The organism is Legionella sp. W05-934-2, assembly GCF_964199965.1.
GTDB lineage: Bacteria > Pseudomonadota > Gammaproteobacteria > Legionellales > Legionellaceae > JAFIFT01.
Genome location: NZ_CAXMZT010000004.1, coordinates 115,343 through 320,618 on the forward strand (window position 1 = coordinate 115,343; position 205,276 = coordinate 320,618).

Below are 205,276 nucleotides of genomic sequence, written 5' to 3' on the forward strand. Positions count from 1 at the left end.
TCCCGATAGCTTTGTTCGTCAACACGGCCAGCATGCCTTTCAAACGTATATCACCAAATCAATGAACATTGAGCACTTCTTTTTACAAACCCTGACTGAATCGATTGAGCTCAATACTGCTGCTGGAAAAAGCCAACTCATTCAAGTAGCCAAACCCTACTTGACCAAATTATCCGCTGGCCCCTTCCAAAGTTTACTATTGGAAGAGCTTGCAAGAATGACGCACATCACCAGCGACAGGATATGGGAAATGTGCCAAGTATCCCATCAAGCAGCCAAAGCAATCCAAACGAAAAAATCAGTGACGCGCACCCCCCTGCGCCTTGCCGTTTCCCTACTGTTGCAAAATCCCCAGCTTCTTAATCAACAAAGGCATCCCATTGATAAGACACTGTTTGATGAAGAAGAGCATACTGTTTTAATCAAATTAATCGATTTGATTGAACAGTCTCCTAACTGTACCACTGCCTCATTGCTAGAACACTGGCGGCAAGATGAATTATTTGCCACCATTAATCACTTGGCAGCTTGGGATCATCTCATAACAGAAGAAAGCATGCTTCACGAATTTAATGACACACTGCGTTATTTACAAAAGCAAGGATTGGAACGCAAAATCCACCAGTTTTTGGCAAAATCACGTCGTGGAGAGCTCTCCCCAACCGATCGACATGAATTATCAAAAATGCTACAATTAAAGACAAGATATAACACGGTTAAGTCAAGCTCGTCAGCCTAGTTTTACTAGTAAGTCAATACATGAGGGGAAGCCCCTAAAAAATATCATTTTCTTTGAATGGTTACTGGCAAGTTTTGCTCAAGCGGTTTATAATCACTAAATTTAGGAAGACAAAAGAAACAGGACATAGGCAGCCCCCCCAAGATCAAGGCAAAAGGAAATTTTGATGCGGGTGTTTAGACTAACTAAATGACCGAATCAAAATTTCTTTTTAACGCAGAAATTGAGGTTTTGCATATATCCTGAGGAATTAACCTGTGTTTGGCGTATGGTGTAAATTCTTAATCGAAATTGCATCAATTTCATAATTTTTTCAAGGCGAAGTGTCAATTGCTATGAACGATCAAGAACAACAGAGCTCACAAATTACCAAAGTAATCAGTTTAGGTCGCGATCAAAAATATTTAACGTATGCCCAAATCAACGACTTGATGCCTGATGTTGTCGGAACCGAAACCTACGAAGTGTTCATTAACATGTTAGAAGAAATGAACATCAAGGTTTTTGAACATCCTCCCAGTGAAGATGAACTCACGCTCCTTAATGATGATGATACATTGGGCGATGAAGACGATATCCGAGAAGCCGCTGCCACAGTTGCCTCCCTCGATAAAGAATCCGGTCGAACGACGGATCCTGTCCGCATGTACATGCGTGAAATGGGTACTGTCGAGTTACTGACACGAGAAGGCGAAATCCGAATTGCCAAGCGAATAGAAGAAGGGATATACCAAGTTCTGAAATCGCTCGCCCATTATCCAGAAACCATCCAGATGGTATTAGAAGATTATGATCGCTATCTCGCAGAAGAAATGCGTTTGAGCGACATTATCAGCGGATTTGTTGATAGTGATAGCGAAGAAGAAATTGCACCACCTTCGAATATTGGCTCGATGCTGGATGATGGTGATAGTGATAGTGATAGTGATGGTAATAGCAATATTGGTAGTGATGATGATGGTGATGGTGATTCTGAGCCGGACGACGACAGCACTACCGCGACTAGCCTTGAACTAGATGATGAATCAGACGCTGAATCAGAAGAAGATGATGATGAAGGTGGCGGTCTTGGTGATGAAGGCCCGAACCCCGAGCAAGCAGCCTTATATTTCCAAGAATTGCGTGATAATTATAATGCCGCAATGGTTGCACTAAAAGACAAAGGCCGTGGGGATAAAAGAACCATTGAATTGCTGGAATTAATGTCCGACTCATTCCTCAAGTTGAAATTAACGTCACGACAAGTTGACCTTTTAACTCGCCACTTCCGTAAAATGCGCGCTTATATTCGTGATGCAGAGCGCCGCGTCATGCGTATATGTATTGAACGTTGCAAAATGCCTCGAAAAATTTTCATCGAAACCTTCCCCGGCCATGAGACGGATAAAGGCTGGCTTGATATGGCTATCAAAAAAGCCAACAAGCGTATTGAAATGGATAAAATTGAAGAGCACCGAGAAGAAATATTATCGATTCAAACGAAGTTGTCTGAATTTGAAGACGAGTTTGGTTTAAAAGTGATTGAAATTAAGGACATCAACCGTAAAATGTCCATCGGCGAAGCCAAAGCTCGCCGTGCCAAAAAGGAAATGGTCGAAGCTAACTTACGATTAGTCATTTCCATCGCCAAAAAATATACCAATCGTGGTTTGCAATTCTTAGATCTTATCCAAGAAGGGAATATCGGCTTAATGAAAGCTGTCGATAAATTTGAATATCGTCGAGGCTATAAGTTTTCCACCTACGCAACATGGTGGATTCGCCAAGCGATCACCCGCTCAATTGCCGATCAAGCGAGAACAATCCGTATACCGGTTCATATGATTGAAACGATCAACAAATTAAACCGAATCTCTCGACAAATTGTGCAGGAGACTGGTCGTGAGGCAACACCGGAAGAACTCGCTGAAAAAATGGATTTAAGCGAGGATAAGATTCGCAAAGTGTTGAAAATTGCCAAAGAACCCATTTCCATGGAAACGCCAGTTGGTGATGACGATGATTCCCATCTGGGCGATTTTATTGAAGATGGTACAATGGATTCCCCTGTTGACACAGCGATTGCCAAAGGGCTTCGCGAAGCCACCATGGAAATTTTGGAAACATTAACGCCTCGAGAAGCGAAAGTTCTGCGCATGCGCTTTGGTATTGAAATGAATACTGACCACACCCTCGAAGAAGTTGGAAAGCAATTTGACGTCACCCGTGAGCGGATTCGTCAAATTGAAGCCAAGGCATTAAGAAAACTCCGCCACCCCTCACGCTCTGAGAAACTCAATAGTTTCCTAGAAGGGGATAACGACTAAGCCAGTCACTCGATAAAGGTGGGCATCGCAGCGCGTGCCCACCTTGACTGATTAGAACACCCAGAATATTTGCATCATCGGGCAGATAGGATCACACCCAGCCACCACCAACCGCTTTATAAACACTGACTAATTGAATCAAACTAGCAGCTTGCGCATCAATGGCATTGAGTTCCGAGCGCAACAACCCTTGCTGGGATTGAATTACCGACAAAATATCATCTTCACCTTCACGATATCGTTGCCTCGCTAATTTAACAGCATGCTGGTTTGCAGCAACCGCATTCAAATATTGATAAGTCGTTTGTTGGGATTGCTTCAATTGTTGAATGGAGGACTCCGCTTCTTGCAAGGCTGATAATACGGTTTTCTTATACTGAAGAACAGCCTCTTCTTGTTGAGCTTGCGATAAGTTGATGTTGGCATGAACTTGCCCACTTTGAAAAAGAGACCACTGCATAAATGGCCCCAATGTCCAAACAGAACTATTTCTATTCCAAAGGGTTTTTAACGCGATACTTTCTAAGCTGTAGTTTGCGACTAAGTTAAACTTAGGATATAAATCAGCTACTGCCACGCCGATGGCGGCGGTGGTTGCTGCAATGTTTCGTTCAGCGGCAATGATATCTGGTCGTCTTCTCAGTAAATCAGAAGGAACACCAACGGCCACTTTCTTAGGGATTTTGGGCATGGAGTAGGTATTTAACAATTGTTTGGCCATTTGGCCTGGCGCTTTCCCCATCAAAATGGCAATCAAACTTGCTTGATGAAAGGCTTCGCCTTGAAACCGCGGCAAGAGCGCTTCAGTTTCTTTAAGCTGACTATCGGTCAAAGCAACATCCAATTCATTAGTGCTCCCCGCTTCGAGTCGCTGCCGAGTAATTGTAAGTGTTTGTTTTTGTAAGGCAATATTCTTCTGAGTAATATCAATTTTTTTCTGAGTGGCCCGAAGTTGAATGTAAGACCTTGCTATTTCAGCTCGAATTAAACGAATGGTATCATCAACCGTAAATGAGGCTGCTGCTGTTTGCGCTGAGCGTTGTTGATTGCGTCGAAAATTCTGACCGAAGACATCAATTTCCCAACTGGCGTCAAACCCAGGTTGATAGACCTTTCGATTCAGGGCGATATTGTTGAACAATGGGTTATTGGCATTGGCAAACAGACCTAAAATCCGACCAGTTCGGCTGATTTCTTCATTGGTCACAGAGGCCTTACCAATTACTTTCGGTCCACCCCTCGCATAATCCATCATTTGCAATGAGCGCGCTTGAAGCAGTCGTTTACAAGCAATTGCCACGTCTAAATTTTCAAAAGCTATTGCCTCAACATATTTGCTTAATTGAGGATCGGCTAACTGTTGCCACCATTGGCGCTCTACAAATGCCGTTACCATTTGATTCGAATGGGTTGACCAATGATATTTTTCCAATGACGTGACCGGTGCACGATAATTAGGGCCAACGGCACAAGCCGTTAGCAATAGGCACATCAATAGCCAAAGTCCTTGTTTCATCGTGCTATCCTATTCCACGCGTTTTCTAAAATACCATCCTGCCACAGGCAGCGTCACACTAGCAATAATCAACATCGGCCATGTGTTTTGCCATACGAGCGCAAAAGGCATGTCTTTTAAAAATATCCCTTTTACTGCCACCAAAGCAAATTTTAACGGGTTGACATTAGTGACCATTTGCAACCATTCTGGCATATTTTCAATGGGAGAAGCATACCCGGATAACGTCACCGCCGGAACCATAAAGACAAATGTGCCAAGCACTGCTTGTTGTTGGGTTGCTGACATCGACGAGATAAATAAACCAACTCCCACAGTGGACAAATTAAAGATAGTCAACACGAGGGCCATCAATGTGACACTGCCAGTAAAGGGTATATGAAAAATAAACATGGCAGCAAGCCAAATGATACCCGCTTCCATGGAACCGATGATAATCGCAGGAATCGTTTTTCCAATGAGAATTTCCCTCGGGCTTAATGGCGATACTAACAGCTGATCAAACGTTCCTAGCTCCCTTTCTCGAGCGACGGATAAGGAGGTTATCATTAACACAATCAACATCGATAATATGCATACTAGTGAGGGCACTGTGAACCATTGATAGGATAAGTTTGGATTGAACCAACTTCTGTCTATTATCGCCACACCAGCAGATTGCGATGGCGGGGAATTTCCAACCATTCGGTTGAAACGCAGGATAATTTCAGTGATATACCCATTAATAATTTGACTTGCATTGGAACGCCGCCCATCTAAAATAAGTTGCAGCGCAACGGGTTCTCCTGCGTCCAATTTAGCTGAAAAATTAGACGGGATTTGCATCACGGCAGTGACCGTTTGTTCATCCACCAATGTCTGAATGTCATTTTGGCTCCGTAAGAATAGTATTTTTCTAAAAAATGGGGAGCCTTGCATTTGGGTGATCAAGTCTGACGACTGTTTTCCTTTGTCTTGATTATAAATAGCCAATTCAATGTTTTTTACTTCTAACGTTGCCGCATAAGCAAAGATAAATAATTGTAAAATAGGGGGTGCTATCAATACAAATCGTGATTTCGGGTCCCGAAAGAGGGTTAACAGCTCTTTAATAACCAAAGCAATGATGCGAGAAGAAATCATTAACGCTTTTTCCCTAATCTAGTCGTTTCGTCGTTTTATGAGATATGATGATATAAAAAAACGTGGCAATCAAACTCATTGCAACAATACATTTAAATAATAACCACCACACATCCCCTACCATGAAGATTGTTTGCAAACTAGTCACAAAATACCGAGCGGCCACAATGTGGGTTAGCCACTGAATGGGTTGTGGCATGGCGGATATTTCAAAGATAAAACCCGATAGCATGAACGCAGGCAAGAAGGCCGAGATCAACGCCCCCTGAGATGCCACAAATTGATCGCGCGCGACCGTTGATATTAACATGCCCTGCCCTAGTCCAGCCATTAAAAAAACACCCGTTACCAATGATAGAACTAACAATCCACCTCTAAAAGGCACGCCATACCAAAAATAACTAATCGACAAACACAAAAACATCGAACCTAATCCTAATATAAAGTAAGGAATCAGTTTTCCAAGTAAAATTTCCTTGTTGGTTACTGGCGTCGCCAACATCGCTTCCATCGTCCCCCGTTCCCATTCTCTGGCTATCACCAATGCGGTTAATAACGTACCAATTAAAGTCATCACAATGGCAATTGAACCAGGTATCAAAAAGTTTCGACTTTTTAGCTCAGGGTTATACCAAAACCGACTTTCTAAGTGCGCGCCGACTGCTTCATTCGAGCCGGATTGTGCTTGCAAACTAGTTAGCCAATTACCTACGATACCAGCTGAGTAATTGGTGACAAACTGCGCTGTGTTAGGTTCCGTTCCATCGGCAATTGTTTGAATTTCAGGTTGACGATACGGGTTTTTAAAATCAGCTGAAAATTGTGCAGGAACAACCACCATGCCACGCAGCTTACCCGATATAATACCCGGTATGACTTCGCGCCTATCTTGCGCAAGCTCGATACTTAAAAAGCGCGTCCCTTTAAATGCGGTGATCAACGATGAAGTCGTCACATCTGACTTCTCCACCACCAAACCAATCGGAACTCGGTTACTATCTAAATTCACGCCATAACCGAAGATAAAAAGCAAAATCAGGGGCAACACAAACGCAATAAGAATGGCACTGGGGTCACGAATAATTTGGTATGTTTCTTTTCTTATTAATGCTCGCAAAATTCGCCAGTTTATCATTCATGCTCCTGGTTTTGCCCTTCTATAAGGGCAATGAATGCATCTTCCATGGTGGGGTGAGGTAGCGATGCATTGGTGACACGTTTCTTTAGATTATCAGGTGTGTCTGTTGCAATGTTTTGTCCCCGATAAATAAGTGCGATTCGGTCGCAGTACTCCGCCTCATCCATAAAATGGGTAGTGACCATCACGGTTACCCCTTTATTGACCAAGCTATTGATATGAAGCCAAAATTCACGCCGGGTGACGGGGTCAACGCCTGAGGTCGGTTCATCTAAAAACAAAATATCCGGCTCATGCATCAATGCGCAAGCAAGCGCTAATCGTTGCTTAAAGCCTAAAGGCAAATCCCCCGCGTTTTGATTCAAATGCTTATGTAGATCAAAAATTTGAATCATTTCATCCACCGATTGCTTTTGCTTTTTGCCCGATAATCCATAGAGCCCCGAAAAAAACTGCAAATTTTGAAATGCATTTAACTGGCCATATAACGAAAATTTTTGTGCCATGTAGCCAAGTCGAGAACGTGCTTGTGAAGTGGAGTGACGTAAATCAAACCCCATGACAGATGCATCCCCACTGGTAGGTTGCAACAAGCCACATAACATCTTAAACGTGGTTGATTTACCCGCCCCATTCGGACCTAATAAACCAAATATTTCACCCCGTTGGATAGTAAAACTATTATCAGACACAGCAATAAAATCACCAAACCGTTTAGTCAAATTGCGCGCTTCAATCACGGCTTCTTTCGATGCTGGCTTTTCAGGAATGGCTTCTGCCAACGCAGATTCACCTCCGGGCCCTCCTCCTAACTTATCCATAAACGCATCTTCAAAGACAGGCGCAACTTTTAACCAATGTGCACCTAGCCCATCTGGCAATTTTGGTAACTCATTCGCATTACGGGTAACAATTCGTAGATTTTCACCTTGAATAACGCCGTCTAAACATTGTTTTTCGTTGAGTAATTTGAGCAAAACCTGTCGACGAATATTGGAAGCAACACCCGCGACATGCCAACACCGATCCTTTAAGGTGCTGAGTAATGTATCGGGTTTTCCCTGGTATAATGCATTCCCTTCATTTAATAATAATACGCGATCACATCGTTCTGCTTCATCGAGGTATGCTGTTGACCAAATAACACCCATGCCACCTTCAATCAATTCTTGAACCATTTGCCAAAGTTCACGACGAGAGATTGGGTCTACGCCAACACTTGGTTCATCTAACACTAATAATTCGGGTTCACCAACGAGCGCACAAGCCAAGCCCAGTTTCTGCTTCATACCGCCTGATAATTGACCGGCTAAGCGACTTTGAAACGGATCAAGACTGGTAAATCGCAGTAATTGGGCAAATTTCTTCTGACGCTTTTCGCCAACCACACCACGTAAATCTGCATACAAAGTTAAATTTTCGATCACCGATAAATCTTCATACAATCCAAATTTTTGCGGCATATAGCCAATATGAAGGTGAATTGACTGCGCCTGTTTTTGACTATCAAAGCCAAGAACCGTAATGGTCCCAGAAGAAGGTAATAATAAGCCGATAATTAAGCGAATTAAGGTTGTTTTCCCAGCACCATCCGGACCAACCAAGCCTAACATCTCCCCGCGTTTGATAGAGAGATTAATCGCATTTAATGCTGGCAACGAACTGGGAGGAAATGTTTTGCATATCTGATTGATTTCCACCAAGATTTGGTTTTCAGCCATTTCCTTTTACCTGATGCAAGGGAATTTTAACCGTCACCGGCATCCCCTGGCGGAGATGTTTATCTGGATTATCCACAACAATTCGGAATCGATATACCAAATCGGTTCTTAGCTGAGTCGTTTCAACATTTTTTGGGGTAAATTCTGCTTTAGAGGCAATGTAACCAATGTGGCCATGATAGGGCTTTTTCGGTTCTGTATCAGTATAGACTTCCACCTTTTGCCCGGGATAAATCAATCCCAATTTTGGCTCATCAATAAACGCTCTTACCCATACAGGATCTGACACAGTTAAAGTATAAACCGTTTGGCCTGTTCCAATGATTGAACCAGGCTCACGCACACGCGTTAAGATATAACCGGAAGTTGGTGCTTTGATATAGGTATCACTTAAGGCCGTTTTTGCTTTTTCTATCTGCACTTGCGCCGCTTTTACTTGGGCTTGCGTTTGGGTATTCATGGCAACGGCTTGATCAAACAAAGCCTGTGAAACAGCACCTGTTTTGATTAAACGAGTTCGTCGTTCATAGACTTGTTTGGCATTGTCATAAGCGGCTTCTGCTTCGACAAGCTGTGCGTTGGCTAGCGCAAGATCTTCATCAAACGTATCCTGTTCCAATTGCGCCATCACCTGCCCCGGCGAAACAAAGTCCCCTTCCTCAAACAGCATTTTTTCCAGACGCCCTGGCACACGAAAGCCTAAAGTAACCTCGCGAATATCCACATTCCCATAAAACGTCAGTGGTTCATGCCGATGCTCCACCCGATAGACGATATACACCAAAAGCAGAATCCCAACGACCGCTCCCACACCAATCAAACGTACTTTAGCCAATCTAGTCACTCCTGTTACCAAACAGGATGGCAGAGATTCCCCTTACCAACCCATGTAATCCTTCATTGTGGCTGAAAAATAGAGCAAACTCAATGTGTTGGCCGCTTTGATAGAAATGGATAAAAATTCCTAGCATTTTAAAAACGAGAATCGTATAATGGCAAGTCCATTCGGGCCCATAGCTCAGTTGGTTAGAGCAGCGGACTCATAATCCGTTGGTCCTAGGTTCAAGTCCTAGTGGGCCCACCAATTAAAGCCAGTAAAATCAATAAGTTACACTTGATACCTTAGTCACCTCAAAAGTCCTTGCGTGACTTTTGCGTGACCTACATTTAAAACCCTATAAAGCAACTACCTTTGAAGCCTGTTTATTTGCAGGCATTCTCAAATTTGGATTACGCAACAAAGTCAGTACTACCCCGCTTTTTTGTTTTTCACACACTTTATTCGCAGCATCATACAGATTTTGTAATTCTGCTGATGAATAATGCGTCGTAATCCGCCCTGAGCGATGACCAAGCAAATCCTGTCTGTCTTCAAAACTTACACCAGCGGCACGTAATCTCCGACCAAAAGTATGCTTGAGATCGTGAACACGCACCTGTTGAAGATTGGCTTTAATTCTTGCTTGACGCCATCCAGTTGATAAAATCCGAGCTAAGGGCTTCCCTCTAAAACTAAACACGTGAGTAGGATGCTTGCCTCTCTCTTCTTCAACAACTGAACGAGCTGTGTCATTACAAACAACTAATCGCTCTTCACCATTTTTTACCAACTCAGCAGGAATGATGAACACCATAATATGGGATAACTCTGGAATCTTTATTTCCCAATCCCAGCGCAACTCACATATTTCCTGATCTCTACACCCAGTATTCACAGCAAATAACGCCATTTTTTCCAGATGAGAAGGTAGCTCATTAAAAAGCCGGTGTTGCTCATCCCAATTCAATGGATAAGGTTTGCGCAGATCATGCTCCGGTAACAATTTAATTTTTGGAGCATTAATGATCCACGTTAAGCCATATTCATCCATCCATTCACTGGCAGCAAGATTGAGTATTCGCCTTACCACTTGTAAACCATGGTTTATAGTTCTAGTACTCACACCATCTTTCCTCCTGCCTTCTACAAAAGGCTGAAGAGCCCCCATATGAATCGATTCGAGCGGCATATCTCCAATGTATTTCACTAACTCACGTAATCTTCCTGCATCATCATGAAGACTACGTTTATGCTGATTCTCCATCAGAAATTTTGTTGCTGCTTCCATAAAACTTCTTTTAGGCCTGACTCCATAAACAGTTGCCTGCCTTATTTCTTCAAGACGCCTTGCAAGATATTTTTCGGCCTCTTCGAGGTCGCTAGTACCAGTGCTTTCGCAAAGTCGGCGTCCGAAGACCTTCTTGTCAATGACCCAGAACTCCCCACGCTTTTGAAGCCCTGGCGTTCGTTTTCGTCCCATCTATCCATACTCCTGTTGATTGCTGCGGGACGACCACTACATTGCTTATAATCGTCTACCCAGGCGTCTAAATCAAGTCGATCGAATGCTACCCCTTGAGTACCAATAGGGATTTCAATTAAATTAGGTCTCACTGCCTCATTAAAACGATGACGATCCATACCTAGATAGGATGGAGCATCTCGCAGTCGAATGAGTCTAGGCAATACGTTTGAAATACTCATTTCACTCACCAAAAACACAAAAAGAAATTATCAATAAATCATATAACACGATTTGTTTTATTGATTACATCAAATTGTGTTTAAAAGATCAATAGCTATAGTAGAATTGAATAATCCCAATGAAGATTATAAAAAGTTGACGGGATGATAATAGGTTCATTTGTTAGATTTTTTGAGACAAACCCTTCTTCTAGGAAAGGAGGGTTTGATATCTGATAATAGATTACATTAAGATTATTAAATAATATGGTTATAATTGATTTATATTGTCATGCTCAATACATCTGTGGGATGAGAGTACAATTTACCCTCACAAACCACTTTTGCACCATGCTTTTCATATAATCGATTTAAACTAGGTTTTAGTGTATCTAGCAAAATCAAATCCGAGCCTGCCATAGCTGTTAACCGTTTTGCTTCTTCAATAATTTGCTTACCAAATCCTAAGCCACGGTATTCTTTATCGACATAAACGTACATAAGCTCACGTGAACTAGGAAGCTCATGCTCTAGTAAAGCAAACATCGCAACAGGCTGCCCTGCGTAAGTTCCAATATACACATCGTGGCTCAATGCATGCATTACGCCTTTCCGATATTCAACGCCTTTATTACGTATATATCCCCATTCATCTTCAGCCCATTTAGCTGCAAGGGGAAGATATTCCATGCAATCACTTAATCGTGTAAAAGTAAGCTTGTGTTTTGCTAAAGCAGAACTAAATAACAACATCTTAAATACCTCATTTTTAATAGGCTAAAGTAGATTCCAAACGTATCAATCTTCTTCGACCTCGTTCACAAACCATTATGGAGGCTAACCCTATGATTGCTCCAAACATGTAATACCAAGCAGGTGAAATAAAATTACTTGTTGAATTCACTAGCCACATCATCACTATAGGAGTTGTACCACCAAACAATGAAATGCCTATATTGAAAGCGACTCCAAACCCACTATAACGATATTGATGAGGAAATAGAGTAACCATGTATGCGTTGAGTGGCGCATAAGTAATGGCAATCAAAATAGACATGAAAACCAATCCCATTGCAATCAAAACAACATTCCCAGTGGCAAGTAGGAAAAAAATGGGAATACTTAAAAGTAACATAGCAACCATACCCAATCGAATTACTTTTAACAACCCTACTCTGTCTGCTAACAAAGCAATAAATGGTTCAAGTGTGGCATCAACTGCTAAAGCTATGGTGATAATTAATGTAGCTAAACCAAGTGAAATATGAAAATAGCTATGCAGGTATGTGGCTGTAAATACATAGGTTCCAAAAGTCATGATACTGACCAACCATGCTATCCCCATAATACCAACTACTGCCAAAGGCGCTTCTTTTAGCGCAGCTAGAAATGGCAGGCGTCGTTTATCATGTTGAACAATATTTTCATATTCAGGTGTTTCAGCAACATGGGTTCGTAAATAAAAAATCAAAATGCCAGCAATCATGGCCAATCCAAAACCGACTCTCCATCCCCAGTCTGGCATAAATGAGGCCGTAAAGAATGAAGCAGCCAGGCCTGCTAGTATCAAACCAGTGCTGTAAGCGGAACTGGTTAAACAACCATAAAATGCTTTTTTCTCAGACTTAGCATGTTCAACAAGAAAAATAGCAGATCCAGTAAATTCGCTACTTGCGACAAAACCTTGAATTATCCTCAACAAAGTAATAAGAAGAGGGGCTGTAATTCCAATATATTGGTAAGAAGGAACAATACTGATCATGGCTGTGGGGATTGCCATTCCTAAAATACTAAGAGTTAAAGCACGTTTCCTGCCGAACTGATCACCAATATAGCCAAAAAAAAGTGAACCTATTGGTGCTAATAAATAACCTACAGCAAATACTCCAAAAGCACTTAAAAGCGAAGCAAATTGATTGTCATTAGGAAAATAAGTTGCAGCAATAATTGGAGCGAAATATCCAAAAAGTGCAAAGTCATACCATTGTAATGCCGTGCCAGAAACTCCAGCGAATAATGCTTTACTCGAAGAGGATATGTTCATTAGCAACTCCTATGCTCATCAAGTTGTTAATACCAATTTGGTCGCATTTAAAAATTTGCCAGTCTAATAAAGCGACCCCACCAATTTTTTTATAAAAATGCCTGGCTTCTCGATTATTTCGAGATACCCACCACTCTATTCTTGAACAGTTATGGGCTGCTGCTTTACACGCAACATACTTGAATAAAGCACACCCAATCCCTTGACGCCGATATGGAGGAGAAACATATAAATTCTCAATATAAATCCCCTGCGTTACATTGACACAAATGTTATTTTGAGTGTAATTGAACATCACTAAACCACAAATTTTTTCTTCCACCAAAGCAACACCAATGAAATGGTTAGGCTGATTACAAAAAAGAAGTTCACCAAGCTGTGATTCGGTTATTTTAATTTTATCCAGAATGTTCTCATATTTTGCCAGCTCCAGAATTATTGTATAAATTTGACTCAAGTACTCAGATTTTGCTTGAATTATTGCCACCATAGGATATCTTAATAACGGTTGTAAATCATGTGATCATAACTATGAAGGATATAGTACTCATTCCCGGAGCATTGGCAACCCCTAAGCTTTGGTATCAGCAAGAGATATTTTTTCAGAGAAGCAGGCGACTTCATTATGTTGATGTGCTCAATAGCGATTCTATTGTGGAAATGGCTCATCGCTTTACCTCAATCGCCCCTAAAAAATTTACTTTAATTGGTTTTTCTATGGGGGGCTATGTTGCCCTCGAGTTATATCGCCATATCCCCAATAAAATTGAAAAACTCATCCTAATTAATTCCGCTGCAAAATTAGTGTCAGAAAAGGGACAATTAGAACGCGAGCGTTCCCTCGATTTAATGAACAAAGGGAAGTTTGATTTCTTAATCAAGCTTATCTTTAAAAACTCAATTTATGATAAAGAAAAGCACAACGCTCTATTACCCGTGGCACAAGAAATGGCTCAGGAAGTAGGGGTTGAGAATTATAAAAATCAATTGAATGCTATTCTCAATAAACCAGATCATTCATCATTATTATCATCAATTGAATGCCCAACACTATTAATTGCGAGCGAACAAGATCACGTTATGCCTATTGAACGATCGGAGCATATGGCGAAAAACATCAAGCGTTCGGACTTAATTTATATTGAGGAATGTGGTCATATGGCCATGTTAGAACAACCAGACAAAATTAACCGAATATTGGCTGATTGGTTGTAAATAGTATCGATGTTAGGGATGTATCAATGCATAGCGTCAATGAAGATGGAACTATTTGTGTTAACTTAAATGACTACAATGAACTGTCAGATTCTATTCGATTCCGTGCAAAAATTGATTACCTAATTGAAAAGCTTAACTGCCCCAAAGAAATTCCTAATTTTTCTATTTCAATGTTTTTTCATGGTGGTCAACGATATTATATTTCTAATCTTTACCTATGGGCGATCCCTTATCGAACTGAAGGTTTGTATCGTGGAGACGTTGATCATGATCGCACTCTTTATAGTGGTAAAGAATTTTTTATCCAGCGAGATATAAAATATGATGCGATGCAAATTCCTATTATTCAAATACTGGAATCACGTTATAGTCTAAGCACCACTTTTGCTATGGTGAGGCAATGTGAAGAATGTGATTTTATTATCGAGGCTTACCATTCTGAAAAAGTAGACGATCCCAAAAAACTCTACTATCAAGTACGCGATAATTTTGAACAGTTTATATGCCTTTTTTTTGATGCGATGCTACCAGAAATAGTAACAGCCATACCCAACCAAAAATGGTTAGCTATATTCAACGATAGTGAGTTTAGAAAAAATGTAATCATGCGCAAAGCAGTCAAAAAAACACTGGTACAGCTCACTCCAAGAGAATTACAATGTTTGAGCTTAATTTCTAAAGGAATGACGATTAAAAAAATATCCGAATATCTTCATCTATCAAGCGAAACAGTGAATACCCATGCCAAATCTATCCGAACTAAAATGAGCTGCGTTAATATTACCGAAGCGGTATCAAAAGCATTTCGTTTAGGGCTATTATCTTAAAATACCCAAATTTGGGGATAGGATATTTTGCAGAACATTTTATACTCCACCATGTTGTCATAATATTTACACGGAGTTGTAACATGGGATGTATTATAGAATTTAACAACGGCCTTCGATTTGATTTTATTCAAAATAAATGTAAACAAAAACTATGGATTGACGTTTTATTGCGATCTAGTAAAGCTAATATTGAGCATTTAGCACATATCCTTGATTTACCAATTGAAACGGTAATCAAGGTACATCAAGGAAACCTTTATCTTGAGGAAGAATCTGCCGAACGTTTGGGACAATTATTCCTGGTAACATTTGGGACTTAAGAAGCATATTGGGGCTATTATAACAGCTCTTTAAGAACACGCAGGTGCTCAGCTAACAATAGCTTGGTCTGCCAATAGAATACCAATAAATGCCCGAATATTTCGATGTGCATAATACAAGTGAACAGACAGAAGCTAAAAATGCTCTGATAGAGTCATTTTAAAAGAACAAAAAATTATAGCTGCTTTGAATATGACCTGCGGTACAGGCTCACAAGTATTTTATCTTGCAGAGCGAGGCTATGACGTTGTTAGTAGTGATTTTAGTCCTGCTTTACTTGCTATAGCGTGAAATAAAGCAAAAGAACTTAATCGTAATATTATTTTCATTGATGGTGATATGCGAGAGAGTCGTTAATAAAAACTAAAATGAGTCTCCAACCTCATAATAAGTTATTCTGTTGATTGAACTCTATTACGACAAATAAGGAATTATTCTATTAAAGATTGGGCATGTAAAAATTTTATGACAAACTAGTAAAAGTACATGGACAAAGATAAGGATAGGAATCACATGAACGATATCAAGTCATTTAAAATAAAAAAAATAATTCTTCTTAAAATTACTTTTGCGGCAATTTTTTCCTGCACGACACTCAATGCCTATGCTGGCTTGCAATCCTATCACATCAAATACCACAAAGACTCCAAAATAAACAATGTTTCCTTATCCAATACTGAAGTATTAATAGAGTTCCACCGTGGTGGCAATTCACTGGGAAGACTCCTGACAAAAACGAATGAGACTCAAGGCATCACCATCGACAACACTTATGGGAAAAATTTGGTTATTCACGTGCTATTCATCGAGAAAGAGGGAAAAAGAATACGATGTTGGGGAGTATCTGCTGCTAAAACAAATACCATTGAGATTCAATGTGATAAAGTGGTTTCATTGAAAAAAACAAAGGGAAACACTGGAGAGTCTACTGATTCAATCCATTAAATCACTAAGAGCTCTCTGGTTAACAAGTATTGACAAAAAGAACAACGTGGCATGACACTATGTAACCTGCTTGATTATAAGGAAATAAACAAAAATGGCCAATAAAATTCGTGGTAAAGTCAAATGGTTTAATAAAGACAAGGGTTTTGGTTTTATTGAAAGCAGTGGCAAAGACTACTTTGTCCACTTTAGTTCAATTCAAAGTGACGGCTTTAAAACACTTCCTGATGGGGCAACTGTTCTTTTTAAAATGGGAAAAGGACAGAAAGGACCTCAGGCCGAGGAAGTAGAAGTTATCTAATAAATGACCACTATTAGATCTAGGCAAAACCGTTCTGATGACAATAACACTTATTTTTTTACTGTATGAAACCATCAAGGAGGAAAGAAGTGAATCAACGAGTTGCTTTAGTCACAGGGGGCACTGGTGGTATTGGTACTGCCATATGCCAGGAAATGCAAAAGTTAGATTATCAAGTCATTGCCTGTTATTTTAAACAAGGCAATCATGATTTGGCGAAAGAATGGCAGAAAAAACAGGCCATGCAAGGCTTTGATATCGACATTGTCTACGCCGATATTTCTTCCTTCAATGATTGTGAGAAAGTGACCGAATTGGTCATCGAAAAATACGGCAAGATCGATATTCTAGTGAATAATGCCGGTGTTACAAACGATGCCACTTTGAAAAAGATGACTCAAGAACAATGGCAGAATGTCATCCATGCCAATTTAAATAGTGTCTTTAATATGACGAAAACCGTGATATCCACCATGTTGGATAATAGTTATGGACGTATCATCACCATTTCTTCCGTTAATGGACGCAAAGGTCAATTTGGCCAGTGTAATTACGCGGCCACTAAATCCGCATTATACGGTTTTACCAAAAGTCTGGCACAAGAAGTCGCAAAGAAAGGCATCACAGTGAATACCATCTCCCCTGGCTATATTAATACCGAGATGCTTGCTTCTCTGAGGGATGACATTTTAGAAGCGATTGTTGCTCAAATTCCTGTGGGACGATTAGGCAAACCCCAGGAAATTGCTCGTGTTGTTGCTTTCCTTGCAGAAGAGCAAAGTGGTTTTATTACCGGCGCCAATTTTGATGTCAATGGTGGGCAATACATGTAACTCACTCGAAAGTCCATTGAGCGTTTATATTTTAAAGCCGCCATCCACATAAAGGATTTGCCCAGCAATGGGTGCGGCTTTATCAGATGCTTAATAATATCCAGCGGCATGAAAATGGGGGGCTAAAAATTTGTACCTATTCCCTGGTTTTTCAATTTTGATAAGTAATGACCAATTCATTGCCCTATTGAGCAGCACCAATAGAATGCGGATTAGCAAAATCGACAATCAAGCTTTTTTTGCTCTTCATCCGTTCTTGACTCCTGTTTTATTGTTCAAGAAGAACGCTCTACTTCTGAAGCACATAAGTTCCCGGTGCCGCTGGCAGTGAGGGATTCATGACAGGAGATGCAATGCGTTTTTTAGTATTTTGCTGGACTAACCACTCATGCCATTCCTGCCACCAGGAGCCCTCCCGCTTCTCTGCCATCGCAAGCCAGCTCTCAGGATTTAAGTAAGCCTCGCCTTGTTTCTGCTCATGGACACGATAAGAACGTCCTAGGTGACCCGGCTCACTGATGATGCCTGCATTATGCCCACCACCAGTGAGAACAAAGGTCACATCCCCTTCTGTCATAAGATGGATTTTATAGACCGATTGCCAGGGCGCTACATGGTCTTTTTCAGTGCTCACAGCAAAAACAGGCAATTCGATGTTCTCAGCGGCCACCGGCTTTCCTTCCACGGTATAACGCCCTTCGGCAAAATCATTCCTTAAGAAGAGTTTTTCAAGGTATTCACTGTGCATTTTGTAAGGCATCCGGGTGGCATCTGCGTTCCAAGCGGTCAAATCAATCATCCCTCGCCGCATTCCATGCATGTAATCTTGAACCATTTTGGACCAAATTAAGTCATAAGCACGCAGCATCTGAAAAGAACCAGCCATTTGCTTGGTATCGAGATACCCTTGTTCCCTCATCATACTTTTAAGAAAATCCACTTGACTTTCAGTCACAAAAAGCATTAATTCCCCAGCCTCAGTAAAATCCCCTTGGGCTGCCAAGAGTGTCAAGCTGTTTAAACGTTCGTCCTTGTCTCTTACCATCGCAGCTGCGGTAATCATGGCCATGGTGCCCCCTAAACAATACCCCATCAGATTGATTTTAGTTTCTGGCAAAAGGGTCGACACCGCATCAAATGCAGCCATAGCTCCTTGCCGATAATAATCATCCATCCCCAAATCCTGGTCCTCTTTGTCAGGATTGCGCCAAGAAATAATAAATACGGTGTGTCCCTGACTTACGAGCCACTTCACTAAGGAGTTATGTGGTGATAAATCGAGAATATAATATTTCATAATCCAGGCTGGTAAGATAAGTATCGGCTCTTTATAGACTGTTTTCGTTTGGGCCTCATACTGAATGAGCTCAATTAAATGATTTTGAAAGACCACCCGCCCTGGGGTAATAGCCACTTGTTTCCCAGGGATAAAATGTTCAGAACCTGTAGGTGGTGCACCGGTTAGCTTTTCTAGCCAATCTTCGAATGCTATTTGGCTGCCTTGGATGAGATTAAGTCCCCCAGTGCGCATGGCTTCATGGAATAAATCAGGATTAGACCAAACAAAATTGGAAGGGGATAGGGCATCAAGGGATTGGCGTGCCCAGAACGAAACGGTACGTTCCACCTGGTTGGGCAATCCTGGTACGTTCGTTGTGGCGCGTCGCCACCAATCCTCCATCTGCAAAAATCCTTCGGCGAATAAACGCCAAGGCATGGGCTGCCAACTGTCTTTTTTAAAACGTACGTCTTTACCATCCGCAGCACGTTCAACACAAACGATATTATTAATGCAATCCTTAGCATGAAAAACCGGATAAAAAGCAAGTTCCCACAAAACCCCAGGGGATTGGGCCAATTGCCAAAGCCAGGTGGAATAAGAAGAACCCATGGCAGCAGGACTTATTCCTGCCGTCCATTTAGCCAGGTTGGCTTGCACTAATCGAGTGAAAAATGGAAAGAAGTTATCGGAAGTACCTCTATCAGCCGGTGCACAACACGAGAAATCTACCCCTTCTTGCAATTCTTGACTCTGAGTGAGTATCCTTTCCTTAGGACAACATTGTTTTTCTGATCTCTTCATGGCCACGACATCCCTGGCATTATGCCCTATAATCAACAAGATATAATACAGCATAGCACAAGAATGAACCCATCAGTTCCGGTTAAAGAGTCTCTCTTCAGAAATAGACAGGCTAAATAGTCACCCTTACTATCTTTTGGCCGAACAGCACTTCTGTTTTTTTCAAGAAATGTTATCTCATCGATTTTGGCCAATAAGGTGGGCTTGTTAACTTACTTTATCCATTTTGGCTAAATTGCCTTTTTTTAGCCCAATTGGATTATTACTTGATAGTAATTAAACAACACAAAACTACAGTGTGGTAATAGTTAACACTCAGTATTTCTAAACGATGCTATATTATATAAATGATTTATAAAATGAGGTGGGTTGTTTTTATATTGATTCTCTCACACTTTATTTCATTGCAAGGAGCATGGATATGCCAAAGCAGAGGCTTATTAAAGCAGTTATTGGGATAATGAGCGCGATACTTTTGTTGATCTCTTGCGCCCCATCAACAACGACCAATAATTCACACCGTGTTTCTCATACTTATGAAGGACACAACACGGGAGGTATAGGTTGGCACTAACCTGAGCAGATATGTTTTTTGCTTTTCATCCCCTGTTCATGTAGTGCTATAGTAGGATGTTCAGTCCAAACAATTCATTGAAAAAATAATAAGGAGATTTCATTATGTTAAAACGGAATGTATTCATTTTATTGACTGCTTGCAGTTTGGTTGCCACACCACTCTTTGCAGAAGACATGTCTTCTGGTTCTCAAATGAATAATACGAATAGCATGGGAATGCAAAGCTCTAATCAGCAGTCAACCCAACTGCAAGACGAAATGAAACAAATGCAAGAAGCACTAAAACAAATGCAGGAGATGCATGATAAGCTTATGAATGCAAAAACAACGGAAGAAAAGAAATCGTTGATGCAAACACAAATGCCCATGATGGAAGAAGGCATGCACACCATGCAAAAAGGCATGAAGATGATGCAAAGTATGCACGATGATACAGCAAAACAACCCGAGATGATGGATCAACGTATGAAAATGATGCAAATGATGACGCAAATGATGCAGATGATGATGGATAGGCAAATGATGGGATGTCCCATGATGAAAAACCAATAACTCCTCTATAAGAGAGGCCTATCCTAGGGTAATTGACTCAAATCACCTGGGCTCTTATGAGATGTCTAAGAGCCCTATTATGCCAGTAGCCCATTAAGATTGACCTATTCAGAGCCTACCTATTTCATTGAACTCTATAAAGGGATGGTTTGGTGTATCATCATATAACCCATGACATGGGTGTGCAGATTGATGAGACCTCCTACATAGCTTTTGTTTTTTAGATTTGAGGCGGGCTGTTATTAATTAGCATTTTGCTCTCTGTTTTCAAACTCTGTTATATTAAAATTCCATAAAGTGATGTAAAAATAGAGAGAATAGGACGACACCTAATTCATGGGTCATGAATACAATTGGAAAATGATGGATAAAAACACGGCTGTTGCTCAAACTCATGGAACTCCCATCGGCAGGATAATCGAAATCAATGGCCCTGTTGTCAGGATACATTGTGATGTACTGCCTCCTTTGCATCAATCGCTTAAAACTTACACGGACAGTGATGAATACATTTTGGAAGTGTGTCAGCACCTTGATGAGCATCATGTGAGAGCCATCACGCTCCACCGTGCCTCAGGATTGCAAAGAGGTTTAATAGTTTATGACCAAGGCACTTCGTTACAAATTCCCGTTTCAAAAGAATGCTTGGGCCGCCTTTTAAATATTTTTGGTGAGCCGTTAGACGGCGGCCCACCATTAGAAACCAATGAATATCGTGATGTTCTAGCCAAATCAGAACCACTTCAAATGACGAGCACTCAAGAAACCATTCTTGAGACAGGAATTAAGGTCATTGATTTACTTTGTCCCTTCGTCAGGGGCTCTAAAACGGGATTGTTTGGTGGTGCAGGAGTTGGAAAAACCGTACTCCTGATGGAATTGATGCATGCCATTATTCAATTGCATCAAGGAACCTCCGTCTTTGCTGGTGTTGGCGAGCGTATTCGAGAGGGACATGAATTGTGGCATGAGATGAAATCCGCAGGCGTAATGGATAAAACCCTCATGGTGTTTGGTCAAATGGACGAATCACCGGGAGTGCGTTTTCGCACAGGGTTATCGGCATTAACTTATGCGGAATATTTGCGTGATACGTTGGGCCATGAGGTTCTTTTTCTTGTGGATAATATTTATCGTTTTGTGCAAGCCGGCAGTGAAATTTCAGGCCTACTCGGCCGAATGCCGGCCAGTGTCGGTTATCAACCCACCTTAATGACTGAGATAGCGGAACTTGAAGAGCGCATGACGTCGACTGCCAAAGGAGCAGTGACTTCGGTACAAGCGGTTTATGTACCGGCTGATGATATGAGCGATCCGGCGGTGACCGGGATTATTACTCATTTGGATTCCATCATCGTACTCTCGCGCGCACAAGCAGGCAAAGGCATTTATCCCGCCGTAGATCCCTTAGCTTCCAAGAGTCAATTTATGGATAAAATCCTATTGGGCGAGCGACACTATTCCATTGCACAAGCCGTACGAGAACACCTTGAACATTATCAAGAATTAGAAGACATGATTTCTATGATGGGGATTGAAGAGCTTTCTCCTAAAGACCGTGCTATTGTGTTAAGAGCACGTAAACTGCAGCGCTATCTTAGCCAACCCTTTCATGTCACCAAGCTTCAAACAGGAATGGAAGGGAAATCGGTTTCATTAGAACACACATTAACTGATTGCGAATCCTTTCTAAGAGGCGATTACGATGAATTTTCAGAAGAAGAGTGTTACATGAGAGGTGCCATGGATAAAGGGAGATAACGACGGACATGGAGCTTTTTACTATCCATCTTAAGAGTGCTACACAATATGAAAAAATCGATAAGGTCATCAGTTTTGTGGGTGAGGATGCTTCTGGGCAATTTGGGATTTTAGCTCATCATAGCCGCATGATGACGTGCTTAAAATTCGGCTTGGCCTGGTTTCGTGATGAGAATCAAGAGACGGAGTACTTAGCCTTACCAGGTGCCGTGGTTTATTTCATTGACAATCAATTGCATATTGCGACAAGACATTATGTGCGCCATAAAGAATACCAAGCCATACAAAAGGTCCTGGAGGAAGAATTACATTGGGAAGAAAACAACCTATTGCGCACTAAAGAAAGCGTGCATCGTTTGGATGAAGAAATGTTAAAGCGTTTATGGGAATTAAACCGGCAGAACAGCTATGGAATTTAAAAATTCAAACAAGGAACTGGAACAACAAGTGAAACGAAACGTCCGCAAAATCAATAAAGCCAAAAAGGGAAAATCAACGTTATTAGCCCAAACGGTTTACCTGGGTACTTTAGGCTTTGTTTTTGTGTTACCCATCATTGCAGGAGCCTATCTCGGGGTTTGGCTCGATGAGAAAATAAAAGGGTATTCCATGAGTTGGACCATCAATTTAATCCTCCTCGGTGTGATTATTGGCGCCATTAACGTGTATCTTTTAATTAAGGACTAACCGTGGGAGAAGAAGGATTCTTAGCGCATTTTGCCTTTTCAATCGGTGGATTACCCATCACACAAAGCGTCTTAACCACGTGGTTCATTATGATCTCCTTATTCATCATGGCATGGAGTACCACTTACAAATGCTCTCTCCTACAGCCAAGCACGTACCAACTCATTTGGGAGGGTGTTTTGAGCACCATGTACGATGCAATAAAAGAAGTATTGCCCGAGCACGTTGAACTGATATTTCCTTTTGTAGCCACCTTGTGGATTTTTATCCTTGTTTCCAATTTAATTGGTGTTATTCCGGGATTTTATTCACCAACGGCGGATTTATCGGTGACGGCATCCCTTGCGATAATGACTTTTTTATCGGTACACTGGTTTGGAATTCGTGCCGAGGGGTGGCGAGACTATTTGAAACATTATATTAAGCCAACTCCTTTTTTGTTGCCTTTTCATTTAATCAGCGAGATCTCTCGAACCTTAGCATTGGCCGTCCGCTTGTTTGGTAATATCATGAGCTTGCAATTAACCGCCCTGATTGTCCTCATGATTGCCGGATTTTTAGTTCCTATTCCAATACTCATTTTACATATTATTGAAGCCATCATCCAAGCGTATATTTTTGGCATGCTGGCCTTAATTTACATTGCTGGGGGCATTCAAGCCCATGAGCTTAAAAGCCAAGGAGAATCGTTATGAATGACATAAGTTGGTTTAGTTTAGCGTCAACCGTTATTGCAGCTATAGCCATTGCCATAGGAACTATAGGGCCGGCTCTGGCCATGGGGCGCGCGATTAGTCACGCCTTAGATGCTTTGGCAAGGCAACCTGAAGCCGAAAAATCCATCACCAGAACCTTATTTATTGGTTTGGCCATGATCGAATCGTTAGCCATTTATTGTTTGGTGATTGTTTTGATTATCCTCTTTAGAAATCCATTATTGTCTTATTTTGTAACGCAACAGGGATAAAACCAATGGAACTCTCTTGGACCACTTTTTCATTAGAACTCATTAATTTTCTTATTCTCATTTGGATTTTGAAACGCTTTCTTTATGCGCCCATACAAAAAACCATATTAGAACGAAAAAAAAGAGTGCAAGAACAATTAGAGACTGCACAAACACTGCACAGGCAAGCAACGCAATTGCAAACAATCTATGAACATCGTCTTGCCGATTGGCAACAAGAGAAAGCGACCCTACAAAACGAGTGGCATGAGGCGATGGAACGATGGAAATCAGAAGAAAGACTCCAGTTTGAACAACAATTGCATCAAGAAAAAGAGCAGATTTTTTCCCATGAAATGCAAAAAGCCGCAGCCATCATTGAAAACAATGCCAAGGAAGCATTTCTTTTGGCTGGGAAATTTGCTGAAAAATTGTTAATGCCTTTTGCGGATGCACATCTTGAAGAGAACATCATTAAAAAAACCATTGAGGATCTGAATCATTTTCCGGTAGAACAATGGCAATGGCTCAATACTGTGCCCGAAGAAGAAACCATTTCGATACAAACGGCCTACCCCATCCAAGAACATCAGAAACAGGATCTCTTGCAAGTCATTGAACAATTGTCGCCTAAAAAACTTACCGTCTGTTTCACGGAAAATCCAAAGCTTCTCGCGGGATTAACCCTGCAAATGGGCCCCATGTGCTTGCAAGCCAATCTTCGTGATGAATTAAAATTTTTTACAGAGACAAAAAATGAATTGGTCTAACACCCCTTCTTTTCTTGAGAAGCAACGACAACACCTTGAGCGCTATCAATTTCAAATCAAGGTATCCGAACAAGGGCGGGTGGTTTCTGTTGGAGATGGGATTATCTGGATTAAGGGCTTACCAGGGGCTGCCATTGATGAAATTCTTATTTCAGAGGATGAGTGCTGTATCGCCATGGTGTTCCATCTCACTCAAGATCTAGTTGGCGCTGTGATGCTAGTACAAACCAAAAAATTAAAGGCAGGCACCCCTATTTTCCCTCTGAAACGCGTATTGAGTATTCCAGTAGGCGATAAACTGCTTGGGCGAGTGATTGATCCTCTAGGCCATCCATTAGACGGCGGTGAGACTCCTCCCTGTGAGGAGCAAGGATTACTGGATAGGTTGTCCCCACCTATTCTTCACCGCGACTTTGTGAATCGGCCATTGTACACAGGAAATAAGATGCTTGATAATCTAATTCCCATTGGAAAAGGGCAAAGGGAGTTACTGATTGGGGATAATGGGCTTGGTAAAAGTGCTTTGGCCCTTGACATTGTGATGAATCAAAAAGATAAAAAAGTGTATTGTGTCTATGTATTGATTGGCCAAAAACGTTCCACAGTGAGCGCTACCATACAATTATTAAAAAAAGCCAACGCCTTGGACTATACGACTGTTGTGGTGGCCCAAGCGACGGCCTTACCAGGATTACTTTATCTGGCTCCTTTTGCAGGGTGCGCCATTGCCGAGCACTGGATGAACAAGGGCTTAGATACCCTGGTGGTCTATGATGATTTGAGTGCTCATGCCAATAGTTATCGTGAACTGTCCCTTTTACTGCGTAGACCTCCTGGACGTGAGGCATTTCCTGCAGACATTTTTTATCTGCATTCCCGTTTATTAGAACGTTCCACCTGTCTTTCCCCGGCTCTGGGCGGCGGCAGTATGACGGCGTTGCCTATTATTGAAACCAAAGAAGGTGAAATGGCCACTTATATTCCAACGAATCTCATCTCCATCACTGATGGGCAAATCTTTTTTGATGAATCCTTATTCTCTTCTGGATTTCTTCCCGCCATTGATATCACCAAATCGGTCTCACGAGTCGGTGGTAAAGCGCAGCATCCACAAATTAAAAAAGAATCCGGTCGAATGAAACTTGATTACCTGCAATTTCTTGATTTGGAACTGTTCACCCGCTTTGGGGCGAAACTGGATGCAAAAATGCAAAAGCAGATTCAAAAAGGGAGAATTTTAAGAGAAATTCTAAAACAAGAACGTTTTTCACCACTACCCATTGAATTTCAACTGGCATGGCTAATTGCTTACAATGAGGGTTTCTTTGACGAATTGAATTTAGAAGACATCCCCAAAATGCTCAAAAAAATAGAGGAAGAAATAAAACAGAGCACTTTATCCTTGGGAAACCCACGAGAACAATGGGAAAAAGCGATAAAAGAATGGCTAATGGCATAGAACGGACTCATTATCCATTCCAAAGCAATGAGTATCACTTAATACCCGGATGGTATCATGACGAAACGAACCAAACTCAAAGAACATGTTCATACTTTAGAAGAAATTGGCCACATTATGACGGCCATGAAAAATCTTTCTTTCATTGAACTGCGCAAAATCACTCAATGTCTTTCCATGCAGAACAACGTCATTAAAACCATTAGTGAGGTGAGTCATGATTTTTTAAGTTTCTATCCCATGCCCCCCATGAATCAACAAGAAAATCCTCCCTTAGTTTCTATTCTTATTGGCTCAGAACGCGGCTTTTGTGGTTCTTTTAATGATAATGTGCTTCATCAGTTAGACGCGCACAAAGAGCAACATGCTGAATTGGGACCAGCACTCATTCTTGTAGGGCATAAACTGGCATTAAAAATGCCTAATGACCCTCGTGTCATAGCAACACTCGAGGGACCCAATGCCATTGAAGAAATCCCGGACGTGATTTCAAACGTGTTACAAACATTAGAAAAAGCCTTATTGCAAAGAAATAAGACATGGCATTCTTGGCAATGGACTATTCTCTTCAATGAGGAAGAGCACAATCACATTCAAGTAAAAACCTGGCAGCCCTTTAAAGAATTGGATACAAATCCTGTGCCTCCTTTTTCTGTGCCACCCGTTTTGAATGCATCCAAAGACCAGTTTTTTTCTGACTTGGTGGAGCATTATTTACTGGCCATGTGTTATTCGATTTTTTATCAATCGTTTTTTGCGGAAAATCATCAACGACTGTTTCATTTAAACCAGGCATTAGATCGCTTGGAAAATAAAAAAAATGCATTAAACCATCATTTCAATTTACTGCGCCAAGAAGAAATTACCGAAGAAATTCAGAATATTGTACAAAGCGCCGAAGCGATTATTGGTCATGAGCTCACATAGAAAGACAAGGTAAACTATAATATACTGATTGGACTGGGTTTCTAATCAATGAAATGAATTTTCTATAAATTCGTAGTCATCCCTTTCGAGTGATTGGAAATCGGTTACAGAATAGTGAATAAACTCATATGAGGCGGGAAAACACTCGTGCAGACTGCTCCACTTTAACCATTTTTTGAATCGTCATGTTAAGTGAGCTTTTGGAGAGAAAGGATGCTGTTTCAATACACTAAAAAGTTTACCTTACTTCGATGGGTTCGAACATTATCCATTTCTTTCCTGTTGGCGATGGCCTCTGTTTCCTTTGCACAACCCACAGCGGATGAGCATGCCGCACATCATCCAGGAAAAAAGGAGAAAGAAGGCGAGGGAATGAGTGGCATGATGAAAAATATAGGGACTCCCTCTAAGGAGCTTTACCCCTCTTTAATGAGTTTACCCACATTATCCCCTGAAAAACGCCTTGAAATTCAACAAAAGGCACACCAGCGCATCACCTCCGGCATGGCGCTCATGAAAAGTGGGCTTAACGAGCTTTTGTTGGCATCCAGCACTAACAATTACGCTAAAATGCAGGAAGCTTTAGAGAAATTACGAGAAGGGATTGCGCAATATGAGAGTGCACTGGCCGCACTTCGCGCCCTTTCTGAAGGAAAAAATCCAAGCGACATCGCCTTGCAGTGGTTTAAACGAGAAATGAATCTTCTTCCAAGTAGTCCGCAAGCCGAGAGTGTCTTAGGTGGTCCTTTTTTTCATTTAACGATTATCGCTCTATTTGCTCTGTTTTTTTTGGTCATGATTTGGATGTATTTTTTCAAAATGAGAAGAGCTGCTGCTCTGCTCGATCGCTTAACCAAACAAAATGCGGCTGTATCTTCAGAGACATCACCCCAATTCTCAAAAGCACCTGAACCAACCCCTTCTTTAACATCAGTAGAGCCCATTAAATCCTCCCAAGTTTCTAAAGTACCATCAGAAACTGCCCCAACTACGCCTCCTACCTGCCCCGCGCATAAATGCCCAGTCCCAAAATTTCCAGTCATGCGATCGCTCACCGAACCGGAAGAGAAATGGGAAGGACAACTTCGTGTTTGCCGTATCTTTCAAGAAGCACCGGGAATCAAAACGTATCATTTGGCATCAACCCATGAGGTGGCTTTGCCATTTACCTATTATCCTGGCCAGTTCATTACGCTCACCGCCTTAATTAATGGTAAAACCGTAAGACGCAGTTACACCATGGCGTCCACCCCAACCCAATTGCATTATTGTGCCATCACGGTCAAGCGGGAAGAACAAGGCTTGTTTTCCCGTTATTTGCATGACGAAATTAAGGAAGGGGATTTACTGGAGGTGATGGGACCTAATGGTAAATTCACTTTTACTGGGGAAGAGGCAAAGAGCATTGTACTGATTTGTGGCGGGGTCGGCATTACCCCCATGATGAGTATCATCCGCTATCTCACCGATATTGGATGGCACAATGACATTTATTTGCTGTACTGTTGTCGCACGACGAGTGAGTTTCTTTTTCGCGAAGAATTAGAGCAACTTCAAGAAAGATACCTGAATCTCCATGTGTATGCCTCGATGCTGCGTTCAGAGGGAGCCGTTTGGATGGGGTTACAAGGCCTATTTACCAAGAACATCATCAGCCATCTTGTCCCTGATATTGCCTCTCATCGTATCCACGTTTGTGGTCCTCCTGCGATGATGGAAGCTATCCTTGGTATCTTAAAAGAGCTTAACGTGCCCGCTGATTTGATTCTAACAGAAGCATTTGGACCGGAAAAGAAACCAGAAATAGTCCAAGAAGACTTCATCAAAGCCGATACCCGTGCGATGGTTTCGTTTCGGAAATCCGAAAAAATGGTTCCAATTCTGCCGGACCGTACCCTTCTTGAAATCGCTGAAGCCAATGGGATAGCGATTGATAATGCGTGCCGAACCGGGCAATGTGGGTTATGTAAAGTGAAATTGCTGTCGGGGGAAGTGACCATGGCTTGTGAAGATGCGCTTTCCAAGGAAGACAAACAACAGGGACTTATCTTAGCCTGTCAGGCCAAAGCGACTCAAAACATTGAGGTGGATGCTTAATGAATTCGCAAGGACGTATGATGGTTTTGGGGTTAGTACTTCTAATGCTTATCACATGGCTAGGCTTTGCCGTCCATACGTCTTCTCGTTTTGCCGGGAGTTTTTGGGGTGGTGTGTTTGGCGTGAGTGGCTCGATATTGATGCTGATTCCGCTCCTCTACCTCTTTGTTAAACGCATTTCATTTTTGAAAAATTGGGTCACACACTATGTGTCCATGAATACCCTGTTGTCATGGCATATTTACGCAGGCATTATCGGCTCTATTTTAGTCTTGATTCATACCGGGCATAAATTTAATAGCGCTTTAGGTATTGCTTTGACTGCTATGACGCTCATTGTCACGCTCAGTGGTTTTATTGGCCGTTATCTCATGGGCTTTATGACTCAGGAAATCGATGAAAAAAAGACAATCCTCTTGGGATTACAACAGCAATACCAAATCGTGGCTCAAGAATTACAAGCAAGCGCACACTCCAAGCAAAACATCGGGAAATTACATCTTATGACAGCTCGCTTTCTTTCCTGGCTGCTTGAAGACACCGCACTGGATGGTCAGTTAATCAAGTCGGCAGAAGTACGCGCTTTGTGTTTAGCAGATGCCATCTCCGAACTGGAATACGCCATTCGTTTTCACGAGCACTTCAAACGCCTGTTTCAAAAATGGTTAACCTGTCACATTATTACAGCACTGGTATTGTACATTCTGCTGGGTCTGCACGTGTGGTCTGGAATTTATTTTGGATTAAGGTGGTTTCAATGAAACTGAGATGGGCTACACTCACTGCCCTTACCGTAATCGCGACACTGTCGTTTATGGTCTATTATCTGTCTTCTCATGGAGATGAGGTGAGCAGTTTGACTCACTTGGCCGAGTGGCAAAGAATGGCAAGCCCCGGAGAACTTTCCAAAGCCCACTCGTTTTTAAGTCACAACTGCACTGCGTGTCATACGCCCGTGAAAGGAGTTGAGGCCGTGAACTGTATTGCCTGCCATGCCAACAACGAATCTCTGTTAAAACGCCAACCGACCTCCTTTCATGCCAACATAGGCAGTTGTGTTGAATGTCATAGAGAGCACCAGGGCAGAACAGCACGTATCACCCAGATGGATCACAATGCTTTGGTTTCGTTAGGACTTCAGCAACTTCGTGTCTTTTCAAATGCAAATGATGAAGAAGAACAGTTGATTATTAATCAGGTGACGCTCTTTTTAGCGCAGAATGAGTCCAATAGGCCAACCGTATTGGTCAACCCCCATTTATCACCTCAAGAACTGACTTTACGCTGTGCCTCTTGCCATCAAAACAAAGACAAGCACTTTAAGTTATTTGGTGATGATTGTTCTGCTTGTCATGAAACGGCTCATTGGAGCATCCCTGAATTCAGACACCCATCCCCACGTTCAATGGATTGTGCTCAATGCCATCAAGCGCCACCCAGTCATTATATGGAACATTTTAATATGATTTCAAAAAAAGTGGCTCATGAGCATGAAGCCCGTGTCGATCAATGTTTCCTTTGCCACCAAACCACGTTGTGGACTGATATTAAAGGAGTTGGGTTTTATAAGCATCATTGAGAGACTTTTTCTCTACATCGGAAAATTTATAAGTGCCGTAACAATTTATTATGGCATTTACCAGGACTATTGATTAGATGCCGGTTTCTGCATCGGTATTTGATGTTGCATCAACAGAGGCATACCAGCAGGCGTTTGAATATATCCTTTATGCCAATACACAGTGGCATAATAAGCACTACAAATCATTCCTAAAATCGCAAAGAGAACGATGAGCCAACCAAAAACTTTTGCCAACGAAATACCGAAACCTTCGTGACGTGAAGTCCAGACAACCAAAATAATACCCAATGCTATTGCAATAAGAGACAACATCTGAGCCACATGAAATAAGAATGCTTCACCTGACATCATTGGCATCTGGAAATAGCCTGCATACCAGTATTTAATCGCATAATAAGTACTGCATAGCTCCCCTAGAATCCCGATAATGACAATCAACCATCCAAATATTTTGGCTAATCCAATACTTTTTCCTTCATTACGTAATGCCCAGACGACCAACATGATTCCAAGCGCTATTGCGATAAGGCCGAGCATCTCGGCACTGTGAAACATAAACATCATGATGCACCTCCTTTGCTGTCTTGTTGTTTATTAATACGAGGTATAAACCCAGGAGTAACCGCAGCATAGTGTTTATATTCCTCACCAAATTCAGCCAAGACCTCTTTTTCTTCTCTACGCGCGAGACGAACATACATATAAACCAATATGGGAAACATGATTAAGGTCAGAATGGTTGGCCATTGCAATAAAAAACCAATCATCACCAAAATAAACCCATCGTATTGCGGATGACGAATTTTGGCATACAACCCGCTGGTTGCAAGTTGATGCGCCTTTTGAGCACGATAAAGAGTACCCCAGGCTGATGCAATCATCCAAAGACCGCCGATAATGAAGACAAAACTTAAGATATGAAAGACATCAAAATGGGGATCACCTTTCAAGCCAAGCAGGGTATGGAGTAAATGGCCACTGTCATGACCATATAAATCCATTCCAGGATAATATTTAGAAAGCCATCCTGACAGTAAATAAATGGTTAAAGGAAAACCATACATTTCGGTAAAATAAGCGATGACAAACGCAGAAAAAGCACCAAAGGCGCGCCAATCTCGCCTTGTCTTAAACGTGGTGGTAAAACTGTACGCAAACAAAATGAAAATAGCCGAATTGACAATGACCAATAACCACAAACCATAGGCATACGAAGTATGTTCCATTTCGATTAGTCCTTATTCTCAGACGAGTCGTCCTCATTATCAGACTTATGATGATGCTCCTCTTCATGACCTCCATGTCCTCTATGCATAAACAGATGCATTAGTGGACAGAGTAAGACTAACAGCAAAAAAGGCGAAGCCCCAAGAAAACTCGCAATGTGAGCACCATGCTCTACAATCAAGAAATAGCCAATAATCCCAATAATGATGATGGCCACCATACCAGAAGGAGAACTCCAAAAGTGCATCTCTTTTTGTGGTTTTGATGACTGTGGGTGATGCCTAGGTTCAGGCGACATGATGTGCCCTCCTTTGCTCATTAATTCTTATTAGTATAGTCCATCCTGATAAAAGATTGCGCCAGTAAAGTATCACCCATATATTGTTCAAATTTCGAACTAAAGTGCTATCTTGTCTATACTTAGATTGATAAGTATTGGATTTAGACTAGCTTAGAAATAACGCTATCACATCCTTTACAAGGAGCGGCAATATGTGGACTTTAAAGACGTTGAAGCGGTTTGTTGCTGTAGCCGCTTTGATAGGCTCAACTGCTGTAGCTGCTGCTTTTGATACCTCAGTCAAAAATGATTCCCAATTAGGTTCTATGATATTGGCTGCCAGTGTCCATCATCCACCTCATTGGACACCTCATGGTGGACATGGTAAGTGGCATTGGGATGGACATAGATGGCATTGGATTCAATACCACTACAAGTGGCATCATAACTGGCATCACGGTGGACAAGGTGGACACGGCTGGCAAGGCGGGCATGGCTGGCAAGGCGGGCATGGCAGCGGACATTAAGAAGAAGGGAGCTCATTCTCTTGATGCGTGGTACTGTATTAACATGTTGTTAAGAGGTTTTTTGTGCCAAATATATTCAGTCAGGTAAATCAGTCACCGTCATAAAGACGTGGGGAAGGACCTTCTAATCTTTGGGGAGAGTAAGCCTAATACCCCAATCAACACCAATAATAGGACAATGAGCCCCAGTAAGAAGAGGCATGAAATTCAAGCAGGATAACTCTCCTTATAGGCTTAGGCTTAAATTTGAAAAATATCCGCGAGTTCCTTGGGCTGTAACTGCTTTATCGTATCGACTCAAGGCATGAATGTATGCCGCTTGCCGCATATCTGTTTGATACTGTTCCATCAGTTGCCAAATATTCTTGAATTCACGGGATATGATAGTCTGTAATTCTTCTTGAACTTTTTCCATACTCCAATAATAACCTGATTTATTTTGAACCCACTCAAAATAGCTTACGATGACCCCACCCGTATTGGCTAATATGTCGGGTACAATTAATAGTCCATTTTTCTGCAATAGTGCATCGGCCTCTAAGGTTATTGGACCATTTGCAATTTCAACGATTATAGGGGCCTTAATTCTGGCTGCATTTTCATGGGTAATTTGATTTTGTGCAGCAGCTGGGATAAGTAAGTCGACCTCGAGTTCCAATAATTCTTCGTTCGTAATGGTAGCTTCCTTCGCAAGTTTACAAACAGACTCTTTGCAATATATGGACTGCACCTCTTTAGAGCTGTTTTTTATTTCAATCATGCGAGGTATATCGATGCCTTTGGTATTATAAATTCCTCCTTTCGAATCACTTATTGCAACAATTTTATAGCCATTGTCGTAAAGCAGCTTAGCGATACTTTGGCCAGCATTACCAAATCCTTGAACAGCAACTCGTAGCTCAGAAGACTTCCATTTTTTCTTTTTTTCAAGAATTTTAATGCAATAGTAAGCACCTAGACCAGTCGCACCCTCACGCCCCAAGCACCCTCCCAAAGAAATAGGCTTGCCTGTGATGACCGCTGGACTATTTTTCCGAACAATGGTGGCATACTCATCCATCATCCAGCCCATGATCATCTCATTGGTATACATATCAGGAGCAGGGATGTCTTTGTCTGGCCCAATAAAATCCGCTATTAACTCAATGTAGCTTCGACTTAATCGCTCCAACTCCATGCGGGATAATTGTTTTGGATCAACAATTACCCCACCTTTTGCACCACCAAAGGGGATGTCGACGACAGCGCATTTTATTGTCATCCATAATGCAAGAGTTTTTATCTCATCTAAATCCAATTTTGGATGAAACCGTATGCCTCCTTTCATCGGACCACGGCTGTCATTATGATGGACTCGATAAGCTGTAAAAATTTTTAATTCACCATTATCCATCCGAACTGGGAGAGATACTTCCAGACAGGATTTAGGGTGTTTCAGTTTCTCTAAAGCTTCGGAATCAATACGACAAAATGAAGCGGCCTTATCAAGCCGTGAAAGAGCATCTAAATACATACATTCCTCCAATTAGTGCATTCACGAGGTTTCTTCTGGACAAACCATGGGTACTAACTATTTGTTATTTGGCCTACTCTGAACTCAAAATAATTTCAAACCCATGAGCAAGAGCGTGGGCTTAAACCGGTACTTTTATAGTGCACCAGGACTCCAATATCCGGGTATAAGCAACTCACGTGACCGTTTAAAAAAGAACAGCAACTCCTAACGTGATTGTATCTTGAGTGGTAGGCTCTCCTTGACTTCGAAGAATTCTCTTAAGAGCACCATATTCTTCATCATGTTCGTACTCTGTAAAAATATTAAGCCCTGGCTTAAGACGATAATAAGGTCTCAGGATGTAACGCATTTGGTTTAAGCCATTGCCAATCTCGTTTTTGACGACGGTATGAGTGGCCAGAATGCTGCGAAGCCCAGTGAGGAAGAAGAAGTTATTGGTCAGCTGGTTAGCCCGTGCTAACTGAATGTCAAACTTCACACTGCCATCACGGTAATACGTTCTAATGTTGGTATCAATATACCAAGGCATTAATCCTTCAATACCAATACCCGGTTGCCAATAAGGTCCTCCGGGGCGATAAAAATAATTGACTCCTCCTTTAACTGCCCAAAATTGGCTAATCAAATGCCAATAGAACACATCGATATCTGCGTTTTCAACGGTTCCTTTATAAATTTCAGCGTCCTCAGTATACAACTGGAGCTTATTGTAATCTGGGCCATAGAGGCCTCTAAAAGACATTTCCTGAGCATTATGAAAAGGGTCTTCACCGAGTTCAATATAGCTTGAACGATAGAAGCCTTGATGATGCCCTGCAGGGTGTTTGATGAGAGAAGCATCCAATGGCATGACTTCGTCTTCTCTTACAATGGGTCGATTGATGTAGGCTTGCTGATAGGCGTAATTGTCTGGCTTTCGGGTGCCGTTGGCAATCTCAATGATGGTGGTGTATTGAAATACGCGCGCCATGCCTGCGGTCATGTGCAGAAGATGATGGCAATGGAAGAACCATTGACCGCTGGCTTCAGTATCAAAATCCGCAACGGCAGTAGCCCCTGGAGGGACTTCAATGGTATGTAATAAGGGATCGTAAGACCCATGACCATTGCGTAAAATAAACCAATGGCCGTGAATATGCATGGGGTGACGCATCATCGAATTATTGGTAAAAATAATCCGATAACGCTTTCCTGGCTCAATCAGAATTGGCTTGGCCTTGTATTCTGGTAGACCATTAATAAACCAGATATAACGATCCATATAACCAAACAATTCCATTTTAATAATCCCATCGACTGGTTTATCAGGATTATTGGTTTTCACTGCAGCTTTTAACTCTTGGTATTTGGTTCCTAAGGTACTGGCCTTTGCCGAATCAGGCGGCTCTATTTTATCGCCTATGATGGTCGGCTCAATGGGCATTTTCATGTTCATGGAGCCATTCATCGACATACCCTGCTCCATAGGCCTATCTGACTTCATGTTCCTATTCATAGACATGTCATTAGCAGAGTTAGACGTCTTATTCTGGCCCATTGCGCTATGATTCATGTCCGGCATAGCCATGCTGTTGTTCATTGCGGTCGACGAGGAGTCAGACTTCATTTGAGCAGAGTGAGACTTCTTACTCTGACCCATTGCGCTATGATTCATGCCCGGCATGGCCATGCTCTTGTTCATTAAGGTCGACGAGGGGTCAGATTTCATTTGAGCAGAGTGAGACGTCTTACTCTGACTCATTGCCCCATGATTCATACCTGGCATGTCCATACTCTTGTTCATCGAGGTCGATGAGGATTTGGACTTCATTGATGAGGTGTGAGCGGAATGATTGGATGCATTGTCCATTTTCTTTTGGATAGTCTTAGAGGACATCGAATGATTAGCACTTTGCGAACTCATTGCTTGAGAGTGCGAAGGCATGGTCATGGAGGATTTCATCGCCGTTGATGATGTTTTTTTGTTCATCAAACCATGCTGTTGGTTTCCATCCATTGCCCCGCCATTCATAGACATCATCATGTTGGCCATCATTTCTCTTGTGACAGGAAGTGGTTCAGGGAAAGGAGTCACGTGCTGATAGTTGACGACTTGATTAGGATGGGTCACTAAGGCCCCATAAGCTTTGCCCAGCGTGTCAATCGACTCAGCATAAATAATGTAAGGCTTGTTTTTTTGAATGGTCACCAGGATATCATAGGTTTCACCCGGTGCAATCCAAAAATCCTCAATGGGATAAGGGGTCACATCATTTCCTTGAATGTGCACCATCTCCACTTTGGCATCAGGAATTTTGACGCGATAGATGGTGCTTGCTCCTGCGCCAATGAAGCGCAGCCGCACCCTATCCCCTACTTTCACAGGGGCGGTCCAAGGATGAGATTTAGGATGACCATTTAATAAATACGCATCATACGCCACGTCACTTAAATCATAGATACTCATGCGCATTTGTTGCATCATTTTATAATCAGCAATTAATTTTTTACGCTCTTCGGGTGACGCTTTACGATAATCATGAAGAAACTTCATAAGCGAGGGTTGTAGGGGAAATCGAGGACCGTAATAATCGCCGTCTTTTTTTAAATTCGCAAGAACTTGTTCGGCGGGCGTGTTGCTCCAATCGGATAACACCACCACATAATCTTTGGTATACTGATAGCTTGGCGGCTTAGGTGGGTCAATAATAAAAGTCCCATATAAGCCTTCTTGTTCTTGAACCTTGGCATGGGCGTGGTACCAATAGGTTCCCCTTTGGTACAGCTTAAAGCGATAATGGAACACGCCTCCCGGAGGAATTGGTTTTTGACTCACCCCATCCACCCCATCCATTTGCCAAGGGACTAAAAGACCATGCCAATGAATGGACGTTCCCTCATCCAAATGGTTGTACACATTGATGGTGACATCGTCCCCTTCTTTAAAATGCAACGTCGGTGCTGGAATTTGCCCATTAACAGCAATGGCGCGTCTTGGTTTGCCTGCAAAATTCACCGTTTTATAAGCAACCACCAAATTAACCGTACGCTTTGCTCCACCTGTAATAGTTAGAGGCGTCACCGCTTTAGGAGATTGTTTTTTAGTGGTAGGTTGTTCCATTTTGTATTGTGCAGGTTTCGATTGAGATGGTGTACTCTTCGAGGAAGTTAACGGTTGTGTTGAGGCACCATGTTGCTCATGCTGGGCAAACACAGCAGAAGAACCGAGCAGTAAAAAGGAAAAAATAAAGCAATAATTCCTAATTGAACAACGCAAATCCTTTTGTAACATGTTTCCATCCTTCCATAAAAATCGTATTAATGCGGTGATACCGTCTTTTCTGCTGTGACAGGCAAAACACCATACCCATGCCGGTAGACTAATTCCGCACCATACCAAGCTGTTGTGAGCAACAACACCTGGACAAGGAATAAAGCCATTAAGAAGAGCAGCGTCGGTTTTTGGTGTTTAATATAACGCCAAACCATCCAGAAAGCCACAAGTACAATAGCACTCGCGCTAGTGAGTGCCCAGTTGCGGTGAATCACTTTTACGGCGTGCACCATAGCACCATGTTTCACCGTATAAAAGGCATAAAATCCAGCGGACACCGTGGTTATCGTACTCAATGCGGCCAGCCATAAACACCACCGAGCCACAATTTCCAATTCGACAATCAATGGCTTGGTGTTCCAATGAGTGTAAGAGGATACATAGGTTAGGGCATAAAGAATCACCGAAACAGTAAATAAGGCCACGGTAAAATGGACAAAAATGGGGTGCCAATTGGGGATAATTTCTATCATGGTCGATGCGTTCCTTATTCCAGTTTGGGGAACCAACATCCCATTCCCTCGTTTCTTCTTATAAAAAAATAGCCAAATGGCTATTCAGTTGACCCCTTTTTATTTCTTATTTTTGTTCATTGAATCGTTATCCGTTATGCTAAATGTCTGAGATGAAAATAGCAACAATAAACCGGGTTGTTTTTAGTCGTCGTACAAGGACAAGGAAAATCATTTTGAAGGAATTGTTATGAACGCTAAGGATTGGTTTGCAGAGAAAGAGTACGAAGAACAAGCAAGAGAAACTACCCCTCTTTTTGATGAGAAAGAGTTTCCTGAAACCAAAGACTTAGGGAATGAGATGGACCTTGATGAAGAGTTTGATGCCATACGCTCCATGAATTAACACCCTAAATATTAATCGGGATCCTTATAGAGCGCATCAAACCAATTCGTCATGACCTCATTACGCATGATTCGAACGGATTCTAACGAGTCCCTCATCATCTGTGCCCAAGCATGCTCTGTTTTTTTAAAGAAATTACTCTCCGTTACCCTTTGGCGATTGGCTTGAATGGGTGGACTTACTTGTTCGATTGCTTTCATGAGTGGATTTACTTTTTCAGAAAACACATAGCGACTTAGGCGCATGGGATGAGTTTTCTCGAGCCACCAGGATAAGAAAGGATTACTTAAGCTTTGCACAAAAGGTTGGACGACTTTTTGATAAATCGAGTCATTGGCTTCGGATGTTTGGCGAACTTTTTCAAACGGTTGTGTGGAGCTCGTTGTGCAAAGTTCGGTGAGTTCGCGCGCTTCAAAACGCACATGATATTGCTCTTTGCTGCAATCGGGATCGCCTGTTGGGTTAACGATTATCATTTCATAAAGCCCTGGCTGCAATTGCTCAATGGCATCACTATGCTCTAAAATAGCACGATGTTGCAAACGAACGACCTTAGCCGACACAAAGATTCCTAAATGTCCAACGGAAGGATGAAGAAGATAAACCACTCGCTGTTTCGCTTCCTTCAATGCTTGTGTCGTAGGATAAATCGTTCTTATCCAATGTAAAGCCTGCCTCGGTGGGGTAATTTGATCACCTTGGGAAGCAAAGAGAACAATAGGGCTTTGAATGCGTTTCAAATCATAAACACATCCTTTATGAATTCGCATTTCACCACGCTCTAGTTGATTGCCAATAAAAAGATTATTCACTGTGGCCATTATCTCTTCCTGGCTAAATTGGTAAAACCCATTCCACCAACGTTCAAATTCCAAGAATCGCTCACGTTCTGCATCAATTTCATCAAATAAGCCATAATACTTATCCCAAATGGCCGTGGTGGGATTGAGTAACTCAAAATTAGAGACCAACCACGCCCCATCCAATATCCCTTCTTTTAAATCCGAAAGAAAATGGGCACTCCAGGCACCACCCAAGAGTCCCCCTAATAACTGCATGGGATTGGCTTCTTCTTCGCTGTTGGACCAATAAGAAACGGGTGAACCATTCATGACCGTCAAGCCAACCGAACCCACACAATCAGAAGCCAATAAAGCAAGCATCCAACCGGCTTGACAATTACCATAAAGAATAGGGGCTTTGCCTTCATGCCAGGCTTGGACTTTTTCAACAAAATGGCGCAAAGTCATCAGGACATCGGCGAGCGTTTGATGAGGCACAGGATTAGGATAAAAAATAACAAAATACACAGGATGACCACTATGTAACGCAATGCCCACTTCAGAGTCCCGTTTGAAACCACCAATCCCTGGCCCATGGCCTGATCTGGGATCCACAATAATCACCGGATGAGCATGAGGATCAAAACATTCTTCAAAGCACACATCGCCGACCTCAAGAATTTTAACCAATGCATAATTGGTTTTGGGTTCCAATGATTTCCCATCCAGGACTAATTCGTATTTAAAATTAAGCAGTGGTGGCAACCCTTGTTGTTCGTGCTCCATCATATTATTAGCCCGTTCACGCAAGGTATCCCAAAATAAAATAGAACGCTGCCAACAATCCAGTTGATAAGAAATAAAATCATGCCCCATTTGATAAGGCGAATCGGTGTTTTCCTTGTCCATGCGTCACCACCATCCTGAATAATCCACATCTTTATCTATTGTGGACAGATTTTTACAAAAATGTTCAATCCATTGAATTCCTGCACCCCTCATGACTCATTCCTTGATTAATTAGGGGCATTAGGAGTATACAGCGCACGCAGCTGTGCTAACACTTTTTGCAATTTTTGCCAGTTGGCTTGCGTCCCTTCTTTATCATTGGCATCTCCTGTTTTATCAAGACGAGTCGCCAATTGACCAACATAGCTTAGATTTTGTTGCAGTGTCTTTTTCTGCTCCTCTGATAAATCCTTGCTTAAAGCAGGTAATGCGTTGACTAAATCACGAATGGCAAATGCATGCTGGTGTATTGTCGTTAAATCATCACTACTGAGCACTTGATTAATGGATGCCGCATGCTTATCTACAGCCTCCCAAATGGCTGGAATCGTTTTGGGAATAGATTGTGTTGGCTCTTCAGTGGAATCAGCCATTGCTTGAGAATACCCACAAACCAACAAAACACTGGTGATAAGCCCTAACCAAAAATGGCTTTTTTGTTTCAAAGTAACGTGCTTCATGTTTTTTCTCCTTGTTCTGTTTTATTGAATTGCATCCGCTGTTCTCGCCAAACTTCAATAGCATTATACACCGTAGGCACCACAAACATATTGAGTACAGTAGAAGTAAATAATCCTCCCAAAAGCACCTGAGCTAAAGGACGCTCAAGTTCCTTTCCTGCAGGCGAACCCCACAACAAAGGAATCAAGCCCAGTGCCGCTGTGGCAGCTGTCATTAATACGGGCACCAAACGGTCCATGGTGCCATCAATGACCACCTGCTCCCGAGTTTTCCCCTGCAATCGTAATTGATTGTAGTGGCTCACCAAAATAATGCCATTTCTCGCCGCAATTCCAAACAGCGTAATAAACCCAATCATGGCGGCCACACTCATCTCGCCACTCACCACAAACAATGAAATGACCCCACCAATAAGTGCCAAGGGCAAATTAAACATCACTAATAAAGCCTCCCGAAATGTCCCAAAGGCTTTATGGAGCAACATCAGCATCACAAAAATCACCAGGCCACCAAAAACCAAAATCACTCTGGAGGCTTGTTGCTGGCTTTCAAATTGGCCGCCGTATTGAATAAAATAACCAGTGGGCAGTTTGATTTTTTCCTGCACTTCCTGTTGCACTTCAGCAATCACGCTGCCTAAATCCCGCCCCTGCACATTAAAAGAAACCACCAACAACCGTTGCACGTTCTCGCGATTAATTGCAAAAGGCTGCGGTTCCAATGCAATCTCAGCCACAGCCCGCAATGGGATTTGCGCATTGCTGCCTTCCCCCACCCCATGAGCATCAATCAACATGTTTTGAATGTTCTTGACGCTGTCACGTCCTGGTTTATCCATTCGAAGATACAAATCAAACGTGCGTTGCCCCTCTAAAACGCTGGAGACACTCACGCCATTCAGAAGCACCTGCACGTCTTCTGAAATCTGCCCCACATTGACTCCATAGCGCGCTGCTTTTTCGCGATCGAGTTGAATCACCAATTGAGGGACTTTAATCTGTTGTTCCTTATTCACATCCACCACCCCTGGTACTGATTTTAACAGGGTCTCCATCGATTGTCCTAGTTCATTGAGTGTGGATAAATTATCCCCAAAAATCTTAACGGCCACTTGAGCGCGTACCCCAGAAAGCACTTCATCCATACGATGAGCAATGAATTGCCCCACGTTAAATACGGCTCCAGGAATATTCGCCAAATCCGCACGAATGCGACGCAGCAATTCATCAGGTCTCATGGACTTGTCTTTATCAAAGTTAAGAAGCACATCAAATTCACTGATGTTGGGTGGTAGCGCATCTTCATCAAGCTCACTGCGCCCTGCCCGCTGCGCAATGGAAATCACTTGCGGGTAGCGAAGCAATGCTTTTTGCACTTGTTGGCCTAAACGCATGGATTCATTCAGGGAGGTTCCCGGCAAGGTACTCATCACGACAATAAAGTTGCCTTCATGAAACTCTGGTAAAAAAGACGTGCCAAAAAAAGGAAGTAACGCCAGTGCAAAGACAAAAGCCGATAATGCAAACGCAAGAACCATTTTGCAGTGGGCAATAGACCATTGGAGTGCTGTTAAAAAATGCTTTTTAAGCCACAAGACAAAGCGAGTTTCGGACTCCGCCTGATGGTTACCTTCCCTTTCTACGGCATAATGCCGTTCCTTATTCGATAAAGCGTGCAGACCCACTTCAACATCTTGCTGTTTTTCTTGACCACGCACCAGTAACCAGTAACACAAAGCAGGAACCATAGTGATGGAGACCACGAGAGAGCCTAATACCGAGGCAATGTAGGCAATGGCTAAGGGACTAAAAATATGTTCAGCAATCCCCGATAAAAAGAAGATGGGTAAAAAAACCAAACTAATGATAATCGTGGCATAAACCACTGAACTTCGAATTTCAAGCACCGCATCAAAAACCACTTGTATGGTGGGTAAAGGATGGGCTTCCTGACGATTAATCCGTAAGCGGTGCACCACATTTTCCACCGTAATGATGCCGTCATCGACTACTTCTCCAATGGCAATGGCCATACCACCTAAGGTCATGGAATTGATGCCAATACCAAAATAATGAAGCACTAAAATACCCACTACGAACGAAACGGGCATCGAAAGGAACGTAATAAACGAAGCACGCCAATTCATCAAAAAAACAAAAAGAACCGCAATAACAATCACAGCCCCTTCAAGCAAAGCCCGAGTTAAATTGTGAATGGCGGATTCAATAAAGCTGGCTTGGCGAAACACATTAGTCATTAAGGTCACATCGTGAGGCAAGGATTTTTTAATTTCCGCAAGTGCTTTTTCGACTTTCGCTGTGGTCATGACCGTATCAGCCCCATAGGCTTTAGAAATTGTCCCAATCACCGCATTTTGGGTATTATAAGCTCCATCACCTCGCTTAATTTCTCCACCAAAAGCAACATTTGCCACATTATTCATGGTAATAGGTACCCCATTACGAACCACAATCAATGTTTTTTTGATGTCTTTAAGCGTCTTAATCCGCCCAAGGGTACTCACTACGAATTCGGTTCCTGCCTGGTGAACAAAGGCACCGGGTACGTTTTGATTCGCCGATGTCAGCGCTTGTCGCACGTCTTCCACCGAGATTCGATAAGCGAGCATACGTTCAGGAATGAGGCGCACCTGGTATTGCTTGACCTCACCACCCAGGGAGACGACAGAAGCCACACCACCTAATGCTAGAATCCTGGGACGAATCGTCCAATCCGAAATGGTGCGCAAGGTTTCAGGACTTTCGGTGCGGCTTACCAACGCGTATTTGACCAACCACCCCACGGCAGACGTAACCGGTAACATGATGGGTGACTCAACGCCAGGAGGGAGGCGATTGACTACTTGTTGAATGCGTTCATTAACTAACTGGCGATTACGATAAATGTCGGTTTGGTCGTCAAACACCACCGTGATGGTAGACAGACCCACAGACGTTTTAGAGCGCACACTAACCACCCCTGGCGTGCCATTAATCGCACTTTCCAAGGGATAGGTAATTAAAGTTTCCACATCTTGTGTGGCCATACCAGGCGCTTGCGTTTGCACCACCACTTGCGGTGGGGCAAATTCGGGAAACACATCCACTGGCATTTGTTTTAAGGTATAACCACCCAGCAAACAAAGAATAATCGTTAAGGCCAAAATCAAGGGGCGATTATGTAACGACCAGGCAATTAAGTGCGTAAACATTTAGTGAGGCTCCTCTTGGTCTGAATGAGGCTTACTACTCCCACTCAACCACAAAGTATAAAGCTCACGTTGTCCTTGCGTCACAACAAGGTCGCCAGGAACTAGCCCATCTTTAATTTCTGAATACTCATCATCCACGGCACCCATTTGAACAACGACGCGATCATAAATATCCTTATTTTGCACAAAAACAAACGACTCGTTATCTGCCTGCAACACGGCCGCATTGGGTACGGCAAGTGCTGCTTCATTACGCGCTAAAATGACGTTGGCGCGTACAAACATCCCAGGCTTTAGGAGTTTCTCTTCATTATCCAGGGTGATGCGCACATTCACGGTACGGGTTAAGGAGTCAAGATTGGGTTCAATTAAAGTCACTTGGCCTGGAAAAGTTCGCTTGGGGTAACTTAGGGCATGAATGTTCACTTCTTGCCCCACCTTAATCTTATCTAAATCTTCTTCATACACTTGAGCGATGACTAACAGTTTGTCGCGATTGCTGATGTGAAAAAGAACGGTGTTCGGTTCAACGGCTTGACCTAAGTTAATGTTCCTTGCATCAATGATGCCTGCAATGGGTGCCGTGACCGCAACACTTGGTGGAGGATTACCCACTAATCTTGATTGCACTGTGGCTAAGCGTTGTCCTGTCTTGACATTATCCCCTAAATTCACATCAATGGCCGTCACACTTCCGCTAATCCGAATGCTAACATCCGCTTGCGCATCAGGTAACAATTGAACTTGGCCATTCAAACCCAGTATTTGTGCCATAGGACGATTGGTTGCTTCCACCACCTTGATGTCAAGCATCTTGGTTTGCTGGGGTGTTAAATGAACTGGGCCTTTAGCTCCTCCCTCACTCACTTCAATTTCTTCTCCATGGGCAAAGCACCCTTGAATAGGAACGAATAGACTAAGAAACAGACTAATTAATGCCATCCTTCTCATGCGCTGTTGCCATCTCATTTGCTATCCCCATTCCTTTGATACGCCAAATACGGACAAAACCCCAGGGTCTTACCAGGACCAATGGCCGTGCATAAGGCCACATACACTTGCAAATACTTTTCTAACGTGTTGAGATAAGTCGTTTGTAAATCATTTTGTTGTTTTTGTACTTGCAGCACATTCAAAAAAGAAATTTGTCCATTCTCATAAGAATCACGCGCCACTGTGACATTCTCAACCGCTAATTTAAGAGAAACAGTTTGCGTTTCCCTAAGACTCATTTGCAGCGCTTTTAATTGCCCATAGTTACTGGTTACTTCCGTCTCAATACTTAAATTCAAAGCACGCAAAGCCATTATTGCCTGAGTCCCTGTGTGACTTGCTTCTAAAATTCGCCCCTGATTACGATTAAACAGAGGAAGAGGCACGGAAAGAGTCACACCCAAAGTCCTATCGGCAGGTTGAGGTGGGCCCTCTTCGACCACAATTTTATCTTGTTGTACCCCAAGCCCTACCGTCCAATCAGCAAAACGCTCGGCTTTGGCCAAACGGTGATCGGCATTGGCGCGTTCAATCGATAATGCGATGGATTGACGGTCTGGACGATTTTTAAGCGCCAAGGCTTTTAAGCGGGGTAATTTAAGGAGCGTTCTCTCAGCGATAAAATCCATCTTAAGGGATAAGGGTGAATGGGCTTCTCGCCCCATCAATTGATTCAGTAGCGCATATTGGCTAATACGAAGACTATGCAAAAGGTGCTTTTCTTGCCCGATACGCAGATACTCAATGCGTGCCGCATTCTCATCCAGCTTTGAAATTTCAGCCGCGTGATAACGGTTATGAATCACATCAACGAGCTCTCGGTTTATCCGTAATAAGTAATTCACCTGTTGCGTGCGACGCTCGGTAATCATCGCGGCATAAAATGCATTCGCTACTTTGGCGCTTAATTGGCGCTCTGCTTCCCTGATTTCTGCCATGGCTTTCAACACATCTAAGCGCGCCACTGTCTTTTGCTTTGCAATACGCCCAGAAATCGGAAATGCTTGATTAAACCCAGCACTTCGTGAATATTCCCCTTCATCATTAAATAAGCGATCGTCGTTGTTGGAGAGGTTGAGGCTTGGATTGGGCCAAAGGCCAGCTTGTAGCAAACGGGCCTTGGTAATAGCCACATTATAACGAGCGGCTTTTAAATCCTTGTTGTTTGCAAAAGCCATTTGGGTTATTTCCTGAAGAGTCCATGCCTTCCCCGCTGTTGCCAAAGAGGCGTACAGCAACAGAAGAATGACCCGATAAGAAAACCGCCAAGCACGATGATATTCCATAAACAATGGCTCAAAGAGGTCCATCTATTGTTTTATCTTACATCGGTAGGCTCGACCTACCATCCAATGGTCTGCCACGAAATCATTTTTGGGATTGCCTTCATAAGTTTGTTGATGTTGACTCACCAAAACCGTATTAGCACCTAATAACGCCGCTTCATTTCTTAGGATATTTCGTTCGTCCTTGATCAAATGCTCGTGTGATTGATAGGATTGGCTCATGCCATTGCGATCGTAGGCTCTGACTTCCCCTAAAAAAGTACAGCCTTTTGAGAGCTGATCTGACTGGAGAATGGTTACTTTTTCTCCTTCAGGGGTTAACTTGGCATTATAGGAACAACCCACCAGAAGTGTGGGAATTATCACCAGGAGAGTGCGTTTCATCAGATAATGAGTCATAAATTAATCCCTTCTTTTTATTATTTTTATTTTCTAGTATCTCCTACCCAATGCCATTAAACAATGGGTTGTAAAATAATAGATGATGTCGTACCTGCTTCTGCAGTAAGATGACTGTTTTATGCATTCTCTTTTTCTAGTCAGCGATTGGATGGATACTCGTGTCGATGAGATGGTTTGTTGTTGCAAGCATTGGACTATAGACACAAACCGAGCCATTGATTTTTCTTTGTTTTGCCGCGTAGCACGCCAAATCCGCTTCTTTGATGACGGTATTCACTGAGGTCGAGTGAGGATTCATCTGAGTGATGCCAATAGAGCAACCTAGATTAAGCTCCGATAAAATACCTTCTTTGAACAATTGTCTCGTCACAGTGATAAGATTTTCAGCAATCTTTTTCGCCTCATCGATAGAGATGTTTTCCATCACGGCAATAAACTCATCCCCACCATAACGAGCCACGATATCATCCTTTCGCAATCGCTGCGTTAGGAGTTGCCCAAATGTTTGTAACGTGTTATCTCCCGCATCATGACCATAACGGTCATTGACCGTCTTAAATTTATCCATATCAATAAAAAGAACGATAACCCATCCTCCATGCATCTTAATTTGTTGGAGCCTTGTGTTCAAAACCTCAAAAAGGGTCTCTCTGTTATGACAGCCAGTTAGCGAATCATACTGAGCATGCTGCCTTAATAGTTCGTAGCGACTTTTAAAATCAGCCATTAATTCCGCTTTTTGAATGGTCTTAGTCACCAAATGACACGAAAAATAAGTATAAGTCGCTGCTAACAAAAACACACTGCCATAAAAATAATTAAGGCAGTGAGGGTCGACCAATAAACCATAAAAAATGCTGGCTAAATAACTGAGAATGAAGATGCCAATAAAAGAAAGAGAAACAAACCTTAGTCGCCGATAGTGATTCCCTTGTTGCACTAATCCATTGATTAAATAAGCTCCTTTAGTAAGAAAGACAATACCAAACACTATCATAACAACTGGGATAACCATGATTTGGCCTTAAATACAGTCTGAACTATTTCTTTAGTATAGACTTGATTTTTATTCAATGAAGTAACTGTGATGATTTTTGTTTAGCCAATACAATAAAGACTAATCACATCTTAAGCTCATCTGACCATCCTTTTTTCATAGTGTCACTCTCTTTAGTCTCAGCGCATTGATAATCACTGACACTGAAGAAAGCGCCATCGCCGCTGCTGCAATCATAGGACTTAAGAGCAAGCCGGTTAGGGGGTACAAAACCCCAGCAGCCAAAGGCACACCCAGTACATTATAAATAAAGGCGAAGAAAAGATTTTGGCGAATGTTGCTCATGGTATTTTCTGACAAACGTCGCGCTTTGGCGATACCACGCAAATCTCCATGCAACAAGGTGACCCCAGCGCTTTCGATGGCCACATCAGTGCCCGTTCCCATGGCAATACCAATGTCTGCTTTTGCCAATGCTGGGGCATCATTCACTCCATCTCCTGCCATGGCAACAATAAGACCTTTGTCTTTTAATTCACTCACGATGCGGCTCTTGTCTTCAGGCATGATTTCAGCTACTACCTTTTTTATGCCAAGTGTACCTGCTACCGCTTCAGCTGTTTTTTTGCTATCTCCGGTGAGCATGACAATTTCAATGCCACTTTGCTGAAGTTCGTAAATGGTCTCTGGAGTACTCGATTTAATAGGGTCTTCAACCACCAAGAGAGCTACTGTTTTACCATCAACCGCCATAAACATGACTGAGGCGCCTTTACCACGAAGTTCATCAGCCTTTTCAAAAAGAGGGGCATTATCGCTTCCATGCTCTTGCATTAATCTGGCGTTACCAATAGCAACATGATGGCCGTCTACCTGACCTACAACACCTTTTCCAGTGGGCGCTTCAAACGCTTCGACTGATCCAAGGGACAATCCTTTTTCTTTTGCAGCATGCACAATAGCATTGGCCAGCGGATGTTCACTTTGATGCTCGAGTGCCGCAGCTAATGCTAAAGCATTATCCTCCACGAAATCATCGGTCACAATGCGTGTCAATTTAGGGTGACCTTCAGTAAGCGTGCCCGTTTTATCGACCACCAGGGTATTGACCTTCTCCATTCGTTCCAACGCTTCGGCATTTTTAATCAATACCCCGCTTTGTGCTCCTTTTCCAACACCGACCATAATGGACATGGGCGTTGCTAAACCTAACGCACAAGGGCAAGCGATGATGAGTACGGACACAGCAGCGATTAATCCATAGCTAAGCGCTGGTTGCGGACCCAACAGTGCCCACACAATAAAAGACAGCACCGCAACCAAAATCACAGCGGGCACAAACCATCCTGAGACGGTATCGGCTAGTCGCTGAATCGGCGCACGGCTTCGTTGGGCATCACTCACCATCTGCACAATGCGTGCAAGCATGGTATCACTGCCCACATGCAGCGCTTTCATGACAAAGCTACCCGTCTGATTAATCGTAGCACCAATAACTTTAGCGCTGGCCTCTTTAGCAACTGGAATGGGCTCACCCGTCACCATGGATTCATCGACAAAGCTTCGGCCTTCTTGCACTTCACCATCCACTGGTATTTTTTCACCAGGCCGAACACGCAACAAATCACCAACGACAACGTTATCCAGTGATACCTCCTCTTCACTGCCATCTTCCTTAATTCGGTGCGCACTTTCAGGGACCAATTTTAACAAGGCACGGATGGCACTACCCGTCTGCTCTCGTGCTTTTAGTTCCAACACTTGCCCTAATAAGACTAAAGCCGTAATCACTGCTGCCGCTTCAAAATAAACAGCAACTACTCCTTCTTGACTTCGAAACGCATGGGGAAATACACCTGGCCAAATGACAGCCACCATACTGTAAATCCACGCCACACCAATACCCATGGCAATCAAGGTAAACATATTGAGTTGGCCTGTTTTTAGAGACTGCCAACTGCGCTTGAAAAAAGGCCAACCTCCCCATAACACCACTGGCGTGGCAAGAAGCAATTGGATCCAACTGGAGCCATTACCAGAAATAAAATGCTTCAAACCATGTCCACCCATCTCCAATATCACAACAGGTATAGTTAACATCAATGCAATCCAAAATCGACGTCTCATATCAAGATATTCAGGGCTCACAACCTCCGAAACCGTCACCGTTTCCGGTTCTAAAGCCATACCACAAAGAGGACAATGACCAGGGGCAGATTGGCGAATTTCTGGGTGCATGGGACACGTATAAACAATAGGCCCCTCCATTTTGGAAGAGGCTTGCTGAGTCTTGGGAGAATTATGTTCGTGATGACAAGCATGTCCTTTACCAGAATGGGTATGTCCTTGATGGTGGTCGTGTTTCATGGTTTGCCCTACCTGTTAAGTGTGAGTATGCTTTGGCTTGATTTACCAATGCAGCGAATGGGCTTAATGCCCAGCACCGCCATGACCACCATGCCCACCCGCGCTGTGTCCTCCATAGCCGCCATCGACCTCTTGGGAGCCATGCTTCACTGCTCCATCGCAGGAACTCAAAAAGAATGGTCCTCCGATTAACCCAATAAGCACTGCAATCATTCTAAAGGCTTTCAACATGGATACTCCTTGTTAATAATCAACTCATTTACGCTTACTTTTTAAAGCGGCCAGTTTGTTTTGGACTAAAACGTCCACAGCCAAACCACTCACATCAATCGCATTGGTGACATGATGAATGGTATTACACGTGATGACTTGCACCCCTTTCATCGCAGATAATAGAGAATAAGCGTCTTCTGCAAACAGCGCATGCACACCAATACAAACGATGGACTTGCTCCCTGCTTGTTGTAAATGCTTCACCGTCTCTACCATGGTTCTGGCGGTGGAAATGATGTCATCGACGAGCACGAGTGTCGAAGATTCGAGCTCAGGAATATAGGGTACTGAAATAGTCACCTCTTTATCACCATGCCGAATCTTTTCCAAAATCGCATAAGGAAAACGACCTTTTTCTGCAATATCGGCAACCCACTGCTCACTTTCCATATCAGGACCAATAAGAATTGGCTTAGGAACATGATGTTTGATCCATGTGGCAATCATCGATGTGGCATGCAAAACAAAAGTGGGAATTGAGTAGATTTCATCTAAAGAGTGATAGCGATGCAAGTGCGGATCAATCGTCATGAGCCAATCGAATGAAGTGGATAAAATGTCCGCAAAATAACGTGAAGTAATTCCTTCTCCTTCGTGAAAACGTTTATCTTGCCGTAGGTAGGAAAGATAAGGAGCAATCAAACCGATTTTTTTAGCCCCCAACTCTTTAGCCGTTTTGGCAAAAAACAACAAAGGCAGTATTTTTTCATCCGGCTGGTTTAAACTGTCCACCACCATAATGCTGCGATTTTTAACCTCTGAATCAATTTTTAAGTACCATTCTGTATCAGGAAAACGGTGGAATGTGACCTTACCCACTTCCACTTGAAGTGTCTTTTGAAATTGTCCGGCAATTTCTGAAGAATCAAATAATGAACATAACAGAGGCTTCAAGAATTTTCTCCTAAAATAATGATGTCTTGTTTATCGCGAAGTAAATCACAAGCGTAATGGAGCTCCCCTGAGGACTCCGAATGAATTGTAAACAAAGGCTCGCCTTGTTCTACAGATTCGCCGACATGGGCATGGAGGTCAATACCCGCCGATTTCGATTTAGGCGCACCAGCAAGCTTAGCTATTTTTGCAAGCTTTCGATTGTCAATGAGGGAGACTTTTCCTGCCTTTGCAGCCACAACAGGATAAGTAAAACGTGCCTTGGTCAATTCCCTCATCCCACCCTGAGCCTCACAAATGGCCTGAAATTTCTTAAACGCTTGCCCACTCTCCAATAATTGCGTCGCAATGGATTTACCTAAACCCGGTGGTACTTTCGAAGAACACTCTAACGCAGCACCTGCAAGCGTCAACGCTCGTTCACGCAAATCATTGGGCGCATCAGGCAACCCTTGTAATACTGCCAATACATCGCGAGCTTCTAACGATGGACCAATGCCATGGCCTACCGGCTGCGACCCATCCGTAAATAACGCACGGACAACAAGCCCTAACTCGTTACCTACCTCCTCAAGTGATTGTTTCAGAAGGAGCGCCATAGACTGATTCCTCACTTTGGCAGTAGGTCCTACGGGGATATCAATGACTGCATGCGTAGCACCTGTTGCAATTTTTTTAGAAAGAATGGAAGCCACTAATTGCCCTTCACTATCTAAATCTATGGCTCGTTCCACACGAATAAGCACGTCATCAGCAGGACTTAAACTCACAGCCCCGCCCCAGACAATACAGCCATTTTCTTGTTCAACCACTTGGCGCATCTTTTGGGGACTTAAGTGGACTGGAGCTAAAGTCTCCATGGTATCTGCAGTTCCCGCAGGGGATGTAATAGCACGCGATGATGTTTTTGGAATCATCAATCCAAATGAAGCCACAATGGGAACTACAATCAGAGTCGTGCGATTTCCCGGCAATCCTCCCACGCAATGTTTATCGACGACCAGAGGTGAAGACCAGGATAAGCGATCACCACTGTCTATCATGGCTTTGGTGAGTTTCATGATTTCCGTACGGGTTAGACGTCCTGCACTACTTGCCGCTAAAAAAGCGGAGATTTGTACATCAGAAAGACGACCGCTTAACACATCATCAATGATGACCTTCATTTGTTCATAAGACAGTTCTTTGCCATAAATCTTGGTATGCACATAGCTTAAGGATTCCAAGGGTTTTGGATGGGAGACCTGAATTTCATCGCCTTCTTTGGCATGTAAAGACTCACAGGCGTAATCTGACAAACCAGCCTCACCCGGTGCTAGTAGCTCTGAGGTCACCACATTAAGGGTGGCTATAATGGAGTGCTTGCCTAAAGTCACTTGGATACGGGTCTGTACTTCAAATCCTTCTGAATGACAGACATGACAATCCTCTCGCATGTAAATAATAGCTTCGTGATAGGTTTTAATCCCTAAATGTTTTAACCGAAGCCCATGAGAGGTTTGCTTACTCACCACAATTCCTCCGTTTGCAGATAAGAAGGAATGGTGCAAGAAAAACCTAATTGCTTCTCAATTCTCTCTTTTAGCGATTGAGCACTGTGAGGTTCACCATGGGTGATAAAAACTTTTTGGGGTGGACGAGCAAAATGTTGTAGCCATTCTAACAATTCCAAATAGTCAGCATGAGCCGACGTACTGCTCATGACCACGACCTGGGCTTGTATCGGAACAAGGCTTCCATGAATTTTGACTTGTCTCTCCCCATTCACAATTCGAGCACCACGAGTGCCACCCGCCTGAAAGCCAGTAAAAAGGAGGGTATTTTTAGGATTAGGCGCAAAGGCTTTTAAATGATGCAGAATGCGGCCGCCTTGCGCCATGCCGCTGGCCGCTATGATGATTTGCGGCATGTGATGACGGTCAATCTCCTTGGACTCCTCAGGTGTGTTCACATAGGTGGCGACACGGCATAAACCCCGACATTGTTCTGCAGTTAAATGGTGGTCTTCTTTATAAGTGCAGAGTAAATGAGTGGCATCAATGGCCATGGGGCTATCTAAAAAGACAGGAAGGTCTTTGGGAATTTGCCCTTGTCGTTTCAGTTCGTAAATAAAATAAAGAAGGCTTTGCGCACGTCCTACCGCAAAAGCAGGAATAACGACTGAGCCTCCTCGTTTAACGGTTTGATTAATCACCTGAGCCATTTGAGGCAAAGGATCTGTGGCATCATGCAATCGGTCACCATAGGTGGACTCCATCACCAGATAATCCGCTTCTTGAATGAAGGTCGGGGATTTCATGACGGGATCATGTGGACGGCCGATGTCTCCAGTAAACACAATGGAACCCTTTTGGGTTTTTATTTTGACCATGGCCGCACCCACGATGTGACCAGCACGATGATACTCAAAACTGAAATCATGAAATACTTGGTGCGGGGTATCAAAATCAATGGTTTCAAAATACTGCAATGCAGTATGAGCTTCTTTTTCAGTATAAAGAGGAAGAGCAGGTTGGTGTTTGGAGAATCCATACTTATTGGCCAAGCGTGCTTCTTCTTCCTGCAGATGACCACTGTCGGGTAACAAAATGGAACACAGTGCTTTGGTACCCGGTGTTGTATAAATTTTGCCTTGGAATCCGTTTTTGACGAGCAAGGGAAGATAGCCTGAATGGTCAATATGCGCATGAGTGATAATCACCGCATCAATATCATGGGGATCAATAGGCAAGGGAGTCCAGTTACGTAATCGTAATTCTTTGTAGCCTTGAAAAAGACCGCAATCAATCAGGATTTTTTTAGAACCAATGGTCAAAAGATATTTAGAACCAGTAACCGTCTCAGTTGCTCCTAAAAAAGTTAATTTCATCTTGCCTCCGTTAAGTCTACTGTTTTTTTCAAATCCACTTGCCAACGCCACATCACATAAACCACAGGAATCACAATTAAGGTCAGTAAAAGGGCAGAAAAAACCCCACCGACCATGGGTGCTGCAAGACGCTTCATCACATCAGCCCCAATGCCTGTAGCCCACATCACCGGTAATAAGCCAATGATGTTAGCAAGACCCGCCATGGCCATGGGACGAATGCGGGAGACCGCACAAAGTTGTACCAGCTGAATTAAATCGGGCAATGTTTTGAGCAACCCTTTTTCCTTTTGTTCATTGTAATCAGAATCAAGGTAAGCGAGCATCACGGCACTGGTTTCAGCCGCAACACCAGCAAGCGCAATCATCCCCACCCAAACGGCAATACTCATGTTGTACCCTAAGATATAAAGCAGCAAAAAGCCGCCAAATAAAGCGAAGGGAACGCCCAACATCACCATCAAGGTCTCGGTAATGGTGCGGAAAGTAAAGTAAAATAAGACAAAAATGATGGCCAAGGTCAGTGGCACAAAAATTTTAAGTCGCTCATAGACCCGTTGCATGAACTCATATTGGCCCGACCAAGCAAGCGTATAGCCCGGAGGCAATTTCACTTTGGCGTTGACCACTTGCTTTAATTCCTCCACATAGCCACCAATGTCTCGGCCACTGATGTCAATGAAGACGTAACCTGCTAACATGCCATTCTCATCGCGAACCATGGCAGGTCCTGAACGAAAGGTTAAAGTCACCAATTGTGCAACGGGTACTTCCGCACCACTGGGTGTTTTGACTAAAATACGATTGAGTTTGTCGGGGTCGTCGCGCAATTCTCGCAAATAACGCACATTCACTGGGTAGCGTTCACGCCCCTCAATCGTGGTGGCAATGTTTTCACCACCCACGGCCGATTCAATAATGCGATTGACGTCCATAATGGTTAAACCATAGCGAGCCAACTGGTCCCGATTAATTTGAAAATCAAGGAAGTAGCCTCCAGCCACCCGCTCCGCATAGACCGTACTGGTGCCCTTCACTTCTTTGGCCTCCATTTCAATTTCTTTGCCAATGGCTTCAATCTTTTTAATGTCAGGACCAAAAATCTTAATTCCTACCGCCGTTCGAATGCCTGTGGTGAGCATGTCATTGCGTGCTTTAATGGGCATGGTCCAAGCATTACTCACACCTGGAAATTGCAACGCTTTATCCATTTCGGCAACCAGGCTTTCATAAGTCATTCCTTTGCGCCAAAATTCTTTAGGCTTTAACTCCACAATCACTTCCATCATATTAAATGGAGAAGGGTCGGTGGACGTTTCGGCTCTTCCCGTTTTGCCAAAAACGTGCGCCACTTCAGGAAATGCTTTTAATTTCTTATCCATTTCTTGAAGTAAAGCCGTCGCTTGAGTGACTGAAATACCTGGTAAAGTAACCGGCATATACAAAATCGTCCCTTCATAAAGAGGGGGCATGAATTCAGAGCCAATGAGTTTATAAAGAGGAATGGTGGCAATAGCCAATACAATGGCAATTCCCACCACGAATTGGCGATACCTCAAAGCAAGCCTCAACACGGGCGCGTACATGGCTTGCATCCACCGCGTAATCGGATGTTTTTGTTCAGGAATGATTCGACCACGCACCAAAAGAGGCAATAGGACAGGAATTAAGGTGATGGCAAGTAAAGCACTCATGAAAATGGCTAAGTTTTTGGTATAAGCCAAGGGCGAAAACAGCCGCCCTTCCTGAGCTTCCAAAGTAAAAACAGGCATAAAAGAGATGGCAATGACCAAAAGGGATGAAAAAATGGCAGGCCCCACCTCTTTCGCCGAATCGATTAACACCTGGGTGCGATCGCCTGGGCTTCCTTTTGCTTCCCAATCCGCTAAGCGTTTATGGGCATTGTCGACCATGATGATGGCCGCATCGACCATATCACCAACGGCGACAATAATGCCGCCGATGGACATAATATTCAGTCCAACGTGTAAGAAATAAATGGGGATAAACGAAATCAAAATCGCCAGCGGCAAGGTAATAATAGGAATGAGTGCGGAACGAAAATGACCTAAAAACACAATAATGAGTAACCCAACCACCAACAGTTCTTCAATCAAGTTCCAATTGGCCGTGGAAATCGCTTCCCGGATTAAGTTACTTCGGTCATACACAGGAACCATTTTTATCCCTTCCGGGATGGCAGTGGCCAACTCTTTCAATTTATCCTTGATGCGACCAATCACTTGCAATACGTCTTCACCAAAGCGCATGATGACGATACCGCCCACAGCTTCGCCTTGGCCATTTAAATCGACCACCCCGCGGCGCATGTCCGAGCCAAGTTGTACTGTGGCGACATCACGCAGTAAAATCGGTGTGCCATTGGCATTGGTACCCACGGCAATTTTTTCAATATCCTCAGTAGACTTAATGTACCCGCGACCACGAATCATGTACTCCACGCCCGAGAACTCAATGACTCGACCACCGGTGTCGTTATTACTCATGCGAATTTTTTCAACAATCTCAGGAACCGATAGGTTGTAGGCAAGGACTTTGACTGGATCCAAATTGACTTGGTATTGCTTGACAAAACCTCCCACACTGGCGACTTCAGACACCCCTGGAACCGCTCTTAACCAATAGCGCAAATACCAATCTTGAAACGTGCGTAACTCAGCCAAGTTATGCTTGCCATTTTCATCCACCAAAGCGTATTGATAAATCCAGCCCACAGGTGTGGCATCAGGCCCCAATTGAGGAGTCACTCCTTCAGGTAATTTTCCAGCCAGCTGACTCATGTACTCAAGCACACGTGAACGCGCCCAATAAATATCCGTGCCATCCTCAAAAATGATGTAGACATAAGAAAAGCCAAAATCAGAAAATCCCCGCACAGCAACAACCTTTGGTGCAGATAAGAGGGCGGTTACAATGGGATAAGTGACTTGATCTTCCATCAGATCGGGCGAACGTCCCATCCAGGTCGTATACACAATGACCTGAGTATCTGAAATGTCAGGCAATGCATCCATACGGGTATTCTTCAAGGCAATGTAGCCCATGAAAGAAAACCCGAGCACAAAAAGCAACACAATAAACCGGTTGCGTGCACAAAATTCAATAATCCGTTCGACCATAAAATCCCTTTATTCCAAGGCTAAATCACGCCTCTTTATTAGAGCTTCTATCCCATTATAGTGGGATAGAAAGTCTATTTATGTTGCATGCCTCCCATGGCCGCTTTCAACTGGCTCTCTGAGTCAATGAGGAAATTGGCAGACGTAATAATTTGATCGCCCTCTTTAACCCCTTTGATTATCTCAAGCAAATCCCCTGCCCTAACCCCTAAGGTCACGTCCCGCCATTCAATTTTGCCATTGCCATGGTAAATAAACACCACTGCGCGCTCACCTGTGAGTAGAACAGCATTTTTAGGGACCACAAGACGTTCACCCAAAGGTACTTTGAGTTCCAGATTCACATACATGCCAGGTTTTAATTGCTCCTTCTGGTTGTCCACTTCAAAGCGAACCTTGGCTGTACGTGTTTTCATGTCAATCGTAGGGTAGATAAAATCAAGCTTGGCCTTAAATAATTCATTGGGCAAGTAGGTAAGGGTCAAATCAGCCATTTGACCAAGACGAATATAAGGAAGCTCATATTCGTAAATGTCCCCTAAAACCCACAAGCGTGATAAATCAGCAATGGTATAGAGTTCATCTCCTGGCTCAATGCGCATGCCCACCAGCGCCATTTTTTTAAGAACCGTACCTTGGATGGGGGAATGAATCGTCATCGTCCGGGTGATTTTGCCCGTACGCTTTAATTGCTCAATGTCTTTTTCGGATATCCCCCACAGCAACAATCTTTGGTGAGCTGCTTGAAAAGCAGACTGCGCACCACGAGCCGCACTCGATGTCGTATTTTTGCTTAATATTTTTTGGGCATTAAGGGCGAGCAAATATTCTTGCTGGGTGGCGACCAATTCAGGACTGTAAACGGTAAAAAGAGCTTGGTCTGCTTTGACTTTTTCTCCGGTAAAATTAATGAATAAGTTCTCAATCCACCCATCAAAGCGTACATGAATATGGGCAACGAGCCGCTCATCGGCTTCAACACGCCCCACGGTACGGATTATTTTTTCAACCACTTGGCGACGCACCGGCTCTGACGTAATGCCAATGGCTTGTAAACGAGCCGGATCAATCACAATCTCATTTCCTTGAGTGGACTGTTTCATGTCCATCTTGCCATGATTATCCATGGCCTGTTGCGCCTGAGTTACCTGCAACAACGAAAGTAAACTCAAAATAACCACACCCTTGATTATTCTCTTAAAATTCATAAGAACGTCCCTGTGCTTTCTTCGATTTGTGCTATCGCTTTTTCATGTTCAGCGAGTTCACCGTGCCATTCCAATTCATTTTCTTGCAGCGTCAATAAATTATTCAGCATCGTTAAGAAATCCACTTTGCCCACGCCGTAGGTGGCTTGCGATGAAGTAAATGTTAAGCTGGCTTGTGGAATGATGGTATGTTGAATCAGATGAATGAGTTTTGCAGAGCGCTCTGCCAACAAATAAGCATTTTTCACTTGAAAAGAAAGCATACGATAGGTGGTCTGCAAATCCTCAATATCCGCATTATACCGCGCAAGTGATTCGCGCACGGCATGATTTTGCTTTTGCATGAAATAAAGAGGCACGGTTGCTTTTAACAATACTTGATAGCCTTTGGTGTGCATTCCCGTATCATGAAGCCGTCCCCCTTCGATTTCCACATCAGGGAAATACTCCATTTTACTTAAGCGGATGGCTTGCCGTCCTTTTTGAACAGCACGTTGCTGCATGATTAATTGCGGTGCTCGGCTCTTAACGAGCGTGTAAAAATACTCTAAATTATGCCCCATTGGCGTTACAGGAAGCACTGCTGGTGTATGGATTGTAATTTCTAAGGAACGATTTAAAAGGCGATTGATATCCGCCTGCAGGGATCCCCGTTGTTGCTTTAAGATGACTAAACGCATCAGTAGACGAGAAATCTCAGTTTGGGCACGATAAATATCTTGTTGGGGTGTTTTCCCTACACTGTAATTGGCTTCGGAACTCTTTTCCATTTCATGAAGAAGTTCCTGGTTTCTTTGAACAATCTCGATGGACTTATTGACAAAATAAAGGTCGTAATAAAGCCGTTTTAATTCAGCAATGACGGCGAAACTAGTGGCTTGATATTCTGCTTCCGCTCTTTTGGCCTCGAGCGTTGCTATCCTTCCTCGTACAATAAGTTTACCAGGAAAAGGAATTTCTTGTTGACCACCTAACATTTGCTCGCGTCTTGGATCCACATCCATAGGGATATTCTCAGACATGTTGATGTACCCTGCATTCAACTTGGGATCGGGTAACGCTGTTGCCTGTGGAATCACATGGATTGCGGCCAATAGTCGGTCGCGGGCCGCACGAATTTGAGGATTGTTTTGCGTGGCCTCCTTGATTAGCTGCGATAAAGCAGGCGGAGTCTTGGCATAAGATACTGGCCCTGTAAAACAACAGAAACCTAAGAAAATAGTGTAAGTGATTTGTTTCATACTAAAATGCTTCATTGGGTGCCTTCCTTAGCCGTTTCTGAGCTTCTATGATGAGCAAAGGCACCATGCCCAATAGAATCCAAACCAGGCATTGGGTGAATGAGACCGGTTGTATCCCAAATAATTCGCGCAATACCGGAATATGGTGAATTAAGACCTGCAGGGAAAAACTGATGCTCACAATAAAAAAGAGTCTTAAATTGGAGAACAATCCTACTTGCCAAATGTTCTTGGTGTCGCTTCGCGCTCCAAAAGCCCATAAAAGCTCGGCGGTTACTAAGACAGAAAAGGCCGCATCTTGGGCTTGGATTAAATCCTTATCGATTAAATATTCATAAGCGAACACACTAAGGATTACTAAAGCCTTTAAACAACCCACAAAGGTTACTCGTTTGAAAAACGCCCTATCCATCATGGATTTTTGTGTGGCTCTGGGTGGACGATTCAAAATCCCTGGCTCTGACATATCGGTAGCTAAGCCAATGGCTGGCAAACCATCCGTCACTAGGTTAATCCATAATAATTGGATAGGAAGCAACGGCAGGGGCCAGCCGATTAAAAGTGCTACAAACACGACCAATAACTCCCCACTATTGCCTGCTAATAAAAAGCCAAGCGTTTTGGCAATGTTGTCGTAAATCGTGCGGCCTTCTTCAATGCCCGCCACAATCGAGGTGAAATTATTGTCCATGACAATGATGTCAGAGGCTTCCTTGGTAACTGCAGTGCCTGTTTTTCCCATCGCAATCCCCACAGATGCTTCTTTTAAAGCAGGGGCATCATTGACCCCATCACCTGTCATCGCCACCACTTTTTGTTGTTTTTTCCAGGCCCGTACGATTTTTAATTTATGCTCTGCCGTCACACGAGCATAAACAGCAATGTCTTTGACACAATGGTTAAATTCCTCCTCCGACATGTTTTCAAGTTCATTGCCAGTGAGCAATCGGTCACCTGCCTCCAAAATGCCAAGCTCTTTGGCAATGGCTCTTGCCGTATCAGGATGGTCTCCTGTAATCATCACCGGTTTGATGCCGGCTTTTTTACAGCGACTGATGGATTCCTTGCTACTTGCATGAGGTGGGTCCTGAAGACCAATAAGACCTAAGAAAACCAGGTTATGTTCAAGCTCTTTCTCTTCTTTTTCTAAAGCTATAGGCTCTATTTGACGCTTCGCAAAAGCTAACAGTCTTAATGCTTCGCTGGCCATGAGTTCGCAGGATTGTTTCATGCGCGCTTTATCATTAGGTGTTAATTTTTTAATGCCTGTTTTGGTCAAAATATGGGTGCAGCGCTCCAAAATGAGTTCGGGTGCTCCCTTAACAAAAGCGATGTGTTCATGGTCTTGTCGACACACAACCGTCATGCGTTTGCGTTCGGAACTAAAGGGTAACTCTTTGATACGGGGATAAGAAGTTTGCAGTTCCCCTTGCCAAATGCCTCCTTTGGCTGCTGCAACCAAAAGTGCCACTTCAGTTGGGTCTCCCACGGTTGCTACCTGTCCATCTTGGCTCTCAAAACTCGCGTTATTGCAAGCCACCATCGCTTGCAAAGTAGCTTGCAACAACGGGTCTTCTGACACATTAATTTCTTGACCTTGAAGAGTAAATCCTCCCGAGAGGTTATAGCCTTCCCCATGAAGACTATAAACATCACTTGCTGTCACAAGCTGACGTGCGGTCATTTCACCTACGGTTAACGTTCCCGTCTTATCGGTGCAAATGACTTGTAAACAGCCGAGTGTTTCAACCGCCGATAATCGCCTTACCAGTACGGCACGCCGTACCATACGTTGCACGCCGAGTGCTAAAGCCACCGTAACGACAGCAGGCAAGCCTTCAGGAATTGCAGCCACTGCAAGACTGACTGAACTCATGAACAAACTGAAGATAGGGATGTTACGTAAGAGACCTAAGCCAAAAATGGCAATGATAATGAAAAAGCAAAGCCACAATAGACGAGAACCCACTTGATTGAGTTTTTTCTGCAAAGGCGTTTCATCACGAGACGCTTCACCCAGCATTTTGGCAATGTGCCCCATTTCCGTTTGCATACCAGTCGCCACGACAAGCGCGCGACCTGTGCCATCGGCTATAGAGGTGCCCATAAACACCATGTTTTTACGATCGGCTAGAGGCGTTTCTTTAGCACAAATCTCTAGGTTTTTCGCGACTGGTATCGATTCTCCGGTGAGTGGTGCTTCATTGACTTTAAGCGCTGATAATTCAAAAAGGCGAGCATCGGAAGCGATTAAATCACCGCTTTCAAATAGAAGAATATCTCCTGGTACGATATCAGAAGCAGCTATCACCCTCACGCGGCCATCTCGCAACACGGTGGCTTTAGGAGCGGCCATTTGTTGAAGAGCAAGCATGGCGCGATCGGCACGATATTCTAAAACAAATCCAATGATGGCATTTAAAATGACAATGGCCAAAATGGCAATGGCATCGGCTTTTTCATCCAACAAAAAAGACACAACAACAGCACCTAAAAGCACCCAGGTGACCACACTTCCAAATTGCTGCAAAAAAATGAGGAAAGGAGACGTTTTTTTCTGTTGACTCAGCAGGTTGAGTCCCACTTCTTTTAACCGCTGTTGTGCTTCTTTCTCAGATAGTCCTAAAGATAAGTCAGTTTCAAACAACAATGCCATATCTGCAGGTGATTTTTCGTGCCACTGTTCTGCCATAACAGCCATCCTTTGCATTCACTCACCCATTAGTCGGTGAGCACCATTTTACCCCATTTTTTTAGTATCTAAGCGCTCTTATTACAAAAAATCGGCATCTTTCATATTTACTCTTTACTCTTTGAAATCCAATAAAAAGATTTTAGTGTTAGCGACCACCGCCACCATGCCCTACATGGCCTTGAGCGACATGCTCTTCCAGACTTTCAGTATTTTTACCGGTAGTGCCACTATTCATACAAGCAGTAAGTATCAAGCAACATGCCAAAACCATCCAATGACTTGGTTTCATAATGTATTTTCATCCTTGATTTTAAAATGAAATAATTACAATATAGGCTCTTTTCTGATAAAAGACAACGTAGCGCTATGCTTTTGACAACGTCTTTTGCGTCTTACGTTAATTCAAAGACTTAGTTTGTGAAAGCATCTCTACTAATTGATGGAACATACGACATCAACCTCGTTCTCCCAATCCAACAGCTCGGTAAGATTACGTTATTCATCATCCTCATTTTTTTGATAAATGACCTACCGTTTTCTCTTTCCCCTTCACTACTGTCCTTAATCAAATCTACTAATTTTTTTATAGCACTCATGAAGGCTTCCAAATCAATGAAAAATCCCACAATGGTGACCCAAAATAAGTCTACTTATCAAATATTCATAATGCAAACTCGTCTAAGCAATTAAATAATCCCTATGCTATTTAGCAATCCATGATATCATTCTATTAACTGATTGAGGTGTATAGTCAACCCACAAGGACTATAAGAAAAATATCTCATAACCATTTGATTGTCTTGGAGACCGGAGTATCGTGATAAAATTGGCCACCCTCTTAATGAGCTTATTATTAATCAATTTATATCATTCTATCGCTACAGCATCCAATGCCCATTATCATTCTGTGAAAAATCATGCCACCCAGATTTTGAAATCATCGAATAACTCTACCATACGATTATCCATTCAAGAGATAATTGATAAAAAGAACCAGAAACTGATATTAATCAAGCTAATAGACATGAAAAACAATAAACCAGTCACCTCCAACGACTTGATTGAAGCGCATACACAAAAGATTCATTTGTTGATTATTGATGACAGTCTCACAGACTACAGCCATGTCCATCCAGTCGAAACAGCTACCCCTGGTGTCTATCAATTTGAATGGCAACCAACTTTTGAAAAAGCCTCCTATCGGGCATGGGCCGATTTATTACCAACCAATACCAAAACTCAAGAATACGTAATTGCTGATTTTCCATTGACAAAAACCATGAAAAAAACAGAAAATCATATGGACCGGCACCCATTCTCTGAAAGTACTGTCGATGGTTACACTTTCAAATTGTCTTTTGATAAAACACCATTACATGCGGGTAAACCAGCCATGGGGAAAATTGATATTACTGATGCTAAAGGAAAATCAGTTCATACCTTAGAGCCGATTATGGGAGCTTATGCTCATATTGTTGGTTTTAATGAAGATTTTAAAACGGTAATCCATGTTCATCCCATGGGCAAAGAACCAATAAAAACTTCTGAGAGAGGAGGGCCTGAATTGCAATTTCATGTGGAACCTAATAAAGCTGGCTTTATTAAACTGTTTGCCCAAGTACAAATTAATGGAAAAACTCTGTTCGTCCCCTTCGGAGTCACAGTAAACAGATAGCTTGCTCAATCCTTTCCCACACGGGTGATAAGAAATACTTTGATAACAATTTGTCCTCCTCCGAACATGGGATCCTAGTTCTCTGCACCCAATTCTTTAGGGACAATGAAAAATTATTTAGAAGGGCATGATCGGATCTATTTTAGGAAGTAATTGTAGAAAGAGTGGGGAGCATATCCCCCGTAAGAGAGTATGCCTTGAAAAAAGAACAGAATAAACAAAACAAAAGTTCATAAACAAATTAGAAAGGAAAAGGAGGTAACTGATTCCTATCTCTAAGCCAGAACGGATGATGCCACTCTTCATAGATGGAAACGGGCATTTTGCTTTGCTTAAATTCATCAAAAGATAAGTCGCAAAGAAACCATTTAAGGAATTCCGCGCAAGTTTCCGGACTTATTGACCAGACTGTTAAGCCCCCTCGACACTAACATCCAAACAAATGGGGTCGTCTATTGGCCTTTGCCACCACCACCTACTAAGAAAAAACTAAAATGTATTTAAAAAAAATCGATAATCAACGTCTATTTTTCAATAATACATATACAGAAAAGTACTCTATAATTAACAAATAAATGGAGACTAATCGAAAGGAAAAATTTTATGCTTAGAGATATCGTTCTATTTTTTGCGGGATTTGAATTTTTTCATACGATGACACACGTCTTTTTTGCATTTTTAGTTCCGTTAGACCTTAAATTTATAACTCTGACTCCCACTTTAAATACTTGGTCAATTGTTATCAATGCCATAATTACTCTAGCTCTTCTTTGGTGGGCAAAAAGATTACGAAGTAAATAACTACTAAATAATTAGGAAGAAAAATGAATAATATAAAATATGGATTTGGAAAAGAAGTATTGTATTCATTTGATGATACAATTAAAAAGGTTACTGAAGAACTGCAAAAAGAGGGGTTTGGAGTTCTTACAAATATAGATGTTTCAGCAACCCTGAAAAAAAAGTTAAATCAGGATATGCCTCCTTATCAAATTCTTGGCGCATGCAATCCCCAATTTGCTCATCATGCTTTAGAAAAAGAACCATCTATTGGTTTGCTTCTACCCTGCAATGTAGTTGTACGCCAAGATAATACAGGCAAAGTGTATATTGAATTCATGGATCCGAAAGCGGTATTAGAATTGGTCAGCAATCCTGAAATTAATCATATCGCTAGTGAAGTCAAGAAACGACTGGAGAGAGTATTAAACGCATTATAATTACTCATCTACGGTTAAGATTTTAACATACGAAGACCACTTGCAATAACAATAAGCTCACTGATTTCATGAGCTAAAACTGCTATCGGCAACGTAAAATAACCTGTTACTGCCCCGACAACAAGAGAGCTAATTACAATTATAGAAAGTCCCAAATTTTGTAAAATTATATTCCAAGTTCGACGACTAAATGCGATAAGATAAGGTAATTTTAATAAATTATCACCCATTAAGAGAGTGTTCATCTAACTGTGTCACCTCATTGATTATCTAAGCCCCAGATTCAGCCTGTCTTCAAAATATATATGAAGCTGGGAAATGATAAGCGCCCAATTGTGCATCGGCTGATTCCATTTTTCCAGTACTTTCTGGCAAGCACAATAAATAAGCTTAATAAGAGCATTTTCGCTAGTGAAAGCCCCTTTATTCTTAGTGTACTTGCGAATTTGCCGATGAAAACCCTCAACAATATTAGTCGTATAAATGATACGCCTGAGCTCTTCGGGGTATTTAAAGTATTGAGAGAGAGCCTCCCAGTTATTGTTCCAGGACTTCATTACAGCAGGGTATTTTTTTCCCCATTTTTGCTCCAATTCAAGCAAATGATGTTCAGCCAGGTCTTTACTGGATGCCTTATAAACAAGCTTTAAATCCACCATAAACGGTTTTTGGTCTTTGCTGACTACGTACTTTAATGAGTTGCGAATTTGATGAACAACGCACAGTTGCACTTCAGTTTTAGGAAATACCTCAGCAATGGCCTCTGGGAACCCTTTAAGGCCATCAATACTGGCAATAAGAATATCTTCTACGCCACGTGCTTTAAGGTCATTTAAAACACCAAGCCAGAAACGAGCGCCTTCATTCTCAGATAAATAAAGGCCCAAAATATCTTTTTTTCCCTCGGGAGTTACAGCGAGAACAGTATAGAATGATTTGCTAGTAACTTTACCCTCAACACGTACTTTGAAATGCATGGCATCTAAAAAGGCGATTGGATAGACCGACTCCAACGACCTATTGCGCCATTCGGTAATCATCGGTAGTAGCTTATCGGTTATTAGACTGATTTTAGCTGATGAAACTTCCAGCCCATACATTTCGGCCAAATGCTCACTAATTGCCTCATAGCTCATGCCTAGGGCATATAGGGCTAATACTTTGTTATCTAATGATTCGTTCAATACAGTTTGGCGTTTCCTGACAATCTCAGGCTCGAAACTACCTTCTCTATCTCTAGGTGTTTCCATATCAAAAACACCAGAGGTAGATTTCATTAACTTAGTAGTTTTGCCGATGCGACGGTTGCTAATACCAGACTCCTGGCACTCCAATAGGTGAGCTTCCATTTCACCTTCCAAAGCAGCTTCAAGCAGCTCTTTTATAAGAGGGGTTAAAATACCATCTTTACCTGTTAGTGATTGGCCTGACTTTAATTGGGATAATGCTTCAGTTTTGAAATCATCAAAATCAAAATTGGATAAATCTATTTTCTTCTTATTCATGCTCACCTCTTTTAGCTGTTGAAATTATAACAAGTTAAAAGAAATGACACAGTTATTTAAACACTACCCCCATTAGGCTACATCCGCAGTTTCTAATGCAACATCGGTTCCGACAGCACCCATAGCAACTCCTACATGAGCTGCTGCGAGTGCTGGAGCATCATTTACTCCATCACCAACCATCATTACCTTACCATAACGTCTTTCTAACTCTTCAATTTTTCGTGTCTTATCTTCTGGTGATAAATCAGAAAATACTTCATCAACACCCGCCTGTTCGCCAATTGAAGAGGCAGTTATCAAATTATCTCCTGTGAGCATAACCACACGTTCAATACCCATCAATTTTAAGTTAGACACCATCTGCCTTGCTGTTGGTCTTAGAGGATCAGCAATTGCAATTAAACCGAGGATTTTCTTATCAGTTCCTAATAATACTACTGTCTTTCCAGAGGCCTGTAATTTATTTATTTCCTGCGTTAATGTTTCTATCAATAGGCCCATATCAATAAATAATTTTGGATTGCCTATGTAGAATTTTTCCCCATTGATAAAACCAAGTACACCTGAACCAGTTAATGACTTAAACTGTTCAACAGGATTATATTGAATATTTTCTTCATTGGCTTGTTGCAAAATGGCTTGGGCCATGGGATGCTGGGAGCGCGATTCAAGAGTTGCTGCTGCATTTAAAATTTGGTTCCGAGTATGATTATTCAATGGAATGATATCGGTAACCTTCGGTTTACCTTGTGTTAATGTTCCTGTTTTATCTAGTGCAATAACTTTTATCTTCACTAGTTGCTCCAAATATAATCCACCTTTTAGTAATATTCCATTTCGACTTGCTGTACCAAGAGCAGCTACAAGTGTAATGGGTATAGAAATCACTAAGGCACATGGTGCTGCAGCAACAATAAATACTGTGGCACGAATCACCCACTCTTGCCAAAGCTGCCCGAATAGAGGTGGTAAAGTAGCTATGAGTATTCCCATTAAAAGGACCAATGGACTATATAGGTTGCCAAAACGCTCTATAAAACGTTGACTACGCCCCTTTTTGTCTTGTGCTTTTTCGACAAGAAATATGATACGAGATAATGTATTATCAGCAAATTTTTTGGTTGCACGAACAGTAAGAGTTCCTTCACCGTTTATAGTTGCAGAAAAAACTTTACCCCCTATAGTTTTTTCTACTGGAATTGACTCACCTGTAATAGGTGCTTGATTAACACTAGAATGTCCTGAAATGACTTCTCCATCTGTAGCAAGACTTTCACCAGGAAGAACAATGAATTCATCTCCAATATGAATTTCTTCTATGGGTATTCGAAATTCAGTATTATTTCGACGGATCAATGCTGTTTTTGGGACAAGATCCATCAATGCTCGTATAGCATGCCGCGCTCTTTCACCGGAATAACCTTCTGCAGCTTCAGAAATAGAATACAAAAATACCAATGTTGCTGCTTCCGCCCATTGCCCCATGATACCTGCAACAATGGCTGCAAGTGACATCAAGAATTCAATACCGATTTCATATTCTTTGATAAATTCGTCTATTGCTTCGCGTGCGAAATAATATCCGCCAATTAAAACTGCGCCTACGTAAAACCCGTTAGCGATAATTTTTGGTAATGTCAAATATGAGCCTACAAAACCAATAGTTAATAATAAACCAGCTATAGTTGCTGTAATGACTTTGGGATTATGCCACAGCTTTGGCATTGGCTCTTTATGTGAAGAGCATGTCGAGCAGCCCATTTATTTTTACACTCCTTATTCGTAATTTTTTTAAACACTGATGCTATATGTCGCGTAAAAGTAACGGTTGTTAGAGAACCATCTCTATCATAGATATTGAACAGATCCATTTGCTTTGTTATTTCAATGTTACCAAGGGAATCAATTTATTGATGACCTAACCAAAATACTCCGTTTTATTATTAATACACTTGCTAAACTGTTTGATGTTCCTCCAACAACAAGCAAAGCATCATCAAGAACTTATGATAATTATATCTCATTGATTAGAAAATATTTTAAAATATCATTCTCTAAAAAAACGGAGTATAAAGAACTGGAAGGATAGATTAAAAATGAGTTACTGCCAACTAACGGATCGTATTCCGAAGTGCTAGGCCAATTAATGAAGTTTAAATGATACTCCATGTAAAAAATAGCAAGCATGATAAGAAAACTCACTAAGGAAATAATAAAAGATAATTTTTGCTTATTTTTTTGAAAATAAATCATAAGACTGAATAAAATAATGAGAAAAACAACAAACATGCCTAATACCCAAGCATTTATTATCACTTTTATTCCTAATTCTAGTCGTTATAATAATCATGCTCATGCTGAGCGTTTCCACCCGAACCTTTATTATGGCCACTTTCAGAATGTGCTCCAGAAGCAGGTTGTGTTTGAGTGCATGAAGTTAATCCAAATCCTGAAATAAGAATACCTATCAGTAAGAACATCTTAAATCTTGGCATAGTCATTACATCTCCATATATAATCATAAAAAAAATTCACCTTACTACATTGGAAAATAAAATACCTCATATACTAACATAATAAATACCCACTTTGATGAGGGTAAAAATCAATTATTTTACTTCATTAATAATTACAATAAGATTAAAACATTTAGTTTTGTAATGGATTTATGCTAATGAGCCATCAAATACCAAAATTGACTCATTTCCATCCTTTACTTTAAAAATATCTTAGACTTACGTTATTTTATTAACTACTTTCTTGATTAATCATCTGGAGACATATACAACAATCGCAAACCATTAGCCACTACGATTAAACTCGCTCCCATGTCTGCAAAAACTGCCATCCATAACGTTGCATACCCTACAAGAGCTAAAATAAAGAAAATGCCTTTAATCGCAATAGATAAACTGATGTTTTGATAAAGAGTACGTGCCGTCTTACGACTTAAATCAACATAAAAGGGAAGTCTTGCTAGATTGTCATTCATTAGGGCAACGTCAGCAGTTTCTAAGGCAGTATCTGTTCCTTTCCCCATCGCAAAACTCACGGTAGCTTTTGCCAATGCAGGGGCATCATTAATTCCATCTCCTACCATCCCAACGCTATGATAGTGTTCTAAAAGACGATTAATCGCTTGCAGTTTTTCCGCAGGCAATATATTTGCATTTACTTCATCAATACCTACTTTTTTAGCAATAGCCTGAGCCGTTACCGCATTGTCTCCCGTTAACATCGCGGTTTTTATGCCCCGTTCATGGAGTTGTGCAATCGCCTGTTGGCTTGTAACACGTAACGTATCAGCTACTGCAAAAATAGCCAAAACCGTCGTAGCATTACTTAATATTACGGTCGTTTTACCTTCTTCCTCCAAGCGCTTCAGCTCTTGTTCGACAAAATGATTGCATACCTGATTGTCTTCAGCTAACTGATGATTGCCTACAAAATAGAGTTCTTGACCCACCAATCCTTTTACTCCTCGTCCAGGAAGTGCTGAAAATTGTTCAATTTCAAGTAAAGCGTTTTGGGGTTGTTCCTGTTGCCAGTACTGTACTAAGGCATTAGCGACTGGATGCTCCGAGTGACTATCAAGGCTTGCAGCTAACAATAACAAACTCTCCTTAGTTCGATTTTCATCCCAAGCTATGAAGTCAGTTACAACTGGCTTTCCTTCCGTTAAAGTACCTGTCTTATCTAAAGCAATTAACCTCAGTCGATGACCAACCTCTAAGTAGCTTCCTCCTTTAATAAGAAGCCCTTGTTTTGCTGCCGCTGCAAGGCCACTTACAACAGTCACGGGTGTTGAAATCACTAAAGCGCAAGGGCAAGCAATAACTAATAAAGTCAGTGACTTATAAAGAGAATCATAAAAAGGATAACCAAATGCTAAAGGTGGAATTAATGCAACAAAAAAAGCCATCAATACCATAATTGGAGTGTAATATTTAGAAAATTGATCAACAAATCGTTGCGTTGGGGCTCGATCCGCTTGCGCTTGCTCTATCGCTTTACCAATTTTAGCAAGCAATGTATCGCCTGACGCTTTACTGACCTGCACTTCAAACGCGCCGTGCTCATTTAATGTTCCTGCAAAAACCAAATCGCCTACTTTTTTTGTTATTGGCATTGATTCACCAGTAATCGGCGCTTGATTGACCGTGCTCTGACCTGAAATAACCACGCCATCCAGGGGAATACGCTCTCCAGGTTTTACTCTAAAAATAGCACCAGGCACCACTTTTTCAATGGCCAAGGTTTGCCATTGACCATCGTCCTGTTTCACTGAAGCCACCTCAGGGGCAATTTGCATTAAGCTTCGAATCGCAAGACGTGCTTTATCTAAGGAGTAGCGCTCGATACGTTCGGCCAATGCAAATAATACAGTCACCATTGCCGCTTCAGGCCACTCTCCAATAAGAACAGCCCCTGCTATCGCAATGAACATCAAGCTATTGATATTCATTGTTTTAGTCCCTAAGGCAAGCCACCCTTTTTTAAAGGTAGAAGGCCCACTAAGACCAATAGCCAACAAAGCTGGAAGAATAGTCCAAATGGATTGTTCCGTAGCTAAAAAATAAGCTGCCAGCTCAGAAAATAGGGCAAGAAAACCTGCTAGTCCAATAATTTTCCAGGAAAAATCCAACGATAATTGTTTTCTTTGTGGTATAGGTAAAGTGCTTTCCAGCGTTCGAACACTCATTCCCAACGCCTCAATGCGTTTTTGCAATTCTTCACTTGAAACCAACCGATGATGAATAGTAACTTCTTCAGCAATAAAATTAAAATCCAACTGCTCCACTTCAGGAATATCCTGTAACTGCTTTCTGATTAGTTGCTCTTCCGCTGGACAATCAAGTCCTGCAACAAAAAATTTGGTTTCATTTAAAGGTACTGTCATTTGGTTTTCCGCATTGTCCGTAAAATATAACCCTTGTAATGAATGAAGCATCACAAGAACATCGTCTGATACACATCACTCTGTGATCTCTTGCTTAAGACCTTGCTTCTTGCGCCGCTCATGAAATATATAATACAACCCTGGCAATACCAGTAATGTCAGAAACGTGGAAGAAATAATTCCACCAATAACCACAGTGGCCAGAGGTCTTTGTACCTCAGAGCCTGTACCCGTAGCTAATGCCATGGGGACAAACCCTAATGATGCGACCAGTGCCGTCATTAATACTGGACGAAGACGAGCAAGAGAGCCTTGCAACACTGCATCCTTTAAATAGTATTTCTTCTGTTCGCGTAGCTTATTGATGAACGTAATCATCACCAAACCATTTAAAACAGCGACCCCTGACAAAGCAATAAATCCTACTCCTGCTGAAATTGAAAGTGGAATGCCTCGTAACCATAAAGCAAAAACGCCTCCAGTCAAAGCCAAGGGGATACCAGAAAATACTAGCAATGCATTACGTGCGTTCCCAAAACTCATAAATAAGAGTAGAAAAATACCCAATAAAGTTATGGGCACCACAATCTGCAGTCGTTGCGATGCAGATTGCAGCTGCTCAAATTGGCCACCCCAGGTTATCCAATAACCACTAGGTACCTTAACCTTTTGCTCAACACGCTGCTTTGCTTCATTCACAAAAGAGCTTAAATCTCTGTTCCTCACATTTGCAGTCACGACTACACGACGTTTACCCACTTCACGACTGATTTGATTGGGACTTTCGCTTCGTACCATTTTGGCAACTTCACTCAATGGAATAAAATGACGCTCTCCGTCTTTTGCAAGAGGCAGCGGAATAAACACTTGCCTTAAAACAGTAGGGCTTAAACGCAATGCTTCAGGCAGGCGCACGATTAAATCAAATCGCTTGTCACCCTCAAACAATTCTCCGCCTTTTTTCCCGCCGGTAGCAATGACTATGGCGTCTTGAACATTACCAATTTGTAGACCGTAACGAGCCAATGCATCACGATTGATTTCTATGGTCAGAAGCGGCAATCCACTGACTTGTTCGACTTTCACATCAGAAGCACCCGGTACTTTTTTAAGCTCTGCACTAATTGCATCCGCAGTCTTTAATAAAGTAGGCATATCATCACCGAACACCTTCACTGCGACATCGCTTCGAACTCCTGAAATTAATTCATTAAAGCGCATTTGAATGGGCTGGGTAAATTCATAATTATTTCCTGGAATTTGTTTCACAGCCTGCTCAATTTCTTGTACAAGTTGTTGTTTGCTTTTCTTAGGATTAGGCCATTCGTTACGTGGTTTGAGCATAATAAATGTATCAGCCACATTAGGAGGCATGGGATCAGTAGCAACTTCTGCGGTCCCCAATTTGGCAAATACACGTTTTACTTCAGGAAATTGCCGCACACGTTTTTCAACTAAATCTTGCATGGCAATGGCCTGAGTTAAACTGGTTCCAGGAATACGCATCGCATGCATAGCAATATCCCCCTCATCAAGACTAGGAATAAATTCCCCACCTAAACGAAATGCAAGAATAAGACTTATAATAACCAGAACAACTGCTGCTCCAATCACTTGCCTCCGTGCATGAAAGCACCGTCTTAATACTTTGGCATAACTTAAAGAAAGGATGTGAACTAATCGGTTTTCTTTTTCTTGTATGCGTTCTCGTAAAAAAATAGCAACAGCAGCTGGTACAAAGGTTAAGGCAAACAGCATGGATGCCAAAAGTGCAATAATGACGGTTTCTGCCATGGGCAAAAACATTTTTCCTTCAACACCTGTTAAGGTTAAAATAGGCAAATAAACCACAGTAATAATAAAAACACCAAAAATACTAGGTCGAATCACTTCAGTGGTGGCATAAGCAATGGTCTTTAAACGCTCTTCAAGGTTTAAAATTCGCTGAAAAGCATGCTGCTGCTCTCCTAAATGCTTGATGCAATTTTCAACGATGATAACCGCTCCATCGACAATCAAACCAAAATCAAGTGCACCTAAACTCATTAAGTTGGCACTGATTTGATTGGTCACCATACCAGTGATAGTCAGCAACATGGATAATGGAATGACCATCGCCGTAATGAGGGCCGCGCGAACGTTTCCCAGAAAGAGAAATAAGATAACGCATACCAATAAAGCACCCTCAAGTAAATTCTTCTTCACAGTATTAATGGTGGCATTAACAAGCAATGTCCGGTTATACACCGTGACCGCTTCGACTCCCTCGGGTAATGATTTATTAATTTCCTTCATTTTTGCAGCAACGCGTTGAGACACGGTACGACTGTTCCCACCCATTAGCATAAATACCGTTCCTAAAACGACCTCATCACCATTTTCCGTTGCAGCACCCGTTCTTAGCTCTTGGCCAAGAGCCACCTCTGCTACATCACGAATTCGAACAGGAGTTCCCTCAAAGTTTGCCACCACAATGTTTTCTATGTCGGCAATATTCTTTACTTGGCCTGGTACACGAATAAGATTTTGCTCGCCATTTCGTTCAATATAACCTGCTCCAACATTGGCATTATTGCGTTCAAGTGCTTCAACAACATTATTTAAGCTCAGACCATAACGCACCAATTTAGTCGGATCGGGAGTAATATGAAACTGCTTTTCATACCCACCAATCGTGTTGACCTCTGCCACTCCTTCTACATTCCGCAACTGGGGTTTGATTATCCAATCTTGTATAGTACGTAGCTCCGTTGGGTTATAACGTTGATTTTTGGGAACGTTTACTTTGTTAGTCACGGTATACATAAAAATCTCACCAAGTCCTGTTGAAATGGGACCTAATGTTGTTTCTGCTTCTGGTGGTAATTTATCTTTGACTTCCTGTAAGCGTTCGTTAATAAGCTGTCGTGCAAAATAAATATTCGTTCCATCTTTAAAAACCACAGTCACTTGCGATAGGCCATAGCGCGATAAAGAACGGGTATAATCAAGATTAGGCAGACCACTCATGGCCAATTCAATAGGAAACGTAATACGTTGCTCCACCTCAAAAGGCGAGTAACCTGAGGCTTGTGTGTTGATTTGTACTTGCACATTGGTGATATCAGGGACTGCATCAATGGGAAGGCGTTGAAAATTGTAAACACCAAGCACTGCGATAATGAATGTAAACAAAAGAACAAACCAACGGTGTTTTAAAGAAAAACGTATGATTTTTTCAAGCATCACTATTCCTTAGTGGTCATGGCTTGCGCCTTCTTTGCCTATTTCTGCTTTGATATAAAAACTGTTTTTGCTCACATAGCGCTGCCCCGCATCCAATCCCGAAATCACTTCTGCCCATTGCTCGTCTTTTTCACCCAGATTAACTGGAGTGGCTTCAAAATAATCGCCTTGCTGAACAAAAACCACGTCTTGTTTACCCATTTGTTGGAGTGCCGAAAGAAGTACTGCAACTGGGGCTGTTTTCTCTTTAATCACGATGGCACCATTCACATACATACCAGGAAGCCAGATACGAGTATCATTATTAAGAACAGCACGTGCCAGTGTGGTTTGACTGTCCTCAACCCCTAAGGGTGAAATGTAGCTAATGGTACTTACTGATTTGGGCTTTCCTTCATCCCCAGTCACAATGACTTCCATACCCGGCTTTACTAAAGGTGCATCCTTGCGATATAAGGTAAAATCAGCCCAAACAGTAACTAAATTGGCTACCTCAAAAATAGGTTTGGTGTTTTGGGCAAATTCACCATTGGTTGCATATTTTTGTACTATCGTTCCCGTTATGGGTGACCTTATTTCGTAATTTTGCAAACTCTCATTACTTTCAATCGTTGCCAACACATCCCCTTTTGTCACTTCATCGCCTAAATTTTTATTCATTGCTTTAATAATTCCCGAATAACGTGCATAAATAGGTGCTGAAGTATCACGATTGGTGACGATTTTACCTACAGCATTTAATTGCGTTTTTATCGTTTGTTCTTGGGCAACTGCTGTTTCTATCCCCGCTGCTTTAAGAACAGCAGGAGCAATTTTTACTCGACCTTCATACGTGGAGTAATGCCAACTCAATGGTTTTCCAAAACTATTTAATTGAATTGTTACATCAAAAGAATGAGGTTCTTCAATGATCTGGTTGCTTTGTAAAAAATTTTCCACAGGAATAAAAGTAATCTGCTCTTTTTTTCCACCAAATCGAGTGAGATTTACGATTAATTCTGCCTTTTGGGGCAAAATCATTTCCCCATTTTTATAAAGATACGCTCTAAAGTGAGGTGGCATACCTCGCTCAAAAATTAAAAACTCTAAGGCCAAATCGCCATCTTTAAACAAACGGCCTCCATGAGGTCCTTTTTCCATGATCTCTTGATGATTATTTTCTTCTGTAGCATGAGTTGTTTCTTCCGCCCAAAGCGAAAAAGAGCTCATTCCTAACAGGAACACAGCAAGTTTTAGGGAGAAACCGATTGGTTTTAATAGATTCATTTACTCTCCTTGGTAGGATGAAGACCTAAAAGCCCTGTGAGTTGAATTAATGTTTTATGATAATCTGCATGTGCCTGTTGATAGTGTCGCTCTTCTTCATACAGAGCATTTAAGGCTGTGGATAATTCAATGTAGGTATAGCGTCCCATTTGATAGCCATCTTGAGCGAGTTTTATTGATTTACGAGCAAGTGGTAACAAAGTACTGGTTACTAATTCTGCTTCATAATGACTTTGTTGGGCTTGTAAAAATACAGTATATGCTGTTTGACGTATATCGAGCTTTGTTCCCTGGTATTCATGCGCAGTTTGTGTGAATTGCGCTTCCGCTGTCATTATTTTTCCTTGGTTGCGATCAAAAACAGGAACTTGTGCATAAGCCGACATCACCGCAGCATTGCTTCCATCATCAGAAAAATGACGGGCGCCCAATTGAATGTTTAAATCGGGCCAAACGGATTTTTTAACTGCTGTAATGGTTGCTCGTTTGGCATTTAGTTGTTGTTGCATTTGTATCAATTGCGGGCTTTGAGGTAATTTTTTTAAAAGCACTGACCAATTTAATGTAACATCAGGTAGCCCTTTATCTACTAATGGTTGATCCACCCTTAATCCGATACCTAATAAACGAGCCAATTTAGCACGTTGTGACAGTTCATCACGTGCCGCTTTTTTTTCTTGAATGCGCGATTCACCCAATCGAATTTGAGCTAAACGTAAATCCAATTCAGCTCCCGCACCCGCTTTAACACGCCGCTCAATTGCTTTAACGATACTCTCATTGAGTGAAATAAGCTTTTTAGTTACCTGGTGCCATTGCCCGGCATACAATGCATCGACATATGCGCCACCAACAGCCATATAAATCGCTGCTTTTTGGACTTGAATTTGTGCTAATGATGCTAAATAATCTGCATAGCTGGCTTTTTTCAAATAAGATAAACGATTACCTAAAGGAATGGGCTGTGTCACTGATGCGGTAGTTTCAGCAGATTCGTAACTGGAATAACTGCCAGATCCGCCAAAATTCTCGGCAGTTAAGGTAAGTTGTGGATTAGGGTAAAGCCCGCTTTGTACAAAATATCCACGCATGGCCTGAGCTTTATCTATTTCAGCTTGTAATTCCGGATTATTCCGATATGCAATTGCCAAAGCGTCCTTGAAAGTAAATGAGGATGATGCGACAGCTTCATGAGCCATGAGGTTCATCCATGCAATAACTAAATAAAAATAAATACGCATCCCTTAAATTACCCCTAACTTGCAAATCCGCTTTTTTAGTTTAACTTAATTTAGGTGTTTTTACATGTTTATATTGTGATAACTTATTGATTAATCTTCATTCATTCAATTAAATTCGGAACATTTGCTCAGTCCAATGAAACTAATTTTATGAATGCGCTCCTGAATTTATGCGTTGAATAACAAGTCCAACAAGAGCGATAACACAAAAAACAATACCCATATAGAGCAACTAACATATCCTTTTTCATAGCTATAGCCTAAACATCTATCGTAAGTATTTTCTGATTTCAGTAACCACACCAATCAGATGAGCATCATTAGATTGCTTGATACTTATAGTGGCCCATAACTCACTACTTGCTAACAACTGAAATAAACAACCATCCGCTTCTCCAAATCGACGTAATACTGTCTGTTTTTTCTGAGTTAAATAAACTAAAACATAGTGGCCTGGATTAGGTTGTAAATCTCCATCAATAACTACCACATCTCCTGGGTTAAGCTCTGGTTGCATGCTGCTATCGTCCACTGAGGTGGCAAATAAAGCCGAGCTTTTAATTGAGGGATTCAGTGAATCAACCAAAATTGTTTTTTCAAAAATAAAGGGTTCTTGTTGCCCCAAAATTTCTCTAGCATGGGGTGCTTCTTTCATACTCAATATAGGGATGTGTCGAAACTTATTTTCAGGATTCTGGATTAGATCGCCTTGCGGATTATCCGTTAAGCATAACAAATAAGAAGCAGATACATTTAACTGATCTGCAAGCAATTTAGCTTCCAATGGCCCAGGGCTTCGTGTTCCTTGCTCCCAATTACTAATTCTTGCAGGAGATAGTTCTGCTGTTCTTGCTGCTAATTCTTTAATCGTAATACCCAGTTCTTTACGAGCTTTGGTAATACGATTACCTATTTGTTCTCTAATATCCATTGTGATCCTTCAAAAAAATGAGACATACCCATTGACAAAAACACGTTTCGTTTTATATCATGAATTAATTAAAACATTTTGTGTTTTATAAATTAGTGATACTTACTATATTTAATCATAAATTTATTTAAAAATCACATCCTGTTTTATTTTTTCTTTTTTATTCATTGATAATAGGTCATGCTATGGAATTTTTTATTATCACCCATCAGGAACTTTCTGCACTCAGTGGTTTACCTTATCTGCAACAATTAACTTATCTTCAAGGCATTAAACCCTACGTTGATTACAAAACAGGGTTAGTCGGTATTCGTCGTGGTATTAGTTATCAGTCATTGAGTGAAGCGCTTTACATAGAACCTCATTCAGGTATTAAAAGCGGTAGCCCAAGTAAAGATCAATTGCGGCGTGCTTTGAAAGGGCTTGAGAAGGCTGGGTTAATTCAAATCCAGTCTTGGGAAAGGAAGCTTGTTTTACGTTGTTTATTACTGGACAGGCATGATTCTGTTCATAATAAAGCCGCCATAAAAACACAGGACTATAGCGCACCTCAAGAACCACAAAAAAGTCTATTAGATTCAACAAAATCCGATACGAATAAACTAGATCCCGACACAAGCCCAAAGGTTGAACCCGCCACTCCTCAAGATAATAATAATTATTTTTTTATTTCTTTATCACAAGCCTTTGATGCCTTCTGGGATCTGTACCCTCTGAAAAAAGAAAAAGAAAACGCTTTTGAGGTATTTAAAAAACTAAAGCCCTCTCGGAGCTTAGTCCAGCAAATCATAGCCCGCTTAACCGAACAAATTCAACTTGAGACAAAAAAACGCGCAGAAGGCGTTTGGGTTCCGTCCTGGAAGTATCCAGCAAATTGGTTAACACAGAGATGCTGGGAAACAACATCAACAAATCTTGAAGCCAAGGAGTATGACCATGCAATCCATGAAACAAATCGTAAATACGCATCATCTACAAACAGCATCAGGACTTCAGAGTTGCGTGAAAGCTCAAGTTTCAGTGACGCGGAGTTCCAAAACCTCTGGAAATTGCATTGAGCAAGTCAACAAACTGTTTCTGAAATTTTCAACCTTCTATGGACACATATGGCGTAGCCAATTCAAGAATGAAGCTTATTCAAATTTTGCACGTCAAGAATGGTCAAAAGCGCTAGAAGGATTCGATGTGCAGTTAATTGAGCAAGCAATTGATGAATGTCTTAAAAACCGCGAAATGCCGCCTGCGCTGGCGCAATTTATTGAGTGTTGTAAGCAACTATCATCCAGAAAAAAACAGTGTTTTCACAGAGAACCTTACAAACCTTGTGACCCTGTTGTTGCCAACACACACCTGAAAAAAATAAAAGCAATCTTAAACATGAAATTAAAAATAACCGGAGAAAAATAATGTTGGTACTGACAAGAAAAAAGGGTGAGCAAATAGTGATCGATAAAGGACAGATTGAAATACACGTCATTTATCAACGAAGAGGCGTGGTCGCTTTAGGTATTAAAGCTCCAGCTCATATTGATGTTGATAGAAAAGAAATTTTTTTAAGAAAACAAACCAATCCTCAAAACACCAATGTAGAGGAACCAAAATGAAAATAAGTGCTCAACTCTCTGTAATTGGCGTACTTAGCATAGCAGTCTTTTCTTCTATGGCAGCTAATGTTACTCAAGTAAACCGCTACGCGACTGTTGCCAACAAACCATTAGCAGCCCAGATCAATCCACTCATTACCATTCAACAAGTCCATTTTCCTCAAGAAGTACAAACCATAGGTCAGGCAGTTGAATGGTGGTTGAAGTTTTCAGGGTTTTCTCTGGTATCGAAAGAAAAGCAACCTGAAACCCTGCAAACCGTCATGCACCAAGCCTTACCTCAGATTGACAGAAACCTCGGCCCTTTGACTGTTAAGGACGGTCTTGAAGTCCTTGTTGGCCAACAATCTTTTGTCTTGATCGAAGATCCCTTATTGCGGCAGGTAAATTTCAAATTAAAAGCTGGAGTGCGAAATGGGGGTAAATCATGATCAATCGCGCAACAACCTTAAAGTATTTATGGGCAGCAGGTTTAGGCTTGACCTTGGCAGGTGTCATTGTTGGTATTAACTATTTTCCAACAAATAAAATGAATGATTCAGATGTTATTTCACATCGTCTTGATACGTTGCAAGCACAGCTTGGTGCTTTGCACGAGGAAGTTAAAAAGCCCGTTGAGACAGTAGATTTAACCGCGATTAACCAGGATTTTCATAAACTGACCTCCTTGATTGAACAGCTCAAAAATCATAATGAAACAGATATTAATCGCCTGATCAATGATAATCGTACTGAATTAACACAAAAGTTGGATGTCTTGCGTGAAATGGTGAGGTCTTTGGATAAAAAGCAGCATCCCATTAAATACCTGCCCATTAACACCTTACCGTTTAAAGTCATCAGTATAGACAGCATTCAGCAAGTCAGTGTGGCTACAGTGGCTTATAACTTTAAGACAGTGCCTTTGGAAAAAAGCGACCAATTAGCTGGCTGGACAGTATTAAGTATTGACTTCAGTCTACAACGCATGGAATTGGAAAACGGTAATAAAGAGCATGTTGTGGTGAAGATGGATGTATTGCAGGGGGAATCTGATGCTTAAGTATTCTGCTTTCCTGATTCCAATATTAGCCTGTCATGCAGTACATGCTGATCTGACTATTCCAGGATTAAATCAACAGCCCTTAAATCACTTTGCCATTGAAGATAAAACATTGGCAAAAACAGGGTTAACGGTTAATGAAGACGATCTGACCTCAGAGCAAGACATCAATAAAATTACACTGACCGATACCCAATTGCATGAAGCTAAAGTGTGGGGATTAACAGCTGATGAAGAAAAACGTTATGTCCTACTCATGCAAAATAAAAGTAAATTCTACTACAAAGGCTTAAGACAAACTCCTATTGATATTCTGGGTATTAATGCCAGAAATGAAACCGAACGCAACCATTTTGCAGAATTAGCAGCAAGACAGGAAGCCCAGAAAGTAGCTAAAAATATTGCTTGGAACAATGCTTTTTACAAGGCCTATAATGAGTTGTTTGTTAATGTCCCTGTGGTTGATGATTTTGACCCATCTCCTTATTCACCCTATGCCCACAAACCGGTGCAATTAAGCCAGGGCGATACGCTGTATTTCTTTATCAAAGAACAAGATGCTGTAAAAACCATTTTGCTGATGCTCTTTGATGCCATAGAGCAAACACCAAATGCACGGTTGCATCTGATGTTACTGGACATGAATGATACGACCATCCAAATCTGGGCAAATCAACATCAAATACCACAACATCTTGTAAATGGTGGCCGTATTACCCTTAACCACGGCGAACTAAGCTACCAATCTCTCAAGATCAAAAAGTCACTACCGATGTTGCTACTCTCCCAAAACGGTCATTCCAGCATTGTGGATTTGGGGAGGTTTTAATATGAAAAAGTCCGCCATACTCTTTGGATTGTTGATGATTACCTCCTGCTATGCCTGGCAAGCCATTAACATGGAGCAATTCATTAAAGAAAGCCAAGCTCAGATCACCAAAGAATCTTTAAAACTACAAGAAAAGTTAGATGCAAGACTGCCCGTATCAAGTAAAGCCACTACTGGCAAAGTAGAAAAGCGAACACTCACACTCGTTAATTTCTCAAACCCTGTGTTCATCATTGGGGATGATACGGACTCTTACCAATGGTTGCAAAAAAACGCGAAAAAGCTGGAAGAAGCACAAGCCTTGGGCTTTGTCGCCAACATTAATACCAGTGAACAACTTCAAGCGTTACAACGCCTCACCAAAGCGCCTTTATTACCGGCTAACGTTGATGACTTAATGGAACTCTTTCAAGAAACCCATTACCCGCTCGCTTTCTTTGGGGAAGAATTATGGCAATAAGGACTGCAACGCCCAAACCCTCCAAAAAAACGGTCATGAGTTTTATGCTGCTTGTTTTATTGGGCTGGTTAATCCTTATGGGTTGGGTATCCAGTCTTTGGTGCTGTTTAGGATTTGAAAAAGCGTTTAGTTCAGTTACCACACTTTCTCAAAAACAAACGCAAGCAATTACCGCATTTAACGGAGTGATGGTTGCTAACACTATTAAATCCTGGTTAAAAACCATTCCTACTCAAGGTGTTGCCAACAAAGCGGCGCAAACAGGCTCCCTGATTAAAAAAGGGCTGGATGAGGTGATACCCGATGAAACCAACGATTTAAATGAAATAGCACAAGATTTTATCCTAATTGCCAATCAAGTTTGGTTACTGATGGGATTAACTACTCAAGTAATGTTCATCAAACTGGTTATTCTGATTTCGGCTATCCCTCTGTTTTTATTAATGGTCGTGGTTGGACTGGTTGATGGGTTAAATCAACGTGCTATCCGCACCGCATCATTAGGCCGTGAATCATCCTATGTCTTTCACCAACTCAATCGCCACGCCAAGCGAGGCCTTTTACTGTTATTAAGCTTATGGCTTGCGCTGCCCATAAGCATCACGCCTGCCTTTGTTTTTGTACCTGCAAGCCTATTGTTAGGCATCATGGTTTCAATCACCGCAAGTCGATTTAAAAAATATTTGTAGGAGAAAAACATGAAACGATTATTGTTATTACTCATATTAAGTCTGCCAATGGCCTCTCATGCGAGTGACGATGCACTCAACCAAACGCTAGTCAGAATAATTAATCAGATTAATGCCATCATGCCTTTGCTTGATGAAGCAAAAACTGAAATTGAGCCTAATACCCGCATCCAATTGCATATAGAACATTTTGAAGGATCTGATGGAAAGACACACCCAGGCCTTCGTACCGATTTACTATCCATTCGTAATGCGCTGATTGATTACATCAATAAACCAGCCATTGAACCTAAAACCATCAAGCCGTTAGCGTTGGATTTTATAGGAAAGTGACTATGAGCAAAGTAGATATTGCCAAAACTTTTGCTTCCAGTTTTAAACAAGCTGCGGGCGATACAACTGCAAGCGCCTACTCAAGCAGCATCCGATTTGTCGCCATCATGCTAGTCATTATTGGCCTTATTTGGTGCATTAATCAATTCATGGGTAATACAGAAAAAGAACAAGAAGGATTTCTTATCCTTCTAGGTTCCCGCTTAATCCGGATTGTTCTTGGTTTTTGTTTATTCATTCTAATTTTAATCGTTAAGGGGAATTAATCATGAAAAAGTCAATTGCAATTGCAGGTGTCAAACAATGGGGACAACGAATGGGTGCAGGACTCATTACTTTAAATTATGCGCCTGCATTGTTTGCCGACAACTGGTTTCCAAAAATCTCTAATGCCGATGACATCAGTGATGGTAATAAAAGCATGATGACAGTTACAGGTAACTATGTTCGTCAAGGCTTGGGATTATTGCTTTTTATTGCTGCTGTCATGAGTTTTATTAAATTCATCACCACCATTCAGCACGGCATTGAAGAATCCAAGAAAAATGATGGTTCTATGGTGGCCTTTGGTACGTTTGCAGTGATGGGGATTACTTATCTTGCCATCAGTATTGTAGCAGGTTATGTCGGCTACAGCATGATTACCAAATTCAAGATTTAGGGGGGATTCATGAATCAACCTTCCTCACGTCATCTGTCGTTTGATTATGAAGCCTATAAAGGGCTAAGCCTAAGAGAGCTTTTCTGGATAGTGGTGGTAACAACACAACTAATTAGCATGGGATGTGCTTTGGCAGGACTTTTTATTGGCTATCCGTTGGCCTTCGGATGTATTGGTTTCATTGTTGGTTTTATTGTATCCATTACTTTTTGCCCTAAACGAGCAGCTGCCATTAAAGCGGGTAAACCGCATGGCTATTTAATGAAAAAAACCGTGTTGTTGATGGCAAAGTGGGGGTTAAGACACTCGCCCTACATTCACCATCAAGGTGTCTGGCAAAAATCAAGACTGGTGAGGTAATTTTATGTTTCATTACTGGAAAAAAGTGGACAGTTTAAATCATATCAATCGGTTGTTATTAGCCTTTGTATCCGTACTCATTTTGATTGTATTTGGCCTGATCATTACGCTGGCTAAAATACCCAATCGTTTTGAATTTTGGCTAACACCTTCTATGAGTAGTAATGGTGGATTAGTCAAGGAAAACGCCATACCCAAAGAGTACGTTCAGGGTTTTGTTGCCACACTGCTACCCACCTTAAACACCTGGTCACAAGGTGGTAAAAAAGAATTTGCTTCTAATCTTTCAGGCTTTCATTACTACTTCACTCCACGACATCAGGCATTAATGGATAAAACCTTGATAGCTTATAAAGATGCTCAACTTTTTAATCGCATACAAGTAGCAAGTCTTTATCGGTTTATGGAAAACGAAGATGTCAAAGTAATCGCTCATAACACATGGGAAGTTCATCTGGTTTTACGCATTACCCAACGCTTAAAAGACGATAGTCCCATGGTCATAGCGGACAAGATTGTGGACTACCATGTGCGTGTGGTCAAGGTCAATCTCTCGCGCTTACAAAATCCTTTTCAACTGGCATTGGATGGTTATACCCAACCAGAAAAACTAATCACCGATTTATTGGCAACCAATACAAGAGGTACACAACATGACAACAACTAAATGGTTATTCACCATAATTGCCTTAATTAGCAGCCAATACGCGCTAGCTCTGGATGCAGAACATGTCTTGTGGGATAAAACACCCATCCCTGTCGAACTATCCTTGAATGAGGAAAGGCTCATCCATTTTCCTCAAGCCATTAGTATTGTAGATAATGAGGCAGCCTCTCAAACCGCACTTTTGAAAATTCAGGATGCTTTGTATCTGAAAGGCAAGGACGTTTTTAAAAACAAAAGGCTCTTGGTGCAGCTCATGCCTCAAGGTGAGGTCATTATCTTAAACTTAAGCGTTAATGATAAAACTCATGATGTAAAACCAATAGAAGTACTTTTGGAATCCAAAGAAAATACCAACTCCCCTCAAGAAGTGGTTAACCCGCTGGATTTAAATGCAGTAACACTGACGCGCTTTGCCATCCAATCTTTGTATGCCCCACAAAGACTGTTGGTTATTCCTGATGGTGTGGGGCGTGTTCCTATGCAAACCCGAAAACAAGTAAGCCTTTTTTATGGTGCCAGCATCGAAGCAAGACCATTGATTTCATGGCATGGTGGTGCATTTTATGTAACTGCGGTGGAATTGAAAAACCTGCTGAACAAGGAAGTAATTGTTGATCCTCGCCAAATGATGGGTAACTGGCAAACCGCTACCTTTTACCCCACCAACACTTTATCACCTCGTAGTAATAAAGAGTCCACTACGGTAGTTCTGGTATCAGACAGGCCCTTTGGCACAGCGCTTTCCGCAAGTCGGGAGTACGTACGATGAAAAAAAATGCTGGACTCAAAATATTAACCGTAACAGTGATCGCTGTTGTTGCACTCATTATGATAAACAGCAAACATCATGACCGTGAACCCGAAGTCACTCGCCCCGATCCCAATAATCTGAATGAAGCCATTGCCAGCCAGTTTAATGACAACATCCGTGATGTTGCTGCAAGACTACAGGAAACCGAAAAGAAACTTGCCAATCTTGAATCGGAAAACAAGCAACTCAGAGGCAAAAAAGAAAATGTGCAGGCTTCTTATAATCCTGAGGTGATTAAAGAAATAGAACAACTAAAATCCGAATTGGCCAATGTCAAAACCAGTCAGGAATCCCAACAAAACTCTCAACCCTACACCGTCAATGGAGAATCGACTCTTGCCAAAGAACAAAGTGTTAAGGACATCGATGCTTTATTAATGAAACGTGAAAGTAATCCTAATGAACAAGCCTATTGGGAGGGATTAAAGAAAAAAAAGCAAGCATTAACCCCAAAAGTTAAAACAGCAGCTTTAAACAGTATAGATAAAAAAAGTATTCCCTATTACACCATTCCAGCAGGCTCTGATTTAGGCAGAACTACCCTGTTATCGGCACTGATTGGTGAGGTGCCAGTTGAAGGCAAACTCATGCAGCCTTTATTTCCCTTCTCAGCCATTATTAATCGTGGTGATTTAATGGCTGCTAATGGTATCCCTTTGCCTCCCAATATTTCAGGTATGAAAGTTAATGGTTATGCAATCGGTGTTGGTTCTTTTTTGGATAACATCAGCTGTGTTCGAGCCTATGTGACCTCTGCTTTGTTTGTTTTTGATGACGGCCATTTTGTGACTGTGGGTAAAGAGCAGATGACCGGAACAGCTGAAATGGTCAATAACGAAAGTTTAGGTTATCTCACCACCGCTTTTGGTAATCCCTGCATTAAAGGCCAGTATTTTACTAATGCTCCAAGAGTACTTACGGCACTCGTGGCTTCCGATGGGATTAAAGGGTTTGGTAATGCACTGTCTCAGTGGCAAATGACTTATACCGCCAATGCCAATGGTGCAACCGGTATCCCTACCGGTTCTATGGGCAATTATGCCTTGGGTGGCGCACTTTCCCAGGGAACAGTCAAAGCTGCTGATTGGCTGGAAAAACGCATTCAAGGCAGTTTCGACATGGTTTTCGTTCCAGCATCTCAAGGATACAGACCAACACAGCTTTCATTTCACGTCACACAAACCATCAACCTTGATAAAGAAACCAATGGGAGAGTATTAGATTATGGCCATTTACAACAAACTGCACACGATTTTAGCCTTAGGTAGCGTCTTGGTGCTTAGTGCTTGCGCCTCAAAGACAGTTGGCTCCACAGCTATTCCCGAAGGAGGATTGACTGTTAGCCAACTTTATCAGCAAAGCTTAGGTGATGCCATGCCTGGCTGGTCTGTACCTAAAAGACAGGCGAAGATCGTGAATTATTCAGGGTATACACGAGATGCTTCCAACGAGATCCAACATTTGTTCAAGCCTTTGGATAACCCACAAGTTCCGATTTATGTGTTTCCTCATGTTGCTGTCATTGGTGATGAGCAATTGTTAAAACCAGGCTATACCACAGCCTTTTTTCTCTACAAACAAAATCAATTTGCACTAGCTTCCGAACACTATTAAGAGGTAAATAATGAAATTATTCAGCCAAATAAGTGACTGGCTGTTAGGACAACCCAATAAACCAGCATTAACGCAACAAAACATAAAAAAAAGATTTGAGAATCACAACCCTTCCTTTGCCAATCAATTGTCTATGGTGGATTTCAATGATGAGCTCAATTTCTTTTTACTCAATGATGGAGTCAGCATTGGTTCAGGTTTTGAATTAGCCTCCATTCCAGCGGAGGCCGCCTCTACTGAACATTTACACGCTGTATTTAGCAAAATTCGCGACACTTTTGCCACGGTCGTACCTTTGCACAAAGAAGATCCCTGGGTGATGCAAATGTATGTCAATGACGAGTACAGTTTGAAGCCGGTTCTCTCTCATATTCAACAAAGCATTGCACCGGACATTGCTGAAACGTCCTTTACTCGTGACTATTTGGCAAGGTTGGATGATTTGTTTTGCAAGATGACAAGACCCGAAGGCTTGTTTGTTGATCCCAAAACTGATGCACCTTATCGCGGCAGACGAAGACGAATCAGAGTTTTGTTTTATCGACTCTATCAAAAAACGCAAACCACTAGAGAGCTGGCACTTGCCGAGCATCAGGAAGTCATGGCTCAGATTGAAAGCAAATTACTATCACCTGGTCTTCAACTAAAACAACTAACCGGTAAAGATTATTATCAGTGGTTGGTGCGTTGGTTTGCAGCTAACCCCGAAGAACTATTAGCTCGATTTCCTTACCCTAAAGACAAAAAACCAGCGGGCTATACTTTAAGCCAGAATATTTTGTTTTATGAACCGCAAAGTGATGAACATGGGTTTATATTTGATGAGATGATTCATCGTATTCTTTATATCGATGGTCTTAAAGAAGCACCTGAAATTGGTCTTTTATCTCGTGAAAAACCGCAAGCCAATCCCAAACATCGGTACGCACTTTTAGATAAGTTGCCTGAAGGTGCTACCTACACTATTCAGGTTGTCTTTGAAAATGATGAAGCCTTAGACGGGCATCTGATGCGTCTTGAAAAAGGCATCGTAGGAACAAGCCTTAAACCGTCACAAGTCAGAGAGGATATCAAAACTGCACGAGATGAATTGTCTATAGGAAACCGTCTGTTTTGGGTTAATCAATCTATTTTTTATCGTGCCAGTACGAAAGACCAGGCAGTACGCATTGAAAAAGAGCTAAAAGAATTATTTATTGAAGCCAAAATGCCTTTGATTTCTTCTTGTTTCGACATTCATCCCATTAACAGTTATCTCAATGCCTTACCTTTTAATTTCAATCCACAATATGCTCGCCAATACTTGCGCTTTGACCGATTGATGTATGCATCCGAATTAGCCTCTTTACTGCCTGTATATGGACGTAATCAAGGGGCAAGACACCTTCCCTGTTTCACCTTTTTTAACCGTTTGGGAGAACCAATACTCTTCGATGTGTTGCATCATGATTTTATCAGCCAAAACTCCCACATGGCCTTGTTTGCTAATTCCGGTGGCGGCAAATCAGTGGCTACAGGCTGGATGATTAATTCGCTGATGGCCACTAAAAATGCCCGCATCATTCTATTTGAAATGGGAAATTCTTTTGATCGTATACTTCTACATGCCAAAACACACGGCAAAAAAACCAAGCAGTTATTACTGAGTAATAAAAAAGATGAAGCCGTTCCATTAAATCCATTTTGTGAAGCTTATAAAGCCATTCCTGAAATCACGGACAATCTGAGTGCAGAACAAGCAACCTTAATTGCGCAAAAAATTAGAACAATCAAAGAAAATCTCGAACAGCCTGCCAGCTCAGAAGAGTTGGCCTGTAATGATGGATCTCGCTCGTATCTAGCAGAGCTGGCCTTAGCGTTGCGTACCATGATTACTGAAGCCAATGCACTGGAAGAAGAGCAATTTACTCTGGCCGATGAAACACTGTTAATCGAAGTCTTAAGTGATGCCATCTTAACGTCATTTAATCATGATATCCCGCAAATGCTAACTGAGCATATTGTAAGTAGCTTTAAACGGCGACTGGATAAAGAAACAGTTCCTCGCAAAAAAGACCGCATTTTGGATATGCACGACCGATTAAACAGTTATGTCATTAACAGCGCCAAATCACGCTTTTTTAATGTGCCAACTGAACCTTTAGGAGATTTTGATATCTTCCATGTTGATATCTCCGCGATTAAAGATGATACCGGGAAGCTCGCTTTAGTGATGGTGTCTTTATTACCAAGAATATTGGCTATGGCAGAAGCCACTCAAAACGACAACAGACCAACCTTTCTTTTTATTGATGAATCTCATTTGCAATTTCAAATTCCTTCAGTAGTGGCCGTGTGTTTACTGGTTGCCAAAGTAGCCAGAAAGTTAGGTCTTTGGCTTGTTGCTATTACCCAAAACGTCACCGATATGAATTCGGAAAAAGCCACCAAGATTTTATCGCTAATTGAAACCTGGATTTTATTAGGCCTTGATGAAAAGGAAATTAGCGATGTCAAACGCTTTAAATCATTAACTCCACAACAAGAAGCCTTAATTAAAGATATTGATTCTCAAAAAGGCTTATATGCAGAAGCGGTTTTATTAGGCTCACGTTATCAAGGATTATTTCGTGTCATTCCACCTCGCTACTTGCTTGCTCTTTTAATGACTGAAAAATCAGAAAAAGCACAGCGCCATACTCTGGAGAAAAAACATGATGTCCTTAAAGCCGCTGAATTACTTGCAGAACAACTCGAGAATAAAAAACAAAGCAAAAATCATGATGCTTATTTCTATGATGATTAGCATACCCATCCATGCAAGAGAAAGCATAGAGCCACCCCATCCTATTAGCAGTTTTGGTATTGCCACCAAGGTATTGGGCAGAATCTTTACCAACAGTCACTACAAGGTAATTGGTTCCTGTACTTGGGCAGTAGAAAAATTTCCGCCTAAGCTGGTAGCTGTTCCTGCAATCGAACAGTTTTTACCTGACTTAATTGTCACAGTAGCCAATCGCCCCGAAACCAATCCATGGATTGAAGCGCGTGCCCTTTATGAAAACCCGGCAAGCCAAGCCTTGTATCAAAAAACCTATCGACTAGCGACTGGTTCAGCGCTAGGGTTTGGCGATGATGCAGGACAAACCTCAGCCATGCACATCAATGAAGAACGCACACGGGTTGTAGATGTAATTGGCAGCCCTGCAGGTCTTTATCGTTTCCCTTATTTGTCACATAAACCTGAAACACGTTTTGGTTCTCCTTACTACATCAGTGAGGCTGATGCCGTATCAGACCGCACTGAGCTTGCTGAAATTGCTTATATGGCAACTCATCCACATCTGTTATTCAACCACGACATAGGATCCGCAACACAGTCGTGGGGACATGAAATCCCAAGGCTTATGCGAGTCACGCAGCCCTCACGCTTTAGAGCATCCGTTGTTGTAGCCCTTCATGCAGCAGACATCGTGACCAATAAAAACAGTCTTCACGTGACCCAGAGCACCAGTAATTCTTGTGGTGCTAATTGCATAGTAGCCAATGTCATATTCGATGGCCACAACAAAAACATCATCTGGCAGGAAGTATACCCCAAAAACCGCAACATCAACTTTAATGATACCAGCGATATGGATGTAGAAGATGACAAAGCAGGAAATGGAAATTATGTCTTTGTAGTTTGGCGAAAATATCGAGGCTGTATTGCCCATGAAGGGAAATTGGTTCGCGCACTTTCATTCCCCAAAGTGGGGCATCCTCAAAAACGATAGGAGTTAATCATGCACAAACTGTCTCTTTCTTTACTTGCACTCATATTACCTAAAGTACTCTTAGCCAGTTCTTTTATGCCTAATGAATCGGATTATTATTACAAGTTGGGTGGATCATCCAATCTATATGTACCTCCTGTCAATAATGACCAAACCATTACTATTGGCGGTAATGTCGATGGACGGCTTGGTTTTACCTGTAATGGGTTTAATCCTGTAGTCTCCATTACCAATACATTTCAGGATATGAAGTCTTCTGCCATGAATATTCCTGGCGGTATTATTGATAACCTCAAAGGATCTGTTGCAGGATTTCCGCTGTATAAGCTACAACAATCCATGCCTGCGCTTTATAACGTACTGCAAAATACGGCCAGTTACGCGCAGAATGAATTTAGTGTCAAAGTCAAAGACTGCCAGGATGTGAAGAAGACCTTGGAAGAAGGCCAATCGCCTATGGAAAGCATGCTTTCTGTGTCTGATAGTCAAGGCTGGCTTGAAGCAGCAAAACGGGCGAAAACTGAAAATGTGGATGTGACTTCAACGGCTAAAAGTATTGCCAAAAAACGTGACGAATATGGACTGCCCTGGATAGGACGGGAAAGCGGGAATGCCGGTGGAACATACCAACGTCCTATCAAAGTCATTAACGATGTAGTCATTGCGGGTTACAACATTTTACTGAATCGCAAACCGCTTAATAATGAGAAAAAACCGGATACCAAAACACCCATGACACATACTTGGCCAACACCTGTTGATGCCAGTCAATGGGCAGTTAAAGTATTAGGCGATATTCATGTAAGCACCGCTACAGATGCAGATAAAACCAAACATGATACCAAGGCTGGCATTGGGTTATCCGCGTTATTACAAAGTTGTGACAGCTCCAATACCTGTACATCCAATGTGTCTAAAGCACTGTGGAATCTAGTAGACAAGCAATGGCCCTTGACTGAAGAAAAACTCAAAATGGTTAGTGCATCCAACTTGATGATTACAGATGAAATCATCATCACCATACAACGTATGCCGCGGGAAGAACAAATCTTAACTGTTTCCAAATTGGCCGAGGAAATTGCTGTACAAAACATGCTCGATAAGGCCTTGATGATGCGCCGTATTTTACAAGCTGGTCTTCAAGTACAAGAAGTACAAAACTTAAAGCCCGCGCTTGATATGGTGAAATTTGCCTTAAAGAAACTCGATGATGACATTCATTCTTTAGCTTTTGAAAGCGAAGTCCGTAAAAAAATGATGACTGAAACCTTAGGTCTTTTGATGGATATGCGAGGTAGCGATATAGCCAAGGGCTTGCCTGGTGATGATCATGAACAATCGCAAGTTAAAAATGGCGCAGTCTATGCGAAACCTGATTCCAAAGGAGCATAAGATGGTTGTATTTAGCCCTTTATCCTTGTACACCACCTATTTAGGCTGGCAGCAATATGAGGTTATTTTTAATGCCCTGTGGCAAACCGGTTTGTTATACCTTGGTTTTCTTATGGTAGGGTATCGATTCTTAAAAAATGTGCTGGCACCTTCTGGTGCTACACATCACGCGGCAGAATATGCCTTGAATCATTTTCTTTATGAATTGGCAATTACTTTTTTGATTTGCGGCATCTTTATCTACCCCTGTGTGCCATTGGAAGAAAAAGCCATGAGTTTTAAGCCTATGTGCGGTATAAAAAAAGGAACAGATGCAAAAACCTCTACGTTAAAAGATACAGGTACTACTTATGATGAAGCATTTGCAGACGTACTAACCCCCAATGTCAAAATGCCTATTGGTTTTGCACTTTTGCAAAATTACATGTCAGGAATTACCTACGGATTAATGAAAGTGACCGGTTGCACCGACAGCTTACAGGCGATTGAAGGCGATTTAATTTCCACCTATTTACCTGCTGATGTACGTGAACAAGCATTGAATTTTCACAGACAATGCTTCCTTGAGGCCAGAAGCCAATATCACAATGAACCGCACGATAAAACTAAGGTCAATGACATTTTAAAAAAATACGGTGGTGAGGAAGATTTGAAATGGGTGGGTTCCAAAGTCTATCAAACACTATACTATGATAAAATTTACGCAAGACAACCCGTAGCTGGCTTTACCTTTAACGAAGCCCCCAACAAAAATCTCGAAAAAGCAGCAGAACGTGGTGATATTGATGCCAAACATCTGCCAGAGCAAGGCTATCCCACCTGCAATCAATGGTGGAAAAAGCTCAAAACAGATTTGGTGCAAGTAGCCAATAACGCCAGTGTCTTTGACAGCCACCTGAATTACTACGCGGTTTTAAACAGGGTACGCACATTCAAAAATAACCATCCCAAAGCCTGGGGTTCGCAGTTAAGCTCAGAAGACTACATTGCCAAGATGTTGCTTAATGACAGTCGCGACATGCAGGCTAACAGTATGAAAAACCTAATGGGAAACACCAATGGGGCTTTTGGTGGTGCCATTTCTCATGGGTTAGTAAATATTGGGCAATTAACAAAATCATGGACATCAACGCCATTAAAGCGTGAAGCCATTATGCAAACGCTACCTGTCATGCAGGCCTTTTTGTATTTCTTCCTGATTATCTTGACTCCTGTGATTTTGGCTCTAAGTGGTTATAACCCTAAGGCGTTAGGCAGTATTTGCGGTCTGTTTATAATGGCGATATTCCTGCAATACCTATGGCATCTGGTGGGCTTTGTCGAACGCAGTGTGCTTGATCCTTTAGGACAAAACGATGCCATTGCAGCCATGCGCAATATGGCGGTTTTATTCTACTTTATTGCACCCATGTTGCTATTAAAACTGTCCTGTCATTTTGGTGGGGAAGCAGGGGCAGCCCTTGGTGCATTGGTTAATGACGCAGCACAACACAGTAACAAAGTTGCTAACTCAGGTGTGGATACCATCAAGCAAGGGGCAAAAATAGCCAGCATGGGGAAAGTAAAATGAATTTAGTCTCCATGAATATGTCTGGCGTATTCAGATCCACTGATTGCACCATCTTCATAAAGTTCAGTTGCCTTCCCCGCAACATAGTATGGTTTATCTTTTTCATCGGAAGCAAAGGCAACAATCGCTTGCAAAGCAAGAAGACTTATCTTGCCAAATATTTTCAATCCCTTCAAAACCACCGACTGTGTTGGGTTGTTCTTCCTAATCATAAGGAGTTTTTCCATGTTAAATAAACGATTCTATAAATCCATTATAGGCATAAGCAAATTCATTCTGCCAGTGGTATTGCTTTTGTTATTAGCACCTCAATTGATCCGATTCAGTACTGAATTTAGCAGCATGAATGACTTTTTCAAAACCCATCAAATAGGTTTTTTACTCTGTCATATGCTGTTTTATCTAGCTCTGTATTGGGCTTGGCCAAAACTGATTACAAGCATGGTAAACCGACGCCCACTTGAACTTGATGAGGTTCAAATTAAATTGGCTTTGCAAGCAAAATACTACCTGCTTGCGGCGTTAATCTTTTTTGAATTACTGGTTTGGTGGAGATAAATCATGAGCGAATATCCCGTTGAAAACCTTTTGCGTGAACCCACTGAATTCTATACCTTTCTGACCTGCACTTCACTGGCATGGCTAACTATCGCCAAACCACACCTGTTTTTACTCACTCAAGACATGGGAGTCTATGCAGCACTTAGCCTTATGACATTGGGTCTAGTTAGAGGATGCCAGGCCTTCCGCATCAAGCGTTATCACCGCAGGCTTTTTGCTATGCCTTATTATGCTTTGTCCACCACGGAAGTGCCATTATCAAAGAAATGGTTGTTTCTTGGGAAAGGGTTTCGTTGGTTGCCTCATCATACGCAGCGATTACATCAAATTAAACAAATTAGAAATGAATTATTTATGCAACGAAATACGTGCTATCGCAAAATACGTGATTATTGCAAAAACCACGAAAGTTCATTATTGACCCAACTGTTTAATACTCCATCAAAATTCAATCCATTCAAACCTGATCCACCTGTAGGTGGCAGCTCATACCTACATGGGTTAGGTGAAAAAGATAGTTCTGTCTATATCCCGCAGGAAGTTCGAGTTGGTCATACTTTTGTAGTAGGTACAACTAGAGTTGGTAAAACACGCCTGGCAAGCATCCTAATCAATCAGGATATTAGAAATGGCGATGCAGTGATTGTCGTTGACCCCAAAGGAGATTTAGATTTAGTTCGTGATATGTACTCAGCCTGCAAGGCTAGTGGCAGATTACATGATTTTAGAGTGGTGCATTTAGGTTTTCCTGAATTGTCTGCTCACTACAATCCGCTCAAAAACTATGATCAAGTCAGTGAGGTTGCTACACGTGTTACCGATGCGATTCAAGCTGAGGGCGAAGGAAAACAGTTTGCAGCCTTTGCCTGGAAATACGTGAACATTGTAGCGATTTGCCTTGAAGAAATGAAACAACTTATTTCTTACACTTCTATAGGGTTTTACATCAATCGATTGGATCAACTACTAATGGCCTACTCTGATGCCATACTCCCCACACATGATCCAAATTATCATGAAAAAATAGAAGAAATCATCGCTAATAATGATTGCCGTGTAGATAAATACGGCAATACTCCACCGCCTATGAGCCGCTCAAAGGCGGTGGTGAAATATTTACAAGAGCATATCAGTAAAACCATTACTTCAGGCAACGTTGAAAGCCTTCATGATCAAGTACTCATTGATCTGTTTGATGCAGCCATCATGGATAAAAATTATTACGATAAAATCACAGCCAGTGTTGGCCCTGTATTATCAGAGATTAATAAGAGTAATGCCTCAAGGATCTTTTCATTTCATAAAAGCAATTGTGAAATAGAGTTGATGAGTGCAATAAAAAACAAACAAGTCATCTATATCGGACTGGATAGCCTAACAAACCCCAATATCGCCCAAGCAGTAGGTAAAGCCTTTTTGTCAGATTTAGTATCCACTGCTGGAAAAATATATAAGGAAAGTAACGCGAATTACCGTCTCAATTTACATTGTGATGAGCTTTCTGAAATCATCCAAGACTCGTTTGTCAAAATTTTAAATAAAGCAGGTGGCGCTGGTTTTCAAGTCACCGCTTATGCTCAGACCAAACAAGATATGGAGGTGGCTCTAGGTTCGAAAGCGAAAGCAGAAGTGACTGAAGGAAATCTAAACACTCTTATCATGTTACGTGTCAAAAATGAAGAAACAGCCAATTTATTAGTTAAAGTATTACCAAAAATTGGCGTGGTCGAGCACACTCAAGTGTCCATGGTCAACGACACACCCCATGGCGAGGATGGCGTTTATTTTAACACCACCAATGAAGATCGAGTACAAACCACCTCAGTACCTATGATTGATGTCAATGACATTATCTCATTGCCCAAAGGGCAAGCCTTTGTTTTAGTGAATGGCGGAGAGCTGTACAAAGTAAGAATACCCTTACCTGTGAACGATGGATTAGCCCCCAAGGATATCAAAAGCGCTATTCGTACAATTAACCAATTGGATAATAACCTTGGAGATTAAGATGAAAGCAGAAATTACTTTAAACCTTCGTACCCGTGAGGTGTATAAATTATTCGAGAGAAAAATTAGTGGGGATAGGCTATTTATTGATGTTATTTTGCATAAGATGAATATTGCCATTGGGCAAAGTCGTAAGCCAAATCCCATGGCTCTTAAGATGCTGAGCGAGATGGAACAACAACTCAATTCTCTAACTAATGCATTTGCATCTGAAATTAGACGATTTGAAGAATTGCTAGCTAAGAAAAAAGAGTTTAACGGCAAACAAATCAATTTTGTTGTGCAGTTTCATCCAAAGATTATTGTATGTAACCCTCTAAGTATTAAATTAGCTGAATTGATCGAGATTTATGACCAACTGATAGCAACTTTGAAATTACTCCGGCTTGCAGGATGCTTTGAGACTGATCAGGCATATTTTATCCATATGAAACAAAAACAAAAGCTCACTAACCAATCACTAAGCAAAATTATTTTGGGCTGAATGAATTGAATCCTCTTAGAATATGGCATTGAATTAATGTGAAGCCACTATATCTGACAATGCCATAAAAATTATTCAAAATCCCATGACTAAGTTGATGATTTGTTTTTCTCAAAATCTTGAAATATTGCTTCTGCTTTTTTCTGCTGTTCAAAAAGTTTGCAATAATGCTCTCGCATAGAAGCATCTTTGGCATTTTTACACAACTGTTTAAATGTTTCTATATTCGTACTTTCTTGAGCTGGATTTGCAAAAATCATCGTAGGGAAACACAACAAAATAAAAATCAATTTTTTCACAATTACATCCTTAATAAATAAAACAACACTCCAAACAAGATTGTAAATAATCCTGCTCCGCTAGAATAATATAATGCATTTACTAGCACAACATTAACATTTGAGTGCATCGAAACTGTACTATTTCGGAATTAATTAAAAAGAAACTATTCTGATAGCAGTTCTAAAATTTTAGGAATCCAAGTTTCTTGATACCACAACCACTGATTATTAACGACTAATTCTCCATATTGCTTTGCCTGTATATTCCGTGTACTAGCATCTTTCCACAATCTTTTCCATAAATTTTGATGAGCTGTTTTGTCAAAATTCTTCCCCTGTTTTTTAATAATATCTATTACCTCATTTTGAGTTAGTTTTTTATATTGTTTGTATTTAAAGAGAATATTATCAATCGCCATTCCACTGGCTGATTTTTCATCAATAAATCGGTAAGCTCTATCAGCTTGATTTTCATGATTGGTATTTATCCGCATATAAAAGACTCGATAACTATATCTTGAATCGGTTAAAGAATCACAATCTGTTTCATAATCTGAAATAAAATCCAATAGATTTTTAGGCAATTCTTTTTTTTCTATTAGTTCATCAACTTGACCTTCACCAAAAGAAAACAGTTGTAATGCGATCGGAGTAATTTTCTCAAGCCCATAGTCATTCCCAAATAAATTCTTCAATGTAGAATTATAATTTATGCAACACGCTTGGAATTTTGCGCTAAAAAACGAATCAATTTTACTTGTCATTTGATGCTCAATTTCATGCCTAATTCCAATCAAGAATAACAAATTATCTTTGATGGCTTTCTCTAAAGGACAATTCTCATGGTTTAAACACTTTTCTAATTCCCAATATTTATAGGCACCATGTTTAGTTTTGATAAATAATTTTCTGGATTTTGGACTGTTATAATATCGATATTCAATATTATTTTTTCTGAAATAAGCATGTAAAAGATATGTCCAAGCAATGTTCATCAGAACAATAAATGATTCTGATTTAAATGTTATAAGAGGATTATTGTAAAGCTGAATTGCGGCCAAAGCCGCCTCTTGTGATTTTTTTATTAACTCATTTTTAATTGAAAAAACTGACCGCTTCCTTTGTTTAGCCATAATTTATCCAACTAAATATTATCTTTATAGTTTAGATTAATATCTGACAAATAAATTTGCGGCTGCGTCACTGAGGATTTATCCGCAGTGACGCAGCCGAAGGACTGCGTAATTTTTCAATAAATTCAATATATTATTCCTGATTGAGCAATCGCGTGCAACGCGATTGCTCAAAATAATCAAATAAAATCACTTGTCCAACACAAATCGTTTTGCTAATGTAATATTAAGCATAACTGACGAGACCGGTGCGATTCCGGCGAAACCTTAACAGGTCTTATGCAATAGCCACTCTCATTCTCTAATCTTGTGGCAGAACGATAAGTCGAGAACAAAACACCATCTGTACTTCGCAGAACCTATTGCAATAAAAGCAATGCAATTCTTTGAGAATTGAACCTAACAATACCATTTCTGTATTGCTCATGCGCAACCATGGCTCGTATAGGCTTTGTTGTATTTAAAACATTAAAACCTAAGGAGGTCACCACCCTAAAACAAAGAAGTAGCATGTAATCAGGTCAATGTAAGTTTGAAGTTTAAAACTGATTTGCCCCTGAACTGAGCCTTGAGGCTATATGCCTGGTACTGCAACCTTGCAGGCCGCTCTACCAACACTAAACAAATACCAGGGCAAATAGTTTTAGAGGTTTATAGATGAGAAAAAATCAGCTCAGACAACAAGTAGATCATTATTGTTATCATGATCACACCGGTTCATTCCGTGCTAAAAAGCACCGACATTTTGTATTACACAAAATGATTCGTGATTTATATCATATTGGGCATGTTCCCCCAAAATGGCATGGGGTTACTCATGATCATATTATGCAACTTGTTGGACATTGGCAAAAAGAGCAGATCAAGCCCAAAACCATCATGAAGTATATGACCATCATTCGTAGATTTTTTCAGAGCATTGACCATACAATCCCTGACATTAGTAATCAACATTTGAGAATTAAAAGCGCTAATCTTCGCGCCAAGACAATCCACCTTCCAAATAATAGTTTTGAAACGATAAAAAATCCTATTGCAAAAATATTGCTCGAATTCCAAATTTATTTTGGATTAACGCTCAGCGAAGCAATGCGTCTAAATCCTGCCATTCATATCCAGGAAAATTCACTTTGGATTACAAGAGACATTGCCACAAACAGCCATGACCGGAGGATTCCTGTTAGAAATGATATGCAAGCTGAAATAAATAACTCACTTCAAAAACTATGCAAAGAGCAAAGTTTGATTTTAACTTATGGGTATCATTCTGTACGAGGTGCGTACAGTCATGAAATGAAAAAAATAGGTCTCCCATCATCAAAGAGCTACCGCTGTTTTTATGCCAAGAATATGTATCCAAAACTGAGTCAAGTCTTATCCCCTTACTTGGCTAAACAAACCATCATGCGTGAAATGGGGCTACAATCCAGACGCACGTTGTGGAGTTATCTGCATGAGTAATACAAAATTGCGTTCGGCAAAATTTTCAATCAACGAATTGGTTAAAAAAGCATATGGCCATTCCTATGCCAGCCAATCAGACATGCGTCATATGCTCTTTCGATGTGTGAAAGATTTACATGAGCTTGGCTATAAAATTGGCCATATAAAAGGATTAAAAGCAAAACATATCTACGTGCTCATAGATCACTGGAAATCTGAAGGAAAAAACCCAGGAACAATTAAAAACTACATGGCCAAACTACGCAAAGCAGCCTGTCTGTTGGATAATCCCAAACTTATTAAGCCAGAAAATAGTGCATACAACATCAGCCAACGCTCTTATGTATCCTCAATCAACAAGGCGATTCATCATATTGATTTAAATAAGTGCACCGATCCTTACATTAGATTATCCCTTGAAGGCCAAATGCTCTTTGGCTTAAGGCGTGAAGAATCCATGAAATTCACACTAAGCGAAGCACACCATGAAGATAGCTTGATCATTAAACCCAGTTGGACAAAAGGAGGTATAGGCAGAACATTAAACATCACAAATGAAGCACAACGTCAATGGTTAACGAAGGTTTCTCAGTTAGTTCGTACAGGAGAATCTCTCATCCCATCAAATAGGACCTATAAGCAGCACTTAAGTCAGTATGAAGAGCAAGCTAAATCTATGGGAGTTAGTAAATTGCATGGATTAAGACATGCCTACGCCCAGAAACGATATAGAGAACTCACTAAATTATTTGATCCACAAAGCCAAGGAATGCCATGTCCATTTGAAGGTGGAAAAAAATTCAACGCCATGAATCCAATAGAAAAAGCCATAGATAGAAAGGCACGTCAAATGATTAGCCTCGAATTAGGGCACTCTCGCCTGTCGATCACAAGGATCTATTGCGGCTGAAAATCAATCAAAACGTGTTTTAAATTTAAAAATAAAACACGTTTTGATTGATTTGCTTGTTATAATAGTTTAGAGTACTAGGTATATAACACAACTGAAGAGCCAGTGAGAGTCTGGCGAAACCCAATTGGTCTTGTGAAAAGCCACTATCATTCCCTAATCTTGTGGCAGAACGTTAAGTCGGGAACCTCAGTTTCGATCACTGATCACCCACCAGGGTGAAACCACATTAAAACCTCTTGTTTTAAACCTTTTTATCCATTCGCAATTATTCTTTGCGAACGGCTGCTCTTTAAAAATTAGGCGAATCAACCAGACTTGTTGTAATCAAATATGGATAACTCATTTTTTAATCATCTGGGAAATACTTCCCTGATGGGATGGTTTTCCCAATTTTTGGAGAAAACCATGAAAAATGTGAATTTTACCATCCCAAGAAAGGAATACGTATTTTTTGATTTAGCTTGTTGCATCAATGAACTTAATACCTTGCGTCATGAGTTTTCGGCACAAGATATAGAGGAAATGAAACAGCTAAGCAAGAAATTGCATTCTCTTTTAGAGGATCAACATCCTCAATTCAGTTTAGTTTAACCCTAAGTAGGAGTGCTTATTTCTGCTTAGGGAGTAGCACTCCTTTTGCAAGGAGTCTTAAAAATGGATACACCTCAGATTTATGTTGCATGTCTTGCAGCTTATAACAATGGCATACTACACGGAGAATGGATTGATGCAACTCAAGATGCAAACACCATTTATGATGAAATTCATGAAATGTTGGCTAAAAGCCCCATTGAGGATGCAGAGGAATTTGCGATCCATGATTTTGAAGGATTTGGTGGTGCACAAATTGGTGAGTATGACAGCATCAATGATGTTGCGGAGCTTGCCTCCTTCATTATGAAGCATGGGGAATTAGGTGCTGAACTTTTTAGCTACTACTCTATTGAAGACGCAGAGAGGATGTTAGAGGAAAATTATCACGGAGCTTATGATAATGAAGTTGATTTCGCCCGTGCGCTTTTTGACGACTGCTACAGCAGTACAATACCGGAGGATTTGCTATTTTATTTTGATTATGAAGCTTTTGCGCGTGATCTATTTATAAGCGATTATTTTTCGGTAGAAGCAGATGGTCAAACGCATGTTTTTTATAATTACTAAGCCCCTTTTTTTGGGGCTTTTATTGCTATCTTGAGTTTAATTTTTCCACCGTTGCTATAGCTTGCTCGAAACCAGGTTTTTCTAACTGATAAACCATTTGCTCCAGAAAAAATCTCCAATGCTCTTCCCACTTTTTATCTGAGCGAAGGTAATGTAATGCTGATATTGATTTCTCATATACGCTATCAGAAGATTCACAGCCAAACATCTCCTGCTCTTTTTCTAAGACCTTTTCCAGTACAAGGTAATAATTTTCTGTAAGGCAATTTTGTTGCTGCAATTGATGAAGATCATACAAATGCCTGACTAAGTGCTTATCTGAGTCGCGCGCGGTTTGATTTGCATCTACGATTCGGCGTGACAATGCTACCCATTTTTCCGCTGCAGTTTCATCTAATGCAACGCAAGGCACTGGAAAATACTGGTGATCACACTCTGCATCGCCCAAAGTTACTTTAACCATTGAGGAAATGTTCCGCATTTCAGGATTTAACTCCAACGTACCAAGAAAACAATCAATGGCAATATGGGGCTTCAAATAAATAATGCCTTGAGCACCATCAAAGGAAGCACGAATACTCATATATCGTCCTTCATAAAAGACCTTAATATCCTGAGGTTGAACATTAAAGCCGGCATTAATTAATGATTCAACCAATGCACGCCGGAATAATCGCAACTCTCGTCGTCTTGCATCTTTACCTAAATTGAGACAAGCAGGCTTAGAAATTACTCGGAAATCGATATCCTCCGAGAGTCTGCTTATCACTCCATAACCTTTAGAAAGACTAGTACCCCCTTGAAATACCAACTCAAAATAATCATTAGATATTCCAACTAATAAACGAATTGCTTTTGTAACGAAATAATCTTTGCGAATAAAATCTGCGGGCAATCCTAAGATAATAGCAGTTTGACGAATTTGCTTTTCATTTAATTCACCTGGCATTTATACCACCTTCAAAAATCAGTTTCCTACCCTCTGCATGAATAGAACCACGATATCGACTTTTTAATCGCACACTAAAAACAGCTGGTACCTGGGTAGTTTTCCCCGCATTATAATCGCGGATAGCACTTCCTAATTCCCATTTAATTCCTAATTTATCTAGCGCCTCTGTTACAACTGTTTCAAAGGGCTCTGTTAGTACAGCTTGTATCTTTCTACCAGGGATACTCATAGGCTCAGCTTTGGCAAATAAGCCGTGTGCAATTTTAATGATAATGCCCTCGTCCATAAAAGTACGCAGTGCACGATTTAATCTTAATTGTGATTGATTAGAATGATCTTGTATTAAATCACTCCTTGAAAATACATGGCTGGTGATACGATCAATTTTTTTTCTTAATTCATCACGAAAAGTATTATTGTAATGGTTTTTCCTGTTCATAACTGATTACCATAACGTCATAAATAGTCATTTTTATTATAGCACAATATTACGTCACAAATAGTCATTTTAATAAATAATTGATAATTTACCTCACAAGAAGCTAAAATAGCCTCGCGTGAGATTTGCGTGTTTGAGTACGACGCAGTACGCCATAATACGCCATTTGTAGTGGTTGTTACGCAGCAAATTTCATAATAAAATCAAGTGGTTAAAATAGAGATTGATGGCTCATAATCCGTTGGTCCTAGGTTCGAGTCCTAGTGGGCCCACCAATAAAATCAAGCACTTACGGTGCTTTTCAAAAAACTCGAAAAATTCATGTAGACGCAATGTAGACAGATAAATATGGCAACTATTCACAACTGAAGCTAGTTGTACACTATGGAAAATAAATCAAGTAACAACTCGTATTGATATAAAAAGGAACTTAACAATGAACCAAAAAAACCTAGCAATCTTAGGTCTCGCTATCACAATATCAACCCTTCCTTGCTCTTTAACCTTTGCAAAGAAGATTTATCCCGCTGAAATTATGGGAAGAGATTTACTCATCCCAGGACTTGGATGGGCTGGCCATGTAGGTATTTCCACAACTTATATGATGTCTCCAAAAGGCATGGAAAAAAATGCTGATCAAGTAATAGAAGTACTAAATGAAAACCCAGTCGGTCAAATCAACTCTATCAGTAATTTTAAATCTCGCTCAAAATATTGGGGAAGTAAATATGGGGTAGCAGACAGAGGTGTGATTGGTTATAACATACTCGTTGAAGCAAACCATCAACGTTGGTGGTGCCCAAAATACACAAACGATACTAAATATCACATTGGTCGGGGTGTGCCAACAACTGGAGACATTCTGGAATGTGGTACTTGGCGATGTGATACTTATGCATGGTGGGCATTCTACAGTCAAGGTTTAGATACGATGCCTGGACGTGTTTGGTTACCAAAAAAATTATTTGATTATTTCCCCCGCTTTAATGATGAAAGATTAATAGACGAGCAAACTGAACGGAATCCAGACATTGTACCGAATAAATCATTAGAGAATGTTACGGCGGAAGAACTTAATGATATGCTATATGAGGAATTCCAAATGATTATGGACGCTCCCCCAGTTCACTATGTGACCTCACCATCAACTGTTCAAATGCAATTTGCACATAATTCAAATTTAAATGATGTTAAACGTGGAATTATGATTGATAGGCTTATTGCTGATGACGCTGAACCTGACTTGGTTAGGAAGTTATTAAACTTGTATAACGAGACAAAAAACGTAGAAGTGAAAAATAAAATTGTTCAGGGTTTAATGACTTATAACCAGCGACATAGAAATGTTCAGTCTTATATCAATAATGACAAGCCTCTGTTAAAAGCTTTCTTTGCAGAGTTACTGTCTTCCAAATCCTTAAATCCTAAAATGGCTGATGACGTTATAAGAGGCTTTATCGATACTCACTCTACTGAAGAAATCATGGCCAACTTAGACAAGATAAATAAATTGTTACCCACTGTCGGCCATTATTCTTCTATCATGTTGAAGTACACATTAGTGCACAAGTCTAAAGAACTTCAAAAAATCTATATCAAGTCGATTGTGGAAGAGCTTAGGGAAGCTAACAATTCTGATTTAGATAGCTATTTCTTTGGGCCATTATCCATTGGGTATCAAGGCTCAGGGAAGAATCTGCTTGAACCTGAGTCTAAGCAAATTGTCGCTGACTATTTAAAGGAAGTTCGACACAAATACACTTCTCAGGCCATCAAGGCCAACCCCAAAGACACTCACCGTGCAACAACTGCCCCCTACTATTTTGAATTAATCAAATACATGGGTAAATAAAATTTATTGCGCCAGGAATTATTCTGGCGCTAAAAACGTATCTATCAATATTTAGCCTGTTTTTGAGCTAGTGGAAAATTATTCAATATCGAAGATATGCCAGCAAATAAAGCTATAAATCCTTTGAAAATCAAATCTGATCATTATAATGGCTTCGTATAGAAAGTAAAAAATCTATTAGTGCTGAATTTCATTTAAAGACTATTTAACTATTCTGCGTCACTGCATATTCTGTGCAGTGACGCATAAAACCACCTTTTAATTTTATATTTAAAATCAAAAGATTAAGACCTCTTGTTCAGAAGCGCTCAACGCGTTTGAACAAGAAATGATAGTAAATCGGTAATTTCTCCGAAAATAAATGATGACATTACACTGTTATCAAAAATGGCGGGGACAATGGGGACAAGTGGGTCACCCGCGTCATTACTGGGCTATCGTCGCCCCCACCTCAAATTTTCTTCGTGGGGCACAGGGGACATTTTAAGATGAAATTGGCATCAACGATCATGATATAACTCTTTCTCTTTGCTAAAGATATTTTTAATCTTTTGATAAAGCTCTAGATTTTGACTTTTAACTTGATTGGCAACGGTCTTATTAGTAAGTAACTCTTGAGACATAGCCTTAATTTGTTTATCAGCCTTTTCGGCATAGTAACCCATCTTATGTTGTCGTTTCTTGATTAGTACTTCAAGCTCCTCAATTTGAGGGAAGTCTTTTTTCAAATTTGTATAAGATTTATCAGCCACTTTCTGATCTATGTTAATAGAATGTTTTGAATCTTTTGCCAATGCTACCTGTTTAGCATTAATTTTTGCTTGGCCGATATCCTGAAAATGCTCCTGTTGCCTTGCTTTCAAAATATAAGCTTCATAATTAACAACATAGTTATAAGCCTGTTTTATCTTATGCCCTACTCCTGCAATATGGTTCACAGCTTTACCAATCAATGAATCAGAATCAAAACCTGCTCGAGTAGCAAAATCCAAAGGCCAATCAATCACATTATCTTTGGTACTGCTACGAGATAGAGTTCGTTTGAGTGCCTGCTCTGTTGGGTGATTTTCTTTATCAGCATAAATATTCAAACTGTCTTTATGCCGAGTCATGGCAACAAAGCTTAAGTTTCTATCCCAATATTTACTATCTATTAGTACCCGAACCTTTTTAGCAGTCATTCCCTGTGATTTATGAACGGTTAAAGCATAGGCATAATCAAGTGCCTGATAGTCTTTAGGAATCGTTAGTATTTCCTTGCTATCAAGTTGTACTTGCATGTGTTGCTCTGTTACTGATTTGACTGTTGCGGTATCACCATTACGAACCCCAAGCGCTTTATTATTTTCTCTAAATAACAATCGTTCGCCTGTAGAAATACTTAAGCCTCGCTCCAGGCCTTGATAAGATATATTTTCCTGACCAATTTTATTTTCAGCTATTAATGCTTCTCTGGCTTGGTCATTTAGATGATTAACAGCTTTTCGGGTAAATGACAGCATGATGGTGTCAGCAATATCGGTTGTCTCAAGGTCTTTTTTCCAGTCTGCAACCACTTGCTTAGTGGCTTGCAAAGTCGTATTAGAAACCGATATTGCACCCTTATCTTGGTAATGCTGAATCGCTTTGTCGATATCCCCTCTAGCTAAATCTAGACTTGCTTGCCTGTCACCAGCATCTTGTTGGCGTTTGATATTTTCCAGTTCTATATAACCAGTACGAGAAGCAATGCCTCTGAAAATCTCACCTTTTTGAATAGGCTTTAGTTGTTCTGGGTCACCAATCAACACAACCTTAGCACCTGCCTTTTTAGCCTCTTTAATCAGATAAGACATATTAGGCCTAGCGCTCCGGAACTTGCGCCCTGACGCAAAAATTTAAAGTATCAGACCGGAAAATCCCCGATAACATCATTATATTTATCCTGTGCATCGGCCAAGCTTAGTTTGGAATAGATTTCCAGAGAATCTCTTTTTGCATGACCTGAGTAGGGTTGAATAAAAGCATCATCGATATTTTTCTTCTTAAGCCAGGTAAATAAAAAATGTCTTAGCTTATGAGGAGAGATAGAGCGCTCAATACCAGCAAGTTTAGTATATCTCATTAGGATTTTCCTAATTCCACGATCCGTATAATGGCGGCGAAATCCTGACTCAAATAAAAAAAGCCTGTTTTCATTTTTATATTGCTTTATATGGAGTGCTAAAGTTTCTTTAAACGCTGGTGAAAAAGGGACAACTCTATCTTTTTTCCCTTTACCCTGATTAATTTTAATCCGGCAATTAGTTAGATCAACATCAGATAATTGTATATTAATTAATTCACTAACCCTGATGCCTGTATAAAGTAATACCTTAACAATAAGCACAGGAATAATATCGTGAGATTCCCAAACTGCTTTGTAAAAAAGCCTGATTTCCTCTTCATTGGGTACATAGGGTAACCGTTTGGGTGTTGTAGTTACCTCGATATTGAGATTTTCTCTTACAAACCGGAATACGTCTCGAAGATAATCATAATTAGGATTTTGTGCCTTAAGCAAATTTGAAACCTTTTGCGCCATTTTTTTAGCTGATATTCGTTCCATTATGCAGCCACCTTATAATTAAGGTGGGGCAACCGTGTTGATAAATCTAAAGGAAATAGACCATATGGGTTAACATGCTCATAAATCAGAGGAGTTAATGCCCTTTTATCCTCCTTTGTTAATTTATTTTGTAACCCATGTTCTTCTATTATTTGTTGAATCATTAAGGTATTGATATATACCATCGATAGTTGTAAAAGATGTAAAGACAATACAGATAAGGTTTGTGCTTTCTCATGGTTAGAAGAAATTTCACCCGATCGGCCATAAAAAATGAACTTGGCAACCCCATTCCAAAGCTCAACTACATTTAATCCCTCTTGAATTTCCTGTCTGATAGACTCATCCATTAAGTAGTTACAAATGAAGATGGTTTTTAATACCTTTCCTAATTGTGATAATGCCAAATATGTTGGGTGTTTCAGGGTGTTTCAGGTTGTTTTGATTAAAACGCCTGAGAATGGATTCTGGATCGGCATGGCCAGCTTTCATTGCAGCGGTATATTTTACAATCTGGCTGTATTGCTCTTTAATTAATTGCCAATTGATGGTGTCTGTCAGAACTGCCTGTAGATTTTTATACTTTTTATAATCGCCAAGTTCACATTGTGCCAGTTTTTGTTTATTTAAATTAGCAAGCCGAGGCATTAAAGAAAATCCCAAAAGGTGTGAAAAAGCAAAACCAACTTCACTTTGACCATGGGTATCAACATAACTCTTTTGAACCGACATTTCCGTACAATGTCTTAATATACCTTCAATCATGGCAGAAACTTCTGAGCTTGATACGCTTTTTAATTGTGAATGAATACAACAGGCATTTTTTTCCACATGCCAGTAAATCATCACGCCTCTCCCTCCGTATCGATTATGGTACTCAGAAATTAAATTTTGAAAATAAGCAGAAAATTGAGTTGAATCACCGGCAATGGCTATGGGCATGCCACCCCATATCTCTTCTAATCTGATTTTAAATAATGCATTCGCCACTTTACTTAGCGCATTTTTTAAATTGTCGGTCGATAAAAAGTAGTTTTTAATGTGTCGAAGCTGATGTTCACTCACATGAGTGTTTCCGGCGCACATGTGTTTTAACCCAACATTTGTTCCCATCCCATAGATAGCAAGCAAAATCCTTTCTGAAATTTCATTAGGCTTTAAATAGATTTTTTCGCCATAGGAAACAAAATCACGGGTAAACTGGTTTTCTAAATCGACTTCTTTCATTATGTCAATGAGATTGGTTCCTTCCCATGTTTCTTGTAGATGTTTTTTTATCATTCCAATGTTACTGGATTCTGCCTGAGGTGTAAGTGGCGTTACAATAATGCGGCCACCATTTTTAGAGCTGATCCGAACTTTTGCATTTTGGGGAATATTGTTATTTAAAGCAGCTAATGCACTTGTTAATTTCTGCTTTAACTGCTCAATAAATACATCGCCATCAAGAGGTAAAGAAAGATCATTAAAATACATTTCTTTACTTTCTTCAAAATTATTCGGCAAGTCCTCATCTGGATTTCGATGCTTAAATGATCCTTCAATCCATATTTCACGACATCTAATCCTGTCAGCAAGTTTTTTTAACACATAGACTTCATAACAAATGCGTTTAATTTTACCAGTAGTTGGATCAACAATTCGTTTTTTCCATTTGCCTGGCAAGCAATCCATAGGTATATCTTCATTGTCTGGAAAATAAACTTTGTTGCTGTCAAAATATTTTTTGATAAGTAGCAATGCATCGAGTATTGGTTGATGTTCAGAGTTGTTGGAACGAAAAACCACATTTTCTAATAAGGGTTGAACCATGCGGCGATAATAAGTCGCATAAGAACTTCTGATCTGTTGGTGCAGTAAGCTCTGATATTTTGGTCCTTTTTTCTTATATTCTTCGATGATGATTTTTAACTTATCCTGACCAACGATAGGAAAAATATTATCTCGGATAGTTCCGTCTGGCTGCTCTAAGCATGCTTCAGCTATATTAAATAGGATAGTATCTTTGCTATAGACTTTTTTTACATCATTGATGAGCTTTCTAACCACACGTTTTTCTGATTTATGAATCACATTACGGATGATACGGTTAAACATATCGATTGTTTTATCGATAACGTCCTCTTTTCTTGCATGACAATGAATAAGTAAATGGGCGCATCGCTTATTATCATTCATTTGTTTCAAATCACTTGGATTTAAGCGTGTAAATGCTTCTGAATAATGAACGATCCTTTTTCTTGGAATTTCTCGAATCGCAGCTAGATCAAAGTTAAATCGATTCAAAATGGATAGTTGTTCCACTAAATTCAATATTGAATCAAGTGATGGATTATTAATTTCTTTGTTTATCCAGCCCAAATATGACAAACCCTCTTTGTAAGGTAATAATAACCCATTTAACTGTGCTTCATCTTCTGTAGATAAAGTATTCTTTAATTTTTCAAATAATTCGTTCTCAAACGCATTAGTAGCACCAAGAATAACTCGTGCCATTGTTTTTTCTTTAAATGACTCAATCCCTTTTTCTTTTAGATGCTGTATTGCCTGGCTTCTAATTTGTTCATCAGCCAGGTAATGTGCGGGCAAAAGCTCATCTTTTATCCATACTTCAAGTTCTTTATAATGTGTTTTCTTAGAGAATGAAGTTTTAAAATATTTTCTAATCAACGACATATAATTGTCATAAGTTCTTGATGATACCTCACTAATAATAGGTGGAATATTAAGCTGGCTGGCAACTCGGTTTATTAGATGAACAGGTAACTTAGTTAAGTCATAGATGAATTGATGACTTTTTTGATAATACTTAAAAAGCAAAGCGAATGCTAATTGCTTACTTGTATGCCTTGTCTTAATAAAGCCAATTTCTTCTTGGCTTAAATCAAATTCATTTATTGTTAAATCCATGACACTTATTTCACCAGTTCCTAGAATAGCCAGAGTCGGAACTCAACAAGCTATTTATAATAAAAATTTATGTTGTAATGTACTCAAAACAGATGATATTATCAACCACAAAAACAAAATAGGAACCAAAGGTTTCAGTCAAGAGGGTTTAAAATGAATACTGAAAAAATTTTTTCATATGGAACATTACAGTATGAAAGTGTACAGATAGCTAATTTTGGTCGTAAACTTAACGGAAGCAAAGATATTCTATCAAAATTTGAGTTGTCAACGTTAGAAATTCAAAATCCTAATGTTATTGCTGCAAGCGGCGAAAATATACATCCCATTATAAACTACACCGGAAATCCTGAGCACCAAGTAACAGGAATGGTTTTTAACATAAGTCAGAAAGAGTTAATGCAAGCTGATTCTTACGAAGTATCAGATTATAAACGAATTAAAGTCCGTCTTGATTCTGGTGCTCTTGCATGGGTCTACGTAAGCGCTGAATTGGAAACAGAATATACTATTGAAAGTAATTTAAATGAACTTAGTGCACCTACCATGTTATAAAGGATAAATATGCCTCATTTAATTATAATTGGAGGTCCTAATGGAGCTGGAAAATCAACAGCAGCACCTGCTTTATTAAAGGAAGCTTTGCATCTAGATAATTTTGTGAATGCAGATGTTATTGCTCAAGGCCTCTGCGCATACCAGCCTGAAAAAGCTGCAATTCAAGCAGGGAGAATTATGTTAGATCGTATCCATACTCTCGCTAGTGAAAAAGCTGATTTTGCATTTGAAACCACCTTAGCCAGCAGAACTTTCGCCACTTGGATACCTAATTTACAAAAACAAGGATATCAATTTCATTTAGTTTTTTTTTGGCTTAAGTCAGTCGAGCTTGCCATTTTCAGAGTGAATGAGCGGATCAAAACAGGAGGCCATTCTGTACCAGAAGAAACTATCAGGCGTCGATATATCTCAGGATTAAAGAATTTTTATAATTTATATAGTCCACTCGCTGATTCATGGCAATTCTATGATAACTCGGATGCGAGCCAGCTTCATCTTATTGCATCAAAAAAAATCAAAAATGATCCTATTATTAAAGATATAGAATTATGGAAACAACTTCTGGAGATTTCCAATGAAAAAAGATAAGAATGTCAATGACAGTATTTCAAAAATTCTCAATAATCCATCCAAGGTCACAAAAATTATTCAGTCAGGTATCCAAGATGCTTTGTTAAAACATAAACAGGCAGGCAATCGGATATGTGAGTTGCGTGATAATAAAATTGTTTGGATATCAGCTGAGCAAATTGTAATTAATAAGTAAATCTGCGATTCGCGATATTAAATTTTTGCGTCAGGGCGCAAGTTCCGGAGCGCTAGGCCTATTAGCAAAATCAACCATCCCAGCCTCATCAATTACTAGAACATGTTTATCACTTAACTGCATGGTGTGATTAGCCAAGCGATAAGATAACGATTTAATCGTAGAAGAAGTAATCCCAGTTTCAGCCTGCAACGCTTTAGCAACTTTACCCGATAAAGCAGCACCAATGACCACCTGCCCTGCTTGAGTGTAATGCTCATTAACTGGCTTTAACATATAACTCTTACCAGTACCGGGACGACCAATCACAACAGAGATATCAGAGCTTTGAGAAATATATCGAAATGCTTCATGCTGCTCGTCACTTAATTGATATTTTCGAGCAAGCTTATCAACTGGCTGATTAACAGCATGCTTTTGAGATACCATCATCGCTTCAATATCATTTAACAACTGTACTTCCTGCGAGAAATGATTACGAGTAGTAAAACTAGCCTGTCCCCTACTATTATCCCCCAGTAATATCACATCCTTATGATTCATAACTTTTTCAACATACTGCAAATATTCCTGAGGATTATCTGACGCCTGAAAGGTTTTAAATAACAACCGTTCAACATCCCTTCGGGTAAACACACTATGTTGCAAAGATAAGTGATTAATCACATTCTCAATATTACCCCGCGTGATCTCCATTCGCGCTTGTTGAATCAACTGGTTTTCTTCTTTCAGATAATGCGCATTAGGATTACGATGCTTACCTCGATGCCGCTCTGAAATCAGATGATTAGCATCCACTTGTAAACCAAGATTCTTTTCAACAAAAAACTCATTCTGCATCTCCCGCCACTGCTCGCCCCAGTAGTCTTGTTCAACAACAAAGCCTTTAGCAAAAGCAGGATTCAAATCACGTGCTTTATGCTTTGAAAAGTTATGACCTTCAAGCCTCCGAGTGGTAACTAAAATATGTGCATGCGGATTACCATCGCCATGATCATGAATCGCAACGTCAGCAGGCAAACCATTTGATACAAAATGCGTATTAGCAAATCGTCTGGCCAGTTCAATCTGTTGAACGATATCTAGCTCACGAGGCAAGGCCAAAACAAAATCCTTGCACAATTGAGAATTACATCGAGTCTCACTTCGCTCTACCTCATTCCATAAATGATCACGATCCAAAAACAAATCATGCCCACCTTCAGGCAACAAAATTTCTGAATGCTTAACATCATCTCGATGAGAAAAATCATAAACTTGCCCAATCCGATCATCATAAAGCTTAACCCCAGAACGATAAGCAGCAGCTGCCACAGCACTATGACCTTTTGAGCGGGAGTGAATTGAAACATGAGCAAAAGCAATAGCCATGGCATCTCCAAACTAGTCGAGTCCATCGATTGCTTTTAAATAGAATAAATCTTTGTCCGTAAAAGATTTTTTTTATGCGTAAAGCATGATTCTAGCAAACAAACGAAAGTTTGTATATTGCGCCCTTGGACTTTTCTTCTATTCTTATAGAATATAATCTTAACAGGAAAATTTATGGATAAATTAAGATACTGGACTGGTAAGGATACTAAATATAAAGAAATTTGGGATGCTTACAATGACTATGTTGAAGGTTATTCATCTAAGATAATGTCAGTTCCAAACCTTCATCTAATTATCGAGTTTGAGCAACCAAACCTTAACTTGCCACTCTTAAATGCAGAGGCAGTATTTAAAACCATACAAGGTTTATTTCATGATTTTAAATATGAATGTCTAGAGAAAGATGAGTATCAAGCGTCAACGCCGATATCCTTATATAGTATTGATAGAGGTTCTGCAATATGGGATTTTTTGATATCGAATGCTTATATCATACCTATTGTATATTCGTTCTCTTATGGAATTGTTAAGTTTAAAGGCGCATTACTTGATAACAGATTAAAAAAATTACAAATCCAAAAGCTTGAGTCAGAACTAGAACAATTAAATCAGAATAGAAAAAAAGATTCTAAATCAGAGATCAGTAAAAATTCACTTGATAAATTTATTGAAAAACACTCTTTACCAATTGAGAACCTTGTTAACCAAAATATTAAAAGCATAAAAGTTACGTCTATGGAGAATATGCTGGGTTTAGATTACTATTCAAGAACTGAAGTCATTAGTCTTGATTTTAGTGAGACCCCGAAAGATATTGACGGACCTAACATGTCAAAATAACGGCTGCAATTAAGTATTTATCAAATAATAAACTAGGAACTTTTGACAATTCACATAGGTAGTAACGTTAAGACCTCAAATCACTTAGTCAGGGTGATACCTGTGTCGTTCTCAATCTTAAAAAATTACAAATGCTTTTAACCTCTGAACTAGTAAAGATAGGATCAAAATAAGCTACGTATCTATTCAATTCCTTCAATGATAAAATCTTCACATGCTTAAACTTTTCTTTTGGTTTTGCATTTGTCATAACCAATAGGTTTCTTACAGGTATTTGCTTGCGTCCCCAATGATGGCTATCCAAATTAATGTTGTATTGTGATTGACTGTTTAGCAGTACAAACAAGGCGTAGCTTGATCTTAATATCTGTTTGACGGGGGACCTGAGATCAATATTGTTTACTGATTGCTTATTCCAGTTTTTTGTTTCTAAAATAAAAACTCCTGCTTCGCAGACCAGAAGATGATCTATTTGAATACTGTATATTCTGTCATCTTCATTTTTGTTATAAATAGGAGGAGTAAACTCCACAGAGAAATCATTAAACATATGAAAGTTATCTGATAACTTTTGAACTTCTTTTATAACGGAATTTTCGCCAAGTGCTCCAGCAATCAGATTGTAAAGACTATCAATAACTTCTTTTGTTCTGTCCAATTTTTGTATCGACACCAGACAGCGTTCTGGTATAAGTGTATCCCTATTTGTTATGTAATCGTTCAATTTCTCTTTGATTCTATGTAAATCTTTTTTTACTTGATAGGTCTTTTTGTGAACTATTTTTTCGAAATTCTTTTGTAAGTTGGATTTCTTATTTATTAATATTTTGGATTTGGGATAGTAGTAAATTTTTTTAATAAAGCTTTTGTTAACTTTATCCTGAGTGAGTTCTATTTCTTTATCTAATTCTTTTATTTTAAAATTTATTTCGTTCGTAACCTCATCATTTAATTCATTATAATCTTGCTGATATTTGGCAAAGTCGAGGTGTAGTTTGTTTATTTCGATATCTAGTTCATTTTCAATTACTTTAGGTAATTCACTCTTTTCTATCTCAAAATTCTTTATAAAATGAATGATTTCACCGACAGAACTAAATCGTGTGATTCCATTTTGATGTAATATCTCCCTTAATTTTTTGAGCGATTCAATTTGCCCTTCAATTACAGCCATTTCAATGCATGGGCCTCAAGCTAAATTGCGGGACAGTATAGTTAACCTTGAACAAATAATCAACAAACGACCAACGATTTGTGACCAATAAACGACCCAACCGTGAAAGTTGTAGTGTTGTTGTGACTGAATTAAGCTGATTTTTATGGATTGATGCATATTAATGTGTTGATTTTATGATAACTTAAGGACTGCAGTACTTGGCTTTGAACCAAGTATATAATAATTTATTTAATCAATTCTTATGATTCTCGAATTAGGAATCACAAGAATTGATTTATAAGATAATTACTCTCCTCCCCAAATTTTATCCGTAAACTTATAGAGCCTTGGCGTTCCCACACCTCTAATCCGAGGCTTATGCGATGCCTTACCATCAGACGCAGGGACAATCCAGCCAGCATTGAGCAGAACCCTAGTTACCATTCTTTGCTCAAACCCTTTACACAGTTCATTTTTATAAGCTTCAGGAAAGACCATGAATAAACGATAACCATCAACGACCTCATAAAACCCTGCTCGGTTATGGATGTGTTCATTATTGGGGGATTTAATATTATCAAAGCGACTGGTACCATACGTTTCGAAGAAGGCACGTACTTGGGAGAGTATTGCCCTGTCTTCTCGGTTACCTTCTGTGCCGAAGGTTTCTTGCCATGATTCGAAAATAAAAATTTTGGTCCGACCCCAATATGGTCGGGAAATTTGCATTACTATTTATCGTTTATTCACCCAATATATTAGCGCAAAAATTGGAGTCTTTACAAAGCCAGCGAATAGAAGTAGTCAAAAAATATGTCTCCTTACTGGGCCAAGGCAAGGTTTAAGCCATTATTCCTTTATTTGCCCCTGACGCGATTGCAGTTTCTTCATCAGGTAAAATAGACAATCCAACTCACTTTTATAAAACATTGTTTACTAAAACCATCAAAAACCCAAATGCTAACTTAATCAACACATTTTCAGGAATGCAAGACACTGATATGATGACAGCTTATTTTGATTACGCCTGGGATAATATTAAAGGTCAGCGTGTGTCTGCAAAATTTTTGGATTTATTTGTTTTTAAGAAAAACTCGTCTCAAATAAAAGCAATTTTTGTATTTAGCAATACTTTTCAACAAGATATTATGAAGCAGAAGGCTTCAGAATCTCATTAGTTACATCAGTCAATTATAAAAATAAGGATGTATATATGAACAAAATTGGATTATTAGCAGCCGGAATAGTTATGTTAACTAGCCAATACAATTATGGAACTTTTAGACAAGCTCAACGACCGATTTACGAAAAATAGTATCAATCTGGTAAAAAGCCTTTGTTATTGCTGCTTGCTTCTTGTCTTCCCCCATGTTGACACCCTCTGCTCTGATGAAAGTAATATCGGATATTCCTATAAAATTAAATACCGTTTTTAAATAACTTTCCTGATGATCCATTGCTTTTAATTCAGGTGAAAATTCAAATTCACTACCCCGGGAAGAAAGGACAATAATTTGTTTATTCCCAGCTAAGCCAACAGGCCCATGCTCTGTATATTTAAAGGTTTGCCCTGCTACCAGAATACGATCTATCCAAGATTTTAGAACGGATGGGATGGAAAAATTATACATAGGTGCTGCGATGACCACTCGTTCAGCTTTCATAAATTCATCCAGATAATCTTTAGATAAACTTATTTGATAAGCTGTTGCATCAGTTGGAACTTGATTTACCATTAGTTCAAGTGACAAATGTGCTGGACTGTCTTTAACTAAATCCCTGTAGGTGATATTACTATCCTCAGTTTCCAAAAAGTATCTCATCATTTGTCTTGAAATAGATTGTTGCCCCATCATACTGGAATCAATTGCTAAAGTTTTCATATTTTATCTCGTGTAGTTACTTGTTAATAAGTATATAATTGCAACTATAAAAGATATTTAGCGAAAATTGAGAATAACTGTTGCACAAAATGCAACAATAAATGGGATTGATTATGGATCTTAATGACATGTATTATTTTTATATGGTGGTGGAGCATGGAAGTTTTACTAAGGCGAGCATAGATCTAGGGATTAATAAATCCATATTAAGCCGGCGAATTTCACGACTTGAAAAAAATTTACAGGTTAAATTGTTGTACCGTTCAACGCGAACCTTGTCATTAACAGAACCTGGGCATAAATTCTATCAACACTGTCAGTCTATCGTGGCTGAGTCAAAAGCCGCCTGTAAAACCATATTAAAAGTAAGAGAACAACCGGCAGGCCGATTACGCGTTAGTTGCCCTGCCCTGTTTTCACAGTTTCATTTTGGCCAATACATTATTGACTTCATGCGTTTATATCCAGAGATTCAAATAAATTTAATTGCGACCGAGCGGTTTGTTGATTTAAATCAAGAAGGCGTTGATGTTGCATTGCGATATCAAACACAGCCTTTGGCTGATTCTTCATTAATAGCCATTAATCTTGGACCATCGGAGCATATTTTAGTCGCAAGCCCTGAGTATCAAAAATATAACCCTCCCATTCTAACGCCTGCCGATCTATCTGATGCAAAAACCTTGTTTAAAACACGAAGCGATGGGGTGTTACAATGGTCTATTAAAAATCATAAATCTTCAGAGCAATTAGTAATTCCCCTTAATCCTAAAATACAAAGCGATGAATGGTTGATTTTAAAACGAGGTGCTTTAGCAGGACTAGGTGTAACGGTGATGCCGCAAAAATATTGTCAAACTGAATTGGATGCCGGTGAGTTAATTCATTTACTTCCCGAGTGGTCAGTACCAACTGCAACTCTCTATTTAATTTATCCATCAAAACATTATATGATCCCCGCAGTTCGGCATTTTATTGACTTTATGTCAGAACGTTTAAGAGAGTCCAGATAATGCAATTTATAATAAGAGGTATTTCATGATCGATATCACTCCAGAATTGGCACGCAAGCTCATTAATGAACAATTTCCTGAATATGCTGATCTCCCCATTCTATCAGTTGAAAAACAAGGTCATGATAATCGTACATATCGATTGGGCGATGACTTGTTAATCCGTATGCCAACCGATGAGTCATATGCCTTGAAAGTACCTAAAGAACAGGATTTATTACCTAAAATCGCCCCTTTCTTAAAAGTATGTATTCCTGTGCCTGTAAAAATGGGAGCAGCTTCTAAAGACTACCCCTACCCATTTTCCATTTATAAATGGCTTGAAGGCAGAAGTATCAACCTTCTTGTTTTAGATGATGATTGCATGGAGAAACTTGCTTTTGATTTGGCAATATTCTTGAAAGATCTGCAAAAAATCAAAGGGATAGATGGCCCTACTCCAGGCCAGCATAATTGGTGGCGCGGCGATCATGTCAGCGTTTACGATAAGGGTGCACGAGAACAAATTAGCGAACTAGCAAGTATTATTAATAAAGATAAGGCGATGGCCTTGTGGAATCGAGCTTGCGATACACAATGGCAAAAAGCCCCTGTATGGATCCATGGTGATTTTGCGGTAGGAAATATGCTGATTAACGAAGGAAAACTATCAGCAATCATTGATTTTGGCGGTATGAGCTTAGGTGATCCCGCTTGCGATCTGGTGATTGCATGGACTTTTTTAAAGGGCAAAGCTCGTCAGGTTTTCATCAAAGAAATTAATTTAGATGAAGACACATGGCTTCGTGCAAAAGCCTGGGTTTTATGGAAAGCGACCTATGAATTGTGTCAAATTGCAGATAAAAATAGTGCTGAAGGTTGGACTCAGCAAGAAATTATTAAGGAAGTTTTGTTTTAGATTTAATTAGAATATCGTAGCCTTGGTGCAGCCGCAGGCGTAACCAAGGTTTTCTTTTTTAAATGATATGGTGTTTAGACCAATATCAATGCTTTTAAAGCAGTATTTGTCACCAGGTAAAAATGTTAAGTCATATCATTACGGTGATGAGGATTAAGTTATGTACTCATTATAAATTTTATTATTAGTTTGTTTATTGTGAGTCACCCAAATTTCCTGTACCCATTTATTATCAAAATCTACTGTACCATCGGGTGACATAATTTCTGTCAATAAATGATAAACACAGTTTGCATATGCTTCGCTCGCCCTTTTAGGTTCTCTTTTAGGATATCCTGAAACATTTAACAATGACAGGCCATTATCCTGCCGTATTAATTGATCATGCCTACTTCCAACTACGTTACCACCATTACTTATCGCAAGGTCAGCACATAAGGGAAATAAACCAGATCTTTTAAAGAGATATTAATTCATGGCTCCATAGTTGTAGGGAAATTTTGGTAGATATTTGTTTCATCAAGCTTAGATTCTCGCTCAAATTTATAAAAGCAAACTTGAGAAAGCATGAATCTGGCTTGATAGAGAGCGTTATCGCTATTGGCTTTTTCAAGCTAAAAAGCGTTATGGTTTTTGTGTGTTAAACTATATGATTACTTCCAATCATATTCATTTGCTTGTGAAGCGAACTAAACCAAATATCATCGCAAAATCAATGCAGCTTATCGCTGGGCGCACCGCTCAAGAATATAATAAAAGAAAAGATAGAAAAGGTGCTTATTGGCAAGATCGGTATCATGTATGTGTGATTCATAGCGATGACTATTTATATCGATGCTTAACATATATCGATTTAAACATGGTTAGAACAGGTCGCGTAAAACACCCTTTGGATTGGGAATATTGTGGTTTCTATGAATTAATGCAGAATAAAAAACGGTATAATATTTTATCTATAGAATCTTTATTAGATTTGTTGGGATATCGTTCACTTGAACAACTAAAGAAAGCAAGAGAAGCTCAGGTTCAAAACGCATTAATAGAAAATAGTCTAGATAGAGAACCTATGTGGACTCAAAATAAAAACATCGGTGCTTCGGAAGAAAAATATAGGACAGGTTATAAGTGATATATTTGAAAAAATGTATATTTCTAGTGGATAAAACAGCCTTCTTAGGCTAAAACAAGGGTAAGGAACGGGTCTAACTAAATGATATTTATATATTTTTTGATGGTCCGACCCCTTACTCCTTGATCAATAGATTATAAGCATCCGCTAGGAAGCCAAAAGAGCCTTAACCAAAAGCTAAAGAAAGGGGTCAATTCGCTTTTAATTAATTCAAAATAGATATGCTCTAAGTGCCGCTATACTTAAATTTTATTCTTTACCAGTATAGTTATTTCTAATAGAATTCATCCTAGGGAGATAAGAAAAATAAAACGGATCTTTTAACGCGATATAAATTTATGCCTCTAAAGCTGTCGTCAATTTTTGTAGTTACTTAATGCTTCTGGATGTAATTTGCGTGAAAAGTTATTAAAACTGAAATGGTGAAAGTATAGATCTGTATCCATCCTTAGAATATAAACTTGCATTGATAGTAAAGAAATTTCTTTTACTTTTAAACAGTTAAATTCCAATGCTTTTGACGGATCCACCATCAATCCTGAAATTACTACCCGTTATCCATCTGGCGGAATCTGAGCATAGGAAATACGCTAATTCCGCTACGTCCTCTGGAGCTCCGAGTGCTTGGCTATCGAAAACATTGTTGCAAAACTGTCTTGCATAGTCTTCTGGAGACAGGTTGTTTTTATGCGCTTCTTCATACCAAGAAGGGGTCACTATTACTCCTGGAGAAATGCTATTAACTGAAATTCCGTATTTTCCATATTCATTGGCTAAACTTTTTGTAATGGATAATTGAGCTGATTTAGTCATTGCATAGTGAGTCATTAATACACCCGGCTCAATTGCTTTTTCGGAAGAAATAAATAGTATTTTACCAAACCCATTTTCCTTCATACTTGGAAGTAATTTTCTAGAAAAATGTATCCCACTCATGACATTTAAACTGAATAATTCATACCACTCATCAGGAGCAATGTCTTCAAAGGGTGATATCCGTCCTATGCTGCCTACGTTATTGATTAAAAAATCAACCTTACCAAATTGGGTCAGAGCATCCTTTACGACTTTGTCGATGTGTTTCTCTTGTCTGAGATCACCATAAATCGAGATCACTCGCGTTCCATACGATGAAATTTCTTGTTGGGCTATCTCTAGAGTCTTCTTATCATTTGATGTAAGAATGAGATTCGCGCCAGCCGCAGCGAATTTTTTAGCAATGGCTTTCCCTATCCCTTGGCTGGAGCCTGATATTAGCGCAACGCGATTTTTAAAAGAAATTTTCATATAGCAGGCCCATAGTTAATTTTAATTACTCGTTTAGCTTTGTATTTTAAAACTAAAAACATGCATCGCATAGGGATCGGGATTTTCTGGAGTCCTTAGATCGTCTTCTGTTTTAAAAACCTCTTTGTACTCTCTATTGGAAACAGCAGAAATAATTTTACGCCAAAATTTTACGGCTTTAATATTCTCTGGCATTACAGCTACTGACCACTTTCCCGGATGCTCCTTAAATATTTGTTGGGCAACTATACCAGCTATACCTTTTCCTTGAAATTTAGCAAGAACGAAAAATTCTCCCATGTTCCAGTCGACTGGTTCCAGTAAATTAATTTTATCTAAAAGGACGAAGCCAGCGATTTCATTGTCAACTTTTATTAAAAAGTCTTTTTCGTTAGGCGCTTGAATATAATGCTTAAAATCAATGCATTCAAATAATCCATCTTCAGGGCATTCCCAACCCATATAGGCTGTTCTATCGTATACGTAAAATCGCGCCATATTCTGAATAGTTGGATAATCTTTGAGGGAAGCCTGTACCAGTTTAATAGGAGGTTCAAAGCGTTTAATCAATAAATGATGGGGTTTACCCGCACCAGAGGCGTCACCAGCCATCACAAAGTCAGTAATATGTTCGAAACCTGCTTTCATGTATACATGTTTGGCTCTGGGATTGTCGCAGGCAGGATCAATTAAAAATGTGTCGGCCTTAGGATCAACCTCTTTCATAAAAAAATCTACAAATTCAGATAAAATTTTAGCTCCATAACCTTTACCAAAGTAAGCTTTCTCACCAATCATGAAATCGATTCCGTAGGAATGACCAGTCTTTGAGAGGTTAATCAATGGGCACATAAGGGAAATAAACCAGCTTAAAGTTTTACGTCGCCAAGGTCACAGGTGGAATCATAAGCGTGTTTACCGCGTGTATTGTGAGCTTAAGCTCAATATGCGTCGCAAGGGAAAAAAGCGGTTACCCAATCGCTCGCCTGAACCTCTGAGAGTGCCAGAGTCCATTAACCAATGCTGGTCTATGGACTTTATGTGTGATGCGTTGATGTGTGGCCGACGCTTCAGAACATTTAATATAGTAGATGATTTTAACCGTGAAGTTTTAGCGATCGAGATAGATCTAAGTCTACCTGCTCAGAGAGTGGTTCGGGTATTAGAACGAATTGTTGCCTGGCGTGGTCTTCCTGCCAAACTACGCATGGATAATGGTCCTGAATTTATTTCAGGTGCCCTAGCTGATTGGGCAGAAAAAAATAAGGTGCAATTGGAGTTTATCAAGCCAGGAAAGCCAACACAAAATTCATTTATTGAGCGATTCAATAGAACTTATCGCACAGAAATACTGGATATGTATGTGTTCAAAAATTTACACGAAGTAAGAGAGTTAACAGAAAACTGGATAAAAGAGTACAACGACGAAAGACCCCATGATTCACTAGATGATTTAACCCCATGGGAATATCTGGTAAAAAAACAGGCAATGAACTCTAATTTAGGCTGCCACTAAACATGGGGGGGTTACATACAGCCTCCCACATAGACCACTTCATCGTTCAACTCGCCAAGCTTCCTTGCAACAAACTCCAGCATTCTTAAATTTGAGGTTGCTCGTTGGTTTCTTTGAGGCATAACTTCTCTCTTAATAATTCAATGGCTATTTTACGTTCTCTTGCACGTCCTGATCGAATCGCATCAATGAGAACCAATAATTCATAAAACGGTTGATCCGGATGTTTGGCAATGGCTTGAGGTACTGAGCGATACAAAGGTTCTAAAGCTAACCCTCGATGCTCTCCTTCAGCATGTGGCCATACCGGTATTGGATCATCTCCTAACATAATATGTTTTTCAAACAAAGGAGCAGCATAACTTGTAGGTATACCTCGTGTATATGACCCTAACTGCACTGGAAAGAAGTATTTTACACCATATATTAAGCACTCTTCACACGCAGCCTTGATAGGCATTCGTATTATTTTATTTGAACTGGAATCCTCTGACTTACGATAAACAGGCCCCAGCAATCCAGATAGCTCTAGACGCTTCATCCCTTCATGAGCTTCGGAAGCACTCATGCAAAGATAAGTTGCCAAATCTTTTTGAAGTAATTGGTCAGGATGTTTACTTGCTATGATTTTTAACAATATCACGATGTCTTGTGGTTTTAGCATCATGAATCTCCAAAATAGGGTCTTATTTAAATTCTACACCAAAATTTCGTAATTCGCGAATCGCGAATCACAAATATATTATATTAATATTTAAATAAGGCTCATGATTAATAGAGTAAAATTTAAAAGTTTCTAGACGGCAACGATTGTTTTCACAATAATGCACACTGTTATTTGAGAAATGATCAAAATAAAATGAGTAACTACTAATATAAAATGGATGTCTGCATGATTTACAGTCGATTTATACCCTTTGTGCTTTTAATTCTTTATGTCATTGCAGCTACAGCAATGCAATATCACACAACAACCTCTTGGTCAGAAGGGCTTATTGGCTAACCAGTGATAGGTATTGGTATTCTCTTTACATTTTTAGCCAAAAAATTAACTAAGAATGAAAGACAGACTAAACGCGATATATTTCGACAAAATCTATATGCCATCATAAGCGCATTTATTATTGGAAGCTTGCTACACATAATTCTTAATTATGATAACAGCGATATGAAAGCTTGGTGGGGGCTGTGGCTTTATTTTATGATGTTCTTTGGATTAATCTTTTCTTTTATTTATGCCTTAATCAAAACCACTCTCAAAATAACCAGCCATGCATACACAATCATCTATTCATATTTAATAATAGGTATGTATATTTTGTTGCAATTTTTTCCCATGCGAATAAACTTTCTTTCGTTAGGAGACATTGAGCCCTTTTATCTACTTACGGTTATTTTAATATTCACCCATTTAGGATCATGCTTGCTATTGAAGCGATTTCATAGTCAAAAAATCAAATAACGAACACTACTAAAATATGTAATAAAAAACACTTTTAATGAGAACTAATTTATGAACCATATTTGTGTATATCTTGGATCCAGCTTTGGTAATAAAGAATGTTATAAGCATTCTGTTGAGGCATTGGGCAAAGAAATTGCCGCCCAGGAATATACTCTTATTTACGGTGGTTCAAGCCTAGGAATGATGGGGGTATTAGCCAATACTGCCATGAAGCATGGTGGGAAAGTGATAGGCATTACAACTCAACATCTTCTCGACAAAGAAGTACCACTTGATACCTTGGATGAACTCATCATCGTTGACTCCATGCAAGAAAGAAAAAAGCGCATGCAAACAATGGCTGATTCATTTATCGTTATGCCAGGTGGACTTGGTACCTTAGAAGAGGCAATTGAAACTTGGAATGCGATAAAAATAGGCGAAATAACTAAGCCAATCGCCTTTTTTAATAAAGATGCTTATTTTGATAGCCTTTTTAAATTCATGACATGTTGCAATGAAAGCGGTTTTTTAAAAGAAGCTGATTTAAAATTACCTATTGTTTCAGACAACATCAAGGTTATCTTAAACACACTGAGCATTAATAAAACGAATAAAGTTTCAGAAAGTGCAACAAAAGCTTGTACCGTATAATTATTGTCTAGTTATCATACTGAAAGGGAAGAAATGACAGACTTTTTGTTATCATACGCAAAAAAATATACAAAAAATTACGAAGGACTGCCAAGCGCCTGTTGGCAGGGTATTATTCTAATTGGTATCAATGCTTTTACTATTGGCATTTGTTTTTTCCTATCACTCTATTTCGTCAACGCAAAGCAATTTACACCATCTACCTCCGGGCTACTTCTTTCATGTTATGGTATAGGCACGGTTGCTGGCGGAATTATTGCGGGCAAATTTTCAGATACGATTTCACCTAGAATAATATCCATTATAAGTTTACTTATGCAATCTAATGCATTTTTCTTACTTATATTTTTACAATCAGCCCTGGCACTGATGCCTAATCTTATCTTGCTGGGATTTGCTGCTTATGGCTTCAAAACTTCCAATAATACATGGATGCTTAATCAATGTAATAACGATTCAAATTTAAGATACAAAACGATTAGCATTTCTCATGTCGCCTCAAACTGTGGATTAGGATTATCAGGTATACTAATAGCCTGCTTGGTAACCTATGGATTTAAAAGCATTTTTTATTTATCTAGCTTTGTATTGATTTGTGCCGCATTTTATCTTCTTACACAACTCCAAGGGGTTAAAACGTCTTCCAGCATAAAAGAAAATTATCAATTTAAAAAAGTGAGTAGAAATAAGCAAATAGTCACTGTTCTAACCTGTGTTTTCCTTATCGGCTTAATAATAGCTCAACTGGGCTCTACATATCCTCTATATATACAGGCATCATTTCCAATACTGGGGGTTCAAGGTGTTAGTATCTTATTTCTTTTAGACACATTCTTAATAGTCCTCTTTCAAGCACCATTAACGAATCTGTTAAGTGAGCAAAATAAATTCTTAGTAACAGGAACCGGGGCTTTATTAATGGGTTTTGGAATGCTGGTTCTATGCTATGCATCAAATTTTTCTCTGGCGATTATTTCTTGTATTATTTGGACAACAGGTGAAATGCTATTTGTTTCAACAGCTCAACTCCTTTGTTATGAAAGCAGTCAAGCCGACAAAAAGGGCCAAAGTTTAGGATTATTCCAGAGCGTATTTGCCTTGAGTAACATTATTGGACCTGTACTTGGTAGCTCAATTTATCAGTATTGGGGTGGATATTTATTGTGGTATATCAGTGGGGGTATAGGTATTTTATGTTTTATGCTTTGTTGGAATATGACAAGAACTCATGCTCACACACCCTCTTAAGAATGAGCTATCCGAAGCGAATATTGCTCCCGCGTAGGCAGGAAACAATGTATTATGAAATCTCTCATCAAAATTGAGTAACTCTTGAGAGTCTCTTATGAAATTGTAACTATCTTCAATATTATGAAAATATTTTAAATCAATGCATTTGGCGATTTGCCCAAAGACTGTATCAGTAGATAATGAATCTTCTTTCAATGATTCGTTAACAAATATATCTATAATATGCTCAAGTTCCTGCATATTATTTATGGTACTAGCGACTGTTCTTGATCTGGGTGAAAATACATGGGTTGATGGATACTGTAATGAATAATATATAGGGAAACTATCGGTTTCAAAATTGAAATGCTTAGGTTGCATTATAGTTGGCCAGTATTTTTTTAACCCATAAGACTCTACAAATATCTGCTGTAATGTTTGGACTGGTAATGCGCTGTTATCAATTGCAGGAACATAACCTGGTGTTGCACCAAGAACTGTGGCAAACAAATGTTTGGCAGTATCAACAAGGTAAGGATTTGGCTTTAGATTTCGCTTTCGTTGAATGATTGAAAAGGTTGTATCATAATAAATACGGTTTCTATCAAATTCATACCGTTGCCACGCCAGCTCGCTAAGATACTGTTTTAAATCCTTCCATTGCACATCATTATGCAAACTATTAACCCAACTTTCTGAAAAGTAAACAACACAACATCGCCAGTCAGTTTGAATCTCCTTGCTATTAGCAACTTCTCTGAAAATTTGCCAATGCTCATACAACGTTTTAGGAGGACGACGTTTAATATTAAAATCTTTTTGCAAGTTTGTATGATTAAGTGCTGAACCAATATTAGGAAGCATAAATGTCGATCTTACCCCAGCGGTTGATGACAATAGTCCATTTGGTGTATAGCTTCGGCTTTGGGTCTTATTAAGAATAGTAGACAAGGGAAAAAAATCGCCTGGCTTTAAAATTAGCCACGGAATAGTGATATTCTCATTGTTTAGATCGATAAAGCATTCAATCTCTTTTTCTAACACCATCCCTAATGGTGTATGGTTGGCACTATATCCAAGATGATGAAGAACGTCTTCTGGGGCTTCCGGGTCTGTTATTCGAAAATATCCCCCATCCATTCTGGGAAATAAGGAGCTTTGTGTATCGGCATCAGTATCACCATAAGGATAATAAGCTATATAAAGGGGGTAAGATTGATTTGGCGAGAGCTGATCAACAATTTTAGTAAATGTAGGCTCGACTTTTTCAAACCGATGACGAATATCCGACCAAGTGCATTTGACCAATCCATTTCTTTCATCAACTGAGGTTACCATCTATACAACTTCCTACACCCTTTCAAAAATTAAGCTATCCAGCTGCTGCATTTTAAATTTCGAATTGAAATGTTGTCAAGAAAACACTGTGAATTCTCCCTTGTCATGTTGCGAATTATTTGCCTTTAAAATTTGCATGCAAAAATCTTAATTTTTTAATGTAGTAATCAATGGTTTAATTCCCCCCAGTTTTAATAGCTTAGAAAATTAATCATTAGAAATATAAGAGATTGATTTTAAGATACATTAATAAGGAGTCTTTATGAGTAATTTAGAAACTAACCACGTAGATTGTTTAAATTTGTTAAAACAAAAGCATGGCTTCTCAAATAAGGATTTATCTAAATTATTAGGTATTTCAAAAAGAGCCATAGTTTCTAATAATATGTCTGAAAAAGAAATAACCACTATCAAACGTCTTGAGTCTATTCTAAGAAAAGAGGGAGTACTATGAATCAATTGTATTTGTACACACATTGTGCTAACATTTAATTATACATATAAACGAGTACGCAACTATGGAACCGGTTAAACAAAACGATGATCCAAAGCCTAGAAAAAAAAGACGAGCACCAACTAGGGCACGTTCGCTATCAGGAAAATCATCCCGAATTGGGTTGAGGATATCCCCTGCCCAAGAGAGAGCTATTAAATTGGCTTCTGAAATAAAGGGGAAATCTACTTCTGAATTTATTTTAGATACGGCTTACCAAGCTGCTGAGCAAACATTGTTAGACCAAAGGCTTTTTATGGTATCCAATGATAAGTTTGAAAAGTTTTCAAAGTTGCTTGACAGAGAACCCATGGATAATGAAGGATTGAAAAAATTATTTTCCAAACCCTCACCATGGGATGAATAATGCTAAAAAAACCAGTCCCACTTGATAATAAAGTTGAAATAAATAACTTTAATAGTGGCAATCAAAATCTTGATACATGGTTTATCAAACATGCAAAGCAAGCTGGTGGAAGTGGTTCCGCTAAAACCTATGCCGTTTTTGATGATGATACACCTGTTGGATACTATAGCTTGACTGTCGGACAAGTAGAGCAATCTGAGGTCTCTAAAAGAGTCGCTCAGGGAATGGGAAACTATCATATTCCTGTGATTATTCTAGCTAGAATGGCAGTCAGTAAAAATTATCAGGGTAAACAAATAGGTCGGGGCATGTTACAAGATGCTATTAAACGGTCATTGATGGTCTCTAACGAGGTGGGTGTTAGGGCTATCATTACTCACCCAATTGATGATAAAGCCGAATCATTCTATAAACATTTTGGCTTTGAAGAATCACCGCTTAGAGAAAAACAGCTTGTTCTGTTATTAAAAGACGCTAAACGTGCGTTGTCATAATTGATATATATCTTTCTGTGGGATGGGAATTAATGCTGATACCTTTTTGAAGGATACTCTACTTATCTTGAACTTGAGATTCTTAACAATTAAGCAAGTTGGAAAAACACCATTTTTATATCAATTGATATCAGGTTCGAGTTGATATCATATGATAGTGAAATACGCCAGTTTGTCCCATCTGCCCCAACCAGATTTATTCTGTTGGGGACGGCAATAAGCCAGTAATGACGGGCATGCCCCACTTGTCCCCTTTGTCCCGTGCATTTTTTACGATGTTTGCAGAATTTCTTGTTTAGCTACTTTTTATAATGATGAATAATGTTTGTCATCATACATAGCAATCATATTACTAACAACATCAACAAGCCCTATCAACTCATGCGACTCATCTTCACCGACAATATCTAACAATTGATCAAGTAAATCAGCAAGTTGAACATATTCATCCTCATTTTGAGGTTCTCGAATTACTGGTGAGATATGTTTCCAGTGATCGATTATTTCGTTGATATTCATAAGTTGATACCTATAAAAAACAAGAGCCTCAGAAGAGGCCCTGCGCCCAGGGAGAGAAGTCCAAGGGGAAGTAGTAGTGTAATTATGGATAATAATGATTAGCTACGTCAAATATATTCAACTTAAGTCAGCTGTCTCCATCATATGCTCAAGTATAAAATTAGCCACCTGCTGCATTGGTTTTCTCAAGCGTTCTACATCTTTCATAATATACCCTGCTGTCACATCATTATTCATTTTGTGGTTGAGCAAACGCTTCAAGGCATAGGCTGGTAAATCAAGGCTATCTGCAATAGTGGCAAAGGTTCTTCTTAGATCATGTAAAGTAAATGGTACGCCAGATAACTCCACTACCCTATTTACCGCCTTTTTAGGTTCATAGATATAACCAGTTTTGCTTTCAGCTGGAAATATATATTTACTGGTTTTCTGTCTGCTTCTACGTTCCATTAATTCATATACAAAGTCAGACATGGGTAAAGTATGGACTTCATGATTTTTGGTGTCTTGGATGGTGATGGTTTTGGATATCAGATCGATATCATCCCATTTTAGCGATGCAGCTTCCATTTTACGCATACCGGTGAATAGTAATAATAAAAAGTAGTCATGCCACAGTAATGCATTGCGATAATTATCGTTTTCAACCAATCGAATAACACCTTGATACCAAGCTGCTAGTTGATGGGATTTGATGACTGTTTGTTTGCGGTCAATTCGATACCAAGCTCTGGTGTGTGATAGGTATTTAACTGGATTAACGGTGATAATGGGTTGGCCATCAGAAGTGTGGTATTCAAACGTGGCAAAGTTAAAGATGGCACGCAATACCCGCATTGCATTATTTGCTCTTGCTTTACTGGTATTAGTACCATGTTGTAAGTGACGTTTGGCTAACATTTCCCGAGTAATGCTAATCAGCGGTTTATCCAACCAATCAGGCATTACTTCGCCCAATACTTTTTCATAGTCGTATTAGGTTTTTGACTTGAGGTCTTTTCTGGTTTTTAAATAGTCCTTGAATACATCACGTAACGATAATGCTTCAACTTTCTTGGCTTTCTTTTCAGCAATGGGATCTTCGCCTCTGGCAACACTGCCTAATAACCCTTTTGCTTGCTTCCTAGCTTCTTCGACAGTTAGTGCACCATATTTACCCAAAGTCACTCTTTTCACTTTGCCATTGATTCGGGTTTCAACAATAAAACTTTTCACCCCACTTGCAGTAATTCTTAATGCAAATCCTTTTAGACTGTCATCTCGAAAAAAGGATTGGGGTTTGCCGGGATTTGCTTCTAATTTATCAACGATTGTTTTGGTCAATTTTATTCCATTTTGGGTTGTTGCCATATTATTCTCCTAAGGCGCATTCAAGAATTAAAAGCTCCCATGCAATGTTCACTTAGCTCACTAAGTTATTTTTTTTTCAAATCAATTATTTCGTATGTATTTTTCAAGTGGATTGAATTATCAAAGATAGTACCCTTCATGTTAGAACCATCTAAAAACATGATCATTGCGTCCGTACATGTTCCAGAAGATGTGAAGTTAACCTCGTTTATCTGGCATTGATATTTAGATTTATCATCAAGACGGAGATTCATTCGAATAGTAGATTTATACTTATTAAATTGTGCAACAGCCTCTACTTTACAGGTTGTATTACTATAGGTACCTTGCCACGTTCCTACAATATTTTCACAGGGATCTACGTTATCTGCGTTGGCAGAAAGAAAAGGAATAAACAATAAACAAGAGAATAGGCTTTTTGCTTTAATAGTCATCATGACTCCTTATAATAAAATTAAGGCAAATCATATCATTGCTTGCTGACTTTTTTAATGGTGCAAATTTAGTTAGTTCTTTGAGAAAGCAAGGTCTGTACCAAACAATTTAATATCACTCTCCAAAGCTTTAAATGTCTCAGATTGGACTGCTTTATCAACATTACCAAGAATTCTCTTATTAATAATGTAGATATAAGAGATATAAGGGTCGGACCAAAAAATTCTATTATTTAACAATTGGTTAAACATAAATATAGATACTTATTGTGTCTTAAAAGCTATTTTTGCTTATTAATATAGATTCTAAGAAAAAATAGACTGATAAATGCACCTCACTTCTCAGACATATCCCTTAAAATCAATTTTTATAAAGAAAAATAGGTTTTAAGGCACAATATTAAGCTTGCCTTGTAGTTAACTTTATGTTTTTCAATTAAATATTTTGGTCCGACCCCTAATAGCTCGGACTATTGGTCCGCCCTAAACTTTACTCATTTTTATAGAAATTTAAGTTCTGAGTAAATATATATCAGCCAAATGAAGGTCTCGTAATTATCGAGAATGGGTTTTGTCCATTGATCTCGCTGCCGACTGAATATACAATACGCGCAACATATAAGCTTTGGGGATTTAACATGACTAACCCAACAAAAGATTTGAAAACACTAATTAATGAATTCTCTCATGAGAGGATAGAATTGTCAGGTTTCAAACAAGGGGCCATGCAATTGGTTCAAGATGGAGCTGATCTAACGGTTACAGGCAGTAGTGGTTCTTACAATACCTTGTTGCATTGCTTGGTTCTTAGCAATATAGACGGGGTAAATGATAAAGAAATCACTGAACTACTGACCTTAAAAAAAGATACGGTCGATGCTAAAAATGCCTATGGTAGAACAACACTTACCTCTTTAATCAACCAATTTCAGAATGAAAAATATAGTCTTGATGACTTTAAACGTTCGGCGATGCTCTTGGCAAAGCATGGAGCTGATCTAACAGTTACAGGCAGTAGTGGTTCTTACAATACCTTGTTGCATTGCTTAGTTCTTAGCAATATAGACGGGGTAAATGATAAAGAAATCACTGAACTACTGACCTTAAAAAAAGATACGGTCGATGCTAAAAGTGCCTATGGTAGAACAACACTTACCTCTTTAATCAACCAATTTCAGAATGAAGAATGTAGTCTTGATGACTTTAAACGTTCGGCGATGCTCTTGGCAAAGCATGGAGCTGATCTAACAGTTACAGGCAGTAGTGGTTCTTACAATACCTTGTTGCATTGCTTGGTTCTTAGCAATAAAGATGAGGTGAATGATAAAGAAATTTCAGAGTTAGTGAAATTAAAGACGGACCTTTTTAACGTGGAAGATGGATATGGGCATTTACCCATACAGTCTTTGCTTATTAAGCAGCCAACAACTTCTATTGAATCGGTAAAAAAACTAATCAATGTAGGCAACGCACTAAAATATACAAATAATAGGGGAGAAAATTTATTACATACTTCATCTAAAATTGGAAATTTGGAGCTTGCCAAATATCTAGCTAATGAGGGAACTGATATCACAAGTAAGACGAAAGAAGCTGAGACCCCATTACATTTTTCAGCGAGTAGTCAAAATCCAGCTCTTTGGCAATGGCTCTTTGAAAACAAAGTAGCTATTGATGCTCAAGATAGTACAAAGCGAACTGCACTTCATTATGCAGTCCTAAAAGATAACATTTCAATGGTACAGTGGCTCATTGATCATAATGTGGATCTATATATTCAGGAGAGTAATGGAAGTACTGCTTTGTCTTTGGCCAAACAATATAACAGAAAGGAGATAATTTCCCTTCTCTTAAAAGCAGAAGAAAATCCAAAAGGACGTTTGTTTTCAACAATACGTGCTTTAAAAGAGTACGGGGCTAATTTAAAAACCCAGGGAGCTTCTAAAGGGCAAATTGCCATCGATCTTGCTGAGGAACTTTGGTCAAAAGCAGATGCTTTCTTTAAAAAAGAAAATAATCCTGATAACTTTAAGACATTTCAAACCGAGTTTTCCCAAGTATTAAATAGTAAAAACCATGAAATGAGTGAATACCGTACATCCTGGCCTACTATAATTGCCAATATTGCCATTGCTCTTACTGGCATAGGAGCTTTACTTCTGGCAGGAAATCTCATTTATACTAAAGAAACTCAAGGTAGGGCATTATTCTTTTTCCAAAAAAGCCAAACCACCTGCGAAGAAAAGATAGGTAATGTTAACCAAGCTGTGATGGGTTTAGGGAGCTAAAATCTTTAGGGGAGTTAACAATTCATTTTGAAAATTCAAAATTACTCCTAGAGACCGCTTCACCAAATGATTGAAACAACCGGAAAAGTGCTTAATACTTAATTAGACCTATTAAATATCTTCATTGAGAGGTCTGCTTATTAAATAAGATACTGACTGTAAAATCATACATCTGTTGAAGATAGAATTTATGAAATGACTGCTTAGTCATTATAAAAATTATTTATTGACCTGTATCTGATCAAACATTTGTAATAGCCAAAATAACCTTGCGTGAGATTTGCGGGTTTGAGTACGACACTGTTATACTCTGTACGACATTTGTAGCAAGCGTAGGTCGGGCCTTGGCCCGACGATTATATAATTTCACTGTGATATAAGAGAGATACTCAGAATTAAAAAAGATTCAAAGACATTAAAAGGAAATTAAAGCTAATATGGTCAAATGTCTGGCCAAGGCCCGGCCTACGCTTGCTGACTTTTTTAATGGTGCAAATTTAGTTAGTTCTTTGAGAAAGCAAGGTCTGTACCAAACAATTTAATATCACTCTCCAAAGCTTTAAATGTCTCAGATTGGACTGCTTTATCAACATTACCAAGAACTCTCTTATTAATAATGTAGATATAAGGATAGATATAAGGGTCGGACCAAAAAATTCTATTATTTAACAATTGGTTAAACATAAATATAGATACTTATTGTGTCTTAAAAGCTATTTTTGCTTATTAATATAGATTCTAAGAAAAAATAGACTGATAAATGCACCTCACTTCTCAGACATATCCCTTAAAATCAATTTTTATAAAGAAAAATAGGTTTTAAGGCACAATATTAAGCTTGTCTTGTAGTTAACTTTATGTTTTTCAATTAAATATTTTGGTCCGACCCCTAATAGTTATGGGACCTAATAGCTTAATTTTGGTCAGACCCCTAATAGCATGCAGTACCCCTAATAGCATGCAGAATCTATTTGGGTTGAATTAGCCTTTAACATCCAAGCATAATTCATTCCCATCAAAATCTTCAATAAAAATATACTCACTACCATAATTCGGTAGTTCCAATTTATCACGTATTTTATACCCACCATTCTCAATGCGGGATAGAAGAGCATCTCTGTCACCGGAATTAATCTGAAAAGTTAGGATTATCGGACCTTTATTCTCTTTCAAATGATGACTTTCAGGGTTGTCTTCTATTCTTAAAACAATATGCAGTTGGTTATTAACGCCCAAACCAGCGGTATTATCCTGGTTAAAAAATTCTGTTAATCCAATTACCTCTTTGTAAAATGTGAGTTGTTCTTTAAAATTTTTAGTCACTAATACCGCACAAAATGCTTTGATCATAAAATCACCACGCTAAATAACACGATAAATATGAAAAATTATAATTTTTTCACCATCCAAATTAATAGATCATCATCAACAAATACGTTAGTACCAGGTATGATAGGTTTAAGATGAGATGTCGCGCCCAAACAATCTAACTGATACCCTCGTCTTGCATATAAAGCCTGTGCTGGCCCGTAGTCTTTATATAAACCGACACCTAAACCGCACCAAGCGGAGCTTTCCTTGGCTGCTGCCTCACATTCATCCATTAGTGCACTTGCAAGCCCTTTTCTTCTAAATTGCGGCAGGACAATCAGATCGGATATTTCTGGAATTCCCCTTTCCTGGAAAGCCTTGTAAGGCGGTTGCCAGATTAGATTGATGTGCCCAGCAAATAAATCATGATAAAGTGCGACATAAACTTCTCTTAATCCCTGATGCTGTTCTTCTAGATATTGTCGATACACGGAATCATCCCTATTCCAATCAAGAACCTGGATAGATTCCATAATCGTCGGGATATCCTGTTCATTCATTCGACGAATGCTAATGCTCATGAATAATATCCTCTATAATCTGATAACTGCTGTTGGCTTCTACTGCATTGGTTTTACTAATGCCGGAAGCAATGATTAAGGCTTTCCACAAAGCCCATCCCCTGGCACGATGCCACGTATTACTGTCTAAAGCCATTGCTTCTTTAAATACTTTCCTGCTCTTACTATCAAAATAATTCCAGGCCATAACTAAATCACAAGCCGGATCACCTACTGACAATAAGCCAAAATCGATAACAGCATGTAAATGTCCATCCCTAACAATTAGATTTCCCGGACTAATATCGCCATGAACCCAGACAGGAGCATTTTTGTATTTTCGCTTGGCAAGCATATGAAGAAAGAAAAACTAGAATATATAATCACTGGTATAAGGATGTATATACAAGATTAAATAATCAGTCTTATTCATGGATGAATCATCCAGACCTTACTATGCCTCAGCTAATAAAACTCATTGAAAAAAAACTTAATTATAAGACTGTTCTAAACAAAGAAAGTAAAAATCCTTTTTTGGTGGATATACCCGCTAGTTCAATCATTAAAGAATTAAGAAACCGATACCAAACAGAAGAATTGAGAAACCGATACCAAACAGAGCTTAATATTGTTTTTACAATTTCTTTTGTTGGACGTGCGTTTTTATTATGGGCGATTCCTATTCTGCTAATTTATTTAATTGCAATTGCTAGCGTTTGGGTTTATAGAGGATTTCATGTGAGAAATGAGTGATCTACCAGATATTAATAAACACAGAAGTTCAGAAGGTGATTACCTAGAGGATTTGATTTCGACAAGCAATCAAGTGAACAGCTATTTAGCTCTGTCGGCGGCTTTAAGCCCTAGTATTTCGCTGAATAAACTACAACAAGGAATATTGGTCGGGCATATGTCTAGAATATATAAACTATATGATGACTTTTTGCTTTTAGTCAGCCAAAATCGTCCTGAAATGGCAATTTTAGGTTCAAGAACTCTTGCTGAAACTTCAATTGTATTGAAATGGTTAATTAAAAATAATCTTAATGATGAATTGTGTAATAAATTTATTAGATCCTCTTTAGCCTACGACAAAAAGATCTGGAATCTTGTCAATAATAAATTGAAAGGCCGTGAAGCATTTCCTTTTGAGAGTAAATACTTAATAGCATTAAAAAATCATTTGATGCCGAACTTTCTAAGGAATCAAAGAAACTAACTAAAGCTGTTGAGCTTATGTATGTCTATGTTGATGAAAAAGTCAGAGGATTGGGCTTTGGACATCAAATCGTTAATCAAGCCAAGCTAGTTGCCCAAGAGTCAGCTGCACAATTAATTTACTTTGACACGTTAAAACAAAGCTTGAACAAATTTTATGAAAAACAAGGAGCTAAAGTTGTTTGTGAAGGTCGGCTATTTTCTGAGCCAACAGACGTTTTTCGCATGAGTGTTTGAGTTTTTAGGATCATACAGCTATGACGTGCTTTAATAGATGCCCACACCCAGTTAAGATATCAATCTTAAACTGGGAGACATATTCTGAGAGCGTTAATGAATGATGCGAAATTTTGAAAAGTGTCTTGGCACATGAAAATAATGTGTTTTATAATGTCGCACATTTTTGAAATTAACTTTCAAGGAACAGTTCCCTTCTCACCTTGAGAGGAGAAGGGCTAGGGATGAGTTGTTATTATCTTATATTTTACCCGATGGGTTTGGGTAAAACAGCAATCTTGGAGACTAAAATGATCGTAGACGAAAATAATACATATCCATATCGTTTTTTTCGAGATACGGAGGTAGGAAAATCAATTTTAGAAGCCTGCGTAAAAGAAGGCGAAATCCATGGCATAGACCGTGAAAGGATGTTAAAAGCACTGGAAGATCCGAATGTGTTTCAAATGATAGTAGAGGAAATTGAGGAGCCAATTGGTCCTTGGAATCGCAAATACAATCATTACGAAGATGATTTCAGGTACAAGTAGCCACTGCCCGTTATGCCTGCCCTCTTAATTGGCATTTTTATTTTTTTATATAGCACATAAGGGAAATAAACCAGATCTTTTAAAGAGATATTAATTCATGGCTCCATAGTTGTAGGGAAATTTTGGTAGATATTTGTTTCATCAAGCTTAGATTCTCGCTCAAATTTATAAAAGCAAACTTGAGAAAGCATGAATCTGCCTTATTATTGAACTTTATTGATTTTTGAGGCGAGTCCTTTCCTACTATATTTAGCTTATATCGATAAACCGAATCGCTGATACCCACAACCTTACAAGCACGGCGTAAACTCACAGTATGAGTATTCATTGCATAATCAACCAACTCCCTTCGCACAGATGGCTTCACAGCTTTTTTTCGATAATATCCTTCAGGATTTTGTGATCAAGACTCAGCTCTGCATACATCTGCTTAAAACGGTGGTTCTCATCTTCAAGCTCCTTCAGACGTTTTATGTCCGATGCTTCCATGCCACCATATTTTGCTTTCCAGTTGTAATACGTTGCATCTGAAATGCCATATTCACGACAAATTTCTTTAACCAGTCGACCCGCTTCGACTTCTTTTAAAATTTTGACAATTTGTGTTTCTGTATAACGCGATTTTTCTACGTTAACGATTGAGCATGCCAAATGTATTGGTGAATTATATTCGTTACTGCACTCGGCAGATATTCACCACAGTGGAACGGATGAAGCCCAATACGATTACTTTGAAGATGCGCATTGGGTAAAATTAATTGAACGTGCCAAACATGCTGATTTAATGGCATTATTGCCAGTGATTTTAGATTGGAATCAAGCCTATTTTCAGACAATTCCAACTCTCAAAAAAGAAGCAGTTATTACACATAGAGACATGCACATCCAGAATGTGCTTTGGGATAGCCATGATAAACCAAATATCATAGACTGGGAAAGTGCTGGCTTAATGAATCCTATGCTAGAAGTAATAGGCTATGGATTGGAATGGAGCGGCATTATTTTACAACAGAAAGTAAATATCCCTTTCTTGAAACAGCTGCTCACCGCATACCATCAACTTAGTTCTAAAACATGGATAACCTCTTCACATCAAGCATTTACGGGGTGGCTTGGACATTGTGTATTAGCATGGACTGAATTTAACATACACCGCATGCTTGGCGAGACGTCTTCTGATGAAGCTGAAATATTAAAAGGACGCGAAATTATCGAAGAAAAAATGATATCTTGTATGAAATATATTAGGTCAGAAGAAGCGTTTCTAAAGTCACTGTTAGAGACATTATTTTCTACCAGGCAATGAGTATTCATTTTGGTGAAGGATTAAGAGAATGAGCGATGATACACAACACTTGTACGGAGGGCGTGAAAACCAAATTATCAGAATTGGAGAGACAGTTCATCGCCCCGCCGGCAGGTGGACCAAACAAGTACATGCGTTTCTCAGACACTTACGCCAGGAAGGCTTTTATGCTGCGCCAGAGCCTTTAGGTTTCGATGACCAGGGTCGAGAAATAGTGAGTTTTATCAAGGGTGAAGTTAGTAATTACCCGCTAAGTATCAAGGCTTCCTCAACAAAGGCTTTAGTATCATGCGCTCAATTACTCCGCAATTTTCATGATGCCTCCAAAAGTTTTTTAAAAAGTCCAAGGCATAATCAAAACGAATGGCAGCTCCCGGCTCGTGAACCACAAGAAGTGATATGCCATGGAGATTACGCACCATACAATGTTGTGTTAGATAAGGAAACTGCTGTTGGTATTATTGATTTCGATACTTGCCACCCAGGTTCTCGTTTATGGGATATTGCTTATGCACTATACAGATGGTCTCCATTTACTCACCCGAATAATAAAGATGGATTTGGCTCTATAGAAGAACAAATTAATAGAGCATGCTTATTTTGCCAGGCTTATGGTTTGTCTCATGAAGAAAGAGCGACACTGCCATATTTAATGATTGAAAGACTTCAGGCTCTGGTAAATTTTATGTCGACTCAAGCACAAGCAGGTAATGAAACCTTCCAATTGAATATGCAAAACGGGCATCACTTACTTTATTTGGCCGATATCGAATACATTAAGCAATATTCTACGATGATAAAAGAAGGCTTATCAATTAGACGATAATATTCTATCAACGATAGCGTACGAGATATAAGGGTCGGACCAAAAAATTCTATTATTTAACAATTGGTTAAACATAAATATAGATACTTATTGTGTCTTAAAAGCTATTTTTGCTTATTAATATAGATTCTAAGAAAAAATAGACTGATAAAAGCACCTCTCTTCTCGGACATATCCCTTAAAATCAATTTTTATAAAGAAAAATAGGTTTTAAGGCACAATATTAAGCTTGCCTTGTAGTTAACTTTATGTTTTTCAATTAAATATTTTGGTCAGACCCCTAATAGCATTAATGATAAATGATCAATATCATGGCTGTTATGATTCTGAAGTTGATTTTGCCCATCATCTTATTGATGACTGCTATGGCGAGAAACTGCCGGACAATTTGATGTGTTACTTTGATTATGAAGCATTTACCCGTGATCTTTTTATCAATGATTATTGTGCGGTTGAGTTAGATGGAAATGTTCATGTTTTTTCAAATTATTGAGGCCCCAAAGGGCTTCAATATACTACCCAAAGGCAAAAAGCCGGTTACTATTTTTAGGAACACCTTCTCCATTGTAAAACTGTTCGGTTTGTAGGCATTATAAAAAGTTAATACAGAAACGGAACAAATATTATCCTCTCGCCATTCAATTCAAAGTATACCCATGCTAGTACTTTTTCAACATCGAAAAGAGTTAGCCAGAACTGCAGGTGTTATTGTTTCTCAAGATTAAGCTAAGTGGGTCAATCATGTAATAGGAAGACATATTCCAAGCGCTTGTAGCTGAGTATAAAAAGTACAAAAAAGTTACTCTCCACTTGGATACGTATCCGGTAATTCACCATCATTTAATTCGCCTGATAGCGATAATGCACTAAGAGCCTTAGTGTTATCAAGGTGTATGATACCATCAAACTGGTAGGGTAAGCGTGAAAAAAGATAATGACTAAGCCGCTCCGTTTCTGGTATATAGATTACACCAATGGCTCTTTGTAATCTGGCATGCTTTAATAAATCTATCAAATGACTGTCACTGCGAAGATTTAAATAGAATTGCTTGATATCAACTTTATGAAATAATGCCTCATAGCTTGCCTCAAGAGCTGGTAAAACTTTCTTTATCGTAGGAGGACAATCCCAGTCAGAGGACGCCAAAACAGTGCCATCAAATGTTGAAAATCCTAAAAGATAAGAACTGATATCATAATGTTCTCGGACAATTTGTCCTAAATTCACCTCACCTCTATCGTTCATTTCAGTTGCTCTAGCATCACCAACATGTGAATTATGTGCCCACACAATTACTTTGGCTAATGAATTGGTCTTTGTTTCAATATGAGAGATAATATTACTTAATGTTTGCGCCATATGATTATCACGTAAATTCCATGATATAGCCCTGGGCTCAAACATAACTCGATAATATTCTTCTGCATTCTTGATTAAACGTGCATTTTGATTAATATAAAATTCCACCTCACTTTGCATCAATTTATCAGACTTTATTTTTGATAGCGTTTGATACTGCATTTCTAACAACTGATCTGAAACTTCCTTGATACAAGAGCGTTTTAAATGCCGATTTACAAAATAACCATACATTTGTGGATCCATTGCTATATGATCAAAGCATGCATAGCGACTCTTAGCCTTTTCTGCCAATTGAGGTTTTTGTTGATCAAGATATTCTACAATGGCCTGCATTGAATCATGCAAACTATATAAATCCAATCCATAAATACCCACTTTGCTTTTTGAGTCATGAGTATGATTATAATTTCTTAACCAATTTAAAAATGGTGGTATTGTGGTATTGCCCCACATCCAGGTTGGAAAACGTTTAAATCGGTTCAAAGCAGTATAAACATTATCAATTTTTTCATCCCCTAATATATATCGATGCATTTGATATACACTAGGCCAATCCCCTTCTAGGGCAATAGCATGAAAACCCTTTTTTTCTATCAATAACTTACTTAATTCTATACGTGTTTGATAAAAATCTTCCGTTCCATGGGTTGCTTCTCCCATTAAGACAATTCTTGCTTCACCAATTCCATCAATAATCTTTTCAAATCCCGAGGTGTTTGTTATCTCAATTGGACTTATGTCATGAGTGAATAGATCAATTAATTTATCATCAATAACTAAACTATCCATCCCTTCTCCTTAATCGTCTATTTTCCCAATAAATTATGATCAATACTAGAACACTTAGTAAAACCGATAAAAAGTACCATACTGAAATTAGCTGTTGATATTTAAAATAAAAGGAAGCGATGAAAGCTAGTGTTCCTGCTGCTGCGATACTACCTTCAGTTGAAAAGCACATCCTTACAGTACTTTTGACAAAACGTCTTTAAATTAAATATAGAACATAACAATTACAAATTGTAGCTCCCTTTTAAACGGTTAATCCCCTGTTTAGATAGGCATTGTATTTGAAATAGACTATTTAACCCCAGTTATTTAATGATCACGAAAGTTGAATTTATTCCAACCATCTTATTTTTGGAGAAAATACCATGAAGTGGAAATATTTTATACTATGATCATATTAACTCTACTGTAATTAAAGAAAGGTGATATGAATATTTCTATCCCCATTGACTCTATCCATTTAAATGGAATTTTAACAATTCCTGAAAAAGCTAAAAGCATCGTAATATTTGCCCATGGTAGCGGAAGCAGCCGCTTAAGCCCAAGGAATAATCAAGTGGCCCAATATTTGAATCAAGTAAAAATAGCCACTTTACTTTTTGATCTATTAACTGAACAAGAGGAGTCTATCGATATCTACACACGTGAATACCGGTTTGATATCCCCCTTCTTGCTGATAGATTAGTGAAAGTAACTCAGTGGTTTTTAAAACAATCTGATTATAAAAAACTTTGTATTGGATATTGGGGTTCAAGCACTGGAGCAGCCGCAGCATTAATTGCAGCTGCTGTTCTAAAGCAAAAAATAAAAGCGATCGTTTCTCGAGGTGGTAGGCCTGATCTTGCTGGAGAATATTTGTCTGAGGTTATATCCCCTACCTTGCTTATTGTGGGTAGCTTAGACAGTCAAGTTATTGAGCTCAACAAACAGGCAATAAAAAAAATGATAGGACACTCTGAGTTAAAGTTGGTCTCTGGAGCAACGCACCTATTTGAAGAACCAGGCACTTTTAACATTATGATAGGATTAGCAAAGGATTTTTTTATTAAGCATCTTAATGATCAGCATATGAGGGAATAGCTGTTTTTTTTAAGCCTATGCATTAGGATTAAATTGTCAAGATGAAAAACCCCCCCACATTTTTGGAGGGCTATGAGCATTTAATCTTTTGCCTTTTCTATATTTATTGTTCTAGGCTGGCTTTGACTCAGTATTTTTTTGGGAAACTCAATCCATAACATACCTTTTTTAAACGACGCTTTTGCTTTCTCAAGATCTAGGTTGTCAGGCAAAGTAAGCGAGCGCTCATAATGCCCATAGCTTATTTCACGCATTGAGTAATCTTTTCCCTTATCCTTCTTGGATGTCGTCTTTTCACCACTGATCGTAAGCATGTGATTATCAATCGATACTTTAATATCCTTTTCTCCCATGCCTGGCATTTCCGCCTCAATTCTAAGCATTTTATCATCCTCAACAAAGTCAATTGCTGGTTTTAAAGTAAGATTATCAAATTCTTTCAATGATAACTTTGATTCACCAAACCAATTTGATAATTCATTCATAGCCTTATCCACTTCTTGATGTAAATTTAGAAATGGATTTACCAAATTATTTGTGAAAATTGGAATATTTTTTTCACTTTTACGCACGCTGCCCATAATTATCTCCATACAAAAATGAATAGTAAACTAGTTGTGTTTCGAGCTAATTTGCTTAAATTACTCTTTATTTATATAGTTCAAATTTTAACTGTGCGCAACGTGAATAGAATTATTTTGAACATAGAGCATATATGGGACTAAATGGTAATATACCAAACCCTATTGCAACTAAAACCATATCTACTTTAGTTAACCTAAGAAATTATAAGGGAAGACAATACGGTAGAGGTTTAATAGATTTCAGAGATATTAGGGTCGGACCAAAAATTTCTATTATTTAACAATTGTTTAAACATAAATATAGATGCTTATTGTGTCTTAGAAGCTATTTTTGCTTATTAATATAGATTCTAAGAAAAAATAGACTGATAAATGCACCTCACTTCTCGGACATATCCCTTAAAATCAATTTTTATAAAGAAAAATAGGTTTTAAGGCACAATATTAAGCTTGCCTTGTAGTTAACTTTATGTTTTTCAATTAAATATTTTGGTCAGACCCCTAATAGCTTAAACAACTAAATCTCTAAATTAATATATCAAGTAAGCGCTATGCTCTTAAATATCAAAAAGCATTGTGGTTTTAAGTGTAAAACTATAGAATCCCCCATTATTTATTCACATATATCTGATTTGTAAGGATGTTTTAGATGAGAATCCGCTACATTTTAATGCCGATAATCGCACTTACCGCAGTCACCTTATCGGCGTTTGCCCAATATCCAACAACAATCAATCGAGCCATTCAATCCATGGTGGATGAGTATCGACAAGCCAATCAATTGGGTGCATATACGCTAGCCATCAGTTTCCCAGACGAACAAGCGCCGAGGATTTATAATAGCGGACATACCAGTAAGACCAATTCCAACCCGGTGAACATTGGTTCTTTGTTTCAAGTTGGTAGTATCTCAAAATCGTTTGTGGCGGCAACTATTTTGCAATTGCAGCAAGATAATCTACTTTCAATTGATGACACGATTGGTAGCTGGTTGCCAGAATATAAACAGTGGTCAAATATAACCATTAAACAATTATTAAATCATACCAGTGGTATTTATAACTACACTGACTCAACATCGCTTAAAAATAAATATATGCAAGACCCAATGATGGAACTTAAAGATCGAGAACTAATTGGCTATGCAGAAAAAGAATCACTTTATTTTGAGCCAGGCCAAGGTTGGCATTATTCAAATACCGGTTATGTCCTATTAGGTTTAATCATAGAGAAAGCCACTGGCAAGAAAGTTGAAACAGTCATAGAAGAACAATTGTTAAATAACCCCCAATTGAGCTTGCAAAACTCATATTATGTGACACATATTGCCCCACAATATATCCAAGATAGAATGATTCATGGGTATTATGAATATTCTGCAGATAATGCCGTGGATGTTACCCCTTTAAGCCTTTCTTGGGCTAAATCGGCTGGTAGTATTGTCTCAAATAGCTATGACATAACCCATTGGATTCGTATGGTATTTAGTGGTCGGGTTTTTGACAATGAGAGCATGAGTGACTTTACAGAAGTAGTGTCAGTCAAGTCCGGACAGCTCCTTGCTAAGCTGACTGAGGAAGATGATGTTGGCTATGGACTAGGTATCCAAGTATATCAAACAGGTCTTAAAAAAGTTGATATCGTTTGGTGGCACTCGGGCGGTACACTGGGATATAAGAGCTTAATGGTATGGTTACCAAAGCAACGAATAGCCATAACTTTAGATGAAAATAAGGTCATTGCGGGACATGAAGTATCGACAATGCCATACATAAAAAGTGAACTAATTTGTAAAATTTTAAATATAATTGAAAAATACTCATAAAATTAATAAGTTAATGCTCAAAAGGAGCGAAATAATCGCATAAACATTGTTCAAATATTTTACAGCAGTGAGATTTATGGTCTATACTAAATCTGTGCTGTTTTTTGTGCATTTTGCGCTGGGTGTTTGTTGTATTTTGGGGAAATCATGAAAAAGAGAAAGTCTGCTTTAAAAGGGACGTCCTCTAACACTGAACTATCTAAGAATGATGGTGTTAGTGACAGTCGTATATTTGATAATTGGTCTCTCATTCATAGGGATCCTCATCCTGAAAGCCAAGATATTAAAGCTAGAGCGGCCAATCAGAGAATGGACTCCATGGATTTAAAATTCGGCTGAATTGAAGAATTATAGGGGTGGGTAAACCATGCCCGCCTTTAATATCTTGTTTATCACAAAAACTAATGTACTATCCGCTCCCCTATATCCTTCAGCAAGGGGAATACAATGAGCACAATGAGATATAAGGGTCGGACAGCAATAGATATAAGGGTCAGACCAAAAAATTCTATTATTTAACAATTGGTTAAACATAAATATAGATACTTATTGTGTCTTAAAAGCTATTTTTGCTTTTTAATATAGATTCTAAGAAAAAATAGACTGATAAAAGCACCTCTCTTCTCAGACATATCCCTTAAAATCAATTTTTATAAAGAAAAATAGGTTTTAAGGCACAATATTAAGCTTGCCTTGTAGTTAACTTTATGTTTTTCAATTAAATATTTAGGTCAGACCCCTAATAGCATTCGAGATATTAGGGTCGGACCAAAAATTTCTATTATTTAACAATTGTTTAAACATAAATATAGATGCTTATTGTGTCTTAGAAGCTATTTTTGCTTATTAATATAGATTCTAAGAAAAAATAGACTGATAAATGCACCTCACTTCTCGGACATATCCCTTAAAATCAATTTTTATAAAGAAAAATAGGTTTTAAGGCACAATATTAAGCTTGCCTTGTAGTTAACTTTATGTTTTTCAATTAAATATTTTGGTCAGACCCCTAATAGCATTAACATACTTCCTGAAACTTTCAGCGATTGATTTTCCGTCTAATTAAGATTCCGAACACCACACCAAATTAAGACTCTAAATTTGTGCGTTTGATAGGGCAGTGAGATGTCCCAAAAACACATACTTTATTATGGCCCGCTGATTAGCAGGCGCTTGAAGAACAAGAGTCCCTTAGCATGTGTGTGCTGAGTTAATCGCTAGGCAACTTTTTTGGCAATAATATCTATCATATCCCAGTGGGTATTCTCACCAGAGGCATCGGGTTGATCGTAAATCCGGTTTAAGTGGAACTCGATGTTAAAATGATATCGATTCAATAGGGCGGTGATTTCATCAAGGCTAACCCCATAGGCAACTTGTTGCTTAACATAGCTATGTTCATAACCAAAAAAATTCACGCTGAGAATCGCGCCAACGTCGCTGCTTTTGGCCACAGCCGCAATAACCGATTCTAAGTTGTTTTTATTACCAAATGGCAAAGCATAATATGACATGACCAATTGATAGTTGCCACTGAAGTCAGCATTTTCAAACGATCCCTGTATGAACTGATTACCCCCTTTTAATCCTTGTGAACGGGCTGCCAACACTTCGCCGGTGCGTGCACATAAATCAACGCTGGTGACATCCCACCCTTTACTGACAAGGGTAATATCATCGTTACCAGCCCCGCTGCCAAGGATAAGGGCATTTCCTTGGGAAGTTAAAAAATAGCGATTGAGCGTTTGGCCGAATAAGTAATTATGGCGATTGAATGTCAACGTTTGATCAATATAGTTTCGACAATATTCAGTTGGCCAGTCTGCCAGTGCAGGAAAAGGTAAGCACACAAGCAATACTAGGAAAAAGGCGGGGCGTTTAATCATAGGTGAATACTCCTGAGATATTGAGTTATTGGTATTTGACCACATCTTTTAAATTAGAAAGGAATATCTTGGTCTGACCCCGATATACCTTATTTCTTGGCGTTAATTGTATATAATTAGCCATGCGACAACCTTTTATTTTTCTTATTCGCTAGTTATTTTACATAACCAAATTGGTTGTCGCACTTCTACCGAGAATCCACCCCCCATATACTCTTTAATTTCATCAAGTTATCAATGAGTTTCTCTTCTACGAAACCTCGGGGGTCAGGCCCCACATGTTTTATCTAAAGCATTGCCTACGATGTAGTCAGCGGATAGGGATGCCAACTCCAAGACTAAAACAAAAACAAAGAAGGCTGCGATAACATGCTTGGCTAATTTAAGGTCCATTGTTATTATATCGATTCTGTTGCCTTTCTTATCTACAGGGGTCAAGGCTAATGATAAACAAGTACCTAAGACAAGTCCCGCTGAGATCGGTGCAAGTTCGATTCCACCCAAATGAGCCCCTACTAAAGCTCCTATAATTGCACTTGTTCTGACAAACATACGTGTGTTAGATATGAAACGTTCCATTCCCGGTTCGTGTTGGGTGTATGTACCACCATTCGGATGTATGCGCTGATTATTCTTTCTCACCGAGTTGCCTCCCGAAAAAAACATATCTTCTCCTATAACATTTTTGTTAATTGGCACAAGTTAACACCTAGTAGATTTTTTTAAAAGCCACATTTGTAGGTTTTTCCGGGATTAAAGTGGTCAAGAAACCTCGGAACCTCGCAAACTCGGCAACCTCGGGGGTCAGGCCTTGCCTTTTGCCTTAAACAGACCCTTTCAAACATAAAGCAAAAAGCAAGGCCTGACCCCAGGGATTTCTGTTTCTTCTCTGCCTGCCCTTTGCTCCTCGATCATTACTCGTATCATCGCTACTATGGCAGACTCCGCCATCCATACCCCTTTTTTTCACCTTTCGGTGTCTATACTGCTCTCCTTGCAGGGGTAGTATGGACTTCCCAAGTTCCTGTGCTTATCTCTATTAACTCGCTGACGTGTGTAACCCCGGAGAGAAAACAGTACAGATTTCCCGATTTAGTTCCTGTATTGTTCTATTGCTTGCTGGTCGGCTAAAACCATCAGCTCCCTCTATTACCTGCTTTAGATATAAGGATATAAGGGTCGGACAAAAAAATTCTATTATTTAACAATTGGTTAAACTTAAATATAGATACTTATTGTGTCTTAGAAGCTATTTTTGCTTATTAATATAGATTCTAAGAAAAAATAGACTGATAAATGCACCTCACTTCTCGGACATATCTCTTAAAATCAATTTTTATAAAGAAAAATAGGTTTTAAGGCACAATATTAAGCTTGCCTTGTAGTTAACTTTATGTTTTTCAATTAAATATTTTGGTCAGACCCCTAATAGCGTGAGAGTTTCCAGTTTTGATAGAAGTGCGAACTTTAACAAAACTAAAAGGAAAATGACGTGGTCAAGCAAATGCCCACATTCAGTTAAGCCACTTTTTTCATTTCCCGCTGTTCCATCTCAAATTGCATTGGACTTTTATACCCAAGATATGAATGAAGTCGATGAGGGTTATAAAACATCGAAATGTAATTTAAAATGTCCAGGTGAGCCTCCTCTCTTGTTTGGTAATGAGGTGGTCTAATATATGCGATCACCCAGTTTAAGATTGATATCATAACTAGCAAAAACTAATGCTAAACAATTGTTAAAAATTAAATCGTTCAATGAGACAGAATTTACCTCAATGATGACTTGACACCGTCATGAATTTCTTGAAATATCATCTCAGGAATTAATGTTCATTGCATGTAATCATGCTCAAAATGACTTCAACGTGTTTCAAGGATTTCTCGAAATGAACCCTGTCGTTTATATTGCCAACCCTTTTCTTAAGCCGTTAATCCCGTTATTACATCAAGATTGGACCATACAGTGTGCCTGGGATACTATCGGAGAAGATAACATTGTCTGTATGGCGACCTCAGTATGGGACAAAGTAGATGATGAATTTCTAAATCAGTTTCCTTTACTTAAAATGATTAGTCATTTAGGTATCGGTCTGGACAATATTGACTTAAAAGCTATCCAAAATAAGGACATCCAATTGGAATCTCAGCCTCAGGCTGGTATTCATGATACCTCGGAACTGGCTTTAGCATTACTATTAAGCCTAACTCGTAAGCTACAACTTAACGATCGATATATAAGAGATAATAAATGGCCTGCCCGTGAACCTCGTTGTCTTGGCAATAATTTGTACAACAAACGCCTGGGATTAGTTGGCTTAGGTAAAATAGGGAAAACCATAGCACGTTTTGCCCAACCCTTTGGAATGATAATCAATTATACGGCGTCATCGCCAAAAGAATCTGATTATCACTATTTTCAAGATGTTAATTCTTTGGCTAAACACAGTGATTATCTGGTGATTTGTTGTTCGGGGGGTGAACAAACTAAGCATCTAATCAATAAAGAAGTTCTATCACTTCTTGGACCCCAAGGCTATCTAATCAATGTTTCCAGAGGCAGCGTTCTTGATGAACAAGCATTAATCGACGCCTTGCAAAAACATACCATCGCGGGGGCTGCCCTTGATGTGTTTACCAATGAACCTCATGTTGCAGATGAATTAAAGCAAATGGAAAACGTTTTACTCTCGCCGCATATGGGTAGCTCCACCCACGAAAATCTAGAGGCTATGTTTAATCTACAAGCCTGCCAGCTGAATAATTATTTGCACCACGTTTTATTTAAGCAATAAAGGACTATTATGAGCACAAGCTATATTTTAAATACGAATGAAAAAGCCCGACAACGATTATCCTTACAACATCAACTCTATGTTGACAGTAGCCTTGAGCTACTGCATAAAGCTGGCATTGAAAAAGGAATGACAGGTTTAGAGATTGGTTGTGGCGCCGGCGATATGACCAAAGAGCTATCGCGTTTAGTTGGGAATAATGGGAATATACTCACCATTGATTTTAGTCCAGAACAAATCGCATACGTTAAAAAATTAACCCACGACTTAACCAATATTCGTTATAAAGTATGGGATGTTAATCAAATATCCCAGTTAGATGAGACCTTCGATTTTATCTACTGCCGAATGGTATTACACCATTTATCAAACGCTTCTCATGCTATCGGTGAGATGAAAAAATGTCTTAACCCAGGCGGCGTTGTTATTTGCGAAGAGCCTTCAATTTTTGAATCGGCGGTTTGTTACCCCGAATCCAAAGACCAACAACAATTTGTCAATTATGTCCAATCTTGCTTTAGTCAGAATAATAAAGATTATAAAATAGCCTTTAGGATGGAACAGGAATTTCGCAACGTGGGAATGCAAATTACTGCTCATGGATTATATGAACCATTGCTCACAACACGTGATGAGAAAATGATATATCCAATGGCATTAGATGATATTACTTCCCAGCTTTTAGATTCAAAGCTTACTACGAAAAAAGACGTTGATAATTTATTAAGCAATCTCATCGAATTAGCCAAGTCAGAGACAACGTTAAGTTGGATAAGAATGCATCAAGTGGTCGCGAAAGTTGAACCGTTATAGGCAAATTTAGAGTATCATTTTGTCTTGCATTAAAAGAACTGGTTTATTTCCCTTATCCCCTCACCACATTGTTCAAGAATGTTAGCTTTATTTTATGAGGTGGTTACACCAACCTTTCTGAAATATTTCTTCAAGAGCCAAAGGAAGCCAAATTAAGTTAGATCAATTAGCAAACCCTACGCCCATTATATTTTTATGTTGTCTAAAATATTTTTGCATCAATAATTATATGTATATAAAATAAACGACTATATGGAGTAGTTGTGATACGTAGGTGATGAAGTAGAAATGAAAAAAGTATTAATCATTGGCTCAAAGTTTCAATATGGAGAGATAGATTTCACATTTCTGAAAGGGAAAAACTTAGATATATATTTATCTTACCTAGAAGGTGACATCCCCTTAAAGAATGCAAGGGCTGTTTTTTATAAAGAGCTTGATACTAAATCTATCAAAGACATTATTATAGAAAATGAAATTACCGTCTTAGTTTGCTATAAAGATGATTTCCTCTACTCAGCCGCAGAAATTAGAACCCAATGCAATTTACCAGGCTTACAATTAAGTGAGGTTAGAAAATATAAACATAAAAGTGTGATGTATGATTTAGCCTCTGAAAAAGTAAAAACGTCCCCTTATATCCAATACTCACATGAATTGCGGTTTTCAGATTTGATTACAACATTAGGTGAACCACCTTTCTTCATAAAACCTGATAATCTAGCTGGTGCAGAAGGAAGTATGAAGCTTTCAAATGAAGCTGATTTTCAGTTGTGGAAGGAATACTATTCAAAGTATTACTCAGGAAGTATTATTCAACCCTTTTTAAATGAAAAGCTATATCACTGCGAACTGATAGTTCAGGACAATAAAGAACTATATAACCTTGCACGGGTATATTCTTATCCAAACCATAATTTTTTGGATGGAAAAATAATTGTAAGCCTACCAATAACAGATTCAGAAATAAAAAGGAAAGTGGAAGAAGCAGCATCATTGGTTCGTGAAGCACTGGGTTTTAAAAATGGTTTAATGCACACGGAGTTTTTTGTTTCAAGTGATAAAGAAATCACCTTTCTTGAGACGAATGTTAGACAAGTTGGTGGTACAATCAGTCTAATACACAAAGATATAATAGGTATGTCCTTTGAGACTGCATTGATATTAATTGAATCAGACATTGCCATAGAGCAGTTTGACATTGATGAAAGCCATTACCATTTTGCTGGTTATATTCCACAAAATGCTGGAGTGGTTTCAAGATTCAATATGCCAGAGTTTCAAGGAGAAGTTGAAGTTAACTTCAGAGTAAAAATTGGTGATAAACTTAAAAGCCCAATATCAACCAGTAACGCTGCTGCTTCTATATTTGGGAAATATGATGATTATCAAAAAATGATGTTTGATTTTCATTTTATAGAGCGGAACCAACTAGTTGAATACGTGCCATAAATTTTAAAAACTAAGGGGTACGATATGACTAATAAGAAATTTCTTGAACCTATTGATACCCAAGATGACCAAAAAGAATTACTTCTGAAGGAAATTTTAGAAGACTTAGATGAAAATACATTGGAAATGAATTATATCTCTCTAAACGAAATATCATTTGAATGATCGAGGTTCATAGTGAAACTATCTTTACCGCCAATGTTCGAAAATAATCACCGAAATATTGATATAATGGATAATTTTTTATTGATTGATGTCTTGAAAAATCATTTAGGAGAAGATTTTAGATATTTTTTTGATTCTAATAAACCACAGGGATACATTCAGTTTTTTTTAAATGGAAAGCAAATACAAGATGTAAATAATCTTTATTTGAAGAATCAAGACAATCTAGAGATTATATCACCCTTATCAGGAGGGTAATTTTTAATGCCCCAAAGATTTATTTCCGAATTAAATACATTCAAAAATATACAACAGTATATAGCCGAAATAGGCATTAGCAGAATCTCAAATTTAAGTTATCTAGATGAATCAATAGATATAAAAGTTTATTCAGCAATCAGGCCAAGCTCCAAATCACTCTGTGTCAGCATGGGTAAAGGGTTTAATGACACATCAGCTAAAGTTGGGGCATGTATGGAGTCAATAGAATCACACTATGCCGAAAATATGTCCAAGCCTGATTTTATAGGCTCTATAAATGAACTAAGAGAAAAAAATTATCCCTTTATCGATTTTGATAAACTAAGTAAAGCAGTAAATATTAGTCCGGATTATAAACTAGAATGGTATCTAGGTAATTGGTTATTAAAAAAAGGTAGTCATTATATACCTAAGAATTTACTATCTTTGAATAGTAATATTCTGGATAACATACTGTTTGGCTATAACTCCTCTGGCCTGGCGTCTGGAAATAATTTTGATGAAGCTCTTACTTGTAGTTTTTTAGAGTGCATTGAAAGAGATGCTGAAATATCTGGTATGAAAACTTCTCTCACTGTTCAAAGAAAGCATCTTGATAAATTTACATTATCAAAAAATCTTGATGTCAAATTTTTTATTTTTAAAAATCCATTTAATCTACCTGTAATAGCTGCCTATTTAATTGAGCAAAACCCTATGTTTAATAGAATAATATTCAAAGGTACAGCTTGCCATTTCAATAAGGAAATCGCTCTACAAAAGGCTATTCTAGAAGCATGGCAAACAAAAATAGGTGTAATATCAGGAACGAGAGATGATTTAAATGATGGACACTATTTATATCGAGGTAAAAACCAATTTTTAGAATATGAAGAATCAATTAATTTTTCTGATATTGATTCATTTGATATTGGATTGGATGAACAAGTTAATTTTATTAAAAAATTACTTATCCAAAATAACTGTGACTTGCTATATTACACTTTCCATGCCTCTGTAATCACCGTCCTTAAATCATTCATACTATGATAGAGCAAATAATATTTATAGAATCAACGCTAAGCCATGCTGAAGCGTCAAACTATGTTACAAAAGAAACTCTACTGCTACCATCAATTAAAAGAGGCGATTTAATTGTTTCATTAAAAAACAATAAGAACTTGAAAAGAGTTGTAATAGTTGATGGGATTTTTGAACAATGTCCATCGATAACTCATAAAGAAATCATGTGGGCAATTCAAAGTGGTATTGAAGTTGTAGGTATATCATCAATTGGTGCTTTAAGAGCTGTTGAACTCAGAGCATATGGAATGAAAGGATATGGTGAAATATATAATGACTATTTAACTGGAGTTATTGATGGAGATGATGAAGTAGCGCTATCGTTTATAAATTTTGATAGAAATCTATACAAAACAATCCCTCTTGTTAATCTTCGCAAAACCATTCTAAATCTCTTTGATAAACCGGTATTTGATTCACTAATTAGAGAACTGCGGCAAATACACTATAGAGACAGGACATGGGATAATATAAAAAAAGTTCTCGATCCCATTACCTATAATGCAATATATAATAACTACATTGACTTAAAGAAAGATGATGTTCTCAAATATCTATCAAAGCATAATGATCTCCCAAAAAGGGTAAATCTAAAATCAAATATGCCTGCGATGAATATTAATTTTAAAAGTTTATATGTGAAGTGCAGTTTTAGAAATGAATTAGACATGATAAGAGAAGGTATAATAGACCTCCAATATGACAAATATTCGAATATTACAACAAATGATGGACAAGTAACTTCTGGAATATTAAAAATATTAGATCTGGATGAAAAATATCAAACTGCATTGACCTTTTTACTCAACCAGCTAAATTATTTTGACTATAAAAACAAGCATATTTCACAGTTTTTGAAAAAATTAATAAAAGAAAATGAGTTCAAATTTCAAACTAATCTAATAGATTATTTTGACCAAATTGGCATCCAAAAAGAACATTTCAAACCAATCTTTAATGGTCTTTTGAAACTATCCAAGTTCTTTAAATTCTCAATAAATACAACCACCTAATTGTATTGTAAGCGGAAGCATGCTGATAAAAATGATGCATTTTCCGGAAGAGGTAGGTCTGAGCTCCCTATCAACTGATGAGTAAAATTGATATCTTCCTTTAGGAGGTCTTTTGGGGAAAGAACTAGTTTTTCATTTTTATGACTTCTTTGTAATGAAGCTTTGATAATTGCCATTTGAGCAACTTTATAGAAAATAGTGTTTTCCGCACCAGATGAAGTTGAGATCCTGTTACAGTATTCGATGAAAGCTTCCATCGTTTCTTTTACTAACTTTCCAATATTTGGCAACGTATTTGGCTTCACCAGATAATCATCCATATTCAATGAGTAATATAACGAAAATTCAGATTCCAAAGGTGTGAGTTTATCTGCAACCATAAATATCGGCATTGATTCAGGTTTGTAATATTCTAATAAGGCACTTTTAATTAAATGAATTGGCGCATAAGATTCATTATTTGCTGGTAAATAACCTGGTTTTGCTCCATTAATTAACGAGAATAAATGGTTAATAATTTCCCTTGAAAAGTAATTAGAAGTAATTTTGTCCTCATACTGCATTAAGTTGATTATATAATTGTACAAAGGGATGTTCATATTATAAGAGTGTGTAGCAATGGGTTGTTCTTCCATGTATGCAATAAACCGCTCATCCTTTTTTGCTTCCTCCTCCCAACTTTCCGGAAATATAATTATCTCGCCTAGCCATTCTGAAGATAGTGCGTCAGCAATCTCTTTGAAGACGTAAAACTGATCTCTTAACTTAACAGGAGCTTTAACTTCGTTTACATGTATTGATTTATACAGCGCTGTGTATTTTCTTTTATCAAACTCTTTGTTCATCAGTAAAAATGATGTTCGAGAGCCGGCTCTTAACTCCAATAACCCCGATGGTTGATAAGCATTTTGTTTTTTTATAAATCTTGTATAAGGGAAAAAATCACCTGGTTTATATATCTTCCAAGGAGAAAGCCAATGTTCATTTTCAATATACATCTCAAAATTATTTTTGATTACAAGTGAAAATGGTGTTCTCTTAAGAGATTTTTCATGTGAGGGATATTTAAAGGAGAATCCATCACCAACCAACTCTCCATAAGAATACTTAAGTTTAATAAGACTTTTCGGAGTTAAAGTACTATTTTCTGAAATGATTTGATAAAGACGCGGATTAACTTTTGCTATGTTGTTTTGTTCTTCAAGCCAAGAAGTCGATTCTATTCTTCCCATTATGCCAACCCTTTGATTACCATATACTTAAAACGGCCATCTCGACCAACATATGTACCATATTTTTTTTGGTTAATATGTTGAAGTACTTAAAAATCTATAATATTATGTTCCCAGAATTAAATATGGATAAAAGAGTTTTCATGTAGGGACAGTGAGAATACTGTTTGGCGACCGCATTCCCACTGGAAAAATGCATGGTTAAATACATCGTAAATCATACCATAATTTAACAAAAGAGCTAAACTTTTTTTATCATTGCTCTTTTTAATTATACCTTCAATGCAAATTCTCTCCATTTTATTTGTTAACCTATTTAGTGTTTTCACAATAATAAATGAACGCGTTAAGGAGAGCACTCATGTTAAATCAAACCTAGTCTAATTATTAAATCTTATCAACAAGCTTCAAGCAACTGCATAAACAAAAAGTGAATGCTATTTTGTGCTTGGCTAATATAACAGTGTTGAAAAAACAGCTCTAACACATCGTTTTGATGAACTTAGACCTGTATTGATATCTCTTTTTCAATTGGTGCTTGAGGTAACTGCTAGATTTGTTAAAACAAAGCTAAACATAGGACTGTAATTTTCATGCGTAAATGTATGTTATTAAGCAAAATATAGGCTCGATAACAATTTCTAAATTTGTATAGGGTAAAGACAATGGATTTAAAAACGGATAGCTATTCTAGTTGCTTGTTATATTTAAAAGACAGTCATGGATTTTCCGAGGGAGATTTATCAAATTTGCTCGAAGTTCCTCAAGAAGTAATTAAATTTTTCATCAATCCCGAAGAAGTTAGAAAACTAGATTTGTTAAAAGAAGTCTTACAAAAAGAAGGGCATATATAATACAGACAACCAATTAAAGCTAATTAACTCGGGCTTTAGTCAGAGTATGGTGTAATTTCACAAATCCCCATTGACCGTTTAACTATCATTACGACTGGTCGTAAAGGGGTCTATAACACAGCTTATGGCGTTATTGAATTTACACATACCAAACGTACCGTTATTGATATCCTTGAAAGCACATCTAAAGTAAATGGGCGCCCTCCTAGAATCGCCGCCAAAGAAACCGCTTTGCGAGATATCAAGCGTGTAGGCCGTAATATTAATTTAATTAGTTCGGAAGAATTAGCATAATAAAAGCAACACCCACGAGCAGAGAAGATTTTAATGCTTTAGTAGAACTTGCGATGAGAGAAGAAGGCTTTTCTCATATGCGACCAGTCATTGAAAAGGAATTATTACACTACGACCTGCTTTTTGCATTGGATAAAGCAGGATTATTAGATAGATTGACTTTTCAAGGAGGCACGTCGCTTCGTTTATGCTATGGCTCACAACGATTTAGTGAAGACCTCGATTTTGTTGGAGGTTATGATTTTACGACTTCACTTTTAATGGATATGAAAAGTTGTATTGAAAGTTACATAGATGATCGTTATGGATTAGAAATCATAGTTAAAGAGCCATCTGAAATGTCTAATGAACCAGAGTATCAAGACATCAAAGTTGATAAATGGCAAATCACCATCACGACATCACCATCAAGAAGAGATTTGCCTAAGCAAAAGATCAAAATTAAAGTATGCAATATTCCAGCCTACACAAGAACTCCTACTTCATTAAATGCTAATTATGATTTTTTACCAGATGGTTATCCAGGACCTACGCACGTGCTTTTACTTTCTTCGACAGGTTTCGCCTGAGATATCTGGCGTTGTTCTTTCCAGAAGGCATTAAAATGACGGCAGGTTGCTGCCAGTCCTAAATTATCTTTTTTAAGAGGAATATATCCAAAAATTTGACGAAAGATGTCAAAACTAATGCATCCTGATATCAGTCTTTGATTAAATAAATGCAAAGAATCTTGTGTGTTGTCTTGAAAATCAATATGTCTTTTCATCAAAAATTTCAAATCACTTATTCCTCCCAGAATTTTTTGTGGTTTCGATAATGAAAACAAAAAGCCGTAGAGATCATTCAAAAATCCTTTATGTTCTTTAAAATCCACTTGCGTAATTTCAGCTGGAAGCTCTTGCAAACACTGCTTCAAACATTTTTTAATTTCATCTTCATTATTATCAAAAATCGTATCGGACTTAGTTTTATCGGAAGAAAATCGATAGGTAGTTTTTATCTCATCGTATAAAAATGCGTGTAAGGCTTCTTTTAAAATCGAATTATTTGAATCGCTCATCGTTGTCTCCACAAAATTAAGGTAAACATTATACAGTATGTGCAATAATAATTCAACTGGTTGGGGTTATATGTTGGTGCAAAACGAAATGGACCTATTGTTGACTTGATCCATGAAAAAGTTCTTTGCAATCTTGCCTAGGCAACAGCGTTAGAGGCCAGACCAAGTTATTCTTTTAATAAACAAAAGGTTATCTCTTAAAATGTCACTATTTTCACTCTTAAAAGCTAAATATGAAGACTAAATAAGTCTTTTAAGAAGATAAAAAGTTCTGAATCAAAGTATAAACAAATTTTTTCTGGATGATTCTTTTAAAAGTCATTTTAAACTTTAAAAATAGATTCTAAGAGTAAAAACAAGGGTATTTTATCAGGTATCCTTCTGTTTATTACAAGAATATCTTGGTCTGACCCCGATATACGCCCAAGTAGTCCAATATGTTTATAGAGTATTATCACCGTACAAATTGGAGATAATAACGATGGAAAACACCCCTCAGTCCTTAGAATCAGGGAATTTGTATTTATTAGATGAAACTTTTATGATGGATGATTATCAGTTTTACGGATTTAGCAAATAAATTATAAGGATAGAGAACATGAAGAAATATCTTGCTGTAACCTTGGTAACTTTAATGGTGCCCGTTTATTCTGGGACCATGAGGTGCGAGGCTAATAATGTTACGGTTCCTTGTCAGGCGACAAAATGGGACTTTGGTTTTCGGGCGCTTTATCTTAGGCCTTCATATAATAGTGATTATGCCTATGCTTTTCTTGAAAGCTTATTTCAATACAGGCCACCTACTTATTATGAGGTAAAACCAGACCGGGATTTTGCTTTTCAACTCGAAGGGTCATACCACTTCAATACTGGTAATGATCTTACAGTCAATTGGATTCACTTTGATGATACAACGCACTTTAATACATACAATCTACTAACTTCTGAACCGGCTCTTGGAAACCCTATTGTAGCCAACAAACCTGTACTAAAAAATGAACTAGACCAAGCCAATGCCGTTTTAGGTCAATATGTTGATGTGAGTGAAAGAAAAAAATTCCGTTTCTTTGCTGGCCTTCAAGCAGTAAAAATTGAAAATAATATAACCCTAATACAACAGGTTGTAGGTTATCCTGCATCTGTATACACAACTCGCAAACAATCTAAATTCAGTGGCGTAGGGCCGACAGCAGGCATTGGCTTTGCTAATCAATTATTCAATAATTTTCAGCTCACTTCATTAGGTCAAGCCTCTATTCTTCTGGGAAATTGTGAAACAAAAGCAAGCATAAACGATCCTCGACCTCTTCAGCTTGTCGAAGTGACTCAATTGAAAGCGTCAAAAGATACCGTTGTACCAGCACTGGAAATTAAAGTAGGTGGTAGCTATATGTTTTCTTTTATAAACGGTATGATGAGTATTGATGCGGGATATCAATGGATGACCTATTTTAAAGCTGTACCAGGACTTGTGACCAACTACCCTCTGGTTGGTAGTGGCCTTCAAGGCCCAAAAAGATATACTGTATCAAACCAAAGCTATGATGGTGTATATGCTGGATTCCACTGGGTTAGTGGTATCGTTTAACCCTGTATGGCTCCCTACTACAGGGACAGTGCATCGTGAGATACACCTAAGGTTGTGCGGGAGTAGTTGTTTGTGAGAGATCTTACTTGCTTCCATAAATAATCCGGAACTTTACCTTGTTTCTTTCTAGTCTTTCGCCAATTTTCGAATGCAAACTTGATCGATTCGAGCCTATCAACTTCTTTATTCATGAGCCATACCTCTTGGATATTATCGAGGCTATAGGTTAACTAATAACGTTGTCTAGAAGCACGCAGGCTTGCCGAAAGCTCAAAAAGCTCGAAAAGAGTATTACTTAATTCCCAAAAGCATGTTAAGGGAGATAGTGTTGATTAAAATTAAGTGTTATCAAATAATACTAATTGATGCAGGATATAACTAAAAAATAGAAAGTGTCCCCTATGCCCCACACGAATAATTTGAGGTGGGGACGGCAATATCCCAGTAATGACGCGGGTGCCCCACTTGCCTCAGTTGTCCCGTGTATAATTTATCGATTTGGAACTATTTTACTTAACTGTTTGGGAGCTTATGTTTCTCTAAAACCTTAAATATATTGAATGCCATCTGTTTGCCATTTCACGATCACAAAGTATAATGCATGATCTAAAATATTCGAATTCTTTGAATAAAAGGTTATGGATAAGAATTTTTATAGGTTTTATTAAGAAGGTAAAACAATGACATTGATTGTAAATTTATCCACTACTCATGATTATTCCATTCAACAAACAGTTGGTGCGTTTGTCAGGTTATGCAAAGAGCATAGTCATGGTTGCTTGAAAAGCATGCCGGGTTTTTTTGAGGATTCATATAACTATCTTTGGGTGATGACTCAATATCAATTAAATTACAAAGAATTGATTGAGCCGTACAAGCTTGGAAAAATTTCTACTGATGCGTTTTTAGAAAATCTTTCAAAAATTTTTCCTTTTATGAATGAGTTGAGCAAAGACAGCAGACATGAGCTACTAGCAAAAGCTTGGAATGCAAGTATTCAAATTGGACCAGACAAGCATGATCGATTTGCTTATCTTGCAGAAAGAGCAAAAGCGGAACCAGTTTACTTAATTTCAAATACAAATAAGTTAAACATCCAAGCCATTATGACGCTTTTCTCGGAAACATTCGCTGAATTAAAACTCAACCTTAAAGCAGATATAAGTATTACTCATTCTCAAGAACCTGTTGAAATACTACCAAATATATTTCTGTGCTTATCCTATCGCTATGGTTCTTTTAAAACCCAGCTGCCTTCTACGACAAGCTTGCTTGACACCTTAGTTAAACAAGCTCGTGATTCAGTTTCAGTTGTTAGTCAATATTCGGGTGATCTGGAAAGAGCTAAAGAATTGGGTGTTGCCAATGTAATGAAACCAGAAGATTTTTATGGGTCTTCAAATCAATTATCTTTTGATAAAAAGTCTTTATAAAATTTCATCTAGCCACTTAAAATAGACAGACACACTTTAATTTATCAAAAATCTTTTTCATTGCAGATGTTGGTATAATTGTATTTGTACATACATTGTACTAACATTTAATTATACATATATACGAGTATGCATCTATGGAACCAGTTAAACAAAACGACGATACAAAGCCTAGAAAAAAAAGAGGTGCACCAACTAGAGCTCGTTCACTTTCAGGAAAATCATCCCGAATTGGATTGAGAATATCCCCTGCCCAAGAAAGAGCTATTAAATTGGCTGCTGAAATAAAGGAGAAATCAGCTTCTGAGTTTATTTTAGAATCGGCATACCAAGCTGCTGAGCAAACATTGTTAGACCAAAGACTTTTTATGGTGTCCAATGAGAAGTTTGAAAAGTTTTCAAAGTTGCTTGACAGAGAACCCATGGATAATGAAGGATTGAAAAAATTATTTTCCAAGCCATCACCATGGGATGAATAATGCTAAAAAAACCAGTCCCTCTTGATAATAAAATTGAAATCAATAACTTTGATAGTGGCAATCAAAATCTTGATACATGGTTTATAAAAAATGCAAAGCAAGCTGGTGGAAGTGGTTCCGCTAAAACCTACGTCGTTTTTGATGATGATTCACCTGTTGCTTTTTATAGCTTGACTGTCGGGCAAGTAGAGCAATCTGAGGTATCTAAAAGAATCGCTCACGGAATGGGAAACTATCCTATTCCTGTGATTATTCTAGCTAAAATGGCGGTCAGCAAAAATTATCAGGGTAAACAAGTAGGCCGGGGCTTGTTACAAGATGCTATTAAACGGTCATTGATGGTCGCTAACGAGGTGGGCGTTAGGGCTATCATTACTCACCCAATTGTCGATAAAGCCGAATCATTTTATAAACATTTTGGCTTTGAAGAATCACCACTAAGAGCAAACCAGCTAGTTCTTCTTTTAAAAGACGCTAAACGAGTATTGTCATAATTGCTAAGCTATTTTGTTAAAACAAGTCTATATTCTGTTGATAAACTTTTAATTCGTAATTCGCGAATCGCGAATCATATCACCTGCCGAAAAATTACAACTTGAAAATTGATATATAGTGTCCCAACTGTCCCAAACAGAACAACTCGTTAGGGGTCGGACCAAGATATTTGTTATCCGATCTGCCCCATGTAGATATCTACCATTCTTAGAATAAGAATATCAATAAGTAATGCTAGATGTGAGCTATAATAAAAAAATCATCCCTGAACCAGAACTCTGATGATTAAATTATCAGGTTTGATACATAAACCAATTTTTAAAGGTGCCTATGAAGCAGAAAACACCAGACTCAAACATTGAGCAATTTAAAACTCAGTTGCGAGATACATTAAAAGACTATGCGGGAGCTCCCCAGTCAGTAGATATATTTGCAGATAATCTCATTAAAAGTGGACTTAAAAGCTGGAATGATTTGAGCAAACAGACTTTGAAATATGGAATACATACTAACCAAGACCTGGAGTTTTTTTTAGTTGCACATTTTGCTTTTGCTGGTATTGATTCTATAAACAGAAGAGTTGTTGCGCAACTGATTAAACCTAAAATACCTGCAGGAACCAGCCCCAATACTGTTTCAGATGACCCTATAGCGAAAAGTATAATTTTTCAACATCAGTTATATATATTACTTTTAAAACAAGCGGGTTCTGATATATCAGTGAAGGAATTTATATATAGGATGGTTGATTGTCGGATTTTTAGTTGGGAGGATTTAAAAACACGTACGCAGACGGCAAAGGTTACATCAGCTAAAGAAATGACAGAATTTTTAAAAAGTAATATTCTTTCTGATGCTGAGATTCCAGGCCTAAGTTTGAATTCCGTCACCAGTCTAATTCTCGAAAATCCAATATTTAAGCATATCCCTAGAGCGCATGCGGGTGGAAATTCAATCTCAAAACCAGATGAGGATCCAGTCCAATTCATAAAGGATTTACGTCGGCTTCTAAGGCCATGTGAAGACAGCTTATCTTTTGACAACTTAGTAGAGAACCTTCAGCGAGAAAATTTAAAGTGCTGGAAAGACTTAAGAGCTCGATTTGGAAAGCATCAAACAGTTCGCAGTATGGAAACGGATTTCATTTATCTTGGGCTTTTACGAAATGTACACACCTACTCAGAGTTTCTTGTGAGTCTAATTTTTGGTAGTGATGAGTTCAAAGGCGTCGCTTTGGGGGCTTATCCTGATGAACCGACACCCTCTACTATACCCCCCGCAAGACCGCCAAATAGTGGTCCAAGTTTTTTTGCACCGTCTGAACGACTCCCGCTGACTCCATTCGTGCCTACAATTACAAATTTCTTGGGGGAAGGCGGGTTGGGCAAAAAAAATATTGACCTGTTTATAGGCCAATTACCTCAGTTTAAAGTTACAACAGTATATAGCTTAGGCATGATAGTCAATATGCACGATTCAGTTGACTCTTTATTTGAATATATGGCTCCAGTTTTTGTTCACACCAATATAGAATGCATTGAATTATACTCGATATGTGAATTTCTGTTTGAGAATAAATACAGACTCCCAGAAACCACTCATTGGACAGGAAGTAGTAATGGCGAAACTCTACTGCAGTTTTTAAGATCACAAGTTGCGGATAGTGAAGAAAATGAGCTTGCAGTGTTATATTTGTATTGGACACTTCAAAACTCAGGACTAGCGAGCTTGGCTGCCGTCCAGTACTATAGATCTGCCAACTTCGAAACAAATGAACAATTTAAACAATTTCTTCATAATCAGATGCCGAAGGATTTAGATTTTTACGATGATGCAGTAATAGATACGCTCTTATATTCTCTTTGTAATAAAGTTTGTCCCGAACCAACACAACAGGTATCACCATAGCCCGCGTAGCCTTGGAGTAGACCCAACGGATAATAAACCCGGATTCGTCACTCGACTAAAAGTCAAGGATAGGATTTGTCCGGGAACTGTAGCTAAAATATAGGAAAAATACAGTCAAAATAACACCAACCTCACTTACTTATGGCTTTCCATAAAACTTAAAGCTGCATCAGCCAAAAATGAGGAGCGGTTTTTGATTGAATGACTCTCTATAGACCAAACAAAGATTGACAGTCAAATACTTTTTCCTTTGTACCGGACAATTTTTTAAAAGCACCGTCGTTGCGAGCTTTGCGAAGCAATCCAGTTCGATCTCTGAACAGAAATCTGCTCTAGATTGCTTCACTACGTTCGCAAAGACGGCTTTTTTAAAAAAATTGTCCGGTACAAAGTACTTTTTCAAGTAGGTGTGTCAGATTAAGTCAAAACTAATTCATTTAATGTATAATATTCCACCCTTGCTCACATTGGAAAGTACGAGAGTGGGATTGGCAGTATCATTATGGGTTTAAGAAAAAACATTAATTAAGTGCATTTGAGGATGTTACTTTAGCATCATGGCGCTCAAAGATATCAGCAAACATTTTACCTATGTTTTTTGCTTCTTTAATACTTGCATCACAGAGCCGAAGTGTTGGTCTTAAATGTTGCCCCATATTCAAAGAAGATTGGACTTGAGGATTTGCTGGTGTGAAAAGGCTCAAAAATTGTAAAGTCGACATCATTTCTTCTGTAGTCTGGACTAACTGACCTAATTGCTCTCTTTCAGGACCTAGTTGCTTTATTTGCATATCTAGGATTTCAGATTGCTTTTTAAGTGTCTGAATTTCACTTTCCGAAAAATCACGATCTTTGAGCATTTTAATAAATACAGTTAAATAAACTAACTCAGCAAATTTAAGTTGAATCTCAAAGAGTGGATTATTAGAGCGGTCAATAAACGTAAATAAATTCTTAGGAGCAATCATTAATTGCCATATATTGGCATTATTTTTCATTTTTTCTGTAAGATGTTTAGTTGATGCACTATATGCCTTGTCTCTTAATTGTTGTTCGCTTAACATATTTATAATCTCCAATTACGATTTTAAAAGTAACATTATTCAAACTTTCACTAACAAAGAATAGAGGAAGTTTTATATTTGGAGCACATTGTATAAATAAAAAACCAAAACATCAACACATTTGAATACTTATTAGACATTTATTGACGGATGACCATTATTGCCCGCCTGATGTCGAACAACTGTTAAAGAAATTTAAAGTCGGTCAAATGTATATAGCCAATGTGACACAAACCAATGGCTGTTTTTGTGCTGCGCAAACCAAGACAAAAGTTTACTTAAAAATGGCTAAAGTTTGCCTTCAAACGAATTAGAATATAGATGTAATCAGGTGGGTTCGGTATTCTGGAACAAAATTAATGAAAACTAACCCTCTTTCATTTCACAAGCTCTCTGCCACAAGATAAAATTATTAGCGTGGGTCCATCTGCAGATAATGTGGGCCGAGAAAATTATAGAATCATTTAATGTGGGTCCAAAATTTTGGATAGACGCAATTAATGTGGTCCCAGTTTGGCGGATGAAAGCGGGGCCGTGTGATTATGAAAGCGAGTCCTTACAGGTATTTACACAAATTTATGGATAGATCCTGCAGTATCACAAACTTGACATTTATAGTCATACAAACTTTTAATATCATTGGCAAGCTTAGTATCTCTTACCACTCTTAACACAGTTCCGATAGCCCTTTTCTTCTTCCTGGTGTTATAATCCATCTCGACTTGCTCTGGAGATTTTCTATCTGGGTTGTCTCCACAATAAACTAGTTTAAACCTGCATATTTTGAATCCACTTTTTCCTATTTCTTCCCAGCTATAAACAACGCTGAATAATCCTGCTTTATAAGAAAGTAGCAAAGAATCGAAAACATCTTAATCGATTGGGGAATCCTTCGAATAATACCCAATCGAATCGCGCCTCACGAAATAAGAAAGATCCTTGGCTACTCGTTACCTCGTTTGATATAAATGAGTATGATGCAAAAAAAATAGTGACTATTTATCGAAAACGAATGCAAATTGAAGAGGAGTTTAGAGATCTCAAAAGCCATCAATATGGCTTTGGCTTGCGATACTGCCAATCAAATAGAATCGAGCGAATTAATGTGCTTCTACTCATTGCTGCTCTTGCTTGGTTTCTTTGTTGGATTATTGCTATCGCTGCAAAAAACGAAAAAAAACATCTCGATTTTCAAGCTAACTCGATGAATGATGGTGATGTTTTATCTAATATTTATTTAGCATGTCAAATTGTTAGGCGAGGCATCGGTTTTTCAAAAAGGGTCTTAAACCTCTTTTTGACCGAACTTCAAACCTTGTGTGAGCAACTGAATCATGCTTAATTTGTGCAGATCCCTTAGATGCGGGCTACGAAACTGGCGAAAGACGAGAAAGATTATTTATGGAAGCAAGTAAGAGGCCTTACAGGCTGTTACTCCCTATCGAAGATCTGCACAACACTTAAAATTAGTCATACTAACAAGAATGACTAAATTATGAATTAGTACCGTAGGTTGGGCCAAGGCCCGACTTACGCTTGCTTGGAATACCAACCCCTTTGATTCTTCACTTTTGTGAAGCCTTGTCGTCATTACCGGCGATTATCCAGTAGTCTTAGCCCACATTAGCGCAGCGTAGTGTGGGGAACAAACTTCTGTAATTTCCGAGTAACACTGTATTTTTACAATTAAAAATGATAGTCTACCTCGAATTTTAAACATGGAGTAAATATGAAAAATTCAAGTTTAACTCTTACTTTGCTTGCATCATTAGGCTTATCCCTAGCATGCAACGCAGCATGTCCATTTGTTGATGGCAAGAATGATATACCATCAATGTGGAGTGGGATGAATGTTGAGGGCTCAGCAATTGGGGCTGCTAACTTTCATCTTTTTAATGTTGGATCTAACGGCTTTGATGGGTATGCAACGATACTGAATGGTGAATGCAAATCTGGTAGTTGCGATTTGCTCCCTTATATTATTGGCAGCACATTCCCTGTACGTGGGACATGCGCTAAAAATGGTGATCTTGCAACAGTTTATTTTAATAATGAGCAAGCTGATTGGGTAAGCGGAAAGTCATTCTCGAGCTCATTAATGGAAGGTATTATTTTCCAAACGACACTAAACTATTAATCCGGCCATTCCGTTTATGAGATGAGCCTATGGATTGTGAACAAAAGTCCAGTAGATAGATATCAGCCCGGATATAGCTCGCATTATCGAGCGAAACCCGGGAAATTATCATCGGTAGCAATGGCATGCTAAAAATCCGTGAAACACGAATATATCCTATTAGCATATGTTCATCACAAGAAAACCATGGAAATAAATTAATATTGATATCACAATCTGTCAGTATTGTTAGGGTAATGTTCGAATTATTGCTTCTATCAAAGATAAAAATATCATTGACAAAATTTTGTCTTATATAAATAAAAAGCCTGGGAATCAAGAAGAGCTCCTAAAGACTTTGCCTATTAGGGGGGCCTCCTGAGCTCGTTTCATTGATAACTTCAAATAGAACCGGCTAATTATATTTAGTACTGTCTTACTACAGTAGGAATACACTCATCTTGAAAATCAAGAATGGCCAAAAAAAATGACACAATGGCCAGTATTTATTGACTCCAGTAAGTACGTTAACTATGACTAATCGTATTTGGTAGTTGATGATTAAACCCAGTTCTCTATTTTTAATTCATTCAACCGAGAAAACTCTTTTTCATTATTCGTTACTAATATGATCCCTAACTCTAAACAATGCGAAGCTATCCATAAATCGTTGTTGCCAATAGTTTTGCCTTGTCTTTCTAACTCCGCTCGAATAGCAGCATAATATTCAGGGACTTTTGACGATAGAGGCAAAGGGGGTATATAGTCACAAAGTTGATGAACGAGATCCTCAGCTTTTTCTGCATTATTACTTTTCTTAGCACCATATAATAATTCACCATAGGTAATTGCTGACATCCCAACCATACCAACTTCTAACTGTTCAAACTTATCACGCACCTTCTTTGGTTTTTGTTTCATAATATAAATGCATATGTCTGTATCAAGAAGATAACTTAAAGACATTCCTAAAACTCCCTTTCTTGCGGTTTATCATCAACACGCCCTTCTGCAAAGAAATCCTCTGGCATCTGGGTCATCAACTTGAAAGCCATTTTGAGATTTTGTGGCTTTTCTCTCAAGATAAGCTCATTATCTCTTTTAATTATTTCCACTCGATCACTATTAATATGATATTTTTTAGGAATTCTGACGGCTTGCGAGTTGCCAGATTTAAATACTTTCGTGTAAACCATATTATCACTCCAAACTCAATTGTATATACATAAAGTATATACATGATTATCTTATGTTGCAAACTTAATGACTATTCATATGCTGTAAGTAGCGAATTGGTGTGCGAAGCTTTTTAAGAAAGATAGACTTGAATAATTACCATATCGTTGACATGAAAACATTATTTTGCGAAAGCAATTAATCATAACGAATCGTACTAGAAAAAAATACCATATACTCTAATTTCACATCCGATTGTAGAAAGACTCATTCGAATCTGTCGAAACGAACTATTTGATCAAACACTATTTTGGACTAAGTCAGATCTAGAAGCAAAACTTGCGTTATTTCAAATATATTTTAATGAAAATCGCCCCCATTTGGGAGTATATGGCTATACGCCCAATCAAATTGATAATAATGACAAGGCTAAAGTGATTGATATTATAAATTTCCGTTGGAAAATAATGTGTCGCGGTTTATTTCAGCTGCCTATTGCTGCTTAAATAGGATTTAGCGACTTACAGGTTTTGATGATATGAAGTGTACATAATTTAAATATATAGCCACCTATATATATTGACTTGCAGACTCTTCCTCACTATGATGCTCCAAGGTTATTAACTTGAGTAAAAGGAGAATTTATGTCAAAAATAATCGCTATAGTTGGCATGGGGCTTTGTGGAAACGCGGTATTTTGTCGTTTAGTGGAAGAGCTTGCAAAAGAAAACCAAGAAGATATTACTATTTTACTCTTTGAGAAAAACCCGCGTTACTTGGCGACAGGCTTTGCTTATTCAGTTGATAGTCCGGATTGTTGGACTTTAAATAACCCCACAGAAGGATTTAAGTTTATTTCTACGGCAGATTCACTGACGAAGTGGATGGACGAAAATCAAGAGATGTTAAAAGATAGCTTTCCGCGGGCAGATAAAGCATACGTACCACGGGCGCTGGTGGGACATTATTTAAAGGCGCAGTATGAACAGCATAAAAAACTAGCCCAACAATTAGGCATTAATGTGGCAGTCCTTAGCGAGAATATCATGGATGTCAAGCCATTGGATTTTGACCGTTATCGTTTACAATCAGGCTCAAATACGTATGATGTCGACGCACTTTTTCTAACCACTGGGCATCTTAATGCTCAGCACTATTCTGCCCTTGAGGATAAGCAAGAATATGTACCATTTGAAGAAATCCGTCAATTGAGCCATGTTGATTCGCTTGGATCTGATATCTACATCATCGGTGGTCAGGCCGCCTTTGTTGACGCAGCTCTTTGGTTGACCATAGAGAAAAAATTTACAGGAACACTCCATAGCATAACCAGAAATCCCTCTGTTATCACAACTAAAGGCAATGGTGATACCTGTGAAACTAATGCGCTCGATACTTTAACACAAAGTCTTACTGAAAAACCTAAAAGAACCATGGGGGTTGATGAGGCCAGGAATGTATTCTGGAATGCTTATCAAAAAGACGCTAAAGAACCATTAGTTAGGGAAAAGCTTCCCGGAACCCAATCTGCACTGCGATATCAAATGGATAAATATGATTGCAAACCGGTCAATAATACAGCAGGAAATATCGATGAGCTGCGCAACTTTATCAAAAACTTTTATTTCAGTCGTGCATATCAGTTGATGTGGGAATGTTTAAATGAGGAGGGAAAAGTGGAGTTTTCCAAGCAGTTTTATTCATTTTTTATGGCTTATTTGACTGGCATTACACCCATCAATGCGAGGATTTTACTAGCACTGTATGAATCCAGCCGCGTTATTGAGAATCAGGGGCTTACCGACATAGTTTATGATGAAGAAAAGCAGCAGTTTAAGTTGTCTTTTGCATCAGGACAGATACATTATACGACCCATATTATTGATGCTACTGGCTATCGATACCACCCCGAAGCCCAAAATGCCAAACCAATGTAGCTGGATAGAATGTGCCAATCAGGTTTGATTCAAGACAAGGCACTAGGCGGTTTAGAGCTTAATGACAATTACCAGATAATCGATAGCAAAGGGCGGGTGCGAAAGACTCTTTTTTGCATGGGGCCAGTGGCAAACTATAATAACCCCACACCCACACCGCATTCATCGTTTATGGTAAGCAGAGATGTTGAAGTTATCATTCCCGCTTTGATGAAGAATTTGAACGCAGCAACTGAGGCTATAGCGGCGATTGATCTCTAATTTGTTTCCAATCAAAGGAGGATTTGAATGCTTCATAGTTAGGCATATTAGTCGGAGGGAATTCTGATTTTTGTATCTTTTGTATAATTTTATCTCACATCACATTCCTTACACAATTTCCTTAACAATCCAAATCAAGTATAGAACTTTTTCATTGATGATTTGTTGGTTCATAATGATAAATATCAAATGATAATTTTTTATTGTTATTGTTAGAGGCAAAAAATGTTTCAAATGATTCGATATACTGCGAAAAAATTTACTGAGGATAAATTTAGATTTGTTCTGGTAATTCTCATCATATTGATAATAATACCCATGCTTTTTAATTCCAAATCAAATGATATAAAAGGAAAAGGGGTAGAAATACATTTTTTCTATACTCCAAACTGCCATCATTGTGCCAAACAAAAGCAATTTAACCTACTACTACTTAAAAAATATAAAGTGAAGATTATCAGTCATGATATAACAAACCCTAGTGAAAGAAAGTTATTTGATTTAACTGCCAAACAATATGATATTACTCAACAAAATTTGGGCGTTCCCTTAACTATTGTTAGAGGTAAAGCCATTATTGGCTTTAAGTCACAAGAAAGTACGGGGCTTCTAATCGAAGAGTCTTTGCAACAAGGTGATAAGAAACAAATACCATTGCGGATGAAAAATTATGAAACCCATAAAATACCCTTTATCGGAAAAGTGGATATAAATAATTATTCATTAACCACCCTTGCAGTACTTCTTGGTTTGGTGGATGGTTTCAATCCATGTGCTATGTGGGCCTTAGTTTTCTTAATTGGCTTAGTCATGGGGTTACATGATAATAGGAAACTTTGGCTTTTGGTTGGAACATTTGTTTTCTCTTCTGGGGTTTTGTATTTTTTATTCATGGCAGCCTGGTTAAATGCATTCCTGTTAATAGGTTATATGCATCCTATTGTTATTTTAATTGGCGGATTTGCTATTATCCTTGGGGTTTTGCAGATAAGGGATTTTTTCACAAAAGATATCACGTGCACTCTTCCAACTGAGCAAAAACAAAAAGTGATGCAGCGTATGAAATTATTAGCCCAGTCACCTCTGACTATAGCGACAGTAACAGGCATTATCCTACTAGCATTTGTTGTGAATTTAATTGAATTTGTTTGTTCATCATTTATACCAGCAATTTTTACCCAAGCCCTGGCTTTACATAATCTCCCAGTTTGGCAATATTATTTTTATCTTTTACTGTACACCATATCTTTTATGCTTGATGATTTGATTATTTTCAGTTCCGCAGTATTTGCCATCAGCAAGATCAGTATTCAATATACAAAGTGGTGCAAACTTATAGGTGGCTTTACATTATTGGTTGTAGGAGTTGCTTTGCTGATAATTCCCAATACATAGACTAAATTGTTTGAAAAATTTCTTACTTCAAAAGACTTGAAATGAATGCGGCCTTTTGATTTGACTATAATACTATTAAATTATAACTTGCTTTATTTTAAACACCGTGAAGAATAGAATTAAACAGTTTTTAAAAAAGAAACCAGGAAAACGATTCCTGTTCTTGCATAGAATCAGCCATGCTTATTTTAAAAATAAAAGTGGATTTTATGTGTTTTCTGTCATTTTGTTTTCTGTTCTGCTAATTCTCATTGGCATTGTTTTGCTTATTCTTCCAGGGCCTGGCCTATTATTCATAGCTATTGGTATTACACCACTTATGTATTTGAGCAAAAATTTTGCTAAAAAAATAGATAACTTAGAAATTTTTCTGTATGCGCTATTTAAAAAGAAGAAATAGATGATTTGTAAATTGGAAAATAATCACCAATTCTATGAAGCTCGTTGCCCGCTTGCAGGTTTTTGCGTGATTGCTCTAAATCCGCTGTTCTAACTTGATTAAGACGAATCATGGCTGTGTGATCCATGGTTGCATGCTCAAAGCTCGTCCATCGCGCTCCCACTCCATATGACCAATCGCCACGCACCAGAGCAAAATGATAGCCAAGTCCAGACGCAGGGGAAGATACAGGGAACCAGGCGTCAACTGGTGAATCTGTGAAATTATAAAATAAAAGGGTTCTTGGCAAGAATGTTTCTTGAAAGGTATTCTCCTCAATAATTTAGTGCTTTATCATACATTTGAACCTTAGAGAACTAGTTTCCAGTTGTAGAATTTATAATTAAGGTTTTGCTATTTTCAGTTATCCTATTACATGTGATTCAATTTTCATAATTATGACGCAATCACTTACCTTTTAGTCATTTTGAATCGAAGCTGACTGTTAAGGTAGGAATGTTATGAGCCATAAAATATGTCATTACTGTTTAAAAATTTCTGATAGTTTTTCCTTATAAGGAAAATACAAAACGAACACTGACAATGCTGACAGATCGTACTATCCATATTAAATACTCGTTTTAACCGCCCGGCCCATAACATACGCGGGGGTGAGTCGACCGGGATATTTCAACCCCCGCCTCTCGCAAAACGGAGCGTGAATCTCTCGACTCACTCCGCTTCCATTAGATAAACCCTCCTTTCATACCTTTTCGCCAATGGACAAAGAGCGAAGGTTCACTATTGGCTATCCTTGTTAGAAGCCTCATTGCCTTTGCCCTGCTGTTCTTGAGCGACTTGTATTTTCTCATTGCCCATGAGACAAGACTCGAATTGAAATGACGCCAGACTTTGTATAGTTCCGAGCGAGTATATTTGCCATAGTAATTCATCCAGCCTTGCAAGATTGGATTAAATATTCTGGCAATGTCGTTCAGACTAAGCTGGCTTCGATTTCTTAGATCACTTGCTCTTATCTTACTACGCATTGATTTTACTGACGTCTTACTCACTGCTGGTGTGAAGCCTGTGAACATGTCTCCACTTAGCGTCCCCTTACAGCCGCGAGCTCTAAATTCGTACCCTAAAAATTCAAATGACTTATTAGGGTAGTCCTTCCGTCGTTTTCCATCTTTGCAGTAAACAATCTTTGTTTTGTCAGGATGAAGTTCGAGACCGCACGTTTGAAAACGTTCAGTGAGCTCAGCCAAAAGCTGTCGTGCCTCACCTTCTGTTTTACAGTGAACCAATCCATCATCTGCATAACGACACCAAGGTTTCGATGGATGTTTTCTTTGCATCCATCGGTCAAATACATAATGAAGAAACAGATTACTTAAGACTGGACTAATTACACCACCTTGCATAACACCTTTAGTTTTCTCTACGAGCATTCCATCGGGTTGTTGCATTGGCGTTTTCAACCAGCGTTCGATATATAAAATAACCCACTTATTATCAGTATGATATCTGACCGCTTTCATCAACGCTCACAACAATGACTCTTAATCATTGCTGCTTGAAGTGGTTTGAGACCTGTTCCTAATAACCGATCTCGGTGGGCCTACCACCATCTTAGCTACAGCTTATTTGATCTCAGATCCTTTGAAATCTTTGCCTGCAGCGCACATAAGAGAAATAAAGCAGATCGTTTAATCCTGAACAAGTTATAAAACTAAATTTATGGATTAATTTTTTTTGTTATTATTTGAGTTATCGGAATGAGATTTACGAACACCTAATGTGTCTTCATTGTATATATTCTATGGTATACACCATGTATCAACATTGACCCAAGAAGATGGGTCAACGATCCCCATTGATTCTATTGATTTGATGTGTTCGATAATTAAATATTGTCCCTTTATAACCAAATATTGTCCTTTTATAACCAAACATTGTCCTTTATAAACCAGAACATAAATGATCTAATAATATACAATATATTGGTGTATTTATACAATATAAATATATATTTTACCAAACGAGCTAACGTTTGACACTGAGGTGGCAAATGTAACATAAATTAGTAAGCAACCAGCAACTTTTATATATTGGAGACACTATGTTAACCATGTTAGAACGAATCAAAAAACTTCAATGTTTTTCAAAACTATCAATGACTCCTAATCCAGGTATCTTCTCAATTCGATCGTCTATGTCAAATCCCGATTTACTTGTCCTTGATATTTGGTGCTTAAGTGTTCCAACAATACTATCCGCACGATTTCGCCTTGAAGAAAACAATAGTATAACTTTATTTTCAGATACCTATGGCCAAATAACTTTTAATGATTTTGGTGGCCTAGTGAGGTTTATAGCTAAGAGTGCAACGGGAAATTTAGTAACGCCAGCTCCATATTCACCTTGCAATCAATTGCGTTCATTATTTGAGTTAAACACTGTAATTTTTGGTGATCAAACAGACTGTAATTTTAACGATTCGCTCCCAGATAATTTGGACAGCGCTCCAGTTAACAGTGCATCAATTACATACAGCGCCAATAATAGTATCTTACTGACAATCAAAACAGAGCATAAAACCTTTCAACAAAATTATTGTTCTTTTTTACCTTCAGGGAAGCTTTTATCCTTATCTAGCGAGGTAAATCTTCAACCCGCTTATATAATACCGGATGAAGACGCGAATACTTTTAAAGAATTAGGCGTTGATATCGCTGAGTGGGGTGCAATAGCTGAATCTGATTTCATTAGTCAAATAATAAATGTCAGCACTTTAGACACTGAAATAAGCAAAATAGCAAATAGCGTTCAAGAGGCTATTCAGAACTTACCTAGGACAGATCTGGATTTCAACAGCCCTGAAGCCAAAGCAAGAAGTCGGTATATCTCAGAAGTGCAAAAATTGATGCGAGAATTAAATAAGTCATATGAGAACTTCAAGAAAACAAACACTCCCATAGTTGCTTATAGCAAAGCCTTAGCTGAAGTTGTTGAACACTATAAAGAGTTTAGGCGAACAAAATCTCCTGACTCCCCAGAGGGGCAATTAACTCGGAAGCTGGACGACATTTTGGGATCCGCACTTTTTTATGGTGACCCGAACAGTTTGTTAGCACAAAAATGCCCAGGAGAAACAATTAAGCCCTATACATTGTCCTCAAGAGAGCTAACATTGTCCGGAGCCTATAACTAAGCTTGGCAGGGCGTCCACCGATGCCATGGAAAAGAACAATGGGGTCATAGTCTGATCCCATTGATTTTTTATTTGGCCAATCAATAGTGATGTAGGTTAGGAATTTTTTGACCCAACATTCCCAAGCTTTACTCTAATGAAGGTATAGAATAAGAACCATTCGGCTTCATTCTCCCTCCTCTTCTTAGTAATTCAAAAAAAAGAGTATAATAAAGCGATCCTTTATCAACGGTATAATTAAGCCAACGTCGCCTTAAATCATCAAACTGAGAATTATGAGAGAACCTATCCACATGAGTATTGAAGAAAACGATATCTCTACAGTTTGGGAAAATTGACATTATTGTTTTGGCGTCTGCTTCACTTGTTTGCTGAGCTAACGTTCCATCGCAATAAATCTTTTCAATTCTGCAAAAGTAATTCTTAAGAGATGATAATTGTTCTATTTTTAAATCCGAGTGCAACAACCAATCCACATCCATAGCTTTGATCGTTGAGGGTATGGATTTTATAAGGGCAATTTTTTCTTCAGGTGCTCTGGTATTAAAGTCAATTCCATCTAAATACAAGCTTTGAATTGAAGAAGGTATGGCTTGAAAAATTCTTATTAGGTCATCAATACGATAACGTTTTCTACCCAAACTGATATTCATTAAATTTAATAAGGTAATGGTTCTAGGAATTGCACCCAGCATTTCCACCAGAAAACTGACTGGTAATTCTCCATAATGACTATTACTTAAATGAAGAGACTTCACTGTAGAAGGAATAGAACGTATTAGGGGTACTAAATGACAAAAGACGCAGTTTCTAATGAGTAGGCTCTCAACAGAAGGAGGAATCAATGCTAACGCTGATTCTATTTCACTAATCGCTACTGTATTAAATCTACATTCAAAAATCACAACCAGGTTTGTTTTGGGAGGTATTTGTTTAAACAGTTCTAATAGTTCCCCGGACTCTACCCAGTCCAAATTATGAATAGCGAATACCCCATCGTTCACTTGAAGCTTATACAATACAAAGATACCTCCCAGAAAATTTTGGTCGTTTCGATCCAACAATGATTTAAATTTTATTCCAAGATCCCCGATGCCAGGTTATTCAATTGTTTTTTTTGGGGTTTATGAATACTGATCGCGGCAACTGAGGGAAGGTTTAATAAATATTCAGCTTGATTCCATTCTACCCCATCCTGGTATAATTTTAAAGCAGATAGGTGTTCATTAAACAAAGTACAAAACGGTAATTGTGCGGGGAATGGTCTTAACTGGTTTAGGCCCACGGCCACAGCTGCATTGCTTCAGACAATCTAGCCACTCCCGGCCAATAATTGATTCTCCTAATAGTTAGTGGCAACCAATTACTTTATAAAACAGTTTATTTGAACAATTAGGAAAAGAGTATGCCGCATGAAATACTGGAGTCTAGCGATAATATTTCAAATAAATGCAACTGATCTTGCCTCAGAAAATAAGATTTTACTCTCTTAACAGGGTGTCCATCAAATCAAGGCAAGCTCATAAGTCTCTAATGAAAATTTACCATCCTTCATAATTAGCATTGCATAACCGTCTTTAGCATCTGGTAAATTAATATCCCACAACTTTTTACTAAGTGTCTTCCTTTGAGATAGGTTTTTTTAATCAGCTCATAACCCAGTGCTGCCTCTGTCGTTAGTCAGCCTTGCTGGTATTCAACTGAAGCAATTAAAGAACACATGGTGGGGGTTGCAGATACTGCTGAAGACTAGACAGCTCATCTTTAACTTCCTCGAATTTAGGGCGCTGATTTGTAATGGATGTCATTCTGTTAATAAGCGCTGTTAATGCATTAATCATTTCTTCACTTAACTCTTCAATTTTCTCGCCATTTTTACCTATAATGAATCCTAGATTTTGTAGATTAAGTGCTTTTTCGGCGACTACTCCCATCTCAGTAACTCGTTCAGAGGAAAAATTAATAGCCCCCATCATTTCAGCAACAAGACATCCAAAAGAAAACATCTCACTCTGAGTTGATAAAGGTTTGATACTTGCTTCTGGTGCTCTGTATGCTGGGGTTCCTGTGTCTTTGATAGAAGATGAGTTTTTTGGCGTCGCTTCTCCCATATCAATTAAGTTACCGCTCATCATAACATTGCCAGCAGCGATATCCCCATGTAACCATCCAGCTTTGTGGAGAGTGATTAGATTTTCAGCCAGATAAATCAATGTTCCTAATCGTTCTATAAAACTATAAGTTTCAGGAGACTCAGTTAATTTTTGCTTAACCGTAGGTTCTTTATATTCATGCATCACAAGATAACCTTTTTCAGAGCCCTTTCCATATGCGATTAGTTTATCGAGTACTTGGGATGCATTCTTTTCATTATCAATATTAAGTGTCTTTTTAAGATCAATAATTTTAACGGCCATTGGTTCCTGGGGTTCACTTATTTGTAAATCTGTTTTTGTTAGCTTAATTTCAAATACAATTCGTTTTACACTGCCAAATTGACCTCTGCCCAAACGATAATTTTTTACTTCTTTATTACCGAGGACAAAATACTTTTCTTCTACTTTAATAATAGAGTTAGACAGCTGGAACTTGGTAGGAACTAAAGCTGAATTACCTTCTCTGAGTTCATAATTCTTATTGCGACTCAAAATCTTGACTTTTGCAGGATGCTGATCTTGAATAAGAGCTAACAATTTTTGACGATCATCCTGTGGCATAGTTGTTGAAATGACTATGATTGAAGAGTTTGTATCTTTTGCATTTGCAGAAGATGAGCCTTTCTGCGTCGCTTTCCCAAGATTTAATAGTTTCAATCCTGGATTAGGCATGATAACAATCCCTTCCATATTAAATGAAGCTTCTATTCTTAAGTATAGCAGGGAGCGTCCGTAAAATTATCGAGAGAGGGACGTACACGGTAATATTCTCAATCCATCCCACAATTGAATCCATCAATCAGCAAACGTAGGTTGGGCCTTGGCCCAACATTTGGGATGAGTGCAGTTATAAAAGGAAAATGAAAATTGCGGCTATCTTTCATTGTGAATAATGAATAGTTAGAGAACAGTTTAAATAGATTTTCTTTCTAACATAGATTCATTATAGCCAGACAGTAAGCCCAAAAATGACTATCACACAAAATGTTCAACTCATCGCTATTGAATTAAGAAGCGATGAAAAGAAATTTTGTGCAAAAAGAAATCGTTTAAAGCCCATTTTTATATAGGGCTAGCATTACTAGATTGCTTGTTACTATCAAAAATTATAAGCAAACGATTTGTTCAGCTTGAGGGCCTTTTTGACCTTGAGTTACAACGAACTCTACACTTTGACCTTCTTTTAATGTTTTAAACCCACTACTTACTATAGAGCTAAAATGGGCGAAAACATCTGGCCCCGAACTTTGTTCAATAAAACCGAAACCTTTAGACTCATTAAACCATTTAACCGTACCAGTTGTTGTTTTGGACATAATATATACCTGAAAAAATTATAAGTATGCTTAAATATTAAGCTAGCTAGGAAGATGAAAAAGATAGTTTTATTGATAATAGCGCGTAAATTATGAAAAAAACGTGGAATTAGTAATATGCAAAACCGGCTTTCTCTCAAGCCATAGTAGTACAATAACACCTATATATAAATATAGCAATTTATATTTATACTGAGAAAAGTCTTTACAATGGTTTCAATAATCGGCTATACGGGTTTTGTTTTAAATTGAAATTTAACATTATTTTGGCCCCAATTAGTCTGCCAGCTCAAATAACTATTAAAACTGGGGATTGATCGCTTTTTTCATTTGTCTTTTTGAAGTATTCAATGCAACTACGCTTCAGAAATTGTCGCTTCAGCACTTCATCAGCACAATAAGGATTTCGAAAATGCTTCCTTTTCCCCTTTGACTGATATTATTTATATTAGAAATATGATATAATTAAAACATGTGGGTAAAAATTTTTGTACCCACCCTTCTTTTTTACTTGCCTATTACATGTGATTCTATTTTAGATTTTTGGCGCAATCACTTACCTTTTAGTCATTTTGAATCGAAGCTGACTGTTAAGGTAGGAATGTTATGAGCCATAAAATATGCCATTACTGTTTACAAATTTCTGATAGTTTTTCCCTCCAAGGAAAATACAAAACGAACAATGAGAAGTTTCTCTGCTATAGATTATGCAATTTATGTAATCAAAAGTTAATTGGAATTAATTCATACTCTGATAAACAAGGCCGTCAAACCTTCTTAACCACCGTCAAGGCTAATGCTAAAAACTATCCTGAATATGCTTAGGAGAAATTTTTCTCGCCTTTCATCATTCCAATAATCACAAGGTGTTATTATGAAACAAAATAAAATATATGTCGGTGCTTTTTCATCGTCTACAACTGAAACGGAACTCAGAGAGGCATTTTCAGAATTTGGTTCTATTGATGATATTAAAATCATTATTGATAGATATACTGGTGAATCAAAAGGTTTTGCATTTATTACGTTTTCATCCAATTCAAGTGCTGTAAAAGCTCTAAATATGAATGGAAAAGAACTAAAAGAAAGAACTATCCGGGTCAGCGCAGCTAGAAAAAAAGAGAGTTTTCGAGGTAACCAAAATCTTTGGTAAAAAGTTAGGCCGTATCTGTTTCAGACATGTTGAAACTCTGGCAAAATATGTATCACATGAAATCTTTTCTCAAAATATAAGTGTTAATCTATGATTCAATTCCCGAAAGCCGATCTGCAAGGTGTACTTAGACAAAGAGTAAATGATTATTTTAACAGTTTAGGTATCTCTAAATATGGAGGCAAACCAATAGTCATAAAAAGTGTCGTTTTGCTGGCATTACTATTTATCCCATATGGTATTTTATTAACGTATGATCTTAATTCCATATCAATGCTTCTCCTTGCAGCAACGATGGGAGTGGCTATAGCGGGCTTAGGTATGGGGGTTATGCATGACTGTATCCACGGCTCGTTTTCTTCCTCACCAAAACTGAATAAATGGTGGGGTACGTTAATATATGTGCTGATATCAGGTGGTAATCCAATTTGCTGGCGACTACAACATAACGTACTTCATCATAGATTCACAAACATTCATGATGTTGATGAGGATTTAAACCCTTATGGGTTTATGCGTTTTTGTCCACATGATAAGCAAAAACCAATATTTAGATTTCAGCACCTATATGCCATTTTCTTGTATGCTTTGACAACTCTAATATGGGTGTTACATAAAGAATTTGCTCAGCTAAAGCGGTATTTCTCAATGGGTTTAATCAAGTCAAAAGTTCAATATAGGAAAGAGCTTAGGTTTTTAATAGTTTCAAAAACCATTTACTATGGTTATATGCTTATTATACCGATGATGATTTTAAATATTAATATTTTTCAGTGGCTGATAGGCTTTATAATCATGCATGCTGTTACTGGAATCATTCTAGCAGTTGTATTCCAGCTCGCACATGTCATTGAAAATACAGATTATCCTTTGCCCGATAACAGTGGTAATATTGCCCATGACTGGGCTAGCCATCAAGTTAAAACCACCACGAATTTTTCTCCAAATAACCGTCTGTTAACTTGGTTTATTGGTGGTTTAAATTTCCAAATAGAGCACCATTTTTTTCCAACGATTTGTCACGTCCATTATCCTAAAATCGCAGGAATCGTACAACAGACCGTTAAAGAATATGGCCTAGGCTATCACTGCTACCCGACACTGGGACTTGCGTTAAAGGCCCACTTTAAACACTTGTATACACTTGGACAGACCGACATGTCTTTAGTTAATAATATGGAGAGCAGCTAGACGATAAAGTTAGCTGTATCAAACTCACCGCATCAATTTAAACAATACAATATTTCTTCTGAATATCATCTGGATTGTTTTCATTTAGAAAATAGAGAGAATAAAATGACATTTACATCCCTTGAGCTATCAAATTCCACCACGATAGCTTTACGTGAAAAAAATTATACTTCACCAACCTCTATTCAGCAAAAGGCCATACCTGCTATCTTTCTAAATCGTGATATTATAACGACTGCTCAAACCGGCACAGGAAAGGTGTGTGCCGCTAATTATTAATTTTAATCAACATTAGCTAGTAAATTTTATATAATCTTCTATTAAATCACTAACTGAGGCCTTCAGCCCCCATCTATCTATGCATCTATTTTCTAACTTCTTCTATGCGCAAGTGTAAATTGCGCATAGCATTTCTATTTTTAATAATAGCGATTAAGTTGATATTATTTAGACATATTGAAAAGTCGTCTAAAATACATTTGAACCCTAGATAAGTAGCTTCCTGTAATTGAAGGAGAGCGAGGACTACTTAATGAATTTCTAATAACTATATTATCTGCTTGAGGCCCTTTATCTCCAGCGATTACAATAAACTCTACTTTCTGACCCTCAATAAGAGTTTTAAAACCATCGGTAATGATAGAGGAAAAGTGAGCAAATACGTCGGTTCCTGAGTCCTGCTCAATAAAACCAAAACCTTTCGATTTACTAAACCACTTAACAGTTCCTGTCTTTATATTTGACATAAAATTATCCTGATATTTATAGGATGGAGTGACTAGACGGGCTAAATAATAAATAGATACAAATGAAATTTAAGATAATAATGAATAGTTAGAGAACAGTTTAAATAGATTTTCTTTCTAACATAGATTCATTATAGCCAGACAGTAACCCCAAAAATGACAATCACACAAAATGTTCAACTCATCGCTATTGAATTAAGAGGCGATGAAAAGAAATTTTGTGCGAAAAGAAATCGTTTAAAGCCCATTTTTATATAGGGCTAACATTACTAGATTGCTTGTTACTATCAAAAATTATAAGCAAACGATTTGTTCAGCTTGAGGGCCTTTTTGACCTTGAGTTACAACGAACTCTACACTTTGACCTTCTTTTAATGTTTTAAACCCACTACTTACTATAGAGCTAAAATGGGCGAAAACATCTGGCCCCGAACTTTGTTCAATAAAACCGAAACCTTTTGACTCATTAAACCATTTAACCGTACCGGTTGTTGTTTTTGACATAATATATACCTGAAAAAATTATAAGTATGCTTAAATATTAAGCTAGCTAGGAAGATGAAAAAGATAGTTTTATTGATAATAGCGCGTAAATTATGAAAAAAAACGTGGAATTAGTAATATGCAAAACCGGCTTTCTCTCAAGCCATAGTAGTACAATAACACCTATATATAAATATAGCAATTAATATTTATACTGAGAAAAGTCTTTACAATGGTTAGCACTATACCCAAGATGGCGAAGAATATCTTCTGGTACGCCCGGGTCTGTAATTCGATAATATCCCCCATTAATATTAGGAAATAATGAGCTTTGCGTATTGGCATCATTGTCGCCGCATGGATAATAAGCTATAAAGAGGGGGTAGGATTGATCTGGGGAAAGCTGGTGGCGCAGGGTTCCAAGTTACTACTTACGCCTAGACCATTCAAGATATGGAAGTTGCGCTGGGATCACGCGCTAAAACTGATGTGTCTGAAGGAAATTTTAATACCCACATCATGCTACGGGTGAAAAATGAGAAACGGAGAACTTACGGGTCAAACTACTACCCCAAGTTGGTGTAATCGGTCATACCCAGATTTCTTTGGTTAATGATACTCCGCATGGGGATGATGGTGTTTATTTTAATAAAACTAATGAGGATCGGGTTCTGACTTCTTCTGTTTCTATGATTGGGGCGGAGGATATTGTTTCTTTGCCAAAGGGGCAAGCATTTATTTTCGTCAGTGACGCTGAAATTTATAAAGTTAGACTGCCTTTGCCATTAACAAAGGTTCCTCAGTAACACCCCCTTTGTGCCGGACAATTTTTTAAAATAGCCGTCTTTGCGAACGTAGTGAAGCAATCTAGAACAGATTTCTGTTCAGAGATCGAACTGGATTGCTTCGCAAAGCTCGCAGCGACGGTGCTTTGAAAAAATTGTCCGGTACAAAGTAACACGCCACCTTAATAATCCAGCTTAATTTTTTCCTAACAATTAGTCTAATGCTTGATCTAGGGATATTTCTATCAACTATTTTCAATTTCTTGACGGTAGAATCATTTTTGTAACAATATCCTGCTATAAAATGATGCTAAAATAATCAAAGAGTCGAAGATTAGGGTTCAATATGCCAGAAAAAAAGAAAGCTATAGAAACACTAATGGAAAAAACCGACATTCCCGGATTATCTATGGCGACAATGAAAAATGGAGTTATTGATTATACTGCCCTCGGGATGACAAGCTGTGGCTTTTACAAAGTTAATGAACTGCCCAATGATGAGCAAATGAAGAAGCTTGACTCATCCAGGTATCTATTAACGGACGATGGCCTATATTTTTATAATGTATCTACAAATCAATTAGAAACGGTTTCCGAAAATGACGTTATAGTCAAAAACACCATGGATAAGATTAACCACGACCCCATGTACCAGAAGTTCGAGCAAATTCCTGCTTTAAAAGCCGATCAGCTTCAACACATTGAGCAAGAAACGAATCATCCATTTCAACCCCAAAAAATTGATGAGGGCACTCAATTTGGGGCTGCCTCATTAAGCAAGCCAGTATTTTTTTATCTGGTTTTGAGAATTATTGAAGATAAAAATATTCAGAAAGAACTGAAATTAAATGATTTTGACTTGAATTCAAAATTAGTCGATTTACTCCCTGGTTTTGATGAAAAAAGTGGCTTGGCTAACGATATTACTGTTGGCATGGCTTTGTCCCATCAAACGGGGGTTCATGACCCTTCACAAGATTATGGTGCACCAGAAATATTATTTGAACCAGGAAGCCAATTTGGGTATTCAGGTTTCCCATTGATATACCTTCAAATGGCATTAGAAAAAAATACGGGGCAGACTTTAGAACAATTAGCAAAAAAATATGTTTTTGATCATTGCCACATGGACCATAGTAGCTTTTTGAAAAAGGGACATGTCGACTTGTTACCTGATTATTCAGCTAAAAGCTCTGTTTTTCCTGCTGATATTGACTCCTATTCTTCCGTTGCAGCCAATAGTCTGCGAACAACCGCTGAAGATTATGCCAAGTTCATGCTTGAATGGATGAATGATGAGAAGCTTTCAAAATATTTAACTACGCCTGTAGTTAAGTTAACCAAGGATAGTTGGGCAAGAACTGTAGGAATTGATGAAGATCGTTTAAATAATTTGGCCTGGGGACACGGCATAGGTCTTCAGCTAGAACATGGGAAAGTAACTGCTGTATTCCATAATGGTGATATGAATCAGTGGCGTGCCGTTATCACGATGAATCCCCAAACAAAAACTGGTACGGTATTTTTTAGTAACTCACATAATGGTGATGTTCTTACTGAAGAAATCACCAATGGCGTAATAGATGCCAGAGAGTCTTGTGAATATATGCGTGATAAATTTGGTTTTGCAATGGCCTATGAAGAGGATTGGGAAGCCAAACAAATGAGCCGTATGAAAAATATCGATCTTTTTATTGTGGGAAAAAACCTTGAGGCGGCAAAACTGAACTTGGATCTTGCGACAGAGCGATTACTAAAAGCTTTGGAATTGTCTAGTAATGTTACTCTAGCAGAAGAGCATTTAGAAAAAGCCAAGGAACGTTATCAAAATATGCAAAAATTTTTAGAGAGTCTTACAACTAAAGCTAATCAGCCTAAAGATTCTAACAGACTAAGCACAATAGATGACATGGTTGATAAAGCTAGGAAAAATGAACCTGAAACTGGAATTTCAGGCGCCAGCGAAGAAGAATGGGCTCAAGAAGAAAATGAGTACAAATCAAGCTACTCTCTTATGAGTAGAACATTGAATAAATATTCACCGAGACCAGTCCCCAAAGCATCACCAAACCATGAAAAAGATAAAGAATCAAACCAGAGACAAAAGCAAGAAAGAGAAGAACCTGTCAGTATGAAACCTTCTGAAGAGGAATCCAATAAACCAAAAACACCCTACGACAGAATGTATAGTGGCCCCAAACCAACTGGGTATGAAGATAAATAATTGAAGGGCTGACTTAGAAAAGTAGAAGAGAAAATTTGAATCAATCAGAGAAACCACGACAATGATATATTCATTAGGTTCCTGATACACACATGCTTAATCAACAAGAAAAGAGGATTGATCGCAAAGTTCGAGGAATTATCAGTCGTGAGCTTGGGCATTCCCGCCAATCGATCCTAAAAATTTATTGTGGATAGTATAAGCTTGGCATAATTGCGTATTTAACTAATTCATATTAGGAACCAATCATGGTGGTACTCAGCATGGTGTTTTGACAGATAATGTTGGTGCATTAATAACGGATTTCTTTGTTAATCTAACTGATATGAATTATGTGTGGAAACCTGTCAGTAACAACTTATATGAGATTTGTGATCGCAAATCAGGTGTGGTCAAATGGACAGCAAGTCGTGTTGATCTTGTTTCTGGTTCTAACTCTATTCTTAGAGCTTATGCTGAAGTTTATGCTCAAGATGATAACAAAGAAAAGTTTGTTCATGACTTTGTTAAGGCATGGACTAAAGTCATGAATGCAGATAGATTTGACTTATTGTAAGACCAAGCTTGCTTCCAGGCATACGTCATTGCGTGTAAGCTGCTTCAGGGACGTTACCTAATTGCTATTTCATAAAAGTCAATAACCCCAAGATTCCTAATCCCAATATAAAAAATACGAAATGGATAAGACTTTCTTTGATACCAGTATGCTTATTCACCTCAGGTATCAAATCAGATGAAGCGATATAAATAAAATTTCCTGCCGCAAATGGTATTAAAAAACTTAAATCTATTTCTAATGAAATGAAATAGGTGACCATTGCGCCCAGTAAAAAAGTTGAAGCGGAAATAAAATTAAATATCAGCGCTTTCTTTTTGCTCCACCCACCATGTATTAAAACAGCAAAATCGCCCATCTCCTGTGGAATTTCATGGGCTACGGCTGCAAGCCAGGTAATTATCCCTAATCGTAAATCAATTAGAAAAGTACTTGCGACCGCCATACCACCAATAAAATTATGCAAACCATCGCCAATTAGAATCAGATACGTTAACGGCTTACGACAAATGCTATTTGCCGTATTGCAATGGTGCCAATGTAAAAACTGCTCTAAGATAAAAAAGGCACAGTAACCTATCAGTAAATATAAAAACCCAAGTGCGTAATTGGTATGAACTTGAAAATAAGCTGGTAGCATATGAAAAAAAGCCCCTCCCAGCAACGCCCCTGCTGCGAATGCCACCATAGGAAGTAATATTGTTTTCAGCTTTTTTTCTGCAAGAAATAAAAACAAACCTCCCACCAGTGAAACCACACTCATTAAGCTACCGAAAATGATTAACCAAAATAATATACTCACATGCATATAAATATCTGCTTAATTTATATGAAGAAATAAATCATTACCTTTTAAAGTATATATTATTTAAAACTCATCGAGTTCATTTAGCCAAGTAACAATCAAGAACTCCTAGTGCATTAAATGCTAATTATGATTTTTTACCGGATGGTGATGTTCTGGTTATGACTGAAAGATTAGATGAAATTATGGCTGATAAATTAATAGCATTGGTGAATACAACACGCTATGTTCGCCATCGAGACACGTGTTGCTGATTTGTCAATAAGGTCTTTCCCTGATTTGATGATTCCGCTATAAAATGTTTAGCACACGCTCCAGACGCTGCTTCACATCATGAGCCACTTCACTAATTTCTGGATTTTGAACCATTTCCATGATCGCCTCTGGATTCATGAATTCGATATGAACAGCGTTGTTTTCATCTTCGCGGATGACAACATTGCAGGGAAGTAATAAACCAATTGAAGGATCTTGTTCAATAGCACGGTGGGCTAAATGGGGATTGCAGGCACCTAAAATGCGATAGGGTCGAACATCTTTATCCAATTTTGTTTTTAACGTTTGTTTGACATCAATATCTGTCAAAACGCCGAAGCCTTCCGTTTTTAATGCTTCGGTCACTCTTGCAAGGGCTTGATCAAAGCCATAATCGACAGTTTTACCAAAGCCATATTGAATCTTACCCATCTCTTACTCCCATTGGAACCTAACGGTTAACTATATCATAAAAATTGTCTGTCAGGCCAAGGGCTCTTAACTGGGTGTGTTCATCCATTAAATCATGTCATTCCTACTGTATCCCTTGGCTATGCAGATAGTCTTCATAGTTTCCAGAGAAATCAACAATACCGGTAGGCGTCATATCAATAATTCGTGTAGCAATGGAAGAGACAAACTCTCTATCGTGGCTTACAAACAGGATGGTGCCTGGGAAGTTTTCCAACGCCAGATTAAGTGACTCGATGGACTCCATATCCAGGTGGTTGGTCGGCTCATCCATTAATAAGACGTTTTTCTTGAGTAAAATTAATTTACCGAATAACATCCGGCTTTGTTCTCCCCCAGACAGGACCTTCACCGATTTTTTCAAATCATCACGACCAAACAACATACGACCGAGGGTTCCTCGAACAATTTGGTCGTCATCGGTTGCTTTTGCCCACTGGCCAATCCATTCCGATATTGTTTGCTCAGTGGCAAAATCAGCAGCATGATCTTGGGCAAACACGCCTATTTCTGCGTTTTCTGCCCATTTTACTGTTCCCTGCATCGGCTCTAAATCCCCTGCAAGGCAGCGCAGCAAGGTTGTTTTTCCTATTCCATTTGGTCCAATGATTGCAATACGCTCACCCGCCTCAACACGGAAGCTGAAAGGTTTAAAGACGACTAAGTTGTCGTAAGCATGTGATAAATTGGTAACTTCCAGAGCTTGACGATATAATTTTTTTTGTTGCTCAAAACGGATAAACGGGCTCATCCGGCTGGATGCTTTGATTTCATGTAATTCAATTTTTTCAATCTGCCTTGCTCGAGAGGTGGCTTGTTTTGCTTTCGATGCATTGGCTGAAAACCGGCTGACAAATTGTTGTAGTTCGGCGATTTGGGTTTTCTTTTTATCATTTTCAGCAATTAACCGCTCACGCGCTTGGGTTGATGCCAACATGTAATCATCGTAGTTACCAGGATAAATGCGTAATTCGCCATAATCGAGATCAGCCATATGTGTGCAGACACTGTTTAGAAAATGCCTATCATGTGAAATAATGATCATGGTTGAATTACGTTGATTTAAAATGTTCTCTAACCAGCGAATGGTATTGATATCAAGGTTATTAGTCGGCTCATCCAGTAATAAAATATCTGGGTTGGAAAACAGAGCTTGGGCTAGCAAAACACGCAATTTCCAGCCTGGCGCGACTTGACTCATTAATCCTGTGTGTTGTTCAACTGGTATTTCAAGTCCAAGTAATAACTCACCCGCTCTGGATTCAGCGGTATAACCATCTAACTCGGCAAACTCCATCTCCAAATGGGCCACTTTGATGCCATCTTCTTCAGTCATTTCTGGCAAAGAATAAATTCTATCGCGCTCTTTCTTAATTTCCCAGAGTTGGCTGTGCCCCATGATGACCGTATCTAAAACGGTAAAGGCTTCATAAGCAAATTGATCCTGACGCAATTTGCCCATGCTTTCATCTGGTCCAAGAGAAACATTGCCAGAAGTGGGCTCTAGATCGCCACCTAAAATTTTCATAAGCGTTGACTTACCACTCCCATTGGCTCCAATCAGGCCATATCGATTACCGTCGCCAAATTTAACGGAGACGTTTTCAAAAAGGGGCTTGGCATCAAATTGCATGGTGATATTGGCAACAACAAGCATATTAAATCCTATCAGGTCAACTGTCGTGAAAAATCAGGGGGCGAATTATATCACATTATCGTGAACTGTGGAGTATAACAGCGCGCAGCCCGGATGGAGGCGCAGTCAATACACCAAGCGCTATTATATGAATAGGTTAATTGGGCAGGGTTATCGGGCGTAAAAGTGCATTTCACAATCACAGGCGAATTGTTTAGAACAGGCTCGTCAAGGGAATGTGATTCTTTTGGTCATTTAATTTTTTATTGGTTTCGTGTATTCACGAATTCTAAAAAGATAGCCAGCAAAAGTTATACACAAAGCTAGAAAAACTCCAAAGGCAGATTCTGTGAAACGTAAGAGTGTATTCTTCACCACGCTGGAATGAGGTGCTAGAATATTTATGCCAATAATAACCACTACAACGCAGCTGGATACTCGCGACCCTTTTTCAAACTCTAGAACAAGCGTGAGAAAAACCGTCAGGGTTACTGCCAAAAATATTGCAAAATAATTAGTTCCAAAAGTTACGGCGATCAATAAACCTATGAAACAGCCAATAGTGGTACATATCATCCTAAATTTTGCCGTAGAAAGCGTAGTATCCATAAAAGCAAATAATATCGCCATCGCATTAGTCATGCACCAGATGCCTCCCCAAAATGGCAAAGCTTGATGAGCATAAACTGCCGTGTTATAACCAATCACAAAGGCAAGTATGCCAACAAGTGCTGATTCAATGCTCATATAAACTGGTTTTTTATACTTCTTAATTATATGCTTCATTTGAAAATGGCTGCTGTTCATCTTGTTCCATAGTTTGGTACTTTCTAATTCCCATCTGATAGCTCAATCCAAGCGCTACCAACCCAATCATAAGTCCCGCAATTGTTTCTAAGAAACGGGTTGTCAAATTAAGAAACAGGGTAAAATTAGGAAAAACTATCCCAATGATTGCCACGATAGCCGCTTGCGTAGCCGCCATTCGAGTGCCTGCATAAAATTTAATAAGCCGCGTTGCTAAAACACTCAAAGCAATTGCAACAAACATTTGTAAATAGCCATAGCCAAACCAATAGCAGCAAAGCCCTGAAAATAAGAATCCTATAAGAGACGCGTTAAAACGTAGCTTAGCAGAGGCAATAGAGGAATCGATAAAAGGATACAGAATACAAATAGCACAAACCATGCACCAAAACCCACCGATAGAAGAATAGTTTGGGCTAAAATAAGCAAGAATTTCATGGCCTGTCCAAAAACTAACCGATGAAACCACGCCATACTCAATGCTTATGTAACATTTTTTTTTCAAATTACTAAAATTTAAAAAATTTGAATTGTTAATCACCATGATGCATTGACTTAAACATGTTTTTGAGAAACGTTGTAGAAATTCCCTCAGTCCTTTCTAAATATATAACCTGGCATAATTTTTTAAGATTATCAAATTGGCCTTCCCAGTCATTTCCCATTATAAAAATATCAACATTGTAATCCTGAATATCCTTCTCCTTCTGAGACCAGCTGTGTTCAGGTATGACCATATCAACATAGCGAATCGCTTCCAAAATTATCCTTCGATGTTGATAGGAAAATACAGAATGTTTATTTTTTACCAAATTAAATTCGTCCGTAGATAGCCCTACTATGAGCCGATCGCCATAACTTTTGGCGCGTGCAAGCATTGAGATATGCCCCGCATGAGTCAAATCAAAAGTACCATAGGTAATTATGGTTTTCATGACCTGTTTCCCTCCAAATCCATTTTTTCAGCAATAATTTTATCAATTTCATCAATTAAATTTTCACGAACCAAACCAAATCTATCATTTAAAAAAGAATTTCTTGTAAAATCAAGTCGTATTTCATTCCAATCAGTGTAAACTGTAATTCCCATATCCGTCAGTGAGACATCATATAAGCCCCTTTTTTGCGCATATTCTTCATAGTCGCTCTGATAACTGATAATCGGTTTCTGAAAGCGGGCAAATTCAAAAAGTATCGAACTATAATCAGTAATTAGTAGGTCTGAAACCTGATACAGATCTTCGATAAAAGGATAATTGGTCATATCAATCATATTACTTAATGAACCAAAGTTAAATTTTTCATTAATCATATAATGGGCACGAACAAGAAAAACATAATCAGGATGCTTCTGAAAAAACGCTTCAGGTAATAGGCCGGAAAGTAGAAACCCTTTATCATTATCCCAAGCATACTCTCTAAAGGTGGGTGTATATAAAATAATTTTTTTATCTAAGGGAATATTGAGATTCTTTTTGAGCTGCAAAATCTTATCTTGACTAGTCTGAGTTGAAGGTAAATCACAAGGGTAATTCGCTTGAATTAGCTTTTTATCATACAAAAAACAAGAGCGAAACCTATCTGCGGTATACTGATTTTGAGCAAACAAGTAATCCCACTTATTAATTTCATTAAGAAAACCCGCTAAGTATAGATATTTGTTCGTTTTAATCCATGCTGAAGAAATATCGGTTTGATCAAAAGCCAGCTTCTTATATGGAATTCCGTGCCATATTTGAATATACGTTTGATGCGGGTGCTTATTTAGTAACTTATTATATCGGACATTATTAATAATTACTTTCGCACTGTGGAGATATTTAACATGACGAACTGAGCCAAACTCAACGATCTTGATTCGAGGGTCAATGCACCAGCAATGCTCATGTTGATTAGTAGCAAAAATTACCTGATGCTTATTAGCCAAATGATTAGCGATTTTAATGCAATTGGAGTCCAACTTATTACCTTTGAAAGAATCGATAACTATATGAGGCTGCAACTTCTTTTTAGTATAAAGTTTTTTAATACGGTCAATACGATTTTCTTTATATTTTTCAATTAAACTATTCATCTAGCTCCCTTAAATTTAAAGGTAATCCAAGCATCTTTTTTACACTTATAGAATCAAGTTTGATTCATTAGCAAATAAATTAGGAAACGTCTCTATTGTATAGCCAGCAGCGAAAAAGTTAGAAATTGCAGCAAACTTTGAGATCGATCGAGGGGAATAGCCAGCCCTGTTTAACGAGATCGAGCAAAATTTAGCCCAATATATCACTTTTGAAGCCCAGCTATAACTTATGGGTTTTGCATAATTTAAGAAAACAAATTTCCTTCAATAGCTATTTGTTATTACAGTATGTTAACTATCATTATATCACTGAAAGTTAAACTAAAAATCCCTTAACCCATTTAATTAAATTAAAGCATAAACCAGGATATTTTAAAAGATGTGGTTAGGTAACGTCCCTGGAGTTTTTTTATATATTATAAATTAAAGTAGATGACACCTGAGCGCTCACATAATATAAAGGACTACCGAAAGCCGCCCCACCCTCTTCTGTAAATTCTTGCATATAGGGGCATATAGGGGTCGCACCATAATAAAAACCTTATATCCCATTGATATTAAATACCACTGATATAGGACCATATATTAGTTGCAAGACACTAGGTAACGTCCCTAAATCCAATCAAAAATATCCCAACACTAAGCTGAATCAAATTCCTTCCAACGTCTCAGTCATGACCGATTGCTGGTAAAGATGGTAAGTAAAGATGTGCCATCACCCGTCCAATAGCGGATGTTAAAAGAATACAAAGGAATAAATATCGTTTTGAATCAGTCATTTTTTCATTATGAATTAACTGATCTGATTATACGATGCCAAACCATCACAGATCGAGCTTTAGCTTGATGCCGGGTGGAAATGCTTTTTCCATTTAAATTCAAACTAGAAAATTAACGATCCATGTTGAGTTTGAGCCATTGGATAAAACGATAGCCCCAAATCCTATTTGTTGCATCTTGGGAGATTCTTCTACTCAACACAAATTATGTTCTTATATAATACACATTGATTTACATTTAACAAATAAATTGTTATAATTACAAACTTCCAGTTTTCTACAAGGCCATCATTCCAATGATAACAATTTATGACATTGTCACTACCTTATTTGATTTGCATTATAAAGATTCCCAGTTAAAATATGAAGATTGGAGAAATATGTCAATCAGCTGTAAATTACTAAATGCTTATCTTTCAGATAAAATTCCTCAACCAAATTTTGATAAACAAGCGCTTAAGGCGATAGTTAGCTTTGTTTTTGAAAACAGCGAGCAATTTAAAGCTACTCAGTTTAGGGATATGGATTGGTATGGTCCTGTCAATCTCTTGTTAGAAACTTTAGATCGGAATCTACATAGCTTCTTAAATGACAAAACTGCTGAACTATATATGGCAAAGTTCCTGACCAAAGGTTTTAACTCAACTAACTTATTCGATCGTTGTAAAGAAAAAGAGGACGACAGCTTTTTCAATAATTCCATCAAAAAATGGCAAGATAGGCAACAAGCGTTGCTGATATATACTAAACCTGGCATTGATAGACAATTAGAATGTATCCACGACTTGATTCGAAATGAAACTTTTTCTGTATCAGATCTTCGAACAATGATGACTGAGCTAGAGCAGATGTTGAAAGTATGCTACGGGGAAATAAGATATAAATCCATGCTTAGCAAGTATATTAATATGAACATGACACCTGAGAATCTGACTCCCTTAGAATTTTTATACCCATTTAAGGATGAGGAAGTCTACCATGTTTTAAAAGAATATGGTGCTAAAGAAACAAGCCGGACCTGTTATTCGCCCTTACTTTTTAATTATGTTCATCCTGCATACATGGCTGCACTGAGCGCAGGTAAAAAGCAGGCAAAAAATCTGTCGGATTGGGTCGATGATACAATGGATATTGATTTCGAAAGCAATCCTATCTCACGTCGATAGCAAAATAGCAAGAGCATAGCGAGGCAGGATCTTGGCTATGCATCTATTAAACCACCTCATTATTTGTCTGACCCATTTGGGCATTCCGCCAAACCATTTGTCGATACCAGGAACATTTAGCTCATTATTGCATTTTTCAGGTGATATGTTTTTTTCAGGGCATGTAGGGTGGCTATTTTTATTATATTTAATCTTCTACCCGATGAAACGATGTCGGCGAGTATTCCTGTCTGTCTCAGTTCTATTTGGTTTATCGGTTGTATTGGGCCATATCCACTATAGTATCGATGTGTTTTCCGCCCCGTTTATGACATTTACCATATTTCATATGTCTAAGTGGCTATTCCGTTCAGACTGGCTATTATTGAATATGACAATGAAACGTCTTTTGCTTAAACCGTAGAAAATCATTTCAACAGGACTTATGAAAAACCCCAAGGTCGAGGCATAAATATTTTTCAATGAGGGAGTTTAGACTAACTAAATGACCGAATTGCAAAAATGTTTATAACGAAGAGATTGGGAGTATTTCGGAAGTCCTGTTCAATTTGGAACGGTTACTTCGCTTTTCTTAGTTTTCTTGATTGATTGCTTAAGAAACAGCGGCTACTATCTAAGGCGAATAGAACTACTTGTATCGCTTTGATAATCTTCGACGTCCTTATTCGCCTCTAATCTACCTTCCGACGTGACGGCTAGCATGTTAACAGGTTCAACTTTCACTGAGTAAACGAATGAAAGTTTAGAGGAATTCTCAGCAAACTTTGTTTCAACATGTAATTCTTGATGCTGAAACTCCCATTGATCGTTTTCATATTTACCCACTAAAAATGTCTTTTGAAAGGTCTTTTCGGCACCATAGTCTTCTGAAATAAGGCCTTTAGCGCTTACAAGTTGGTTTGCTCCTTTGTCCGTCAACGCCTGGTTAAGAACTTCCATATGCGATATTTGAGGGTTACTGTCATTATATAATTGATAAGTCTCATCATCCTCATACAGCTGATGAACCGCCTTGGTTTGCCCTAATTTGTTTTGTGCAAAGACAACATTACAACCAGTGAGCATTGGGGTTAATAATAGATGGGGACTGTCAGGATCTTTGGGTAGGGTGTAACTTTTAGTAACTTCGCGACCTGTCATAGGTAGCCAGTAAGCTTGAAATGCACCAAGCTCCCCTTTTGCACCTCTTTGCAAAATAATTTTGGTGGCTTCAGGCGAATGTTTATCTCGATAGGGTTCAATTCCCTTTATTTTAAACCAATGCACAGGGGGATTTGTCCCTTTATCTGTAAACCCAATTCTTGTAAAAAATGTGTCTTCTAAGTCAAATTCAACACGATGTGATTGGATAAATTTGAAAGGATCCTCGTTAAACTCTTCAGCCAACTTCACATTGTTCGAAGCATTGGATCTGCTGTGTGATCCGCTGATTTTAAACATTTGTAACTTTTTCTTAAAACGTTCAAACACCACACAACACCATTTTATGATTTATATGTATTAGTATGATTCATTTGCAAGGTTTTTCCACAATCATAGAAATTAAAACCGGCCTCGGAAAGGCTTGCGTTAAGAAATCCCTCGGTGTCTATAAGTTATCTTTTTGTTATAATAATTCTAACATTATTTAGGCTACTGAAAATATTATACGGGTAATTGTAAATGTCTCAAAAAATCAAAATCCTTGTCATTGGCGCTGGCATTGCAGGGCCTGCCGTTTGTTATTGGTTAACAAGATTTGGTTTTTCGCCTATCTTGATTGAAAAATCTGCTGGGATTCGAAAAGGCGGGCAAGCACTGGATGTCCGCGGTATAGCAACACATATCGCTCGAGAAATGGGTATCTATGACCAAATAGGTGATAGGCGTACGCGAATAGAATGCGGTCGATTTGTGGATGCGTCAGGCAAAGTCCTCCATGAAGAACAGGGTGAGAAATTCGGATTCAGACAAGACGATGAAGTTGAAATTCTCCGCGGTGATTTGGTTGAAATCCTGATGAAATCAATTCCTGGAGTGCCCTGTTATTTCAATCAATCGATTGTTAGCCTGCAACAGAATGATGATAAAGTCATTGTCAATTTTAAAGATGGGAAAGTTGAGCAGTTTGATATCGTGATTGCAGCCGATGGCATCCACTCGACTACCAGGCGCATGGCCTTTGATAAACATGAATATCAGTTAATTAATCTTGGTTCCTATCTGTGCACATTCACCATCCCCAATTACCTTGGTTTGAGTCATATGGACTTGGAATGTGAAGCAAACCATAAACTGGTGTCAATCAATAGCGATAACAATCCTGAAATAGCGCGTGCTGGATTTATGTTCCGCTCTCAACATGTATTGAAAGATATACGTGATGAAAATGAACAAAAACAATTTCTGTGTGATACGTTTCGGGATTTTGGCTGGGAAGTACAAAATATTTTACAGCGCATGCCAGATAGCGACGATTTTTATTTTGACGCCATTACCCAAGTAAAAATGCCCAGCTGGACCAAAGGCCGAATAGCCCTTGTTGGCGATGCAGGGTATTGCGCTTCCCCACTATCTGGTCAAGGTAATAATCTGGCATTCGTTGGCGCCTACATTTTGGCAGGCGAATTAAAAGCGGCTAATGGCAATTATATTCAGGCGTTTACTCGCTATAATGAACGCCTCCATCCCTTTGTTGAATCCAATCAAAAATTTGGCGTTTGGGTGAGCGAATCATTCCTGGTGGAAGATGAAGTTTCCAAAGAAATTGCTGAAGAACGTTCAAACAGAATCCTATCCATGATCAAATCCGTTTCAAATGCGATTACATTGCCGCGATATGAGTGAAGACGTCGCTTTATCTATCCTATAGACATCCATAAATTACTGCAATACCAGTAAATTTTAGAATTTAAATCAATTTAGATACTATGGCTGAAAGAAATGAGAGTTTTTTTACCGTTATAGCAGTACTTATTGATATATTCATACGAAAAAGAACAAATAAAGACTGCATCTTTATCAATATTACTGCTGTAACAGTAATATATTCCGCATAAAGCGGAGGGCGACGTTCATGGGTTATTGCTATGGTTTCATAACCAAAATGATGTCAGAAATAAATCCTGGTTTCTAGTGCGGAATAACAGATCGAACAAGCGCATCGGGCTGATTAATACATCCGTTTAGATCAGTTGCAGCAATGTGAGCAGTTTATCATGGATATGCTGAAGCATCCGTTGGTAGTGCATATGAGTAAAACTACCTCAGCGCTTGGGGATAAGTCTATGTTTTAAAAAAACTGTATATCCCTCAGAGCCTATTTTTCAGGGTTTGACCTTGCTAGGCGCCTTATACCATGCTGGTGGAATAGCGCTGATTCCTTAACTATTGTTTAGGTCTTGCCTTGGGTATACTCACATCAATTGGATTGGGTGTTATCGATGGATCGGTTGAAGAGGCTGGAGACTTCTCTGGGTTTGGAGATTTCCTTTCTTTTAACTCAGTGAATCTATTTTTAAAGTCACTCTTATCTGTGTTCTCGGGTTCTTTCTTAAGGCCTTTTAAATTATTAATGAAATCTTGGCGAATATTGTTAAGTTGATCAGGATTCACTTTTCCCTCAAGCAACTCACCATCGCCATAAGACAAGGCGTAGCGTCCATTTGGATTGCCATTGGCATCGACTTCAATGACCATAAATGGGATCTTTTTAGCAGCCAATTTCTTAAAAAAGGCGATCGCTTCTTCATGACTGCCAAATTCTAATACATCATGACCATTTTTGTCTTTCAAAGGTTCCTTTTCAAATTCCTTTCGATAGGCATCGAGCACTAAACGATTATAATCCTCAATCGCTTTCATCAGTTTTGCATCTTTATCTTCACCCTCATCGTTTGCAAGCTTTGGATTGGGAAGTATAAAGGTAGTTAAATTTTTACTCATTTCCTGGTTTGCAGTCATTGTCTTTCGGGCTGCTTCTTCCTGAATTCGTCTTAGTTCATCTTTTTTAGATTGGGTCATTATAGTATCCTCTCATTCATGTTGTAGAATAGAATACATCGGATGTATTTATTTTAGTCTTTCATGATAATATTTTACCACTTATTTACAATATTGTCAGTGTTGTCTGAAACTGAACCCGCACACTGATGTCTAGATGTACTCCATTGACTCGGTATTAACCCTCGTCAATGCATGGTTACTTAAAAAATTACAACACTGATAGGGGGATATCAAGATATTGGCGTATAGTATATTAATACAAAAAGGCAAATTAGGGCCCAAGCATTCAATGTCACGATTAACAAGGTTTTTAACGTTTGAGGGAAACATCTCGACTTTTGTTAATTCATTTATTGTACAATATTATCTTTCATCGAACATTGCGCTGCGTATGGGCGATCGCGAATCTAATGAAAATTTAAATAAACCAATTCAAGCCCTTCGCTCCCAAGCCACAGCTTGATATAGTTTAATCTATGGGCCTAAAGCTGTAGGGCAATTTTTGTAGATATTTGTTTCACCGGGATGAGATTTGCATTGAAATTTCTTAATACTGAACTTGAGAAAGCATAAAGCTGGAACTTTTTTGATCTATTTTGACTTTCAAGATGAGCGTATACCCGCTCTACGAGTGAAAGTTAGTAAATTTTACTTCTTATAAGTTAAAAAACTTAGCTAACATGATAAAGGCGACAAGGGATAATGAAGGTAAAGACAGACACCCCATTAATACTTTAAAAAACCAATTTACATGAACCTCCCCATCAGACCGCTTAATCTTTACATTCAAAACAAAGAATATGATTAATAACGCTAAGGTTATACCAGCAAAGCATGCCCACAAAACACCGATATAGCTTGGGGGATTTTGCCATAAATTTGCAAACGTATAAGCACTAATATCTCCAGCATCCACTGAGAAAAAAGAAGTTAATAGATAAAAAAATTGCAGAGTATAAATTTGCCAATAACTCTTTTTAGACATATTTTTTACAAGAATATAAGTTCCTAACAGATAATAGGTACTTCTAAGTATGTATTCTGGTATGCCCAGAATATACATACCCCAACCAAATACCAACAGCCGGAACAAATAACCCAATAAAAAGGTTATATCAAAAAGTTTGAACATCCATAGTTCTTTTTTCGTCATTCTGACAGCGCTCAACTTTAAATAATCCAAGCGACCAGGAACCCAGTATGCATATTTTTCCCTAAACAAACAACATGGGAATTTGAATAGTTAACAAAGAAAAACGAGATCTTATGCCTAAATTTCTTTAGAAAGTGGTCCATTAATTTCGCCCACCTCTTTTCGCTTTGATGATTGCGGAATAAGCTTGCTGAAATCAATGCTTTGTTTGAGGTATAATACAATCCTCTACTTCAATTAACCGAATCAAGTTATGCAAAAACTAAGCACTGTTACATGTCCGACATGTGGTCAACAAGATACTTGGAACCCAAATAATGTTGCCAGACCTTTTTGCTCGCAACGTTGTAAATTGATTGATTTAGGTGAGTGGGCAAGTGAAACCAGGACAATTGCTGGTGAGTCAATCGATCCTACTATTGCTTTTGATACGAATGACGTTGTGCTTGAATGAGATTATTGTCTCATCCGAAGTAATCAGAGAGCGATGTCAAACCAGCGTGTTATCTGACGGATTGTCCCTTTATTTTCAACAAAACTGGTCTTTTTATGACCAATTGACTATATATTAAGTAGGGCCTTAAAAAAAGTGACGCGTTATGTTGCTCAAGTTATCTATTGTTATCATGATGGGTTGTTTTAGTCTATTGACTAACGCTAAGCAATCAAATCATGCGTTTCATCCCCTCCAAAGCTTGCTACAAACAGCTACGGCCAATACAGCAGCCAAGCTTGATGATAGGCATAAGCTTGTGCATTATAGTCACCAAAATTACCGGCAATTTAGAGGCTCTCATCGAAAGTTTTACAGTGGTAGTCGTCGCATCTATCGAAATGATTTACGCATCTATAACAATGGTCAACGGTTGGATAATATTGGGACTCGCTTTCGAGGAAACATTTATATCAATCCAAGAAAGATCTATCAACATAAATATCGATTCAATAACTACCCAAACTATCCATACGATGATGAAATCATCATAAATAGACCTTATAACCGATTCCAACAATTTCAGGATGAAAATAATCCCTACTAATCGGGATACGAGGCCATCATAGGGCTGCCAGCATTAATGAAAAAATAGGTTTTATCTAGAAATTAATTACCTCGCCAGGTATAATGCACAACTACTTATCATTTAGTAGTAAGTCATGACACAATCAAACCTATTAATTGTCTGGTCCAATTATTATAACGATTTAGCTGAAAAACAGCTGGAGACTTGTTTAAGTAAGTTAAAACAGTATCCATATCATTATCAAGTTGAAACAGTTGAAGCTGGCACTTATGAAATCCCAACCGTTATTACCCATTATCATCGCACGAATCCTTTTGATGCTTACTTACCTCTGAGCTTGTTACTGAAAGGGAAAACCGACCATTATGAGTTTATTTGGGAACATGTGAAAGCGTGCTTTATCAAATTCACATTAGACGGTCTGCTCTTGGGTAATGGAATTATTACCGCCCCGAGTATGGAAGTTTTACAAGAACGAGTCGAAAACGGTGAACGAGTCCAAGAAGCAATTAATGCAGTGGATTATCTAATTCGCTTTAAAAATAATAAAGATACATTGTCTCATGCCTAATATCCTAATCATTTCGTCTGAAGTCCATAAACAATTAGCATCCGAACAGCTTGGTCTCTGTTAAAATCTTGTTAAAGCCGCAGGTTACGATTACCAAGTTGAGATATTTCAAGCAGGGGCTGATGAAATTCCGTTTGTCATAAATACCTATCATCAAAATAATCCCTGTGATGGATATATTGCGCCGGGTTTAGCCCAATTGTCAGGCCAAGACTTAACCTAGAAGGATAGAGACTGTTGTCGACCCTTCATAGGTTGGCAGACTGTTTTATTCAACAATTGGTGGAACAGACAGGCACCTCTGGGTACCGCGTACGATCCCTGAAATTATTTATGTGCTATATTTTAAATCATATAGATTTAGTTTATAGCATTTATGCCCGCAACCATATCCGCTCACGATGCGTTCCAACTACTGCATTATCAATATGCCCAAAAGCCCGGTTATGTTGGGCAGATTAATGATATCATTGACAACGAGCTACATTCCTCTAAGATTTTGTGCCTCTCAGACACCACCGATGTGATGGTTGGCCCAAGACAGCCGACCGATTCGCTTGCCATTGCCATTGAGAGAAAGATTAGTCGACCTATCGAAATAGTGGGCTCTGACTATATCGATTTCAACTATATGACTTCAGACAAACCTAAATGGGATGACCCGCTGTTTGGTGCACATCTACCTCAAAATAAAAATGAGCCTAGGCGAGAATATTCTAAGGTGGATAGCAAAAAACTAGCGGAAGATTTAAAAAATAGAACATCATTTGATTTGATTTTGTCTAAAAACTCGCTCTGCTGTTGTGATGGTACCCATACCTGTGGTGGTGTGCCCATAGACAAGCAATCACAAAAGCAATATTTAGAAACACTCTTAACAAAAAGCCCCGATTTAATGGTCTTGAGTGGCAATAAAATGTTTTTTGATGATGAGGCGCAACGTAAAAATTATCTTTCAGCTAAAGCTAACCTAAAGGATGCCTGTCATGAATTAACTCAATCATCACCAGACTATGGATTTAGAGTCATTGATACAAAGGAGTATCATGGCGTTGATGGGCAAAATGATTCACATATGGAATATGGCTATATGCTGGTTGTTTATAAGAAAACTGCGGTTAATTTTATTGATAAAAATGAATCACTTGAGCAACTCCGGCGCGTCAAAAAGATGGGAAATGTGGAATCGGATGCAAAGCAAACTCATCAACTAACCAATTCGGGTCAATCCCTGTTTTCTAGCAAAGACTCTGCGCAAAAAGACCAGACAAATTCTGAATTGGTTAACAGACCACCAAAATAAATTGTCTCAGCACCTCGGTGGAGTCAAGGCGATATGCGATATCTTCAACAGCATTTATTCATGGCCCACCATCCGAAAGATGGATTATTTGACTAAAATCGCTCTCAACAATGCCTGCATTAACTTTAGGTATTACAGGCTGAATATAACGCACCAATCTATTTCATTTCTTTTGAAACATCTTGGGCTAATGGTGCTGGATGACTCACGGGAATTCGAACTACTTTAGCCCCTTCATTATAGCTGAATTTCATATATATATCGTAATAAAATCCAATAGGTCCTTATCGTTGAATAAGAATAGATCAACACCATTGCCCAGCCCAATCCAATATACCGATTTGGCGTTGAAGTATAAATGGCATGAATGGATCTGAATTTATTTCAATTTACTATTGATGCTGCTTCACTTAAATGATATTAAATTAATTATCATGATTTTGTGTCGGAGGTAATACCATGGGCCAGACATCCAGATTACAACGTCAGGGTAACAATCTATACCAAACACGTCTATTTGCAAACATTCATCAATTACAAGTCCAATTAGATCAACTGGATAAAAAGCAGCCCTTCTTTTCAAAATTTTTCTCGCGGTCCAATACCCACAAAGCCTCTGAATTAGCCAATCAACTCGATAGCATAACCGATGTTTTAAAATGGCATGAGCTAACTCAAACTGTGTTGCGTGGAAGCTATGATAGCGAGATAAAGACATTATTTAAAAGAGCATTTGTTGATCATGAATTAGGAAAAAGCCATATAACTGATCGTGTAACTTTCATTAACAATCAAAGACTTGAGGCAACCGCAAGCCAATCAGGACCGCCATTTGGCGCTTTTGCTACCATGGGAATAATAATCCAAAATCAACGGACCCAATCAGAAATTTATGAACAATCCTATCGAAAGCTTAAAATACACTTCGATAAACTCCTTGAGCAAAAAGCACAGCAAAAAAAACACGAACTCAATTAATTAGGGTATGTTTATTAGAATGCATCGATGAGTTTAAAGGAATAAGTACTCACGATATTCAACGCCATTTTCTATTCTATACTATTATTATGTTTGTAATTTATACATAATGGCGATTGTCAAATGACAAGCGAAAAAAACGAGGATGTATTTTCCAGCCTTGAAAGAAGCCGAAAGCAAACGCTAAATCAGTCTAGCTTTCAATTTAAAGAGCTTGACCCCAGCGAATTGGAAGATTACCCCGCGTTCTTAATTGGCAATGACAGGCCCTTGAATGAAACAGAGTTAGAAAGTTTTCAAATGACATCTGATTTTCTGCTGGTAGGAACATCGTTGTTTCGTTCGATTGATTTTGCTTGTCGATTGGCCTCAACCCACAAAGTGAATCCCAAAGTGATTATTGTCGACAATAGTCGACAGGTAATCGATACCTGGGCAAAGCTTAAATCCTTTTTTGAAAAGACAACGGAAACGGATGCAAAAAAATTCTTAGAAGATCCGGATGATGGTTTCCTTGAGTTTATTTTTAATGAATTACAAGATTCGACTATGAATGCCAATCTTCGAAAAGGTACACTGGTAAGTAGTGTTCCATATTTTAGGCAATTTTTTAGAGTTTATAGTGTCGAGCAAGTCAGATCCATCATATTAAAAGCGCAAGTTTTGCGACAAGATTGGGGAAATGACGAATTATTTAATGATATTAAGCGCCTCTATCCGGATAGACCAATTGTGGCGTATCCTTCCAATATTATTAGCTGCTGTAAACAGTCGGATCAGTGCAAGGTATTAAAATCAATTTCGACGCTTCAACCTTCATTATGTATCTTTTCAAACCTTGATCCTGACTGGCGTGTGCCAACGATGACTTATATGCTTCCAAAGCCCACCATTGTCGAAATTGGCAATATATTGAAATTAGAAGATAGTGTCGTTAATCCGACTGAGGGTAATCTCGGCAATAGCCCGCAACCGAAATGAATTTTTAACATAAACACTGAGGAATGATAAATTATGGATGCTAAATACAAGCAGTTCGATACCACATACACCAGCCCCCTGGGAACCTATGAGCTATGTTGGATTAGATTAGAAAGCACTGCCCAACAAGACCTATTCCTAGAAAAATTGGCCTCCCTTTCCGACTCGTCATTAGCCAGACTCGATATCAGTGGCAATCGACTTGGCGAATGCCCTCCAGCGTTTCATGCAAAGGTATTTGAGAGTCTGCAAAAGACGCCTGCAAATTTCCATACCTTGGATCTGAGTTTTAACCAATTGGGTTTAGTGCCAGTCCATGATTTATGTCATCTACTTAGTCATATTCCAAGCTCGGTAGTAGACGTTAATTTCACTCATAATAAATTGAAAAATTTTAGTGAAAAAGAACTAGACAAAATTGCATGCGCTTTCCCTGAAACAGTAAAAGTTGTCGATTTTGCATCGAACTCTTTATCGGATGACTGTGTTGATAAATTAGCTGGCATAATTTCTGATCACTCAGTTTGTAATAGGAATAACCCCTAGGCGCGACGCTCTGAGTGATCCTGATATATTTTTGTTCAATAAGAAAAAATTGGCAAAACCAAAGAGAACCCCCTCGCCCGCGCTAGAATTTTAACCAGGGGTAAAATCTTGCTCGCGGGAGAGGGTTGGGGCTA

At 38.8% G+C, this 205,276-nt stretch carries 202 protein-coding genes, 1 tRNA gene and 8 pseudogenes (1 of these 211 only partly in view); 117 read left to right on the top strand and 94 right to left on the bottom strand.

Features of this window, described 5'->3' with window-relative positions; all coding sequences use genetic code 11:
• Together dnaG and rpoD are read left to right on the top strand one after the other, a co-directional pair.
• On the top strand, nucleotides 1-739 hold the 3' end of the coding sequence (gene dnaG, locus AB3348_RS05820; protein WP_367606642.1) for a DNA primase. It extends 1,010 nt beyond the left edge of the window; 739 of the gene's 1,749 nt are visible here — the last part of the coding sequence; its start codon lies off the left edge, out of view; it ends in the stop codon at nucleotides 737-739.
• A 329-nt stretch (nucleotides 740-1,068) separates the two neighbouring features.
• The gene (gene rpoD / locus AB3348_RS05825; RefSeq protein ID WP_367606826.1) at nucleotides 1,069-3,045 is read left to right on the top strand and encodes an RNA polymerase sigma factor RpoD; all 1,977 of its coding nucleotides are present in this window, start codon (nucleotides 1,069-1,071) and stop codon (nucleotides 3,043-3,045) included.
• 91 nt (nucleotides 3,046-3,136) lie between these two features.
• Here the strand turns inward: rpoD and AB3348_RS05830 are convergent, their stop codons facing one another.
• From AB3348_RS05830 to AB3348_RS05850, 5 genes are read right to left on the bottom strand one after another with little or no spacing between them, the layout of a single operon-like run.
• Nucleotides 3,137-4,561 carry an efflux transporter outer membrane subunit gene (locus AB3348_RS05830; RefSeq protein ID WP_367606643.1) on the bottom strand — a complete coding sequence of 475 codons (1,425 nt, stop codon included), beginning with the start codon at nucleotides 4,559-4,561 and terminating at the stop codon, nucleotides 3,137-3,139.
• A gap of 9 nt (nucleotides 4,562-4,570) precedes the next feature.
• Complete coding sequence (locus AB3348_RS05835; protein WP_367606644.1) at nucleotides 4,571-5,683, bottom strand: ABC transporter permease; 1,113 nt, start codon at nucleotides 5,681-5,683, stop codon at nucleotides 4,571-4,573.
• Between the two features lie 13 nt (nucleotides 5,684-5,696).
• Entirely contained in the window at nucleotides 5,697-6,818 is a 1,122-nt protein-coding gene (locus AB3348_RS05840; RefSeq protein WP_367606645.1) for an ABC transporter permease, read from the bottom strand.
• The gene (locus tag AB3348_RS05845) at nucleotides 6,815-8,542 is read right to left on the bottom strand and encodes an ATP-binding cassette domain-containing protein (RefSeq protein WP_367606646.1); all 1,728 of its coding nucleotides are present in this window, start codon (nucleotides 8,540-8,542) and stop codon (nucleotides 6,815-6,817) included. Before AB3348_RS05845 ends, AB3348_RS05840 begins: the two co-directional genes overlap by 4 nt.
• Entirely contained in the window at nucleotides 8,535-9,377 is an 843-nt protein-coding gene (locus AB3348_RS05850; protein WP_367606647.1) for an efflux RND transporter periplasmic adaptor subunit, read from the bottom strand. The genes AB3348_RS05845 and AB3348_RS05850 overlap by 8 nt, the downstream gene beginning before the upstream one ends.
• Nucleotides 9,378-9,549: 172 nt before the next feature.
• Between AB3348_RS05850 and AB3348_RS05855 the strand changes: the two genes are divergently transcribed.
• Nucleotides 9,550-9,626 (top strand) — tRNA-Ile (locus AB3348_RS05855).
• Between the two features lie 91 nt (nucleotides 9,627-9,717).
• Here the strand turns inward: AB3348_RS05855 and AB3348_RS05860 are convergent.
• The 4 genes from AB3348_RS05860 to AB3348_RS05875 all read right to left on the bottom strand — a co-directional run bounded on the left by AB3348_RS05860 (nucleotide 9,718) and on the right by AB3348_RS05875 (nucleotide 13,579).
• Nucleotides 9,718-10,842, bottom strand: coding sequence for a site-specific integrase (locus AB3348_RS05860; RefSeq protein WP_181442995.1), 1,125 nt, complete (start codon nucleotides 10,840-10,842; stop codon nucleotides 9,718-9,720).
• 485 nt (nucleotides 10,843-11,327) lie between these two features.
• On the bottom strand, nucleotides 11,328-11,798 hold the full coding sequence (locus AB3348_RS05865; protein WP_367606648.1) for a GNAT family N-acetyltransferase: 471 nt from the start codon (nucleotides 11,796-11,798) through the stop codon (nucleotides 11,328-11,330).
• A gap of 16 nt (nucleotides 11,799-11,814) precedes the next feature.
• Nucleotides 11,815-13,089: an MFS transporter gene (locus tag AB3348_RS05870; RefSeq protein WP_367606649.1), complete on the bottom strand. Its 1,275-nt coding sequence runs from the start codon at nucleotides 13,087-13,089 to the stop codon at nucleotides 11,815-11,817.
• Entirely contained in the window at nucleotides 13,067-13,579 is a 513-nt protein-coding gene (locus tag AB3348_RS05875; RefSeq protein ID WP_014326939.1) for a GNAT family N-acetyltransferase, read from the bottom strand. The genes AB3348_RS05870 and AB3348_RS05875 overlap by 23 nt, the downstream gene beginning before the upstream one ends.
• Nucleotides 13,580-13,620: 41 nt before the next feature.
• Here AB3348_RS05875 and AB3348_RS05880 point away from each other — a divergent pair, with 41 nt between their 5' ends.
• The 6 genes from AB3348_RS05880 to phbB all read left to right on the top strand — a co-directional run bounded on the left by AB3348_RS05880 (nucleotide 13,621) and on the right by phbB (nucleotide 17,537).
• A complete protein-coding gene (locus AB3348_RS05880) occupies nucleotides 13,621-14,304 on the top strand; it encodes an alpha/beta fold hydrolase (protein WP_061638471.1) in 684 nt (227 codons plus the stop codon).
• 26 nt (nucleotides 14,305-14,330) lie between these two features.
• On the top strand, nucleotides 14,331-15,134 hold the full coding sequence (locus AB3348_RS05885) for a helix-turn-helix transcriptional regulator (protein ID WP_367606650.1): 804 nt from the start codon (nucleotides 14,331-14,333) through the stop codon (nucleotides 15,132-15,134).
• Between the two features lie 83 nt (nucleotides 15,135-15,217).
• A complete protein-coding gene (locus AB3348_RS05890; RefSeq protein ID WP_027220146.1) occupies nucleotides 15,218-15,457 on the top strand; it encodes a hypothetical protein in 240 nt (79 codons plus the stop codon).
• Nucleotides 15,458-15,971: 514 nt separating this feature from the next.
• Entirely contained in the window at nucleotides 15,972-16,403 is a 432-nt protein-coding gene (locus AB3348_RS05895; protein ID WP_367606827.1) for a hypothetical protein, read from the top strand.
• Nucleotides 16,404-16,497: 94 nt separating this feature from the next.
• Entirely contained in the window at nucleotides 16,498-16,704 is a 207-nt protein-coding gene (locus AB3348_RS05900) for a cold-shock protein (protein WP_021460715.1), read from the top strand.
• An 89-nt stretch (nucleotides 16,705-16,793) separates the two neighbouring features.
• Complete coding sequence (gene phbB / locus AB3348_RS05905; protein WP_021460714.1) at nucleotides 16,794-17,537, top strand: acetoacetyl-CoA reductase; 744 nt, start codon at nucleotides 16,794-16,796, stop codon at nucleotides 17,535-17,537.
• 289 nt (nucleotides 17,538-17,826) lie between these two features.
• On the opposite strand, the gene AB3348_RS05910 is transcribed toward phbB, so the two are convergent.
• Nucleotides 17,827-19,620, bottom strand: a complete 1,794-nt coding sequence (locus AB3348_RS05910) for a PHA/PHB synthase family protein (RefSeq protein WP_367606651.1) — start codon at nucleotides 19,618-19,620, stop codon at nucleotides 17,827-17,829.
• Nucleotides 19,621-20,298: 678 nt separating this feature from the next.
• Here AB3348_RS05910 and AB3348_RS05915 point away from each other — a divergent pair.
• From AB3348_RS05915 to AB3348_RS05970, 12 genes are all read left to right on the top strand, one after another.
• Nucleotides 20,299-20,748, top strand: coding sequence for a hypothetical protein (locus AB3348_RS05915; RefSeq protein ID WP_015961460.1), 450 nt, complete (start codon nucleotides 20,299-20,301; stop codon nucleotides 20,746-20,748).
• A gap of 336 nt (nucleotides 20,749-21,084) precedes the next feature.
• Nucleotides 21,085-22,509 carry a F0F1 ATP synthase subunit beta gene (gene atpD / locus AB3348_RS05920; protein WP_015961461.1) on the top strand — a complete coding sequence of 475 codons (1,425 nt, stop codon included), beginning with the start codon at nucleotides 21,085-21,087 and terminating at the stop codon, nucleotides 22,507-22,509.
• 8 nt (nucleotides 22,510-22,517) lie between these two features.
• Entirely contained in the window at nucleotides 22,518-22,928 is a 411-nt protein-coding gene (locus AB3348_RS05925) for a F0F1 ATP synthase subunit epsilon (protein ID WP_367606652.1), read from the top strand.
• Nucleotides 22,918-23,196 carry an AtpZ/AtpI family protein gene (locus tag AB3348_RS05930; RefSeq protein WP_011946150.1) on the top strand — a complete coding sequence of 93 codons (279 nt, stop codon included), beginning with the start codon at nucleotides 22,918-22,920 and terminating at the stop codon, nucleotides 23,194-23,196. Before AB3348_RS05925 ends, AB3348_RS05930 begins: the two co-directional genes overlap by 11 nt.
• A 2-nt stretch (nucleotides 23,197-23,198) precedes the next feature.
• Complete coding sequence (locus AB3348_RS05935; RefSeq protein ID WP_367606654.1) at nucleotides 23,199-23,891, top strand: F0F1 ATP synthase subunit A; 693 nt, start codon at nucleotides 23,199-23,201, stop codon at nucleotides 23,889-23,891.
• The gene (locus tag AB3348_RS05940; protein WP_011946148.1) at nucleotides 23,888-24,163 is read left to right on the top strand and encodes a F0F1 ATP synthase subunit C; all 276 of its coding nucleotides are present in this window, start codon (nucleotides 23,888-23,890) and stop codon (nucleotides 24,161-24,163) included. Before AB3348_RS05935 ends, AB3348_RS05940 begins: the two co-directional genes overlap by 4 nt.
• Before the next feature lie 5 nt (nucleotides 24,164-24,168).
• Complete coding sequence (locus tag AB3348_RS05945; protein ID WP_367606655.1) at nucleotides 24,169-24,912, top strand: F0F1 ATP synthase subunit delta; 744 nt, start codon at nucleotides 24,169-24,171, stop codon at nucleotides 24,910-24,912.
• Nucleotides 24,899-26,371, top strand: a complete 1,473-nt coding sequence (locus AB3348_RS05950) for a F0F1 ATP synthase subunit alpha (RefSeq protein ID WP_367606656.1) — start codon at nucleotides 24,899-24,901, stop codon at nucleotides 26,369-26,371. The genes AB3348_RS05945 and AB3348_RS05950 overlap by 14 nt, the downstream gene beginning before the upstream one ends.
• 57 nt (nucleotides 26,372-26,428) lie before the next feature.
• Nucleotides 26,429-27,298: a FoF1 ATP synthase subunit gamma gene (locus AB3348_RS05955; RefSeq protein WP_367606657.1), complete on the top strand. Its 870-nt coding sequence runs from the start codon at nucleotides 26,429-26,431 to the stop codon at nucleotides 27,296-27,298.
• A 213-nt stretch (nucleotides 27,299-27,511) separates the two neighbouring features.
• On the top strand, nucleotides 27,512-29,395 hold the full coding sequence (locus tag AB3348_RS05960) for a 2Fe-2S iron-sulfur cluster-binding protein (RefSeq protein WP_367606658.1): 1,884 nt from the start codon (nucleotides 27,512-27,514) through the stop codon (nucleotides 29,393-29,395).
• Nucleotides 29,395-30,156: a hypothetical protein gene (locus AB3348_RS05965; protein ID WP_367606659.1), complete on the top strand. Its 762-nt coding sequence runs from the start codon at nucleotides 29,395-29,397 to the stop codon at nucleotides 30,154-30,156. The genes AB3348_RS05960 and AB3348_RS05965 overlap by 1 nt, the downstream gene beginning before the upstream one ends.
• Nucleotides 30,153-30,974: a hypothetical protein gene (locus tag AB3348_RS05970; RefSeq protein WP_367606660.1), complete on the top strand. Its 822-nt coding sequence runs from the start codon at nucleotides 30,153-30,155 to the stop codon at nucleotides 30,972-30,974. The genes AB3348_RS05965 and AB3348_RS05970 overlap by 4 nt, the downstream gene beginning before the upstream one ends.
• A gap of 66 nt (nucleotides 30,975-31,040) precedes the next feature.
• Here the strand turns inward: AB3348_RS05970 and AB3348_RS05975 are convergent, their stop codons facing one another.
• Genes AB3348_RS05975 through AB3348_RS05985 form a run of 3 tightly spaced genes read right to left on the bottom strand, consistent with a single transcriptional unit; the run spans nucleotide 31,041 to nucleotide 32,502 of the window.
• Nucleotides 31,041-31,541, bottom strand: coding sequence for a hypothetical protein (locus tag AB3348_RS05975; RefSeq protein WP_367606661.1), 501 nt, complete (start codon nucleotides 31,539-31,541; stop codon nucleotides 31,041-31,043).
• A complete protein-coding gene (locus tag AB3348_RS05980; RefSeq protein WP_367606662.1) occupies nucleotides 31,538-32,203 on the bottom strand; it encodes an isoprenylcysteine carboxylmethyltransferase family protein in 666 nt (221 codons plus the stop codon). The genes AB3348_RS05975 and AB3348_RS05980 overlap by 4 nt, the downstream gene beginning before the upstream one ends.
• 5 nt (nucleotides 32,204-32,208) lie before the next feature.
• A complete protein-coding gene (locus AB3348_RS05985; protein WP_367606663.1) occupies nucleotides 32,209-32,502 on the bottom strand; it encodes a DUF2933 domain-containing protein in 294 nt (97 codons plus the stop codon).
• A gap of 194 nt (nucleotides 32,503-32,696) precedes the next feature.
• Between AB3348_RS05985 and AB3348_RS05990 the strand changes: the two genes are divergently transcribed.
• On the top strand, nucleotides 32,697-33,011 hold the full coding sequence (locus tag AB3348_RS05990; protein WP_367606664.1) for a VrrB: 315 nt from the start codon (nucleotides 32,697-32,699) through the stop codon (nucleotides 33,009-33,011).
• 226 nt (nucleotides 33,012-33,237) lie between these two features.
• On the opposite strand, the gene AB3348_RS05995 is transcribed toward AB3348_RS05990, so the two are convergent.
• The 3 genes from AB3348_RS05995 to AB3348_RS06005 form a co-directional block, all read right to left on the bottom strand.
• Entirely contained in the window at nucleotides 33,238-34,524 is a 1,287-nt protein-coding gene (locus tag AB3348_RS05995) for a Glu/Leu/Phe/Val dehydrogenase (RefSeq protein WP_367606665.1), read from the bottom strand.
• A gap of 187 nt (nucleotides 34,525-34,711) precedes the next feature.
• Nucleotides 34,712-37,798 carry a multicopper oxidase domain-containing protein gene (locus AB3348_RS06000; protein WP_367606666.1) on the bottom strand — a complete coding sequence of 1,029 codons (3,087 nt, stop codon included), beginning with the start codon at nucleotides 37,796-37,798 and terminating at the stop codon, nucleotides 34,712-34,714.
• 26 nt (nucleotides 37,799-37,824) lie between these two features.
• On the bottom strand, nucleotides 37,825-38,352 hold the full coding sequence (locus AB3348_RS06005) for a DUF2231 domain-containing protein (protein ID WP_367606667.1): 528 nt from the start codon (nucleotides 38,350-38,352) through the stop codon (nucleotides 37,825-37,827).
• Nucleotides 38,353-38,542: 190 nt separating this feature from the next.
• Here AB3348_RS06005 and AB3348_RS06010 point away from each other — a divergent pair, with 190 nt between their 5' ends.
• Complete coding sequence (locus AB3348_RS06010) at nucleotides 38,543-38,698, top strand: hypothetical protein (protein WP_367606668.1); 156 nt, start codon at nucleotides 38,543-38,545, stop codon at nucleotides 38,696-38,698.
• Nucleotides 38,699-38,709: 11 nt separating this feature from the next.
• On the opposite strand, the gene AB3348_RS06015 is transcribed toward AB3348_RS06010, so the two are convergent.
• The 17 genes from AB3348_RS06015 to AB3348_RS06095 form a co-directional block, all read right to left on the bottom strand.
• On the bottom strand, nucleotides 38,710-40,389 hold the full coding sequence (locus tag AB3348_RS06015; RefSeq protein WP_367606669.1) for a DUF3141 domain-containing protein: 1,680 nt from the start codon (nucleotides 40,387-40,389) through the stop codon (nucleotides 38,710-38,712).
• Nucleotides 40,390-40,496: 107 nt separating this feature from the next.
• Complete coding sequence (locus tag AB3348_RS06020) at nucleotides 40,497-40,949, bottom strand: transporter (RefSeq protein ID WP_318796537.1); 453 nt, start codon at nucleotides 40,947-40,949, stop codon at nucleotides 40,497-40,499.
• Nucleotides 40,946-44,161, bottom strand: coding sequence for an efflux RND transporter permease subunit (locus AB3348_RS06025; protein ID WP_367606670.1), 3,216 nt, complete (start codon nucleotides 44,159-44,161; stop codon nucleotides 40,946-40,948). The genes AB3348_RS06020 and AB3348_RS06025 overlap by 4 nt, the downstream gene beginning before the upstream one ends.
• Nucleotides 44,162-45,130, bottom strand: coding sequence for an efflux RND transporter periplasmic adaptor subunit (locus AB3348_RS06030; RefSeq protein ID WP_367606671.1), 969 nt, complete (start codon nucleotides 45,128-45,130; stop codon nucleotides 44,162-44,164).
• On the bottom strand, nucleotides 45,127-46,440 hold the full coding sequence (locus AB3348_RS06035; RefSeq protein WP_367606672.1) for a TolC family protein: 1,314 nt from the start codon (nucleotides 46,438-46,440) through the stop codon (nucleotides 45,127-45,129). The genes AB3348_RS06030 and AB3348_RS06035 overlap by 4 nt, the downstream gene beginning before the upstream one ends.
• Before the next feature lie 24 nt (nucleotides 46,441-46,464).
• Nucleotides 46,465-46,839, bottom strand: a complete 375-nt coding sequence (locus AB3348_RS06040; protein ID WP_367606674.1) for a DUF4156 domain-containing protein — start codon at nucleotides 46,837-46,839, stop codon at nucleotides 46,465-46,467.
• A 136-nt stretch (nucleotides 46,840-46,975) separates the two neighbouring features.
• The gene (locus AB3348_RS06045; protein ID WP_367606675.1) at nucleotides 46,976-47,857 is read right to left on the bottom strand and encodes a GGDEF domain-containing protein; all 882 of its coding nucleotides are present in this window, start codon (nucleotides 47,855-47,857) and stop codon (nucleotides 46,976-46,978) included.
• Nucleotides 47,858-47,995: 138 nt separating this feature from the next.
• Nucleotides 47,996-50,206, bottom strand: coding sequence for a copper-translocating P-type ATPase (locus AB3348_RS06050; RefSeq protein ID WP_367606676.1), 2,211 nt, complete (start codon nucleotides 50,204-50,206; stop codon nucleotides 47,996-47,998).
• A gap of 63 nt (nucleotides 50,207-50,269) precedes the next feature.
• Nucleotides 50,270-50,437, bottom strand: a complete 168-nt coding sequence (locus AB3348_RS06055) for a hypothetical protein (protein WP_015961484.1) — start codon at nucleotides 50,435-50,437, stop codon at nucleotides 50,270-50,272.
• 24 nt (nucleotides 50,438-50,461) lie between these two features.
• A complete protein-coding gene (locus AB3348_RS06060) occupies nucleotides 50,462-51,373 on the bottom strand; it encodes a ribose-phosphate pyrophosphokinase (RefSeq protein ID WP_367606677.1) in 912 nt (303 codons plus the stop codon).
• The gene (locus AB3348_RS06065) at nucleotides 51,370-52,884 is read right to left on the bottom strand and encodes a thymidine phosphorylase family protein (RefSeq protein WP_367606678.1); all 1,515 of its coding nucleotides are present in this window, start codon (nucleotides 52,882-52,884) and stop codon (nucleotides 51,370-51,372) included. The genes AB3348_RS06060 and AB3348_RS06065 overlap by 4 nt, the downstream gene beginning before the upstream one ends.
• A complete protein-coding gene (locus AB3348_RS06070) occupies nucleotides 52,881-54,242 on the bottom strand; it encodes an MBL fold metallo-hydrolase RNA specificity domain-containing protein (RefSeq protein WP_367606679.1) in 1,362 nt (453 codons plus the stop codon). Before AB3348_RS06070 ends, AB3348_RS06065 begins: the two co-directional genes overlap by 4 nt.
• A complete protein-coding gene (locus AB3348_RS06075; protein ID WP_367606681.1) occupies nucleotides 54,239-57,382 on the bottom strand; it encodes an efflux RND transporter permease subunit in 3,144 nt (1,047 codons plus the stop codon). Before AB3348_RS06075 ends, AB3348_RS06070 begins: the two co-directional genes overlap by 4 nt.
• 74 nt (nucleotides 57,383-57,456) lie before the next feature.
• Nucleotides 57,457-58,590, bottom strand: a complete 1,134-nt coding sequence (locus AB3348_RS06080) for an efflux RND transporter periplasmic adaptor subunit (protein ID WP_367606683.1) — start codon at nucleotides 58,588-58,590, stop codon at nucleotides 57,457-57,459.
• Entirely contained in the window at nucleotides 58,587-59,846 is a 1,260-nt protein-coding gene (locus tag AB3348_RS06085) for a TolC family protein (RefSeq protein WP_367606684.1), read from the bottom strand. Before AB3348_RS06085 ends, AB3348_RS06080 begins: the two co-directional genes overlap by 4 nt.
• Entirely contained in the window at nucleotides 59,833-62,523 is a 2,691-nt protein-coding gene (locus AB3348_RS06090) for a cation-translocating P-type ATPase (protein ID WP_367606685.1), read from the bottom strand. Before AB3348_RS06090 ends, AB3348_RS06085 begins: the two co-directional genes overlap by 14 nt.
• 148 nt (nucleotides 62,524-62,671) lie before the next feature.
• Nucleotides 62,672-62,815 carry a hypothetical protein gene (locus tag AB3348_RS06095; RefSeq protein WP_021436950.1) on the bottom strand — a complete coding sequence of 48 codons (144 nt, stop codon included), beginning with the start codon at nucleotides 62,813-62,815 and terminating at the stop codon, nucleotides 62,672-62,674.
• Between the two features lie 552 nt (nucleotides 62,816-63,367).
• Here AB3348_RS06095 and AB3348_RS06100 point away from each other — a divergent pair.
• Together AB3348_RS06100 and AB3348_RS06105 are read left to right on the top strand one after the other, a co-directional pair.
• On the top strand, nucleotides 63,368-64,201 hold the full coding sequence (locus AB3348_RS06100; RefSeq protein WP_230306345.1) for a hypothetical protein: 834 nt from the start codon (nucleotides 63,368-63,370) through the stop codon (nucleotides 64,199-64,201).
• A gap of 824 nt (nucleotides 64,202-65,025) precedes the next feature.
• Complete coding sequence (locus AB3348_RS06105) at nucleotides 65,026-65,421, top strand: DUF302 domain-containing protein (RefSeq protein WP_367606686.1); 396 nt, start codon at nucleotides 65,026-65,028, stop codon at nucleotides 65,419-65,421.
• A gap of 14 nt (nucleotides 65,422-65,435) precedes the next feature.
• On the opposite strand, the gene AB3348_RS06110 is transcribed toward AB3348_RS06105, so the two are convergent.
• The 9 genes from AB3348_RS06110 to AB3348_RS06150 all read right to left on the bottom strand — a co-directional run bounded on the left by AB3348_RS06110 (nucleotide 65,436) and on the right by AB3348_RS06150 (nucleotide 78,492).
• A complete protein-coding gene (locus tag AB3348_RS06110; RefSeq protein WP_367606687.1) occupies nucleotides 65,436-65,666 on the bottom strand; it encodes a hypothetical protein in 231 nt (76 codons plus the stop codon).
• 21 nt (nucleotides 65,667-65,687) lie between these two features.
• The gene (locus AB3348_RS06115; protein WP_367606688.1) at nucleotides 65,688-66,926 is read right to left on the bottom strand and encodes an IS256 family transposase; all 1,239 of its coding nucleotides are present in this window, start codon (nucleotides 66,924-66,926) and stop codon (nucleotides 65,688-65,690) included.
• A gap of 72 nt (nucleotides 66,927-66,998) precedes the next feature.
• Nucleotides 66,999-68,654 carry a heavy metal translocating P-type ATPase gene (locus AB3348_RS06120; protein WP_367606689.1) on the bottom strand — a complete coding sequence of 552 codons (1,656 nt, stop codon included), beginning with the start codon at nucleotides 68,652-68,654 and terminating at the stop codon, nucleotides 66,999-67,001.
• 288 nt (nucleotides 68,655-68,942) lie between these two features.
• Nucleotides 68,943-69,245: a hypothetical protein gene (locus tag AB3348_RS06125; protein WP_367606690.1), complete on the bottom strand. Its 303-nt coding sequence runs from the start codon at nucleotides 69,243-69,245 to the stop codon at nucleotides 68,943-68,945.
• A 448-nt stretch (nucleotides 69,246-69,693) separates the two neighbouring features.
• Nucleotides 69,694-71,829, bottom strand: coding sequence for a heavy metal translocating P-type ATPase (locus tag AB3348_RS06130; protein WP_367606691.1), 2,136 nt, complete (start codon nucleotides 71,827-71,829; stop codon nucleotides 69,694-69,696).
• A gap of 75 nt (nucleotides 71,830-71,904) precedes the next feature.
• Nucleotides 71,905-75,054, bottom strand: coding sequence for a CusA/CzcA family heavy metal efflux RND transporter (locus AB3348_RS06135; protein WP_367606693.1), 3,150 nt, complete (start codon nucleotides 75,052-75,054; stop codon nucleotides 71,905-71,907).
• A gap of 9 nt (nucleotides 75,055-75,063) precedes the next feature.
• Entirely contained in the window at nucleotides 75,064-76,320 is a 1,257-nt protein-coding gene (locus AB3348_RS06140; protein WP_367606694.1) for an efflux RND transporter periplasmic adaptor subunit, read from the bottom strand.
• Nucleotides 76,317-77,561: a TolC family protein gene (locus tag AB3348_RS06145; protein ID WP_367606695.1), complete on the bottom strand. Its 1,245-nt coding sequence runs from the start codon at nucleotides 77,559-77,561 to the stop codon at nucleotides 76,317-76,319. Before AB3348_RS06145 ends, AB3348_RS06140 begins: the two co-directional genes overlap by 4 nt.
• 268 nt (nucleotides 77,562-77,829) lie before the next feature.
• Complete coding sequence (locus tag AB3348_RS06150) at nucleotides 77,830-78,492, bottom strand: helix-turn-helix domain-containing protein (protein ID WP_367606696.1); 663 nt, start codon at nucleotides 78,490-78,492, stop codon at nucleotides 77,830-77,832.
• Nucleotides 78,493-78,677: 185 nt separating this feature from the next.
• On the opposite strand from AB3348_RS06150, the gene AB3348_RS06155 reads away from it, so the two are divergent.
• The 20 genes from AB3348_RS06155 (at nucleotide 78,678) to AB3348_RS06250 (ending at nucleotide 94,279) form a co-directional block, all read left to right on the top strand.
• Nucleotides 78,678-79,550, top strand: coding sequence for a Vir protein (locus AB3348_RS06155; protein ID WP_367606697.1), 873 nt, complete (start codon nucleotides 78,678-78,680; stop codon nucleotides 79,548-79,550).
• A gap of 127 nt (nucleotides 79,551-79,677) precedes the next feature.
• Nucleotides 79,678-79,899: a hypothetical protein gene (locus AB3348_RS06160; RefSeq protein WP_367606698.1), complete on the top strand. Its 222-nt coding sequence runs from the start codon at nucleotides 79,678-79,680 to the stop codon at nucleotides 79,897-79,899.
• On the top strand, nucleotides 79,899-80,096 hold the full coding sequence (locus AB3348_RS06165; RefSeq protein WP_367606699.1) for a carbon storage regulator: 198 nt from the start codon (nucleotides 79,899-79,901) through the stop codon (nucleotides 80,094-80,096). Before AB3348_RS06160 ends, AB3348_RS06165 begins: the two co-directional genes overlap by 1 nt.
• The gene (locus AB3348_RS06170; protein WP_367606700.1) at nucleotides 80,093-80,527 is read left to right on the top strand and encodes a hypothetical protein; all 435 of its coding nucleotides are present in this window, start codon (nucleotides 80,093-80,095) and stop codon (nucleotides 80,525-80,527) included. The genes AB3348_RS06165 and AB3348_RS06170 overlap by 4 nt, the downstream gene beginning before the upstream one ends.
• Nucleotides 80,524-81,138 carry a hypothetical protein gene (locus AB3348_RS06175; protein ID WP_367606701.1) on the top strand — a complete coding sequence of 205 codons (615 nt, stop codon included), beginning with the start codon at nucleotides 80,524-80,526 and terminating at the stop codon, nucleotides 81,136-81,138. The genes AB3348_RS06170 and AB3348_RS06175 overlap by 4 nt, the downstream gene beginning before the upstream one ends.
• Nucleotides 81,131-81,967 (top strand): TIGR03759 family integrating conjugative element protein, encoded by an 837-nt coding sequence (locus tag AB3348_RS06180; protein WP_367606703.1) that lies wholly within the window; start codon nucleotides 81,131-81,133, stop codon nucleotides 81,965-81,967. Before AB3348_RS06175 ends, AB3348_RS06180 begins: the two co-directional genes overlap by 8 nt.
• Before the next feature lies 1 nt (nucleotide 81,968).
• A complete protein-coding gene (locus AB3348_RS06185) occupies nucleotides 81,969-82,427 on the top strand; it encodes an integrating conjugative element protein (RefSeq protein ID WP_367606704.1) in 459 nt (152 codons plus the stop codon).
• On the top strand, nucleotides 82,418-83,116 hold the full coding sequence (locus tag AB3348_RS06190; RefSeq protein WP_367606706.1) for a TIGR03747 family integrating conjugative element membrane protein: 699 nt from the start codon (nucleotides 82,418-82,420) through the stop codon (nucleotides 83,114-83,116). The genes AB3348_RS06185 and AB3348_RS06190 overlap by 10 nt, the downstream gene beginning before the upstream one ends.
• Nucleotides 83,117-83,125: 9 nt before the next feature.
• The gene (locus tag AB3348_RS06195; protein ID WP_019349540.1) at nucleotides 83,126-83,449 is read left to right on the top strand and encodes a hypothetical protein; all 324 of its coding nucleotides are present in this window, start codon (nucleotides 83,126-83,128) and stop codon (nucleotides 83,447-83,449) included.
• 2 nt (nucleotides 83,450-83,451) lie between these two features.
• Entirely contained in the window at nucleotides 83,452-83,715 is a 264-nt protein-coding gene (locus AB3348_RS06200) for a hypothetical protein (protein WP_015961511.1), read from the top strand.
• A gap of 2 nt (nucleotides 83,716-83,717) precedes the next feature.
• The gene (locus AB3348_RS06205) at nucleotides 83,718-84,110 is read left to right on the top strand and encodes a hypothetical protein (RefSeq protein WP_061504355.1); all 393 of its coding nucleotides are present in this window, start codon (nucleotides 83,718-83,720) and stop codon (nucleotides 84,108-84,110) included.
• A gap of 9 nt (nucleotides 84,111-84,119) precedes the next feature.
• Nucleotides 84,120-84,470, top strand: a complete 351-nt coding sequence (locus AB3348_RS06210; protein WP_367606708.1) for a TIGR03750 family conjugal transfer protein — start codon at nucleotides 84,120-84,122, stop codon at nucleotides 84,468-84,470.
• A 4-nt stretch (nucleotides 84,471-84,474) separates the two neighbouring features.
• A complete protein-coding gene (locus AB3348_RS06215; RefSeq protein ID WP_367606710.1) occupies nucleotides 84,475-85,137 on the top strand; it encodes a DUF2895 family protein in 663 nt (220 codons plus the stop codon).
• Complete coding sequence (locus AB3348_RS06220) at nucleotides 85,124-85,906, top strand: TIGR03749 family integrating conjugative element protein (RefSeq protein WP_367606711.1); 783 nt, start codon at nucleotides 85,124-85,126, stop codon at nucleotides 85,904-85,906. Before AB3348_RS06215 ends, AB3348_RS06220 begins: the two co-directional genes overlap by 14 nt.
• The gene (locus tag AB3348_RS06225; RefSeq protein WP_015961515.1) at nucleotides 85,903-87,216 is read left to right on the top strand and encodes a TIGR03752 family integrating conjugative element protein; all 1,314 of its coding nucleotides are present in this window, start codon (nucleotides 85,903-85,905) and stop codon (nucleotides 87,214-87,216) included. The genes AB3348_RS06220 and AB3348_RS06225 overlap by 4 nt, the downstream gene beginning before the upstream one ends.
• Nucleotides 87,173-87,562, top strand: a complete 390-nt coding sequence (locus AB3348_RS06230; RefSeq protein ID WP_015961516.1) for a TIGR03751 family conjugal transfer lipoprotein — start codon at nucleotides 87,173-87,175, stop codon at nucleotides 87,560-87,562. The genes AB3348_RS06225 and AB3348_RS06230 overlap by 44 nt, the downstream gene beginning before the upstream one ends.
• A 10-nt stretch (nucleotides 87,563-87,572) precedes the next feature.
• Nucleotides 87,573-90,347, top strand: coding sequence for a conjugative transfer ATPase (locus AB3348_RS06235; RefSeq protein ID WP_367606712.1), 2,775 nt, complete (start codon nucleotides 87,573-87,575; stop codon nucleotides 90,345-90,347).
• Nucleotides 90,322-91,317 carry a TIGR03756 family integrating conjugative element protein gene (locus AB3348_RS06240; RefSeq protein ID WP_367606713.1) on the top strand — a complete coding sequence of 332 codons (996 nt, stop codon included), beginning with the start codon at nucleotides 90,322-90,324 and terminating at the stop codon, nucleotides 91,315-91,317. The genes AB3348_RS06235 and AB3348_RS06240 overlap by 26 nt, the downstream gene beginning before the upstream one ends.
• 9 nt (nucleotides 91,318-91,326) lie before the next feature.
• Nucleotides 91,327-92,709, top strand: a complete 1,383-nt coding sequence (locus tag AB3348_RS06245; protein ID WP_015961519.1) for an integrating conjugative element protein — start codon at nucleotides 91,327-91,329, stop codon at nucleotides 92,707-92,709.
• 1 nt (nucleotide 92,710) lies between these two features.
• A complete protein-coding gene (locus AB3348_RS06250; protein WP_367606714.1) occupies nucleotides 92,711-94,279 on the top strand; it encodes a conjugal transfer protein TraG N-terminal domain-containing protein in 1,569 nt (522 codons plus the stop codon).
• Between the two features lie 2 nt (nucleotides 94,280-94,281).
• Here AB3348_RS06250 and AB3348_RS06255 read toward each other — a convergent pair whose 3' ends face one another.
• A complete protein-coding gene (locus tag AB3348_RS06255) occupies nucleotides 94,282-94,491 on the bottom strand; it encodes a hypothetical protein (RefSeq protein WP_027220156.1) in 210 nt (69 codons plus the stop codon).
• A 13-nt stretch (nucleotides 94,492-94,504) separates the two neighbouring features.
• Here AB3348_RS06255 and AB3348_RS06260 point away from each other — a divergent pair, with 13 nt between their 5' ends.
• From AB3348_RS06260 to AB3348_RS06270, 3 genes are read left to right on the top strand one after another with little or no spacing between them, the layout of a single operon-like run.
• Entirely contained in the window at nucleotides 94,505-94,837 is a 333-nt protein-coding gene (locus tag AB3348_RS06260) for a hypothetical protein (protein WP_367606715.1), read from the top strand.
• Nucleotides 94,838-94,840: 3 nt separating this feature from the next.
• Nucleotides 94,841-96,847, top strand: coding sequence for a type IV conjugative transfer system coupling protein TraD (gene traD / locus AB3348_RS06265; RefSeq protein WP_367606716.1), 2,007 nt, complete (start codon nucleotides 94,841-94,843; stop codon nucleotides 96,845-96,847).
• A 1-nt stretch (nucleotide 96,848) separates the two neighbouring features.
• Nucleotides 96,849-97,331: an AcaB family transcriptional regulator gene (locus tag AB3348_RS06270; RefSeq protein ID WP_061504366.1), complete on the top strand. Its 483-nt coding sequence runs from the start codon at nucleotides 96,849-96,851 to the stop codon at nucleotides 97,329-97,331.
• A gap of 89 nt (nucleotides 97,332-97,420) precedes the next feature.
• Here the strand turns inward: AB3348_RS06270 and AB3348_RS06275 are convergent, their stop codons facing one another.
• Both AB3348_RS06275 and AB3348_RS06280 read right to left on the bottom strand, forming a co-directional pair.
• Nucleotides 97,421-97,630, bottom strand: coding sequence for a hypothetical protein (locus tag AB3348_RS06275; RefSeq protein ID WP_061504367.1), 210 nt, complete (start codon nucleotides 97,628-97,630; stop codon nucleotides 97,421-97,423).
• 146 nt (nucleotides 97,631-97,776) lie between these two features.
• Nucleotides 97,777-98,745, bottom strand: coding sequence for a DUF3644 domain-containing protein (locus tag AB3348_RS06280; RefSeq protein WP_367606717.1), 969 nt, complete (start codon nucleotides 98,743-98,745; stop codon nucleotides 97,777-97,779).
• 657 nt (nucleotides 98,746-99,402) lie between these two features.
• Between AB3348_RS06280 and AB3348_RS06285 the strand changes: the two genes are divergently transcribed.
• From AB3348_RS06285 to AB3348_RS06300, 4 genes are all read left to right on the top strand, one after another.
• Entirely contained in the window at nucleotides 99,403-100,206 is an 804-nt protein-coding gene (locus AB3348_RS06285; protein ID WP_367606718.1) for a phage integrase N-terminal domain-containing protein, read from the top strand.
• Nucleotides 100,199-101,098, top strand: a complete 900-nt coding sequence (locus tag AB3348_RS06290; protein WP_367606719.1) for a phage integrase N-terminal domain-containing protein — start codon at nucleotides 100,199-100,201, stop codon at nucleotides 101,096-101,098. The genes AB3348_RS06285 and AB3348_RS06290 overlap by 8 nt, the downstream gene beginning before the upstream one ends.
• Before the next feature lie 333 nt (nucleotides 101,099-101,431).
• Nucleotides 101,432-101,692: a hypothetical protein gene (locus AB3348_RS06295; RefSeq protein ID WP_367606720.1), complete on the top strand. Its 261-nt coding sequence runs from the start codon at nucleotides 101,432-101,434 to the stop codon at nucleotides 101,690-101,692.
• A 63-nt stretch (nucleotides 101,693-101,755) separates the two neighbouring features.
• Nucleotides 101,756-102,262 (top strand): antirestriction protein ArdA, encoded by a 507-nt coding sequence (locus tag AB3348_RS06300; protein ID WP_367606721.1) that lies wholly within the window; start codon nucleotides 101,756-101,758, stop codon nucleotides 102,260-102,262.
• Nucleotides 102,263-102,287: 25 nt separating this feature from the next.
• Here AB3348_RS06300 and AB3348_RS06305 read toward each other — a convergent pair whose 3' ends face one another.
• A complete protein-coding gene (locus AB3348_RS06305) occupies nucleotides 102,288-103,211 on the bottom strand; it encodes a nucleotidyl transferase AbiEii/AbiGii toxin family protein (protein WP_367606722.1) in 924 nt (307 codons plus the stop codon).
• On the bottom strand, nucleotides 103,201-103,653 hold the full coding sequence (locus tag AB3348_RS06310; protein ID WP_367606724.1) for a hypothetical protein: 453 nt from the start codon (nucleotides 103,651-103,653) through the stop codon (nucleotides 103,201-103,203). The genes AB3348_RS06305 and AB3348_RS06310 overlap by 11 nt, the downstream gene beginning before the upstream one ends.
• 436 nt (nucleotides 103,654-104,089) lie before the next feature.
• Here AB3348_RS06310 and AB3348_RS06315 point away from each other — a divergent pair, with 436 nt between their 5' ends.
• On the top strand, nucleotides 104,090-105,505 hold the full coding sequence (locus tag AB3348_RS06315; protein WP_367606725.1) for a hypothetical protein: 1,416 nt from the start codon (nucleotides 104,090-104,092) through the stop codon (nucleotides 105,503-105,505).
• Between the two features lie 500 nt (nucleotides 105,506-106,005).
• Here AB3348_RS06315 and AB3348_RS06320 read toward each other — a convergent pair whose 3' ends face one another.
• Genes AB3348_RS06320 through AB3348_RS06335 form a run of 4 tightly spaced genes read right to left on the bottom strand, consistent with a single transcriptional unit; the run spans nucleotide 106,006 to nucleotide 111,002 of the window.
• Complete coding sequence (locus AB3348_RS06320; RefSeq protein WP_367606726.1) at nucleotides 106,006-107,340, bottom strand: AAA family ATPase; 1,335 nt, start codon at nucleotides 107,338-107,340, stop codon at nucleotides 106,006-106,008.
• Nucleotides 107,341-107,390: 50 nt separating this feature from the next.
• The gene (locus AB3348_RS06325) at nucleotides 107,391-108,092 is read right to left on the bottom strand and encodes a tyrosine-type recombinase/integrase (RefSeq protein WP_367606727.1); all 702 of its coding nucleotides are present in this window, start codon (nucleotides 108,090-108,092) and stop codon (nucleotides 107,391-107,393) included.
• Nucleotides 108,092-108,499 (bottom strand): Tn3 family transposase, encoded by a 408-nt coding sequence (locus tag AB3348_RS06330; RefSeq protein ID WP_367606728.1) that lies wholly within the window; start codon nucleotides 108,497-108,499, stop codon nucleotides 108,092-108,094. Before AB3348_RS06330 ends, AB3348_RS06325 begins: the two co-directional genes overlap by 1 nt.
• A complete protein-coding gene (locus AB3348_RS06335) occupies nucleotides 108,450-111,002 on the bottom strand; it encodes a Tn3 family transposase (RefSeq protein ID WP_367606729.1) in 2,553 nt (850 codons plus the stop codon). Before AB3348_RS06335 ends, AB3348_RS06330 begins: the two co-directional genes overlap by 50 nt.
• Before the next feature lie 153 nt (nucleotides 111,003-111,155).
• Between AB3348_RS06335 and AB3348_RS06340 the strand changes: the two genes are divergently transcribed.
• Genes AB3348_RS06340 through AB3348_RS06350 form a run of 3 tightly spaced genes read left to right on the top strand, consistent with a single transcriptional unit; the run spans nucleotide 111,156 to nucleotide 112,329 of the window.
• Nucleotides 111,156-111,557 carry a gamma-glutamylcyclotransferase family protein gene (locus AB3348_RS06340; RefSeq protein WP_367606730.1) on the top strand — a complete coding sequence of 134 codons (402 nt, stop codon included), beginning with the start codon at nucleotides 111,156-111,158 and terminating at the stop codon, nucleotides 111,555-111,557.
• 9 nt (nucleotides 111,558-111,566) lie between these two features.
• On the top strand, nucleotides 111,567-112,151 hold the full coding sequence (locus AB3348_RS06345; protein ID WP_367606731.1) for a zeta toxin family protein: 585 nt from the start codon (nucleotides 111,567-111,569) through the stop codon (nucleotides 112,149-112,151).
• Nucleotides 112,138-112,329: a hypothetical protein gene (locus AB3348_RS06350; protein ID WP_367606732.1), complete on the top strand. Its 192-nt coding sequence runs from the start codon at nucleotides 112,138-112,140 to the stop codon at nucleotides 112,327-112,329. The genes AB3348_RS06345 and AB3348_RS06350 overlap by 14 nt, the downstream gene beginning before the upstream one ends.
• A gap of 30 nt (nucleotides 112,330-112,359) precedes the next feature.
• On the opposite strand, the gene AB3348_RS06355 is transcribed toward AB3348_RS06350, so the two are convergent.
• Nucleotides 112,360-113,700 (bottom strand): MobA/MobL family protein, encoded by a 1,341-nt coding sequence (locus AB3348_RS06355; RefSeq protein ID WP_367606733.1) that lies wholly within the window; start codon nucleotides 113,698-113,700, stop codon nucleotides 112,360-112,362.
• Nucleotides 113,701-113,874: 174 nt separating this feature from the next.
• Between AB3348_RS06355 and AB3348_RS06360 the strand changes: the two genes are divergently transcribed.
• Nucleotides 113,875-114,543, top strand: a complete 669-nt coding sequence (locus tag AB3348_RS06360; RefSeq protein ID WP_367606734.1) for a hypothetical protein — start codon at nucleotides 113,875-113,877, stop codon at nucleotides 114,541-114,543.
• An 88-nt stretch (nucleotides 114,544-114,631) separates the two neighbouring features.
• Here the strand turns inward: AB3348_RS06360 and AB3348_RS06365 are convergent, their stop codons facing one another.
• Both AB3348_RS06365 and AB3348_RS06370 read right to left on the bottom strand, forming a co-directional pair.
• Nucleotides 114,632-115,717, bottom strand: a complete 1,086-nt coding sequence (locus tag AB3348_RS06365) for a nuclease-related domain-containing protein (RefSeq protein ID WP_367606735.1) — start codon at nucleotides 115,715-115,717, stop codon at nucleotides 114,632-114,634.
• Nucleotides 115,718-116,005: 288 nt separating this feature from the next.
• Nucleotides 116,006-116,383: pseudogene (locus AB3348_RS06370) on the bottom strand (hypothetical protein); the annotation flags it as partial.
• A 302-nt stretch (nucleotides 116,384-116,685) separates the two neighbouring features.
• Here AB3348_RS06370 and AB3348_RS06375 point away from each other — a divergent pair.
• Entirely contained in the window at nucleotides 116,686-116,877 is a 192-nt protein-coding gene (locus tag AB3348_RS06375) for a hypothetical protein (RefSeq protein WP_367606736.1), read from the top strand.
• A 102-nt stretch (nucleotides 116,878-116,979) separates the two neighbouring features.
• On the opposite strand, the gene AB3348_RS06380 is transcribed toward AB3348_RS06375, so the two are convergent.
• Nucleotides 116,980-117,582, bottom strand: coding sequence for an FMN-dependent NADH-azoreductase (locus tag AB3348_RS06380; protein ID WP_367606737.1), 603 nt, complete (start codon nucleotides 117,580-117,582; stop codon nucleotides 116,980-116,982).
• Nucleotides 117,583-117,695: 113 nt separating this feature from the next.
• Here AB3348_RS06380 and AB3348_RS06385 point away from each other — a divergent pair, with 113 nt between their 5' ends.
• A complete protein-coding gene (locus tag AB3348_RS06385; protein ID WP_367606738.1) occupies nucleotides 117,696-118,595 on the top strand; it encodes a LysR family transcriptional regulator in 900 nt (299 codons plus the stop codon).
• A gap of 25 nt (nucleotides 118,596-118,620) precedes the next feature.
• Entirely contained in the window at nucleotides 118,621-119,493 is an 873-nt protein-coding gene (locus AB3348_RS06390) for an aminoglycoside phosphotransferase family protein (RefSeq protein ID WP_367606739.1), read from the top strand.
• 153 nt (nucleotides 119,494-119,646) lie between these two features.
• Here AB3348_RS06390 and AB3348_RS06395 read toward each other — a convergent pair whose 3' ends face one another.
• Nucleotides 119,647-119,913: a hypothetical protein gene (locus AB3348_RS06395; protein WP_367606828.1), complete on the bottom strand. Its 267-nt coding sequence runs from the start codon at nucleotides 119,911-119,913 to the stop codon at nucleotides 119,647-119,649.
• 151 nt (nucleotides 119,914-120,064) lie between these two features.
• On the opposite strand from AB3348_RS06395, the gene AB3348_RS06400 reads away from it, so the two are divergent.
• Nucleotides 120,065-120,622, top strand: a complete 558-nt coding sequence (locus AB3348_RS06400; protein ID WP_367606829.1) for a transposase — start codon at nucleotides 120,065-120,067, stop codon at nucleotides 120,620-120,622.
• Between the two features lie 501 nt (nucleotides 120,623-121,123).
• Here AB3348_RS06400 and AB3348_RS06405 read toward each other — a convergent pair.
• Nucleotides 121,124-121,909 (bottom strand): SDR family NAD(P)-dependent oxidoreductase, encoded by a 786-nt coding sequence (locus AB3348_RS06405; protein ID WP_367606740.1) that lies wholly within the window; start codon nucleotides 121,907-121,909, stop codon nucleotides 121,124-121,126.
• Nucleotides 121,910-121,942: 33 nt separating this feature from the next.
• On the bottom strand, nucleotides 121,943-122,761 hold the full coding sequence (locus AB3348_RS06410; protein WP_367606742.1) for a GNAT family N-acetyltransferase: 819 nt from the start codon (nucleotides 122,759-122,761) through the stop codon (nucleotides 121,943-121,945).
• 19 nt (nucleotides 122,762-122,780) lie between these two features.
• Here AB3348_RS06410 and AB3348_RS06415 point away from each other — a divergent pair.
• A pseudogene (locus tag AB3348_RS06415) lies at nucleotides 122,781-123,425 on the top strand (IS3 family transposase); the annotation flags it as partial.
• An 85-nt stretch (nucleotides 123,426-123,510) separates the two neighbouring features.
• On the opposite strand, the gene AB3348_RS06420 reads toward AB3348_RS06415, so the two are convergent.
• Nucleotides 123,511-124,092, bottom strand: coding sequence for a hypothetical protein (locus AB3348_RS06420; RefSeq protein ID WP_367606743.1), 582 nt, complete (start codon nucleotides 124,090-124,092; stop codon nucleotides 123,511-123,513).
• An 846-nt stretch (nucleotides 124,093-124,938) separates the two neighbouring features.
• Here AB3348_RS06420 and AB3348_RS06425 point away from each other — a divergent pair.
• Together AB3348_RS06425 and AB3348_RS06430 are read left to right on the top strand one after the other, a co-directional pair.
• A complete protein-coding gene (locus AB3348_RS06425; RefSeq protein ID WP_367606744.1) occupies nucleotides 124,939-125,523 on the top strand; it encodes a TIGR00730 family Rossman fold protein in 585 nt (194 codons plus the stop codon).
• Between the two features lie 33 nt (nucleotides 125,524-125,556).
• A complete protein-coding gene (locus AB3348_RS06430) occupies nucleotides 125,557-126,771 on the top strand; it encodes an MFS transporter (protein ID WP_367606745.1) in 1,215 nt (404 codons plus the stop codon).
• On the opposite strand, the gene AB3348_RS06435 is transcribed toward AB3348_RS06430, so the two are convergent.
• Nucleotides 126,715-128,091: a hypothetical protein gene (locus AB3348_RS06435; RefSeq protein WP_367606746.1), complete on the bottom strand. Its 1,377-nt coding sequence runs from the start codon at nucleotides 128,089-128,091 to the stop codon at nucleotides 126,715-126,717. The two genes, AB3348_RS06430 and AB3348_RS06435, sit on opposite strands and share 57 nt — an antisense overlap.
• A gap of 262 nt (nucleotides 128,092-128,353) precedes the next feature.
• Between AB3348_RS06435 and AB3348_RS06440 the strand changes: the two genes are divergently transcribed.
• The 3 genes from AB3348_RS06440 to AB3348_RS06450 all read left to right on the top strand — a co-directional run bounded on the left by AB3348_RS06440 (nucleotide 128,354) and on the right by AB3348_RS06450 (nucleotide 129,445).
• Nucleotides 128,354-128,545: a hypothetical protein gene (locus tag AB3348_RS06440; protein ID WP_367606747.1), complete on the top strand. Its 192-nt coding sequence runs from the start codon at nucleotides 128,354-128,356 to the stop codon at nucleotides 128,543-128,545.
• A 64-nt stretch (nucleotides 128,546-128,609) separates the two neighbouring features.
• Entirely contained in the window at nucleotides 128,610-128,951 is a 342-nt protein-coding gene (locus AB3348_RS06445) for a DUF1778 domain-containing protein (RefSeq protein ID WP_367606748.1), read from the top strand.
• Nucleotides 128,951-129,445 (top strand): GNAT family N-acetyltransferase, encoded by a 495-nt coding sequence (locus tag AB3348_RS06450; protein WP_367606749.1) that lies wholly within the window; start codon nucleotides 128,951-128,953, stop codon nucleotides 129,443-129,445. Before AB3348_RS06445 ends, AB3348_RS06450 begins: the two co-directional genes overlap by 1 nt.
• A 306-nt stretch (nucleotides 129,446-129,751) precedes the next feature.
• Here AB3348_RS06450 and AB3348_RS06455 read toward each other — a convergent pair whose 3' ends face one another.
• The 3 genes and pseudogenes from AB3348_RS06455 to AB3348_RS06465 form a co-directional block, all read right to left on the bottom strand.
• A complete protein-coding gene (locus AB3348_RS06455) occupies nucleotides 129,752-129,964 on the bottom strand; it encodes a hypothetical protein (protein ID WP_367606750.1) in 213 nt (70 codons plus the stop codon).
• 117 nt (nucleotides 129,965-130,081) lie between these two features.
• Nucleotides 130,082-131,314 (bottom strand): annotated as a pseudogene (locus tag AB3348_RS06460) (tyrosine-type recombinase/integrase).
• Nucleotides 131,315-131,379: 65 nt separating this feature from the next.
• A complete protein-coding gene (locus AB3348_RS06465; RefSeq protein ID WP_367606751.1) occupies nucleotides 131,380-131,751 on the bottom strand; it encodes a hypothetical protein in 372 nt (123 codons plus the stop codon).
• 635 nt (nucleotides 131,752-132,386) lie between these two features.
• On the opposite strand from AB3348_RS06465, the gene AB3348_RS06470 reads away from it, so the two are divergent.
• The gene (locus tag AB3348_RS06470; protein WP_367606753.1) at nucleotides 132,387-134,036 is read left to right on the top strand and encodes an ankyrin repeat domain-containing protein; all 1,650 of its coding nucleotides are present in this window, start codon (nucleotides 132,387-132,389) and stop codon (nucleotides 134,034-134,036) included.
• 981 nt (nucleotides 134,037-135,017) lie between these two features.
• On the opposite strand, the gene AB3348_RS06475 is transcribed toward AB3348_RS06470, so the two are convergent.
• Genes AB3348_RS06475 through AB3348_RS06485 form a run of 3 tightly spaced genes read right to left on the bottom strand, consistent with a single transcriptional unit; the run spans nucleotide 135,018 to nucleotide 136,262 of the window.
• Nucleotides 135,018-135,386: a VOC family protein gene (locus tag AB3348_RS06475; RefSeq protein WP_367606754.1), complete on the bottom strand. Its 369-nt coding sequence runs from the start codon at nucleotides 135,384-135,386 to the stop codon at nucleotides 135,018-135,020.
• 38 nt (nucleotides 135,387-135,424) lie between these two features.
• The gene (locus AB3348_RS06480; RefSeq protein ID WP_367606755.1) at nucleotides 135,425-135,928 is read right to left on the bottom strand and encodes a GNAT family N-acetyltransferase; all 504 of its coding nucleotides are present in this window, start codon (nucleotides 135,926-135,928) and stop codon (nucleotides 135,425-135,427) included.
• Nucleotides 135,918-136,262: a phosphotransferase gene (locus AB3348_RS06485; protein WP_367606756.1), complete on the bottom strand. Its 345-nt coding sequence runs from the start codon at nucleotides 136,260-136,262 to the stop codon at nucleotides 135,918-135,920. The genes AB3348_RS06480 and AB3348_RS06485 overlap by 11 nt, the downstream gene beginning before the upstream one ends.
• A gap of 80 nt (nucleotides 136,263-136,342) precedes the next feature.
• Here AB3348_RS06485 and AB3348_RS06490 point away from each other — a divergent pair, with 80 nt between their 5' ends.
• The 4 genes from AB3348_RS06490 to AB3348_RS06505 all read left to right on the top strand — a co-directional run bounded on the left by AB3348_RS06490 (nucleotide 136,343) and on the right by AB3348_RS06505 (nucleotide 137,892).
• A complete protein-coding gene (locus AB3348_RS06490; protein WP_367606757.1) occupies nucleotides 136,343-136,660 on the top strand; it encodes a hypothetical protein in 318 nt (105 codons plus the stop codon).
• A complete protein-coding gene (locus tag AB3348_RS06495; RefSeq protein ID WP_367606758.1) occupies nucleotides 136,653-137,126 on the top strand; it encodes a DUF5677 domain-containing protein in 474 nt (157 codons plus the stop codon). Before AB3348_RS06490 ends, AB3348_RS06495 begins: the two co-directional genes overlap by 8 nt.
• On the top strand, nucleotides 137,078-137,362 hold the full coding sequence (locus AB3348_RS06500; protein ID WP_367606830.1) for a GNAT family N-acetyltransferase: 285 nt from the start codon (nucleotides 137,078-137,080) through the stop codon (nucleotides 137,360-137,362). Before AB3348_RS06495 ends, AB3348_RS06500 begins: the two co-directional genes overlap by 49 nt.
• Nucleotides 137,363-137,586: 224 nt before the next feature.
• Nucleotides 137,587-137,892, top strand: coding sequence for a hypothetical protein (locus AB3348_RS06505; RefSeq protein WP_367606759.1), 306 nt, complete (start codon nucleotides 137,587-137,589; stop codon nucleotides 137,890-137,892).
• Between the two features lie 253 nt (nucleotides 137,893-138,145).
• Here the strand turns inward: AB3348_RS06505 and AB3348_RS06510 are convergent.
• A pseudogene (locus AB3348_RS06510) lies at nucleotides 138,146-138,531 on the bottom strand (transposase); the annotation flags it as partial.
• A gap of 16 nt (nucleotides 138,532-138,547) precedes the next feature.
• Here AB3348_RS06510 and AB3348_RS06515 point away from each other — a divergent pair.
• The 3 genes from AB3348_RS06515 (at nucleotide 138,548) to AB3348_RS06525 (ending at nucleotide 140,517) form a co-directional block, all read left to right on the top strand.
• A complete protein-coding gene (locus AB3348_RS06515) occupies nucleotides 138,548-139,198 on the top strand; it encodes a phosphotransferase (protein ID WP_367606831.1) in 651 nt (216 codons plus the stop codon).
• 28 nt (nucleotides 139,199-139,226) lie between these two features.
• On the top strand, nucleotides 139,227-140,024 hold the full coding sequence (locus tag AB3348_RS06520; protein WP_367606760.1) for a phosphotransferase enzyme family protein: 798 nt from the start codon (nucleotides 139,227-139,229) through the stop codon (nucleotides 140,022-140,024).
• A gap of 292 nt (nucleotides 140,025-140,316) precedes the next feature.
• A complete protein-coding gene (locus AB3348_RS06525) occupies nucleotides 140,317-140,517 on the top strand; it encodes an antirestriction protein ArdA (protein ID WP_367606761.1) in 201 nt (66 codons plus the stop codon).
• Between the two features lie 306 nt (nucleotides 140,518-140,823).
• Here AB3348_RS06525 and AB3348_RS06530 read toward each other — a convergent pair whose 3' ends face one another.
• Nucleotides 140,824-142,176, bottom strand: a complete 1,353-nt coding sequence (locus AB3348_RS06530) for an erythromycin esterase family protein (protein ID WP_367606762.1) — start codon at nucleotides 142,174-142,176, stop codon at nucleotides 140,824-140,826.
• Between the two features lie 427 nt (nucleotides 142,177-142,603).
• On the opposite strand from AB3348_RS06530, the gene AB3348_RS06535 reads away from it, so the two are divergent.
• The gene (locus AB3348_RS06535) at nucleotides 142,604-143,257 is read left to right on the top strand and encodes a dienelactone hydrolase family protein (protein ID WP_367606763.1); all 654 of its coding nucleotides are present in this window, start codon (nucleotides 142,604-142,606) and stop codon (nucleotides 143,255-143,257) included.
• 80 nt (nucleotides 143,258-143,337) lie between these two features.
• Here the strand turns inward: AB3348_RS06535 and AB3348_RS06540 are convergent, their stop codons facing one another.
• A complete protein-coding gene (locus tag AB3348_RS06540; protein ID WP_367606764.1) occupies nucleotides 143,338-143,850 on the bottom strand; it encodes an Hsp20/alpha crystallin family protein in 513 nt (170 codons plus the stop codon).
• Nucleotides 143,851-144,490: 640 nt separating this feature from the next.
• Between AB3348_RS06540 and AB3348_RS06545 the strand changes: the two genes are divergently transcribed.
• The gene (locus tag AB3348_RS06545; RefSeq protein WP_367606765.1) at nucleotides 144,491-145,666 is read left to right on the top strand and encodes a serine hydrolase domain-containing protein; all 1,176 of its coding nucleotides are present in this window, start codon (nucleotides 144,491-144,493) and stop codon (nucleotides 145,664-145,666) included.
• A 147-nt stretch (nucleotides 145,667-145,813) separates the two neighbouring features.
• The gene (locus AB3348_RS06550) at nucleotides 145,814-146,005 is read left to right on the top strand and encodes a hypothetical protein (protein ID WP_367606766.1); all 192 of its coding nucleotides are present in this window, start codon (nucleotides 145,814-145,816) and stop codon (nucleotides 146,003-146,005) included.
• A gap of 878 nt (nucleotides 146,006-146,883) precedes the next feature.
• Here the strand turns inward: AB3348_RS06550 and AB3348_RS06555 are convergent.
• The 3 genes and pseudogenes from AB3348_RS06555 to AB3348_RS06565 all read right to left on the bottom strand — a co-directional run.
• The gene (locus AB3348_RS06555; protein ID WP_367606767.1) at nucleotides 146,884-147,552 is read right to left on the bottom strand and encodes a hypothetical protein; all 669 of its coding nucleotides are present in this window, start codon (nucleotides 147,550-147,552) and stop codon (nucleotides 146,884-146,886) included.
• Nucleotides 147,553-147,819: 267 nt separating this feature from the next.
• Entirely contained in the window at nucleotides 147,820-148,251 is a 432-nt protein-coding gene (locus tag AB3348_RS06560; RefSeq protein WP_367606768.1) for a hypothetical protein, read from the bottom strand.
• Between the two features lie 819 nt (nucleotides 148,252-149,070).
• Nucleotides 149,071-149,217: pseudogene (locus AB3348_RS06565) on the bottom strand (IS3 family transposase); the annotation flags it as partial.
• 224 nt (nucleotides 149,218-149,441) lie between these two features.
• Between AB3348_RS06565 and AB3348_RS06570 the strand changes: the two are divergent.
• From AB3348_RS06570 to AB3348_RS06600, 7 genes are all read left to right on the top strand, one after another.
• A complete protein-coding gene (locus AB3348_RS06570; RefSeq protein ID WP_367606769.1) occupies nucleotides 149,442-150,347 on the top strand; it encodes an NAD(P)-dependent oxidoreductase in 906 nt (301 codons plus the stop codon).
• Between the two features lie 9 nt (nucleotides 150,348-150,356).
• The gene (locus AB3348_RS06575; protein WP_367606770.1) at nucleotides 150,357-151,160 is read left to right on the top strand and encodes a class I SAM-dependent methyltransferase; all 804 of its coding nucleotides are present in this window, start codon (nucleotides 150,357-150,359) and stop codon (nucleotides 151,158-151,160) included.
• Between the two features lie 288 nt (nucleotides 151,161-151,448).
• On the top strand, nucleotides 151,449-152,612 hold the full coding sequence (locus AB3348_RS06580) for an acetyl-CoA carboxylase biotin carboxylase subunit family protein (protein ID WP_367606771.1): 1,164 nt from the start codon (nucleotides 151,449-151,451) through the stop codon (nucleotides 152,610-152,612).
• A 24-nt stretch (nucleotides 152,613-152,636) separates the two neighbouring features.
• Nucleotides 152,637-152,777: a hypothetical protein gene (locus AB3348_RS06585; RefSeq protein WP_367606772.1), complete on the top strand. Its 141-nt coding sequence runs from the start codon at nucleotides 152,637-152,639 to the stop codon at nucleotides 152,775-152,777.
• Nucleotides 152,778-152,843: 66 nt separating this feature from the next.
• Nucleotides 152,844-153,035: a MoaD/ThiS family protein gene (locus AB3348_RS06590; protein ID WP_367606773.1), complete on the top strand. Its 192-nt coding sequence runs from the start codon at nucleotides 152,844-152,846 to the stop codon at nucleotides 153,033-153,035.
• A gap of 6 nt (nucleotides 153,036-153,041) precedes the next feature.
• The gene (locus tag AB3348_RS06595) at nucleotides 153,042-154,067 is read left to right on the top strand and encodes a YcaO-like family protein (protein ID WP_367606774.1); all 1,026 of its coding nucleotides are present in this window, start codon (nucleotides 153,042-153,044) and stop codon (nucleotides 154,065-154,067) included.
• Nucleotides 154,064-155,113, top strand: coding sequence for a TfuA-like protein (locus AB3348_RS06600; protein WP_367606776.1), 1,050 nt, complete (start codon nucleotides 154,064-154,066; stop codon nucleotides 155,111-155,113). The genes AB3348_RS06595 and AB3348_RS06600 overlap by 4 nt, the downstream gene beginning before the upstream one ends.
• Here the strand turns inward: AB3348_RS06600 and AB3348_RS06605 are convergent.
• On the bottom strand, nucleotides 155,110-156,345 hold the full coding sequence (locus AB3348_RS06605; protein WP_367606777.1) for a hypothetical protein: 1,236 nt from the start codon (nucleotides 156,343-156,345) through the stop codon (nucleotides 155,110-155,112). The genes AB3348_RS06600 and AB3348_RS06605 overlap by 4 nt on opposite strands.
• A 665-nt stretch (nucleotides 156,346-157,010) precedes the next feature.
• On the opposite strand from AB3348_RS06605, the gene AB3348_RS06610 reads away from it, so the two are divergent.
• Both AB3348_RS06610 and AB3348_RS06615 read left to right on the top strand, forming a co-directional pair.
• The gene (locus tag AB3348_RS06610; RefSeq protein WP_367606778.1) at nucleotides 157,011-157,199 is read left to right on the top strand and encodes a hypothetical protein; all 189 of its coding nucleotides are present in this window, start codon (nucleotides 157,011-157,013) and stop codon (nucleotides 157,197-157,199) included.
• Between the two features lie 347 nt (nucleotides 157,200-157,546).
• Nucleotides 157,547-158,062 carry a nucleotidyl transferase AbiEii/AbiGii toxin family protein gene (locus AB3348_RS06615; protein ID WP_367606779.1) on the top strand — a complete coding sequence of 172 codons (516 nt, stop codon included), beginning with the start codon at nucleotides 157,547-157,549 and terminating at the stop codon, nucleotides 158,060-158,062.
• Here AB3348_RS06615 and AB3348_RS06620 read toward each other — a convergent pair.
• Nucleotides 158,011-158,553 carry a hypothetical protein gene (locus AB3348_RS06620; protein ID WP_367606780.1) on the bottom strand — a complete coding sequence of 181 codons (543 nt, stop codon included), beginning with the start codon at nucleotides 158,551-158,553 and terminating at the stop codon, nucleotides 158,011-158,013. The two genes, AB3348_RS06615 and AB3348_RS06620, sit on opposite strands and share 52 nt — an antisense overlap.
• Nucleotides 158,554-159,151: 598 nt before the next feature.
• On the opposite strand from AB3348_RS06620, the gene AB3348_RS06625 reads away from it, so the two are divergent.
• The 5 genes from AB3348_RS06625 (at nucleotide 159,152) to AB3348_RS06645 (ending at nucleotide 164,456) form a co-directional block, all read left to right on the top strand.
• A complete protein-coding gene (locus AB3348_RS06625) occupies nucleotides 159,152-160,141 on the top strand; it encodes an Lpg1974 family pore-forming outer membrane protein (RefSeq protein WP_367606781.1) in 990 nt (329 codons plus the stop codon).
• 680 nt (nucleotides 160,142-160,821) lie between these two features.
• Nucleotides 160,822-161,574 carry a hypothetical protein gene (locus AB3348_RS06630; RefSeq protein ID WP_367606782.1) on the top strand — a complete coding sequence of 251 codons (753 nt, stop codon included), beginning with the start codon at nucleotides 160,822-160,824 and terminating at the stop codon, nucleotides 161,572-161,574.
• Nucleotides 161,575-161,711: 137 nt separating this feature from the next.
• Nucleotides 161,712-162,053, top strand: coding sequence for a DUF1778 domain-containing protein (locus AB3348_RS06635; RefSeq protein ID WP_367606783.1), 342 nt, complete (start codon nucleotides 161,712-161,714; stop codon nucleotides 162,051-162,053).
• A complete protein-coding gene (locus AB3348_RS06640) occupies nucleotides 162,053-162,547 on the top strand; it encodes a GNAT family N-acetyltransferase (protein ID WP_367606784.1) in 495 nt (164 codons plus the stop codon). The genes AB3348_RS06635 and AB3348_RS06640 overlap by 1 nt, the downstream gene beginning before the upstream one ends.
• A 331-nt stretch (nucleotides 162,548-162,878) precedes the next feature.
• Nucleotides 162,879-164,456 carry a hypothetical protein gene (locus AB3348_RS06645; RefSeq protein ID WP_367606785.1) on the top strand — a complete coding sequence of 526 codons (1,578 nt, stop codon included), beginning with the start codon at nucleotides 162,879-162,881 and terminating at the stop codon, nucleotides 164,454-164,456.
• Nucleotides 164,457-164,977: 521 nt separating this feature from the next.
• Here the strand turns inward: AB3348_RS06645 and AB3348_RS06650 are convergent.
• Nucleotides 164,978-165,520, bottom strand: coding sequence for a hypothetical protein (locus tag AB3348_RS06650; protein ID WP_367606786.1), 543 nt, complete (start codon nucleotides 165,518-165,520; stop codon nucleotides 164,978-164,980).
• A gap of 880 nt (nucleotides 165,521-166,400) precedes the next feature.
• On the opposite strand from AB3348_RS06650, the gene AB3348_RS06655 reads away from it, so the two are divergent.
• Together AB3348_RS06655 and AB3348_RS06660 are read left to right on the top strand one after the other, a co-directional pair.
• Complete coding sequence (locus AB3348_RS06655; protein ID WP_367606787.1) at nucleotides 166,401-166,862, top strand: transposase; 462 nt, start codon at nucleotides 166,401-166,403, stop codon at nucleotides 166,860-166,862.
• Between the two features lie 387 nt (nucleotides 166,863-167,249).
• Nucleotides 167,250-167,657: a hypothetical protein gene (locus tag AB3348_RS06660; RefSeq protein ID WP_367606788.1), complete on the top strand. Its 408-nt coding sequence runs from the start codon at nucleotides 167,250-167,252 to the stop codon at nucleotides 167,655-167,657.
• Nucleotides 167,658-168,197: 540 nt separating this feature from the next.
• Here AB3348_RS06660 and AB3348_RS06665 read toward each other — a convergent pair.
• Both AB3348_RS06665 and AB3348_RS06670 read right to left on the bottom strand, forming a co-directional pair.
• Nucleotides 168,198-168,602, bottom strand: a complete 405-nt coding sequence (locus tag AB3348_RS06665; RefSeq protein WP_367606789.1) for a type II toxin-antitoxin system VapC family toxin — start codon at nucleotides 168,600-168,602, stop codon at nucleotides 168,198-168,200.
• A gap of 2 nt (nucleotides 168,603-168,604) precedes the next feature.
• Complete coding sequence (locus AB3348_RS06670) at nucleotides 168,605-168,832, bottom strand: antitoxin (protein ID WP_367606790.1); 228 nt, start codon at nucleotides 168,830-168,832, stop codon at nucleotides 168,605-168,607.
• Nucleotides 168,833-169,066: 234 nt separating this feature from the next.
• Here AB3348_RS06670 and AB3348_RS06675 point away from each other — a divergent pair, with 234 nt between their 5' ends.
• The 5 genes from AB3348_RS06675 to AB3348_RS06695 all read left to right on the top strand — a co-directional run bounded on the left by AB3348_RS06675 (nucleotide 169,067) and on the right by AB3348_RS06695 (nucleotide 172,805).
• Nucleotides 169,067-169,318, top strand: coding sequence for an integrase core domain-containing protein (locus AB3348_RS06675; RefSeq protein WP_367606832.1), 252 nt, complete (start codon nucleotides 169,067-169,069; stop codon nucleotides 169,316-169,318).
• A gap of 138 nt (nucleotides 169,319-169,456) precedes the next feature.
• On the top strand, nucleotides 169,457-170,749 hold the full coding sequence (locus tag AB3348_RS06680) for an FAD/NAD(P)-binding protein (RefSeq protein ID WP_367606791.1): 1,293 nt from the start codon (nucleotides 169,457-169,459) through the stop codon (nucleotides 170,747-170,749).
• A gap of 9 nt (nucleotides 170,750-170,758) precedes the next feature.
• Complete coding sequence (locus tag AB3348_RS06685) at nucleotides 170,759-171,010, top strand: hypothetical protein (protein WP_367606792.1); 252 nt, start codon at nucleotides 170,759-170,761, stop codon at nucleotides 171,008-171,010.
• 318 nt (nucleotides 171,011-171,328) lie between these two features.
• On the top strand, nucleotides 171,329-172,405 hold the full coding sequence (locus tag AB3348_RS06690; protein WP_367606793.1) for a cytochrome c biogenesis CcdA family protein: 1,077 nt from the start codon (nucleotides 171,329-171,331) through the stop codon (nucleotides 172,403-172,405).
• Between the two features lie 106 nt (nucleotides 172,406-172,511).
• The gene (locus tag AB3348_RS06695; RefSeq protein ID WP_367606794.1) at nucleotides 172,512-172,805 is read left to right on the top strand and encodes a hypothetical protein; all 294 of its coding nucleotides are present in this window, start codon (nucleotides 172,512-172,514) and stop codon (nucleotides 172,803-172,805) included.
• Here AB3348_RS06695 and AB3348_RS06700 read toward each other — a convergent pair.
• Together AB3348_RS06700 and AB3348_RS06705 are read right to left on the bottom strand one after the other, a co-directional pair.
• Nucleotides 172,789-173,094: a hypothetical protein gene (locus tag AB3348_RS06700; RefSeq protein WP_367606795.1), complete on the bottom strand. Its 306-nt coding sequence runs from the start codon at nucleotides 173,092-173,094 to the stop codon at nucleotides 172,789-172,791. The genes AB3348_RS06695 and AB3348_RS06700 overlap by 17 nt on opposite strands.
• A 436-nt stretch (nucleotides 173,095-173,530) precedes the next feature.
• A complete protein-coding gene (locus AB3348_RS06705; protein ID WP_367606796.1) occupies nucleotides 173,531-174,328 on the bottom strand; it encodes a reverse transcriptase domain-containing protein in 798 nt (265 codons plus the stop codon).
• Between the two features lie 581 nt (nucleotides 174,329-174,909).
• Between AB3348_RS06705 and AB3348_RS06710 the strand changes: the two genes are divergently transcribed.
• On the top strand, nucleotides 174,910-176,001 hold the full coding sequence (locus AB3348_RS06710; RefSeq protein WP_367606797.1) for a hypothetical protein: 1,092 nt from the start codon (nucleotides 174,910-174,912) through the stop codon (nucleotides 175,999-176,001).
• A 128-nt stretch (nucleotides 176,002-176,129) separates the two neighbouring features.
• Here AB3348_RS06710 and AB3348_RS06715 read toward each other — a convergent pair whose 3' ends face one another.
• The 3 genes from AB3348_RS06715 to AB3348_RS06725 form a co-directional block, all read right to left on the bottom strand.
• Entirely contained in the window at nucleotides 176,130-177,020 is an 891-nt protein-coding gene (locus AB3348_RS06715) for a hypothetical protein (protein ID WP_367606798.1), read from the bottom strand.
• A 690-nt stretch (nucleotides 177,021-177,710) separates the two neighbouring features.
• The gene (locus AB3348_RS06720) at nucleotides 177,711-178,829 is read right to left on the bottom strand and encodes a protein kinase (RefSeq protein WP_367606799.1); all 1,119 of its coding nucleotides are present in this window, start codon (nucleotides 178,827-178,829) and stop codon (nucleotides 177,711-177,713) included.
• Between the two features lie 434 nt (nucleotides 178,830-179,263).
• Nucleotides 179,264-179,473 (bottom strand): cold-shock protein, encoded by a 210-nt coding sequence (locus AB3348_RS06725; protein ID WP_367606800.1) that lies wholly within the window; start codon nucleotides 179,471-179,473, stop codon nucleotides 179,264-179,266.
• A gap of 874 nt (nucleotides 179,474-180,347) precedes the next feature.
• On the opposite strand from AB3348_RS06725, the gene AB3348_RS06730 reads away from it, so the two are divergent.
• The 3 genes from AB3348_RS06730 to AB3348_RS06740 all read left to right on the top strand — a co-directional run bounded on the left by AB3348_RS06730 (nucleotide 180,348) and on the right by AB3348_RS06740 (nucleotide 182,096).
• The gene (locus tag AB3348_RS06730) at nucleotides 180,348-180,626 is read left to right on the top strand and encodes an RNA recognition motif domain-containing protein (protein ID WP_367606801.1); all 279 of its coding nucleotides are present in this window, start codon (nucleotides 180,348-180,350) and stop codon (nucleotides 180,624-180,626) included.
• 90 nt (nucleotides 180,627-180,716) lie between these two features.
• The gene (locus tag AB3348_RS06735) at nucleotides 180,717-181,817 is read left to right on the top strand and encodes a fatty acid desaturase (protein ID WP_367606802.1); all 1,101 of its coding nucleotides are present in this window, start codon (nucleotides 180,717-180,719) and stop codon (nucleotides 181,815-181,817) included.
• 105 nt (nucleotides 181,818-181,922) lie between these two features.
• Nucleotides 181,923-182,096: a hypothetical protein gene (locus tag AB3348_RS06740; protein ID WP_367606803.1), complete on the top strand. Its 174-nt coding sequence runs from the start codon at nucleotides 181,923-181,925 to the stop codon at nucleotides 182,094-182,096.
• Nucleotides 182,097-182,362: 266 nt separating this feature from the next.
• On the opposite strand, the pseudogene AB3348_RS06745 reads toward AB3348_RS06740, so the two are convergent.
• Nucleotides 182,363-182,563, bottom strand: a pseudogene (locus tag AB3348_RS06745) (cold-shock protein); the annotation flags it as partial.
• Nucleotides 182,564-182,857: 294 nt separating this feature from the next.
• Nucleotides 182,858-183,067 carry a cold-shock protein gene (locus tag AB3348_RS06750; RefSeq protein ID WP_367606800.1) on the bottom strand — a complete coding sequence of 70 codons (210 nt, stop codon included), beginning with the start codon at nucleotides 183,065-183,067 and terminating at the stop codon, nucleotides 182,858-182,860.
• Nucleotides 183,068-183,439: 372 nt separating this feature from the next.
• On the opposite strand from AB3348_RS06750, the pseudogene AB3348_RS06755 reads away from it, so the two are divergent.
• The 4 genes and pseudogenes from AB3348_RS06755 to AB3348_RS06770 form a co-directional block, all read left to right on the top strand.
• A pseudogene (locus tag AB3348_RS06755) lies at nucleotides 183,440-183,852 on the top strand (conjugative coupling factor TraD, PFGI-1 class); the annotation flags it as partial.
• 325 nt (nucleotides 183,853-184,177) lie between these two features.
• On the top strand, nucleotides 184,178-186,055 hold the full coding sequence (locus tag AB3348_RS06760; protein ID WP_367606804.1) for a serine hydrolase domain-containing protein: 1,878 nt from the start codon (nucleotides 184,178-184,180) through the stop codon (nucleotides 186,053-186,055).
• A 95-nt stretch (nucleotides 186,056-186,150) separates the two neighbouring features.
• Nucleotides 186,151-186,252, top strand: a pseudogene (locus AB3348_RS06765) (integrase); the annotation flags it as partial.
• Nucleotides 186,253-186,326: 74 nt separating this feature from the next.
• Nucleotides 186,327-186,611 (top strand): hypothetical protein, encoded by a 285-nt coding sequence (locus AB3348_RS06770; RefSeq protein ID WP_367606805.1) that lies wholly within the window; start codon nucleotides 186,327-186,329, stop codon nucleotides 186,609-186,611.
• 64 nt (nucleotides 186,612-186,675) lie between these two features.
• Here AB3348_RS06770 and AB3348_RS06775 read toward each other — a convergent pair whose 3' ends face one another.
• From AB3348_RS06775 to AB3348_RS06805, 7 genes are all read right to left on the bottom strand, one after another.
• On the bottom strand, nucleotides 186,676-187,419 hold the full coding sequence (locus AB3348_RS06775) for a ZIP family metal transporter (protein WP_367606806.1): 744 nt from the start codon (nucleotides 187,417-187,419) through the stop codon (nucleotides 186,676-186,678).
• 288 nt (nucleotides 187,420-187,707) lie between these two features.
• The gene (locus AB3348_RS06780; protein ID WP_367606807.1) at nucleotides 187,708-188,103 is read right to left on the bottom strand and encodes a DUF302 domain-containing protein; all 396 of its coding nucleotides are present in this window, start codon (nucleotides 188,101-188,103) and stop codon (nucleotides 187,708-187,710) included.
• A 103-nt stretch (nucleotides 188,104-188,206) separates the two neighbouring features.
• A complete protein-coding gene (locus AB3348_RS06785; protein ID WP_367606808.1) occupies nucleotides 188,207-189,799 on the bottom strand; it encodes an ABC-F family ATPase in 1,593 nt (530 codons plus the stop codon).
• A gap of 234 nt (nucleotides 189,800-190,033) precedes the next feature.
• Nucleotides 190,034-190,564 (bottom strand): FUSC family protein, encoded by a 531-nt coding sequence (locus tag AB3348_RS06790; protein WP_367606809.1) that lies wholly within the window; start codon nucleotides 190,562-190,564, stop codon nucleotides 190,034-190,036.
• The gene (locus AB3348_RS06795) at nucleotides 190,548-191,129 is read right to left on the bottom strand and encodes an FUSC family protein (RefSeq protein WP_367606810.1); all 582 of its coding nucleotides are present in this window, start codon (nucleotides 191,127-191,129) and stop codon (nucleotides 190,548-190,550) included. Before AB3348_RS06795 ends, AB3348_RS06790 begins: the two co-directional genes overlap by 17 nt.
• Nucleotides 191,119-191,520: a glycerol-3-phosphate cytidylyltransferase gene (gene tagD, locus AB3348_RS06800; RefSeq protein WP_367606811.1), complete on the bottom strand. Its 402-nt coding sequence runs from the start codon at nucleotides 191,518-191,520 to the stop codon at nucleotides 191,119-191,121. Before tagD ends, AB3348_RS06795 begins: the two co-directional genes overlap by 11 nt.
• A complete protein-coding gene (locus tag AB3348_RS06805; protein WP_367606812.1) occupies nucleotides 191,517-192,659 on the bottom strand; it encodes a CDP-glycerol glycerophosphotransferase family protein in 1,143 nt (380 codons plus the stop codon). The genes tagD and AB3348_RS06805 overlap by 4 nt, the downstream gene beginning before the upstream one ends.
• A gap of 1,075 nt (nucleotides 192,660-193,734) precedes the next feature.
• Here AB3348_RS06805 and AB3348_RS06810 point away from each other — a divergent pair.
• The gene (locus AB3348_RS06810; protein ID WP_367606813.1) at nucleotides 193,735-194,604 is read left to right on the top strand and encodes a hypothetical protein; all 870 of its coding nucleotides are present in this window, start codon (nucleotides 193,735-193,737) and stop codon (nucleotides 194,602-194,604) included.
• A 37-nt stretch (nucleotides 194,605-194,641) separates the two neighbouring features.
• A complete protein-coding gene (locus AB3348_RS06815; RefSeq protein ID WP_367606814.1) occupies nucleotides 194,642-195,007 on the top strand; it encodes a phosphatase PAP2-related protein in 366 nt (121 codons plus the stop codon).
• 206 nt (nucleotides 195,008-195,213) lie between these two features.
• Here the strand turns inward: AB3348_RS06815 and AB3348_RS06820 are convergent, their stop codons facing one another.
• Nucleotides 195,214-196,044, bottom strand: a complete 831-nt coding sequence (locus tag AB3348_RS06820; protein WP_367606815.1) for a hypothetical protein — start codon at nucleotides 196,042-196,044, stop codon at nucleotides 195,214-195,216.
• A 222-nt stretch (nucleotides 196,045-196,266) separates the two neighbouring features.
• Here AB3348_RS06820 and AB3348_RS06825 point away from each other — a divergent pair, with 222 nt between their 5' ends.
• Nucleotides 196,267-197,430 (top strand): tetracycline destructase, encoded by a 1,164-nt coding sequence (locus AB3348_RS06825; RefSeq protein ID WP_367606816.1) that lies wholly within the window; start codon nucleotides 196,267-196,269, stop codon nucleotides 197,428-197,430.
• A 540-nt stretch (nucleotides 197,431-197,970) separates the two neighbouring features.
• Here the strand turns inward: AB3348_RS06825 and AB3348_RS06830 are convergent.
• Nucleotides 197,971-198,606, bottom strand: coding sequence for a hypothetical protein (locus tag AB3348_RS06830; RefSeq protein ID WP_367606817.1), 636 nt, complete (start codon nucleotides 198,604-198,606; stop codon nucleotides 197,971-197,973).
• Between the two features lie 637 nt (nucleotides 198,607-199,243).
• Nucleotides 199,244-199,741, bottom strand: a complete 498-nt coding sequence (locus tag AB3348_RS06835; RefSeq protein ID WP_367606818.1) for a hypothetical protein — start codon at nucleotides 199,739-199,741, stop codon at nucleotides 199,244-199,246.
• A gap of 253 nt (nucleotides 199,742-199,994) precedes the next feature.
• On the opposite strand from AB3348_RS06835, the gene AB3348_RS06840 reads away from it, so the two are divergent.
• From AB3348_RS06840 to AB3348_RS06870, 7 genes are all read left to right on the top strand, one after another.
• The gene (locus tag AB3348_RS06840) at nucleotides 199,995-200,195 is read left to right on the top strand and encodes a DNA gyrase inhibitor YacG (RefSeq protein ID WP_367606819.1); all 201 of its coding nucleotides are present in this window, start codon (nucleotides 199,995-199,997) and stop codon (nucleotides 200,193-200,195) included.
• A gap of 145 nt (nucleotides 200,196-200,340) precedes the next feature.
• Nucleotides 200,341-200,781, top strand: coding sequence for a hypothetical protein (locus tag AB3348_RS06845; protein WP_367606820.1), 441 nt, complete (start codon nucleotides 200,341-200,343; stop codon nucleotides 200,779-200,781).
• 115 nt (nucleotides 200,782-200,896) lie between these two features.
• Nucleotides 200,897-201,334, top strand: coding sequence for a 6,7-dimethyl-8-ribityllumazine synthase (locus tag AB3348_RS06850; protein ID WP_367606821.1), 438 nt, complete (start codon nucleotides 200,897-200,899; stop codon nucleotides 201,332-201,334).
• 376 nt (nucleotides 201,335-201,710) lie between these two features.
• On the top strand, nucleotides 201,711-202,637 hold the full coding sequence (locus AB3348_RS06855) for a hypothetical protein (protein ID WP_367606822.1): 927 nt from the start codon (nucleotides 201,711-201,713) through the stop codon (nucleotides 202,635-202,637).
• 459 nt (nucleotides 202,638-203,096) lie between these two features.
• Nucleotides 203,097-203,615, top strand: a complete 519-nt coding sequence (locus tag AB3348_RS06860; RefSeq protein WP_367606823.1) for a hypothetical protein — start codon at nucleotides 203,097-203,099, stop codon at nucleotides 203,613-203,615.
• A 123-nt stretch (nucleotides 203,616-203,738) separates the two neighbouring features.
• Nucleotides 203,739-204,596: a hypothetical protein gene (locus tag AB3348_RS06865; RefSeq protein WP_367606824.1), complete on the top strand. Its 858-nt coding sequence runs from the start codon at nucleotides 203,739-203,741 to the stop codon at nucleotides 204,594-204,596.
• 33 nt (nucleotides 204,597-204,629) lie between these two features.
• Complete coding sequence (locus tag AB3348_RS06870) at nucleotides 204,630-205,142, top strand: hypothetical protein (RefSeq protein ID WP_367606825.1); 513 nt, start codon at nucleotides 204,630-204,632, stop codon at nucleotides 205,140-205,142.
• The last annotated feature ends 134 nt before the right edge of the window (nucleotides 205,143-205,276 follow it).

Coding starts and splice junctions, on each gene's coding strand:
- AB3348_RS06015 (WP_367606669.1), bottom strand. CDS start 40,389: ATGGACAAGGAAAACACCGATTCGCCTTATCAAATGGGGCATGATTTT.
- AB3348_RS05955 (WP_367606657.1), top strand. CDS start 26,429: ATGACGAAACGAACCAAACTCAAAGAACATGTTCATACTTTAGAAGAA.
- AB3348_RS06495 (WP_367606758.1), top strand. CDS start 136,653: ATGAGTGATCTACCAGATATTAATAAACACAGAAGTTCAGAAGGTGAT.
- AB3348_RS06820 (WP_367606815.1), bottom strand. CDS start 196,044: ATGTTTAAAATCAGCGGATCACACAGCAGATCCAATGCTTCGAACAAT.
- AB3348_RS06570 (WP_367606769.1), top strand. CDS start 149,442: ATGAACCCTGTCGTTTATATTGCCAACCCTTTTCTTAAGCCGTTAATC.
- AB3348_RS06545 (WP_367606765.1), top strand. CDS start 144,491: ATGAGAATCCGCTACATTTTAATGCCGATAATCGCACTTACCGCAGTC.
- AB3348_RS06005 (WP_367606667.1), bottom strand. CDS start 38,352: ATGTTGGTTCCCCAAACTGGAATAAGGAACGCATCGACCATGATAGAA.
- AB3348_RS06705 (WP_367606796.1), bottom strand. CDS start 174,328: ATGAAAGCGGTCAGATATCATACTGATAATAAGTGGGTTATTTTATAT.
- AB3348_RS06670 (WP_367606790.1), bottom strand. CDS start 168,832: ATGGTTTACACGAAAGTATTTAAATCTGGCAACTCGCAAGCCGTCAGA.
- AB3348_RS06280 (WP_367606717.1), bottom strand. CDS start 98,745: ATGGCTAAACAAAGGAAGCGGTCAGTTTTTTCAATTAAAAATGAGTTA.
- AB3348_RS06475 (WP_367606754.1), bottom strand. CDS start 135,386: ATGATCAAAGCATTTTGTGCGGTATTAGTGACTAAAAATTTTAAAGAA.
- AB3348_RS06615 (WP_367606779.1), top strand. CDS start 157,547: ATGAGAGAAGAAGGCTTTTCTCATATGCGACCAGTCATTGAAAAGGAA.
- AB3348_RS06580 (WP_367606771.1), top strand. CDS start 151,449: ATGAAAAAAGTATTAATCATTGGCTCAAAGTTTCAATATGGAGAGATA.
- AB3348_RS05845 (WP_367606646.1), bottom strand. CDS start 8,542: ATGGCTGAAAACCAAATCTTGGTGGAAATCAATCAGATATGCAAAACA.
- AB3348_RS05950 (WP_367606656.1), top strand. CDS start 24,899: ATGAATTGGTCTAACACCCCTTCTTTTCTTGAGAAGCAACGACAACAC.
- AB3348_RS05840 (WP_367606645.1), bottom strand. CDS start 6,818: ATGATAAACTGGCGAATTTTGCGAGCATTAATAAGAAAAGAAACATAC.
- AB3348_RS06365 (WP_367606735.1), bottom strand. CDS start 115,717: ATGGCTGTAATTGAAGGGCAAATTGAATCGCTCAAAAAATTAAGGGAG.
- AB3348_RS06200 (WP_015961511.1), top strand. CDS start 83,452: ATGAGCAAAGTAGATATTGCCAAAACTTTTGCTTCCAGTTTTAAACAA.
- AB3348_RS05985 (WP_367606663.1), bottom strand. CDS start 32,502: ATGTCGCCTGAACCTAGGCATCACCCACAGTCATCAAAACCACAAAAA.
- atpD (WP_015961461.1), top strand. CDS start 21,085: ATGGGTCATGAATACAATTGGAAAATGATGGATAAAAACACGGCTGTT.
- AB3348_RS06525 (WP_367606761.1), top strand. CDS start 140,317: ATGATAAATGATCAATATCATGGCTGTTATGATTCTGAAGTTGATTTT.
- AB3348_RS06090 (WP_367606685.1), bottom strand. CDS start 62,523: ATGGCAGAACAGTGGCACGAAAAATCACCTGCAGATATGGCATTGTTG.
- AB3348_RS05895 (WP_367606827.1), top strand. CDS start 15,972: ATGAACGATATCAAGTCATTTAAAATAAAAAAAATAATTCTTCTTAAA.
- AB3348_RS06095 (WP_021436950.1), bottom strand. CDS start 62,815: ATGAAACCAAGTCATTGGATGGTTTTGGCATGTTGCTTGATACTTACT.
- AB3348_RS06645 (WP_367606785.1), top strand. CDS start 162,879: ATGAAGCAGAAAACACCAGACTCAAACATTGAGCAATTTAAAACTCAG.
- AB3348_RS06195 (WP_019349540.1), top strand. CDS start 83,126: ATGAAACGATTATTGTTATTACTCATATTAAGTCTGCCAATGGCCTCT.
- AB3348_RS05870 (WP_367606649.1), bottom strand. CDS start 13,089: ATGAACATATCCTCTTCGAGTAAAGCATTATTCGCTGGAGTTTCTGGC.
- AB3348_RS05940 (WP_011946148.1), top strand. CDS start 23,888: ATGAATGACATAAGTTGGTTTAGTTTAGCGTCAACCGTTATTGCAGCT.
- AB3348_RS06110 (WP_367606687.1), bottom strand. CDS start 65,666: ATGAACACTCTCTTAATGGGTGATAATTTATTAAAATTACCTTATCTT.
- AB3348_RS06075 (WP_367606681.1), bottom strand. CDS start 57,382: ATGGTCGAACGGATTATTGAATTTTGTGCACGCAACCGGTTTATTGTG.
- AB3348_RS06390 (WP_367606739.1), top strand. CDS start 118,621: ATGATCGATATCACTCCAGAATTGGCACGCAAGCTCATTAATGAACAA.
- AB3348_RS06210 (WP_367606708.1), top strand. CDS start 84,120: ATGAATCAACCTTCCTCACGTCATCTGTCGTTTGATTATGAAGCCTAT.
- AB3348_RS06470 (WP_367606753.1), top strand. CDS start 132,387: ATGACTAACCCAACAAAAGATTTGAAAACACTAATTAATGAATTCTCT.
- AB3348_RS06230 (WP_015961516.1), top strand. CDS start 87,173: ATGGCCATTTACAACAAACTGCACACGATTTTAGCCTTAGGTAGCGTC.
- AB3348_RS06685 (WP_367606792.1), top strand. CDS start 170,759: ATGTGCCAATCAGGTTTGATTCAAGACAAGGCACTAGGCGGTTTAGAG.
- AB3348_RS06100 (WP_230306345.1), top strand. CDS start 63,368: ATGAGCTTATTATTAATCAATTTATATCATTCTATCGCTACAGCATCC.
- AB3348_RS05970 (WP_367606660.1), top strand. CDS start 30,153: ATGAAACTGAGATGGGCTACACTCACTGCCCTTACCGTAATCGCGACA.
- AB3348_RS05980 (WP_367606662.1), bottom strand. CDS start 32,203: ATGGAACATACTTCGTATGCCTATGGTTTGTGGTTATTGGTCATTGTC.
- AB3348_RS06650 (WP_367606786.1), bottom strand. CDS start 165,520: ATGTTAAGCGAACAACAATTAAGAGACAAGGCATATAGTGCATCAACT.
- AB3348_RS06450 (WP_367606749.1), top strand. CDS start 128,951: ATGCTAAAAAAACCAGTCCCACTTGATAATAAAGTTGAAATAAATAAC.
- AB3348_RS05990 (WP_367606664.1), top strand. CDS start 32,697: ATGTGGACTTTAAAGACGTTGAAGCGGTTTGTTGCTGTAGCCGCTTTG.
- AB3348_RS06620 (WP_367606780.1), bottom strand. CDS start 158,553: ATGAGCGATTCAAATAATTCGATTTTAAAAGAAGCCTTACACGCATTT.
- AB3348_RS06180 (WP_367606703.1), top strand. CDS start 81,131: ATGCTTAAGTATTCTGCTTTCCTGATTCCAATATTAGCCTGTCATGCA.
- AB3348_RS06170 (WP_367606700.1), top strand. CDS start 80,093: ATGAAAATAAGTGCTCAACTCTCTGTAATTGGCGTACTTAGCATAGCA.
- AB3348_RS06030 (WP_367606671.1), bottom strand. CDS start 45,130: ATGAGATGGCAACAGCGCATGAGAAGGATGGCATTAATTAGTCTGTTT.
- AB3348_RS06805 (WP_367606812.1), bottom strand. CDS start 192,659: ATGAATAGTTTAATTGAAAAATATAAAGAAAATCGTATTGACCGTATT.
- AB3348_RS05875 (WP_014326939.1), bottom strand. CDS start 13,579: ATGGTGGCAATAATTCAAGCAAAATCTGAGTACTTGAGTCAAATTTAT.
- AB3348_RS06530 (WP_367606762.1), bottom strand. CDS start 142,176: ATGGATAGTTTAGTTATTGATGATAAATTAATTGATCTATTCACTCAT.
- AB3348_RS05930 (WP_011946150.1), top strand. CDS start 22,918: ATGGAATTTAAAAATTCAAACAAGGAACTGGAACAACAAGTGAAACGA.
- AB3348_RS06135 (WP_367606693.1), bottom strand. CDS start 75,054: ATGCTTGAAAAAATCATACGTTTTTCTTTAAAACACCGTTGGTTTGTT.
- AB3348_RS06710 (WP_367606797.1), top strand. CDS start 174,910: ATGTTAACCATGTTAGAACGAATCAAAAAACTTCAATGTTTTTCAAAA.
- AB3348_RS06665 (WP_367606789.1), bottom strand. CDS start 168,602: ATGTCTTTAAGTTATCTTCTTGATACAGACATATGCATTTATATTATG.
- AB3348_RS06850 (WP_367606821.1), top strand. CDS start 200,897: ATGACACAATCAAACCTATTAATTGTCTGGTCCAATTATTATAACGAT.
- traD (WP_367606716.1), top strand. CDS start 94,841: ATGAGCGAATATCCCGTTGAAAACCTTTTGCGTGAACCCACTGAATTC.
- AB3348_RS06150 (WP_367606696.1), bottom strand. CDS start 78,492: ATGGATATTAGAGAACAAATAGGTAATCGTATTACCAAAGCTCGTAAA.
- AB3348_RS06845 (WP_367606820.1), top strand. CDS start 200,341: ATGTTGCTCAAGTTATCTATTGTTATCATGATGGGTTGTTTTAGTCTA.
- AB3348_RS06285 (WP_367606718.1), top strand. CDS start 99,403: ATGAGAAAAAATCAGCTCAGACAACAAGTAGATCATTATTGTTATCAT.
- AB3348_RS06630 (WP_367606782.1), top strand. CDS start 160,822: ATGACATTGATTGTAAATTTATCCACTACTCATGATTATTCCATTCAA.
- AB3348_RS05960 (WP_367606658.1), top strand. CDS start 27,512: ATGCTGTTTCAATACACTAAAAAGTTTACCTTACTTCGATGGGTTCGA.
- AB3348_RS06000 (WP_367606666.1), bottom strand. CDS start 37,798: ATGTTACAAAAGGATTTGCGTTGTTCAATTAGGAATTATTGCTTTATT.
- AB3348_RS06585 (WP_367606772.1), top strand. CDS start 152,637: ATGACTAATAAGAAATTTCTTGAACCTATTGATACCCAAGATGACCAA.
- AB3348_RS06260 (WP_367606715.1), top strand. CDS start 94,505: ATGTTAAATAAACGATTCTATAAATCCATTATAGGCATAAGCAAATTC.
- AB3348_RS06145 (WP_367606695.1), bottom strand. CDS start 77,561: ATGCGTATTTATTTTTATTTAGTTATTGCATGGATGAACCTCATGGCT.
- AB3348_RS06575 (WP_367606770.1), top strand. CDS start 150,357: ATGAGCACAAGCTATATTTTAAATACGAATGAAAAAGCCCGACAACGA.
- AB3348_RS06115 (WP_367606688.1), bottom strand. CDS start 66,926: ATGAATAAGAAGAAAATAGATTTATCCAATTTTGATTTTGATGATTTC.
- AB3348_RS06315 (WP_367606725.1), top strand. CDS start 104,090: ATGAACCAAAAAAACCTAGCAATCTTAGGTCTCGCTATCACAATATCA.
- AB3348_RS06360 (WP_367606734.1), top strand. CDS start 113,875: ATGGATAAATTAAGATACTGGACTGGTAAGGATACTAAATATAAAGAA.
- AB3348_RS06840 (WP_367606819.1), top strand. CDS start 199,995: ATGCAAAAACTAAGCACTGTTACATGTCCGACATGTGGTCAACAAGAT.
- AB3348_RS05880 (WP_061638471.1), top strand. CDS start 13,621: ATGAAGGATATAGTACTCATTCCCGGAGCATTGGCAACCCCTAAGCTT.
- AB3348_RS06355 (WP_367606733.1), bottom strand. CDS start 113,700: ATGGCTATTGCTTTTGCTCATGTTTCAATTCACTCCCGCTCAAAAGGT.
- AB3348_RS06730 (WP_367606801.1), top strand. CDS start 180,348: ATGAAACAAAATAAAATATATGTCGGTGCTTTTTCATCGTCTACAACT.
- AB3348_RS06430 (WP_367606745.1), top strand. CDS start 125,557: ATGACAGACTTTTTGTTATCATACGCAAAAAAATATACAAAAAATTAC.
- AB3348_RS06020 (WP_318796537.1), bottom strand. CDS start 40,949: ATGAAGCACGTTACTTTGAAACAAAAAAGCCATTTTTGGTTAGGGCTT.
- AB3348_RS06215 (WP_367606710.1), top strand. CDS start 84,475: ATGTTTCATTACTGGAAAAAAGTGGACAGTTTAAATCATATCAATCGG.
- AB3348_RS06425 (WP_367606744.1), top strand. CDS start 124,939: ATGAACCATATTTGTGTATATCTTGGATCCAGCTTTGGTAATAAAGAA.
- AB3348_RS05910 (WP_367606651.1), bottom strand. CDS start 19,620: ATGAAGAGATCAGAAAAACAATGTTGTCCTAAGGAAAGGATACTCACT.
- AB3348_RS05915 (WP_015961460.1), top strand. CDS start 20,299: ATGTTAAAACGGAATGTATTCATTTTATTGACTGCTTGCAGTTTGGTT.
- AB3348_RS06555 (WP_367606767.1), bottom strand. CDS start 147,552: ATGATTAAACGCCCCGCCTTTTTCCTAGTATTGCTTGTGTGCTTACCT.
- AB3348_RS06775 (WP_367606806.1), bottom strand. CDS start 187,419: ATGCATGTGAGTATATTATTTTGGTTAATCATTTTCGGTAGCTTAATG.
- AB3348_RS06590 (WP_367606773.1), top strand. CDS start 152,844: ATGGATAATTTTTTATTGATTGATGTCTTGAAAAATCATTTAGGAGAA.
- AB3348_RS06070 (WP_367606679.1), bottom strand. CDS start 54,242: ATGAAATTAACTTTTTTAGGAGCAACTGAGACGGTTACTGGTTCTAAA.
- AB3348_RS06535 (WP_367606763.1), top strand. CDS start 142,604: ATGAATATTTCTATCCCCATTGACTCTATCCATTTAAATGGAATTTTA.
- AB3348_RS06720 (WP_367606799.1), bottom strand. CDS start 178,829: ATGCCTAATCCAGGATTGAAACTATTAAATCTTGGGAAAGCGACGCAG.
- AB3348_RS06865 (WP_367606824.1), top strand. CDS start 203,739: ATGACAAGCGAAAAAAACGAGGATGTATTTTCCAGCCTTGAAAGAAGC.
- AB3348_RS06810 (WP_367606813.1), top strand. CDS start 193,735: ATGATAACAATTTATGACATTGTCACTACCTTATTTGATTTGCATTAT.
- AB3348_RS06305 (WP_367606722.1), bottom strand. CDS start 103,211: ATGCCAGGTGAATTAAATGAAAAGCAAATTCGTCAAACTGCTATTATC.
- AB3348_RS06625 (WP_367606781.1), top strand. CDS start 159,152: ATGAAGAAATATCTTGCTGTAACCTTGGTAACTTTAATGGTGCCCGTT.
- AB3348_RS06795 (WP_367606810.1), bottom strand. CDS start 191,129: ATGGTGATTAACAATTCAAATTTTTTAAATTTTAGTAATTTGAAAAAA.
- AB3348_RS06815 (WP_367606814.1), top strand. CDS start 194,642: ATGCATCTATTAAACCACCTCATTATTTGTCTGACCCATTTGGGCATT.
- AB3348_RS06680 (WP_367606791.1), top strand. CDS start 169,457: ATGTCAAAAATAATCGCTATAGTTGGCATGGGGCTTTGTGGAAACGCG.
- AB3348_RS06250 (WP_367606714.1), top strand. CDS start 92,711: ATGGTTGTATTTAGCCCTTTATCCTTGTACACCACCTATTTAGGCTGG.
- AB3348_RS06690 (WP_367606793.1), top strand. CDS start 171,329: ATGCTTTTTAATTCCAAATCAAATGATATAAAAGGAAAAGGGGTAGAA.
- AB3348_RS06035 (WP_367606672.1), bottom strand. CDS start 46,440: ATGGAATATCATCGTGCTTGGCGGTTTTCTTATCGGGTCATTCTTCTG.
- AB3348_RS06270 (WP_061504366.1), top strand. CDS start 96,849: ATGAAAGCAGAAATTACTTTAAACCTTCGTACCCGTGAGGTGTATAAA.
- AB3348_RS06595 (WP_367606774.1), top strand. CDS start 153,042: ATGCCCCAAAGATTTATTTCCGAATTAAATACATTCAAAAATATACAA.
- AB3348_RS06025 (WP_367606670.1), bottom strand. CDS start 44,161: ATGTTTACGCACTTAATTGCCTGGTCGTTACATAATCGCCCCTTGATT.
- AB3348_RS06010 (WP_367606668.1), top strand. CDS start 38,543: ATGAACGCTAAGGATTGGTTTGCAGAGAAAGAGTACGAAGAACAAGCA.
- AB3348_RS06085 (WP_367606684.1), bottom strand. CDS start 59,846: ATGAAGCATTTTAGTATGAAACAAATCACTTACACTATTTTCTTAGGT.
- AB3348_RS06220 (WP_367606711.1), top strand. CDS start 85,124: ATGACAACAACTAAATGGTTATTCACCATAATTGCCTTAATTAGCAGC.
- AB3348_RS06245 (WP_015961519.1), top strand. CDS start 91,327: ATGCACAAACTGTCTCTTTCTTTACTTGCACTCATATTACCTAAAGTA.
- AB3348_RS05830 (WP_367606643.1), bottom strand. CDS start 4,561: ATGAAACAAGGACTTTGGCTATTGATGTGCCTATTGCTAACGGCTTGT.
- AB3348_RS06300 (WP_367606721.1), top strand. CDS start 101,756: ATGGATACACCTCAGATTTATGTTGCATGTCTTGCAGCTTATAACAAT.
- AB3348_RS06165 (WP_367606699.1), top strand. CDS start 79,899: ATGTTGGTACTGACAAGAAAAAAGGGTGAGCAAATAGTGATCGATAAA.
- AB3348_RS06825 (WP_367606816.1), top strand. CDS start 196,267: ATGTCTCAAAAAATCAAAATCCTTGTCATTGGCGCTGGCATTGCAGGG.
- AB3348_RS06540 (WP_367606764.1), bottom strand. CDS start 143,850: ATGGAGATAATTATGGGCAGCGTGCGTAAAAGTGAAAAAAATATTCCA.
- AB3348_RS06505 (WP_367606759.1), top strand. CDS start 137,587: ATGAGTTGTTATTATCTTATATTTTACCCGATGGGTTTGGGTAAAACA.
- AB3348_RS06380 (WP_367606737.1), bottom strand. CDS start 117,582: ATGAAAACTTTAGCAATTGATTCCAGTATGATGGGGCAACAATCTATT.
- AB3348_RS06235 (WP_367606712.1), top strand. CDS start 87,573: ATGAAATTATTCAGCCAAATAAGTGACTGGCTGTTAGGACAACCCAAT.
- AB3348_RS06205 (WP_061504355.1), top strand. CDS start 83,718: ATGAAAAAGTCAATTGCAATTGCAGGTGTCAAACAATGGGGACAACGA.
- AB3348_RS05995 (WP_367606665.1), bottom strand. CDS start 34,524: ATGTATTTAGATGCTCTTTCACGGCTTGATAAGGCCGCTTCATTTTGT.
- AB3348_RS05965 (WP_367606659.1), top strand. CDS start 29,395: ATGAATTCGCAAGGACGTATGATGGTTTTGGGGTTAGTACTTCTAATG.
- AB3348_RS06420 (WP_367606743.1), bottom strand. CDS start 124,092: ATGATGCTAAAACCACAAGACATCGTGATATTGTTAAAAATCATAGCA.
- AB3348_RS06120 (WP_367606689.1), bottom strand. CDS start 68,654: ATGCCAAAGCTGTGGCATAATCCCAAAGTCATTACAGCAACTATAGCT.
- AB3348_RS05885 (WP_367606650.1), top strand. CDS start 14,331: ATGCATAGCGTCAATGAAGATGGAACTATTTGTGTTAACTTAAATGAC.
- AB3348_RS06790 (WP_367606809.1), bottom strand. CDS start 190,564: ATGAAGCATATAATTAAGAAGTATAAAAAACCAGTTTATATGAGCATT.
- AB3348_RS06375 (WP_367606736.1), top strand. CDS start 116,686: ATGCAAGACACTGATATGATGACAGCTTATTTTGATTACGCCTGGGAT.
- AB3348_RS06335 (WP_367606729.1), bottom strand. CDS start 111,002: ATGGATTTAACAATAAATGAATTTGATTTAAGCCAAGAAGAAATTGGC.
- AB3348_RS06130 (WP_367606691.1), bottom strand. CDS start 71,829: ATGACAGTACCTTTAAATGAAACCAAATTTTTTGTTGCAGGACTTGAT.
- AB3348_RS06550 (WP_367606766.1), top strand. CDS start 145,814: ATGAAAAAGAGAAAGTCTGCTTTAAAAGGGACGTCCTCTAACACTGAA.
- AB3348_RS06490 (WP_367606757.1), top strand. CDS start 136,343: ATGAATCATCCAGACCTTACTATGCCTCAGCTAATAAAACTCATTGAA.
- AB3348_RS06320 (WP_367606726.1), bottom strand. CDS start 107,340: ATGTCTTATCTGATTAAAGAGGCTAAAAAGGCAGGTGCTAAGGTTGTG.
- AB3348_RS06480 (WP_367606755.1), bottom strand. CDS start 135,928: ATGAGCATTAGCATTCGTCGAATGAATGAACAGGATATCCCGACGATT.
- AB3348_RS06465 (WP_367606751.1), bottom strand. CDS start 131,751: ATGATGACTATTAAAGCAAAAAGCCTATTCTCTTGTTTATTGTTTATT.
- AB3348_RS06855 (WP_367606822.1), top strand. CDS start 201,711: ATGCCCGCAACCATATCCGCTCACGATGCGTTCCAACTACTGCATTAT.
- AB3348_RS06610 (WP_367606778.1), top strand. CDS start 157,011: ATGGATTTAAAAACGGATAGCTATTCTAGTTGCTTGTTATATTTAAAA.
- AB3348_RS06860 (WP_367606823.1), top strand. CDS start 203,097: ATGGGCCAGACATCCAGATTACAACGTCAGGGTAACAATCTATACCAA.
- AB3348_RS06190 (WP_367606706.1), top strand. CDS start 82,418: ATGGCAATAAGGACTGCAACGCCCAAACCCTCCAAAAAAACGGTCATG.
- AB3348_RS05975 (WP_367606661.1), bottom strand. CDS start 31,541: ATGATGTTTATGTTTCACAGTGCCGAGATGCTCGGCCTTATCGCAATA.
- AB3348_RS06340 (WP_367606730.1), top strand. CDS start 111,156: ATGAATACTGAAAAAATTTTTTCATATGGAACATTACAGTATGAAAGT.
- AB3348_RS06185 (WP_367606704.1), top strand. CDS start 81,969: ATGAAAAAGTCCGCCATACTCTTTGGATTGTTGATGATTACCTCCTGC.
- AB3348_RS06255 (WP_027220156.1), bottom strand. CDS start 94,491: ATGATTAGGAAGAACAACCCAACACAGTCGGTGGTTTTGAAGGGATTG.
- AB3348_RS06435 (WP_367606746.1), bottom strand. CDS start 128,091: ATGGTAACCTCAGTTGATGAAAGAAATGGATTGGTCAAATGCACTTGG.
- AB3348_RS05865 (WP_367606648.1), bottom strand. CDS start 11,798: ATGTTGTTATTTAGTTCTGCTTTAGCAAAACACAAGCTTACTTTTACA.
- AB3348_RS06350 (WP_367606732.1), top strand. CDS start 112,138: ATGAAAAAAGATAAGAATGTCAATGACAGTATTTCAAAAATTCTCAAT.
- AB3348_RS06445 (WP_367606748.1), top strand. CDS start 128,610: ATGGAACCGGTTAAACAAAACGATGATCCAAAGCCTAGAAAAAAAAGA.
- AB3348_RS06050 (WP_367606676.1), bottom strand. CDS start 50,206: ATGAAACACGACCACCATCAAGGACATACCCATTCTGGTAAAGGACAT.
- AB3348_RS06140 (WP_367606694.1), bottom strand. CDS start 76,320: ATGAATCTATTAAAACCAATCGGTTTCTCCCTAAAACTTGCTGTGTTC.
- AB3348_RS06405 (WP_367606740.1), bottom strand. CDS start 121,909: ATGAAAATTTCTTTTAAAAATCGCGTTGCGCTAATATCAGGCTCCAGC.
- AB3348_RS06175 (WP_367606701.1), top strand. CDS start 80,524: ATGATCAATCGCGCAACAACCTTAAAGTATTTATGGGCAGCAGGTTTA.
- tagD (WP_367606811.1), bottom strand. CDS start 191,520: ATGAAAACCATAATTACCTATGGTACTTTTGATTTGACTCATGCGGGG.
- AB3348_RS06725 (WP_367606800.1), bottom strand. CDS start 179,473: ATGTCCAAAACAACAACTGGTACGGTTAAATGGTTTAATGAGTCTAAA.
- AB3348_RS06325 (WP_367606727.1), bottom strand. CDS start 108,092: ATGGAACGAATATCAGCTAAAAAAATGGCGCAAAAGGTTTCAAATTTG.
- AB3348_RS06740 (WP_367606803.1), top strand. CDS start 181,923: ATGACATTTACATCCCTTGAGCTATCAAATTCCACCACGATAGCTTTA.
- AB3348_RS06735 (WP_367606802.1), top strand. CDS start 180,717: ATGATTCAATTCCCGAAAGCCGATCTGCAAGGTGTACTTAGACAAAGA.
- AB3348_RS05900 (WP_021460715.1), top strand. CDS start 16,498: ATGGCCAATAAAATTCGTGGTAAAGTCAAATGGTTTAATAAAGACAAG.
- AB3348_RS06605 (WP_367606777.1), bottom strand. CDS start 156,345: ATGGGAAGAATAGAATCGACTTCTTGGCTTGAAGAACAAAACAACATA.
- AB3348_RS06080 (WP_367606683.1), bottom strand. CDS start 58,590: ATGAATTTTAAGAGAATAATCAAGGGTGTGGTTATTTTGAGTTTACTT.
- AB3348_RS06785 (WP_367606808.1), bottom strand. CDS start 189,799: ATGCTTGTTGTTGCCAATATCACCATGCAATTTGATGCCAAGCCCCTT.
- AB3348_RS06310 (WP_367606724.1), bottom strand. CDS start 103,653: ATGAACAGGAAAAACCATTACAATAATACTTTTCGTGATGAATTAAGA.
- AB3348_RS06485 (WP_367606756.1), bottom strand. CDS start 136,262: ATGCTTGCCAAGCGAAAATACAAAAATGCTCCTGTCTGGGTTCATGGC.
- AB3348_RS06040 (WP_367606674.1), bottom strand. CDS start 46,839: ATGACTCATTATCTGATGAAACGCACTCTCCTGGTGATAATTCCCACA.
- AB3348_RS06760 (WP_367606804.1), top strand. CDS start 184,178: ATGCCAGAAAAAAAGAAAGCTATAGAAACACTAATGGAAAAAACCGAC.
- AB3348_RS06155 (WP_367606697.1), top strand. CDS start 78,678: ATGGAATTTTTTATTATCACCCATCAGGAACTTTCTGCACTCAGTGGT.
- AB3348_RS06345 (WP_367606731.1), top strand. CDS start 111,567: ATGCCTCATTTAATTATAATTGGAGGTCCTAATGGAGCTGGAAAATCA.
- AB3348_RS05835 (WP_367606644.1), bottom strand. CDS start 5,683: ATGATTTCTTCTCGCATCATTGCTTTGGTTATTAAAGAGCTGTTAACC.
- AB3348_RS06240 (WP_367606713.1), top strand. CDS start 90,322: ATGATGCTTATTTCTATGATGATTAGCATACCCATCCATGCAAGAGAA.
- AB3348_RS06600 (WP_367606776.1), top strand. CDS start 154,064: ATGATAGAGCAAATAATATTTATAGAATCAACGCTAAGCCATGCTGAA.
- AB3348_RS06440 (WP_367606747.1), top strand. CDS start 128,354: ATGAGTAATTTAGAAACTAACCACGTAGATTGTTTAAATTTGTTAAAA.
- AB3348_RS06750 (WP_367606800.1), bottom strand. CDS start 183,067: ATGTCAAAAACAACAACCGGTACGGTTAAATGGTTTAATGAGTCAAAA.
- AB3348_RS06045 (WP_367606675.1), bottom strand. CDS start 47,857: ATGGTTATCCCAGTTGTTATGATAGTGTTTGGTATTGTCTTTCTTACT.
- AB3348_RS06660 (WP_367606788.1), top strand. CDS start 167,250: ATGAAAAATTCAAGTTTAACTCTTACTTTGCTTGCATCATTAGGCTTA.
- AB3348_RS06295 (WP_367606720.1), top strand. CDS start 101,432: ATGGATAACTCATTTTTTAATCATCTGGGAAATACTTCCCTGATGGGA.
- AB3348_RS05945 (WP_367606655.1), top strand. CDS start 24,169: ATGGAACTCTCTTGGACCACTTTTTCATTAGAACTCATTAATTTTCTT.
- AB3348_RS06635 (WP_367606783.1), top strand. CDS start 161,712: ATGGAACCAGTTAAACAAAACGACGATACAAAGCCTAGAAAAAAAAGA.
- AB3348_RS06290 (WP_367606719.1), top strand. CDS start 100,199: ATGAGTAATACAAAATTGCGTTCGGCAAAATTTTCAATCAACGAATTG.
- AB3348_RS06520 (WP_367606760.1), top strand. CDS start 139,227: ATGAGCGATGATACACAACACTTGTACGGAGGGCGTGAAAACCAAATT.
- AB3348_RS06385 (WP_367606738.1), top strand. CDS start 117,696: ATGGATCTTAATGACATGTATTATTTTTATATGGTGGTGGAGCATGGA.
- AB3348_RS06105 (WP_367606686.1), top strand. CDS start 65,026: ATGAATAATATAAAATATGGATTTGGAAAAGAAGTATTGTATTCATTT.
- AB3348_RS05890 (WP_027220146.1), top strand. CDS start 15,218: ATGGGATGTATTATAGAATTTAACAACGGCCTTCGATTTGATTTTATT.
- AB3348_RS06835 (WP_367606818.1), bottom strand. CDS start 199,741: ATGACGAAAAAAGAACTATGGATGTTCAAACTTTTTGATATAACCTTT.
- AB3348_RS06830 (WP_367606817.1), bottom strand. CDS start 198,606: ATGACCCAATCTAAAAAAGATGAACTAAGACGAATTCAGGAAGAAGCA.
- AB3348_RS06870 (WP_367606825.1), top strand. CDS start 204,630: ATGGATGCTAAATACAAGCAGTTCGATACCACATACACCAGCCCCCTG.
- AB3348_RS06410 (WP_367606742.1), bottom strand. CDS start 122,761: ATGTGCCCATTGATTAACCTCTCAAAGACTGGTCATTCCTACGGAATC.
- AB3348_RS06640 (WP_367606784.1), top strand. CDS start 162,053: ATGCTAAAAAAACCAGTCCCTCTTGATAATAAAATTGAAATCAATAAC.
- AB3348_RS06455 (WP_367606750.1), bottom strand. CDS start 129,964: ATGAATATCAACGAAATAATCGATCACTGGAAACATATCTCACCAGTA.
- AB3348_RS05860 (WP_181442995.1), bottom strand. CDS start 10,842: ATGGGACGAAAACGAACGCCAGGGCTTCAAAAGCGTGGGGAGTTCTGG.
- AB3348_RS06225 (WP_015961515.1), top strand. CDS start 85,903: ATGAAAAAAAATGCTGGACTCAAAATATTAACCGTAACAGTGATCGCT.
- AB3348_RS05925 (WP_367606652.1), top strand. CDS start 22,518: ATGGAGCTTTTTACTATCCATCTTAAGAGTGCTACACAATATGAAAAA.
- AB3348_RS06055 (WP_015961484.1), bottom strand. CDS start 50,437: ATGTTGAAAGCCTTTAGAATGATTGCAGTGCTTATTGGGTTAATCGGA.
- AB3348_RS06780 (WP_367606807.1), bottom strand. CDS start 188,103: ATGGGTAAGATTCAATATGGCTTTGGTAAAACTGTCGATTATGGCTTT.